The organism is Thermoanaerobacter uzonensis DSM 18761, from assembly GCF_900129115.1.
Lineage (GTDB): Bacteria > Bacillota > Thermoanaerobacteria > Thermoanaerobacterales > Thermoanaerobacteraceae > Thermoanaerobacter > Thermoanaerobacter uzonensis.
Window position 1 is genome coordinate 57,672 of the sequence record NZ_FQUR01000007.1, and the last position, 230,686, is coordinate 288,357.

Sequence of the window (230,686 nt, forward strand, 5' to 3'; positions counted from 1 at the left end):
ACACCAACAAAAAAAATTAAAACTTTTTTGCAACAAAAAAGGGATTTACTTATTCAAATGCCAGCTATATATTTATTTAGTGTAAAATTTAAGGATGCATTTGATTGCATCCTTCAGTTTGTTGACAAAGTAAAAAAATATTCAAAAGGAGATATTTTGTATCGTCGCTCCGATGTTCCAAAGCGACAAAACTAAAACTCGACCTTCAGGTTCCGGCAGGGTACCGGGCACAATCGGCATCCATGCCTTAAGGTGCCCGCCTCCGCCATCCGTGGCTACGGCCCTGCCTCCACCCTCCGTCTTGTTAAGTTTTGTTGCCGCTTTGTCACAAGTCACTCCTTATACAAAATATCTCCTTTACGAAAGTTTGTCTACAGTCTGAAGGATGCATTTGATTGCATCCTTAAATTTGTTTTATCTATGCTGAGGTTTTATTTTTGTTTGTAAAACATTATTTTTTATACTTTCTTTTCTTGTTTCATATCGTCTGTACATTAAGAAGGCGACGAGGGTGAAAAACACAGGCCCTATAATCATCCAGATAGTAGAACTTAAATCTCCTTCGATTGCTGGTTGAATTATAGTAAAGAAGTTAGCAAAGGCTACGGTTGCTGTGACTATTATTGTAGCAATAAAAGCACTTGACTCTGTTTTAAATATTTCAAAAGGCTTTTTAATGAGCTTGTTTTTCTTAAAAGAGAAGAAGGCTCCTGATAAAAATACATAAGGCAATGTCATAGCTACATTGGTCATCAAAATGAGTTTGGCAAAAAATTTAGCTGCAGCTTCTCCACCAAAAGAAACAAGAATAATCATTATGACTGCTATTGTGCATTGTACCCACATGGCATTTTTTGGTATTCCATTTTCTATTTTTCCGATTTTATTTGGCCATAACTCTGAAGGAGTTCCTTCTATTATTTGTTTTAAAGGCGCATAAGATAGTGTAAAAAAAGCACCGGTTAATGCTAAAAACATTGATAATCCCACATATCTTGCGAACCATGCACCAATTGCAAGAGAAGTAACTTCATTAAAACCTAAACTTTGACCTATTTTATAGCCTAAATTTTGCATTACTACATATGCCACGTTTGCCATATTTACATTTTGTGAACCTAATACTTCCTTCCAATTAGTGAATACTCCTACCATAAAGATTCCTAGTGAATATCCAATAGAGATAAGCAGGGCAGAGATTAATAGTCCTTTTGGAAAGTTTTTTTCTGGATTTTCTGTTTGGTCTACAAGTCCTCCTACTACTTCCAGTCCGCCATATGCAAATATAGCAAAAACTAGAAAAGCAAACATAGCAATAGTTGATTGATAAGCAGGGTTTGGTGAAACAACAAAAGAGTGAGATGAAACGATTGGTTGAGCAACTTTTCCACCGTTAGCGATTAGGACAAACATACCTCCTAAAAGTAAAACTATGTTTAATAAAGCAACAGCGGTTCCACCAACAGAGGTTATTTTTGAAATGCTTTTTAATCCTTTAGAAGCCACATAGGTTACTGTGATAACCCATACTACTCCTAAAAGTCCCAAAGTTTGAGTGGCTTTTAAACCCAAAAGACTCCAGGTAGAAGTTGTATCTTTTCCAAATAAAGCATTGGAAAGAGGTATCCATATAGAAGAACTAACGTTAACCATCCATATAATATAAGAAGCATACCACATAAAGGTTCCGATAAAAGCGTACTTTGGATTTACTGATTTTTCCATCCAAGAATAGATGCCGCCTTTTTCATCTTTAAATGCTGAACCATATTCTGCCATCATAAAAGCGTAGGGTATAAAGAAAGTTATACCCGATAAAATATACCATGGAATGGCCCCATATCCCATTAAATAGAAAGAACGAGGAATATTTGTGAAGCCAAACACTGAAGTAAAGATCATCAAAATGAGAGGAATCAAAGCCAATTTTTTTGTATCGTTTACATTTGATGCCATAAAAAACTTCCTCCTTACATAATTTTTATCTACTAAAATTTTTTAATATATACAAAAATATTTCAAAGCATATTATATAGCTTACTTTGGCATTTTGTCAATAGTTTCTCTTTTACAGTTTATCCAGATTATCTTTTAATAATACATCATTAAAACATAGAGATAACTGTCAAAAAAATTTGATAAGAAAAAAATGTATTTTTTTTTTTTTTTTTTTTTTTTTTTTTTTTTTTTTTTTTTTTTGAAACTTTTTTAAAATTGACATTACAAGAAACAAATGGTATAATTTTTTTGTCAAATTATGTCGAAAAGAAGGGAAAACTGTGGAAGTATACAATTACAGCGAGTATTATCTTATAAAGCATTTAATGACGAGTTTGAAACATTATCATTATATAACTTACTTACACAGTATAAGAGTTGCAAAACTTACTTATTTAGTTTCTAAAAAATTAGAATTACCCAAAGAAGAGCAAATTTATAATTGTAAGGGGGGATTATTACACGATATTGGTAAAGTATTAGTACCCGTTTCCATTCTTGACAAGCCAGGACCGCTTACAGAATTAGAATACGAGTTTGTGAAGATACATCCAACTTATGGCTCGGAGATGTTAAAAATTTTTCCTTCATTGAAGGATTTGGTCCCAGGTGTACTTTACCATCATGAAAGATTAGATGGTTCTGGCTATCCTTTTGGTGTCAGTATTATTCCTTTAAGTGCTCAAATAATAGGAATTTGTGATTCTTTTGATGCAATGACTACAAAAAGGCCTTATAATGAAAAGAGGTTAAAAAGTATACACGAGGCAATATTTGAATTAAAAACCCAACCCAAAAAATATAATTACAAAATCGTAGAAGCATTAGAAGAAGTTTTGTGGGAGAAAAAGGGGGATCAACAACACTTTATTTCGATATAATAGGAGGGTAACAAATGAAAAGTATCAAAACAAAACTGTTGGTGTTTATATTTTTGGTTATTCTAATTCCCCTTGTCATAACAGGATATTTTTCAACAAATATTGCAGAGAGTGTTCTTAAGAACAAGATAAACGATTCCAATCAAGCAGCTTTATCTGTTTTAAATAAGTACATAAATTCTTTTAAACAAAACACAGAATCAATGATTGAAATGTTAGCTGAATCAAATGCTATAATGAATTATGATGGAAGCAGTGCTTCAGATGAAGCAGTACTTAAAAAATTAGAAGAAGCAAAAAAATCTATGCCAGACGCTATGAATGTGTATTTTGCAACACCTGATAAAAAGATGATTTTGTACCCACCTCAAAAACTAGAAAATTATGATCCAACAGAAAGGCCATGGTATAAAGATGCTGAAAAAGCAGGAGGCAATATTGTCTGGACAGATCCTTATGAAGATTTTGCAAGTAAGATTCCCGAAATAACTATAACTAAAGCAGTTATGGACTCAAGTGGGAAATTATTAGGTGTTTTAGGAATTGATATAAGTTTAGAACAACTTTCTAAAAATATCTCTAGTGTTAAACTTGGAAAGACAGGTTACATATACATAATTACAAAAGATGGTATGACTATTACTCATCCGGATACTACTAAGTTGTTTACTTCTATAAAAAAATATGACTTTGGGGAAAAATTATTAAGTCTTAATAATGCTACTATACAATACACTTCAAACAATGTGTACAAGTTTGCCAGTGTGAGAAATCTTGACAGTTTTGGGTGGAAAGCAGTAGTTACAATGGAAAATAGCGAATTAACAAAAGATGTCACAAAAATACGAGATTTTGTAATCACTGTAAGTGTAATAGTATTACTCATTGGATTTTTAATAGCTTACTTCTTCGCAAATTCAATATCTTCAGGAATCAAAAGGGTAGTAACTGCTATGTCTGCAGCAGCTAAAGGAGATATTACGGTTAAAGCTAACGTAAAAGCAAAAGATGAAGTGGGAATATTGGCAAACAGTTTTAATACCATGGTGGAAGGAATAAGAAGACTTGTCTTTGACATAAAAAGCGTATCAGACTTTGTAAATCACTCAGCGGAAAACATGGCAGTTGCTTCTGAACAAGCAGCGCAAGCTACACAGGATGTGGCGAAAGCCATTGAAGAAATCGCACAAGGAGCTTCAAGTCAAGCAAAAGAGGCAGAAGAGAGCGCTAGTGCCACTGTGTTACTTGGGCAATTGATAGACCAATCCCTTAAAAACGCTGATGAGATAAACCAAGAAGTAGAGAATGTCAGCATGGTATCCAATGAAGGACTTGTCACTATAGATGACTTAATAGAAAAGACAAAACTGACAATAGAAGCGAATAACAATGTAAAAGAATCTACAAACTATCTCCTTGAAAAATCTGCAGAGATAAGCAAAATTGTAGAGACGATAACAGGCATAGCAGACCAGACAAATCTTTTATCACTAAACGCGGCAATAGAGGCAGCGAGAGCAGGAGAAGCAGGAAGAGGCTTTGCAGTTGTAGCAGATGAAGTGAGGAAATTGGCAGAACAGTCCTCACAGGCAGCGAGAAACATAGCAAACTTAATATCTGAGATACAAAGCACGATTAACGATACTTACAAGACAGTAGAAGACTCAACAAAATCGATAGAAAAGCAAAGCAATGTAGTCAATACCACAAAAGATGTGTTTGAAGGAATAATTCATGCAGTGAATTTTATAGTAGAAAAAATTGATAATCTTAATAAATCTTTAAAGGAGATAGAATCTCATAAGAACAAAATAGTTGATTCAATACAGAACATAGCGGCTGTATCAGAAGAGTCCGCGGCATCAGCGGAAGAAGTATCTGCAACATCACAGGAACAGTCGGCAATTGTGGAAGAGATGGCATCAACAGCAAATGAACTTAAGAATTATGCCAATACGCTTATGGAAGCAATTAAACAGTTCAAAGTAGAGTAAGCGGGAGAACTCCCGCTTCAGACTGTAGACAAACTTTCGTAAAGGAGATATTTTGCATAAGGAGTGACTTATTACAAAGCGATAACAAAACTTAGCAAGACCGAGGGCGGAGGCAGGGCCGAAGCCAAGGATGGCGGAGGCGGGCACCTTAAGGCATGGATGCCGATTGTGCCCGGTACCCTGCCGGAGCCCGAAGGTCGAGCTTTAGTTTTGTCGCTTTGGAACATCGGAACGACGATGCAAAATATCTCCTTTGAAAACTTTTTAACTTTGTCAACAAACTGAAGCGGGAGAACTCCCGCTTTTTAAATTTAAAAATGTATAAATATTAGCAGGATTTTTGAAGTGATAAATAGAAATATACTATATCACCAAATTAAAAAATTTATGGGGGGATTTAAATATGTCGAGGGTTATAAAAGCGCCAAGGGGGACCACACTACATTGCAAGAATTGGCAAATAGAGGCGCCTTATAGAACTTTGATGAACAATCTAGATCCGGAGGTAGCAGAGGACCCGTCGAATTTGATAGTGTATGGAGGAGCAGGTAAAGCCGCAAGGAATTGGGAAGCTTTTAATAAAATAGTAGAGAGTTTGGAAAATTTAGAAGAAGATGAAACACTTCTCATCCAATCTGGGAAACCTGTAGGAATCTTTAAAACTCATACAATGGCACCAAGAGTGCTCATATCCAATGCAATGTTAGTACCTGCATGGGCTAATTGGGAAAATTTCTGGGACCTTGAGGCAAAAGGGCTTACCATGTATGGGCAAATGACAGCAGGAAGTTGGATATATATAGGGACACAAGGGATAATAGAAGGAACTTTTGAGACTTTTGCAGCTCTTGCTAAAAAACATTTTGATGGAACATTGAAGGGAAAGTTTGTACTAACTGCAGGACTTGGAGGTATGAGTGGAGCTCAGCCTTTGGCTATTACCATGTTGGATGGCGCTTGTCTTATAGTAGAAGTGGACAGAAATAGAATACAGAGAAGATTAGATACTAAATACCTTGATGTAATGACAGACAATCTTGACAAAGCTTTAGAAATGGTTTTGAAAGCAAAAGAAGAAGGAAAGCCTTTGTCAGTTGGACTTGTCGGAAATGCCGCAGATGTGCATCCTGAGCTTGTAAGAAGGGGAATAATTCCAGACGTTGTAACAGACCAGACATCAGCCCATGACCCATTAAATGGGTATGTGCCAAATGGAATGACACTAGAAGAGGCATTTGCTCTTAGAAAATCAAATCCAGAGGAATATATAAAGAGAGCTAAAAAGGCTATGGCAGAGCACGTTTCAGCAATGCTTGAGATGCAAAAAAGAGGAGCAATAGCTTTTGATTATGGCAACAACATAAGGAGAATGGCTTATGATGAAGGGGTAAAAGAGGCTTTTAATATCCCAGGTTATGTTCCTGAGTATATAAGAGATTTATTCTCTGAAGGGAAAGGACCTTTCCGCTGGATTGCATTATCAGGTGACCCTGAGGATATTTTCAAGACTGACGAAAAAATTTTAGAACTTTTCCCTGAAGATACACTGCTTGAAAGATGGATTAGGTTAGCGAGAGAAAAGATTAAATTCCAAGGATTGCCTGCGAGGATTTGCTGGTTAGGATATGGTCAGAGAGCGGAATTTGGCCTTGCAATAAATGAAATGGTGAGAAAAGGCGAACTGAAAGCTCCTATTGTAATAGGCCGTGACCACCATGATACGGGTTCTGTCGCATCCCCTTACAGAGAAACGGAGGCAATGAAAGACGGCAGTGATGCTATCGCAGATTGGCCAATACTTAACGCCTTGTTAAATACTGCTTCAGGAGCTACATGGGTATCAGTACATCACGGCGGGGGAGTTGGAATAGGATATTCAATACACGCAGGAGTAGTAGTGTGTGCCGATGGAACAAAAGAGTCTGACTTGAGAATAGAGCGAGTTTTGACTTCTGACCCTGGTTCTGGTGTTATGAGACATGCAGATGCTGGATATGAAATTGCAATAAGAACTGCGAAAGAAAAAGGAATAAAAATGCCTATGCTAAAATAACGTTGGAAAGGATGAGGAAATAAATGGATCAGATAATTGAATGTGTACCTAATTTTAGTGAAGGAAGAGACCAAGAAAAAATAGCACAGCTTGTCAAAGAAGTTGTGTCGACGGAAGGAGTAAAGCTTTTGGATTACTCTTCCGATAAAGACCACAACAGGACAGTTATAACCTTTTGTGGAGATGCAAAGGGAGTAAAAGAGGCGGCTTTTAAGCTCATTAAAAAAGCTTCAGAAATAATTGATATGAGGTACCATAAAGGGGAGCATCCAAGGATTGGGGCAACAGATGTTGTACCCTTTATACCTGTAAAAAATGCTACAATGGAAGAATGTGTACAGATTGCGAGAGAAGTAGGAGAAAGGGTTGGAAGAGAGCTTAATATACCTGTGTATTTATATGAAGAAGCTGCTACAACTCTTGAAAGAAAAAATTTAGAAAATATAAGGCGGGGAGAATATGAAGGCTTTTTTGAAAAGATAAAACAGCCGGAATGGAAGCCAGACTTTGGTCCGCAGGAGATGAACCCAAAGAGCGGTGCGACAGTGATTGGCGCAAGAAATTTTCTCATTGCCTACAATGTCAATATTGCTACAGACAATATCGATATAGCTAATAAAATTGCTAAAGCTATCCGATTTTCAAGCGGCGGTTACCGGTATGTGAAGGCGATGGGTGTGGAATTAAAAGAGAGAGGAATTGTGCAGGTGTCGATGAACCTTACTGATTTTAATAAAACACCTATTTACAGAGTTTTTGAAACAATTAAAGCAGAAGCTTTAAGGTATGGGGTAAATGTTATAGGTAGTGAAATAATAGGGCTTGTGCCAGCAAAAGCTTTGTTTGATGTGGCAGATTATTATTTAAGAATAGAGAACTTTTCTGAAAATATGGTTTTAGAAAACAGAATATACGAATGAGGTGTTAAAATGGAGGCAGATTTGTTAATATACAACATTAAGAAAATTTATACACCTCTTGGCAATTGCCCACTATGTGGAAGTGACATGGAAAATATAGAAGAAATTGAAGATGCTTATATTGCAATAAAAGATGGGAAAATTTTAGCGGCAGGAAAATCACCTGCCGCAATTTCTGCAAAAGAAAAAATTGACGCAAAAGGCATGATTGCAATTCCTGGATTTGTAGACCCTCATACTCATCTTATACATTATGGCTCAAGAGAAAATGAAGTGGCACTTAAATTAAAAGGGTATTGTTATGTAGACATATTAAAGCAAGGTGGAGGAATACTTTCTACTGTTAATGCAACCAGAAATGCTTCTGATGACCAATTGATAGAAAAAGCTATGAAAAGCCTTGATATAATGCTATCTCATGGCACTACTACTGTAGAAGTAAAAAGCGGATATGGACTTAGCACAGAAGAAGAGATAAGGCTTTTAAGACTTATGAATAAGCTTAATTCAATCTCTCTTGTGGATATTGTTCCTACTTTTTTAGGGGCTCATTCAATACCTACGGAGTTTAAGGAGAATTCTTGGGGATATGTTGATAAAGTTGCAAAAGAAATGATTCCAAAAGTAAAAGAGGAAAATCTTGCAGAGTTTTGTGATGTTTTTTGCGAAGATGGAGCTTTTGACTATGAACAGTCTAAAAAGATATTAGAAGAGGCTAAAAAGCAGGGAATGAAACTTAAAATTCACGCTGATGAGTTGACACAAAGTGGTGGAGGAGAATTGGCGGGAATATTAGGTGCTGTAAGCGCAGACCATCTTGAAGAGGTATCTGAAAAAGGAATTGAACTTATGAAAAAAGCAGGTACTGTAGGGGTACTTCTTCCTGGAGTTTCTTACTTTTTAGATAGACCTTATGCCAATGCAAGAAAATTAATTGAAAAAGGTCTTGCTGTGGCTCTTGGTACGGATTACAACCCGGGGACAAGTCCTACAGAAAATTTACAGCTTATAATGTCTTTTGCGTATATAAAAATGAAAATGTCTGCCAAAGAGATTTTAACTGGTGTAACTTTAAATGCAGCTTGTGCTATTGATAAGGGGAATGAAATAGGCACAATAGAAAAGGGTAAAAAGGCAGACATACTCTTAATTGATGCGCCCAATCTTGACTATATAATGTATCATTTTGGGATTAACCATGTAAATACAGTTATAAAGTCAAAAGGGGACAAAGCAGTTGTTATTGGAGTAGGATAGAGATAAGGTATAATGTTAAATATTTTTTAAATAGGATATTTTGCATCGTCACTCCGGTGTTCCAAAGCGACAAAACTAAACTAGACCCTCGGGTTCCGGCAGGGTAACGGGCACATTCGACATCCTTGTCTTAGTGCCCGCCTCCGCCATCCTTGGCTTCGGCCCTGCCTCCACCCTCGGTCTTGTTAAGTTTTGTTATCGCTTTGTCACAAGTCGCACCGATTGCAAAATATCCTATTTCCGAAAGTTTGTCTACAGTCTGAAATCCACAGTACATACTGTGGATTTTTTAAGATTCATATGACTTTCATAACTTCTTGTATATGCAAAGATTTTTCACCGTCCTCATATAGCAGAGTAATGTTTTGTTCTATCCCTTTACTGCACCGGCGGTTAATCCGGATATTATCCTCTTTTGGAATATGAGTACCATTATGATAAGAGGTACTGTTACGACAACAGAAGCCGCTGCAATATCTCCCCAAGGAAGGTCATGTTCTCCAGGAAACATGGCTATACCGACGGGTACTGTTCTCATTGAGTCTTGTGTGTTAAATACAAGGGCAAAGAGAAATTCATTCCATGCTGCTATAAACGTGAGAATGGCAGTTGTGAACATGCCAGGAGTAGCAAGAGGCATTATTATCTTTAGAAATGCTTGCATAGGAGTAGCACCATCTACTTTTGCGGATTCTTCAAGTTCAAAAGGAATTTCTCTAAAAAATGAGGTTAAAATCCATAAAGAAAGGGGAATTGCAAAAGTAGTGTATGTCAATATAAGACCTAGATAGCTATTTAATAAGTTTACATTTTTTAGAAAAATAAACAGGGGGCTTACAATAGCTATTCCAGGAAACATTGATACAGACAAAACTAAAGATAGTATTATTGATTTCCCTTTAAATTTAAGCCTTGCTAAGGCATATGCTGCAAAAGAAGATACAAAAAGACTAAAAAGAGTGGTAGATGAAGCAACAATAAAACTATTTTTCAAATAGGTTAAAAAAGGGCGTTTAGTAAATACATTTATATAATATCCTGTATAAATCTTACTTGGAATCCATGTTGGAGGAATACTAAATAGTTCTTGTGGAGTTTTAAAGGAGGTAAGTGTTTGCCATAGGAAAGGGAAAATTATATATACAAGGAATATTGTTAAAAAAATATAGAAGATAATTTGGTTTATGGTATTTTTAAGCTTCATTTTTAAATCACCTCATTTCAAAATGCTTTTATCCAAAAGCTTTATATAGAACATTGCAAAAATGAAAACAAAGATGAATATTATAACAGCTATTGCTGAACCAATTCCAAAGTCAAGATTTCTGAAGAGGGTTTTATATGCATATATAGAAAGAGTCTCTGTTGAATTACCAGGTCCTCCTCCTGTCATTACAAAAATGAGGTCAAATACTCTAAAAGCGTCTAATGTTCTGAATATGAGAGCAACTAAGATTGTAGGTTTTAATAATGGTAAAGTGATACTAAAAAATTGCCTTATACTTCCTGCTCCATCTACTTTTGCTGCTTCATAAAGGTCTTGGGATATATTCTGTAGCCCGGCAAGCAACAACAATGCCATGAAAGGTGCAGTTTTCCATACATCTGCAAATATAGCTGCCGACATTGCTGAAGAAGGGTTTCCAAGCCATGCTTTATAACTGCTTATTAAACCTATTTTCATTAAAATATCATTTAATACGCCAAACTGATCATTATAAATGAATTTCCACATAAGAGCTGATATTACAGTCGGAATTGCCCATGGAATTAACACAGCAGCTCTTACCAATCCTGTCCCTTTAAATTTTTTATTCATCAAAAGTGCCATTACCATTCCAAGTACTAATTCCAGCGCTACAGATACAACTGTAAAGAATACTGTGTTTAAGGTTGCAGACCAAAATCTAGAATCAGAGAATAGTGTGCCGTAATTCTGAAGACCAACAAAGTGTGTGAGCCCAGGAAGCTGCAATTTCATGTAATAAAGACTTAACTTAAAAGTATTTAATACAGGATATAAAGCTATTGCAATAATACAAAGTAAGGCTGGAGCAACTAATATATATCCCAATGTGGCTTCACTTAGTTGGAACTTAGATTGTTTAGTTGGAGACGTTAAATTTTTTTGCTCTATCACGTTACCACCTCTTTATATTAAGTGGCAGCAAAAAGCTGCCACTTTGGATTTATATGAAGAAGTACTATTTACCGTTATTCTTTATTATTTCATCAAGGTCTTTTGCTACATTTTTAACAGCTTGTTCAGGTGAAATTTCTCCTGTTAAAGCTTTATGGAAATTAATTTGCATTGAATCAGACATTTGTGGATAAAATGGGGATACTGGTCTTGGTTTAGCTGTTATGAATACATCATAAAAATCTGCCCAATAGGGATTTTTTGCTAAAACTTCTTTGTCCTGATATAAAGATTTTATTGTTGGGAGATTGCCACCTTCTAAAGCTGTAATTTTTTGTCCTTCTTCACTTGTTACGAATTCAATGAATTTCCATGCTTCTTCAGGATGCTTTGAATATTTGTTTATACCGAGATTCCATCCACCTAAAACTGGAGTGCCAACTTTGCCGTCTTTTCCTCTTGGAATAGGTGCTATACCAACTTTACCTTTTACAGGCGAATCATCAGAATTAAGCAATGACCAAGCATAAGGCCAGTTTCTCATAAAGATTGCTTCTCCTTGCTGGAACACATTTCTTGCATCTTCTTCTTGATATGTTGTAACACCAGGAGGTGCTATTTTAACTAAATCAACTAAATATTGTAAACCACCGATGGCTTGTGGAGTGTCAATAACAACTTTGTTTCCATCTAATACATTACCACCATTACTTCCAATTAATTCTAGAGCATCACATACTAAACCTTCATATTGATTGCCTTGAAATACTATGCCGTATTTTGTCCCGCCTTTACCAACGTTTTCTTTTGCCATTTGAATTAATTCATCCCAAGTTTTGGGAGGAGTGTTTATAATATCTTTTCTATAATAAAGGACTCCTGCGTCTGTAAATCTTGGCACTGCCCACACATGGCCATTATATGTTACTGCTTCAACGGGTCCCGGTAAAAACTTATCTCTCATTTCTTTTGTAAATTTATCATCTAACGGGAGTAACCAATTAGCAGCAGCAAATTCAGGTGTCCAGATAATGTCCATTGCTAAAACATCAATACTTGAATCACCTGCGGATAATGCTGTAACATAAGAATTGTGCTGGTCATCTGTGGAATTAGGTAGTTCTTGAACTTTGACTTTAATGTTTGGATATTTTTTTTCAAAAGCTTCGACTAATTTTTGAGTTGCTGGTGTAGAGTCTTTACCTGTAGAATAGGTAATTGTGACTGGTTCATTCTTAGAAGTATTATTTGAAGGAGATGAGGTTGTGTTTGAACCACAACCGGCAATTAGAGTTCCTATTAATGCCAGTGAAATTATTGATGCTAGGATTTTATTTTTTTTACCCATCTAAATTCCCCCTTAAATAGTATTGGTGTTGTATAATAATTATATAAGAAATCGGTTGCGAAAATAATGTGACATTTTTAATATTTTGTGTATTTTTTTATAAACTTTTAATTATAAAGAAGGTAGTTTGTATATTCTGTTGAAATATTTATATAAAAGGTGGTTTTTATGTTATACAAAAAAATTTTACTTTCATACATTTTAATAATAGTTATACCGCTCATAATGGTGGCGGCGATAACAGGCAATATTACATCAAGATATATAAATGAAGAGGTAAAAAAGACTACTTTTCAGACCCTAAATCAGGCAAATAAAAATATATCAAAAATGCTAGAAAATATGAAAAATGCTATATTATATATTTCAATGAATAAAGAACTTCAGTATAATTTATCACGCAATGGGGGAGAAACTCCTTTTCAAATAAACAGAGAAGTTACAGCTATAAGAAACAGTATATTATATCCCGGAATATTTAATGAAAATTATTCTTCTGTAGAAATTTTTGCTTTGCATAAAAATCAATATCCAATGAGATTAGAACAAAATGATGTGATGTCTTCAAAAGTAGTAGAAAACAAAGTGTGGTACAAAAAGACTATACAGCAAAATGGCAGGTTGTACTGGTATATAAGCGACGATTTTGGAAGACAAATGATTTCTGTTTCAAGGTTGGTTTTCGATATAAAAGATTTTGCCAAACCTATAGCAGTTATTTCTGTAGATACGGACATATCCAAAATTGCTTCAGTGTTATCTGATATACACCTGGGGAAAACAGGTAAGGTATATCTAGTTGATGATAAGGGAGGGCTCATATATTCCGAGGACAAAAGCTTTTTATATCGTTATACCACTAAATTATACAATATGAGTGCTGGAACTGATTTTGTTACTATAAATGGTAATAAAATAATGGTTATATACAATACTCTACCTCAAAATGGGTGGAAACTTGTTGGCATGGTATCTATGGCTGAACTTAATGAAAAAGCTGAGATGATAAAAAACTTTATCTATCTTACTGCGCTTTTGAGTCTTGTAATTGCAGCCTTAATTTCTCTTTATTTTTCATACAGTATTTCACAGCCAATAATAAAACTTGCTGCTGAAATGAAAAAAGTTGAAAAAGGTAATTTTAACATAAGTGTTGAAGAAAACTGGGGTGGAGAAATAGGAGTATTATATTCAAGTTTTAACTACATGATAAAAAGGATAAATGAACTTATACATGAAGTGTATTTATCAAAAATAAAGGAAAAAGACGCGGAATTAAAAGCTTTGCAGGCACAGATAAATCCACATTTTTTATACAACACACTTGATACTGTAAATTGGTTGGCAGTAAAACATAATGTACCTGAAATAAGTAAGATTGTAAATTCTTTAGCATCAATTTTGAGATACAGCATCAATAAAGGGAATGATGTAACTACTGTTGAAAATGAATTGAAGCATGTTAAAAGCTATATTACAATTCAAAAAATCAGATTTAAAGATAAGTTTGAGGTGAGTTTTAATATAGATAAAAGAGTTTTACACTACAAGACGATAAAGTTAATTTTGCAGCCTCTTGTTGAAAATGCAATAATTCATGGGATAGAGACTTATGAAGGAAAAGGGAAAATTTTGATTAACGGTTATTTAGATGGTGAAAAAATTGTATTCGAGGTCATAAACAATGGTAATCCTATAGATTTAGATTTAGTAAATAAACTATTGGATTCGCCAGCAGATGATAAAGATAGCTATGGAATACAAAATGTTAATGAAAGGATTAAGTTATATTATGGGGAAGAGTATGGACTTTATTACCAAGCAATAGATAGCAATACTGTTGCCCGAATTGTAATTCCTGCTGTTTTGTGAGGTGGATTCTATGAAAATTTTAATTGTAGATGATGAACCGATTGTAAGAGAAGGGCTTAAAAATAATGTTAGTTGGCAGGAGCTAGATTTACGTGTGGTAGGTTGCGAAGCCAATGGAAAAAGTGCTCTTGATGTGTTTAACAGAGAACAACCTGATATAATTTTAACGGATATACGCATGCCCTTTATGGATGGACTCGAACTTACAAGGGAAGTCAAAAAGCTAGACCCTTTAGTTGTGGTAATTTTGTTAAGTGCATATGATGATTTTAAATATGCTCAACAAGCTATAAGGTTAGGAGCCTTTGATTATATTTTAAAACCTATAGATATTGACACTTTAAAAGAAACTGTAAGACGAGCGGTTTTAAAAAGAAAAGAATTATTGGACAAAGAAAAGGAACCATTGCCATCATTGAACAAAAAAGATTTGAAATTTTTTAAAGCGGAATATTATAAATATCCTTTAAAATTGGAAGAGGAATTGTCAAAAGCGATAAAACGGGGAGATAAAGAATTGGCTCTTAACATTTTTAACAATATTTGGAATGAGTTTCAGGAGAAAGATTATACAGAAGACTTTATAAAAAGATGGGGTTTAGAGCTTGTTGCAGTTATTACGCGGTCACTTATAGAAATTGGAGAAAATGCAGATATTTTATTTAAAGAAACGGACCCTTGGAGACAAATTTCAGATGTGTCTACTAAAGAAAAACTTCGCGAATGGATGAGAAACATAATAGAAGTAGTATGTGAATATGTTTCTCTTACTAAAAACTCTAAAAACAAAAAATTAGTTGATGAGGCTATCAAACTAATACAAGAAAATTATAGTGATTTAAATATTTCTTTAAATAGCATTGCTGAAAAGTTATATATAACTCCAAACTATTTAAGTACTTTATTTAAAAGTGAAATGGGTGTCACATTTTCAGATTATTTAACAGCTTACAGGATTGAAAAAGCGAAGGAGCTTTTAAAAGATGTAAAGGTAAAAATATACGAAGTAGCTGAAGCTGTTGGATATACTGATCAACATTATTTTAGCAAAGTTTTTAAAAACATAACGGGTTTTACTCCAAAAGAGTATAGAGAAAAAATATTGTAACAATTTTTTTGGCAGTTGTATTACGGAAATTATATATCATTGGTATAATAGGTAGTGGGGGAAAATATATACACAGAGAAGGAGATGATTTTATGTTAATTGATGATTCATTAAAGGAGTATATTGAAAAAGTGGCCTCAAAATCACCAACACCGGGAGGAGGAAGTGTATCGGCGGTATCAGCAAGCCTTGGGATTGCCCTTTCTTCTATGGTTTACAATCTTACAATAGGGCGAAAATTTTACGAGGAATATACTGACGATATTAAAGAAGAGATTCAACAAGGGCTTAGTATATGTAATCGACTTCTTGCAGAATATGTAAAGCTTATTGATGAAGACACTGTAGCTTATGACGAAGTGATGAAGGCCCTTAAAATGCCAAAAGATACTGAAGAAAATAAAAAAATAAGAAACGAAGCACTTCAAAAAGCTTATATTAACGCTATGAATGTTCCTCTAAAACTTGCGAGATTATGTGGAGAGGCATTTACCCCGACGATGTTGATTGCGGAATACGGGAATCCTAATGCCATATCTGACGCGGCAGTCGGGGCTATTCTACTATATGCGGCAATAGAAGGAGCTGTTTTAAATGTTAAGGTGAATATTCCATACATTAAAGATAGAGAAATTACTGAAAGTGCAAATAAAGAATGTGATGAGATTTTGGCAAAATACAAAAATATAAGGGATGAAATTGTAAATAAAGTTTTAAGTAAAATTTCTCAATAGAGTGCGATTAGCACTCTTCAGTTTGTTAACAAAGTTAAAAAATATTCAAAGGAGATATTTTGCATAGTCGCTCCGATGTTCCAAAGCGACAAAACTAAAGCTCGACCTTCAGGTTCCGGCAGGGTACCGGGCACAATCGGCATCCATGCCTTAAGGTGCCCGCCTTCGCCATCCATGGCTTCGGCCCTGCCTTCACCCTCGGTCTTGCTAAGTTTTGTTACCGCTTTGTAACAAGTCGCTTCTTATGCAAAATATCTCCTTTACGAAAGTTTGTCTACAGTCTGTAGAGTGCGATTAGCACTCTTAATTTTATGCTTTTTTATGAAAATATTGCCTAAAAAATAAGCTTTAAATTTTGTATAAAAAATTGTTGCTGCAGAAATATAAAGAAAAGAGAAGATTTTGAAAGATATATATAAAAGAGCTTACTAAAATAACTTATTTTAGAATTTGTAACAAGAGATTAATAAAGTTATAATAAGGTTAGATGTCAGACAAGTCTATATGTTTACTACTTGTATAAGTAGTAAACGGTAACAAAAATTTTTATAGGAGGTTATATGATGAAGAAGTGGCGTGTTGTTTTAGCATCTGTGTTGGTCTTGCTGCTGTCAGTATCAGTATTCTTATCAGGATGTTCTTCAAAGACAAAGCAAGAAAGTACACAACCTCAAACTACTACACAAGAGGCTAAAAACAAAAACTTTAAAGTAGGGTTAGTTACAGATGTTGGTGGTATTAATGATCACAGCTTTAACCAGATGGCTTATGAAGGCTTACAAAGAGCTGCTAAAGAATTGGGTGTTACAGTTAACGTAATACAATCAAAGCAAATGACGGACTACGTTCCAAATTTAACAAATTTTGCACAACAAGGTTATAACTTAATAATTGCAGTAGGTTTTATGATGCATGATGCTATTGAAGAAGTATCACAAAAATTCCCAGATACAAAATTTATGATAATTGACTCAGAAGTTACAGACAGACCTAATGTTTCATCAGCTATGTTTAAGACAGAACAATGTGGCTATCTTGTAGGTGCAATGGCTGGATTAATGGAAAAAGAAAAGGCTGGAAAAGTAAAAGGTACAAACGTAATAGGTGTTGTTGGTGGGATGCAGATACCACCAGTTGATAGCTATATTGCAGGTTATCAACAAGGAGCAAAGGCTGTTAATCCAGATGTCAAAGTTATTGTGAACTATACAAATAATTTCAATGACCCTGCTGCAGGTAAACAAATGGCTTTGACGGAGATAAGCCAGGGTGCAGAAATCATTTTCCAAGTTGCTGGTGGCACTGGTGACGGAGTAATAAAAGCGGCACAAGAGAAAAACGTATATGCTATTGGTGTTGATGCAGACCAGAGTTATCTGGCACCTGATAATGTTTTAACTTCTGCTATGAAGAGGGTTGATGTTGCCACCTTCGACATTATAAAGGATACTTTAAATGGTAACTTCAAGAGTGGTATTGTATACTTTGATTTGAAAAATGATGGTGTTGGAATAGGAAAAGTGAACAAAGATGTTCCGCAATCTATCGTAGATAAAGTTAATCAATTAGCTCAAGATATTAAAGACGGCAAAATAACAATATCCGATAAAGTTTCAAAATAAACTAAAATCAAAAAAACGGGGCTCATGCTTTGAGCCCCTTTTTGGAGGTAGGAGTATGAGTGCTATATTGGAAGTAAAAAATATTACGAAAGTATTTCCTAAAGTTGTAGCAAATGACAATGTCAATCTCACAGTTGAAAAAGGGGAAATTCACGCGATACTTGGAGAAAATGGCGCTGGTAAATCTACTTTAATGAATATTATATATGGGTTGTATAAACCAGATTCAGGTAAACTTATTTTTGATGGGGAAGAACTCAATCTAAGTGGTCCCCATGAAGCAATTGAAAAAGGCATAGGAATGGTGCACCAGCATTTTATGCTTATTCCTGTTTTAACAGTTGCAGAAAATATTGTATTAGGAGCAGAGCCTAAAGGTATAACTTATGATAGAAAAAAAGCAAATGAACTGATAAAAGAAATTTCACAAAAATATCATCTTGAAATAGACCCTGAAGCGAAAGTAAAAGATTTATCTGTTGGCCTTCAGCAGAGAGTTGAGATTTTAAAAGCTTTCTATAGAAAAGCGAAACTTTTAATTTTAGATGAGCCGACAGCTATGCTTACTCCTCAGGAAACAGAAAAATTATTTGAAATAATGAGGGGTCTTGTAAAACAAGGTATGTCTATAATATTTATAAGCCACAAGTTAGAAGAAGTCCTGGAAATTTCTGATAGAGTTACTGTTATGAGGCGAGGTAAAACTGTTGGTACTTTGAACACAAAAGAAACAAATGAGCAAGACCTTGCTAATTTGATGGTAGGTAGAGAAGTAGTACTCCGAATAGAAAAGACTGAGTACAAACCAGGGAATGTCGCTTTAAGTGTTAAGAATTTAAGCGTAGTTGACCAGCAGAATATTCCTAAGATTAAAGATGTAAGCTTTGATATACACGAAGGAGAAATTTTCGGACTGGCAGGTATTGATGGAAATGGGCAATTAGAATTGGTGGAAGCTATAATGGGATTAAGGCCTAAGAAATCAGGCAATATTTTATTTTATGGAAAAGATGTTACAAATTTCTCTACAAAACAACTTTATAGAGAGGGAATATCCTATATTCCACAAGATAGGCAAGCAGATGGACTTGTTTTGGATTTTACAATTGCAGAAAATTTGATTTTGAGAGAATATAGAGATCCTACCTATTCTCGTTATGGTGTAATTCAATATAAAAAGGTTTATGAAAACGCCGAGAGAAAAGTCAAAGAGTTTGACGTAAGGCCTCCTGAGTACATGCTTAAGGCTCGTGGTTTATCAGGAGGGAATCAGCAAAAGGTTATTTTAGCAAGAGAGGTAGGATACAATCCTAAGCTTTTAATTGCGGTTCAGCCAACACGTGGAATGGACGTTGGTGCTATAGAATATATTCACAAGAGAATACTTGAATTAAGAGACAGAGGCGCTGCTGTATTTCTCGTTTCGTTAGAATTAGAAGAGATAATGTCATTATCAGATAGAATTGGAGTTATATACAATGGCCAGCTTATGGATATTTTGGATGGCAAGACTGCAACAAGAGAGCAAATAGGAATGCTTATGGCTGGTTCACGATTTGATAAGACGACATTGGAGGCGAGATAATGAAGAATATTTTAAAAGAACTTTATATACCAGTTGTAGCGGTGCTTATAGCCATTGTAATAGGTTCTATCATAATGATTATTACTGGTTTTAATCCTATTAATGCGTATGCTTCATTATTTATTGGAGCTTTTGGTTCAGTCAATAACATTGCAAATACTCTTGCAAATGCTGTGCCACTCATTTTAACAGGACTAGGCGTAGCCATTTCCTTTAAAGCTGGACTTTTCAATATAGGTGCAGAAGGTCAATATTGGATAGGAGCAATTGTAGGTGTTTGGATTGGTTACAGTTTCAGTGGGCTTCCTTGGTATATTCATATACCTTTTGCACTTATAGCTGCGATGATAGCAGGAGGACTTTGGGCAGGACTCATTCCAGGACTTGCAAAAGCATATACCGGTGCGAATGAGGTTATAACTACCATGATGATGAGCTATATCGCGATATATTTTAGTCACTTTTTACTTGAGTTTGGTCCTATGATGGAAAAGGGAACAATTCCTCAATCTCCTGTAATTAAGGAAAGTGCAGTAATACCATTTTTGATTCAAAACACTCAGCTTTCTTACGGAATTTTTATTGCTCTTGTTGCCGCAGTTTTTGTATATTGGCTTATGTTTAAAACAACCTGGGGATTCGAAATGAGAGCAGTAGGATATAATCAAAGAGCAGCAAGGTACGCAGGAATGAATGTGCCTTTGAATATGGTGCTTTCATTAGGATTAAGCGGTGTATTTGCAGGACTTGCTGGTGCTGTCCAGATGTTAGGAGTACAGCATAGACTCTATGATAGTTTTACTTCTGGATATGGCTATACAGCAATAGTTGTAGCCTTACTTGCAAACAATAATCCAATAGGAGTTATATTTGCAGCAATTTTGTTTGCTGCTTTAGGTACAGGTTCTCAATATATGCAGCTTAATGCGCAGGTACCGGGTCAAATGGCAGACGTTATTACAGGGCTTATAGTATTTTTTGTTGCAGCTCATAGAGTAGCAGAAGTTATAAAAGACATGTTTGCTAAAAAGCAAAAGAAGGAGGCAGAAGCATGAAAGAAGTATTTTTGAATCCTCAACTTTGGGCAGCTACTTTGGCAATGGCCACACCATTGGCATTGCCTGCGCTAGGGGGTACCTTTTCTGAAAGGTCTGGTGTTGTAAATATAGCAATGGAAGGCATTATGCTTATTGCAGCATTTTTTGCAGTTGTGTTTGCTCATGCTACTGGTAGTGCTTGGTTGGGACTTTTAGGTGCTATGATAGTTGGGCTTATAGTAGCTTTGATTTTTGCGTGGGCCGCTGTAAGCTTAACAGCTAATCAAATAATTTTAGGTATGGCTATTAATATTTTTGCATCGGGTATTACAGCATACCTTTTAAACACGATGTATGGTTTTACAGGTACTCCTACTGATACTCCTATGCTTCCCACTATAGATATTCCAGGCATTAAGAATATACCATTTTTAGGCCAAGTTTTAAGTGGTCACAGTGTTGTAGTATATTTGATGATAATAATTTTATTCATATCAGATTATTTTCTGTTCCACACAAATTTGGGACTAAGACTTCGAGCGGTTGGTGAAAATCCTGAGGCGGCTGAAACAGCGGGTATAGATGTTATAAAATTAAGATATCTTGGAGTAGCATTAAGTGGTATTCTTTCTGCGATGGGTGGCGCTTATCTGTCAATAGGTGCGTTAAATAGCTTTAACCCTGATATGACGAGTGGTAGAGGTTATATTGCGTTGGCAGCAATGATTTTTGGTAAATGGACACCTTTTGGGTCTTTTGGCGCTGCACTTCTCTTTGGATTTGCAACGGCGCTCAGTATGCAGCTTCAAAATACGGCATTTTCAAAGAATATAATCATGATGTTGCCTTATATATTGACTATCCTTGCACTTGTGGGTGTCGGCGGAAAGAGCGTGCCACCTGCTGCAGATGGAGTACCTTATACACCAAAGAAATAAGGGATTTTTATGTCGATGTTGTTACCTGAAAAAAAACCGCTGTATGAGCTCGCCTTAAGGAAAATGGAAGAATTGATAAAGACAGGGCAGTGGAAAGAAGGGAGCAAGCTCCCTTCTGAATCACAGCTTGCCAAACAATTTGGCATTAGTCGAGCTACTTTAAGGGAAGCAATGAGAATTTTAGAAGATGAAGGACTTATAGTGAAACAGCAAGGGGTAGGAACTTTTGTAAGGAGAAAACCACTTATAAAGAGTGGCTTGGAAGAGTTATTTAGTGTTACAACTTTAATTGAAAGACAAGGAATGGTACCTGGTACAAAAGATTTTACTGTATATAAACTTCCTGCTACAGAAAATGAGGCAAATCACTTAAAATTGAAACCAGGAGATATTATATATAAAGTAGAAAGAGTAAGAACAGCAGATGAGGTCCCAGTGGTGTATTGCATAGATAGGTTACCTCAAAATATTGTAGGCGAATCTTTTACTGGATTTGAACAATCTGTGTTTTCTTACCTTGAAAATGAACACTCTATCATAATAACCTATGCAGTTTCTAATATAAGAGTTATAAAACATGACCCTGTTGTTGAGAAAAAACTGATGATGGACAAAAATGATTCAATACTTCTTTTAGAACAAGTGCATTACGATGAAAACAATATGCCAATTCTTTATTCTTCTAACTATTTTAATGCTTCTAAATTCGACTTCTATATTATACGCAAAAGAACGCTGTGAAAGTAGGTGCATAAAGTGGAATATAAAGATTATGATAAGCTTATCGAATTAGCGAAGGAAGCAAGGGAGAAGGCCTATGTGCCTTACTCCCACTTTAAAGTAGGTGCATGTGTGCTTACTGATGATGGCAAAACTTATCAAGGCTGCAATATTGAGAATGCTTCTTATGGCCTTACCAATTGCGCAGAAAGGACAGCGCTTTTTAGTGCTTATGCAAATGGAGATAGAAAACTAAAAGCAATTGCAGTAGTTGCAGATACTGAAGGTCCTGTCTCTCCCTGTGGTGCATGTAGACAAGTAATGCTGGAATTGGGTGGAGAAGACATGATTGTGATACTGAGTAATATGAAAGGTGATTATGCTGTTGTCACAGTTAAAGACTTATTGCCAGGTGCTTTTACCTCAAAAGATTTAGAAAAATAATACGGACATAAAATCATAGAAGAGGTGGTAAAATGCTCAAAAGAGTCATACTAATAGTTTTGGATAGCGTAGGAGTAGGAGAATTGCCAGACGCATATAAGTTTGGGGATGAAGGTTCAAACACCTTAGGTCATGTGACAGAAAAGACAGGTGTTGAACTTCCTAATATGGGACGCTTAGGGCTGGGGAATATAATTCCTTTAAAAAGTGTTCCTGAAAACCCTAACGCTATTGGTGGATATGGCAAAATGGCTGAGAAATCAGCAGGGAAAGATACTACTACAGGCCATTGGGAGATAGCAGGACTCTTTATTGAGAAACCTTTTCCTACTTATCCCCATGGTTTTCCTGAGGAAATTATTAAAGAGTTTGAAAAGAGGATTGGAAGAAAAGTTTTGGGGAATAAGCCTGCTTCAGGTACAGAAATAATAAAAGAGCTGGGAGAAGAACATGTAAAAACAGGTTTCCCGATAGTTTATACTTCTGCTGATAGCGTATTTCAAGTAGCAGCCCATGAGGATGTAATACCTCTTGAAGAGCTTTATAGAATTTGTGAAATTGCCAGGGAAATACTTAAAGATGACCATGCGGTAGGAAGAGTAATTGCAAGACCTTTTACCGGCACTCCTGGAAATTTTGTAAGAACAGGAAATAGAAGAGATTTTTCTCTCAAACCTTTTGAACCTACAGTATTAGATATGTTAAAAGAAGAGGGATATGAAGTTTTTGCTATAGGAAAAATTGAGGATATTTTCGCTGGACAGGGAATTACTGAAAAAAACCATACGACGAACAATGACGAGGGCATTACAGCTACTATAAAAGCGATGGATGATATTAAAAACGGGTTAATTTTTACAAATTTAGTTGATTTTGACATGCTGTATGGTCATAGAAATGATGTTGAAGGATATGCAAAAGCTTTAAAACATTTTGATAATAGGCTTCAAGAAATTATGGAAAAACTCACAAAAGAAGATTTGCTAATTATAACTGCTGACCATGGGTGTGACCCTACTACCCCAAGCACAGATCATTCAAGGGAATATGTGCCACTATTAGTTTATAGTCCTTTAATGGCACACGGAGTAAATCTTGGAGTGAGAAGTACTTATTCAGACGTTGCAGCTACAATAGCTGAAATATTTAAAGTTGGTCCTACAAAACATGGCACATCTTTCTTAAGGGAATTACCTTTATGACAGGAGGTATAATTTATGCGGATGTATGACCTTATCATGAAAAAGAGAGATGGTGGAGTTCTTACAAAAGAAGAGATTGATTTTATAATTTCTTCTTATACCAAAGATTACCTTCCTGATTATCAGATGAGTGCTTTAGCAATGGCTATATATTTTAGAGGAATGACGCCAGAGGAGACTGCACATCTTACTATGGCTATGGCTTATTCTGGCGATGTGATGGATTTATCAGCCATTAAAGGAATCAAAGTGGATAAACACTCAACTGGTGGTGTAGCTGACACTACTACATTAGTACTTGCTCCGATGGTAGCAGCCTGTGGAGCACCTGTTGCCAAAATGTCGGGAAGAGGTTTAGGACATACCGGTGGGACGATAGATAAACTGGAGTCAATACCAGGAATGAGAGTAGAACTCAGCGAAAAGGAGTTTATTGATAACGTAAATAAATATGGTATTGCTATTATTGGGCAGACAAAAAATCTCACACCTGCTGATAAGAAATTATATGCTTTAAGAGATGTTACTGCAACAGTAGATTCTATTCCGCTTATAGCGAGCTCTATAATGAGTAAAAAGATTGCCGCAGGAGCAGATGGCATAGTATTAGATGTAAAAGTGGGTAGAGGAGCTTTCATGAAAGACTTAGAAAGTGCCAAAACCCTTGCTAAATTAATGGTGGATATTGGTAATTCTGTAGGAAGAAAGACTGTAGCCCATGTTACAAATATGGATTATCCGTTAGGGCTTGCGATAGGAAATGCACTTGAGATAGTAGAAGCTGTTCAAGTATTGAAAGGTCATGGTTCTAAAGATTTATTGGAAGTATGTATGCTACTTGGTTCTGATATGCTTCAAATTGCAGGAGTTGCAAAAGACGACAAGGAGGCAAGGACAAAACTAAAAGAAGCACTTGATAGCGGAAAAGCCTTAGAAAAATTTAAAGAATTTATAAAGGCTCAAGGTGGAGATGAAAGAGTAGTTGACGATTTATCACTTTTACCACAGGCTAAGTATATAAGACCTTGGATTGCCGACAGAGATGTATATATAAAAGACCTTATGGCTTTAGATTTAGGTCTTGTAGCGATGAAATTAGGAGCGGGAAGAGAGAAAAAAGAAGATACGATTGATCTAGCTGTTGGCATAATGCTAGGTGGCAAAGTTGGAGATATAATTAAGAAAGGAGAACCTATTGCGACGATATATGCCAATGATGAAAGCAAATTAGGTTGGGCTTTTGATGAAATCAAAAAATATATTCTTCTTTCAGATGAGCCTGTAGAAAGACCAACATTAATATTTGAATAGCATTTTGAGCGATTCTTCCTAAAAAGAATTGCTTAGACTGTAGACAAACTTTCGTAAAGGAGATATTTTGCAATCGGTGCGACTTGTTACAAAGCGCTAACAAAACTTAGCAAGACCGAGGGTGGAGGCAGGGCCGAAGCCATGGATGGCGGAGGCGGGCACCTTAAGGCATGGATGCCGATTGTGCCCGGTACCCTGCCGGAACCCGAAGGCCGAGCTTTAGTTTTGTCGCTTTGGAACATCGGAGCGACGATGAAAAATATCTCCTTTGAATATTTTTTTAACTTTGTCAACAAACTGAGCGATTCTTCCTAAAAAGAATCGCTTTTTTATGTTAAAGTTCTATTAATTAAAGCCGATAAATATATATTGAGGTTTTATCAAATCTACTTTAGAAGGGGAGAAGTGTTAAATGGGAAAGACTATCCGTGCTCAACTCATACGTTCATTTGTAATAATAGGAGTCCTCATTGCAATTTTATCTTTAACAGTTAATTTAGGTATTATTAATACTATTAAAAATATTGAAAACCTGAGAAAATATGTAGTTAATCAGGTAATCAATGTATCAAGTGCTCAAGTTCAAATTGCAGTGTTAAGCGGCAACATACAGCAAACTTTAAATGATTATATAAGCGGGAATACAACGAATTTTTCTGTTGGAATTCCCATACATTCAATGGAAACATATATATACAATATTCAAAACAGACTGGAAGACTACAAAAGCACAAAAAGTTATGATACTCTCAAGAAAGACTTAACAGCTATACAAGAAGATATACAAAATTTAAAAAAAGCAGTAAATAATTTACCTGAAAAATATAATCCAGTAGAAGATAGTGATAAAATAGTTAACATTACTTATTATTTAAACCATCTGCAAAGCGCTTTAAACGATTTTAGTTCTACATATTCTCAAGGTTTCTTGCCATATTTTAATAATATGATACAGGAGAACCAAAAGACTTTTTATGTTTCATTAGGAGTTAGCGTTATAATTGCTATTCTAATTTTAATTTATGTAATAATAATTGTGAGAAAAATAAGGAAATTTGCAAAATTTATCAATTCAGAAATTGACGCTGCAGTAAAACAATCAGAGAAAGTTATGAATTATGCGGTAAACATAAGAGATAAATCAGAAGAAAATACTATGAACATAACTTCTTCAAAACAAGGTTTAGAGGATTTAGTGAATGGAATTAACATAATTTCAGAAAATATAAATGAAGTTGCTGAGTCTATTACTAAAGTTTCGGAGACTAATGAAAATTTGTCACAAGTTTCCGATAAACTTATGAGAGACATGAATGAAGCAATGATGAAAATCAAAGAAATAGAAGAAAATGCAAACAGGCAAGGTGAAGAAGTTAAATCATTAATTGAGTCTTTACAAGAGAGCTTGGAAAACTCCAAAAATACTTCAAAACAATTGAATGAACTAGAGAAAAGAATGGGTGGTATAAAAGATATTCTTTATTCAATATCAGATATAGCTGAGCAGACGAATCTTTTGGCACTTAATGCGGCAATTGAAGCAGCAAGAGCTGGAGAAAACGGAAGAGGATTTGCAGTTGTAGCAGAGGAAATAAGGAAACTTGCAGCGCAATCGACAGAAAGTGTAGAAAGAATAGGAGAGATAATAGAATCTCTTACCCAATTTACAAGAGATACTGTTGATAATGTTATCAAAAACATTGATACTTCTACAAAAGCTTCCAGCGAGGTGAATAAAGTATTAGATATATTTGAACAGACAAAAGAAGGATTTGACAAAGTTTCTGATATTATTAGTGAAATTTCTGTTGCGGCAGAAGAGACAGCTGTAAGTTCTAGTCAAACACTACACGCCATGAGAAACGTAATGGCAGCATCACAAAATATATCTGCACAGGTAGAAGAATTATTGGCTTCTTCGCAGCAACTTTTGGCAGAGATAAATGTAGTAGATGAAAATAATTTAAAAAATCTTGATCACATAAAAGAACAGGTTGAATATACTGAAGAGCTAAAGGCTAATATGCAAAAAATTACGAATATCGTAAAACAACTATAATCTTGACATAGATACCTTATATGTTTTATAATTTATTCAAACAGCGTGCGACGTGTTACGGCATGAGCTGGTAAGGTAACTATTACCTTACCGGCTTTTAATTTTTCGAAAGGGAGGATTTTTATGAAAAGAATATTTGAACTTACAATGAAAGACATTGAAGGAATGGACAAAAATATGCTTATTGAAACGATAAGGACTTCTGAAGGAAGGACGGTAATGGCAGAGACTATTGTAACAGTTCCACCGCTGGTTTATGGAGTATCAAATATGGAACTGGCAGCTGCGTTTGGGAGTGATATGATTACGTTGAATTTTTTTGACTTTCAAAAACCATTTATTTTTGGCATAGACGATATAGGAATAAACTTTTCGGCTGGGCCTTCTGAATTACAAAAAATAGTCGAAATAGCCTCCAAAAATGCAGAAGATTTTGACTATATTAAGAGACTCAAAAAGATTGTGGGAAGGTTTATAGGTGTAAATATAGAGCCAGTTCCTGAAGGAGTAAATTATGTAGAGGGACGAAAATTAAATAAAGAAAATCTTTTAAAAGCTAAAGAATACGGTTTTGATTATGTCATTATAACTGGTAATCCCAATACAGGGGTAAGTGTCAGCACGATAATAGAAGGAATAGAATTAGCAAAAGAAATTTTTGGTGAAAATATGATGGTCATTGCTGGAAAAATGCACGGTGCTGGCTCAGGAAACATATATGAAGACGAAATTTTAAAAGATTTTGTAAAAGCAGGTGCTGATTGTGTTTTGATACCAGCGCCTGGTACCGTTCCAGGAGTTGATTTAAATCTTGCAAAAAGACAGATAGAAGCCATCCATGAATCAGGTGCATTAGCAATGACTACAATTGGCACATCACAAGAGGGTTCACAAAAAAGCACAATAGAATATATTGGTGTTCAATCAAAAATGGCAGGTGCAGACATACAGCATATAGGAGATGCAGGATATGCAGGAGTGGCACTTCCTGAAAACATAATGGCGCTATCTGTTGCCATAAGAGGAGTAAGGCATACTTATAGGAGAATGGCATATTCTTTGAATAAGTAATAAGTATATACCTTATCTTCTTTTGGCAATGGTATTATCAGAAAACTTTGTAACAAGTCACTCCGTATGCAAAATATCTCCTTTGCGAAAGTTTGTCAACAGTGTGAAATTGTTTTTCAATAATTAGTTATTGACAGACTGCAAAATAGATTATATAATATTGGTAAACGAATACTAAATTACGGCGTGTTACTGCAAAAGCAGGCATGAGCCGGTGGAGGTGTTATTACCTTGCCGGCTCTTTTTATATTAAATGCCTGAAAAATAAAAATAAGGAGGGTTTTGCATGAAATGGTTAGCAAGTGTTCAAAAACTTGGTAAAGCCTTAATGCTTCCAGTTGCTGTGTTACCTGCAGCAGCGTTGCTTTTGAGGCTTGGTGCACCCGATGTTTTCAACATTCCTTTTATTATGCAAGCAGGTGCAGCGGTATTTGACAATTTACCTCTCATCTTTGCTATAGGTATTGCAATAGGTTTTGCTGATGGAGATGGTGTAGCAGCTCTTGCAGCAGCAGTTGGCTATTTTGTACTGACAAAAGGTGCGACAACTATTAACAAAGATCTCAACATGGGAGTTTTAGGTGGTATTTTAATGGGTATCATAGCCGGTTATCTGTATAACAAGTATCATGATATTAAACTTCCTGATTTCTTAGGCTTCTTTGGTGGAAAAAGATTTGTACCTATTGTAACGGCTTTCGCTGCAATTGTACTAGCACTTGTAATGGGTTATGTATGGCCTCCCATACAAAATGGCATATATGCGCTTGGCGAGTGGATCATTGGCGCGGGAGCACTTGGAGTATTTATATATGGCATATTAAATAGGCTTTTAATTCCTTTTGGACTTCATCACGTTATAAACAGTCTTGTATGGTTTGTTTTTGGTACATTTAAGACAGCAGCCGGCAAAGTTGTAACTGGGGACTTAAACAGGTTCTTTGCAGGAGATCCAACTGCAGGCATTTTTATGGCAGGATTTTATCCGATTATGATGTTTGGACTTCCAGCAGCAGCACTGGCTATGTTGGCGGCAGCAAAACCAAACCAAAGAAAAGCTGTGTCTGGTGTGTTAATAAGCGCAGCTCTTACAGCTTTTTTAACAGGTATTACAGAGCCTATTGAGTTTTCATTTATGTTCTTGGCACCAGTACTTTATGCAATACACGCTCTTTTAACAGGTTTATCTCTTGCTATAACTTATGTTCTTGGTATAAAGGATGGCTTTGGCTTTTCAGCTGGTCTCATTGACTATATCTTAAGTTATGGTATAGCTACAAAACCTCTTTTGCTCCTTCTAATAGGTATAATTTATGGTGCAATATACTATGTAATTTTCTACTATATAATAGTGAAATTCAACCTGCCAACTCCTGGCAGATTAGAAGAAGAAGCTGTTGACCAATATGCAGACATGTCAAAATCAGAACTTGGTGATATTGCTGCACAATACGTAGAAGTATTGGGTGGAGCAGAAAACATCCAGTCTTTGGAGGCTTGCATAACAAGGTTGCGCTTGACTGTGAAAGACGATACAATAATAGAGGATGATAAACTTAAAAAGTTAGGGGCAACAGGCGTAATGAGAATGGGCAAAAATGCATTGCAAGTAATTGTTGGTACAAAAGCTGATTTGATTGCACAAGAAATGAAAAAACACATGAAAAAAGCAGGAGGTAAAATTTAAGGTGAAAATGTTTTAGGCGGCCGTAAACTGGCCGCCATCAAAATTATTTTAAAAAGTTTGAAATATATGTGTATAGTAAGATATTATAGAAAATACAGAAAGGGCTGATTACATGTTTAACATATTTAAAAAGAAAAAATACGTAGATATATATTCTCCTATTAATGGCATATTATTAAAAATTGAAGATGTGCCAGATCCTGTATTTTCTCAAAAAATGGTAGGAGATGGAGTGGCATTAGAACCCACAGAAGGTATTGTATATTCACCGGTTAATGGCACTATTATACAATTATTTCCTACAAAACATGCTTTGGGAATAAAAACAGAAGAAGGATTAGAAATACTAATTCATATTGGGATGGACACAGTAGAAATGAAAGGAAATGGATTTGAAAGTTTTGTTTCCGAAGGTGAAAGAGTGAAAATAGGAGATAAGTTGCTAAAATTTGATATGGAATTGGTTAAAAAAGAACACCCATTGACATCACCAATTATTATTACTAATATGGATATAGTGGATAAAATTGTAAAAGAACCTGATGGTGAAGAAGTAAAAGCAGGAAAGACAAAGATTATGAGAGTATACCTCAAGTAAAAAGTGAGGTATTGATTATGTATCGAGTAATAAAAGTTCTTAACAATAACGTGTGTATGGCAAAGGATGATAAAAATGTGGAATGCATAGTTGTGGGAAAAGGTATAGGATTTGGCAAAAGACCAGGTGATATTATTGAAGAAGATAAATTAGAGAAAATATTTTATGTACAAGAGGATGTTAATAAGATTAAATTTTCTGAGTTAATGGAAAAGATAAGAGGAGATGTAATAGGGATTGCAGAAGAAATAATAGTGATGGCAGAAAAAATAAAAGGAAAGAAACTTAATGAGCATATACACATTGCACTTGCTGATCACATTGCCTTTGCGATTGAAAGAATAAATATGGGAATAGAAATAAAAAATCCTTTTAATATAGAGATAAAAGCTTTATATAAAGATGATTACAATATTGCATTAAAAGCGTTAGAATTGATAAATCAAAGGCTTAATATTTCACTACCCTAAGATGAAACAGGTTTTATAGCACTTCACTTGCATGCTGCTTTAGAAAATGCTGGTTTATCAAACACTTTAAAAAATACTAGATTGGTATCTCAATTAGTAGCAACAATTGAAAACCACATAGGGAAACATATTGATAGAGATTCGATTGATTATCTAAGACTTGTAACTCACCTGCGTTTTGCTATTGATAGATTAGAAAAAAATGCTCCTGTGTCGAATGAACTTTTAGCCTCTATAAAGAAAAAATTTAAGAGAGCTTATAATATAGCAATACAAGTGTCAAAAGTAATAGAAAATACGTTAGAAAAACAAGTTCCTGAAGAAGAAATTGGATATATTGCAATACACATTCAACGATTAATCAATACTATTTAACAAACCCGAACTAAAATTAATTTTAGTTCGGGTTTTGCAATTTTTATAATATAAAATTGCAAAATACTATTGACTTTATAAGTGGTTACATATAAAATATGTTATAAAGAGTTTTTGAAGGGGGAAGTGGAATGACTCTTAAAAAGGGCAAGAAAGTTTACATTGTTGACACAACTTTAAGAGATGGAGAGCAAACTGCAGGGGTTGTGTTTGCAAATAACGAAAAAATCAGAATTGCACAAATGTTGGATGAAATCGGAATAGACCAATTAGAAGTAGGTATTCCGACAATGGGAGGAGACGAAAAAGAAACAGTTGCAAAAATTGCAAAGCTTGGATTGAATGCCAGCATAATGGCGTGGAATAGAGCAGTTGTAAAAGACGTTCAAGAATCTTTAGAATGCGGCGTTGATGCAGTTGCAATTTCTGTGTCTACTTCTGATATTCATATTGAGCATAAACTTAAGAAGTCAAGGCAATGGGTTTTGGACAATATGACTGAAGCGGTTAAATTTGCTAAAAAAGAAGGCGTATATGTTTCTGTCAACGCAGAAGATGCTTCTCGTACGGATATGGACTTTCTCATTGAATTTGCGAAGTGTGCAAAACAAGCAGGAGCAGATCGTTTGAGATTTTGTGATACCGTAGGATTTTTAGATCCTTTTAAAACTTACGACATGGTCAAGGCAATAAAAGAAGCTGTTGACATTGATATTGAAATGCATACTCATAATGACTTTGGGATGGCTACTGCCAATGCCCTTGCAGGTATGAAAGCCGGTGCTAACTTTATAGGAGTTACAGTAAACGGCCTTGGCGAAAGAGCCGGAAATGCTGCTTTAGAAGAGGTTGTAATGGCATTAAAGCACGTCTACAAAATAGATTTAGGAATAGATACAACTAGATTTAGGGAAATTTCTGAATACGTTGCTTTAGCCTCGGGAAGACAGTTGCCAGCATGGAAAGCTATAGTTGGAACAAATGTCTTTGCTCATGAGTCAGGTATTCATGTAGATGGTGCCCTTAAAAATCCTCACACATATGAAATATTTAACCCTGATGAAGTAGGCCTTGAAAGGCAGATTGTGATAGGTAAGCATTCTGGAACTGCAGCTCTTATAAATAAATTTAAAGAATACGGCAGAGTTTTAACAGAAGAAGAAGCAAATCAACTTTTGCCTCATGTCAGAAAATTAGCTATACAGCTTAAGAGGCCGCTTTTTGATAAAGAGCTCATGTACCTTTATGAGGATGTTATCAAAAACAGAGAAAAGGCTATATAAAATTATGTTACAGGAGTGAAGGCAATGAATCTCACACAGAAAATATTATCTTCTCACCTTGTCGAAGGAGAAATGATAAAAGGTCAAGAGATAGCCATTAAAATTGACCAAACTTTGACTCAAGACTCCACTGGTACAATGGCGTACCTCCAATTAGAAGCTCTTGGTATAGATAGAGTAAAAACTGAACTTTCTGTTGCTTACATTGACCACAATACATTGCAGCAAGGTCCTGAAAACGCAGATGACCACAGATACATTCAGACTGTTGCAGCAAAATACGGCATATATTTTTCAAGACCGGGAAATGGCATCTGTCATCAAGTGCATCTTGAAAGATTTGGAAGGCCAGGGAAAACTCTTTTAGGTTCTGATAGCCATACGCCAACAGCAGGAGGCTTAGGGATGTTAGCTATAGGCGCAGGAGGCTTAGATGTTGCTTTGGCTATGGCGGGAGAGCCTTACAGGATTATTATGCCTTCCATTGTCAATGTAAGGCTTACTGGGAAACTTAGACCTTGGGTATCGGCAAAGGATGTGATATTGGAGCTTTTAAGAAGACTTACTGTAAAAGGTGGAGTTGGCAAGATTTTTGAATATTCAGGGGATGGAGTAAAAACTTTATCAGTACCCGAAAGAGCTACAATTGCCAATATGGGGGCGGAATTAGGAGCTACTACATCAATTTTTCCATCAGATGATAGGACATATGAATTTTTAAAAGCCCAAGGAAGAGAAAATACATTTGTGCCTTTGGCTGCCGATGAAGATGCAGAATACGATGAGGTCATTGAAATAAACCTTGATGAACTGGAACCTTTAGTAGCACTCCCTCATAGTCCTGATAATGTTGTAAAAGTTAAAGATGCAGGGAGGCCAAAAGTTGACCAAGTTGCTATAGGGTCATGTACAAATTCCTCTTATGCTGATTTGATGAAAGTTGCTTCTATATTAAAAGGCAAGGTTATTCCAGAACATGTAAGTCTTGTAATTTCTCCAGGTTCAAGACAAGTTCTTAACATGCTTGCAAAAAATGGTGCACTCTCAGACCTGATATTGGCAGGTGCAAGAATACTCGAAAGTGCTTGCGGACCTTGTATTGGCATGGGTCAAGCTCCTGCAACAGGTGCAATTTCGATTAGGACCTTTAATAGAAACTTTTACGGCAGAAGTGGTACCAAGTCGGCATCAGTTTATCTCGTAAGTCCTGAAGTTGCTGCTGCTGCAGCTTTGACAGGGTATTTAATAGATCCCAGAGAGTTAGGGGAAGCACCTTTAGTACCTTATGTGGAGAAATTTGAAATCAATGATAATATGATTATAAAACCGCCAGAGAATAGGGAAAAGGTGGAGATAATAAAAGGACCTAATATAAAGCCATTCCCTCTCAATACACCTCTTTCTGATATAGAAAAGAGGGTGCTAATTAAAGTAGGAGACGATATAACTACAGACCATATAATGCCTTCAAATGCTAAATTGTTGCCCTTAAGGTCTAATGTCCCTGAGCTTGCTAAGCACTGTTTTGAAATAATAGATGAAAACTTTTCTAAGAGAGCGATTGAATGGGGCGGTGGCATAATTGTCGGGGGAAGCAATTACGGACAAGGTTCCAGCCGAGAGCACGCGGCATTGGCTCCACTTCAACTGGGAGTAAAGGCTGTCATAGCAAAGTCATTTGCGAGAATACACAAGGCAAATCTTATAAATAGTGGGATTCTTCCTCTTACTTTTGTAAATGAAAGAGATTATAAAGACATTGAGGTTGGGGATGTTTTAAAAATAGAAAATGCGGTAGAACAAGTAAGAAGAGGCGGCAGGATAACAGTGAAAAACCAAACAAAAGGTACAACCTTTGAGGTAGACCTTGAGGTTTCAGATAGAAACAGAGAAGTACTCATAGCAGGTGGCATGATAAATTATGTAAAAAGTAAAAATACTAAAAAAACCGGGTGATATGAACCCGGTTTATATTATTTTATACTAAAAATAAAATCTTTCAGGATTTTTTTGTATGTGTTAATCGATTCAATTTCTACATATTCATCTTTTCCGTGCCAGTTAGCGCCAATAGGTCCAAATTCAACTGCTGGTATATTGTATTTTGAAAAAAACTTTGTATCAGCAGAACCGTGCTGTCCAAAGATTTTTACAGTGGTATTTACATGATTTGAAATAATACTTTTTAATTTTTTTACATATTCATCGTCTGGCTTTGTAACTACTGCATCGCCGTATGAATGTATTTTTACATTTTTCCCAGCAACACTTTCAATTTGGGATAAAATTTTTTCTGGATTTTGCCCTGGTAAGAATCTTATATCAATACCTATCTTACATAAATCTGGAACTTTATTATAAATATTTCCCCCCTCAATTTTAGAAAGATTGATTGACGGTCCTTCATAAAATTCGGATTTTTGAGTGGTAAAAGGGAGTTTCTTTATTGCATTAAAAATATCACAGGCTTTTAATATAGCATTTTCTCCTTCCCAAGGTCTACTGCTATGAGCGGATTTGCCTTGAACAGTAATATCTATCTGAAGTATTCCTTTTGCTTGGATTCCAATTCCTAAGTTAGTAGGTTCGCCACATATGACAAAATCTCCCCTATATCCGTTTTCTGCTAAATATTTAGAGCAATTTTCCCCACCGGTTTCTTCATCGCTTACAAGCTGGAGTTGAACGTTACAAGGCAAATTCATATCTTTAATTTCAATCATAGTATCTATCATGGCTGCGACTGCTCCCTTCATATCTGCGGAGCCTCGCCCATAGATTCTGCCATTGTATTCATACGGTTCAAATTGTTCTTTATCTGCTTCTACTACATCTAAATGCCCATTTAAGATAATTTTTTTTTCTCCCGATCCAATTTCACATATTAAGCTTTTATAGCCATTATTTTCAATTATCTTGCTTGACAAACCATTTTCCAGTAAATAATTGTAACAATATTCAATGGCATAATTAGCAGACGCTTTTTCTATACTTTTTATTTTTATTAATTCCGTTAACAATTTTTTTGTATCCATACATAGCACCTCCAATGATATTTGACTAAGCAAAAGCCATGCCACAAAAATAGTATTGATAGGATATCGTTAAAATATATAATTTTTTAAAATATCATTTGGTTTTTAGAATATAATCTGGTTAAATAGGAAGTAGAGGTGATTTTTATGAAGTCCATAGGGATAGTAACAGAAGGGCATTCTTCATTGGGAGAGTTTTTAGCTGAAAATTTAAGAGAAGTTTTTTTGGATTATATAAAAATAAATAATTATTATTTTAAGAGGCTAAAAAAAGGAGACATAATTGAGGATGATGTTGTATTAGTTATGATAAAAGAAAAGGCGCTTCAAATACAAGGGTATGTTAAGGATTCTCAGAAGATAATTGTGATTGAAAGAACAGTAAAAGATGGACAAATACATAATATATTAACAATTCCTCAAAATACAAATGTACTTGTAGTAAATGACACCATAGAAACTACATTAGAAACTATATCATTGCTTTATCAAATAGGTATAAACCATATCAAATTAGTACCTTATGATCCTGAAAAGGAATATAAAGACATAAAAATTGCCATAACTCCGGGAGAAAAAAATCGTGTTCCGAGTTATATAGAAAAAATTATAGATATAGGTAATAGATGTATTGACATTTCAACATTTATCAAAATAATTAGCATGTTAAATATCAATAATAAAGAGATAAGTGATAGATTGCTTAAATATTCTGATACTATTATACCTCTTAATAGGGGAATAAAAAATCAATACAAAGAAATGATTACTAAAAATGAACGGTTAAATACCATTATCAATTTATTAAACGAAGGTATACTTTATATAAATGACCAGGGCGTAATTGAATTGTATAACAAAGCTTTTAGCAGAATTTTTAAATTAAATGAAGATATAATAGGTAAATCAGTGGAAAAAATTTTTGATAACAAAATAATAGCTTTTTTAGAAAATGCTTCATCTAAAGACGAATTGATGGAATATCAAGGGCAGTATATTAATGTGAAAAAGATTACATCAGAATATCTCGGACAGAAAATAGGGTATTGCTTTAATTTTCAGGAAGTTACATATATAAAGCAATTGGAAGAAAACTTAAGACAAAAATTAGCAAAAAAAGGATATGTAGCAAAATATACTTTTGATAATATAAAGACTTGTTCTCAAAGTATGAAAGAATGTATTATGACAGCTAAAAAAATTGCTGATTCAGATTTGACGGTATTAATTATAGGAGAAAGTGGAACAGGGAAAGAACTCTTTGCTCAATCGATTCATAATGCTTCAAGGCGAAGAAATCAACCTTTTGTAGCTATAAATTGTGCAGCTGTGCCTGAAAGCCTTTTGGAAAGTGAACTTTTTGGATATGAAGGAGGAGCATTTACTGGAGCGCTGAAGGAAGGGAAAGCTGGCCTTTTTGAACAAGCTCATAATGGCACTATATTTCTTGATGAGATAGGTGACATGCCACTTTCATTGCAAGCAAGACTTTTAAGAGTTATTCAAGAACGGCAAGTTATGAGAATAGGTTCGCAAAAAGTTATAGATGTAAATATACGTATAATTGCTGCCACTAATAAAAACTTGTTTGAATTAGTTCAAAGGGGGCTTTTCAGGGAAGACCTGTACTACAGATTAAATGTATTACCTATTTATATTCCCCCACTGAGAAATCGCAAAGAAGATATAATACCTTTACTTAAGGAATTTTTGGAGGAAAAGAAAGAATTGAATTTTACAAAAGAAGCAGAAGATATACTTATAAATTATGATTGGCCAGGAAATGTAAGAGAATTACAAAATACTGCTTCTTACATAGCAATAATGTGCGAACATACTGTAACACCAGAAGATTTACCTGTGTATTTAGTAAATACTGATAATTTCGATTATTGTATTGAAAGATTACAATCGGCTGTAAATATTTCCAAGGCAATAGAAATACTGAAAATTATAAAGGATAGTAATTTGATTTCAAAAGGGATTGGAAGAAACGGGATAGCAAAAATATTAGCTTTGAAAGGTATCTTTATAACTGAAGGAGAAGTTAGAAGCATTTTAGGTGTATTGAATGAGCTAAAACTTATTAATTCTAATATAGGAAGAAAGGGTAGTGAATTAACTATAGCAGGGCAAAGATTTTTAAATTGGTATGAAAATAGGAGAAAACATAAACCTAATTAGCCAATTATTAAAAAAATTAGTTGGCTAATTTTTTTAATAATTAAAGAAAAAACTCAATTTAATTGTTTGGCATAATTATTGCAAAAATAAAAAATTAAGTGAGGTGTTTTTATGGGAAAACCTATTATAGGAATTGTGGGGAATATATTAATTGAGCAAGGAGGGATGTTTCCAGGTTATGAGAGGTCATATGCTAACAGCGACTATGTAGTTTCCACTGTAAAAGCAGGAGGCGTGCCATTGATATTCCCGATTGTAAATGAAGACGAAATAATCAAAAAACAAGTTGAGACAGTAGATGGTATCATAATTACTGGAGGATACGATGTAGATCCTCTACTTTATAAGGAGGAGCCTACAAACAAACAAGGTTTTACTTTAAGAGAAAGGGACGAATTTGATATTGCTGTTATAAATTATGCTATTCAATTAAGAAAACCTATACTTGGTATATGTCGTGGCATTCAGATATTAAACGTGGCTTTTGGCGGCACTTTATATCAAGATATTTCAGATATAGAAGGCGCATATATAAAGCACAATCAATCATCAAAACCTGACTTTCCTGGACACTCTGTAAAAATAGAAAAAGGTACTAAACTATTTGACATATTGGGAGAAAAGGTTATAACTAATAGTTTTCACCATCAAGCAGTAAAAGATGTAGCGAAAGGATTTATAGTAACTGCTGTAGCAGCTGATGGTGTTATTGAAGGAATTGAAAAAGAAGATGAGGAATTTGTAGTAGGGGTACAATGGCATCCTGAAATGATGGCGGCAAGGGAGAACACCGAAATGCTAAAAATATTTCAAAAATTGGTTTATTACTCTAAAAATAATAGGGGGTAAAAGTATGGGTAGTAAAGAAAAATTAGGCTTGTGGAGTATAGTTTTACTTGGAATAAATGGTGTTGTTGGATCAGGAGTGTATTTACTGCCTGGTAAAGCATACGCGCTTATGGGACCTTCAAGTTTGTGGGGATATGTTCTTGATACCCTTTTAGTTTTGGCTATAGCTTTATGTTTTGCAGAAACAGGAGGAATGTTTGACAAAACTGGAGGCCCTTATCTATATGCTAAAGAGGCCTTTGGAGATTTTGTGGGATTTGAAGTTGGTATAATGAAATGGGCTATAAGTATTATTGCGTGGGCTACAATGGCAGTAGGGTTTGCTACAGCTTTAAGTGTTTTTTGGCCTTCTGCAGCTACAGGGACTTTAAAGAATGTAATAGCGATTTCTATAATTGTAGTTTTAAGTATTGTGAATTACTTTGGAGTTAGTATTACTAAGTATTTGAATAACATAGTAACGGTAGCAAAATTATTACCACTTATTTTGTTTGTAATAATAGGAGTTTTTTTCATAAAAGGCTCGAATTTTGTAGCAACACCGGAAATAAATACGGCAGCTAATCTTGGACCAGCTTTGATTTTGATTTTCTATGCTTTTACTGGATTTGAATCATTAGCTGTTGCAGCAGGTGATATGGAAAATCCAAAGAAGAATGTTCCTATTGCTCTTATGATAACGATGATATTAGCTTCTGTAATATATATTTTAACTCAGGCTGTTGCTATAGGTACTTTGGGAACATCATTGGCGAAATCCACAGCACCTGTTGCTGATTCAGCAAAAGCCTTTTTAGGAGAATTTGGTGTAATATTAGTTACGCTTGGTACATTAATTTCAATTGGTGGAATCAATGTTGCAGCATCTTTTAACACGCCTAGAGCTGGAGTAGCCCTTGCAGAAGGTGGAATTTTGCCTATGGTTATAGCAAAGAAAAGTAAATATGGTACACCATATATTGCTATTATAATTACAGCTTTGTTAGCTATACCATTAGTACTTACTGGTGGGTTTGTAAAACTTGCAATGATAAGTGTTATATCGAGATTTGCACAATATATTCCTACTTCTTTAGCTGTTATAGTTTTAAGGAAAAGAAAAGATCTGCCGAGTACCTTTAGAATTCCTTTTGGTCCTACAATACCTATAGTAGCAGTTGTAGTGAGCCTTTGGCTTTTGACTAAAGCTACGAGCGAACAAATTATTTGGGGTCTTGGAGGATTAGTTATAGGTGTTCCACTGTATTTTATACTAAAATATACTGTTAAAGGCGGAAGTAATAATTTAACAAATTAATTGACATATATTGTTGTTGAATTACAAAATAATTTTAAGTTTTAATTTTGAAGGAAGTGAAATAGTATGAAGGATTATAAGTATCTTTTACGCGTCTTAAAACAGCAGGTAAAACCGGCTCTTGGTTGTACAGAGCCGGTAGCTGTTGCATGGGCAGTTGCTAAAGCTTGTAGAGAATTAAAAGGACGTGTTGAAAAAATAAATATAATTGTAAGTTTAAATTTATACAAAAACGGTATGGCTGTAGGCATACCCGGTACAAAAGAGAGAGGCTTAGAAATAGCTGCTGCTTTAGGTGCTATATCAGGCGATCCTAATAAAGATTTGGAGGTTTTAGAAGGCGTAAAAGAAGAGGATGTAAAGAAAGCCCGAAAATTAGTAGAAGAAGGTAGGGTTCAGGTAACAGCAAATAAAAAATTACACGGGATTTATATAGATTGTGAAGTGAAATCACTTCAAGAAAAAGTAAGAGTAATCGTTGAAGGAGGACATACCAATCTTACTGCTATTTATCACAATGATGAATTAATCTGGCAGCAGCCTAAGACTGAAGAAGAAGAGGAAGCCAGTTTAAGTGGATGGACTATAAAAGAAATAAGAGAGAAAGTTTTAGAAATACCTGTAGAAGAGCTGGAGTTTTTGATGGATGGAGTAAATATGAACTTAAAAGTTGCAGAACTCGGATTAAAAAACAGATTAGGCCTAAAAGTTGGAGCTACTTTAAAAGATTTGATGGAAGAAGGATTATTAGATGATAATGTTATAAATAGAGCAAAAATGTTATCGGCAGCAGCTGCAGATGCAAGAATGAGTGGAATAAAAGAACCTGTAATGTCCAGCGCAGGGAGCGGAAACCATGGGATAGGAGCAATAATTCCTTTAGCAGTTATGGCACAAGAGAATAATTGGACAAAGGATAAATTACTGAGGGCTGTTGCGTTAAGTCATCTTGTAACTTATTACATTAAAGAATATACAGGAAAATTGAGCCCTATATGCGGTTGCTCTATTGCAGCTGGAGTAGGAGCAGGAGCTTCGATTGTGTGGGGATTAGGTGGCGATGATAGGGCAATAGAAGCTGTTATAAAAAATATAATAGGTGATTTGGCAGGTATGGTGTGTGATGGAGCAAAAGGAGGCTGTGCCCTTAAACTAACTACTTCAACAGGAAAAGCAATAACTGCCGCTTATCTGGCTTTAAGAGGAGTTTCAATAGAAGCGAGTGATGGAATAATAGGAAAAACTGCTGAAGACACTATTGAAAATTTGGGAAGATTAAGCAGGGAAGGGATGGCGCAAGCAGACGAAGTTATTTTAGATATAATGCTTGAAAAAAATAAAAGATTATAGGCTTTTTGCCTATGTCTTTTATTTTTTCAAAGGCCTATTGTTTTCATCTACAAAAATAACTTTAGGAGTATAATTTTTTGCCTCATCTTCTTCCATCATGGCATAAGAAATAATTATTATCAAATCACCAGTGTGACATAGTCTTGCTGCTGCGCCGTTTATGCATATTGTACCTGAGCCTCTTTCGCCTTCTATTGCGTAAGTGTCAAATCGTGCACCGTTGTTGATGTTTAAAACTTGTACTTTTTCATTTGGCAATATATCAGCAAGTTCCATTAAATTTTTATCAATTGTTATAGAACCCTGGTAATTTAAGTTGGACTCTGTTACAATTGCTCTGTGTATTTTAGATTTCATCATAAACCTTTGCATTATATTTTTCCTCCCACAATATATTATCTATAAGCCTTGTTGTCCCAATAAAGCAAGCTATTGCAATAAGTGCTTTATCTTTTATATAAGTTAAGTCTTCTAATGTATCAGGATGAACGCAGGAGACATATTGCACTTTGCATAAAGGTTCTGAGTTTAAGACTTCATTTACTTTTTTTATTATAGTATTAGCATTTTTTTCGCCATTTAGAAGTAATTTTTCAGCTTCTTTTAAAGATTTCGAAAGTATTAAAGCTGCTTTTCTTTCTTCAGGATTTAGATAGACATTTCTTGAACTCATTGCTAAACCATCAACTTCTCTTACAATAGGCGCTTTAATTATTTCTACAGGGAAATTTAAGTCTTCCACCATTTTCTTTATTACTGCAACTTGTTGGGCATCTTTTTGTCCGAAAACTGCGATGTCAGGTGTAAAAATGTTAAATAATTTTGCCACAACTGTTGTGACACCTTTAAAATGCCCGGGCCTGAAAGCTCCACAAAGTTTATCAGTGATTTTATCTACATTTACTGTCGTGAGAAGTTCAGAAGGATACATTTCCTCTACAGAAGGAGCAAAAACAAGGTCACATCCTTCTTTTTCAAGAAGTTTTAAATCCCTTTCCAAGTCTCGAGGATATCTATCAAAGTCTTCATTAGGTCCGAATTGAATTGGATTTACAAATATGCTTACAGCTACAAAATCTGAATGATTTTTTGCAATTCTTACGAGGGACAAGTGGCCTTCGTGCAAATATCCCATTGTAGGTACAAGTCCAATTTTTTTACCTGACAATTTTTGTTCTTTAATTATATTTCTTACATCACTAATTTTATCTATTACTATCATTTATTCTCCCTCTTTTCTAAAGTAAAAGAATGTTCTTCATCTGGGAATAAACCTTGTTGTACTTCTTTAATGTAGGTATTTATGCCCTCTATCATTATTTTTTCAATATCTGCGTATTGTTTTACAAATTTAGGCCTATGACCTTGTGTTATACCTAACATATCATGGGTGACGAGGATTTGGCCATCGCAGTAAGGACCTGCTCCTATTCCAATAGTTGGAACTGAAATATTTTCTGCAATGTCTTTTGCAAGCTCCATTGGGATGCTCTCAAGCACCAGAGCACATATGCCGGCTTGTTCTAATACTTTTGCATCGTTAAAAATTTTTTTGGCTTTTTCTTTTTCTTTGCCTTGGACTTTATATCCTCCTAATTGATGTACTGATTGAGGAGTAAGTCCGAGATGGCCTACCACCGGTATTCCTGCATCTACTATGGTTTTGACTATGGAAGCTATTTCTTCTCCGCCCTCCAACTTTACGGCGTGAGCTCCGCCTTCTGCAATAAGCCTTGCAGCATTTGCCATAGTCTGTTCTTTTGATATGTGATATGACATAAAAGGCATGTCGGCAACTACAAAGGCACGATTTACTGCCCTTGAAACGGCTTTTGTGTGATGTATCATGTCCTCCATTGTGACAGGTATTGTACTTTGGTATCCTAAAACCACCATTCCAAGGGAATCTCCTACTAAAATCATGTCAATTCCGCAATTATCGAGGATTTTAGCTGTGGGGAAGTCATAAGCAGTTAAAGCTACAATCTTTCTTCCTTCTTTCTTAAATTTCCTTAGGGTGAAAGTTGTTACTTTTTCCTCCATTCAATATACCCTCCAATTCAAAATATTTTTCATTGTTAAAACTTCCTTTTTCATAAGCAATTCCAAGAGTTAATTTACCCAAACTTTTATAAAGCTCTTCAAGACTTGGATCTTTTATATTTTCAAGATGAAGTTTTACAGTATTTACATCCCCTCTTGCTATAGGACCTGTCAAAGCATCAGTTGTGCCTTTTTCTTTTATATTTTTTAAAGTTCCCTCCATTAAAGGGATTAAGGCATCAGGATAATTTTCAAAAGGAAAACCTGATTTTTTTAGAAGAATCAAACTAAATTTTGAAAGAGCTACAAGGTAATTTGAGGCTACAACACAAGCGGCATGATAAAGGGGTCTTACTATATTGTTTAAAACTATGTATTTACCTGATATTTTATTTACAATTTCTTTTCCAATTTCAACTGCTTTTTCATCCCCTTCTAAAGTGAAATAGGATTTTGGAAGAAGTTCTAAAGCTGATGATACAGAGGGGCACGTTTGTATAGGATGTAATACCATGATAAAATTATTTTCATATTTAAGAGGGTTTAAAACTTCTAAATTTAAAGCTCCACTTAAATGAGCAAAAGTTTTTTCTTTAAGCATTTCCTTGTACTGACTTAAATTATTTACTACTTCTGGTATGCTGTTGTCATTTGTGCTTATTATAATTACATCAGAATTTGTGATGACCTCTTCATAAGAAGAAAAGACGCTGGATTGTGTAAATTCAGCTGATTTTTTGGCTGATTCTAAACTCCTGCTTAAAAAACCTGAAATATTAATACCATTTTGTGATAACAAAAAAGCGAGGCTTGTTCCTACAATGCCAGCCCCGACAAATCCAATTTTCAATAATTTTCCCCCCTTCTTTAATTAAGACAAAAAACCTTCCACGGATGGGAAGGTAAATCTTCTATTTCCCGTCCCGGTCTTGTGATCCTGGCGGGGCATATAAGCCCTATTAAGTTTTTATGGAGTGTGTGGTTCTATGAAGATACCACCACTTTTAAAATAGCACAATGGGGTTTTGTAGTCAATAAAGACAATTACTATTCTAGCTTCCTTGCAAAAATGAGATAACCTGTGTGACCTACCATCAGGTCTTCTGGCCTTAACCGCTGAGGGATTAATTTATATTTCCTAAGCATAATTTCACTGACTTCTGAAATGTAAAACCCATTTTTTTCAAGTGCAGTCAAACTTTCAGATACTTGATTTATAGTGGGAACTAATATTCCTAAGTGTCCTGCAGGTTTTAGGGCTTTTCTTACTTCTTCTAAAACTTCCCATGGTTTTCTAACATCTAAGAAAAATGCGTCCAAATCTCTTTCTTTGATTCCATCATTTATAGATTTATTGTATATAATGACATTGTCAAATTCTAAAAATTCGCTGAGATTTTTTTGTGCAAGCTTATAAAATTCTTCCCTTTGTTCATATGTATATACTCTTCCATACGGTCCCACGGCGCGAGAGAGGTATACAGTGAAAGCTCCAGAACCTGTTCCTGCTTCACCTACTCTTTTGCCTGGAAAAATGTCAAGGCGCATTGCTATGTAAGCTCCCTCTTTTGGATAGACAATTTGTGTTTGGCGCTTTAAGGAGTGCATTATGTAGTCAAAAGTATCGCAGTTAAGTACGTGATATTTTATCCCTTGTACTTCAAAGCTATTGCCGGGTTTTATTTGGGACAAAAAATCTGTATCAATTTGACCTTTTGGTAGTCCTATTTTAGAGGGAGAGGATAGATCGATTACTTTTTTAAAATTATCTGGCCCTATTATTACGCGTTTTGTAGTTATTCGCGATTCCACAATTTGTTCCCCCTTTCTTTTAAAAGGGTTTTTATGCCTATATTATAACACATTGTTTTATAAAGTTATAGATTAAAGGATATTTTCAAGAATCGGTTTTTCATTTTGAGGTATATGCCTTATCAACATTTTAATAGCTTTAAGCTGTGCCATGCTTAAATCTTTGTTTTTCGTCTCTACATAACTTTTTAACTTTTCCATGTTTATTTCTATCTCATCAATCTCTCTATGTTCTATTATAATTGCCCATTTTTTATCTATCTTTTTCCATTCTTTTTCTGCCTTTTCAATGTTTTTTTTTGCTTCTTCCCAATGTTCTTTTTCTATGTTTTGCTGTACTGCTGTCAGCATTTTATTTAAATTTTCAGAGGTTTTATCAAGGTATTTAAAAGATATAATATCTAAAAATAGGACGAAAATAACAATAGATATCATCAAAGGAACTACATATCGCACATTTAACCTTCCTTTCTGTAAACAGTCAAAACTTTGTTGGCATCTAAAGAGGCAAAAAGTACTTCTTTGACATTTTGTATTTTCCACATTTTGAGCTGTTCATTTAACCATTCCATGTCAATACTTGCTTTCTGCATATTTTGATGCATAATTCTTCCGTCTATTATTATAGGAAGTGGCAATCCCTCATATTGAGGAGTTAAATTTAAGTCTTGAGGAGTAACAGGTTTCTTGTCACTTTTTGGTATCACACTTAAATTACCATTTGTTTCAAGTATTGCATATTCCACATCGGCTATATTAGGGTAACCTTTTACTCTCAATTCTTCCAAAAGGTCATTTATATTGTAGCGTTCTTTTTGGAGCTCTGATGTTAGAATTTTTCCTTTTTCAATTAAAATAGTAGGTGTGCCACAAATTATAGCTCTTGCCCTTAAACTCTTCATTGATAAGTAAGATAAAAAAAGTTGTGAAACTAGAAGTGTTAAGACAGGTATAATGCCTGATAAAAGAGGAATCCCTTTATTTTGCATAGGGATGGCTACTAAGTCTGCTATCATGATTGCTACAACTAACTCGTAGGGTTGAAGCTGTCCTATTTGCTGTTTCCCTGAAATTCTCATAAATATTACTACCAGAACGTATAAAATTAAGGTACGGAAAAACAGTATTAACATAATGTCACCCTTTCTAAGTCTTCATATATAGTATTGTTGGAGGGTTTTGAAAATATTCATTTACATTTATTTCAATATTTCTCATAAAACTTTGTTAAAAAACTTTTTGTAATGTAAAATTTTCAATGGTAACGTTTTATAACAATTTATGATATAGTATGTAAATTTACAAACTGTTATAATATAGAGGAGGGATAAATAAAAAATAGGGGTTGAAGAATATGTATAAACTTTTTGTCACAGATGCTGATGGGAGCTTGTTAAATAGCAATTCTGAAATCTCTGATAAAAATAAAGAAGCAATAAAAGAGGTGATTTCAAGGGGAGTCATTTTTACTATTGCTACTGGACGTATGTTTTCTTCTATCCTACCTTATGCTCATGAGCTTAATATTAATGCTCCAGTGATTTCTTATAATGGTGCTTTAATAAAAGATATTTATACTAAAAAGGTGTACTATTACAGCCCTATACAGACAGAAGATGCAATATTTGCAATAAGATTGTTAAAAGAAAGTGGATACCATATTAACCTCTATATTGATGATGAGTTATACGTGGAAGAAATAACTGATAGAGTAGAGTGGTATCTTTCTTTTAACAATGTTACTGTAAATGCGGTGGGGAATCTGGAGGAATTTCTTAAAAAGACTGGCAGTGTAACGGCTAAGATCTATGCGTTAAATGATATTAAAAATCCTATTTCTATTGATGCAGAAATTTACGACGAAATTTCAAAAAGATTGACCATTTCTAGTTCTGGAGGAGGGCATTTAGAGATTAATGCAAAAGGAGTAAGCAAGGGAAATGCTTTAAAAACTCTTGCCAATATGTACAGTATAAAAAGAGAGCAGGTAGTGGCAATTGGGGATAATCTAAATGACCTGTCAATGATAGAATATGCAGGATTGGGAATAGCTATGGGTAACGCTCCTGACATTGTAAAGATAAAAGCGGATTATACAACTTTATCAAATGATGAAGATGGAGTTGCTCATGTAATAGATAAATTTTTCTTAAATAAAAAGACAGTAGCTGTATAGTAACAAGTTTAAACAAAAGGGAATAAAATATATTACCGCGAAGGCGGTAATATATTTTTTTATTTAGGTGATGGCCATGGAAGGTATTGTTATAAAATTTATCAGCTTGGTTATTATATTTGTTGGGATTTTATATATGTTATTCTCTTTTTTGCCTCTATTTTGCGAAAAAGAACAAAAAAGAGAGTTAAAAGATGAGTCAGTCAAAAAAATTCATGAAAATGAATGAAAAAAATTGAAAAAATCTATTGACAAAATTCTTTTTAAAAAGTAAAATAACATAAAGCGAAAACGATTAATCCTGGGAGTGATGTGCTATGAGTGCAACGATAAAAGATGTGGCGAGGGAAGCAAAGGTTTCGATTGCTACGGTTTCTAGGGTTTTAAATAACAGTGCTGTTGTTACAGACGAGACGAGGCAGAGAGTATTAGAGGCTATAAAAAAGACGGGATATAAGCCTAATGCGTTAGCTCGCAGTTTAAAGATCCAAAAGACTCATACTATAGGTCTTATAGTTCCGGATATTTCTAGTGCTTTCTATCCTGAGGTAGTTAGAGGGATAGAGGATATTGCGGCGATGTATAATTATAACATATTTTTGTGTAACACTGACCAAAAAGAGGAAAAAGAAGTCAAATATATAGAAATATTAGGAGAAAAGCAAGTAGACGGGATTATCTTTATGGGGGATATTGTAAGGGATAGTGTTATACAAACATTTAACGAGTTTGGTGTACCAGTGGTGATGGCAGGTACTCAGGACAAAGATAAGAGATTTCCTAGTGTTATGATTGACAATGAAAAAGCCGCATACGACGCCGTAAAATATTTGATTTCTTTAGGGCATAAGAAAATAGGTTTAATTTCAGGCCCTATGCATGACCCTATAGGAGGGCTTCAAAGAATTGAAGGTTACAAAAAAGCTTTAGAAGAACACGGCATAAAATATGACCCTGAATTAGTAGTGGAAGGAGAGTTTAAAACTCGCAAAGCGTATTTAGCTATGCTAAAGCTTTTGGAATACAATGTAGATGCAGTGTTTGCAGCATCAGATGATATGGCTGCTGCTGCCATAAACGCCATATTTGACTCAAATCTCAAAGTACCAGAAGACATTCATGTAGTAGGTTTTGACAATACTTATATTTCTACTATATTTAGACCTACCATTACTACAATCCAACAGCCTGCATATGACATAGGGGCTGTGAGCATGAGGCTTTTAACTAAGCTTTTGGCAAAAGAACCTATTGAAGAAATGCATGTTATTTTGCCTCATCAGTTGATTGTAAGAGAATCTACTGGCTTTGGAGAAGAAAAAAATAGCCGTTAAGGCTATTTTTTTTGTAAATTATTATGGTATACTGGTGTCAGGAGGGGTTAGATGGAAAAATTGTTGATTATAGACGATGAAGAAATGTTTGTAAAAGGTTTAAAACTTTCTTTAGAAGAAGAAGGGTTTGAAGTTGATACTGCCTACGATGGAGAGGAGGGGCTTGATAAGGTCCGTTTGGGAAATTATGACCTTGTAATTTTAGATATTATGCTTCCTAAATTAGACGGTTTTTCAGTATGTAGAGAGATAAGGAGTTTTTCAAATATTCCCATAATTATGCTTACTGCAAGAGGAGATGATATTGACAAGATTGTAGGGATAGAAATAGGAGCTGATGATTATTTAGCGAAACCTTTTAATACTAGAGAGCTTATTGCGCGAATAAGAGCACTTTTAAGAAGAGCTACAAATCCTTATACTAAAAGGAAAGACGAAATAAGAAGAGGAGAACTTTATATAAATATTACAGAAAGAGCGGCTTACAAGAGAGGCAAGAGAATTGAGCTTACAAATAAAGAATTTGAAATTTTAGTGTTGCTAGCTTCTAATCCAGGGAAAGTCTATACAAAAGATAAATTGTTAGACTTGATATGGGGATTTGATTTTTACGGTGATACTAATACTGTTACAGTGCATGTGAGAAAACTTAGAGAGAAAATTGAAGATGACCCTGCAAATCCTCAATATATTTTCACCAAATGGGGTGCAGGATACTATATGAAGTAAAGGTGATAAAATGAGTTTAAGGTGGAAAATCTTTTCTTTATATTTGATAATTTTAATAATTTCATTGGCATTAACTGGGTTTTATCTTTACCGTTATATTGAAAAAAGCTATTTAGACAATGTCAGAGTCAATAATTTAATGCAAGCCAATATGGTATCTAATTTTGTATCAAGATTTGTAGGTACCTCTTCTTCTTATTTGATTGAGCCCACTATAATGGAGTATGCAAAACAAATAAGTTCAAGAATACTTTTTACTAATATAAATGGAAAAGTATTGGTGGATTCTGCTTCTTCAAAAGAATTTGAAGGAAAAGTAATAAAGGATTACAGCGATATAAAAGAGGCTTTAAATGGTAAGGGTTCTACAAGTATTCATGACATAAATGGGGTAGGTTGGGCAATGTATACTGCAGTCCCCGTTATAGCAAAAAACAATGTAGTAGGGGCAATACTTATATCTTCTTCTATAGATGACATAATTAACCTGTTAAACTCTATAAAATATCGCATGATATATACTTTTACAGGTATTGGATTTTTGGTAAGCCTTTTAAGCCTTTTAGTGGCTTCTTACATTACTAATCCTTTAAAACGATTAACAGAAGCAGCAAATATTTTATCTCAAGGGAAATTAGACTATAAAGTTGAGGCAAAAAGCAATGATGAAATTGGGAAATTGGCTAATGCTTTTAATAAGATGAGTTTCAATTTAATGAAAATAGATGAAGAGCGGAAAAGATTTGTTTCAGATGCTTCTCATGAACTAAAAACTCCTCTGGCATCTGTAAAAGTTTTGATAGAATCTCTCATAAATAGTAAAAATCAGGATATAAAATTTTATAAAGAAATATTGAGGGATGTGGATGGAGAACTGGATAGGATGACAAGATTGGTAAATGACCTGTTAGAATTAGCACGAATGGATAGGATTAAAACGGTAAAAGTTAGAAAAAGTGAGATTAGTGAAATTATATTAGATGTAATAGAAAGTCTTCTTCCTCTTGCAAAAGCGAAAGAAATAAACCTTGAATTTAAAGGAAAGAATAATGTTTTTGCAGAAGTTGATCCCGACAGGTTTTATAGGATGGTTTATAACATTGTAGAAAATGGGATAAAATATACTCATCATGGAGGAAATGTGATAGTAGGTTTAGAAGAAGATGAAAACAATATTTACCTTACGATAAAGGATAATGGGATTGGTATAAGTGAAGAAACGCTTCCCAAAATATTTGACAGGTTTACAAGGGGAGATACTGCAAGGTCTAAAAAAAGTGGTGGTTTTGGCTTAGGGCTTGCTATTGCTAAAGAGATAATAGATATCCATGAAGGCAAAGTCACAGTGGAAAGTAAAGTAGGAGAAGGAACAGTATTTAAAATTTCCCTGCCCAAAAAGAAAACTAATTAAGTTTTTTAATGATTTTTTTATGTTTATTTAATGTTTGTGTAACAAAAGTATAGTAAGATTAAACTAAAGGGAGGGAATAAAAGTGAAAAAAATTGCCCTAGTATTGATAGGCTTATTTATTTTGACGTTGTCGGGGTGCTTTGCGAGAGTTAATAGCAATAATGAAAATGCCCCTATAAATCCAAAGCCTACGGTACAAGACGTGTCCAGAGAGATTTCTCTTTATTTTTTAAATGATAAGATGAATGGACTTATTTTAGAAAAAAGACTTATTGCTAAGGATTCTGATGTTTTAAAGCAAGTTGTAACTGAAATGATTAAAGGGCCGACAGATGAATATGCAAAACCGGTATTTCCCAGTGGGACAAAGCTAATCTCTATAGAATTACAGGACGGAACTGCTTTTGTAAATTTATCCAAAGAATTTTTACAAGATAGTGAAGATGAAGAAATAGACAAATTAAGAGTTGCTGCACTCATAAATTCTTTGACCGATATACCCGGAGTTGACAGTGTTCAAATACTAGTTGAAGGAAATAAAGTTGACGCGGTAGGAAAATACAAAATAGGTTTAGAACCTTTAAAAAGAATAGTCTTAATAGGAGAGGTATATAATAACCCAGATAGGATAAAGAAATTACAGGAAAGAGCAGATTTAGGAAAAGAAACATGGCGTTTTGACCCTATTCAACTCCTTAGAAAAGAAGGCGGGATAATAGGGATTGGAAGTGAAGATGATTTGACTTTAAAAGATGAAAACAATGGTGTAGCTTATGTAGAGGCGATACACGATAATAAAATGTATAACATAACATTGGTTCAGCCCCTTGGTAAAGGAAGTAACTATATTTGGGTTATAGACAATGTTAAAGCCAAGTTTACTCAAATACCTGAAGCAAACCCTCTTAAAGGAGAATCTTTTATATACGGTATAGTGAAGGCTATCGATTATGAAAACAGGATTATAACAATTGAAAGAGAATACCAGGACTCTCAGGATGTAAGAAATCAAGTAGGGCCGGATATAAAGGTATTGCCTGATGCTATTATACATTTTCAAGCGAAAGTGGGCTATGACAGCCAAGGAGGATTTAAGTATGCAGAAAGGGACATGAACTTTGCGGAAATAAAAATAGGAGATGAGTTGGGTATAATATTGAATAAAGATAAAGAAGCAAGGGCTATAATAGTTTCTGATAGAAGTAACATATCTTATGAACCAAATATAAAAGTAGTGTCCCCAGTCAGAAACAATGTGGTGACAAGTCCTTTTAAAGTAATAGGCAAAGCGAGAGTATTTGAGGGAAATGTAAATATAAGGCTTGTTGGCAGCGGTGGGAATGTCATAAGTGAGACTTTTGTACAAGCTACTGCTGCTGCTCCTTCTTGGGGAGATTTTGAAGCTATAATCTCTTATAAACCTTTAAAAGAGCCTCAAAACGGTATTCTTCAGGTCTTCTCTTTAAGCCCTAAAGATGGTTCTGTACAAAACCTCGTTTCTATTCCATTAAAACTTAAGTGAATTCAGTATTTCAAGGACAATTGGATGCTTTTGGCAATTACTTCGGCTATGTCAAATACAAATCCTAATCTTACTGAGTTTAGAGGAATTGAGTCATATACATCGACAATACCTACTATTGAAATATCTCCAACAGGAGGCAGCATTTTCCCCACACCTTTTCCAGGGTACAGTGGGGCTTTTTTTATTGAGATTTTTCCTATACTTTCTTTGTCTCCTAAAGAAGCATCTATAGCTATAATTTTACTGTTAGGATGCTTCTTTTTTATGTATTTCATATTCTCTTCTAGGTTCATAGCGTGGATTGGAGATTTTAAGGTGCCGTAAACAAAGTAGGTTGGTGGAAGTGATTTTGATAACAGATTTCCCACGATAGGTCCTAAGGAATCACTTATAAATTTGTCTGTGCCAATACATAAAAAAATTGAATTAGGACTTAAATATGTACTTAAAAAATTTGATATAAAATAAATTGCATTTGAGTCGTCATATTTAAGCCTTAATTCATCCATCTATAAATAGCCTCCTTTACAAATAAGTTGAATTAAAATTTTTATGGCAAGCAATAATAAGAATATGCAATATTAATTGAAAGGAATGACTGATATTGAAGAGACTAGGATTATATTTGGTTTTGATTGTTGTGATTGCTCTTTTTACTACTATGTTTATGTTGAAGACAAAGTTTGAAGAACCTATTTATTTCTCTCAACAAAATTTGCGGGATAAAAATGAAATCCAGCTTACGAAAGAAAATGAGAGGGTTTGTGAAGAAGAGCAAACTGCCAGTTCAAGAGTAGATAAAGTAGATAAAGAAGAAAAAGAAATGGCAAAAAGAAATCAAAGAAGTGAAAACGCCAGGAAAGTAAGGATTTTTAAAGAGAAAATATTAGAGGACCTGCTTAAACAAAAAAACAGAGAAGTTTATGATTTGGGAAATAACAAAAAAACGCAAGAGGAAAATAGTGGCGATAACAACATAATAATTACTCCAGAAAAGATTTTACAAGTGCAAAATGAGATGGAACCTTTACAAAAAATCAAAGTAATGAATATTATCCTTAAATTAGGAGCAGAGGATATGAACGAAATTATGAAAATAGCTCAGAAGGGCTTGACACAAAAGGATAATGACAAAATAATGGAAATATTGAAAAATAAGCTTTCCTCTGAAGATGTTAGGTACCTTGTAGAAATAGCAAATGAATATTTTGCAAAAAAATAAACCCCTCCTTAAAATTAGAAGGGGTTTTAAATTTCGTTAAATTTATTTATTTATAAGATTTTTAAACTGATAGTTTATTTCTTTGCTGTTTACCATTACAGAAATAAAACCAAAGTCATTGTATATGTCATTTGTATTGCCTTCTACGTCTGTACCATAAGTTGTGATGTATCTTATTTCATCATTTAAAGTAGTGTAAAACTTGCTTTTGCTGTTATATATAATCCACACATTTTTACCTGTATTTTTGTTAAATTCTTTTAGAGTCTCTTCAAATAAAGTAGCTTCTTTTACGTCTTTAAAACCATCACTTCCCCATACTGGTTTAGGAAGTATGACAAAAAGGTTATCTCCTTTTACGTTGCTGAGCTGTTCTTTAAACCAAGTCCATTGGTTTTTATCAGGACTTAAAAGACTTCCACTGCGATTGTTAAGGGCAATAAATGTTGAATTGTTATAATTATATACCTCATACTTCTCATTGGTGGTAATGTATTTAACTTTCAAATTATTTAAAACTTTTTCATCTATATCTCCTAAAAATATAGCCAGGGGGTATTCTTTGTTTGCAATATCAGCCGCTTTTAAAGATATTTGCAACTTCAAAAGGGTATTGTATTTTGTATCACCAAATACCATAAATTTAAAAGAATTAGAAGTATTTTTCACAGGCGCTTCTTTGTTAGCTGGGTCTATTTGTGTAAACTCTGTAACTTTAGGAAGTATTGACGTGTCAAATTCTGAACCTTGTCCTACTCTAACGGGTAAAATGGCTTTTTCTCCCAGTATATTTGCGACAAGTGCACCACTCGCATCAAAATTAGAGGATATAAATGCTCCCTTGTTATCTATATTGCCAATGTTGTTATAAACATCCCAAGTAATATCTTGCGGTTCTATTAAAGCTCTGTAGCCTTTTATGTTCTTTGCAGTGACTGTTATGGGTACTGCTTTGTTTTTATCAACGACTATATTAGCTGGATTAAATCGTATGTCTACAGGTTTGTCAAGAGAATTTATTTTGATAGTCCCAATAGCATTTCCTACTCTTGCAGTTATAACACCTTCTCCTACGCTTGTTGGCATAAAAGCATTACCACTAAATACTCCAGTAATTCCACTTACTGAAAACAAAACTTCTTCAGGATTAATTATGACAGGATTGTAATTTTCATCGTATCCTTTAACTGTAATTGTCCTGTGAAGTCCTTTAAACACGTTAGTATCTGATACTTCTAATTTTAAAGCGTATAGATTTCCCTTAGGAGCTGTGTTAAATATTCCTATTCCATTTGCTACTTTTCTTTCATAGCCTTCAGGAGCATAATTTGCAAGTTTAGCGTCAGTATCCCCTATTGGTCTTATTGCCATTTGTGTTGACCCGCCACCGTCTAAGTTTAAAGCATCATATGCACCTAAGGATATCATTAAATTTGCCATTTCTGTTTGTGTCATTCCACGGCTTGAAGTACCGTCAACAGTGGCGATGATCAAATATTTTTTGTCTTGAGTATAGCCTATTGCTGTTCGTGCTGTGTAGCCTTTTATTTCATGAGTGAAAGGCGCAATTTTTCCGTCTTTTACAAGGATTGTGCCGCCACTTACAGCCATTTTGAGATTTTGAAAGGGAGGATTTGTATTTATGTCTTTTTGTATTATATCTCCTGGCTTTAAAGTGAGTAAATTTTCACCTACATAACCTGCACCAGCCAACACATATCCGCCTTGTGGTATTTCGACAGAAGGCTGTCCTTGACGCACTTCTAATACTCTGTCATTTTCATCTACAATGACTTCTACCAATTGAGGTACATTTTCATTTGCTCCCGGAGATGTTGTAAACCAATCCCTTGTGTACATTACTAAATACTCAAAAGTATTGCTTATTTTATTTATTGCGGCAAGAGGAAGTTTCGTGCCGTTTGGAAGAGTAACGGACATACTTTTTGACCAATATTCTATAGAGGGAACTCCATTTGCGTCAATGGAGAAAGTGGCCAGTTTACTCTCATTTGAAGGGTCTGTTATTAACCTTCCATCTTTTACTGTTGCTCCTATTACGAATCCTGTTTTTGTATCGAAGAAATCGCCGTTCACAGCAGCCACAGCACCATAAGAATTTGCCATTTCACGCACTGGCATTCTATCTTTTATGCCAGTAGGATTGAAAATTACTGATACATCAGTATATTTATCAGTTAAGTCCACTTTTAACACGTTAATGTTTATCCATCCTTCAGTCGTAAAATAGATTATATTTTTATGTACTACTCCTTTACTTAAATTTTGTGCAAATTCTTTTGCCTCAAGGATTGTATATGTATCGGCCTTTACATTTTGCATTGGAAAAGCTAAAAATAGTAGAAGAGAGCTGATGCATAAAGATAATATTTTTTTAATTCTCAATCGTATCCCTCCTGGTGTTTTTTGTATTTTACGTATGTTTTCTTTTCAGGTTAATTGTACCATCGTATTATTACAGGTGTATTACAAAAACATAAATATTTGGTTAATATTTATTATTTGCCGCGTAAATAAAGTTGAAACAGTAAGCTTATCAGCTTGAAGGGGAAATTAAAGAAATTATTTACTTACATTTTAAATTAATAAGTTTAAAATATGACGTATTCTTAAAAAATTTAAAGATTAAAAGCGATAAATCAATAAAACGGCCATTTTTAAGCTTCTATGCCTATTGTGAAATTTCATTTTTTCTATTATAATTTATTTCGTCACTGATGTCGGGATGTAGCGCAGTTGGTAGCGCACGTGCTTTGGGAGCATGGGGTCGGGGGTTCAAGTCCCTCCATCCCGACCATTGTGGTCGTATAGCTCAGCTGGGAGAGCACCTGCCTTACAAGCAGGGGGTCATAGGTTCGAGTCCTATTGCGACCACCATTTTCAAAAATTAAATATTGTGGAGGGATACCCAAGTGGCCAAAGGGGGCAGACTGTAAATCTGTTGGCTGTCGCCTTCGATGGTTCGAATCCATCTCCCTCCACCATTGAAAAAAAGACCGGAGGGTCTTTTTTTATTTTTCTCCTTCAAATATCTTGACATGGTAAAAAAGTGTAGTATAATATTATTTGAAAAAGAAAATAATTATTTATTAATAAAAATTTAATTAAGGAGGAATCTTTTATGAGAGAAATGACAAGACATAACCTTAGTGAAGCTTATGCAGGAGAGAGCCAAGCTCACATGAGATATCAAATTTTTGCTGATGTAGCTGAAAAAGAAGGCAAACCTAATATTGCAAGACTTTTCAGGGCTATTTCCTATGCTGAATTGGTACATGCTACAAATCACTACAAAACTCTTGGAGAAGTAGGGAATACAGTAGAGAATCTTGAAAAAGCTATAGAAGGGGAAACCTTTGAAGTAGAAGAGATGTATCCTGCTTATAATGCTGTTGCAGAACTTCAAGAGGAATCTGGAGCTAAAAAAAGCATACATTATGCTATTGAGGCTGAAAAAATACATGCAAAATTGTACACTGAAGCAAAAGAAGCAGCATTAAAAGGAGAAGATATAAAGATATCAAAAGTTTACATATGTCCTGTTTGCGGATATACCTCTGTTGATGTATTGCCAGAAAAATGTCCTGTATGTGGAGTTCCTGGAGAAAAATTTGTAGCATTTTAAATACAATTTCAAAAAAGAGCATGTTTTGGCATGCTCTTTTTTGATGCAAAAATATTTGACATAGTAGATAAAGTGTGCTATAGTAGACATCAGAAAATTTAATAACATGCTCTTATCAAGAGAGGTGGAGGGAAAGAGCCCGATGAAACCCGGCAACCTGTCCTATAGGACAAGGTGCTAATTCTCTCAGAAGCATGCTTCTGAAAGATGAGGGTGTGTGCCTCTTCTTTTAGAAGGGGTTTTATTTTGTTTTTAAGGAGGAATAGAGAGATAAAATGCGTAAACTGTTTACATCTGAATCTGTTACTGAGGGACATCCTGATAAAATCTGCGATCAGATTTCTGACGCAATATTAGATGAAATTTTGAAAAAAGATCCCTATGCCAGAGTTGCTTGTGAAACAGCTGTGACTACTGGTTTGGTCATGGTAATGGGGGAAATTACTACCCAGTGCTATGTAGATATACCAAAAGTAGTGAGAAAAGTAGTAGAAGAGATTGGCTACACAAGAGCAAAATTCGGTTTTGACGCCGACACTTGTGCAGTTATCACTTCTATTGATGAGCAATCTCCTGATATTGCCCTCGGTGTGGACAAGGCATTAGAAGCTAAAAGAGGAGAACTTTCAGATTCGGAAATTGAAGCTATTGGTGCTGGAGATCAAGGCTTAATGTTTGGCTTTGCTTGTGATGAAACAGAAGAATTAATGCCTATGCCTATAATGATGGCTCACAAGCTTGCGAGAAGACTGGCTGAAGTTAGAAAAGATGGGACATTAAGCTATTTAAGACCAGACGGTAAAACACAAGTAACAGTAGAGTATGAAGATGACAGGCCTGTGAGGGTAGATTCTGTTGTAGTATCAGCTCAACATGCACCTGAGATTGACCATGATGCTATTGAAAGAGATATTATTGAACATGTAATAAAACCCATAATTCCTGAAAATATGATAGATGATAAGACTAAAATTTTTGTAAATCCAACGGGGAGATTTGTAATTGGTGGACCTCAAGGTGATAGTGGACTTACAGGAAGAAAAATTATTGTAGACACATATGGCGGATATGCAAGGCACGGGGGCGGAGCTTTTTCTGGTAAAGACCCTACAAAAGTTGATAGATCCGCAAGTTATGCTGCAAGATATGTGGCAAAAAATATTGTGGCAGCAGGACTTGCTAATAAGTGTGAAGTGCAATTAGCTTATGCGATAGGTGTTGCTACACCTCTTGAAATAGGTATTGATACTTTTGGCACAGGCAAGATACCAGATGAAAAGATTTCGGAAATTGTAAAACAAGTTTTTGATTTAAGACCTGCAGCTATAATTAGGGATTTAGATTTGAGAAGACCTATTTATAGACAAGTTGCAGCTTATGGCCACTTTGGAAGACACGACTTAGACCTCTCATGGGAAAAAACAGACAAAGTAGATATATTAAGAAAATTGGCAGGAATATAAATTTGAAGCCCGGGTAACCCCGGGCTTATGGCATTTTTTATATATCTTTTTTTAATGCCATAGAATTTATGCTTTGTAAACGCTTCGCTACCTTTAATTATACCACAAAAATTGAAAAAAAGAAATGAATTGGCTTTAATTTGCTTTAAATATAAGGTAAAATTAAATAAAGAAAAGAATTAAAACAGGAGAATCGGTTATGATTGACATGGAAGGTGTAGTTGAAGAAATAATTTTTAGAAATGAACAAAATGGTTATACGGTTTTAGAATTAAGTACCCAAGGTTTAGTAGTCACTGCTGTAGGTTATATGCCTTATGTAAACATTGGGGAAAGAATTAAAATTGAAGGAGAATGGGTAGAACATCCTGATTACGGAGAGCAAATTAGGGTTTTAAATTATGAAACTTTGGCTCCCACCACTTTAGAGGGAATAGAAAAGTTTTTATCTTCTGGGTTAATTCCTGGAATAGGTCCTATTACAGCAAGAAAAATTGTAAAAAAGTTTGGTGTTGATTCTTTAAATATAATTGAAACTGCACCAGAAAGATTAAAAGAAATAAAAGGTCTAAGCGATGAGAAAATAAAAAGAATTTGTGAAGCTTATGAAATGCAAAAGGGCATAAAAGAAGTGATGGTATTTTTGCAGGGGTACGGTATTTCTACTGCAATGGCTATAAAGATTTATAAAGAATACGGAAACAACGCGATTGAAATTATTAAGCAAAACCCTTACAGATTGGCTGACGATATATTTGGAATAGGATTTAAAACTGCAGACAAAATAGCAGAGAGCCTAGGAGTTGACCCTCATTCTCTATATCGCATATCTTCTGGTACTCGATATGTTTTGATGCAATATGCGGCAAATGGTCACACCTATGTGCCAAAAGAATTGTTAAAAAAAGAAGCAGCAAGTTTGTTAGAAGTAAGCGAAGAAGAAGTAGAAGATTCTTTTGTGCTTTTAGTACAAAATGAAAAAATACATATTGAAACTTTTGAAGATGATACTGTAGGAATTTACTATATACCTTACTATATGGCTGAATTACACACGGCAGAGAGATTGTTTAACATGACACTAATGGAAAATGAAGATTTAGGCATAGATGTCCAAAAAGAAATTAGAAATTTTGAAAAAGAAACAGGTATTTTGTTGGCAGAAAATCAAAAATTGGCTGTAGAAGAAGCTATTAAAAATTCTGTTGTTGTCATAACGGGAGGTCCAGGCACAGGAAAGACTACGATAATAAATTGTATAATACGTATTTTTGAAAAAGCTGGTAAAAAAGTGGCTCTTGCAGCCCCAACAGGAAGAGCCGCAAAAAGGATAACGGAAGCTACTGGAAAAGAGGCAAAAACTATTCATAGGCTTTTAGAATATACTTATTCGGAGGAAGAAGGGAAGGGCTTTAACAAAAATGAAAAAGACCCATTAAAATACGACGTTATAATAGTTGACGAAGTTTCAATGGTAGATATATTGCTTATGAATGCTTTATTAAAAGCCCTACCTATAGGGGCAAAACTGATTTTAGTAGGGGATGCTGATCAGCTTCCATCTGTTGGAGCTGGAAATGTCCTAAGAGATATAATAGACAGTGGCATAGTAAAAGTGATACGGTTAAAAGAAATTTTTAGACAACAAAAGCAAAGCTTGATAGTAGTAAATGCTCACAAGATAAATAACGGAGAATATCCCACCTATAACGATAAAAACAGCGATTTCTTTTTTATAAATGCCAACACCCAAGAGGATATATTAAAAACCATATTGGAACTTGTTATAAACAGACTTCCTAAAGCTTATGGATTTCATCCTATTAATGATATTCAAGTACTCACTCCCATGAGAAAAGGGATAATTGGTGTTCACAATTTAAATTTGGAGTTACAAAAAGCATTAAATCCCCACGACAAAACTAAAGCCGAAAAAATATTGAAGGAGTTTGTTTTCAGAGTGGGGGATAAAGTGATGCAAATAAAAAATAACTACAAGATAAAATGGAAAAAAGGCGCTGAAGAAGGAGAAGGAGTGTTTAATGGAGATATAGGAATAATTCAATCAATAGACGAAGAATTACAGGAATTGACTGTATATTTTGACGACGAAAAATTTGTCACTTATGACTCTTCTGATTTGAATGAACTGAATTTGTCTTATGCTATAACAGTACACAAAAGCCAAGGCAGTGAATTTCCTGTTGTCATAATGCCAATTACTTATGGACCCCCTATGCTACTTACAAGGAACCTTTTGTACACTGCCGTTACAAGGGCAAAAAAATTGGTTATTTTGGTGGGCCAAGAGAAATATTTGCAATTTATGATTGATAACAATAAAATCTCAAAAAGATATTCAGGGCTCCTTTCAAGGCTTAAAAAAGCACTTTTGTATGTAAACTAAATTACGATTTTACACAAAATAGAGGAAAATTTGCTGTAAAATGATAATTTTTTAATTAATTTTAATTTAATAATGCCGATATAAAATATAAAAGAAAAGTGAATTGCAATAAGGGGCAATAAAAATGATTTTTTTAGACCTTTTATTTCCACCAAAAACAACCTGTATTATTTGTAAAACTGCTATAAAAACAGGATATTTATGCGACAAATGCAAAAGTACATTAAAATTTATTGAGGGTAATAGGTGTAATATTTGTGGTAAACCAATAGACTATGAAGGAACATGCCCTGATTGCTTAGAGCATGGCCATGAATTTAAACAAAATATAAGTCCTTTTGAATACGATGGTGTTGTAAAAGACTTAATAGGGCGGTTCAAATATTTCAAAGAAAGAGAATTAGCACCTTTTTTTGCAGACTATATGGCTGATGCAGTTAAAAAAATGGACTGGCCTATCGATGTCATAGTACCTGTTCCTCTTCACAAAATTAGACTTGACGAAAGAGGTTACAATCAGTCAGAACTTTTGGCAAGAGAACTTTCTTATCGGTTGAATATTTTTATGTCTAAAGCTTTAAGAAGAGTGAGAAATACAACAACACAGACTGCTTTGCACAAAGAAGAGAGGATAGATAACGTAAAGGGTGCTTTTAAAGTGACTTACAAAGATACTATTGTTGGGAAAAATGCGCTACTGGTAGACGACGTGTTGACAACAGGTGCTACTTTGGACGAGTGTGCCAAAGTCTTAAAAGAAAATTGGGCAAAAGAAGTATATGTGGCTACCGTAGCAACTGGCAAAAATATGTGATGGGGAGTTTGAAGTATCAAAAAGGGGATGAAAAGAAATGGAAATAAGAAATTGTAAAAGGTGCGGAAGGCTTTACACGTATACAGGAATTGATTTATGTCCAGAGTGTTATAGACAGGATGAAGAAGATTTTATGAAAGTGCGTGATTATTTAGATGCTCACCCTTCAGCTACCATGCTGGAAATATCTCAAAATACACAGGTTTCTATAAAGAAAATAATGGATTTTTTAAAGGAAGGCAGGCTTATTTTAACCTCTAATAACGTCAATATAGGTCTTAAGTGCGAAAAATGTGGTAAACCAATACTTACAGGTAGGTTTTGTGAAGAGTGCAAAACCAAATTAGCTAAGGAACTAATGAAAGGCTATTCGATTCAATCCGATGACAAAGAAGAAGAAAAACAAACAGGAGAAAGGCTGTACGTTTATGAAAACAACAAAAAAAAGAAAAAATGATTTTATATTAAACTTTTGAATTATTAAGTCGATATTACTAGTAGTACGGGGGTGTTAAAAATGAAAATTTATAATAATAATATTGAAAAAATGATGTCACTTTATCGAGTGGATCCGGTAGGAAAGGTTAGTAGCAAGGAAGCGGAAATGAAGGATAAAGTTGAGATATCAGAAGAAGCAATTAAACTTGCACAAAGTTCAAATGAATTTGAAAAGATTAAAAATCAAAAGATTGAAAACATAAAGTCAATGCTTAATGCAGGAACTTACAATGTAAAAGCTGAAGATGTGGCGGATGCTATTCTTAAGGGAATATTGTTGAATAAAAAAATTTAAAAAGGGTGTGCTGGCAATGGCTAATAGCCAAAAGCTTCTAGATGTATTAAGGGGAGAAACAGAAATTTACAAAGTTTTATTAGACTTAGCAATAAAAAAAACTGATATTATAATTGCAGGAAAAGTAAAAGAATTAGATGAAATAGTTCAAATAGAGAAGCAACTTATAAAAAAACTTATGGAATTAGAAGAACAAAGAGAGGATATATTGGAGAAGATTGATATAGAAGGCAAAATGACAATGACCGACTTGATAGAATCAATTTCTTCAGAAGAAGCAGAAAACCTAAAAGATATTAAATACAATCTGACGAATATTTTAAAAGAACTTGAAGAAAGAAACAAATTAAATGTTGCTTTAATTGAGCAAGCGTTAGAATATATAAATTATTCTATTCAAACAATATCAAGTGCATTAGAAAGTGATGATGGCGTTTATGAAAATAATGGCAATATAAAAAGATACACCAGCCTAATTGATAAAAAGGCATAGGGGGATGAAAATGTCTACTTTTCAAGGATTAGAAATAGCAAAGACAGGATTGTTTGTAAGCCAAAAGGCTTTGGATGTCACTGGACACAATATTGCTAATGCTAATACCCCTGGGTATACTCGTCAAGTAGTAGATATGGCCTCAATTGCACCACCCACTACTTTTGGTATGTATGACCAATGGGGAAAAGCCATAGGAGAAGGCGTAAAAATACAGGATATAAGACAAATCCGCGATCAATTTTTAGACAACCAATTCAGAAGGGAAAATAAATTTTTGGGTGAATGGGAAACAAAAGCGCAGGTTTTAGCTGCTGTTGAAGATATATTTAACGAACCTTCAAATAGCGGAATAAACACAGTGCTTAATGACTTTTTTAATTCCCTTCAAGAATTATCCAAGAATCCAGAAAGTTTGACGGTAAGAGCGGAAGTTAGAGAGCGAGCTATTGCCCTTGCTGATACTTTTAATACTGTATATCAGCATCTTTATGATAAATTAAACGAATTGAATTCTACCATACAAAGTAGAATTGCAGAAATAAATTCTTATGCCGACAGAATAAGCAAATTAAACAATGAAATATATAGATTTGAACTTACCGGACAGACAGCAAATGACTTAAGAGACCAGAGAAATATCCTTGTTGATCAGCTTTCCAAACTTGTCAACATCACCACCTATGAAGACTCCAATAAAAATTTCAGAATTGATATAGCTGGACAAGCTTTGGTAGATGGGTCAACTGCATTTACGATGAGTCTCAATAATACAGGTGATGTGGTATGGGATTTAACAGGAGCACCTGTAAACCCTTCAAGTGGTATATTAAAAGGCTTACTGGATATGAGAGATGGAGATGGCACCAACGGAATAAAAGGAGTACCCTATTATATAAGTGAATGGAATAAATTAGCGTATAGTGTAGCACATGCAATAAATGAAGTACATAAAGCAGGTTATGGGCTTGACGGTTCTAATGGTACACCGCTTTTCACTGATTTTGCAGATCCATATGACTCTGGAGTTAAATATGCTCAGTTAATTAAAGTGGATTCAGCTATTCTCGATTCAAATGGCTTGCAAAAAATAGCTGCTGCATCAAGTACGGCTACTCTTCCGGGCGATAACACAAATGCATTAAAGCTTATTGCTTTAAGGGATCAAGGTAATGCGGTACTAAATGGAGCCACATTTGATGACTTTGCAAGGTCATTAATATCAAATCTTGGAGTGGATGCACAGCAAGCAAATTTAATGCAAAAAAATCAAGAAGTCATGGTAAAACAAATTGATTTAAACAGACAATCGGTATCTGGCGTATCTTTAGATGAAGAGATGACAAACATGTTAAAGTATCAGAAATCCTATGCTGCTTCTGCAAGAGTGATAACAGCCATGGATGAACTTTTAGATACTCTTATAAATAGGATGGGCATTGTAGGGAGATAATATGTCATCTTGTGGTGAAGCCGGAGGATCTCATACCAAAGAGGGATACCATACAGTATTTGACTAAGGCAGGTGTAAAAAATGAGAGTTACTGATGGCATGCTTATAACGAATTTTTTGAATGACTACAACAACAACCTTGAACGGTTACAAAAAAATCAAAACATGTTATCTACAGGCAAAAGAATATCAAGGCCTTCTGATGACCCTGTTGCAGTAGCTACAAGCCTGCGTATTCGAACAGATATGACAAGAAACGACGCTTATACCAAAAATGCTGATGATGCAAAATCCTGGTTGGACATAACTGATACTGCTTTAAATCAATTGGGTAGCCTATTGCAGCGTACGAGAGAATTAGCAGTTGAGGGATCTAATGGGACTTTGACTCAAGAGGATATGCAAAAAATAGCTAACGAGATAGAGCAGTTAAAAGCGCAGATGATACAAGTAGGAAATACTCAATACAATGGAAGATATATATTTGCAGGTTTTAAAACTACTACACAGCCTTTTAGTGAGACCAATAATTCTTATAGTGGCGATAATGGTGTAATAGAGTTTGAAGTAGGTGCTGGGGGAAATAAGATAGCTGTAAATGTGACGGGAGATAAAGTTTTTGATGTATCTGGAGGAACCTCTCAACTTCTTACTGTGATGGATAATCTGAAAAATGCATTAGACTCGGGAGATCATCAGGCTGTAAGCAATTTAATAGTTGATGTGGATAAGCAGATGGAAAATGTATTGGCAGTAAGAGCAGAAGTGGGTGCAAAATCAAACAGAATTGACCTTATAAAGAATAGGCTCCAAGATGATAACTACAATTTCACAGCGCTTCTTTCAAAAAATGAAGATGCAGATTTGGCACAAGTTATTACAAATCTCAAAATGGATGAAAATGTGTATAGAGCCTCTTTAGCCGCAGGAGCTCGTATTATGCAGCCCAGTCTCATAGACTTTTTAAGGTGATAATATGAGTATAGTGATACATCAAACTTTTGGCAGGATAGGTATAAAAACCACTCCTGCCCAAATTTCTATAGAAAGTCCAAAAGCAGACCTTGAAATAAAGCAAATACCTGCAAAAATGAAAATAGACCAAAAACTTCCTCAAGTATATATAGATCAGTATCAGTGTTTTTATGAATCAGGGCTTAAAAGTATTTTTGACCTTGTCCATGATGAAGCCCAGATGAGCAAACAAATAGCTCTTGAAGCAATAGGAAAAATTGCTGAAGATGGAGATACACTTGCATCAATAGAAAACCATCAAGATGCAATTGTAAAATTAAGTGAAGAAGTGCTGATTCAGGATATAGACTTCAATGTTGGCTTAATGCCAGAGTCACGACCTAAAATATGGTTTGACGGATATTTAAGAATAAATTGGCAGTTAGGCGGTGCAGAAGTAAGAGCGATACCACATAAGCCTCAAATATCTGCAATACCAGGACATATAAATATTTATATGAGGGAATATCCTTCAATAAAAATAGAATATGTGGGAAACAATTTTGATAAAACAGTTTAGCTTTTATTGTTTTCCTGTTTTTCCTATAGGAATACCTATAAAACCCGAATATGAAAGTGAGGAACTGATTATGCAAATAAATACAAAAAACTTTGGCATCATAGAATACAATCCTGAAGACGTCATTTACTTTGAAGAAGGAATACCAGGTTTTGAAAATTTACACAATTTTTTAATAATTACTGACAACGAAGAAAACATGCCTTTTAAATGGCTTCAATCAATTGATAATACAGATATAGCTTTTGTAGTTATTGACCCTAGAGTTTTTAAGCCTAATTATACCTTTGAAATTGATGAAGAATTAATACAAGCTCTTCAAATAGAGGATGTGAACCACCTTCTCATATACGTAATTGTAGTAATCCCCGATGAAATAGAAAAAATGACAGCAAACCTAAAAGCACCTATAATTATAAATGCTAAAAATAACAAAGGTAAACAAGTCATTCTTGACAATGGCGAATACCTCATAAAACATCCAATATTGGAGGAACTCAAAAATGCTTATTCTAACGCGTAAAGTAGGTCAAGCCATAATTATAGGGGAAGATATAGAAATTAGAATATTAGAAATTGACGATGGTCAAATAAAATTGGGGGTTACTGCGCCAAAAAACATATCTGTTTTAAGAAAAGAGCTTATAGAAATCAAAGACGAAAACTTAAAAGCTGCATCTGTAAACAAAGAAGCTTTGAGTAAAATAGAAAATTTTATTAAAAAACGCTAAAGTAAATTAAAAATATATCGATATAAATAGTGTAAACAAAAGATGAAGCAGTTGGCCAACTGTAGACCTTAAAACTTAAAAAGGCAAGGATGCCAAATAAAAAATTCAAGGAGGAAGATAAAATGATTATCAACCACAACTTAAGTGCGTTAAACGCATGGAGAGCACTTTCAGTTAACACTGCGAACACACAAAAAGTATTAGAGAAACTTTCATCAGGTTACAGAATAAATAGAGCTGGTGACGACGCAGCAGGATTGGCAATTTCAGAGAAAATGAGAGCGCAGATAGCTGGTTTGAATCAAGCTCAAAGAAATGCTCAAGATGGTATATCTTTAATCCAAACAGCTGAAGGTGCATTAAATGAAACACATGCAATACTTCAGAGAATGAGAGAATTGACAGTTCAAGCTGCAAATAGTACAAATACTCTTACTGATAGGCAAAATATTCAAAAGGAGATTGACCAACTTAAGAAGGAAATAAATAGGATTGCCTCAACAACGCAGTTTAACACTAGGAATCTTTTAAATGGTTCTTTAGCTGCTGGTAAAGCTACACTTACATTTCAGATTGGTGCTAATAGCCAGCAAGTACTTAAATTAAACATAGCTACAATGACTGCATCGGCGTTGAAAGGTACTGCTGCTGGAGCTATTTCAATGGCGAGTGTTAATGTAGCTACTAATAATGCTTCTGCTATTAGTGCCCAAATTAATTCTATCGATGCAGCAATAAATAAAGTGTCTGGTCAAAGAGCCGACCTTGGTGCGGTACAAAATAGGCTTGAACATACTATAAACAACCTTGGTACAGCAGCAGAAAACTTAACAGCAGCAGAATCACGCATAAGAGATGTTGATATGGCAAAAGCGATGATGGAATTCACAAAAGACAACATACTCAATCAAGCAGCTACAGCAATGTTGGCGCAAGCAAATCAATTACCACAAACGGTATTACAATTGCTCAGATAACACAAAAGGGAGGCTTTACACCTCCCTTTAATTTTTTTTGCCTTTTTATTGAAGTGCCTTTTTGACAATATAATTAAATATACGCAGATTATTTTCTAAAAGTCTTAAATTATATTTATTTGTGACGATAATTTATATAAGCATTATAATTATAGGAGGTATTGAAATGGTTAATGAGCTTATGAAAGAAACAATGGAAGAGAGCTTTAAATATATACCAAAGTTGATAAAAGGAATTGATAAAGAGATCGAATATATTAATAATGGAGAATATGAAGAGGCAATTTCTTTGTTAACAAATATTATAGAGGGGCTTGATTGGTCAATACAAGCTATTACTTTAACGGAGTCGTTACATGGATTTAATATAGATATATATAAAACTAACGAAAATCTGAATATATTGCTTGAAGCTATTGAAAATTCTGATTATCAATTAATATCTGATATACTAAATTACGAACTTAAAGCTATTTTATATGAATATATAAATCACTGCCAAAAGGGAGAGCTTAACTGATGAGTTTATTTGAAATTGTTAAAGCAAAAGAAGGGTTTGATACTTTAGTTTTAGTAGCTGATAATAAAAGATATTTTTTACACAGTATCTATTACCCTGTAAAAGAGGCACGAGAGTGGGCAGAGAAGATTCAATTTAATGATGAAGAGATAATATTAATTTATGGGGTAGGACTGGGTTATCATATAAATTTTTTAGCAGAAAAATTGTGTGTGGGTAATAGGCTAATTTTAGTTGAGCCATCGAAGGAAATATTTGAATATGCATTAAATAATGGTTATTATGATGAATTTAAGGATAAAGCTAATATATTTTTTATAAATGAGGATTCAGATGAAAATATAAGAAATTTGTTATCTAGATATATTCCATGGGATAATTTTGAAAATCTTGTTTATAAGGAATTTAAACAATATCCTACAGTCTTTGAAGATCATTATAAGATGTTTAACAACTGCTTAATAGAAACTATAAATGCAATGAGGATAAATAGAAATACGGCCTTGTATTTTGCATCCCAATGGCAATCAAATTTTATGGAAAATATAGAGTTTATTTTTAAAAGTGTACCAGTGAAGTCGTTTTTCAATTTATTCAAAGATATTCCAGCTGTTATAGTATCAGCAGGTCCTTCATTAGATAAGAATATTAGACTTTTAAAAGAAGCAAAGGATAAGAGTATAATAATATGTGTTGGTACTGCTTTAAAGGCTTTATTAAGAGAAGGGATTGAACCAGATTTTGTTGTTTCAATAGATGGAAGTGAGAAAAACTTTAAACATTTTGAGGGTTGTTCAGTTAACAGTCCATTATTATATGACCTTACAGTATATCCACAAATATTGAAGGAATATAAAGGTCCTCTTATTATGGGACGAATTGCTTCAGATTTTTCTGCTTTATTTGAGGGAAAACTATCGTTAGAATTTGGAAGTTTAAATGCAGGTCCCTCAGTAGCAAATTTGTCGCTAGATTTTGCTTATAAAATGGGATGTAATCCTATTGTATTTATAGGGCAGGACTTAGCATATTTAAATAATCGAACACATGCTTCTGGAACAACCTATGAAAAAGACAGAATAAATAGCAATTCTGATGAAAAAGAGTATATATATGTTGATGGCAATCATGAAGATAAGGTTTTAACAGACCGGGTTTTGCTTTCATTTAAGACGTGGTTTGAAAATTATATATATACTCACTCAGATAGGATTTACATAAATGCAACAGAAGGTGGCGCACTTATAAAAGGAACAAAAATAATGAGTTTTAAAGATGTAATAGAGGAATATATGAATGTAAATTTAAATATACATCAAAGAATTAATGATCTATTTATAAATGAAAGAATAAAACCAGAACAAGAGAAAATAAATTCTCTTCAAAAGGAATTTGAAAATACAATTAAAAGATTAAGGATAATAAAATGGGATTGTATGCGTGGTGCAAAGCTATCAAAAAAAATGTATAATGAATATGAAAAAGATATTAATGCTGACGTAACGCGAATACTCGCAATATTGGATAAAATTGACGCAAAATTGAGAAATTCCAAAGAAAGCTTTTTATTTATATCCTCTATCTTAAATATAGTAACAACAAAAGTCCTTAAAGGATTTAAAGCTAAAAAAAATGAAACAGAAAGAGAAAAGAAACTACGAATATCCATGATGTCGTATACACTTTATCAGGGTATTTATGAAGCAATAGTACAATCGGAAAAAAGTCTTGAGAAGGCATTAAATACGATAAAAAGTTTAAATTCTAGAAATATAACTAATTCTTAATACAGGAGGATAAATATGAAAATAAAAGGTAAAAAAATTCTTGTTACAGGTGCAGGAGGGTTTATTGGTTCTCATCTTGTAGAAAAATTAGTTGAAATGGGTGCAAAAGTGCGAGCATTTGTTCGATACAATTCCAAAAATAATTGGGGATGGTTGGAGACATCACCATATAAAACGGAAATAGAAATTTACACCGGTGATATAAGAGATTATGATAGTGTAAAAGATTCCATGAAAGGAATAGAGGTTGTTTTTCACTTAGCTGCTCTTATAGGAATACCGTATTCATATATTTCGCCACTTGCATATATAAAGACAAATATAGAAGGAACGTATAATGTATTGCAATCTGCAAGAGAACTAGGTGTAGAAAGAGTAATACATACCTCCACAAGTGAAGTTTATGGGACGGCGAAATATGTGCCTATTGATGAATCACATCCATTACAGCCACAATCTCCGTATTCGGCTACCAAGATAAGTGCCGATAATATAGCACTGAGTTTTTATAATGCATTCAATTTACCGGTAACAATAGTGCGACCGTTTAACACGTATGGTCCACGTCAATCTGCAAGAGCAGTAATTCCTACAATTATTACTCAGATTATGAGTGGTAAAAAACAAATTAAACTTGGTAATTTACAACCTACAAGAGACATGAATTATGTGATAGATACAGTAAATGGATTTATAAAGATAGCAGAATGTGATAAACTTTTAGGAGAAGTAACGAATATAGGTTCAGGGAAGGAAATATCAATAGGAGATTTAGCCAGGCTTATTTTTCAGTTAATGGGAGTGGAAGTAGAAATAGAACAAGAAGAGCAAAGATTTAGGCCGGAAAAAAGTGAAGTTGAAAGGTTGCTCTGTGATAACAAGAAAATAAAAAAATTTACTGATTGGGAGCCTAAATATTCGCTGGATAAGGGGCTTAATGAGACCATAAAATGGATGAGTTCTCACTTAAATATGTATAAGCCGGAGGTATACAATGTGTGAATTATATCTTGATTCTCCTAATTTAGGTGAGTTAGAAAAAGAATATATTTTAAAAGCAATTGATAGTAATTTTGTATCGACTGTTGGCCCTTTTGTACCCGAGTTTGAAGAGAAATTTGCAAAATATTTAAAAGTAACCTCTTGTGTTGCAGTACAAAGTGGTACAGCGGCAATTCATGCTGCACTATATGAACTAGGTATAAAAGAAGGAGATGAGGTTATTGTACCTGCTATTACCTTTGTTGCAACTGTTAATCCAATAGTTTATTGTGGGGCAACTCCAGTGTTTGTTGATATTGACAAAGATACTTGGGATATAGATCCGAAAGAAATTGAAAAAGCAATAACTTCGAAGACAAAAGCTATCATACCAGTTCACTTATATGGTAATCCATGTGATATGGATGAAATAATGAAGATTGCTGAGAAATATGGACTTTACGTGATTGAAGATGCGACAGAAAGTCTTGGTGCTGAATATAAAGGGCGTATGACAGGTACAATTGGCCATATTGGATGTTTCAGCTTTAATGGCAATAAAATTATCACAACGGGCGGAGGCGGAATGATATCAACAAATAAGGAAAAGTGGGCTGCTCATATAAAATTTTTAGTTAACCAAGCGAGAGATGCATCACAGGGTTATTTTCATCCTGAAATAGGTTTTAATTATCGGATGACAAATTTGGAAGCGGCTCTTGGGCTTGCCCAACTAGAACGTTTACCAGAATTTCTCAAAAAGAAGCGTATGTATTTTGAAGCGTATAAAAAAATTTTTGAAGGTATTGACGAGATAACACTCCAGAAAGAGTACGAAGGTGCTATAAGTTCTGCATGGCTTCCATCTATAAAAATTGATTGCAAAAAAGTAAATATGACTATACCGGAGATTCAGAGCAAATTAAAAGAAAGAGGTATTCCAACAAGAAGGATATTTAATCCAATAATTGATTTTCCGCCATATGTTAAGTATAAAAAGGGTAGTTATTCTAATTCATATGAAATATTTGAAAATGGCTTAAGTTTACCAGCGTCTACTTTAAATACGATGGAGAGTATAGAATATGCAGCAAAAACACTATTGGATATCTTAGGTCTTAAGAAAGAGGTAATTTTATGAAAAAAATTGCGGTTGTTACAGGTACAAGAGCAGAGTATGGACTATTATATTGGACAATGAAAGAAATTGAAAATGATCCGGAATTAAAATTACAACTTCTTGTTACAGGGATGCATTTATCACCAGAATTTGGACTAACGATACAGGAGATTGAAAAAGATGGATTTAGAATAGAAGAGAAAATAGAAATTTTGCTTTCCTCTGATACAGGACAAGGAGTAGCTAAAGCTATAGGATTAGGAGTTATAGGATTTGCTCAAGCTTTTGCAAGATTAAATCCTGATATACTTGTGATTTTAGGTGACAGATTTGAAATATTTGCAGCTGCGACCGCAGCAATGGTAATGAATATACCCATCGCTCATATTGGTGGTGGTGAATCAACAGAAGGAGCAATTGACGAGCAAATAAGACATGCAATAACTAGAATGGCACACATTCATTTTACTAGTTGTGACTATTATGCAGAAAGAATAAAAAAAATGGGAGAAGAAGAATGGCGTATATTTAATGTTGGAGCGCCAGGATTAGAAAATATTAAGCGATTAAAGTTGTTTGAAAGAGAAGAACTGGAAAAATTGCTTAATATAGATTTAAGTAAAACCACATTATTAGTTACGTATCATTCGGTAACGTTGGAAATGCAAACTTTAAAAGAGCAAATGGATAATCTTTTAAGTGCATTGATGCAAACAGGGCATCAAATTATATTTACCTATCCTAATTCTGATAGTGGAGGTAGATATATAATTAAAAGAATAAACGAATTTATTAAAGACTATAACAAAGCCAAAGCTTTTGTAAATTTAGGACAGCAGAAATATTTAAGTTTGTTCCAATATGTCAGTGCAATAGTTGGGAACTCTTCAAGTGGCATTATTGAAGCCCCATCTTTTAAATTACCTGTTGTAAACATAGGTGACAGGCAAAAAGGTAGACTGCGAGCTAAAAATATTATAGATGTTGGTTATTCTAAAGATGAGATATTAGACGGTATTAATAAAGCACTATATAATGAAGAGTTTAGAGCAAAACTTAAGGATACAAAAAATCCTTATGGAGATGGGGATACGAGTAAAAAGATTATTAAAATATTAAAAAATATCAATACAAAACAAGAGAATTTCCTAAAAAAGAAGCTTACTTATTAGATTTAGTTTTAAATTAATTTTGTAAAGAGAGATGGTAATCAGATGATTAAAATAGGGAGTAAAACAATTTCTGAGAATTCACCCGTGTTTATTATAGCTGAGGCTGGTGTGAATCACAATGGAGATGTAGAAATAGCGAAAAAAATGGTTGATGCGGCATGTGAGGCAGGAGCAGATGCAATAAAATTTCAAATATTTAAAACAGATAGTTTAGTGATTAAAAATGCGGATAAGGCTGAATATCAAAAGTTAAATACAGGAATAGATGAAACACAGTATGATATGTTAAAAAAATTAGAACTTTCATACGAAGAACATTTCAAAATTATGGAATACTGTAAAGAGCGAAATATAATATATCTTTCAACACCGTTTGATTATGAAAGTGTTGACGCATTAGAAGAACTAAATGTTTGTGCATATAAAATAAGTTCAGGAGACATAACAAACCTTCCATTTCTAAAATACATAGCAAGCAAGGGAAAACCAATGATTGTTTCTACAGGCATGTCAAATCTAGGTGAAGTAGAAGATGCAATAGAAATAATAAAAAGTACGGGGAACGAAGAGATAATTTTATTGCACTGTACATCCAGTTACCCGACAGAATACCATGACGTAAACTTAAAGTCGATGATTACTTTAAAGAATGCTTTTCAAATCCCAATAGGCTATTCTGATCATACACTTGGTATTGAAGTCCCAATTGCTGCAGTATCATTAGGAGCAAGAATTATTGAAAAACATTTTACTCTTGATAGAACTATGCCAGGACCTGATCATAAAGCATCATTAGAGCCTGCTGAACTAAAGCAAATGATTATTAGTATACGAAATATAGAAAAAGCCTTAGGTAATGGGATAAAAAAATGTACACAAAGTGAGGAAAATGTCAAAAAAATAGCCAGAAAATCAATTGTTGCAGCAACTTATATTCCTAAAGGAAGTATTATTAATGAAAATATGTTAACGATAAAAAGACCGGGGACGGGTATACCACCGAAGTTCATAGATTATTTAATAGGTAAAAAAGCAAAAATTGACATCTTAAAGGATACAATTCTTGATCTATCGATGATTGAATAGATTTTCTGGGTTGTAAAGGAGGAACTTTTTTGAAAAAAGTAATATTGATTGGTGCAGGAGGACATGCAAAAGCAGTAATAGATATACTTAAAAAAAACAATCAAGAGATAGAAATTGTAGGGTTAATAACAAAAGATGCTGCCGATATAGGGGAGAAAGTATTAGGGGTACCGATAATTGGTACAGATAAAGAACTTAGTGAGCTATTTAACAAAGGTATAAGGTATGCTCTTATAGCTGTAGGAAGTGTTGACAATAATTTTTTAAGGGAAAAGTTATATAAAAAGGTCGCAAATATTGGGTATACTTTTATAAATGCATTTCATCCTTCTTCCATTATTTCTGATTATGCGAGGTTTGGTACGGGAAATGTTGTTATGGCAGGAGTATTGGTTGGGCCTGATACAATAATAGGGAACAATGTAATTTTAAATACAGGTTCCATAATAGAACATGATTGTGTGATAGAAGATCATGTTCACATAGCTCCAGGTGTCAAAATTGCAGGAGGGGTAAAAATTGGAGAAACAAGCCACATTGGAATTGGTAGTGTTATTATTCAGGGGATAAAGATAGGAAAAAATGTTGTGGTTGGAGCAGGAACTATTGTTTTAGAAGATATACCAGATAATGCAGTTGTGGTAGGTGTGCCGGGGAAAATCAAAAAATTTAGGGAAACCAATGATTAAGGGGAAATTTAAATGGAAAAGATCAAATCTGTTCTTATTAAAGAAGAATCCTTGATTAAAGAAGCAATAAAACAATTAAATGAAAATAGCCTTCAAATTCTTCTTGTTATAGATGACAATTATAGATTGATTGGTACCGTTACAGATGGCGATATACGAAGAGCAATTCTAAATAATATTTCTTTTGATGAACCAGTTGGCAAGATTATGAATAGAGTGCCGAAATTTGTTTATATAGGGGAAGAAGAAAGTGCGAAGGAGCTTATGATAAAACATAGAATAAAAACTATTCCGGTTTTAGATAGAGAAAGAAGAGTTGTAGACTTAATTTTGATGGAAAAATTTCTTGAAACGAAATACGAATATTCTGAAAAACCAAATTATGTTTTTATTATGGCAGGGGGAAAAGGCACAAGGTTGGATCCTTTTACAAAAATACTCCCAAAGCCTTTAATACCAATTGGAGATACCCCCATAATTGAACTTATTGTTAAAAATTTCAAAAAATATGGTTTTAATAACTTTTTAATTTCAGTGAATTATAAAGCAGAAATTATAAAATTATATTTTTCAGAAAATCCTGATGGATACAATATAAATTTTATACACGAAAAAGATTTTCTTGGAACAGCAGGTTCGCTGAGACTTGCAGAGGAAAAATTGAAAGATACATTCATAGTTTCAAACTGTGATGTAATTATAGATATAGATTTTGATGAATTGTTGAAATATCACAAAAAAAATAATAATCATGCAACGATTGTAGGAGTAGTAAAAAATATGCAGATTCCATATGGGGTTATAGACGTAAATAATGGAGAGCTTGTAAATATGATTGAAAAACCGGAATACAACTTTGTTATAAATTCAGGAGTTTATGTGTTAGAACCAGAGTTAATCAATTTAATTCCACAAGGTAAGCCAATAAATATGCCAGACTTATTGTTAAAATCAAAAGAATTTGGCTATAAAGTAGGTGTGTATCCGATAAGTTCAAAGTGGTTTGATGTAGGTCAATGGGAAGAATATAGAAATACGTTAGAATATTTTAAAAAGGTGGAAGGTATCTAAGTATGTATAAAGGGAAAACAATATTAGCGTTGATACCTGCACGAGGGGGTTCTAAAGGAGTACCAAAAAAAAATATAAGACTTCTTTTGCATAAGCCTCTTATTGCTTATACTATTGAAACTGCGTTAGAAGTTGATTTTTTGGATAAAATAATAGTATCAACAGAGGATTTGGAAATAGCAAAAATATCTAAAGAATATGGAGCAGAAGTCCCTTTTTTAAGGCCTTATGAATTAGCAACTGATGAAGCAAAATCAATAGATGTTATTTTACATGCCATGGACTGGATGGAAAAAGAACATGGTACATTTAATTTGATTTTACTTTTGCAACCTACGTCACCTTTCAGAAATAGTGAAGATATTAAAACTGCTCTTGATATATTTTTTGAAAAAAATGCAAGGGCTGTGGTTTCTGTTTGTGAAGCAGAACATTCTCCTTTATGGATGAATACTCTAAATGATGATCTAAATATGAAAGATTTTATTCGAAAAGATATTTTAAACAAAAATAGACAGGAGTTGGGTAAGTATTACCGTATTAATGGTGCAATTTATATAGCAGAATGGGATTATTTGAGACAAAATAAAACTTTTTTTGGAGATAAAACTTATGCCTATATTATGCCTAAAGAAAGATCTATTGATATTGATACTGAAATGGATTTTAAATTTGCTGAGTTTTTAATAAATAGATATGGCTAATTTAAATGGCGGGGATTTCCCGCCATTTTCAGTAGAATATTTTGGATATTTTTTACTTCCGTCTCTTTGTCATCCTGAGCCGAAGGTGAAGGATCTCAGATCCTATAGAAACACCTATTGTGTTCATAATAATGACTCACAATTTTACTACACTATAGAAATTTTATAATCTTTTAGCCACATATTTATTTGTACGAGGTAAGCGAAGAGCTGGGCGGAGCCCATAAGCTGTGAAAACCAGGCAGGATCATAGGCTTTTGCATCTGTTTCTATAAGTTCTGCGATTGCTTTTTTATCTACAAGTTGTAATAAAGGCGATGTACTGTCATCAATTATTTGTTTTAGCCATTCTTTAACGATGTTTTTAAATACTGGATTGTGTGTTTTAGGGTAAGGACTCTTCTTTCTTTCAATTACTTCCTCTGGGATGTAACCTTTTAGAGCGTATCTAAGTATTCCTTTTTCCCTTCCGTTGAGATTTTTCATTTCCCACGGTATATTCCAGACATATTCCACAAGTCTGTAGTCTAAAAAAGGTACTCTTGCTTCAAAACCTACTGCCATACTCATTCTATCCATTCTATCAAGAAGCATGGGCATAAATCTTGTTATGTTAAGGTAAAACATTTCCCTCATTCGAGCATTATAGGGGTCTTCTCCATTCAGCTTTGGCACTTCATTTAAAGCTTCATTATATCTATCATTTAAGTATTCTATAGGTCTTATGTATTTTACAACTTCTGGCAAAAGCAATTTCATGCGTTCGTTGACCATTCTTATCCATGGGAAGGTGTGACTTTCAATTGCTTCTTTGTTTCTAAACCAGGGATAACCTCCAAAAACTTCATCAGCACCTTCTCCTGATAGAGCGACTGTGGCTCCTTTTTTTACTTCTTTTAAAAATAGATATAAAGATGAATCTATATCTGCCATACCAGGAAGGTCTCGAGCGTACAAGGCTGGCTTTAGAGCATGTGCAAGTTCTTCGTTATCTATAAATACATAGTTATGGTTTGTGTCAAGTTTATTTGCAACAAATTTTACCCAGTCTGCGTCAGAGTTTGGTTGAAATTCGTTTGGCGTAAAATATTTATCATTACCCACATAATCTACCGAGTATGTTATAAGTTTTTGACCTTTTTGTTTTAATTCTTCATTTGCGAAGAAGGATACAGCAGTTGAATCAAGTCCACCTGATAGCAATGAACATAAAGGTACGTCTGAAACAAGCTGCCTCACTGAAGAATCTTTAAGGAGATACCTTATTTTTTCCCCTGTTTTCTCAAGGTCATCTTCATGGGGAAGACTTTGCAATGACCAGTATTTGCTTATGTTTGCTCCATTTTTAGTGAATATGAGGTAATGCCCGGCTTTTAATTCTTTAATGTCTTTAAAGACACCACATCCGGGGGTCCTTGAAGGTCCCATTAAAAATATTTCTGCAAGACCTTGTGAGTCTATCTCTGGTTTTACATGAGGATGTGCTAATATTGCTTTAATCTCTGAACCAAATATCAAAGATCCGTTTTTAATGGTATAAAATAGTGGTTTTATTCCGAGATGGTCCCTGGCAATAAAAAGCCTATTTTGTATTTCATCCCATATTGCAAAAGCAAATATTCCATTAAATTTTTTAACACATAAAGAACCCCATTCTATATAAGATGTCAAAATAATTTCAGTATCTGAACGGGTTTTAAAAGTATATCCCAAGGATATGAGTTCGTTTTTCAATTCATCCATATTGTAGAGTTCTCCATTGTGGATGATGACAAAATTTTTTTCACCGTATTTTTTTATCATTGGTTGACTTCCACCTTCTGGATCTATTACAATTAATCGACGATGACCTAAAGCACAATGTTTTGACAACCATATTCCAGAACCGTCTGGTCCTCTTTTTTTAAGAGTGTCTGTCATTTTTTCGATTACTTCATTTTGAAGTGATAAGTCCATATCAAAGTTAACCCATCCCGTTATTCCACACATAAAAATCCTCCTAAAATTTAAATCTATAAGTAAATATATTCTCTTTTTTTGCCATTGATACATGTTATAATTTTCTAATGAACTTTTAATTTCTACGTGATATAATAAAAACATAAGTTTTTTAGGAGGACTAAGCTTTTATGGAGAAAGTAATAAAAGAGCATTATTATGAAGAAAATGATATTGCTGAAAGGATAAGGCTTTTAAAAAAGAAATTAAATGAATGCAACATAGAACTTCCCAAAGCTTTAGAACTTAGCCGTGAATTAGACGAATTGATTGTCATGTACATGAAAAGAGAAAAACAAGTAAAACAGGTAAAATAAAGTGCTGTTTTACTTGTTTTTCTTTTTGCGTGAAAATTCCATAAAAAAATTTAAACTTTTTAAAATATATGTCGATATTTATAATAGCAAATAGGGAAGTTGTTACAAATGATAAATTTTTATTCCAGGAGGTAATAATGGTATGTTGCAGGGAATAAATACTGCGGGAACGGGGCAAGTAAATTCGCAGTTTAAAAGAGATAGTGCGTTAGTAGATGAAATAAAAACAGTAAAAGATATACTCAGTAAACCGGTAGACGAAGATAAACTTAATAACGAGCTTAATAAAGAAAATAGAAAAATAAGCATTAACGATCATACATATTTTGAATTTTCTGTGCACAAGCCTACAAATACAATAGTGGTAAAAATTGTTGATAGCGATACGAATGAAGTTATTGACGAGATTCCGCCCGAAAAAATACTTGACCTTGTTGCAGGTTTATGGAAAATAGCTGGACTTTTTGTGGATAGAAAAATATAGTTGGGGGTATGAAAAATGGATCCAATAACTATGAATAGCTACAATGTGAGCAATTTATTGAGGATAAGTGGTCTTGCAACAGGACTTGATACTGATTCTATGGTACAGCAGCTTATGAAGGCCGCAAGTATACCTCTTGATAAATTAGAACAACAAAAGCAATGGTATCAATGGCAGCAAGAGGATTTAAGAGATATAAACAGTCAGCTTTTGTCTTTGCGAGATAACAATGTGTTTGCACTTACATTACAGGGGACTTTTCTTGCAAAAATTGTTACATCAAATTCTGCTATTGCGACCGCTACAGCAACATCGAGTGCGGTAAACGGAACTTATACAATAAATGTGACTTCATTGGCTGAAGCGCCCACGTATGTTACAACTCCAACAGCTACTACCATAAATAATACTGGTGGAGATGTTATGCTAACTTTAAATGGGCAATCATTGGTAATAAAAAATAATGCAACCATAGGTGATGTTGTCACTGCAATAAACAATTTAACTTCCCAAACTAATGTAAGTGCTACTTATGACAGTACATTAAACAAATTGTTTTTAGTTTCTGGCAAAACAGGTTCTCAATCTACTATTACTCTGACGGCTAATGATACTAATGGGCAAACTGTTCTACAAAATTTAGGATTATCAACATCTGGCATAAATGTAATGGGAAGCGATGCATCCTTAAGTTTTAATGGTTTCTCAATTACAAGTGTTACAAATAACATAACGGTTGCAGGTTTAAATATTACCCTTACGGGTACAGGTACTACAACTCTAACTGTTTCAACGGATGTTGACAAAATATATAACTCTATAAAAAGCTTTGTTGATAGCTACAATGATATAATTACAAAGATTAATACAAAACTTACGGAAAAAAGATATTACGATTATCCACCTTTGACTTCTGAACAAAAGCAAGCTATGAAGGACAGTGATATAACTTTATGGGAACAAAAAGCCCGCTCTGGGGATTTGGCTAATGATGAAACTCTTATGAGAATATATTATTCTATGAGAAATGTCGTTTCTTCTACAGTTTCCGGTGTAGGCTCTTTAAGTTCAATTGGCATTACTACTGGTCAATGGTATGAGGGTGGGAAATTGTACATTGATGAGACTAAGCTTAGAAATGCCATTGCAACTAATCCACAGCAAGTTATGAGCATATTTACAGGTACTTCTACATCAGCAGGTATAGCCCAGCAATTGTATGATACCTTAAACAGTGGCATTGATGCCATAACTCAAAAAGCAGGTAGTACCACACAGCTTTATGATACAAGTTTTATAGGAAACAGAATAAGAGAAATAGATGATAGGATTGCTCAAATGCAAGATTATCTAAATAACCTTGAACAGAGATATTATGCACAATTTACACAGTTAGAGATGTATGTAAGCCAAATGAATTCACAAAGTGCGTGGTTAAGTCAACAAATAGGGGTTATGGGGAAATAGAAAGGGGTGCGGCGATGGTAAATCCATATCAGCAGTACAAAGAAAACGCGATTTTAACAGCAAGTCCTGAAGAACTGGTACTGATGCTTTACAATGGCATAATAAGGTTTATTGAAGAAGCAAAAGGTGCGATAGAGAAAAAAGATTATATGGCAGCAAATAATGGTATACAAAGGGCACAAGACATTATTGCAGAGCTTATGCTTACTTTAGATATGAGCTATGATATTTCGCAAAACTTGTACAGTTTATATGACTATATGCTAAGAAGATTAATTGATGCTAATGTAAAAAAAGACGTGACAATTTTAGAAGAGGTAAAAGGATTTGCAATAGAATTAAGAGATACTTGGAATCTAGCCCTTAATAAAGTTAGAGAGAAAGTCTATGCAAAGGGTTGATGAGATGCATAATAATGTAGAAAAGCTTACTCAAATTGTACAGGATAAAATTCAAAGATTGAAAGAACTTTATGAGGTTACTGAAAAAATAGGTATTGCCATAGCTTCTAACAATTTAGAAGAATTGAAAAATCTTCTTATTACAAAGCAAAAAATTATAGAAGAAATTGACAAATTAGATGCCGATTTTATACCTTTATATAATGTTTTTAAAAAGCAAAATAAAGTGGAAAGTATTTTTGCTTTGGAAGGGAAAGTTACGGAAGAAATAAGTAAATTGAAAGCACTCTTTATAGAAACAAAAGCCCTTTTGGAAAAAATAAAAGAGAAAGACGATAAAAATCTTCAAAATATAACTGCTATTTTCGAAAAAATAGAAAACAAATTGGAGGAATTGTCAAAGAATAAAGAAGGGTATATAGAATATCTTAAATACTATACACCTGACAGTTATTTTTTAGATAAAAAACGCTAAAAGAAGCGGCAAATCGCCGCTTCTTTAAATTTTAAATTTATTTATTGTACTCATCAAGGTATTTGCAATATTGCTCAAATCTTGTGCAGATTTTGATATTTCTTCTATTGCAGTTTTTTGTTCCTCTGTTGCAGAAGATATTTCTTGGGTAGAGGCAGCAGCTTCTTCTGTTACTGCGGCGATATTTTGTATGGAATCTAACATTTCACTTCTGCTTTGAGAAATTTTCACCATTGAGTCATTGAGCTTATTAAGTTCTTCTACGATTCGATTTACCGCTTGCTGAATGCCATAGAAAGTATGAACTGTTTTTGCTAAAGATTCATTTTGCTTTTCTATGGAAGCACTCGCTTCTTCTACTACTTTATGGGTATCATCAATGTTTTGCTGTATTTCTTTTATAATAGTTTCAATATTTTTAGCGGCTTCTGAGGACTGATTTGCTAATTTTCTCACCTCATCAGCTACTACAGCAAAACCGCGACCAGCTTCTCCTGCACGGGCTGCTTCAATTGCAGCATTTAATGATAAAAGATTGGTTTGGTCGGCTATTGCAGTTATTGTTTCTACAATTTTTCCTATTTCATGAGATTTTTTCTTTAAATAGGAAGTAGATTCTTTCACTTTGCTGTGCATTTGTTCTGTGATTTTAGTCTTTTCGCTTAATTCTTTTATATTTTCTAATCCAGTATTTGCTGCTTTTGTTACAGAATCAGTTTCTTTATTTATATTTTTAGAATTTTCCATTGTCACATCTAAATTTTGGCTTAACAAGTTGGTAATAGTTGAAGCTTTTTCAGCTTCTTTTGTTTGTTCCTGTGCACCTTTTGCTATTTCTTCCATAGCTAAAACTACTTCATTTGTGATTTGTTCAGCTTTATTTGATGCAAAGGATACTTTTTTAGAATATTCGTATACAGAATTTGCGGCAGATAATACGTCGGCTACTAAGCTTTTTATACCATCTATCATAAGGTTGAAGCTTAAAGCCAGCTTACCTATTTCGTCGTTTGATTTCACTTCTACTTCTTGTGTCATATCTCCATTTGCAGCTTTGTTCATTACTGTCATGACTCTTCCTATTTTTGAAGTAATATTTTTCGAGAAGAAATACGCTACTAATATTCCTATTAAAAGACTTATTAAGCTAAAAATTATTGTGTTGTCTTTTATTTGAGAAGTTTTTTTGGCAAGTTCTGAAGAATCCATGGTTATTGCAGCCTTCCAACCAAAATTATTTAAAGTTTTTACAGATGCAAATTTCTTTGTTCCATTGTCATTGTACTCAAAACTTCCTTCTTGCATAGAGAGAATCTTTTTGCCGTAATCGTATTTTGTTATGTAGGAAAATAAATTTTTCTTATCTTTATCAGCGATTATAATGCCTTCATTAGAAATTAAATACACATTTCCTGTTTTTCCTACTTTTATGGAAGAAATCATATTAGAAAGAGAATCTAAATTTATATCAAAAGCCAAAACTCCTACGACATCAGAAGCAGCTGAAGTTAAAGAACTTCTAACAGCTTTTGAAACAGTAACTACTCCTCCATTTGTCCCATCATTGCTGTAAGGACCAGTCCATATTATTGCATCTGGATTTTCAATAGCTTTTTTATACCATTCCTGGCTGGTAGGGTCATAGTTTGGGTCGAGGGGAAGGTCAGGAGATTGAATCATTTTTTTATCTGGAGTTGCAAGGTAAATAAGAGATATTTTGGTGCTTTTTGTTTTTAAAACGGTTGTAAATAAATCCTGTAAATTCTTTTTATTAGTTTCGAAATCACCTTGTCCAAAATTTAGAATTTGAGGATTAGCAGAGAGAATAGTAAGCTGAGTTTCAACATCATTTTTGAAAAGGTCTACATAATTATTTATTAGTCCTAATGTATCTGCATTAGAGATGTTGATAGTATCTTGTAAAGTTTTTATTGATTTGCTTGTAGACATATAACCAGTGAAAGCGAGAGGAACGATTATCATGAGGGCTATGAATGTCATTAATTTAGCAAATATGCTACTAGCCCTGGACAAAAACTTTAGTCTAACGTTTAACTTGGGGATTTTAGGAATTTTTAAACTTAGTTTAAATTCCTTCTTCTTTTGAAATCTTTTTTGTTTTTTCATTAGTTAAACACCTCCAGAATAGACAAATTAGGTTATGCAATCGGTTGTATAAATATATTATACCACTGTTAGATGGATTTTACAATAAAATGTCGGAATTTGTATTTTGAGATCGTAAAAATTTTATTAAAATTTTATTGCTATTTAAGGTTTAAGATGATATAATACACCTATAATATAATCGAAAGATTATATTGAACCAAAAATTCAAAGTGAGGGGATTATTAGTTATGTATCAAGACAAAGTGTTAGTGTGCAAAGATTGTGGGAAAGAGTTTGTGTGGACAGCAGGAGAACAACAGTTTTATGCGGAGAAAGGCTTTCAAAATGAGCCTGTAAGATGTAAAGCCTGCAGAGATGCGAAAAAAAGAAGAAGCCATCAGTACAATGCTAGAAGAGACAAGAAAGCTTTTGGCATGAGTAGATAATCCCCTTACTTTTTCGCAAGAAAAGTAAAGAGGATTATACAAAAGACACCATTTTGGTGTCTTTTTTACACTTCAGAACTTTTTCCACATTGTTAAAAGCGAATTTAAAAGTTATTCACAAACTTATCCACATTATCCACAGATTTTTATTTCACAACATATTTTTTTCTTTCTAAAAAAATTCCTATCCTCTTTAAAGAAAAAAATATTGAAATTTTATTCATATGATATTATAATTATGAAAGCAAAAGGTCAGAAAATTTATTTGTAGCAGTTATTTATAATTGACATTTTTTATGAATTTACAAAATTTTTATAAAGAGGAGAGGAGAAAAAAATGAATAAAAAAACATTATTTGTTTTCTTAACAGTGACAATTATTTTGGGTTTAATTTTATCCGGTTGTGGCAACAAACCAGCTAATACTTTGGACAAAATTAAGGAAAAAGGCGTTATCGTAATGGGTACAAGTGCAGATTTTCCACCTTATGAGTTCCATAAAGTAGAAGGAAACAAAGATACAATAGTGGGTTTTGACGTTGATATAGCAAATGCCATTGCGAAAAAATTAGGGGTTAAGCTGGAGATAAAAGATATGGACTTTAAAGGGTTGATTCCAGCTCTTCAAGCCGGGCGAATAGATATGATTGTGGCAGGTATGACTCCAACACCAGAGCGAGCTAAAAGCGTTGACTTTTCAGACCTTTATTACAACAGCCAACAAGTTGTAGTTGTAAAAAATGACAGTCCTATTTCAAAGTTTGATGATTTAAAAGGCAAAACTGTGGCGGTACAAATAGGTACCACCTCTGAAGAAGCCGCTAAAAAGATACCGGATGTAAATTTGAAGCAGCTAAATCGTGTTGGAGACGCTTTTATGGATTTAAAAAATGGCAGATGTGATGCGATAGTATTGGAAAATACTGTAGCAAATGCATATCTCAAAGAATACAATGACATGAAGATACTTAACATGAAAGAAATCAACACGGTAGAAAATGGTTCTGCTGTTGCAGTAGCTAAAGGAAATAAAGAATTAGTGAATATAATAAACGATGTGATAAAAGAGTTAAAAGCTAGTGGCGAATATGACAAACTCATAGATAAATGGTTTAAGCAATGATGAAATTTAGTGGAGAATTTTAAAGACAATTCTCCACTAAAATTTTGCTGAAAGGAAGATTTTTATGAGTGTAAATTTTTTGAGCATGCTAAAATACAGTCATTTATTTGTAAGCGGCCTTCTCATGACTTTAAAACTCACCTTTTTAGCAGTGACAATAGGAGTTATATTAGGTCTATTCATAGCTCTTATTAAAATGTCTTCTATAAAACCTTTAAGTTTTATAGGAGCCAGTTATGTTGAAATTATAAGAGGTACTCCTCTTTTGGTACAACTTTTATTGATATATAATGGCCTTATGCAATTTGGAATAGATATACCAGCTTTTACAGCGGGAGTTTCTGCTCTTGCCATAAATAGCGCTGCTTATGTTGCCGAAATTATAAGAGCAGGCATACAAGCTGTAGACCCCGGTCAAAACGAAGCAGCTCGTTCCCTTGGCATGACTCATGCTATGGCGATGAGGTATGTTATAATTCCCCAGGCAATAAAAAATATCCTTCCTGCCTTGGGAAATGAATTTATCGTGATGCTCAAAGAATCAGCTATTGTATCAGTAATAGGCTTTGCGGACCTTACAAGGCAAGCAGACATTATACAAAGCGTTACTTATAAGTATTTCGAGCCTTACATCATCATTGCAGCCATATATTTTATAATGACCTTCATCTTTTCAAGACTCCTTGGAATCTTTGAAAGGAGGCTTAGGGCTGGTGATACGCGTTAATGAGGTATATAAAACCTTTGGGGATTTAGAAGTATTAAGAGGTGTAAGTCTAAACGTAAATAAGGGAGAAGTTGTTGTGATAATAGGACCAAGTGGTTCGGGAAAAAGTACCCTTTTAAGGTGTATAAACCTTTTAGAGGTGCCTACTAAAGGAGAAATCTATATTGAAGGGATCAAAATAAACGACAAAAAAGTAAACATCAATAAGATAAGGCAAAAAGTAGGGATGGTTTTTCAGCATTTTAATTTATTTCCACACCTGACAGCTCTTGAAAATGTAACTTTAGCTCCTATTAAAGTGAAAAAAATGGACAAAAAAACCGCTGAGAAGATAGCTTTGGGCTTACTTGAAAAAGTAGGGCTTTTAGACAAAAAGGACGAGTACCCTATTAAGCTTTCAGGCGGTCAAAAGCAGAGACTTGCAATTGCAAGGGCATTAGCTATGCAGCCAGATATTATGCTTTTTGATGAGCCCACATCAGCCCTTGACCCTGAAATGGTAAAAGAAGTTTTAAACGTCATGAAAGGATTGGCTAATGAAGGAATGACGATGGTAGTTGTCACCCATGAAATGGGTTTTGCGAGGGAAGTGGGAGATAGAGTCATTTTTATGGACGATGGAATGATAATTGAAGAAGGGACGCCAGAAGATATTTTCTACAATACAAAAAATGAAAGGACAAAAGAATTTATAAGTAAGATTTTGTAAAGGCACTTCGAAAAGGATTGTGAGACTGTACACAAAGTATAATTTTGATTGGCATTTTGCAAGTTTGCTACAGCGACAAAGCAGGCTAAACTAACGCTCGCTCTCAGACTCTGGCGGGGTTCCGGCCACATTCGACATCCTTGTCTCAGGTGGCCGCTTCCGCCATCCATGGCTCCAGCCCCGCCTCCGTCTTTCGAGCTTGCTAAGTTTAGCTACTGCTTTGTCGCGAGTCGCATTACTTCACAAAATGCCAATCTTGCAAAATAGTTTGTCAACAGTCTGGTACTCCGAAAAGGAGTGTTTTTTGTTTCCACATATTGCAGGAATATTGTTTTTTATGTAGAATTATATTAAATAGAAGGATAATGAGAGGGGTTTGATACTATGAATATTACAGTAAGTGGTAAAAACGGCATGACAGTTACGGATGGACTAAGGGATGCGGTTAGAAAAAATGTGGGCAAGTTAAGCAAGTACTTTACTGAGGACACTGAAGTTAGGACTGTTTTAAGTGTTCAGAAAAACAATCACATTGCGGAAATTACGATACCTTTTAAGGGTATTATATTTAGAGCTGAAGAAGTCAGCGATGACATGTATGTGTCAATTGATAGGGTTGTAGACAAAATAGAAAAACAAATACTCAAACACAAGACAAAGCTTAAAAATAGATTTGGTGCTAATGAGTCAATAAGGTTTGAAATTCCACCTGTTTATGAAGAAGCTAAGGGAGAAGAGGAAGATGGTTCCTTTGAAATAGTTAAAACAAAGAGGTTCCCCATAAAGCCTATGTCACCTGAGGAAGCAATTCTTCAGATGAACCTTTTGGGACATAGCTTCTTTGTATTTACAAATGCCGACACTGACACTATAAATGTCGTATACAAAAGAAAAGATGGGAAATATGGCTTAATAGAGCCAATAGAATAAAACTACATAAGAAGCTAAAAATTTGGGGGATAGGCTCTATCCCCAATTTTTTTGTCTAAAAAGAAGGAATTTTAAATTTTGTATAGAATATATTCTTAGTGTGGACAAATTTTAATAGGGTGTGAAGATAATGGGTGAAATAACAAAAGATACAGTAAATTCGATGGAAGAGTATATAAATAAAATTCAAGGAGTACTATCCAGTAGGGTAGTTGTAGAGAATGGTGAAATAACAGAAATTCACGTGTTGGCTGACAGTACAAGGAATGCAAAGCAGATTGCAAGAGATGTGCAATCTGTCATAATGGCACAGTTTGGAATTGATATAAATCACAAGATTGTCAGTGTAGCGCAAATTGATACGGGAGAAAATCTCCAAGGAGAACAGAGGCTTGTTTTTTCAAGCTATTCATTTATAAATAACGGACTTACCAGTGAAGCGAGAGTTATCCTCACAAGAGGAGATGAGGTTTTTGAGGGATATGCCGAAGGACCTAATACTGCGAATAATAAATATAAAATAATTGCCAATGCTACTTTAGACTCTATTTCTAAGTTGATTCCCAAAAACCATTTATTTTTGTTGGAAGATGTCGATATATTTAATATAGCTAAAAGCAGGATAATAGTTGTAGGGGTTACTCATGTGACAAATAACCAGGAGGAACTCCTTACTGGATCTTGTCTTATAAAAAAAGATGAAGGAGAGGCTGTGGTAAAAGCCACATTGGATGCCGTCAACAGGCGTGTGATGTCAATTACGCCCCGTTAGTTATTTTAACACCCAAACCGCTTAAAAGTTGCTTAGCGTAGCGTTACCTGAAGCCTAAGGGCAGAAAGTTTAACAGCAAAGGAGGGTTTCAGGATGAATAAAGCGACAATTATAAAAATATTGTTGGTTTTAATGGCACTCGCATTAGCTGGAGGTGCAAATGTTTCTTGGGGTTAAGCGGTTTGAGGTGTTTTTTAGATTGAAAATAGGAGGTCTATTATGCTTAACAAAAGAGTAAAAATATACATTTCTATAATAATAGCTTTAGGATTATCTTTTATTATTTATTCTATATTAAACATTCCTATAAATAGAGTTATAGATATAATTTTATTTGTTTTTTTTGCAGCTTTAGCTGAATCAATGCCAATATATGTAACCAAAGAACTTGCTGTATCTGTTGCATTTGCAATTGATTTAATGGCTGTTCTTATATTTGGTCCATATGAAGGTTCTTTAATTGCTTCTTTAGGAATGACTTTTCGCTTTGCCAAGTATCCGGATGGCAAAATAGTACACTTATTTAACTTGCCTTATTATAAAGTTTTATTTAATGCTTCTCAACTAGCTTTAAGTGTCGGTGTTGGTGGCTTGATATATGAATATACGGGAGGTATTTCTGGTAATTACATATATCCTCGACACCTGTTATCTGCAATATTAGCAGCAATGACATATTATTTATTAAATACCTTCATCATAGCTATGCTATTATCTCTTTTATTAAATAAGTCTTTTAAATATATATTAACAAAAGATTTTAAATGGATGATTCCAAACTTTTTCTTTCTTGCCTTTTTGGGTATAGTTATGTCTGAAGCTTTTATAAAAATAGGTTATATAAGTTTCATTTTACTTTTTATACCTCTTTTGATGATACGATATATGTTTAAGCTTTACATGGACTCAAAGCAGTCTTATTACGACACAATAAATGTGCTTGTAAAGGCTCTTGATGCAAAGGATAAATATACAGCGGGTCATTCAAAAAACGTTGAAAAAATTGCGGCTTTACTTTGTAGAGAATTTGGTTTTAGTGAGTCTCACACTGAAATGGTGAGGATTGCATCACTTTTACATGACATAGGAAAGATTGGAGTAAAAGAAGAGGTTTTAAATAAGCCCGGGAAGTTAACTGATGAAGAATTAAGCATAATAAAAGAACATCCCCAAAAAGGCTATGAAATTTTAAGAGATGTCCCTGCTTTAAAAGAAGCTTCTCTATGGGTGAAATACCATCACGAGTGGTATAATGGAAGTGGATATCCCGACGGGATAAAAGGTGACGAAATACCATTGGAAGCGCAAATACTTTCTTTAGCAGACGTTTTTGATGCGTTGGTTTCAGACAGGCCCTACCGAAAGGCTTTTTCACAAGAGGAAGCTTATAAAATAATTTTAGAACATGAAGGGTCACAGTTTAGTCCTAAAATAATAAGTGCTTTCAAAAAAGCTTTTGAAAAGAATAGGGAGGAGTTTAAACATGATATTTGATTCACTGGGTGCTTCTCTGATTTACGGAACTTTAAGAAGAGGAAAAATCAGCGGAATCGCTGATATTGATATAAAAAAGTCCAGCCTTTTTATAACGGCTTTTGTTTTGGAGTTTGGCATGTTAAACCTCGCCAATAAATTTCATGCGATTATGGAATACCGGTCTTATATCCACTTCTTTGTTTATCTTTTGCTTTTCATAGGATTGTGGTACAATAGAGATAACAAGTATTTTAGGATAATAAGTGTGGGAGTGTTTTTAAATTTTATCGTTATATTTGCCAACGGAGGAAGAATGCCTGTCTCCATTGATGCTTTAAAAGCAGCGGGACTTAATAATCTCATCCTTGACCTTCAGGCAAATAAAATTGCTACCCATCAGGTTTTGACAAGTTCTACACGGTTAAAATTTTTAGCGGATGTCTTAGTGTTGCCGAAACCTTATCCACTGCCCAAAGCCTTTAGCATAGGAGATTTTATAATGGCAACGGGCACGTTTTTACTTGTTACAAATGCAATGCTTAAAAAGGTGAAGAATCATGACGGCACAAGAGCGAAGGAACAAAATAGTTGAAATTTTAAAGAATGCTAAAAAGCCTATATCCGGCTCTGACCTTGCTAAAAGGTTTGGAGTGACAAGGCAGATTATTGTGCAGGATATAGCTATTTTAAGAGCTAAGGGGATTAAAATATTATCCACTCCTCAAGGATATGTAATAGACACAGCAAAAGAAAACACTGTAAAAAGGGTTTTTGCTGTCAAACACGGATATGAGAGGACAGAAGAGGAGCTAAATTTAATAGTTGACAATGGTGGGAAAGTGCTAGATGTAATTGTAGAGCATCCCTTCTACGGAGAGATAAAAGGGCTTTTAATGCTTTCTTCAAGGTATGATGTAAGTAAATTTATGGAATTTGTAAAAGAAGGGAAAGTGACCCTTTTGTCTTCTCTGACGGATGGAGTACATCTTCACACTGTTGAGGCGGAGAATGAAGAGGTATTGGACAGAATACAAAGGGCTTTGGAAGAAAAAGGGTTTTTAATAGAATAAGGAATAACCACTTTAAAATTTTTAGAAAGTGGTTGTTTTATTATTGACATATGTATATACATCTGTGTATACTATAATTATGAAAGTTAAAGAATGGGGGTTTTAATGTGAAGACAAAAGAAATTACTATTGGAGGACTTTTAGCAGCACTATCCCTTATTATACCTTTGGCTTTTGGAGGAGTTTTAGGGATAGTTATTCCGCCTTTCTCAGCCACACTGGCATCTCATGTACCTGTAATGCTGGCAATGCTTATAAGCCCTGCAACAGCAGTATTTGTAGGTATTGTATCTGCTATAGGATTTTTAATAAAATTGGGACCTGTAATAGCAGCAAGGGCGGCGGTTCATGCAGTGTTTGGCTATGTTGGAGCTAAAATGATACAAAGAGGATATTCTTTTCCCGTGGCGTTAGCCGTTACACTTCCAATACATGCTGTTTTAGAAGCAATTGTGGTAATACCTTTTGGATTTGATTTTTACAAGGCTTTTGTGGTTGTAGGAATAGGAACAATGATTCACCACACAATAGATTCTGCAATTGCATTGGCACTATTTTACGCATTAAATCCTATTTTGAAGTTTAAAGCTGTGGACATAAAAAATTAACCTTTTAAAAGGAAACGTCTCATTTTGATATGTTCTCAGTCTGTAGACAAACTCTTTATGATGTATTGGCATTTTGCATAAGTGAAGCGACTTGACAGAGCAGCAACTAAACTTAGCGAGACCGACAGACGAAGGCGGGGCCGAAGCCAAGGAGGGCGGAGGCGGGCACCTGAGACAGGGATGTCGAATGTGCCCGGAACCCCGCCTGAGTCAGAGGTCGAGTTTTAGTTTAGTCTGTGATGTCACCTGGAGCGAACGATGCAAAATGCCAATAAAAATGAAACTTTGTCTAAGACAGAGAATGCATCATTTTGAGACGTTCTTTTTTGTGAAAATTGTATGAAGGGAGTGTAAAATATTCTTTAAAAAGACTGTTTTTTATTGTCATTGAGATTTCATAGTGATATAATATATAGTTGATTAACAATACCTTAGAAGGTGATAAAATGTTAGGCTTAGTTGAAAAAATATTTGGCAGCTACAGTGAAAGAGAAGTAAAAAGATTGGAACCTATTGCCGATAAAGTTTTGTCATATGAAGATCAAATGGCAAAACTTACGGATGCAGAGCTTAGGGCAAAAACAGATGAATTTAAAAATAGATTGAAAAATGGTGAAACTCTTGATGATATACTTCCTGAGGCTTTTGCGGTGGTAAGAGAGGCAGCCTGGAGAACTCTTAAAATGAAACATTTTAGAGTGCAGGTGATAGGCGGCATTGTCCTTCACCAAGGACGCATTGCTGAAATGAAAACTGGTGAAGGTAAAACCCTTGTCGCGACATTACCTGCATATCTTAATGCTTTAGAAGGTAAAGGGGTTCACATTGTAACTGTCAATGATTACTTGGCAAAAAGAGATCGCGATTGGATGGGCAAAATATACGAGTTTTTAGGTTTAAGTGTTGGAGTGATACTCCATGATATGGACCCAGAAGAAAGAAAAAAAGCCTATGCCGCAGATATAACTTATGGGACCAACAATGAATTCGGTTTTGATTACTTAAGAGACAACATGGTTATATACAAAGAAGACATGGTGCAAAGAGAACTTAATTATGCTATAGTAGACGAGGTAGATAGCATACTGATAGACGAGGCAAGGACTCCTCTTATCATATCAGGTGTAGGCGAAAAATCCACAGACATGTATAAGTTAGCCGACAGATTTGTGAGGACTTTGAGAAAAGATGAAGATTATGTAGTTGATGAAAAAGCAAAGGCAGTAAGTTTGACTGAAAAAGGTGTAGTTAAGGCAGAAAAATTTTTTGGCGTTAAAAACCTTGCTGATATTGAAAACATGGAAATTTCTCATCACATTAACCAGGCATTGAAAGCTCATGCCATAATGAAAAGAGATATAGACTATGTGGTAAAAGATGGTCAAGTCATCATAGTGGACGAATTTACGGGAAGGCTTATGTTTGGGAGAAGGTACAGTGAAGGTCTCCATCAGGCTATCGAGGCAAAGGAAGGGGTTAAGGTAGAAAGAGAAAGCAAAACTTTAGCCACCATAACATTCCAGAATTACTTTAGAATGTATAAAAAATTAGCGGGTATGACAGGTACAGCTCAAACAGAAGAGCAAGAATTTAGGGCAATTTATGGGTTAGATGTCGTAGTGATACCTACTAACAAACCGATGATAAGGATAGACCACCCTGATGTGATATACAAAACTGAAGAGGCTAAGTTTAGAGCCGTTGTTGAGGATATTGTGGAGCATCACAAGAAAGGGCAGCCTGTTTTAGTTGGTACAATTTCTATTGAAAAATCTGAAAAATTAAGCGCCATGTTAAAAAAGAGAGGGATACCTCATCAAGTATTAAATGCAAAGTACCATGAAAAAGAAGCAGAGATAATAGCACAGGCAGGAAGAAAGGGAGCAGTTACAATTGCTACAAACATGGCAGGTCGTGGTACTGATATACTGTTGGGAGGTAATCCTGAGTTTATAGCTAAGAAAAAGATGCTTGAGGAGGGCTACTCAAAAGAAATTATTAACGAAGCTGCAGGATATGGACCTATTTCAGGCGAGGAAGTTAGAAAAGCCCGCGAGAGATATTTTGAGCTTCTTGAAGAGGCGAAAAAAGAGACTGAAAAAGAACACGATGAGGTTGTAAAGCTGGGTGGGCTTTACATTATAGGTACTGAAAGGCACGAAGCTAGGAGAATAGACAATCAGTTGAGAGGACGTGCAGGACGTCAAGGAGACCCTGGAGAAACGAGATTTTATATATCTTTAGAAGACGACCTTATGAGACTTTTTGGCTCAGAAAGAGTAAAGAACATGATGGACAGTCTGGGAATTGATGATGACCAGCCTATAGAGCATAAGATTTTGACAAAACAAATTGAGCAAGCTCAGAAAAAGGTAGAGGGTATAAACTTTGACACTAGAAAGCACGTTTTGCAGTATGACGATGTAATGAACAAACAAAGAGAGATAATATATGCCCAAAGAAGAAAGGTACTTGAGGGTGAAAACTTAAAAGAATCTATTTTTGACATGGTAAAAAGCATAATAGAGAGAAATGTAGAAGTTTATACTGCAGGAAGTAAGTATCCTGAGGAATGGGATATAAAAGGGCTTTTAGACCATCTTTATGACATGTTCCTTGAAAAAGACAGCGTAGTTATTGATGTTGATATAGACAGACTTGACAAAGATGTCTTGACTGACATAATATATGAAGAGGCTGTAAGGCAATATGAGAAAAAAGAAGCGGAAATTGGTCCAGAGCAAATGAGGGAAATCGAAAGAATAGTTCTTTTAAGAGTCGTGGATACTAAGTGGATGGACCACATAGACGAAATGGACCAATTGCGGCAAGGAATAGGCTTAAGAGCTTATGGACAGGTAGACCCTCTTATTGAGTACAAAAAAATAGCTTTTGACATGTTTGAAGATTTGATACAAAGCATACAAGAAGATACTGTTAAATTTTTATATCACATTCAAATCAATAAAGACAATATGATTCAAAGAGAACAAGTAGCAAAGCCTGTTTCTACAAATGTAGATGCAGAAGAAAAGAAACAGCCTGTTGTTAAGGGCAAAAAAGTGGGCAGAAATGACCCCTGTCCTTGTGGCAGTGGTAAAAAGTATAAAAAATGTTGTGGTGCCAATATAAAATACTAAAAAGGAGAGATGCGGTTTGTTGCAAGACTACAAAGCAGAAGTTTCAAACATGATTGAAGAAATAAAAGAAATGGGGGTTTCTCTTTGACATAGAAGGTGTCAAAAGAGAAATAGAAGAAATAGACAAAAAGATGTCTGATCCTGCTTTTTGGAGCGATATAAAAAAGTCACAGGAATTAGCTAAAAAACAAAAAGCCTTAAAAGAACTTTTAGAAGAGTACAATTTTCTTGTGTCAAGATGGGAAGACTTAAATACACTTATTGAATTGGGATTAGAAGAAGAGGATGAGTCGATAACTGATGAAGTAGACAAAGAGTACAAAGAGCTAAAGAAAAAGTTAGAAGACTTAAAGATAAAAACACTATTAAATGGCCCCTATGATAAAAACAATGCCATACTTTCTATTCATGCAGGTTCAGGTGGTACAGAGGCTCAAGATTGGGCTGAAATGTTACTTCGCATGTATACAAGATGGGCTAATGACAAAGGTTTCGAGGTGGAAACTCTTGATTATCTGCAAGGGGAAGAAGCGGGTATTAAAAGTGTTACTCTAATGATAAAAGGGCCTTTTGCCTATGGGTATCTTAAATCAGAGGCAGGTGTTCACCGTCTTGTGAGGATATCTCCTTTTGATGCGGCCGGTAGAAGGCATACTTCATTTGCCCTTGTGGAAGTACTTCCTGAATTAGAAAATGATATTGAAGTGGAGATAAGGCCTGAGGATTTAAAAATTGACACTTATAGGGCTTCGGGTGCGGGAGGACAGTATGTAAATAAGACGGAGTCTGCTGTAAGGATTACTCACCTTCCAACAGGCATAGTGGTTTCATGTCAAAGTGAAAGGTCTCAGATTCAAAACAGAGAAACTGCCATGAAAATGCTTAAAGCTAAACTTTTGGACCTCATGATGAAAGAGAAGAAAGAAAAAATCGAAGACTTAAAAGGAGAGCACAGAGAGGCGGCATGGGGCAACCAAATAAGGTCTTATGTCTTCCAACCTTATACCCTTGTTAAAGACCATAGGACAAATTATGAAGTGGGAAATGTTCAGGCAGTAATGGATGGAGAAATAGACGGATTTATAAACGCTTATCTAAAGCAAAAATCACAAGGGATATCTTAAAAAGGTATCCCTTTCAGCTTGTTGACAAAGTTGAAAATTTTTAAAATAGGATATTTTGCATCGTCACTCCGATGTTCCAAAGCGACAAAACTAAACTCGACCTTCGAGTTCCGGCAGGGTACCGGGCACATCCGACCTCCTTGTCTTAGTGCCCGCCTCCGCCATCCGTGGCTACGGCCCTGCCTTCACCCTCGGTCTTGCTAAGTTTTGTTGCCGCTTTGTCACAAGTCGTTCCTTATGCAAAATATCCTATTTCCGGAAGTTTGTCTACAGTCTGCAAGGGATATCTTAAAAAGGTATCCCTTTAAATTTATGTGAGAAAGGGGTAAGTTATGGATAGAGTAAAAGAAACGTTAAAAAAAGAATTTAATCTTAAAGACTTTCAAGTGGAAAATACAATAAAGCTTATTGATGAAGGAAATACAATTCCTTTTATTGCAAGGTACAGGAAAGAAGCAACAGGAAGTTTGTCAGATGAGGTTTTAAGAAATTTTTATGACCGACTTACATATTTGAGAAACCTTGAAGAGAAGAAACAGGATACTATAAGGTTAATTGATGAACAGGGAAAACTGACAGAGGAGATAAAAGCAAATATAGAAAATGCTACAACTTTACAAGAGGTGGAAGACATATACAGGCCTTTTAGGCCAAAAAGAAGGACAAGGGCGACCATTGCGAAAGAAAAAGGCTTGGAACCTCTTGCAAAGGTTATTTCTTCAAATGAGGTAACAGATGGGGATGTAGAGGAATACGCAAAGCCTTATCTTAATGAAAATGTTCCAACAATTGAAGAAGCATACCAAGGAGCAATGGATATAATTGCAGAGGATATATCTGATGACGCTGATATAAGAAAATACATAAGAAGTTTTACGTGGAATAACGGAATTATAGTGACACAGGCATTAAAAGAGGAGAGGTCTCCTTATGAGATGTATTATGACTATAAAGAAGCTGTAAAGACAATACCGCCTCATAGAATACTGGCGATAAATAGGGCAGAAAGGGAAAAATACATATCTGTAAAAATTGAGATAGATAGTGAAAGGATAATAAATAGGCTTATAGAATCAAAAGTAAATAAAGCTTCAATATTTGCAGAGTATTATAAGAAGGCAATTGAAGATTCCTATAAAAGGCTTATTGCACCTTCAATGGAGAGGGAAATAAGGAATACTCTTACGGAAAAAGCAGAAGAAAAGGCAATAATAGTTTTTAAAGAAAATCTAAAAAGTCTTTTACTCCAGCCGCCAATAAAAGGACACGTTGTTATGGGATTTGACCCAGCCTATAGGACAGGATGTAAAATTGCTGTTGTAGACGAAACCGGAAAACTCTTGGATACTGCTACAGTATATCCTACTCCTCCTCAAAATGATATTGAAAATTCTAAAAAGGTTTTAAAAGAATTAATAGAAAAATACAATGTCACTTTAATTGCTTTGGGAAATGGAACTGCTTCAAGAGAGAGTGAAATGTTTATAGCAGAACTTATAAAGGAACTTTCAAGAGAGGTAAAGTATGTGATAGTGAATGAAGCAGGTGCATCAGTCTATTCTGCTTCTCAAATAGGTACAGAGGAATTTCCTGATATAAACGTAAGTTTAAGAGGGGCTATCTCACTGGCGCGAAGGCTTCAAGACCCATTGGCAGAGCTTGTAAAAATTGATCCAAAGTCCATCGGGGTAGGACAATATCAACACGATGTAGACCAGAAAAAATTGGGAGATGCTTTAAACGGTGTGGTAGAAGATTGTGTAAACAGCGTAGGGGTTGATTTAAACACTGCATCAGTTTCTTTATTAAAATACGTTTCAGGGATAAATGCTACTATTGCCAAGAATATTGTGGAATATAGAAATCAAATAGGAAAATTTACAAATAGGGAGCAGCTTAAAAATGTAAAAAGGTTAGGAGAAGCCACTTTTACACAATGTGCCGGTTTTCTAAGGATTTTGGATGGAGACAATATCTTTGACTCAACAGCAGTTCACCCAGAGCGTTACGAAACCTTAGAAAATCTTTTGAAAAAATTTGGATATAAAAAAGAAAAATTAGATAGAAAAAAGTTAAAAGATTTTGCTAATTCTTTAGAAGAATACGGATTAAAGAAGATTTCAGAGGAATACGATATAGGACTTCCTACTCTTTATGATATAGTTTCAGAACTTAAAAAACCTGGAAGAGATCCCAGAGAGGATTTGCCTAAGCCAATTTTGAGGTCTGATGTAATGACTATAAATGAGCTAAAACCGGGCATGGAGCTTATGGGAACAGTTAGAAATGTCACTGATTTTGGCTGCTTTGTAGATATAGGGGTTCATACTGATGGGCTTGTCCACATTTCTGAAATGTCTCAAAACTACATAAAACATCCTCTTGATGTGGTTTCAGTGGGAGACATTGTAAAAGTGAGAGTTTTAAGTGTTGACGTTGAGAGAAATAGAATTTCTCTTTCAATGAAATAAAAAAATTTTTAATTGGTACCCCCTAAAAATTTATTTCTTCCTCCGAAATTATATAGTGAAAATAAGGTAAATCAAACAAAGGAGGAAGAGAGCATGAAGAAAATATTAGCTCTTGTGCTTATGGGGTTACTCGTTTTTTCTTCTGCTTTAACAGTCTATGCGAAGCCAGAGAAGGCGAAACATGAGCTAAAAATTAAAACAGAAACTAAAAATCAGTTAGAAGTCCAAACACAGGCGAGATTTGAACCTAAAGTAAAATTCGATGAATTTAAAGCAAAAGTATCTGTTAATGGAAAAGAAATTAAATTTGATGTGCCACCAGTTATAAAGGAAGGAAGGACGTTAATTCCTGTTAGAGCTGTAATGAATGGGTTAGGTGCAAAAGTGGAGTGGGACCAGGCAACAAATACTATTACAATTACAAAAGGTGATATAACAATTCAGTTTATTTTAGGTGAATCAAAAGTTTTAGTAAATGGTAAAGAAGTTTCTTTAGACGTTCCAGCGATGGAGATAAGCGATAGGACATTTGTGCCGATTAGATTTATATCAGAGATTTTAGGCGAAAAAATAAATTATGATGAAAAAACAGGAGATATAGAAATTGAAGAAAATGATCAAGCGGAAATAGAAAATAATTCTGACGAAACAACAGTATCTCAGGATGTGTACGGAAATACAAATGAGACAGTCACAAACAGTGTATACGGCACCGATGGAGAAGTAGAGGGAAATGATTAAAAAATACATAGGCAATTGGATGTTGCAAAACCGGCAGTAAAAGGCCGGTTCAGACTGTAGACAAACTTTCGTAAAGGAGATATTTTGCAATTGGTGTGACTTGTGACAAAGCGGTAACAAAACTTAGCAAGACCAAGGGCAGAGGCAGGGCCGAAGCCAAGGATGGCGGAGGCGGGCACCTTAAGGCATGGAGGCCGATTGTGCCCGGTACCCTGCCGGAGCCCGAAGGTCGAGCGTTAGTTTTGTCGCTTTGGAACATCGGAGCGACGATGCAAAATATCTCCTTTGAATATTTTTTAACTTTGTCAACAAACTGAAACGGCAATAAAAGGCCGGTTTTTTGCATATAAAGTTAGATTCTTAATGAGATTCTAATGTTTTACAGCTTGATAGTGCATGCACCTCAATATATAATAAAATATAGTTTAATAAATTTGCTGAGGTGTGGGTGGATGAAAATTAACAAAACTAACATAGTAAATTTAATTTTAATCGTCATTTTTGTCATTGCATTAATAGTGGCTATGGTGACTTTTGGGAAGAATTTAACTATACTAATTAACAGCCCCGATAAATTTAGACAGTGGATACACAGCTTTGGGAAGCTTGGAATTATTGTATTTATAGGAGTTCAAATACTTCAAGTGGTCGTATTTGTCATACCTGGAGAAGTAGTGCAAATTGCGGGGGGATACCTTTTTGGGACTTTTTTAGGTACTTTATATTCCGTCATAGGTATTACTATAGGTTCTCTTATTTGCTTTTTGATAGCGAGAGTTTTAGGTTATAATTTTGTGAGAAGTATTGTTTCAGAGGAAAATTTGGAAAAATTCGATTATATTATAAATAATCCTAAAGGGGAAGTTATCCTCTTTTTGCTATTTTTTATTCCAGGAATGCCAAAAGATGCTCTCTCATACATTGCAGGTATAACACCAGTTAAGTTTTATAACTTTTTTATAATCACTCTTTTTGCGAGACTTCCAGGAGTATTTTTTTCAGCATACATAGGGGCGAATTTGGGAAATAAAAATTACTTTATGGCAGGAGTCGTTGCAATTATCGCAGTATTATTGTTTTTAATAGGAGTTTATAAAAAAGATTTCATAATGGAAAAGTTAAAAAAACTTTAGCTGGACAAAAAATTTTAGCTGGATTTGTTCTGTAAATATAATGATTTCATAAAATCGTTTCCTTATGTTATAATTTTAATATATGATGGACTTAGGGGGGAATTACATGTATTTATTAAAAGGTGGAAAAGTTTTTACAATGGCCGGCAAAATTTATGAAAAAGGAGACGTGCTCATCGACGATGGGAAAATTGTTGATGTTGGAGAGGATTTGATTGCTCCTTTGGATGCAGAGGTGATTCACGTAGAAGGCTTTACAGTTATGCCGGGTTTAATTGATGCTCATTGTCATCTTGGAATGTGGGAAAATGCTATGGGGTTTGAAGGAGCAGATGGAAACGAAGCGACAGACCCTATAACTCCCCAACTTAGAGCGATTGATGGAATAAATCCAATGGATAAGTATTTTGAGGAGGCTTATCAAGCAGGGGTTACGACTGTTGCGACAGGTCCTGGCAGTGCTAATGTTATAGGAGGACAGTTTGCGGTTATAAAAACTTATGGTAAAAGAATAGATGATATGATAGTAAAAGAACCAGCAGCGATAAAAGTTGCTTTTGGTGAAAATCCCAAATCCGTTTACCATGAGCAGCATAAAATGCCTTCAACTAGAATGGCGGTTGCGGCTCTTTTAAGGCAAGAGCTTATAAAAGCTAAGGAGTACATGGAAAAGATGGAGCATGCAGAGGAAGACAAAAAGCCTGAAAGGGACTTAGGCCTTGAAGCATTGGTAAAAGTATTAAAGAGAGAAATTCCACTGAAAGCTCATGCTCATAGAGCAGATGATATTTTTACAGCTTTAAGAATTGCAAAAGAATTTAATGTAGATATAACCATTGACCATTGTACTGATGGCCATTTAATTGTTGATGAATTGGTGAAAGAAAATGCTAAAGTTATTGTGGGACCTTCATTGTCTGAAAGATCAAAGATTGAGCTTGTAAATTTAAGCTTTAAGACAGCAGGTATTCTTTCAAAAGCAGGACTTACAGTTGCGATAATGACAGACCACCCTGTAATACCTCTCAATTACTTGCCTCTATGTGCTGCTTTAGCTGTAAAGGATGGTATGGATGAAATGGAGGCTTTAAAGGCTATCACGATAAATCCTGCGAAAATTTTAAGAGTTGACGACAGGGTGGGAAGCATTGAAAAAGGAAAAGACGCTGATATTGTAGTCTTTGATGGAGATCCGCTGGAAGTAAAGACAAGAACGAAATATGTATTTATTAATGGGAAATTAGTACATAAAGCATAAACTGTCATGGGGCTATTTATTTAGAGAAGTCTAAATAAATAGCCTCACAATTTTTTATAACTTTAAAAAATTTCAGACTGTAGACAAACTTTCGTAAAGGAGATATTTTGCATAAGGAGTGACTTGTGACAAAGCGGCAACAAAACTTAGCAAGACCGAGGGTGGAGGTAGGGCCGAAGCCAAGGATGGCGGAGGCGGGCACCTTAAGGCAAGGAAGCCGATTGTGCCCGGTACCCTGCCGGAGCCCGAAGGTCGAGCTTAGTTTTGTCACTTTGGAACATCGGAGCGACGATGCAAAATATCTCCTTTGAATATTTTTTAACTTTGTCAACAAACTGTAATTTTTTATAACTTTAAAAAATTTTTTATGCAGTCTGATATTCTATAATTTATTTTTATTCATACCATGTTTTATTGAGGGAATTTTTTGGGCTTTTTCTTGAGATATTTGAATAATTATTTAAAACTTTACAAACAAACTATTTTTTTTAATTATTTTTATACAAAACGTTTACATTAATTTACTGAGTTAAATTGCAAAAGTTATTTTATTGGTTTATACTATAGGTGTATAAAGTTGAGTTGATGGATAGGTAGTATAGTAAAAAGGACAGAGGAGGTTACAAAGTTGGAGAAAAACACATATTGCTTGCAGGTTTATTCTGAGATTGGAAATTTAAAGTCTGTCCTACTTCATAGACCTGGTAAAGAGTTAGAAAGGTTGACGCCTGAGTTTTTAAGTGAGCTTCTTTTTGATGATATTCCCTGGCTTAAAAGGATTCAGGAGGAGCACGACAAATTTGCGCAATCTTTAAAAGAAAACGGAGTGACAGTTTATTATTTAGAAGATTTACTGGAAGAGGTTTTACAGGATAGTGGAATAAAAGAGTTTTTTATATATGATTTGGTTTCATATATGAATACTTCTTTAGAAGTTAAGAAAACAATTACAAATTTTCTAAAGGAAAGAACCCCCAAAGAAATAGTGGACTACGCTATTGCAGGACTTCTGAAAAAAGAAGTATCTGAAGCGAAACCTCAATCTTTAGTGGATTATGTCTATAAAGACTCTCCATTTTTTATAAATCCTTTGCCAAACTGCTATTTTATGAGAGACCCTGCTGCAGTCATTGGCAATGGTGTGATGGTAAGCAGTATGAAGACAATTGCTCGAAAGAGAGAAGCCATGTTACTTAAGTATGTTTTTAAGCATTCTAAGACTTTAAAAGTACAGGAGAATCTATTGTGGTATGATTATCGTTCAGAGTATCCTATTGAGGGGGGAGACGTGTTAGTTCTTAGTAAGAAAGTAATAGCTATTGGAATAAGTGAAAGAACCTCCCCACAGGCAATTGAAGAAATTTCTCGTACTCTTTTAGAGAGAGGAGAAGAGTTACAAGAGATAATCGCTGTAGAAATTCCCAAAAAGCGAACTTTTATGCACCTTGATACAGTTTTTACTATGGTGGATGTGGACAAATTTTTAATATATCCTGGTATAAAGGAAAAATTAAAGGTTTATAGGATTACAAGGGGAGAAAAGGGATCAATTAAAGTTAAGGTAGAAGAAGACTTTACAAAAGTTTTAGAGACTTCCTTGGACCTTGATAAAGTCAGCTTAATTGAAAGTGGAGGAGGTGATGAGATAACAGGAGCAAGAGAACAGTGGAATGACAGTACAAATACCTTGGCCATTGCTCCAGGAATTGTAATGGCATATAACAGAAATGAGATAACCAACACCACCTTAGTAAATCATGGAATAAAAGTTATTGAAATTGAAGGCTCTGAATTAGTGAGGGGACGCGGTGGTCCAAGATGTATGTCGATGCCTTTAAAGAGAGAAGATATATAAACCTTTTGACTAATGGGGTAAGATAATATAAAATTAATTAAGTAAAATTGCTAAAAGGAGGATGACTATGGCATTTAATTTAAAGGGCAGGAGCTTATTAACTTTAAAAGATTATACCCCTCAGGAAATACGATATATTTTAGACATTGCTAAACAAGTAAAAGCAGAGAGAAAAGCAGGGGTTGTACATCAAAGATTTTTAGGTAAGACTATTGCTCTCATTTTTGAAAAGAGGTCCACAAGAACGAGATGCGCTTTTGAAACTGCTTTTGGTGAAGAAGGAGGGCACCCAGTATTTTTATCAACAGATGATATTCAATTGGGAGCCAAAGAATCAATAGAGGATACTGCAAGAGTTTTGGGAAGGATGTTTGATGCAATAGAGTTTAGAGGCTTCAAACAAGAAACCGTGGAAATTTTGGCAAAATATGCAGGTGTGCCTGTGTACAATGGCTTAACTGACGAATATCATCCAACTCAAGTTTTGGCTGACCTTATGACAATAGAAGAAGAATTTGGGAGTTTAAAAGGAAGAAAGCTTGTATTTGTAGGGGACGGAAGGAACAATATGGCAAATACTCTAGCGGTAGGCTGCGCTAAGATGGGGATGCATTATGTGATTAATTCTCCAAAAGAATTGTGGCCTTCACAAGAGTTCATAGATGAAATCAAGCAAATGGCAGCTGAAAATGGAGGAACTTTTGAACTTACTAGTGTGCTAGGAGAGGGCCTTGAAGGTGCAGATGCTATTTACACCGATGTGTGGGCGTCAATGGGAGAAGAAGCAAAGGCTACAGAGAGGGAAGCTCTTTTGAGACCTTTCCAGGTGAATGAGGAAATGATGAAAAAGACAGGAAGAGAAGATACTATATTTTTACATTGCTTGCCTGCAGTAAAAGGACAAGAAGTTACTTTTGATGTTATAGAAGGAAAACAATCAAGAGTGTGGGACCAAGCGGAAAATAGAAAACATACAATTAAAGCTGTAATGATTGCTACTCTTCTTTAAAATTGGTTACAGGGGAGGACGTTATGAAGGGAAAAGTTGTTATTGCTTTAGGAGGGAACGCCCTGCAGGACGTAAATACGCCTCCTACTGCAGAGGCGCAGATGGAAGTAGTAAAGAGGACAGCGGGATATCTGGCGGACATAATTGAAAAAGGTTATTCTGTAGTAATTACTCATGGCAATGGTCCGCAGGTGGGGAATATAGTCATTCAAAATGAAGTTGCATCAAAGATTGTCCCTGCAATGCCTTTTGATGTGTGTGGGGCAGAGAGTCAGGGTATGATAGGATATATGGTTCAACAAGCATTAAGAGAAGTTTTGAAGGAAAGAAATATCAGAAAAGAAGTAGCAACTATCATAACACAGGTTGTAGTGGATAAAAATGATCCTGCTTTTGGGAAACCCACAAAACCGATAGGACCTTTTTATACAAAAGAGGAGGCCGAAGTTTTAATAAAAGAAAAAGGTTATGAAATGGTGGAAGACAGTGGAAGAGGGTATAGAAGAGTTGTTCCCTCCCCTGACCCCAAAGAAATAGTAGAGCTTAATACGATAAAGTTACTTGAAAAAAATGGGGTAATAGTAATAACAGTTGGGGGAGGAGGAATTCCTGTTATTAAAGAAAATGGCAATTTAAAAGGAGTAGCTGCCGTAATAGACAAAGATTTGGCTTCTGAAAAGTTGGCGGAAGACATTGATGCAGATGTTTTATTGATTCTTACAGCAGTTGAAAAGGTGGCAATAAATTACAACAAACCAAATCAAAAGTTTCTTGACAAAATGACAGTGGAAGAGGCAATAAAATACATGGAAGAAGGCCATTTTGCACCAGGCAGTATGTTTCCAAAAGTTAAAGCAGCAGTGAGGTTTGCAAAGTCAAAAGTAGGAAGGCGAGCTATAATTACTTCTTTAGGCAAAGCATTAGAAGCTTTAGAGGGAAAAGCAGGCACAGTTATAACCTTATGAAAATAAATTAAAAATTTTTCACAAAAACTATTGACAAAGATATATAAAAATGAGAAAATAAAATTAAAATTGAATAAGACGAAGGTAAATCTTCGGGGCAGGGTGAAATTCCCGACCGGCGGTATAGCCCGCGAGCCGCGCATGCGGTCGATTTGGTGAAATTCCAAAGCCGACAGTGAAAGTCTGGAGGGGAGAAGATTTTCTTTTTGTGCCTATTTTTGTGAAACAAATCACAAAAAATCCTGAAGATTTATCTTCAGGATTTTTTTAGTAAATAAAATTGGAGGGATGGATTGTGGAAAAGACTAAAACACAAGCCATAGTAAAAGTAGGTTTTCTTTCTGCAACAGCTTTTATACTTATGTATTTAGAATTTCAGGTACCATTATTTCCTGGCTTTTTAAAACTTGACTTTAGTGACGTACCTGCATTAATTGCTTCTTTTGCTATTGGACCTTTATATGGTGTAATGGTAGAGCTTATTAAAAACTTAATCCATGCTACTATAACTCAGTCGGGTGGTATTGGGGAAATTGCCAACTTTGCTATAGGTTCTATATTTGTTTATATTGCAGGGATTATATATCAATTTAATAAGACGCGAAAAAATGCCCTTATCTCTATGGCAATTGCTACAGTAGTGATGGCTTTTACTGCTTCACTTTTGAATTATTATGTTTTTCTGCCTTTGTACCAAAAAGTTATGGGATGGCCTATGGATGCCATAATTAATATGAGTAGAGCAGCGAATAAAAATATAGTGAATGTAAAAACTCTTATATCATACGGAATATTTCCTTTTAATGTGTTAAAAGGAATTGTATTGTCAGTAATTACCTTGCTGGTATACAAAAAGCTTTCACCTTTTTTAAAGAATTAATTAGATCCCTAGCATATGCTGGGGATTATTTTTATTTTTAATTTGTTAAAAGATAGTATATAATAAAGTTATAATAAGTGGGGTGAGACTTAGTGAAAAAGACTTATATTTGCAAAAATAGAGATGAGACCATTGCTTTAGGAGAAAAATTAGGAAGGCTGTTAAGGAGTGGAGATATAATTCTTTTATATGGTGAGCTGGGAAGTGGCAAAACTGTCTTTACAAAAGGAATTGCAAAGGGGTTAGAAACAAATGAGCCAATTACCAGCCCGACTTTTACTTTAGTCAATGAACATAGAGGAAGGATTCCCCTCTATCATTTTGATTTATATAGGTTAGATGATTATACGGCTCTTTATGACATAGGTTATGAGGAATATTTTTATGACGAAGGAGTTTGTGCAATTGAATGGCCTGAAAGGTTAGGACCTTTACTTCCGAACGAAAGGTTAGAAGTAGTAATTCAAAAAGGAGAAAAAGAAGATGAAAGAGTTATTTTATTTAAAGATTTTGGGAGACGATATGAGGAGCTTTTAAAGGAGATGGGATAATGAAAATTTTGGCAATAGATTCTTCTTCTAAAACTGCTACTGTTGCATTAGTAGATGAAAAGGGGATAATAGGAGAATACTCTATAAATTATCTAAGGCATTCAGTAATTTTAATGCCTATGATAGATGAACTGCTTAAAAAATGTGAAGTACCAATAAATCAAATAACTCATGTGGCTGTTTCAGAAGGTCCGGGCTCTTTTACAGGGCTTAGAATCGGTGCTGCCACTGCAAAGGGTCTGGCTCATGCTCTTAACATCCCTATTGTAGGAGTATCTTCTCTTTTAGCTCTTGCATATAATGTCAGTGAATTTGAAGGACTTATATGCCCTGTTATAGATGCTTTAAATGAAAATGTTTATGGAATGCTAATAAAAGGTGTCAATTTTGAGGTTTTAATAGATGCTGGGGTGTATTCTCTAGAGGAAATTACGAAGTTGATAAGCAATTATTCTGACAAAGTGCTGTTCGTAGGAGAGGGGGTTTATTCCTATAAAGATAAATTACAAGAGATGATAAGAGACAAAGCTTTATTTGCAAAGGATAAGGATAACATGGCAAGAGCAGCTTCCATAGGAGAGATTGCTATTCAAAAGATAAAAAAAGGTGAAGTAGTTAGTTACTTTGATTTCAAGCCGATGTATATAAGGAAATCGGCTGCTGAAATTCGTTTAAGTGGTGAGGGGAGTTAATTAATGGATGTTATTATAAGGCCTATGAGGAAAGAAGATGTGGAAGAGGTCTTAGAAATTGAAAAGTTAAGCTTTAGCACTCCTTGGTCTAAAGAAGCTTTTATAAGTGAAGTTACAAAGAACAGCTGTGCTAAGTATATAGTGGCGGAAGTTGACAACAAAATTGTGGGTTATGGAGGATTTTGGGTGGTTGCAGATGAAGGGCATATAACCAATATAGCAGTTCATCCGGACTACAGGTCTAAAGGAATTGGAAGTAAAATTATGGAAGATTTAATTGACCTTGCTAAGAAAAATGGAATAACCGCCATGACATTAGAGGTGAGAGAATCAAATATAACAGCGCAACATTTGTATGCAAAATATGGCTTTAGACCATTAGGTAGAAGAAAAGGCTATTATCAAGATAATAATGAGGATGCAATTATAATGTGGAAATACGACTTGTGATGGTGGTGAAATAATGGAGAAAGATATAATTATTTTAGGGATAGAATCTTCCTGCGATGAAACAGCTGCCGGAGTTGTAAAAAACGGCAAAGAAGTATTGTCGAACGTAATATATTCTCAAATAGAGATTCACAAAAAATATGGTGGGGTAGTGCCAGAAATAGCTTCAAGAAAGCATATTGAAGTAATATCTTTCGTAGTGGCAGAAGCATTAGAAAAAGCCCAGCTAAGTCTTGATGAAATAGATGTAATTGCGGCTACATATGGACCAGGATTAGTAGGTGCTCTTTTAGTTGGCTTGTCATATGGTAAAGCTTTAGCCTATGCAAAAAATAAGCCTTTTGTAGGAGTAAATCATATAGAAGCTCACATAGCTGCAAATTACTTAGGGGGTGATTTTGCTCCTCCTTTTATTTGTCTTGTGGCTTCCGGGGGACATAGCCACATTGTTTTTGTAAAAAATTATGGAGAGTACGAAGTAATTGGACAGACAATGGACGATGCAGCAGGGGAAGCCTTTGACAAAGTAGCAAGAGCTTTGGGCTTGGGATACCCTGGAGGACCTGCTATTGAAAAGGCTGCAAAGCTGGGGAATATGGAAGCTATTGAGTTTCCCAAATCTTTTATGGAGGAAGGAAATTTTGATTTTAGTTTTAGTGGGCTTAAAACAGCAGTTTTAAACTATTTAAACAGGCAAAAGCAAAAAGGAGAAGAGGTGAATATTTACGATGTGGCGGCTAGTTTTCAAAGAAATGTGGTGGAGGTGTTGGTGAAAAAATTAATTGATGCGGCAAAGATGAAAAATATTGATAAAATTTCTATAGCAGGAGGAGTGGCTTCTAATAGTTTTTTGAGAGAGCAATTAGAAGAAGAAGCAAAAAAAATTGGAATAAGAATCCATTATCCTGATAAAATTTATTGTACAGACAATGGCGCAATGATAGCTGCTGCTGCCTATTATGACTTTATGAAAGGGAAAACCTCTGGCCTGGATTTAAATGCTATTCCTTATTTAAAGATTGGGGAAAAACTTTGATTGTTAAATATGTGGAAATATGTCGAAGTTTACGATGTCATGCCTTTTAGGGTCTGTGGATAACTCTGTGGATATTGTGCTTAAATATATTTCATTGTATTTACTGGGATGAAATAGAAAGAAAGTTTATTAAAAATAAATAAAACTTTTATTAAACCTTAGGGGGTTTTATTATGAAGAATATTTTGCTTTTCACAAAATTAAATGAAACCTACATAAAAGAAATTAAGGAACGAATGGAGGAATATGAGGTTCTTTACGTTCAAAATGAGGAAGAGGCTTCTAAGTATGTAAAAGACACAGAAATTATCATAAGCTTTGATTTTGCGTTTTATCCCAATATTGTGGACAAGGCTTCAAACCTTAAATGGATTCATCTTTTGAGTGCGGGAGCAGATACTCTTCCCTTTGAAAAACTCAAAGAAATGAAGGTATTAGTTACTAATTCTAGAGACGTACACAAATATCAAATTTCACAACAGGTTATAGGTTATATGCTTATGTTTGAAAGAAGCTTAAATACCTTTTTAAGAAATCAGATAAAAAAGGTGTGGGATAGGTCTGTTAGGGTTTCAGAACTTACAGGTAAGACTGCTTTGATAATAGGAGTAGGAAGTATAGGGGAGGAAATTGCAAGACTTTTAAAAGAATTTGGTATGAAGGTCTACGGTATAAGAAGCTCGGGTAAGCCTTCTTTATATGTTGAAAAAATGTTTACTTCTATTGAAGACTGTGATGTATTGTCGTTTGCCGATTATGTGATATCTATACTTCCTTTGACTAAAGACACTTACCATTTGATAGGAGAAACCGTATTTAGTAGGATGAAAAATAGCAGTTACTTTATAAATGTTGGAAGAGGGAAAGTAGTGGATGAAAAAGCTTTGCTAAATGCCATTAATAATAAAGTGATAAAAGGGGCTGCATTAGATGTTTTTGAAGAAGAGCCTTTAAGAGAAGACAGCCCTTTTTGGGATATGGAAAATGTGATAATTACTCCTCACATGGCAGGGGTTACGCCTTTATATATGCAAAGAGCGATGGAAATATTGAAAGAAAATTTGGATGCTTATAAGGAAGGAAGAACTTTGAGAAATATTGTAAATTTAGATAAAGGATACTAAAGCGGGTTTTTACCCGCTTAAATTTTCCCATTCTTCATACATTTCTTCCAATTTGCTTTTAAGGGCGTTGTATTCTTTTTGTATTTCTACAATTTCTCCTGTTTTATAAATTTTATCATCACACATTTTTTCTTCTAAATATTTTATTCTTTCTTCAGCTTGATAAATTGAATTTTCAAGGCTTTTTAGATATTCTTTTTGCTGCTTTAACTTAAGTTTAGCCAATCTTTCTTTATACCTTTCGTTTTTTATCTGGGTTTTTGTCTTTTTGATTGTTTCTTCTTGCTTTTCATTAAGCTGGTTTTTCTTTTCTATATAATAACTGTAATTACCTAAGTATACTTCTACTCCTTGAGGTGTCAAAATCATTACTTTGGTAGCAATTTTGTCTATAAAATATCTGTCATGGGAGACAAATAATAAAGTTCCAGTGTAATCTAACAAAGCTTCTTCTAATACTTCTTTTGCTTTTAAATCTAAATGGTTAGTTGGCTCATCCATAAGCAGAAAATTTGCTTTTGAAAGGATGAGCTTTAGCAATGAAAGTCTTGCCTTTTCACCACCACTTAGTGTAGAGATAGTTTTAAAGACATCTTCTTCTTTAAAAAGAAAAGAAGCTAATAGTGTCCTCACTTCTGTTTGAGTAAGATATGGATTTTCATCCCATATTTCATCAATGACTGTTTTTTTAGCATTTAAACTTTTAAATTCTTGCTCGTAATAGCCTATTATTACGTTTGTGCCAAATTTAATTTCTCCTTCAAAATTGTCAATTTCCCCCACTAATATTTTTAAAAGCGAGCTTTTACCTATCCCGTTTGGGCCTAAGAGGGCGATTTTTTCTCCTTTTTTTATTTCAAAAGATACATTAGAAAAAATTTGCTTATCAAAACTTAAGGACAAATTTTTAACTGCTAACACGTCATTTCCGCTTTCCAAATCAAAATCAAAATGCAGGTTGATAGACCTGTTATTTATCATTGGCTTTTTTGCTATTTCTATTTTTTCTAAAAGTTTTTGCTTGCTTTCTGCCATCTTTACTGACTTTTCTGTTCTACGGTTTTTTTGAATCTGTATAATAGATTTTATCCTTTTTATTTCTTTTTGCTGTTCTTCATAGGCTTTTAACTTTGCTTCCATCACTAATTTTTTTCTTTTTAAATATTCTGTGTAGTTGCCTTCATAAACTGATAGATTAGTGTTTTCTATCTCAAATATCCGAGTTACAATTTTATCTAAGAAATACCTATCATGGGATATAATCAAAATTGTACCATTATAAAATTTTAAATATTGCTCTAACCATTCTATTGAGTTTATGTCTAAGTGATTGGTGGGTTCGTCTAATAATAGGACATCTGGACTTAAAAGTAAAGTTTTTGCCAGCATAAGACGGGTTTTTTGACCACCACTTAAGATTGATACAGGTGTATCGAATTGCGACACATCAAACCCTAATCCATTTAGTACACCTCTTATTTTACTTTCTACAGAATAACCATCTAATTCCATATATTTGTCTGTTAAAAAGGAATATTCTAAAAAAAGTTTATCCAGTAGATGTGAATCTTTTGTTTTTGAGATTTTTTCCTCTAGAGATTTAATTTGTTTATCTAATTGGAATATTTCCCCAAAAGCTGTTTTGACTTCCTCATATATACTTTTTTCAGAAGCAATTACAGTGTTTTGCTGTAGATATCCCATTTTATTTGTAGAAATTGAAATTGTTCCACTGTCAGCTTCGGTAAAACCGGCTAAAAGGTTAAAAAGAGTGGACTTTCCAGCACCATTTTCGCCAATTACTCCTATTTTGTCACCTTCATTGACTATAAAAGAAATATTTTGTAGAATTATATCGATACCGTAACTTTTTGTCACATTGCTTACAGTTATGATTGCCATAAATATAACCTCCTGTTCATATTAAATATATCAAAAAAATTTATTTTGTAAAAGTGTAGTAAACTATAACTTTTTTTTAATATGTGTCGATAAAAATTAATGAGTGTATTTCTAAATGGAAGGTGATGGACTTGGATATAGCAACAATAGTGGGTATAGTTCTTGGAGTAGGCTCTTTGATTTATGCATTTACATTAGAGGGAGGTACTGTTGCTTCTTTAATAGGTGTTTCAGCTGCTTTAATAGTTTTTGGAGGTACTATAGGTGCTACTATAACTTCTTATTCCATGGATGACATTAAAAAAGTGCCGAAGCTTTTAGCAAGGGCTTTTAAAAATGAAAAGGATAATTATCTTGATATAATAAAGTATTTTACTTATTTGGCCCAAAAAGCCAGAAGTGAAGGTCTTTTAAGTCTTGAATCCGAAATAGAGTCTGAGGAGATAAAGAAATTTGATCCTATTTTAAAAGAATGCCTAGAATTAGTTGTAGATGGTTCTGATATGGAACTTATTAGAACGACTATGGAGAATAAGATATACGTGGAGGATATGGAAGCTAAAAAAGAAGCAGGTATTTTTGAGTCTGCGGGGGGCTATGCACCCACAATGGGTATTATAGGAACAGTTATGGGACTTGTTCACGTGTTGAGTAGTTTAAGTGAACCGGATAAATTAGGTCCTGCTATAGCGGTAGCATTTATAGCTACACTGTATGGTGTCAGTTCTGCAAACTTGTTGTGGCTTCCCATTGCTCAAAAATTAAAAAATAGAGCTCATATTAAAAGGACGGAAAGAGAGCTGATATTAGAAGGTAGCCTTTCATTGCAAGCTGGTGAAAATCCAAAGATTTTAGAGAGAAAGTTAATGACATTTATTACTCAATCTAAGGCTAAAAATACACTTCAGAAAGGCAGTGTAGAGTTGAATGAAGAGGTTGGAAGATGAATCAAAACCAAACCACGAGAGGTGGTTGCTTACTTATTCTGATATGATTACTTTACTTTTAATATTTTTTATAGTGATGTATACTATAAGTAGTATCAATGCTACAAAATTTGTTCAAATTGCCAGTTCTTTAAGCAAAACTTTTACAAGGACCGATTATGTAATAGGACAATATACCGGTAAGAGTGTAGTACCTGGGAATCTAGAAAATAAAAGCAACCTTGGGAAGGTCCAACAACAACTAAATGCCTTCATAAAAGAGAACAATCTTCAAGGTATGGTAACAAGTTATATTGATGAAAGAGGATTGGTAATAAGTTTACAGGATACTCTTCTATTTGATTTAGGCTCTGCTGATGTACATCCTAATGAAAAAGATGTATTGATGAAAATAGGCAGTATGTTAAAAGACCTTCCAAATCACATTAGAGTGGAAGGCTTTACAGATAACCTTCCTATCCACAACAGTAAATTCGATTCAAACTGGGAACTGTCTGTTATAAGAGCGACTAATGTGGTAAAAATACTAGTAAATGAGGTGGGAATTGAACCCCAGAGAATTTCAGCAGTAGGATATGGGGAATACAGGCCTGTTGTTCCAAATGACTCAGAAGAACATAGAAGACTTAATAGAAGAGTAGACATTGTCATTATGAATACAGAATATAATAAATGGGAGCCTAAAAGCCAGTAAAATTAAAAAATTTTAGTGCTATTACAGAAATTTTTTATAATTCCTCATATTCTACTATGTTTTTGTTACGTTGACAAAAAATTTACAATATTATATAATTCAATTACATAGTAGAATGAGGTGAGGACAGTGAGCAAAAAGACCATAGTATCAATGGCTGTAATAAGAAGGCTCCCAAGATATCATAGATATCTTGAAGAACTTCTTAAAAACGATGTAAAGCGTATTTCTTCTAGAGAATTAAGCGAAAAGATGGGAGTTACTGCTTCTCAGATTAGACAAGATTTAAACAACTTTGGCGGTTTTGGACAACAGGGATATGGCTATAATGTAGAAGAGCTTTATAATAATTTGACTAAGATTTTAGGCCTTGATAAAACTTATAATACTATCATTATAGGGGCAGGTAACTTAGGACAAGCAATTGCTAATTATACCAGGTTTGAGAAATCTGGCTTTAATTTAAAGGGAATTTTTGATATTAATCCTCGTTTATTTGGGCTTAAAATTAGAGATGTTGAAGTAATGGACGTAGAAACAGTAGAAGATTTTATAGCCCATAATAAAATCGACATAGGTATTTTGTGTATTCCTAAAGATAGTGCTCAATATACTGCTGACAGACTGGTGAGAGCGGGGGTTAAGGCGATTTGGAATTTTTCGCCAATAGATTTAAAGGTGCCTGATGACATAATTTTAGAAAATGTTCATTTAAGTGATAGTTTATTTACTGTATCATATAGATTAAATGAAGAAGAGCTCTTTAAAAAGTTAAAAGGAGAGACTGCTAAAATAGATGGGTAGTAAATTTTCTATCCATCTATTTTAATTTTGGCATGAATTTTGCTTCTAAATTTTAATGATAAAACAAGGAAGGGGGTTTTTTTATGGAATTTAGAAATATTAAGCTAGAACTAAAGGAAGGTGTTTGTCTCGTTACTATTGACAGACCTAAATCTTTGAATGCGTTGAATTTAGAAACTCTTAAAGAAATAGACCAGGCTTTAGAAGAAGTTAAGGAAAATGTTGAGGTGAAAGTAGTAATAATAACAGGAGCAGGGGAAAAAGCTTTTGTAGCGGGAGCGGACATTTCTGAAATGAAGGATATGAATCCCCTTAAAGCAAAAGAATTTGCTGAGTTTGGCCAAAAAGCGTTTAGAAAGATTGAACTTATGAAGAAGCCTGTTATTGCTGCTGTTAACGGTTACGCTCTTGGAGGAGGCTGTGAACTGGCAATGGCTTGTGACATAAGGATTGCAAGTCATAATGCAAAATTTGGGCAGCCAGAGGTGGGACTTGGCATTATACCGGGATTTGGAGGCACACAAAGACTACCTCGAATTGTAGGCATGTCAAAAGCGAAGGAGCTTATTTACACAGGGGATATGATAGATGCTGAAGAAGCTTTAAGAATTGGACTTGTTTCAAAAGTAGTAGATCAAGAAAAATTATTGGAAGAAGCCCACAACATTGCGAAAAAAATAATGTCAAAAGGGACAATTGCTGTAGGGCTTGCAAAGGAAGCCATAAATATGGGGATTAATGTGGATATTGAAGCAGGTATGAGCTATGAATCAAAGGCTTTTGCGCTTTGTTTTGCTACAGAGGACCAAAAAGAAGGTATGGCAGCTTTTTTAGAAAAAAGAGCTCCTAAATTTGTGGATAAGTGATATGTGGTGATAAAGGGTGATAACCCTTTATCTGTAATCTTTAGTGTTAAAAAAATATCAAAAAGGAGGAGTTTTAATGGATTTTTCATTGACAAAAGAACAACAAATGGTAAGGAAAATAGTAAGAGAATTTGCTGAAAAAGAGATTGCACCTAAAGCAAAGGAAATTGATTTAACGGGTGAATTTCCGTGGGATAATGTCAAAAAAATGGCGAAAGCTGATATGATGGGAATTCCATATCCAAAAGAATATGGAGGAGCAGGAGGAGATTATATAAGTTATATTATTGCAGTGGAAGAGATATCACGCGCTTGTGCGTCTACAGGCGTTATATTGTCTGCTCATACATCATTGGCGTGTTTTCCTATTTTCCAGTGGGGAACAAAAGAACAGAAAGAGAAATACTTAATACCATTGGCAAAAGGAGAAAAGTTAGGGGCTTTTGCGCTTACAGAGCCTAATGCTGGAACTGATGCAGCAGCTCAGCAAACTACAGCAGTATTAGAAGGAGATCATTACATTTTAAACGGCTCTAAGATTTTTATAACCAACGGCGGAAAGGCAGATGTATATATAGTTTTTGCTATGACCGATAAATCTAAAGGTACGAAAGGAATAAGTGCTTTTATTGTTGAAAAAGATTTTCCTGGTTTTTATATAGGAAAAGTGGAAGAAAAAATGGGTATAAGAGGCTCGAGGGCAGCAGAATTAGTATTTGAAGACTGTGTAGTACCTAAAGAAAACCTTATTGGTAAAGAAGGAGAAGGGTTTAAGATAGCAATGGCGACTTTGGACGGCGGAAGAATAGGTATTGGCGCTCAAGCCTTAGGCATAGCTCAGGCAGCGTTAGACGAGGTCACAAAATATGTAAAAGAGAGGCAGCAATTCGGAAGGCCTATAGGGAAATTTCAGGGCTTACAGTGGTATATTGCTGAAATGGCTACAAAAGTAAGTGCAGCTAGACATCTTGTTTACTACGCTGCATGGAGAAAGCAAAACAATTTAAGTTATACGATGGAAGCTGCTATGGCAAAGCTTTTTGCTTCTGAGACAGCCATGGAAGTTACTACAAAGGCAGTACAAATTTTTGGTGGGTATGGTTATACAAAAGATTATCCAGTTGAGAGATTAATGAGAGATGCAAAGATAACAGAAATATATGAAGGTACTTCAGAAGTTCAAAAGATGGTCATAGCTTCGAATTTATTAAAGATGTAAGGAGGAATTGCCATGAATATACTTGTGTTTATAAAACAAGTGCCTGATACTAACGAGGTCAAGATAGATCCAGTTACAAAAACCCTTATAAGAGAAGGAGTACCAAGTATAATAAATCCGGATGATAAAAATGCTTTAGAAGAAGCTATAAGAATTAAAGAAGAATATGGAGCAAAAGTTATTGTCATAACAATGGGACCTCCACAGGCTGAAACTGCGTTAAGAGAGGCGCTTGCGATGGGAGCTGATGAAGCATATCTTTTGACTGACAGAGTATTTGCGGGTGCTGATACTTATGCAACTGCCAAAACTTTGGCAAATATGGCTGAAAAATTTGACTATGACATAATATTCTGTGGTAGACAAGCTATAGATGGTGATACTGCGCAGGTAGGTCCCCAATTAGCTGAACAGCTTAATATTCCTCAAGTGACATATGTTAAAGAAGTAAAAATTGAAGATAATACCCTTATCGTAAAAAGGGCACTTGAAGACGGATACGAAGTTATAAAAGTCAAAATGCCTGTGCTTTTAACGGCGATTAAAGAGCTTAATACTCCAAGGTATCCTTCTATAAAGGGAATATTTGAAGCGTATAGCGAAAAAGAAGTTAAAATTGTGACTGCTGCAGACTTAGGAGTAGATCCTCAAGAAGTTGGACTTAAAGGGTCTCCTACAAAAGTTATTTCCACAACTACTCCAGAAACACAAAGGGCAGGAGAAATTTTTACAGGCAATGTAAAGGAATGTGTGCAAAACCTTGTCCAAAGATTAGTTGAAAAGCATGTTATATGAAGGAGGCAGGAAAAAATGAATGAATACAAAGATATATGGGTGTTCGCCGAGCAAAGAGAGCAAAGATTAATGAATGTATCTTTAGAGATATTGGGAGAAGCGAGAAAACTTGCTGATAAAAAAGGTGTAAAAGTTTGTGCAGTGTTAGTTGGATATGGTGTAAAAGGACTGGCCGAGGAATTAATCAAATATGGTGCTGATGTAGTGTACGTAATAGATAATCCCCTTCTTAAAAACTATACGACAGAAGGCTATGCAAAAGTCATTGCAGACCTTACAAATGAGCTAAATCCAGAAGTGATTTTGTATGGAGCCACATATATAGGAAGAGACCTTGCACCAAGAATTGCTTCACGATTGCACACTGGCCTTACAGCAGACTGTACGGGACTTGATATAGATGAAAATGGATTGCTTTTACAAATACGTCCTGCTTTTGGAGGCAATCTCATTGCCACAATAATATGTCCAGAAAGAAGGCCTCAGATGGCGACTGTGAGGCCTGGAGTTATGAAAAAAGCTCCAAAAGACGAAAAGCGCGAAGGGAAAATCATAGAAATACAGGCAAATATTAAAGAGAGTGACATAAGGACACAAATCGTTGATATTATAAAAGAAGCAAAAAGTAAAGTAAATATAGAAGAGGCAGATATTATTGTTTCTGGAGGAAGGGGGGTAGGAGGAGCAGAAGGATTTAAGCTAATTCAGCAATTAGCCGATGTTTTAGGAGGAGTGGTAGGAGCTTCTCGTGCTGCAGTTGATGCAGGATGGATTTCACAAGACCATCAAGTAGGTCAGACGGGTAAAACCGTAAGGCCAAAACTTTATATAGCTTGTGGCATAAGTGGTGCGATACAGCATATTGCAGGCATGGGGAGTGCAAAAACGATAGTTGCTATAAACAAAAATCCTGATGCACCTATTTTTAAAGTAGCTGATTATGGAATAGTTGGAGATTTATTTAAAGTAGTACCGGCATTGATAGAGGAGATAAAGAGAGTTAAAAATAGCGAAATGGCATGAATTTTGCATATATAAAAAAGAGGGCGGCTGACCTTTTGGCAGCTGACCCTCTTATAAATAAGTTTAGAAGGGGTGTTTTTAAATGCAAAAAATATTTGTAGTCGGTGCAGGTACAATGGGTTCGGGAATAGCCCAGGTATTTGCAGAAAGTGGTTTTGATGTCATAATAAGAGATGTAGATATCAAGTTTGTAGAAAGAGGTTTAGGAATAATTGAAAACAATCTCAAAAGAAGTGTTGAAAAAGGCAAGATTACAGAAGAAGAAAAAAATAAAATTCTAGGAAAAATAAAAGGCACTGTTGATATCAATGAGGCGAAAGATGCTGACTTTGTTATTGAAGCAGCTATAGAAAACATGGAGATTAAAAAGCAAATTTTTAAAGAGCTTGATAACGTATGCAAAGGAGGTACAATACTTGCAACAAACACTTCTTCTCTTTCAATAACAGAAATAGCAAGTAGTACTAAAAGGCCTGAAAAAGTTATCGGAATGCACTTTTTTAACCCTGTGCCTGTCATGAAATTAGTGGAAGTGATAAAAGGCATGAAGACTTCTGAAGAGACTTTTAATACAGTAAAAGAGCTGGCGCAGAAACTGGGTAAAACTCCTGTTGAAGTAAATGAAGCTCCTGGCTTTGTGGTAAACAGAATTTTAATTCCCATGATAAATGAAGCTATAGGGGTTTTAGCTGATGGAGTAGCTTCTGCATCTGACATAGATGAAGCGATGAAATTAGGAGCAAACCATCCCATAGGACCTCTTGCTCTTTCTGACCTTATAGGCAATGACGTAGTTCTTGCGATAATGGAGGTATTATATCAAGAGTTTGGAGACTCAAAATACAGGCCTCACCCACTTTTAAAGAAAATGGTTAGAGCAGGACTTTTGGGAAGAAAAACAGGGAAAGGATTTTTTGAATATAAGTAAAATTAAAAAAATTACTTGAGGAGGATTTATATGAGAGAAGTTGTAATTATAAGTGGTGTAAGGACAGCAATAGGCAAATTTGGGGGGACATTGGCAAGTATTCCTGTTGTGGACTTGGGAGCGATTGTCATAAAAGAAGCTTTGAAAAGAGCAAATATTGCTCCAGAACAAGTGGATGAGGTACTTATGGGAAATGTCTTGCAGGCAGGATTAGGACAAAATCCAGCAAGGCAGTCGGCAGTGAAAGCAGGAATTCCAGTTGAAATAACATCTGCAACAATTAATATGGTTTGTGGATCAGGACTTAGAACTGTAACGATGGCATCACAGGCTATTATGACAGGGGATGCAGAGATTGTTGTTGCAGGCGGAATGGAAAGCATGTCAAGAGCTCCGTACCTTCTCAATGAAGCTCGATTTGGATATAAAATGAATGATGGTAAAATAGTGGACTCTATGGTGTATGATGGCTTGACAGATGTGTTTAATCAATACCACATGGGTATAACAGCTGAAAATGTTGCTGAAAGATATGGAATTACAAGGGAAGAGCAAGACGAATTTGCACTAAGAAGCCAGAAACTTGCAGAAGCTGCAATTACATCAGGAAGGTTTAGCGATGAAATTGTACCTGTGTTAATCCCGCAGAAAAAAGGTGATCCAATAGAATTCAAAGTTGATGAGCATTATAGACCTGGTACTACATTAGAAGCTCTTTCAAAATTAAAACCTGCTTTTAAACCGGATGGAACAGTTACAGCAGGGAATGCATCTGGTATAAATGATGGAGCAGCTGCTTTGGTAGTTATGTCTAAAGAAAAGGCAAAAAAATTAGGAATTACTCCCCTTGCTACTATAAAGTCTTATGCTTATGCAGGAGTAGACCCGAGCGTTATGGGATTAGGTCCTATTTACTCTACAAGGAAGGCTCTTGATAAAGCAGGCTTAAAAATTGAAGACATTGACCTTATAGAAGCTAATGAAGCCTTTGCAGCCCAGGCATTAGCAGTTGCGAAAGAACTTAATTTTGATATGGATAAAGTAAACGTAAACGGTGGTGCAATAGCTTTAGGCCATCCTATTGGTGCAAGTGGAGCCAGAATTTTAGTGACACTCCTTTACGAGATGAGAAAGAGAGGTTCCCATCTTGGGCTTGCGACACTTTGCATAGGTGGTGGCATGGGCATATCAATGATTGTAGAAATGTAAAGTATATAGAGAAAATAATGACCCTCGGTTCATGCCGAGGGTTATTGACTTTTAATAACGATTACAGATATAATAAATACAAAGGATGTCCTAAAATGATACATCTTTTTTTAATATTAGGGGGAGTGAAGAGATGCCGAAAAACATTGATAAATCCTTTTTGTTTAGTGAAGAAATGGAATTTTTATTTGAGAGTGTTTTTGACAAACTGCCAATTGCTTTTGATATACTTGATGCAGAAGGTAATATAAGAATGATGAATAAAACGTTTTTAGATTTTTTAGGCTTGGAAAAAGAAAAAGTTATTAACAGATATGTATTGGACGTTGATCGAAACTCGCGATTTCCTCTTGTTTTAAAAACAGGACAGAACGAGATTGCCTATAGACATAAGTTTGCCAATGGAAAAGAAGCTATTGTGCATAGAATTGCGATAAAAGATGGCGACGAGGTTATTGGCGGTTTTGGAATGATTTTGTTTGAGGATTTAAATGAACTTAGAAAACTCATAGAAAAAAACAGGCTTTTAGAGACTGAACTTAATCACTATAAAAAAACATTAAGAAAAATTCCTGGTGCCAGGTATTCATGGGAGAGTATTGTTGGAAAAAGTGATGCAATAATTGAGTGTAAGAAAAAAGCTATAAAGATGGCTAGTATGGGTTCCAATATTCTTATATATGGAGAAAGTGGGGTAGGGAAAGAACTTTTTGCTCAGGCAATCCACAATTCAAGTAGCAGAAGAGATTATCCATTTGTGACTGTAAATTGTGCTGCTATACCAGAGCAGTTAATGGAATCAGAGCTATTTGGTTATGAAGAAGGCGCTTTTACAGGAGCTCAAAAAGGTGGCAAAATAGGTAAGTTTGAGCTTGCAAATCATGGTACTATCTTTTTAGACGAAATAGGTGATATGCCGTATACAATGCAAGCAAAACTTCTAAGAGTGCTTCAAGAAGGAGAAATAGAAAGAGTAGGTGGCAAAGAACCTATTAGAGTTGATGTACGTGTGATTTCGGCAACTAACAAAGACCTTCAAAAGCTTATTAAAGAGGGGAAATTTAGGAGCGATTTATTTTACAGAATAAATGTATTAATGCTTAATGTTCCACCATTGCGTGAAAGAAGAGGAGATATTCCACTTTTGATAGATCATTTTTTGTACCTTTTGGCTCAGAATTCTGGAATATACAAAAAAGTTTCTAAGGAAGTGTATGACATTTTGGAGAAATATGATTGGCCAGGCAACATAAGGGAACTTAGAAATGCAGTTGAGCGAATGGTTGTCAATTCGGAAGGTGATACAATTAGGAAAACAGACATTCCTCTTTATATTCTAAACAAAGAGATACCCATAAGGAAGAAAGGGTCGGGACTTCAGCAAATGCTTGAAGAATTTGAAGAGAAGATAATCCTTGAGACTTTAAAAGAGTGTAATTATAATAAATCACAAGCAGCAGAAATATTAAAAATACCAAGGTCAAGACTTTATCGAAAGCTAAAAAAGTTTAATATTCTCGAAGATAATGAAGTAAAATGATACTATGTAGCGAAAAGCTACAAATTTTGAAAACGCAGGAGACATATCTCTTGCGTTTTTTTGTATTATTGTGAGACATTTATCAATAAAAAATTGTATTTTGTAATATCTTTAAAAGCAACAAGAAAATTTTTAATTTAAGAGGTGGATATTTAAGAAATTCACATTTGACTGCTTATTTTTTAAAAATTTTTAAGCAAAATTAATAGTTGGCACTTTTTTTGCTTTTACTATTTAGAGAAAAACAACTGAAAGGAGTAACATTATGGGGAAAACGATTAATGAATTAAAAATTGGTGACAAAGACTATTTTGAGAAAACAATTACAGAAACAGATGTATATTTATATGCTGGGATTACAGGTGATTTTAATCCTGCCCATATTAATCAGGTAGCATCTGAAAAAACAATGTTTAAGGGAAGGATAGCTCACGGAATGTTGACAGCGGGGTTAATTTCTGCTATTTTGGGTACTAAGTTACCAGGACCGGGAACTATTTATCTTGGTCAAGAATTGAAGTTTACAAAACCTGTAAGGATTGGCGATACAATCAAAGCTGAGGTAGAAGTAGTAGAAATCATCCCTGAAAAAAATCGAGTTAAATTAAAAACAATATGTACAAATCAAAATAACGAAGTTGTACTGGAGGGCATGGCGACAGTACTTGCACCAACAAAGGAGTAAGCAAAAATTATTGGAATGGGAGGCTACCAAATGGCAAAAGTCAGAGTTAATAATATTGAATTATACTATGAAATACACGGAAATGGTCAACCTCTTGTACTAATAGAAGGCCTTGCTTGTTCGAAATGGATGTGGTTTAAACAGATAAATGAGTTAAAAAAGCATTTTAAGGTTATTGTTTTTGACTTGAGGGGTATTGGTGATTCTGATAAACCTGATATGGAATATTCTATTAAGCTGTTTGCTGATGATACAGCGGCTCTGGTAACAGAACTTGGATTTAAAAAAGTTCATGTACTTGGGGTTTCTATGGGTGGTTATATAGCACAAGAACTTGCTTTGGAATATCCTGCTCTTGTTGATAGGTTGATATTATGTTCTACTCATTATGGAGGACCAAATATCGTGCCAATACCATTATCTACTCTTAGCATTATGTTGAATGGAGCAGGTGCAGGTAATGCACTGGAAAATTTGCGAATTGCTATGTCTTTAAGTTTTAGCGATGAATATCTTTCTACTCATAAAGATGAATTTGAACAAATTGTGAAATGGAAATTTGAAAAGCCGCAACCATTTTACGCTTATAAAAGACAATTTTACGCTGGATTAGCATTTGATGAAGAATCAAGAGTTCATTTGATTAAATCTCCTACTTTAATAATGGCAGGTAAAGACGATAAAATCGTACCTTATGAAAATGCTCTTTTATTGCATTCAAAAATTGAGGACTCAGAAGTTGAATTTTTTGATAATGCAGGACACTTGTTTTTTATAGAAAAAGCAGAGGAAGTGAATCAAAAAATTGTAGAGTTTTTAACAAAACCTATAGGAGGAGATGAAAAATGGAAAGAAAGGATATTAACGTAGGGATTGTTGGAACAGGACTTTACATTCCTGAGACATATATGACGGCTGAAGATATAGCAAAAGAAACAGGTATACCTGAAGAAATTATAAAAACCAAATTTGGAATTATAAAAAAGCCTATACCAGGACCAGAAGACCATACTTGCTATATGGGGATACAAGCGGCAAAAGACTGTCTTAAAAGAACTGGTGTTGATCCAAAAGAAATAGACCTCATTATATATATAAGCGAAGAACACAAAGAATATCTACTTTGGACATCTGGTATCAAATTACAATACGAAATAGGAGCAGAAAATGCGTGGGCTTTTGATATGGCGTTAAGGTGCGGTACAGCAGTTGCAGCTTTGAAGATAGCGAAAGATATGATGGTTGCAGATGATAATATTAATACCGTTATGATTGCTGGTGGATACAGAAACGTTGACTTTATTGATTATAAGAATCCGCGCGTATCCTTCATGTATGACCTTGCTGCAGGAGGAGGAGCAATTCTCCTTAAGAAAAATTATAATAGGAACATTGTACTTGAGGCATCAATTATAACAGATGGTTCCTTTTCTGAAGATGTTGCTGTTGTCGGTGGAGGGACAAAATATCCTGTAAGCCATGAAATGATTGATAAAGGACTATATAAATTAGATGTTTTAAATATGGAACATATGAAAAAAGGCCTTGAAGAAAAATCGATGCCTAATTTTTTAGGTGTGATTAAAGAATCTCTAAGGAAAAGCGGATATACACCTTCCGATATTGGCTATCTTGCGATACTTCACATGAAAAGGTCTGCTCATGAATTTATTTTAAATGAACTAGGCTTATCTCCTGACAAATCGATTTACTTAGAAAACTATGGGCATATGGGTCAGATCGACCAGATACTTTCAACCCAACTTGCCCTAGAAGGAGGAAAAATAAAAGATGGTGATATAGTCGTGTGGGTAAGTGCAGGGATAGGCTATGTATGGGATGCAATTACAATAAAGTGGGGACCTATAGAATAAAGTATTACAACATAAATTGTAAGACAGGAGGTTTTAAAAATGGACTATAAAGAATTATACAAAAGAAAACTAGTTTCTGTAGAAGAAGTTTTATCAAAAATCGGAAGTGGAGATGAAATAGTTTCTGCTATGGCTGCTTCAGAACCTCAAGGCATTTTAAGTAAACTTCACACTATAAAAGATAGAGTAAATGATGTAACGGTTGTTGTATGTCTTCCAATGAAAGACTACGACTTTTTTATGGACCCATCAATGAAAGGGCATTTTCTTACCGAATCATGGTTTTATACTGCAGGACTCCGTGAAGCACATAAACACGGGACAGTATCTTTTATACCAAATCATCTTCATTTAGCTTCAACAAAAAGATTACACTATAGAAAACCTAGGTTTTTCCTAGGAACGGCTACTCCAATGGATAAACATGGATATCTATCATTATCTTTAGGCATTACTTATGAAAAAGATATTCTTGAAAACGCTGATTATGTTGTCTTAGAAATAAATGAAAATTTACCAAGGACTTATGGTGATACACAAATTCATATAAGTGAAGTTGACTTTGTTGTTGAGAATCACGCTCCTGTCCCTGAAATTCCTATTGTAGAGCCAAATGAAAAAGATAAAATAATAGGAAATTATATAGCTGAATTAGTAGAGGATGGTTCAACGATTCAATTAGGAATAGGTGGAATACCCAATGCTGTGGCAAAAGCACTTTTAAATAAAAAGGACCTTGGCATACACACAGAGATGTTTACAGAAGGAATGGTAGATTTATTCGAAGCCGGGGTAATCACCAATAAGAAAAAGACCTTATGGAAAGGAAAATCTATAGCTACATTTGCGCTTGGTACTAAGAAACTATATGATTTTATAGATGATAATATGGGAGTAGAATTTCAAAGAGGTGCAGTGGTCAATGACCCGTACGTAATAGGTCAAAATTATAAAATGGTATCTATAAATACTGCACTCCAGGTAGATTTAACAGGTCAAGTTTGTTCAGAATCTCTGGGTATAAGGCAATTCAGTGGGACAGGGGGACAAGCAGACACGGCAGTAGGGGCACAAATTTCAAAAGGAGGCAAATCTATAATAGCATTGTACTCATCAGTAAAAAACGATGCTATATCTACAATAGTTCCTACATTAACAGAAGGTGCTGCAGTAACTTTATCAAGAAATGATGTAGACTATATTGTTACAGAGTATGGCATTGCGGAAATGAGAGGACGGTCGATAAGAGACAGAGTCAGAAATTTAATAAACATTGCTCATCCTAAATTTAGAGATGAGCTCAGGGAAAAGGCTAAAGAGCTTATGATATGGTAATATTTGAATGTTAAAGATAAAATGGCGATGAAGAAAGGAGGAACAATTTATGAAGAAGATAAGAGTATTTCCTTTATTGGTAATAATGTCGTTGTTATTATTTCAAGGACATTATAAAGCAACATCATATTTTGACCCAACGCCAATAAAAACCTTTACAGACTCCAAATACTGGGCTAAAGTGGAACTTTTAAGGGATAGCAATCCTAATATAGGACAAGAAAAATTCATAACAGATAACCAACAAAAAGATCCAGAAATTATCAAAGAATTTAACAACAATCCTCAACCAAATTCACAATATTTTTTGCTCCATTATGCACCCGGTTGGGATACAGGCACAAAGCCATATCCTGTAATTCTTGTTCATGGTGCAGGACATAATGGAAATTTCTTTGCTGATCCTAAAGGCGATAGTTCAATTACTGGTTTGATGCAATACCTTTCGCAAAAAGGTTATAAAGTTTTTGCTGTTACATTTGCGCATCCTCATGGGGACAATTACATTCAAAGAGAGATTCTTGCTGATGCGATTCAGAAGGTTAAGGCTGTAACAGGAGCAAGTAAAGTTGATATTATAGCACATAGTAAAGGCAATATGTCTGCGAGAATGTACGTGTCAAATGTCAAAGAATCATGGGGAGTTGATTTTGGAAAAGATGTGAGAAGATATATCCAGCTGGGAGCTCCAAATGGTGGAATTGACTTTACTTTTAGGAATCCAAATATGGCATGGGGTATAATGACAACAGGCGCATATGGTCCCGTTCCTTACACATATATGTTAATTTATGGATTATGGTACAATACCACCTATCACAGTATATATACAGAAGGTGGTGCCTATCCAGGACAACTTCAGATGTTAGCAAGATGGGATAGTGTATATCCTCTAAATACAACGCAGCAAGATTGGTATACAACTTATTATGGAGGATGGGGATTTGCTAGTTATTCTTATGGGATAGATTATGCAATTAAAGAAGGTGGAAATCTTATTAATACATTACAGAATTCCCCTGTAGATCCTTCTGTAGAAATAGCTGTGTTGGCTGGAGATTATAATTATATAAATGGTGTTCAGTGGGAGACCACAGGGCCCAGTGATGGATTAGTATTTGTAAAAAGTGCTACTGATACATCGGCAATGACAAAATCAGGGGCAAAACTTTTAGCGAAAGACATATACCATTTGAATCACCTTGAGCTGACATATGATAAATCAGCTATGGATTGGATAGATGCACAATTGTCAAAATAGGAAATTTTAAAAAAGTATTTTTGTGGCAATTAATTGCATGCCACAATAATAAAAATAAAAAATTAATAAGGAGGGTTTTTATGATAAAAAAATTAGGTTTAGTAATTGTTGGTATCTTTTTGCTAACTGTTTTAGTTTCAGGGTGTACTTCAAATGCCACTTCAGCTAATAAAGAACCGATAAAGATAGGATTTATTGCAGGAATGAGCGGCCCTAATGCCGAATTGGGTAATGGTCAGAAAATGGCTATAGAATTAGCGGTTGAACAGTGGAATAAAAAGGGAGGAATTGATGGGCGGAAAATAGAGCTTATCGAAAGAGATGATCATTACAATACAACAGATACAGTCAATGCTGCTAATGAACTTATCAATAACTACAAGGTTGTAGCAATTGTAGGACCTACTGGAAGTGGTAATGCAAAAGCATTATTACCCGTTGTTAAAGCAAAAGGAATACCTCTTATGATTACAAATAGTATGGATAACGAGTTTACTAATCCTGTTATTCCTAATGTATATAGGTTTGCTATGCCAAATTGGGTACAGGAACAAATGGCAATTGATTATGCATTAAAAAATAATATGACTAGAATTGCTGTTATAAATGATACTTCCGGTTATGGTAAACCCGGGGGTGATGACATAGTCAAAATGCTAAAAGAAAAAGGTATAACACCTGTGGCTAGAGAAGAGTATAAACCTGGTGATCTTGATGTAACGGCACAAGTTCTCAGAATCAAAAATGCTAATCCGCAAATTCTTATAATATGGGGTATGGCGGCAGATGCTGCTAATATAAAGAAGACAATGGTAGCAAATGGATTAAACATACCAATGATAGGTGGAAATCCATTAGTCATGAAGAGTTATAGAGACATAGCAGGTTCAGCTATTGGAGAGACAATTACTACTTATCTTGATACGTATTTAAGAAAACCTTTTAGACCTGAAGCAATTAAATTTGCAAAGGCATGGAAAGAAAAATATCCAGATGATAAAGTTTTTTATGGTCCTGGAGATGAACCGTGGTATTATCTTAATATGCCTGCCCAAACTTACGATGCAGTAAACGTATTGTTAACTGCGATAAAAAATGCAAAATCTACAGATTCAAAAAAGATAATAGAAGAACTTGATAAAATTCGTGACTATAAGGGTGTGACTAATAAAATATCTTTTAGTCCTGATGATCATGATGCGCAAGGCCCAGAAAATAATGTATATTGTTATATAACCCAAGATGGGGTTTTTGAATTGAAAAAATAGAAATTAACTAAAAGCCCACACTATCTGTGTGGGCTATGCAAAAATTGGAGGTGTTATTTTGCTATTTCAAGTATTAATATCAGGATTAGCATTATGATGTATATATGCACTTGTTGCTATGGGTTATAATTTAACATTTTGGACATTAAAAATTATAAATTTTGCTCAAGGCGATCTTTTAATGATTGTTGTTATGCTTTCTTTAAGTTTTGGTATCCTGTGGTTTAAATTGCCTATGGTTTTGGCAGTTATAATTGCACTGATAATTGCTGCACTTTTTGGAGTGCTTTTGCAAAAAGTTGCAATATCACCATTACTTAAGAACCCCTCTAGTTCAGGTTGGATTGTTTCTACAATGGGAGCGGGGATAGTATTACAGAGTATTGCTGTTATGCTTTGGGGAACTATAGAAATGGCTTTTCCATATTTTTCAGGTAAACAAGTTATAATAAAAATTAGTTCTGCGACTTTAGATATGCAATGGCTCATAATTATGGGTGTTACCTTAGCTATAGTTCTACTTTTTGAAATTTTTGTTGATAACACAATTTTTGGGAAAGCGATTAAAGCAACAGCTGCAGATAAGTTTGCAGCAAGAGCAATGGGAATTAATACAGATAAGATAGTTATTTTTTCTGTTGCGTCAAGTTCTGTGTTAGCGGGAATAGCTGGTGTGTTAATAGCTCCTATATTGTCGGCAAATCCTTATATGGGTTCAATGATTGGTATTAAAGGATTTGCGGCAGCAGTTTTAGGTGGCATGGGAAGTACAAAAGGAGCATTAGTAGGTGGTATTATAATAGGAATAAGTGAGCTTTTGGCAAGCGGCTTTATAAATCCTGCTTTGAAAGATGCAGTAAGCCTTTTGATATTGTTTGGTGTACTTGTGTTTTTACCTAATGGAATATTTGGTCAACAATATTATGAAAAGGTGTGATGGTAATGAAAAGGATATTTAAATATACTAAGATTAATTGGACTATATTCATAAGTATGATACTCTTGCTTCCTTTTGTAATTCAAAATGATTATTGGATACAAATGGTAACGTTGATGGGTATATATGCAATTTTGGCTTATGCAATGGATTTTATAGGTGGTTACTCTGGGCAAGTATCTATGGGACATGGCGGATTTTATGCTATTGGTGCATACACTGCAGGTATACTTGCAACAAAATTACATTTTTCTTTTTTACCGTCATTTATATTAAGTATACTTGTTGGATTGATATTTGGAGCAATTGTTGCATTGCCAGCTATACATGTAAGTGGTTTTTATCTTGCAATGGAAACTGTGGCATTTGCTCTAATAGTTGTAACTGGGCTTGAAAGACTTGAAACCCTGACAGGTGGTGTACAGGGATTAATTGATATACCGTCTCCTACTTTGGGTACACTAAAATTACTTGGATTATCAGTTTCAAAAGTTGGTTTTTACTACATAACATGGATAATTGTTCTATTGATTGTTATCTTTGTTTATAAATTGATTCATTCATATTATGGAAGAGCTTTGTCTGCAATAGGAGGCAGCGAAATAGCAGCAGAAAGTATGGGAATTAATACTGGATATTACAAATATATCACATTTACATTATCTGCAGGTATAACAGCAGGAGCAGGTGCTTTATATGGTTTTTTAATAGGCTTTTTGAGCCCGGAAATTTTTGGATTTTCCATGTCTGTATTTATTCTTGCAATGGCTCTTGTTGGTGGCATGAAGTCAACTGTAGGGCCACTAATTGGTGCTGCAATATTTGCTTTTTTACCACAAACTTTGCAAGCTTTTAGAGGTGCCAATAATCTTGTATATGGATTAATTTTAATGTTCAGTTATATAATAATTCCAAAAGGATTGGCGGCTTTCTTTTCTGATAGGAAACCACTTTTGAAAGTAAAGTTAAATGAAAGTATTACAGCAAATATTCCTTTTAATTCAAGAAGATATAGTACAGAAGACAAAAGACTTATATTAAAGCTTGAAGGAATAACGAAGAGTTTTGGGGGTAATATTGCAGTAAAACAGCTTGATATGGAAGTAATGCAAGGGGAAATACATGCTCTTATAGGGCCTAATGGCTCAGGTAAAACCACAACAATCAATATAATATCTGGAATTCATGAACCTACGGAGGGCAAAGTAATATTTAATGGAACTGATATTACAAAACTCAAAATACACCAAAGAGCGCAACTCGGTATTTCTCGGACATTTCAGAATTTAAGAATATTTCCTGATATGACTGTACTAGAGAATGTATTAGTTGGAGCGCATGTGAATTATAAATCTGGTCTAAAAGTTATATTTGATACTAAAAATGTTAAAGATGAAGAAATTAGAAATATAAAAAAAGCATATGAAGTTTTGGAGTTTTTAGGTCTTCAAGATTATGCTGATAGTATTGCAACTGAGTTGCCTTATGGGATACAAAAAATTGTAGAGGTAGCGAGAGCAATTATGTCGGATCCATATGTTGTACTTCTTGATGAACCTGCAGCAGGCCTTACTTCGGAAGAAATTGAAAGATTGGGTAACACTATTTTAAAACTTAAAGAAAAGGGGATAACCGTTATAATAATTGAACATCATATAGATTTTGTTTTAAATCTTGCAGACAGAGTTACTGTACTTGATTTTGGAGAGAAAATATTTGAGGGATTACCTCAAGATGCAAGGCACGACCAAAAAGTAAAGGAGGTGTACATTGGTGGAGACGTTGCTATTGCTTGAAAATGTAAGTGTGAAATACGGTGCAATTGAAGCAATTAGGGGAATAAATATGGAAATAAAAGAAGGATCAGTTGTATGTCTTATTGGTGCAAATGGCGCAGGCAAATCTACAACTGTAAATACTATAGCGGGACTTGTAAAAAATCAAACAGGCAAAATATTTTATGATGGTAAAGATATATCAAAATGGGAAACTGATGAAAGAATCAAATCCGGCATAGCTATTAGTATGGAAGGAAGGCGTATTTTCCCCGACCAAACTGTATATGATAATCTTCTCTTAGGAGGATATACAAGAAGAAAAAAAATAAAAGAGTTAAAACGTGATATTGATCAAATAATGGATAGGTTTCCTATATTAAAAGAAAGAGCAAATCAACTAGCAGGTACTTTGAGTGGGGGCCAACTTCAAATATTAGCAATAGCACGGGCTTTTATTGCCAAACCTAAACTTATGCTTTTGGACGAACCGTCTTTGGGACTTGCTCCGATTCTTATTAAAGAAATATACAAGATGATAAAAGACTTTCATAAAGAAGGCATGACAATACTTCTAGTAGAACAATTTGCACAATATGCTTTTTCAATTAGCGACTATGCTTACGTTCTTGAGCACGGGAAAATTGTTATTGAAGGCAAATCGGAAGATGTTAGGAATAATCCGGCTCTAAGCAGTGCATATCTTGGTGAATAATATGGGGTGATGAAATGACCCTTATTGATGCGTTTAAAAAAATAGCACCTTTTATTAATATAATGACAACAGAGGATTTAGGAATATCTATATGTGATGTTAATGAATGCGTATTATATTTACCTGCTAGAACGATTAATCATAACATAAAAGTAGGCGATCCTTTGAAAGAAGGAACGGCTATATATGAAGCGATAAAAACTGGGAAACGCGTTGTTAAAAGAGTAGGAAGTGAAGTGTATGGAGTTCCGTATATCGCTATAGCGTTTCCGCTAATAGAGAATGGAGTAATAACAGGAGGAGTAAGTATATTTCAATCGACAGCAAAACAGGATGAGATAGCAAATATAACTGAAAAAGTGTTTTCTTCATTGCAGCAGATTCACTCTATAATACAAGAGATATTTCTAATTTCAAAAAATGTATCTGAAATAAGCGATGAAGCCTCAAAGCTTGCAGAATATGCAAAAAATAATGCTCAATCTACTGACGAGCTTATAGACTTTATTAAACATATCTCTTCAGAAACAAATTTATTGGGCTTAAATGCGGCAATAGAAGCTGCGAGAGTTGGTGAGAGTGGCAAAGGGTTTACAATAGTTGCAAATGAAATAAGAAAGTTGTCTATGTCAACCAAAGACTCTGTAGAATCTATAAACAATGTACTTATAAAACTTAGAGAAATAAGTTACAAAATTGATAAAAATATGAAAGAAATAAAGAATACAAATGTGAATCTATATAAACTTATAGAAAATGCGAATAGTGAACTTGAAGAAATAAACAAAATGTTTGAGGAACTTTACAATAAAACGCGACTTTATTAAATAAGACAATAATGAATGAATACTTGGAAGCAAAAATATTGTAGCTAAGTTCCTGCAGTTTTTGCTTCCAAGTATGATTTTAGATTAAGCTTTCATCATTTAAAAGGGGAGATTTAATATTATGTATAAAATTTTAGTAATAAACCCTGGTTCAACATCAACTAAACTTGCAGTTTATGAAGGTGAAAATGAGGTATTTAATGATACAATAAGACATTCAAGCAAAGAGTTAAGTAAATACAATAATATTATTGAACAACTGGATTTTAGGGTAGACTGTATACTTAATACGCTTCAAGGTAATAATTTTTTATTATCTGAATTTGATGCAGTGGTAGGTAGAGGAGGTTTGCTTAAACCTGTTGAAAGTGGTACTTATATTGTAAATGATATTATGATAAATGACTTAAAAAATGGTGTCCAAGGAGAACATGCCTCAAATCTGGGAGGAATAATTGCTCGTTTGATAGCAGATAAATATGGTATTCCGGCTTTTATAGTAGATCCGGTTGTGGTTGATGAACTTGAAGATGTGGCGAGAATTACTGGTATTCCAGAAATAAAAAGAAAAAGTAGATTCCATGCCTTAAATCAAAAAGCAGTAGCAAGGCACCTCTCAAAGGATATTAGTAAGGAGTATGAAAAAACAAATCTCATAATAGCGCATCTTGGAGGAGGCATATCGGTAGGTGCACATAAAAAGGGAAGGATTGTAGATGTTAACGATGCTATAAATGGGGATGGACCTTTTTCACCTGAGAGAGCTGGGGAACTTCCTGCCCTTGATGTTGCAGACTTATGCTTTAGTGGAAAATACGGTTATGAAGAGATAAAAAAGATGATAAATGGAAAAGGAGGAATGACAGCTCTTCTTGGTACAAATGATGTCAGAGAAGTATTAAAAAGAATAAATAACGGAGATAAATATGCTAAACTGGTATTTGAAGCAATGGCATATAGAGTTGCAAAAGAGATTGGTAGTATGGCAGCTGTTTTTAAAGGACACGTAGATGCAATAGGAATTACTGGAGGTATTGCATATAGTGAGGAATTTGTAACACTTATAAAAGACAGAGTAAATTTTATAGCACCTATTTATGTATATCCGGGAGAAGAGGAAATGCTAGCTTTAGCTCAAGGGGCTTTGAGAGTTTTAAACGGTGAAGAAAAGGCAAAAGAATATGTATAAAATGAAAACTGATAAGAGGCTTATGTTGTCCTCTTGTCAGTTTTTTAATTTTAATTGACATCATAATTAATAAAAATTACAATTATATTTGAGATTATGTAAAGTAGAAAGGCGAGAAAAATGGATAAGTTGACGATTTGGGAAGTATTTTTGTTTTCAGTGCCAGAGGCAGCAGTTATAATAAGTATTGCTTTTGGTTTAGGGGGAGTAAAGTTTAAGCCAAAAGAGATTTTGTATATAAGCTTACTTACTGGAATCATATTGTACTTTATAAGGCCATTGGTCAGTAGTTATATTGTAAATGTTATACTTTATATCGGGGTATTAATGATTTTGTTTTTGGTATTTAAAGTTATGGACTTTTTTAAAGGTATGATGAGTGTTATTTTATCCGTTTCCATTTATTTAATAATAGAATATCTAAATGTTACGGCAATTCAATTTTTATTTGATATAGATCCTGTAATTTTATTGAAGAACTATGTCTTACGATTTGAATGTTTTTTACCCCAATTATTAATAGCAATTTTGGTTTCTTTTGCTATACGCAAATATAAACTTTATCTATTTACAGAGTAATGCATTGGGAGATGAATTTATATGTTAAGAATAGTCATTGCAGAAGACGATATAAATTTTAAAAAAGAACTCATAAAAATTCTTTTAACAATGGAAGGTGTAAGTGTTGAATATTCTACGGGAGACGGAAATGACGCATTAGAAGCATTAATTAAAATTAAACCGGACGTTGCCATTTTAGATATAGGATTACCAGGAATATCGGGCATTGAGGTGGCGAAAAAGATTAGAGAATACATGCCTTTTTTAGAAATAATTTTTATTACTTCTTTTGAGGAATACATAAAAGATGCTGTGAGTCTCTATGCTTCTGATTATATTGAGAAGCCTCTTGATGAGAAGAGGCTGAGAGAAACTTTAGATAGGATAAAGAAAAAACTTTTAGAAGTAGAAAATGTCATCCCTTTTAAGACGGAAGATGGAGTAAAGCTTATCAATCCTAAGGAAATTTATTGTGTTCAAGCCAGTAAAAAAAGGAGCATAGTTTATACCCAAAAAGAAAAATTTATATGTGATTACTCTTTAAAAGAAATAGAGGAATTGTTAGATGGTAGCATGTTTTTTAGAACAAATCGGTCTTTTCTAGTGAACCTCTTTAAAGTTGAGCTGTTAAAAGATAACAATAGGACTTCCTTTGAGATACGTTTTAAAGGCTCAAATTATAAGGCTTATCTCTCTAAAGAATTGTATGAAGAATTTAGGAGGAGAGTAAAATCTATTTACAAATCATAATTAGATTGGAAGAGGTTTTATGTTTAAGGATAGTTACAAAAATGCGATGATGATTTATGTAGTGCAAATGGTATTGATAGTAATACTGGTAAACAACAATTTTATGAAAAGTCTTGATGTATTTCAGCCCAAAAATCAAGAGTTGTTTAGGATTTTCACAGGAATTTTAATTTTTATACTGAATGGGTTTTCTATTTTTGTGTTAAGAGAGCTGTATGCTAAAAATAAAGAAGAACGCCAATTTTTAATAAATAGTATTAGATTTAAATACATAGAGGAACAAAATCGTATCTATAGGCAAAATCACCATGATATTAAAAATCACTTGATAATCATTTCTGAATTAGTCAAGGAAAAAAGATATAGTGAACTGGAGAATTATTTGTCTTCATATATGGAAGAAATTGATAAAAATTTGGTGACGATAAACACAGGTGTAAATGAAATTGATATATTGCTTTATTCGAAAATAAGTAATGCTAAGAGTAAAGATATTGAAGTGGATTTTAAATGTGATACACAAATCCAGTGCAGCAAAAAACACGTGCTTAATTTAGTTTCGGTTTTAGGAAATTTAATAGACAATGCAATAGAGGCTTGTGATGAAATGGAAAAAGATAAATACATAATTATAGAGATGAAAGAAGACCCAATAGATTACATATTTCACATAAAGAATAGATATAATTTTCAAACAGTTGTAAAACCATCCATCTTTTTTGAAGAAGGGTTTTCTACAAAAGAGGGTAGAGGTAGAGGCGAAGGATTGTATATTGTCAGAAATATAGTAGAAAAGTATAGCGGTGAAATAGAAGTACAAACCGATGGAGGTTATTTTGACGTTATTGTAGAAATTCCTAAATTTTCTTTGGAGGGTGATTAAAATTAATATCGAAAAGTTAGCTGAGAGGTTAACACAAAGACTGTTTAAAACGCAAAATTTAACGGATATTGAAATGGCAAAAATACAATATGGTATAAGCTTAATTTTAGGGGTAATAATTGAATTTACTTTAGTTTATGCTATTTCTTTAATATTGGGATTTAGCTTTTACACTCTAGTAATAATGCTTTCTGCTCTTTTCTTGAGGATAAATACAGGAGGGGCTCATTGTTCAACCTATAATAGATGTGTAACTTTTACGGCAGTTTATTTTATACCTTTTGCTGCTTTAGCGAAATTTATAGATATACATTTTCCTTTAGAATTTAAAGTTTTTACAAGCCTATTGTTATATTTTATAGTATTAGCGATAGTGAAGGATAATAAATTTTACAGGGTTATAATTCTGAGTTTAGTTGGTATAAATATTTTTTTATTTTTCGTCAATTCAATACTCTATATTAAAATATTGTTTTTAGTATCTATAGGTTTTACACTACAAGCTGTTATGAGGACTACATTAGGAGAAACTATAGTAAACATTGCAGATACGTTGTTTAAAAAAGCAGGAATATAAAAAAATTTTTTATTTTTTCAACCTTTTTATGTAAATATAAGCAAATAATATATTTTTATACAAAAAATTAATGGTTTTTAAAGGAATATATTGTATTTATTACATAAAAAAATGGGATTTTATGTAAATATTTGGATATATTTAGGCGAAAAATGCATTTTCGTTCCCAAAAATGACACTTTCGTTCCGAAATCCACACAAAGCTTTTTAAATGTTGTATAATTAAATAAAGATGAGTGGGAGGTGAACTGAATGAAAAGAATTAACCCACTATCATTGTTAGGAACACTGCTTACATTTATAGGAACATTGGGACTTGCAAGTTCTGCTTGCATCGGCTGGTTTTATAAGCCGCAAGTTCCTGATGTTTTGCTGAAAAAGTAATATATCTCAAAGATCTTTTCTACCCTTCCCTCGTGGGTTTCAACATTTTCCTGAGTTTTTACATAGATTTAAATTAATTTTGTGCCGAGTTTTCGGCACTTTTTATTTTAGTATTTTAAAAAATTGTTGGTATAATTTTTGCTTAAATAATAGAATTGATGAAAGAGATTTAAGTGGATAGTCTTGACTTTAAAATAGTAAGAAAGTTATAATAACCTTTGAACGGAGTATAGGATAGGGGGGTATATATAGCTGACTTTTTCAATAACATGTTAAATTAATACTATTTTTTGTGATTGAAAAATTTATATAAAACCGTATAATTAATATTGTAAAACAATTCAAAAGATTATTGGTTGATTTTTATATTGCATTTTTAGGGGGTTATTCTGTTGAAGGTTTATTCTTTAGTTGGAGAAAGTGGGACGGGTAAAAGCCATCATGCTTCTTCTATTGCTGGCAGGTATGGCATTAGGTATATCATTGATGATGGAATTTTAATAAAAGGTAATAACATTATTACAGGAGTTTCTGCTAAAAAAGAGGCTACAAAAATTGGAGCCATAAAAAGAGCATTATTTACTGATCCTACGCATGTAGAGGAAGTAAAAAAAGCTATTGAAGAGGCGAAACCGGATAAAATCCTCATAATAGGTACTTCTGATAAAATGGTGGATGCTATAGCTGAAAAATTGGGGCTTCCACCAGTGAGTGTAAGGATATATATTAAAGATGTAGTTCCCCCTAAACAGATTGAAATAGCCCGTGAAAAACGGCTATTGGAGGGAAAACATGTTATCCCTGTTCCAACTTTTGAAGTTAAAAAGCAGTTCTCAGGCTATTTTTTAGATCCGCTCAGGATTTTTAGAAGAAATAAAGGTGGTTATTTTGAAAAGACAATAGTAAGGCCTAATTACAGCTACTTAGGGAAATACACCATTTCTGAAAGTGTTATAAATTCAATAGTGGCTCATGAACTTATTTTGTTTAGTGAAGTTTACAGAGTTAATAGGGTTTTGACGGAAAAAAAACCTGAAGGAATAATTTTGAAGGTAGACGTTACGATGAGATATGGCTACCAAATTGTCCCTGTATTAAAAGAAGCTATGAAAAATATAAAAAAACAATTGGAGTATATGACGGCCTTAAATGTCCTACAAATGGACATTTATGTAAAAAATCTGCATATAGAAAAAATAAATATTGGAGAAAAGGGTGTGTGATATGTACAAAATCGTGAGAAAAGAGATACTAAATCCTGTTGTCAAACTCATGGATATTGAAGCGCCAAGAGTTGCGAAAAGTGCAAAACCTGGTCAGTTTGTCATTATTAGAATTTATGATAAAGGGGAAAGAATTCCTCTTACTATTGCAGATTATGACCCTGAAAAGGGAACAGTTACAATTGTATTTCAAGAGGTTGGCAAATCGACGAAGTTATTGGGGACTCTCAATGAAGGAGATTATATTTTAGATTTTGTGGGTCCTTTAGGGAATTTTATGGAGGTGCCTAAGGAAGCTAGAAAAATATTAGGCGTGGGTGGTGGTGTAGGTATACCTGCTCTTTATCCAAAATTAAAAATGTTACATCAAGAAGGTTATAGAGTTGAAGCAATTCTTGGCGGTAGAAGTGAAGAATATGTAATTTTCAAGAAAGAGATGGAGGCTGTCTGTGATAAAGTATATTATGCTACAGACGATGGTACTTTAGGTAAAAAAGGGTTTGTAACAGATGTATTGAAAGAAGTATTGGAAAATGATAAAGAAATAGATTATATCATTACAGTTGGTCCTGTCATAATGATGAAAAATGTTTGCAAAATGACCAAAGAATACAATATACCAACTATAGTCAGTATGAACCCATTGATGGTAGATGGAACAGGAATGTGTGGCGCTTGTAGAATTGAGGTTGGCGGAGAGACAAAGTTTGTATGTATGGATGGGCCGATTTTTGATGGCCATCTTGTGAATTTTGACTTAGCTATGACAAGGCTTAATATGTTTAAAAAACAAGAAAAAGTGTCATTAGAATTGTATGAACAACATCATGGAGGTGATCACCATGGCCGTTAAAGATAGAGTGCCTATGAAAGAACAGGATCCAAAAGAGAGAAGGAAAAATTTTGATGAAGTAGCACTAGGTTATACAGAGGAGGAAGCAATTCTAGAGGCTTCAAGGTGTATACAATGTCCTAAACCTACTTGTGTGGCCGGGTGTCCCGTCCATGTGAGAATACCTGAATTTATCAAAGCAATCACTAAAAGAGAATTTGAAGAAGCGTATAAAATTATAAAGAGCACAAATAGTTTACCTGCCGTCTGTGGCAGAGTATGTCCGCAGGAAGAACAGTGTGAAAAGAATTGCGTATTAAATAAAATTGGCAAACCTATTGCTATTGGAAGATTAGAGAGATTTGTAGCTGATTATGCCCTTCAAAATAATATTGAAGAAGAAGTAAAGCCTGAGAAGAAAAATAAAAAAGTGGCTATAATAGGAGGAGGACCTGCAGGACTTACTTGTGCAGGAGACCTTCTGAAAATGGGCTATTATGTTACAATTTTTGAGGCTTTGCATGCTTTAGGTGGAGTTTTGACCTATGGGATTCCCGAATTTAGATTACCCAAGAGAATTGTGGAAGCAGAAATAGAAAGATTAAAGAAATTAGGTGCAAAAGTTGAAACTAATGTGGTTGTGGGAAGGACAGTTACGATTGACCAATTGATGGAGGAAGAAGGCTTTGAAGCAGTATTTGTTGGCACAGGTGCTGGACTTCCTAAGTTAATGGATATTCCGGGCAAGAACTTGAATGGTGTTTATTCTGCTAATGAATTTTTGACAAGAATAAATCTTATGAAAGCATATAAATTTCCTGAATATGATACTCCTATTGTAGTAGGTAAGAGAGTAGCTGTAATAGGTGGAGGGAATGTTGCAATGGATGCTGCTCGCTCTGCTCTAAGGCTTGATGGTGTGGAAGAAGTAACTGTAGTATACAGGCGTTCAAAAGAGGAGATGCCAGCAAGGGCGGAGGAGATAGAGCATGCTATTGAAGAAGGCATAAAATTTGAGTTTTTAGCTAATCCAATACGGATAAATGGGACAGAAGATGGATGGGTAAAAAGTATGGACGTAATAAGAATGGAATTAGGTGAGCCTGATAGCTCAGGAAGAAGGAGACCTATTGAAATACCTGGCTCTGAGTTTACAATAGAGGTAGATACAGTGATTATGGCATTAGGAACAAGCCCTAATAATTTGATTCCTTCCACCACAAAAGATGTCGAGATTCAAAAATGGGGCGGCATAATTGCTGATGAAACAGGTAAAACTTCAAAACCGGGTGTTTTTGCTGGTGGAGATGCAGTAACAGGAGCAGCAACTGTAATACTTGCAATGGGTGCTGGAAAGCAGGCGGCAAAGGCAATTGATGAATATTTGAGAAATAAAAAATAAAGACAAAAATTATTAACTTGTATTAATAAAAAGCCGGTTTCGGCTTTTTTTTGTACAGAAAAAATTATATAATAATAATTAACAGGATAGAGAAATATGATAGTTAGTAAGTAAATAAACTCAATGTGGGTGAGGAAGATGAAATATAGTGTGGAAGAAAAGGGGACAAAGGTAATTGTAAGGGGGATTGAAGATTTTAATCTTAAGGAAACTTTTGAATGTGGACAGTGTTTTAGATGGAATGAAGAAGAGGATGGGAGCTATACAGGAGTTGCCTACGATAAAGTTATAAACATGAAATTGGAAAAAGACATGTTGATAATTGACAATACAGATTTAAATGACTTTTATGACATTTGGTTTGATTATTTTGACTTAGCAAGGGATTACAGACAAATAAAAGAAAGCCTTTCAAAAGATCCTGTATTAAAAGAAGCAATTCAATATGGGAAAGGTATAAGGATTTTGCGCCAAGATACATGGGAAACTCTAGTTTCTTTTATAATCTCACAAAATAATAGAATACCCCAAATAAAAAAAGTTGTAGAAAATCTCGCCAGTTCATTTGGAGAGCCCATTGAGTACAAAGGAAAAGTCTATTATACTTTTCCTAAAGCAGAAGAATTAGTTATGTTTGATGTTGAGACGATTGCCAAGACAAAATGTGGCTTTAGGGCGAAATATATATTGGACGCGGCTTCTAAAGTTTTTTCTGGAGAAATAGATCTTTTGAAATTGTTTGAATACAGTACTAATGAGATAAGAGATATTCTTATGAGTATAAATGGGGTAGGTCCCAAAGTTGCAGATTGTGTTATTTTGTATTCTATAGGCAGGTATGATACTTTTCCTACAGATGTATGGATAAAAAGAATTGTTGAATATTTGTATTTGAAAAGAGAAGGAACTCCTTTAGAGATTCAGTTATTTGCGATAGATAAGTTTGGAGATTTGTCTGGTTTTGCTCAACAGTATTTATTCTATTATGGTAGGGAGATGGGGAAAAAAATTTTTAACGAAAGGAAGAAATAAATGTTAGGAACTGTTGTAAATTCAATTGCAATAATTGTGGGTGGTGCTATTGGCACTTTTCTTAAAGTAGGAATTCCGGAAAGGTTTAAAAATATAGTTATGCAGGGTGTCGCCTTAAGTGTGATGATAATAGGGATTTCTAGTGGCCTTCAATTTAATAATTTAATGGTAGTGATCGTGAGCCTTGTAATAGGTGGTATTATAGGAGAAGCCTTAAATATTGAAGAATATTTAAATAAGTTTGGAGATACATTGCAAAAAAAATTAAGTAAAGATAAAAGTTCTACAATTAGCAAAGGCTTTGTGACAGCAAGTTTAGTTTATTGCATTGGTGCTATGGCGATTGTGGGTGCTTTGAAGGATGGACTTTCAGGAGACCACAGTATACTATTTGCTAAATCTGTTCTAGATGGAATTTCCTCAATAATTTTTGCTTCCACTTTTGGAATAGGTGTTGTTTTTTCAGCTGTTTCTGTGTTTTTATATCAAGGGTCTATTTCGCTAGGAGCGTCTTTTCTGCAAGGTTTTTTGACAAAAGCAGTTGTGGAGGACATGACAGCTGTAGGAGGAATATTGATATTTGCCATTTCTTTGAATATGTTAGAGATCAAGAATATAAAAGTTGGGAATTTGCTGCCAGCTATTTTTATACCTATTTTTTATCATATTTTACTAAATATTATAAAATGATTTTAGGCGGTGTGGATATGAAACCACTAAAAAGCATCGATGTAGCCAGAATTGCTGTAAAAATGGCTATGTCTACAAGAGAAGAGGAAGAGAGTTTAAAACACAAATATTGGCAACAGGGAGTAAAAGTTGCAGCTGTTGACTATGGTGGCGAATACGTAAATTCTATATCTAAAATTATTGAAAGAGCGGTAGTAGCGGCTAAAAGAGAAGGAATTATAGAAGACACACACGCTGCAGAAGGAGCAGTAGCAGGGGCTGCGCACGAGGCTGCTATACAAGTCATGAACAAAGCTATGGGACTTAATGTAGGTGGAAAAATAGGCATTGCCTATGCTGACGAGCATCTTTGTGTTTGTGTGTTTTTTGCTGTGGGGATGCTAAACTTAAATGAAGTGGCAATTGGACTAGGACATAGGTCATTAAAATGAGGGGTTAACCCCCTCATACTTTTTTTAACGCCTCTTCTATATTTATCATTCCACTACCTTGGGTCCATAAACCTGCCTCGTCAATTTTTGTAGCTGTTGCTTTTAATATATTTTTTATTTGCACATTGGTCAAATGAGGATTTTTTTCTAGTAACAATGCTGCTGCTCCTGCTGCCATTGGAGTTGCCATGGAAGTTCCTGTTGCTGTTCTATATGCTTTATTTATCATAATTTCATCTGCGCCAACAGGTACATTTCCCGAGGCAGTAGAGACTATTTTTACACCTGGTGCTACTATGTCTGGTTTGTATAGATAAGGCGAACCTCTTCCAGAAAATTGAGCTATTTCGTCATCACTTATGTCGGAGGTTCTTTTGTCATCCACTGCTCCTACAGTTATGACATTTTTACTGGTGCCAGGAGAAGTTATTGTGTTGTAATTAGGACCTGAGTTTCCAGCTGCAACAGTTACTACTAATCCATTTCTCCAAAGAGTATCTACTCCTCTTACCAAAGGATCTAAGAAAGTAGGAAGAGATGGAGTTTCGCCTATTGATAGAGAAACTATCCGTATATTGTATTTATCTTTATTGTCTAAAATCCATTGCATTCCAGCAAGGATGTCAGAGGATAAACCTCTACCATAGGCATCTAATACTTTTACTGCTACTATATTAGCTTCTGGAGCTACGCCTTTGTATTTGCCATTAGAAGCATATCCATTTCCAGCAGCGTCCCCAGCTACATGAGTGCCATGGCCATTGTCATCGTAAGGTTGTTTTTTTCCATTTACTACATCGTGAAATGCCACTATGCGGTTTTTGGGCTTGGTAAAATCAGGGTGAGGATATATTCCAGTATCTAAAAAGGCAATTGTTACTCCTTTACCGGTGTAGCCTAGGTCGTTAACTTTTCGAGAAGCGATTTCTTGAGTGGCAATATTAAGCTGCAACTTAACGGCGGAGTCTTCTGCTATAAAATGAATTCCTTTTAATGTAGCAAAATTTTTTAATTTATCACAAGGTAAATTTACTGACCAGGCTTTTATAATTGGTAGTTCAAATTTTATGCTTCCTCCTATTTTTTCGATTTTTCCTTTTAAAATGTCATAAGGTAAATGGGAATACAAAATTACAGGAACACATTCACTTCTTAGATATAATGCTTTTTTTAAAAGCCTTTTATCGATTTTATTTGAGACATAAATTTCCTTTGCTATTTTAGAAAAAGCAAATAATGGAATTAGATTCATTAGCATACCTCCTTTCATGCTATTAACACAATATGTGAAATATAAAAATTTGTTAGTGGAAATTAAAAAAAGTGTCACCATACAAAGTTATGTCATATTATGTAGTAGGTCTTTAAAGACCCACATAGAAAAGGATGAAACTTGAAAGGAGGAAAATTATTTATGCCAGTAGATAAAAGCGGAGCAGGATTTGGGTGGTTTTGGATAATAATCATCATACTGTTGATTTTCTTGTTTATCCCAGGAATTATCGTTGAAGAACCAAAAGCTTGATTAGGTGTTAAAAATTGCTTAAAGGGGGATCAATATGGCAGGAACAAGTTCAGTTTTTGGCGAAAGCAATTTGTTGTTTTTCTTCTTGATACTTGTATTAGCGCTTGGTGGAGGCTGGCTTAATGTAACATGGTCTTTAGAGACATTGCTGTTCTTCTTCATACTCCTTGTAATAATAATGGATGGCGGATTAGGCTGGTTTTTCAATGAACTTAAGTAATTTTAAAGGGCTCTATCCTGCGATAGAGCCTTGTTTATTTAGAAAATTTAATGCGTGTGGAGTGATAATATATGTCTTTTTCTGGAGATACTCTGTTGTTCTTCTTTGTAATTTTAACTTTGCTGTTGGATGTAAGATTTGAGCTTGAAAGTCTACTGTTCTTCTTTTTAATACTTGTAATTTTGCAGGAAGAAAAACCGCGAAAAAAAGCAAAGCGATTTTTGTGGTCATTAACAGGCATTAATTTTGGTAACACAAATTCTTAAAATTACGTATTATATATTAGCTAAAGATAAAAAATTTATTTCCCTATTATTTACCTGTCTGAAGGGAGGTAGTATTTATGCCAGAAGAAAAAGGAATAGGATTTGTTGGAGGTTGGTTTTGGATTTTCATAATAATAATTTTAATACTTCTATTTGTTCCAGGAATAATTATTTGGGAAAAAAATTAGACAAAAAATAGGGGTGGTCTATAATAATAGACTAACCCCTTACATATATTTAGTAAGAGATTAAAAATAGGGGGAATTTGTTTTGCAAAAGGAGATTTTATTAAAAATACTTGCTGTAGAACTTTTGATAATAGCCTTTGTGAGATTTCAGGTAATGGGTATGGAAAAGGAAAGAAAAGAAGAAGAAGTTACAGAAGAAGATAAAGATGAATTATCTTCACCGCAGGAAAATAAAAAAACTTCAATAGATGTGTACGAAGTGATAACAAAGGGAAAAGATTTTGTAGGTAGCGTAAAGCCTTATCTAAACAAGAGAGACCAATATTATGTAGATATTTTCTCTAAAATAGCCGAAATAATTGAAATACAAAAAAAATTGATGAGCCTTTCAGAAGAAGAAATTGAAGTGGCAGAAAAAATAGAAGTAGATAAAATAGGAATTTTGAAAGCGATAAAACCCTACATAACGGAAGATAAAAAAATTGTGATAGATAAGTTTTTAAAATTTCATGAAGCGTTGAAGAATTTGCAAGAAAAAATGGAGAAACATTCAAAAGAAGAAGATAAAGACAATATTTTCGACAAAATAATTGATATTTATGAGGCCCTAAGGCCTATAATTCCTGAAGAAAAGTTAGAAGAAACTGATAAGCTAGCAAAGAATATAAAATTGTTGGAAGTATTAAACAAAGCAGAGGGTATTATGAACAGCATGAAAGAGGAGAAAAAACAATTACAATCTTCTACTAGGAGTATGGAGGAAAAAGAACAAAAATCAGAAGAAAATAAAGAGGAAATAGAAAGAATAGAAGATAAAGAGGAAATATCGAAAACAGAGGAAGGAGATAAAATTTTAGATACCAATAAAAAAGAAACAGAGGAACAATTAGAAAAAGAAGAAAACAATTCATTACCTCAAGGATTATCTGACCAGCAGGTAGCAATTATAGACAATCTCAAATCTATGTTGACAAAGGAACAGCAGCAGTATATGTATAATATGATTAATTATCTTAAACAACAAGGATTAGTTAAATCTGAAGGTAAAGGGGAATAAATATTTTCCCTGTATTTTTTATTTTTAAATACAAATTACAGAAACGTAGTCTAAATCAATAAATAATGGCATAAAATCAAAATATTTGGGTAAAATCATAGATAATCAGACTATACAGCCTAATATAGGCTATAATAAAGTTTGATATGTTTTACCACTTAAATTAATATAGAGATTGGGATTAGCACTCACATAAGTTGAGTGCTAATAAATGAAGGAGGAGGGATAAAGTATATGAGATTAAAACCACTCGGAGACAGAGTTGTGGTCAAAGTAATCCAGGCAGAAGAAGTTACAAAAGGCGGAGTTATTTTACCAGGTACAGCAAAAGAAAAACCACAACAAGGTGAAGTAGTTGCAGTAGGAACAGGGGAATACATAGACGGTAAAAAAGTAGAATTAGAAGTAAAAGTCGGTGATAGAGTAATCTTCTCTAAGTATGCGGGAACAGAAGTTAAGTTAGATGGTGAAGAATATCTACTTTTAAGAGAAAGCGATATTCTAGCAATTATAGAATAAGGAGGTAGTTGAAAATGGCAAAACAAATCAAATATGGAGAGGAAGCAAGAAGAGCATTAGAAAGAGGAGTTAATGCAGTTGCGGATACTGTAAAAGTTACATTAGGACCAAGGGGTCGTAATGTAGTATTGGACAAAAAATATGGTTCCCCCACGGTTACAAATGACGGTGTTACTATTGCAAGAGAAATTGAATTAGAGGATCCCTTTGAAAATCAAGGTGCGCAACTTTTGAAGGAAGTAGCTACAAAAACTAATGATGTTGCCGGTGATGGTACAACGACTGCAACGCTTTTAGCTCAAGCAATGGTTCGGGAGGGACTCAAGAACCTTGCTGCGGGAGCTAACCCAATGCTTTTAAGAAGAGGTATTGCGAAGGCTGTAGATGCTGCAGTTGAGGGGTTAAAGAGGATATCTAAACCTATTGATAATAAAGAATCAATTGCCCATGTTGCTTCTATCTCTGCTGCTGATGAAGAAATAGGTAATCTCATTGCAGAAGCAATGGACAAAGTAGGTAAAGATGGAGTTATAACGGTTGAAGAATCAAAGACTTTAGGTACAACCCTTGAGGTTGTTGAAGGAATGCAATTTGACAGAGGATATATTTCTCCATACATGGTAACTGATGCTGAAAAAATGGAAGCAGTATTAGAAGAGCCTGTTATACTCATAACAGATAAGAAACTTTCAAATATCCAAGACTTGTTGCCACTCTTGGAGCAAGTAGTGCAACACGGTAAGAAACTTCTTATTATAGCTGATGATGTAGAAGGGGAAGCATTGGCAACATTAGTTGTCAACAAATTAAGAGGTACATTTACGTGTGTAGCAGTAAAAGCTCCTGGCTTTGGTGACAGAAGAAAAGAAATGCTACAAGATATAGCAATACTGACAGGTGGTCAAGTAATTTCAGAAGAATTAGGTTATGACTTAAAAGATGTAAGATTAGATATGCTTGGCCGCGCAAGACAAGTAAAAGTTACAAAAGAGAATACCACAATTGTAGGAGGAGCAGGCGATGCTGCAGAAATTAAGAAGAGAGTAAATCAAATTAAGGCTCAAATTGAGGAAACTACCTCTGATTATGATAGAGAAAAATTACAAGAAAGACTAGCAAAATTGGCGGGTGGTGTAGCTGTCATTCAAGCTGGTGCTGCAACTGAGACAGAGCTTAAAGAAAAGAAACACAGAATTGAAGACGCATTGGCGGCTACAAAAGCAGCAGTGGAGGAAGGTATAGTGCCTGGTGGCGGTATTGCACTTCTCAATGTAATAGAAGATGTGCAAAAAGTAGTTGATTCCTTAGAGGGCGACTTCAAGACAGGTGCGAAGATAGTTTTAAGGGCATTAGAAGAACCCGTAAGACAAATTGCAGCAAATGCTGGTGTTGACGGTTCTGTAATAGTAGAAAAAATAAAAGCTGCTAAAGATCCAAACTTCGGATATGATGCTTACAAGGAAGAATTTACAGACATGTTCAAAGCAGGTATTGTAGACCCAACAAAGGTTACAAGGACAGCTTTGCAAAATGCTGCATCAATTGCTTCAATGATACTCACGACAGAAGCAGTAGTGGTAGATATCCCAGAGAAGAATACAGCAATGCCAAATCCCGGAGCAGGAATGGATATGATGTGATAAAAAGGGCTGAGCGAAAGCTTAGCCCTTTTAAGTTTTAGCCTTGACAGCTTTGAAATTGTCTGATAAAATACTTTTGTAGCAAGTTTTTGAGCGCCCGTAGCTCAGCAGGATAGAGCAGCAGTTTCCTAAACTGCGTGCCGGAGGTTCGAGTCCTCTCGGGCGCACCATTTTCACGATAAAACTTCCTAAAATGAAAATTAAATGATAACATGAAAAATTTGACCTCCCTTTTGGGAGGTCATTCAATTATTTTCTTTTGGAATATTTTATATGGTTCAGGGACAACCCCAAAACTAGCTGGAGGGATAAAGGATAACTCGTTGTAGTTCATTACAATTGAGAAGTTGAATTGTATTTTTTGTACTGTTGACATAGACATGTAAATTTGTTATATTGAATAATAAATTATTCATTTAACAAGTTAATAGTTTTAATAGAGGAACTCATATAATCCCGTGAATATGGCACGGGAGTTTCTACAAAGCAGCCGTAAACTGCTTTACTATGGGTGGAATTTGGTGTTGCCTTTTTGGCCTGAGGAAATTCTACCCTCGGGCTTTTATTTTATAAAGGCCCACAAGTTAATTGTGTAAATTGTATGATGTTCAAAAAAATTTTGCGAATAATATGTTATAATAAAACTAAAAGGGAGATGTAACTATGGAGGGAAAATTTGTTAAAGAAGGTTTAACTTTTGATGATGTTCTTTTAATTCCTGCTAAATCCGATGTGCTTCCTAAGGATGTAGATTTAAAGACAAAACTTACTAAAAAAATTACTTTAAACATTCCTTTAATGAGCGCTGGAATGGACACTGTTACAGAATCCAAACTTGCAATTGCTATAGCAAGAGAGGGCGGCATAGGTGTAATTCACAAAAACATGTCTATTGAAAGACAAGCTTTAGAAGTTGACAAAGTCAAAAGGTCAGAACATGGTGTCATAACGGATCCTTTCTTCCTTACTCCTGACCATACTATTAAAGATGCAGCTGAACTTATGGCAAGGTATAAAATATCTGGAGTACCTATCACTGTTGATTCGAAACTTGTAGGAATAATTACTAATCGCGATATAAGATTTGAAGATGATTTGGATAAACCGATAAGAGAAGTTATGACAAAAGACAATTTGGTAACTGCTCCTCCTGGAACTACTTTAGAGGAAGCAAGACAGATACTAAAAAAACATAAAATAGAAAAATTGCCGTTAGTAGATGGAAACAACGTTTTAAAAGGGCTCATAACCATAAAAGATATAGAAAAAGCCGTGGAGTTTCCTAATGCGGCTAAAGATAGCAAAGGAAGACTTTTAGTGGCTGCTGCTGTCGGTGTTGGAAAAGACATGATGGATAGAGTCAAAGCATTAGTAGAAGCAGGTGTAGACGCTATTGTGATAGATACAGCTCACGGTCATTCTAAAGGAGTTTTGGAGGCCGTCTCTAAGATAAAAGAAAAATATCCAGACCTGCAGCTGATAGCAGGAAATGTAGCTACGGCTGAAGCCACAAGAGAGTTAATAGAGAGAGGGACAGATTGTGTAAAAGTTGGTATTGGCCCAGGGTCAATCTGTACTACGAGAGTGATCGCTGGAATAGGAGTTCCTCAAATTACTGCTATTTACGATTGTGCTCAAGAAGCGGACAAGTATGGAATACCTATAATTGCAGATGGAGGGATTAAGTATTCGGGGGACATCGTAAAAGCCATTGCGGCGGGAGCTTCTGTAGTTATGCTGGGAAGCCTTTTTGCAGGAACAGAAGAAAGTCCCGGAGAAATAGAGATATATCAAGGGAGAAGCTATAAGGTCTATAGAGGCATGGGTTCTTTGGGAGCAATGAAAGAAGGAAGCTCAGATAGGTATTTCCAAGAAGATGTCACGAAGTTTGTACCAGAAGGGGTAGAAGGGAGAGTACCTTATAAAGGACCTTTAAAAGAGACGGTGTATCAATTAGTTGGTGGTTTAAGAGCAGGAATGGGATATTGTGGTGTTCGCAATATTGAAGAACTTAGGGCAAAAACAAAATTTATAAAAATAACGCAGGCAGGATTAACTGAAAGTCATCCTCATGATATAATTATTACAAAGGAAGCTCCTAATTATAATTTGAGATAAGAGGAGGATTTTAATGGGGATTAAACGGGAAGTAGTGTTAGTTTTAGATTTTGGAGGCCAATACACACAATTAATTGCGAGAAGAATAAGAGAAGCAAATGTTTTTTGCGAGATTGTTCCTTACAATATTTCTCCAGAGGAGGTACGAAAAAAAGAGCCAAAAGGGATTGTGCTTTCTGGAGGACCTGCCAGTGTATATGCAAAAAATGCTCCTAAATGCGATAAGGAAATTTTTGAGTTAGGTTATCCTGTGCTAGGTATATGTTATGGTGCGCAACTTATGACAGAGCTTTTAGGTGGGAAAGTTGTGCCAGCACCTGTGAAAGAATATGGCAAGACAGAAATTGTCTTAAATAATACTATTCCTTTGTTTAAAGGGATAGAAAGAGATACTGTTGTTTGGATGAGTCATACTGACCACATAGAACTTCCTCCTCCAGATTTTAAGGTAGTAGCTTCTACTGACAACTGCCCTATCGCAGCAATTGCGAATGTAGAAAAGAAATTGTATGCAGTTCAATTCCATCCTGAAGTTTCACATACTCATAGAGGAACAGAGATTATAAGAAATTTCCTTTTTGAAGTATGTGATTGCGCGGCAGATTGGACAATGGAATCTTTAATTGAGCAGACAGTAAAGGAAATAAAAGCGAAAGTAGGCACACACAAAGCTGTATGTGCGCTGTCTGGTGGTGTAGATTCTTCAGTGGCTGCTGTTTTAGTAGATAGAGCTATTCACGACCAATTGGTGTGCATTTTTGTTGATACAGGGCTTTTAAGGAAAAACGAAGGAGATATAGTTATTGAAACTTTTAGAAAAAATTATGATATGAATATAATCCGGGTAGATGCAAAGGATAGATTTTTGTCACGGCTTAAAGGAGTTACGGATCCAGAAGAAAAGAGAAAAATTATTGGTAATGTTTTTATAGAAGTTTTTAAAGAAGAAGCCTTAAAAATAGGAGATGTGAAGTTTTTAGTGCAAGGTACTTTGTATCCTGATGTAATAGAGAGTGGAAATGGTATATCTTCTACTATTAAAAGCCACCACAATGTGGGAGGTTTGCCTGAAGATATAGGTTTTGAACTTATTGAACCTTTGAAAATGCTTTTTAAAGATGAAGTAAGGCAAGTAGGAAAAGAATTGGGAATCCCCGAGGAAATATTGTATAGACAACCTTTCCCTGGACCAGGATTAGCAGTTCGAATCCTTGGTGAGGTTACAGAAGAGAAGTTGGAAATTTTGAGACAAGCTGACAGTATAGTTTTAAGAGAAATGAAAAAGTTTGGCTGGTACAATAAAGTATGGCAATCTTTTGCAATTTTGCCTGGTATAAAAAGTGTTGGAGTTATGGGAGATGAGAGAACTTACGCCTATGCCATAATTTTGAGGGTAGTAGATAGCTACGACGGAATGACAGCAGATTGGACAAAGCTTCCTTATGAAATTTTAGAAAGTATATCTACTAGTATTACTAATGAAGTTCCAGGAATAAATCGAGTACTTTACGACATTACTTCTAAACCGCCTGCTACTATAGAGTGGGAGTAAAATCCGAACATTAATTTGACTTTTTATAAAAAAATTCGTAAACAAGGTTGACTAATATTAAAAAAGTTGTTAAGATATAAGTGTAACAATTGAATAAAAAGCACTCATATAATCCCGAGAATATGGCTCGGGAGTTTCTACCGAACAACCGTAAATTGTTCGACTATGAGTGAAAGTGTACCTAGGGTTCCAGCCTAGTTTATAGGTGTTTGGACCGAGCGGTACAGGTATATGGGTTTTCATATACTACACCTAAGGGATAAAAGCCCGGGAGGATAGGTTTCACTCTATTCCTGCCGGGCATATTTTTTTCTTAAAATTGTAAAATTGAAAAAGGAGGAGAATTAATGAAAAACAAGTCAAATATGAAAAACGGACTAATTGAAAGATTATTTAAATTAAGAGAGAGAAACACAGATTTTAAGACAGAAGTTTTGGCAGGTACTACTACATTTATCACTTTAGCTTATATAATATTTGTAAACCCACAGATTTTAAGCGAAGCCGGAATTCCAAAAGAGGCTGCAATTGCTGCTACTATATGGTCTTCGGCAATTGCTACGACTCTTATGGCTCTTCTAGCAAATTATCCTATTGCTGTTGCGCCGGGGATGGGGTTAAATGCTTTTTTTACCTATACAGTAGTTAAGCAGTTTGGACTGCATTGGACTGTAGCGCTAGGAGCCGTGTTTTTTTCAGGAGTAGTCTTTTTAGTTCTTACTGTCACTAAGATAAGAAGCTGGATAATAGAAGCTGTTCCTCCTTCACTAAGGTCGGCTATTCCTGTAGGAATAGGACTTTTCATAGCATTTATAGGACTTATAAATGCAGGGATAGTTGTGAAATCTGATGCTACTTTGGTAGCTTTTGGGCATATTTTAAAGCCCGAGACTTTCCTTTCCATTTTTGGACTTATACTGGCAGCTGTTCTGATATCTAGAGGAGTCAGAGGAGCTCTCATAATATCAATTCTAGCTACTACTGTGGTAGCAATGATATTTGGTGTTTCACCTCTTCCTAAAGGGATAAGCGATGTGATAAGCTTTCACATACCGAGTCTTGCTCCCACATTTGGTAAACTTGATATTATAGGAGCTTTTCATTATGGACTTTTAAACATAATTTTTACTTTCACAATAGTTGAACTTTTTGACAATATGGGAACTTTGATGGGGCTTCTTAAGAAAGCAGGGTTGATAGGAGAGAAAGGTGAATCTCCAGCTTTAGGAAGGGCTTTTATTTCTGACTCTGTTGGGACGATGATTTCGCCAGTTTTAGGGACATGTACTGTGACTTCTTACATTGAAAGTGCTGCGGGCATTGCAGAAGGAGGAAAAACTGGATTGACAGGCATTACAGTAGCAGTGTTTTTCTTGTTGGCACTTTTCATAGCTCCTTTGGTAGGGCTAGTCCCAGCATTTGCTACAGCGCCAGCCTTAATAATAGTTGGAGCTTTGATGATGACTGAGATAGTACACATAAACTTTGAAGATTTTACAGAAGTTTTTCCTGCTTTTATTACTATAATAGGAATGCCTTTGACTTACAGTATTGCCACAGGATTGGGTCTGGGATTTATTTCTTATACATTGGTTAAATTATTATCGGGCCGAGCTAAAGAGATACATTGGATGATGTATGTAATTGCTATTGCTTTTACAATAAATTTTGTTTTGAGATAAGAGGGGTTTTCCCCTCTTATTTATAAAAATTTAAAACAGATGGGAGGTTTTTATGAAAATGCCTAAAGTTGCAATAGTAGTTGGAAGTAAATCTGATTTGCCTGTGGTTGAAAGATGCACAAAAATTCTTGAAGAATTTGGAATTTCCTATGATGTTAAAGTGTTGTCTGCCCATAGAACTCCCTTTGAGACACAAGAATTTGCTGTAAATGCAGATAACTATTATGATATAATCATCGCAGGTGCAGGAAAAGCTGCTCATCTGCCTGGTGTTATTGCTTCTTATACACTCTTGCCTGTTATTGGTCTTCCCATAAAGTCTTCTACTTTAGACGGTCTTGACTCTCTTTTATCAATTGTCCAAATGCCTAAAGGTATTCCTGTTGCAACAGTGGCTATAGATGGAGCAGAGAATGCAGCTCTTTTAGCATGCCATATCCTCTCTTTGAAATATACTTATTTAAAGGAAGCCTTGGCTGATTATAGAGAAAAAATGGCTGAAGAAGTGTTAAACAATTAAGAGATTGGAGGAGATAAATATGGAAAAAAGAGAATTGCTTTATGAAGGAAAAGCTAAAAAAGTTTATAAGACAGATGAAGAGAATTTTTATATCATCGAATACAAAGATGATGCAACTGCTTTTAATGGTTTAAAGAAAGGAACAATTGCCGAAAAAGGTATAGTAAATAACAAAGTTTCTGCAATTTTATTTGCATTATTAGAAAAAAATAATGTACCCACCCATTATGTGAAAAAACTTAGTGACAGGGAAATGTTAGTTAAAAAGGTTGAGATTTTCCCTTTAGAAGTTATCGTGAGAAATTACGCAGCAGGAAGTATTTGCAAAAGACTGGGTCTTGAAGAAGGACTAAAGTTTAAAACGCCTGTATTAGAATTCTCATATAAAAATGACGAATTGAAAGACCCAATGATTAACGAATATCACATACAAGCTCTCGAATTAGCCACCAAAGAAGAGATTGAAATTATGACAGAAATGACGTTTAAAGTAAACAAAATTTTGTCAGAATATTTTTTATCTAAAGACATTATCTTAGTGGATTTTAAATTAGAATTTGGGAAAAGCAGTGAAGGAATATTATTAGCAGATGAAATCTCACCAGATACTTGCAGATTTTGGGACAAAAACACTATGGAAAAACTTGATAAAGATAGATTTAGAAAGGATTTGGGCAAAGTAGAAGAAGCATATTTAGAAATTTTAAAAAGACTTGGAGGTATGTAAAGTGCTAATTGCAAAAATCTATATAACTTTAAAAAAAGGAATACTTGACCCTCAAGGAAAAGCAGTAAAGGGAGCTTTGCATTCATTAGGATACGAAGAAGTAAAAGAGGTGCGGGTTGGGAAATATATAGAATTAACTTTTGAGGATGGCGATTTATCCCTCCTAAAGGACAAAGTAGATGAGATGTGCAAAAGGATACTGACAAATCCAATTATTGAAGATTACACCTTTGAAATTGTGGAGGGATAAAGATGAAATTTGCTGTTATAGTTTTTCCAGGGTCCAATTGCGATGTGGACTGCTATTATGCTGTTAAAGATGGGCTTGGGGAAGAAGTAGAATATGTGTGGCATCAAGAAAAAAATTTGAGTAAGTACGATGTCATAATGTTGCCCGGAGGATTTTCTTATGGTGATTATTTGAGGGCAGGAGCTATTGCTAGGTTTTCGCCTGTCATGGAGGCTGTCAGGGAAGAAACAGAAAAAGGAAAACTTATTATAGGCATATGCAACGGATTTCAGATACTTACAGAAGCAGGGCTTTTGCCGGGAGTTTTGAGAAAAAATGAAGGGCTGAAATTTATCTGCAAGACTGTCAGTATAATAGTTGAAAATGACAAAACTCCTTTTACTACAAGGCTTAAAAAAGGGCAGGAGATTTTACTTCCAGTTGCTCATGGAGAAGGCAATTATTATGTAGATGACGAAACTTTAAAAGAACTAAAAGAAAACAATCAAATTGTTTTTAGGTATAAAGAAAATATCAACGGCTCTGTTGAGAGAATAGCCGGAGTTATAAATAAAAAGGGAAATGTTTTAGGAATGATGCCCCATCCAGAGAGAGCTTATACCCCCTTGCTGGGTAATACTGATGGGCTTTATATCTTAGGGTCAATAGTGGATAATTTTGTAAAAGGCGGGGTTTAATGATGGATAAAATATGGAGAGAATTAGGACTTACTGATGAGGAGTATGAGAAGATTATTACGATATTAGGAAGAGAGCCTAATATAACTGAATTAGGTATGTATAGTGTTATGTGGTCTGAACATTGTGCCTATAAAAACTCTAAACCTCTTTTAAAATATCTACCTACAAAAGGCGAAAGAGTAATCCAAGGGCCAGGAGAAAATGCAGGAGTATTGGATATTGGGGATAATTTGGCAGTTGTGATGAAGATAGAAAGTCATAATCATCCTTCTGCGATTGAACCCTATCAAGGAGCAGCCACAGGTGTTGGGGGAATAATAAGAGATATATTTACAATGGGGGCAAGGCCAATTGCTCTTTTGGATTCTTTGAGATTTGGAATTCCTGAGGATAAAAGGACTAAATATCTCATCGAAAACGTGGTAGCCGGTATAGGGGATTATGGAAATTGCATAGGAATTCCTACGGTGGGTGGTGATACCTATTTTGAAGAAAGTTACAAAGGGAATCCTTTAGTAAATGCGATGTGCGTAGGAATAGTGGAAAAAGACAAAATAAAAAAAGGGATAGCAAAAGGTATAGGTAATCCTGTTATGGTAGTAGGTGCTACCACGGGGAGAGACGGTATCGGAGGTGCAAGCTTTGCTTCTCAGGAGTTAAGCGAGGAATCAGAAGAAAAAAGGCCTTCTGTTCAAGTTGGTGACCCATTTATGGAAAAACTGCTTTTAGAGGCTTGTTTAGAACTTTTTGAAACAGATGCCGTAGTTGCTATACAGGATATGGGAGCGGCAGGTCTTACCTCTTCTTCTTGCGAGATGGCTTCCCGCGGTGGAGTTGGAATGGAGATTGACCTTGATAAAGTGCCTTTGAGAGAAGAGGGAATGACACCTTATGAAATAATGCTTTCTGAATCTCAGGAGAGGATGTTGGTTGTAGTAGAGAAAGGCAAAGAAGAAGAGGTACAAAAGGTGTTTAAAAAATGGGGGCTGAATGCTGCCACAATAGGAAAAATCACTGATGATGGAATGATAAGAGTGATTAAAGATGGAAAAATAGTTGCAGAAGTTCCAGCCAAGTCTTTGACAGAAGATGCCCCACAATATATTAGAGAAGAAGAAGTGCCTAAATGGCAAGAAGAGGCCAAGAAATTGGATATAAATGAAATAAAACCTCCAGAGGATATGAATAAAGCTCTAAAAGATGTAATTTCTTCTTTAAATATTGCAAATAAAGAATGGATATACAGTCAATATGATTACATGGTGAGGACAGACACAGTAATAACTCCGGGAATGGATGCGGCTGTTGTGAGGATAAAAGGTACAAGAAAAGCTGTTGCATTGACAACGGATTGCAATGGTAGGTATTGTTATTTAGATCCCTATATAGGTTCTCAAATTGCTGTAGCGGAGGCAGCTCGAAATCTTTGTATGGTTGGTGCTAAGCCTATAGGGGTTACGGATTGTTTGAATTTTGGCAATCCAGAAAAGAAAGAAATATATTGGCAGTTAAAAAATTCTATATTTGGAATAGCTAAAGCCTGCAAAACTTTTCAAATACCTGTGGTAAGCGGAAATGTCAGTCTTTACAATGAAAATGAGGGAGAGGCCATTTATCCTACTCCTGTGATAGGAATGGCAGGCCTTATAGAGGATGTATCAAAAATTTGTACAATGGACTTTAAAAAAGAAAGAGATGTAATTATAATTTTAGGTGAGAATAAAGGAGAGATTGGAGGAAGCGAGTATCTAAAAGTTTGCTTTGGAATAGTAAAAGGGGAACCACCTCAAATAGACTTGGAAGAAGAAAAAAGATTGCAAGAATTGGTGCTAAAACTTATTGATGAAGGCTTAATTAAGTCGTCTCATGACATATCAGAGGGCGGTTTTGCAGCTGCCTTGGTTGAAAGTGCAATTGCAGGCAAAAAAGGTGCAAAAATTTCGCTACAAACTTCTCTCAGCGAGGATACAGAATTGTTTTCTGAATCTCAATCGAGAGCATTAATTACTGTAAGTCCTGAAAAAGTAGATGAAGTGTTAAAAATAGCTTATGAATACCAAGTTCCAGCGCAAAAAGTAGGAGTTGTAGAGGGTAAAGATATTGTAGTTGATGTAAATGGTAAAAGAATAATAGACCTTCCTTTAGAAGTCTTGGAGGAAAGCTGGAGAGGGAGAATAAAATGGGAAATGGAGAGAAATTAAAAGAGGAATGTGGTGTCTTTGGTGCCTTTAGTTTGTCCACTTCAGTTACTTCTTATATCTATTATGGCTTACAAGCCTTGCAGCACAGAGGGCAGGAAAGTTCAGGTATAGCTATTTATGATGGCGAAAAAATAAATTGTATTAAGGGGTTGGGACTTGTCAGCGAGGTCTTTAATAAGGAGAATTTAAAGACATTAGAGGGGAAAATGGGGATAGGTCATGTAAGGTATTCTACTACAGGCAGCAATAGCGTTATAAATGCTCAACCCCTCGTTGCTAATTTTAAAAACAAATATATGGCTCTTGCCCATAATGGCAATTTGATAAACGCCGAAGAGTTAAGATGCCTATTGGAGGAGGACGGTAGAATATTTCAAACTACAACTGATAGCGAAATAATCCTTCATTTAATTGCAAAGAATTTCCAAAATGGCTTAGTAGAAGCCCTCAAGGAAACAATAAAGCAAATAAAAGGTTCATACGCTTTGGTGATATTAATAGACAATAAATTAATAGGTATAAGAGATGTAAACAGTATAAGGCCTCTTTGCATAGGTAAAAAAGATGATACTTATTTCTTGTCTTCTGAATCTTGCGCCTTTGACGTAATAGGAGCAGAGTTAATACGAGATGTAGAAGCAGGTGAAATAGTTATAATTGATGAAAAAGGTATAGATTCTGTTAAGTTAGAAGTAGAAGAAAAAAAGAAGCCTTGTGTTTTTGAATACATCTATTTTGCTAGACCTGACAGCGTCATCGATGGAAAAAGTGTTTATTTTACACGATTGGAGATGGGGAAAAGATTAGCTGAAGAAGCACCTGTAGATGCAGACTTGGTAGTACCAGTTCCAGATTCAGGTATTGCTGCTGCAAGAGGCTATTCTCTCAAAACAGGAATACCAATGGGGGAAGGACTTATAAAAAATAAATACATTGGAAGGACTTTTATTGCTCCCGACCAAAGGGATAGAGAGACAGGTGTGAGGATAAAGCTAAATGTCTTAAAAGAATTGGTTCAAGGCAAAAGGATAGTTTTAATAGATGATTCAATTGTTAGAGGCACAACTATGAAAAGATTAGTGAGTCTGCTAAAAAATGGCGGAGCAAAAAAGGTTCATGTGAGGATAAGTTCACCTCCTGTTAAATATTCCTGCTACTTTGGAATTGATACTCCGACAAAAAAAGAATTGATAGGAGCAAGGATGTCAGTTGAAGAGATGTGCAAATTAATAGGAGCTGACAGTCTACAGTTTTTAAGTATTGAAGGGCTTATAAAAAGTGTAGGACTTAAATCTATTTGCACAGGTTGCTTTGATGGCAATTATCCTATGTATGTTCCAAAAGAAGGAAGCAAGTATCTTTTTGAGAAAAAATAAAGAGTAGGTGTATGATTATGAATTATAAGGATGCTGGGGTAAATATAGATGAAGGCAATAAACTGGTGGAAATGATAAAGCCAATAGCTAAGCAAACCTTAAATGAATATGTTTTAGAAGGGATAGGAGGTTTTGCTGGTCTTGTTGAGATAAAAAATTATAAAAATCCTGTGCTTGTGTCAAGCACTGATGGAGTTGGGACAAAACTTAAAATAGCTTTTATGATGGACAAACACGATACTGTAGGAATAGACCTTGTAGCTATGTGTGTAAATGACATTATTGTAACTGGTGCTAAGCCTTTGTTTTTTCTTGACTATTTTGCTACTGGAAAGTTGAAAAGTGAGACTGCAGCAGAGGTAATCAAAGGAATAGCAGAGGGTTGTAAAATAGCCGGTTGTGCTTTGATAGGAGGAGAAACAGCAGAACTTCCAGGTTTTTATAAAGAAGGAGAGTACGATTTAGCAGGTTTTTGCGTAGGAATTGCAGAAAAAGAAAAGCTGATTGATATAAAATCAATAAAAGAAGGAGATGCCATAATTGGGCTTGCCTCTTCTGGAATTCACAGCAATGGCTATTCTTTAGTGAGGAAAGTGTTTTTTGAGAAAAACAATTTTTCAGTAAAAGACTTTATACCAGAACTTGGGACGAATTTAGGGGATGCACTCCTTACCCCTACAAAAATATATGTCAAGTCAATAGAGGCTTTAAAAGGGTTAAAAATTAAAGGGATGGCGCATATTACCGGAGGAGGTTTTATTGACAATATTCCAAGAATACTAAGAAAAAGTATAGCTGCAAAAATAAATAAAGGAAGTTGGGAAATTCCAATCATTTTTTAACTTGATTCAAAGATTGGGAGATATTGAAGAAAGAGAAATGTATCGCACTTTTAATATGGGGATTGGCATTGTAGTTATAGTAGATCCATCTGATGTAGATAAGGCTTTAGAAAAATTAAGTGGCATGGGTGAAAAAGCTTATGTAATAGGGGAGATAGTAGAAAAAGAAGGCGGTGTAATTTTATGAACCTTGTGGTGATGGCATCAGGTAATGGGACTGATTTGCAGTCAATAATTGATGCCATTGAAGAAGGATATATAAATGCCAGGATAGTTGCCGTCATTAGCGACAAAAAAGGAGCTTATGCTCTTGAAAGGGCAAAAAAACACGGAATTGCTACTTACTGCCTTCCCAAAAAAGAATTGAAAGAAAATTTTCAAAGAGAGTTATTAAAACTTCTTGAAAAATTGAATCCTGATGGAATAATTCTTGCAGGTTTTTTGACAATTCTCAGTGAAGAAATTGTAGAAACATTTGAAAACAAGATAATAAATATACATCCCTCTCTTATTCCTGCTTTTTGTGGCAAAGGATTTTATGGAATGAAGGTACATCAGGCGGTTTATGAATACGGAGTAAAATACACCGGCTGTACTGTTCACTTTGTAGACAGTGGTGCTGATACAGGACCTATTATTCTTCAAGAAGTTGTGAAAATTGATGAAGAGGATACGCCAGAGGCCATTGCTAAAAAAGTGCTGGAAGTAGAACACAAAGTTTTACCTTATGCAGTTAAGCTTTTTACAGAAGGAAAGTTAAAAGTCGAAGGTAGAAAAGTGAAGATATTAAAGTTTTAAAAGGGATTACAAAACTGTAAAAAGGAGGCAATTTTATGGCCAAAAAAGCGTTAATAAGTGTTTCAAAAAAGGAAGGCATAGTTGAATTTGCTAAGAAGCTAAATGAATTAGGATATGAAGTGATATCGACAGGTGGGACTTATAATCTTCTTAAAGAAAATGGAGTAAATGTAATAAAAGTGTCAGACATAACAGGTTTCCCTGAAATTATGGACGGGAGAGTAAAGACGCTTCACCCTAAAATTCATGGAGGGCTTCTTGCAATAAGAGACAATGAAGAGCACATTAAAGCTTTAAAAGAACATGGCATTGAACCAATAGATATAGTTGTCATAAATTTATATCCCTTTAAAGAGACAATCCTCAAAGAAAATGTGACTTTAGAAGAAGCGATAGAAAATATAGACATTGGCGGTCCTTCAATGATAAGGGCTGCAGCTAAAAACTACAAATATGTGACTATTCTTGTAGATCCAAAGGATTATGATATAGTCATTGAAGAAATAAAACAATATGGCAATACAAAAGAAGAGACGAGATTTTATCTGGCAGCAAAAGCTTTTGGACATACAGCCCTTTACGATTCTTTGATATACAACTATTTGATACAAAAAAATAACATAGAGTTTCCCGAAGTTGTGGCCTTTGCCTATGAAAAAGCTCAAGACATGAGATATGGTGAAAATCCTCATCAAAAAGCAGCTTTTTACAAAAATCCTATAAAAGCCCATGGAATTGCAGAATGTGAGCAGTTGCACGGTAAAGAGCTCTCTTTTAACAATATAAACGATGCAAATGCCGCAATAGAACTTTTAAGAGAGTTTAAAGAACCTGCAGCAGTTGCCGTAAAGCACACAAATCCTTGTGGAGTAGCTATTGCAGATAATATATACAATGCTTACTTAAAAGCTTATGAGAGTGACCCTGTTTCTATTTTTGGGGGAATTGTAGCATTAAATAGAACTGTAGATGTTAAAACAGCTGAAGAACTTATAAAAATATTCTTAGAAATAGTAATTGCTCCAGACTTTGAAGAAGAGGCCTTAGAGATTTTAAAGAAAAAGAAAAACTTAAGGATATTGAGGTTAAAAGAAGGATATGAAAAAGAATATGATTTAAAGAAAGTAGAAGGCGGACTTTTAGTACAAGAAAAAGATGAAATAGATTTAGATGAAAATAATTTGAAAGTAGTTACTAAAAAAGCACCTACTCAAAAAGAGATAGAAGATTTAAGGTTTGCCTGGAAGGTAGTAAAGCACGTAAAATCCAATGCGATTGTTTTAGCAAAAGATAGAGCTACAGTAGGTATTGGCGTGGGACAAGTCAACAGGATATGGCCGACAGAACAAGCAATCAAACAAGCAGGCGAAAAAGCAAAGGGAAGTGTCCTTGCATCAGATGCCTTTTTCCCATTTTCAGATGTTGTGGAGGTAGCTTCAAAGGCTGGTATAACTGCCATAATCCAACCAGGCGGCTCACAAAACGATGCTTTATCAATTGAAGCTGCAGACAAGGGCGGTATATCAATGATATTCACTGGCATAAGGCACTTTAAGCATTGAGGAGGAATTTGTATGAAGGTTTTAGTCATAGGGGGAGGAGGAAGAGAACATGCAATTGTTCACAAACTTTCACAAAGTTCTAAAGTGGATAAAATCTACTGTGCTCCCGGAAATGCTGGCATAGGTCTTTTAGCAGAATGTGTTGACATAAAAGTTGGAGATATTGAAAAGCTTAAAGAATTTGCCATAAAAAATTACATTGATTTAACAGTTGTAGGACCAGAGATGCCATTAGTACAAGGTATTGTAGATGAATTTGAGAAAGCAGGGCTTAGAATCTTTGGGCCTAATAAAAGTGCTGCAGCTGTTGAGGGAAGCAAATATTTTACTAAACAGCTTCTTTCTAAATACAATATTCCTACTGGAAGGTTTAAAGCCTTTGACAAATATCAGGAGGCTTTGAAGTTTTTAAAAGAGACATGGTATCCTGTTGTGATGAAAGCAGATGGACTGGCGCAGGGTAAAGGAGTGCTTATTGTAAAAGATTTTATAGAGGCAAAAGAAGCTCTTGATTTAATGATGAAAAAAAGGATTTTTGGTACATCAGGAGATATCGTAATAATAGAAGAGATGCTTTTTGGAAAAGAAGCGTCAGTATTCGCATTTACAGATGGAGAAAATATTTTACCTATGGTTTCTGCTATGGATTACAAAAAGGTCTATGAAGGAGACAAAGGTCCTAACACTGGAGGTATGGGAAGCATTGCACCAAATCCTTATCTTGAGGAAGAAACTTTAAAAGAAGTAATGGAAAGTGTTTTAAAACCAATGGTAAAGGCACTTCAAAAAGAAGGTATTGTATATAAAGGAGTGTTATACGCAGGTTTAATGCTTACAAACGAGGGACCTAAGGTTTTAGAATTTAATGCAAGATTTGGAGACCCTGAAACACAAGTTGTACTGCCCCTTTTAAAAACAGACCTTATTGATATAATGGAAGCTACCATAGAAGGAAAACTTGATAAAATACAACTTGAATGGGAGGACAAAAAGGCTGTATGTGCTGTTGCGGTATCAAACGGTTACCCAGGGGAATATCAGACTGGTTTTGAGATAACAGGGTTAGAAAAAGTAAAAGAAGCATTTGTATATCATGCAGGGACGGCATTAAAAGATGGTAAAATTACCACGTCAGGTGGAAGAGTGCTTGCTGTTACCTCAATAGGGGATTCATATGAAGAAGCGAGAGAAAAAGTTTATAGAGAAATTGAAAAAATAAGCTTTGAAGGGATGTACTATAGAAAAGATATTGCTTTGGTAAGCCAGGTGTAAACCTGGCGTTTTTAATCAGTTTAAAGTTATGGTATAATATCTACTAACATATGCCTTGATTTTTTAAAAATGGGGGAGAAATTATGCCCAAAGACCATGTAAAACTTTTTGATATTATATCTCCAATTTATGGATGGTTTTTTAATTCTCAGGTGGAATACTATAAAAAAGTATTAGTTATTTTAAAAGAGCATATTGATTTAGGAAATCATATAAAATTTTTAGATGTAGGGTGTGGTACAGGTGCATTGTGTTATGTATTAAGAGAGGCTGGCTTTGAGGTTTCTGGGGTGGAAGTTTCTGCAGGTATGTTAGCACAAGCGATGAAAAGGTTGAAAAACACGGATATTAAGGCATATAAGATAAATCCAGGTGAAGGGTTTCCTTTCGAAGATAATTTTTTTGATGTGGTTACAGCTTCTTATGTGGCTCATGGTATTAAAAAGAAGGAGCGGGAAATATTATATAAAGAGATGTCAAGGGTCGCAAAGCATTATGTAATTCTTCATGACTACAATCAGAACAGAGACTTTTTTACTTCATTTGTGGAATGGTTGGAAGGTGGAGATTATTTTAATTTTGTAAAAGAAGTTAAAAAAGAACTAAAAGAAAACTTTAAAGAAGTAAAAATGGTAGATGTCAGTTCAAAAGCTTCTTTATACATCTTACAACCTAATAAATAAATTATGATATAATAATTACCATGGTGTGAATAATTAATTGGCTTAAATTTTTATTAGGGTGTGATGAAATGGACTCAAGACCAATAGGTATTTTTGACTCTGGAGTAGGAGGACTTACAGTACTAAAAAGACTTGTTGAGGCTTTACCAGGGGAAAACTATATTTACTTTGGTGATACAAAAAGAGTTCCCTATGGCGATAGAAGTGAAGAAGAGATAAAAAAATTTGCAAAACAGATTTTAAATTTTATGAGAGAGCAAAAAGTAAAAGCTGTAGTAATAGCTTGTAATACTACTTGTGCAGTTATAGATAAAAGCGAATATGATATGGTTCTTTTTGATGTTTTAAAAGCAGGGGCAGAGAGCGCTGTCCTGTATACTATAAACAAAAAAATAGGTGTTATTGCAACTACAAGAACTGTTGAAAGCAAAAGCTATGAAAAAAATATAAAAATTATTGATAAAAATATTGAAGTTTACCAAAAGGCATGTCCTGAGTTTGTCCCACTTATTGAAAAAGGGCTATACAATTCGCCAATAGCCTATGAAACTGCTAGCAAGTGTTTAAAAGAATTGAAAGAAAAAGAGATAGATACTCTTGTTTTAGGTTGTACCCATTATCCTTTAATGGTAGAAGTTATAGAAAAAATAATGGGAGAAAATGTAAAAATAGTAGACCCTGCAATTAAACTAGCTTATGATGTGAAAGATTATTTATTAAAGAAAGATTTATTTAATCCTCAAATTATTGGCAAGACAAAATTTTTTGTAAGTGGAGATAAAGATAATTTTATCAAAACGGCAGAAATGCTATTAGGCGAGAAAATTGAGAATGTTTTGCATGTAGACATAGAAAAATATTAAAAACAGGTGGGATTTAGTATGGATATTCTCAAAGAAGCTGAAAAAGTAGAAAAAGAAGTAATAGAATTAAGGCGAAAAATACACATGTACCCTGAATTAGGTTTTGAAGAAACAAAAACTTCCGAAGTTGTTTATGATTATTTAAAAAATTTAGGGATTGAAGTAAAGAGAATTGCTAAAACTGGCGTTGTGGGTACCCTTAAAGGCAATGGAAGCAAGACGATAGCTATAAGAGCAGATATGGACGCTCTCCCAATTCAAGAAGAAAATGATGTAGAATATGCATCGCAGATTCCAGGAAGAATGCATGCTTGTGGGCATGATGTTCATACAGCTATACTTCTTGGTACTGCTAAACTTTTGGCAAATATGAGAGATAAGTTAAAGGGAAATGTTAAGTTTATATTTCAACCAGCGGAAGAAACAACGGGGGGAGCTCTTCCGATGATTGAAGAAGGAGTTTTAGAAAATCCTAAAGTTGATGCTATAATAGGACTACATGTAGACCCAGAACTTCAAGTGGGGCAAATAGGGATAACCTATGGAAAAGCTTATGCTTCTTCTGACATGATTGATATAATTGTAAAAGGAAAAAGTAGTCACGGGGCTGAGCCTCACAAATCGGTGGATGCCATAGTGATTGCTGCTAATATTGTAAATATACTCCAAACAGTCGTTAGTAGAAAAGCTAATCCATTGAGTCCTATAGTGCTAACTATTGGCACTATTGAAGGAGGATACGCACGAAATATAATAGCGGACAAAGTGAGGATGTCTGGAATTATAAGAATGATGGAAGAAGAAAAAAGAGATGAGATTGTTGAGATGGTGGAGAAGATTTGCGATAACACAGCAAAAGTTATAGGAGGAGAAGTAGAATTTAGAAGAACAAAAGGTTATCCTTGCCTTGTAAATCACAAAGGTATGACAGACCTCATAAAAGAAACTGCTTTTCCTTTGCTAGGGGAAGGCAATGTGATAGAAGTGGCACCAACAATGGGAGTAGAAGATTTCGCTTATTTCTTGCAAAAAGTTCCTGGCAGTTTTTATAAATTAGGGTGTGGCAATAAAGAAAAAGGAATAGATAAACCTATACATAACAACCAATTTAATATTGATGAGGAGTGTATTAAAATTGGCCTTGCTGTACACGTCTCTACAGTTTTAAAATATTTAAACTCAAATGGTTAAAAAATTATTTGAAAGGTTAAAAAATATTTGAAAAAAATTAGTTTTGTCACTTTGGAACATCGGAGCGACGATGCAAAATATCTCCTTTGAATATTTTTTTACTTTGTCAACAAACTGGATTTATTTATAAATATTCTTTTAAAACTTACGAAAAAAGTTTACTGCAGTTTTATTTATTTGAAGGGATTAATAATTTTACAAAACTGCAGGAAAAATTTCATATAAAAAAATATTTAAATCAAATCTTGACATTTTTCATCAAATGATGCATAATATTTGTCGGAAGAGAGGTAATGTAAGTTTATCACCTCTGCCAATAGGTGAGAGGAAGCCTTAGGAATGTGTAAATCTTAACCCCCCTCAATTTTATGTACTTAAAAATTTCTCCCCCTAATCCCCCTTTACTGCCGGCATACTGCCGGTTTTTTTCATATATAAAAAGCACTGCGAATAAACTATTGTGAGGTGTTGTTTATGCACAATAGGTCTTTTATTCGCGGTGCTTTTATATTAACTATTGCCAATATTATAGACAGAGGCATTGGATTTATCTTTAGAATAATTTTATCAAATATGTTAGGCCCGGAAGGTACGGGTATTTATCAATTAGTTCTTCCTATATATTTTGCTTCAATAACTTTTTTAACCTCTGGTACGATGGCTGTCACTTCTCGCTTTATTTCAGAAGAAAGAGCAAAAGGAAACAAAAAAAATATGTTTAAAATTTTAAAAATTACTTTTTTGATAGTATTAATGTTTGCTTTTACTATTGCTTTGTTGCTATTTTTTAATGCTAGGTACGTAGCTTTAAAGTTACTTCACGAACCAAGAGCACTTTTATCAATTCTCATTTTTGCACCGGTACTTATCATTGTTGCTTCTTCATCAGTGTTTAAGGGATTTTTTCAAGGAGTTATAAATATGATACCTGCTTCAGTTTCAGAAATTGTTGAACAAATAGTACGTGTATCAATAACTTTATATTTAATACAACTTTTCACAGGAGCGAAACTTGAATATTTAGTAGCGATAGCTATATTTGGCATATCTGTAGGTGAAATTGTCAGTTTTCTTATGTACATACTTTTTTACAAAAGAGAAGTAAAAATTATAAACAAAGAAATGACTTATGATGGAAAGGAATGGGATACTTTTTCTATAACAAAAACGTTAGTTATTACTTCCATACCTATAACTTTTTCAAAATTAATTGTAAATGTGTTGGATTTAGCGGAATCTTTAATAATTCCTTCAAGACTTGTTGTCTCAGGTCTCACTCACAGTGAAGCGATGTCTGAATTTGGCAAAATGTTGGGTATGGCAGTACCTCTTGCTTACATGCCAGCAGTTATAACTTCGAGTCTTTCCACTACTGTACTTCCTGCAGTTTCTGAAGCAGCTGCTCTAAAAAAGTGGGATACAGTAAGACTTAGGATTAACCAAGCAATTGGCTATACTACTTTAATTGCTTTTCCTGCTATAATTTTATTTTTAGCTCTTCCTGAGCAAATTTCTCAGCTTTTGTATCCTTCTTCCCCAGGAGTAGGGGCTTTTGTGAGAGTGATTTCCATGGGAAGTATATTCGCATTTTTAGAAGCGGTGGTGGCTAGCATTCTCCATGGATTAGGAAAGCAAAATGTGGTTTTAAAAAATTCTATTATATGGTTGGGAGTCTGTATTATAGGTATGTATTACTTAACCGCCATGCCACAACTTAGACTTTTTGGATATATATACAGCTTTATATTTGCCGATGCTCTTATTTTAATGCTAAATATGTTTGAGCTCATAAAAATGACAGGATTAAGAATAGACTATTTAAATTGGCTTATAAAACCGATAACAGCATCAACAATTATGGGAATAATTGTTATAATTATCCACAGTAAATTGTTGACAATTAATGTTAATATGTGGATAAATATTTTTTTATCAATTTTTACGGGCATTCTTGCCTATTTACTGCTTTGCTTTGCGCTGAAACTACCTTATATTGAGGATTTAAGAAAAATAATTTTGTTGAAAAATTAACAATAATAGTATATAATAAAAATAAAACTAAGCCCAAGGGGATTTTCCTGAGGGTAAGGGAGGAGATAAAGTATGTTAAAAGAAAAAGCGGATTTTATTAATGATGAAAAGGTATTACAGGATTTGGAAAATGCTAAAAAAGCGACAAGTAAAGATGCATTGGAAATTATAGAGAAGGCTAAAAAGCTAAAAGGCATTACTCCTGAAGAAGCAGCGGTACTTTTAAATGTAGAAGATGAGGATTTGCTCAATGAGATGTTTAAAGTAGCAAGGTATATAAAAGAAGAAATATATGGGAATAGGATTGTAATATTTGCTCCCCTTTATGTAAGTAACTACTGTGTAAACAACTGTAGATATTGTGGTTACAGACATTCTAATGAACAGGAAAGAAAAAAGCTTACAATGGAAGAAGTGAGGAGAGAAGTTGAGATTTTGGAAGAGATGGGACATAAAAGATTAGCAGTTGAAGCTGGGGAGGACCCTGTAAATTGCCCTATAGATTATATTCTCGATGTAATAAAGACAATCTACGATACAAAACTTAAAAACGGAAGTATTAGAAGAGTAAATGTCAATATAGCGGCGACTACTGTGGAAAATTACAAAAAACTTAAAGAAATAGGAATAGGGACATATATTTTATTCCAAGAAACTTACCATAGGCCCACTTATCAATACATGCATCCACAGGGACCAAAACATGATTACGACTATCATTTGACTGCTATGGACAGGGCTATGGAGGCAGGTATTGACGATGTAGGATTAGGAGTTTTGTATGGGCTTTATGATTACAAGTACGAAACTGTTGCTATGCTTTATCATGCGAACCATTTAGAGGAAAAATTTGGAGTTGGGCCACATACTATTTCAGTACCGCGACTTAGACCAGCTCTTAACACTTCCATAGATAAATTTCCATATATTGTATCAGATAAAGACTTTAAAAAATTAGTAGCAGTCATAAGAATGGCAGTGCCCTATACAGGGATGATTTTGTCTACAAGAGAGAAGCCTAAATTTAGAGAAGAAGTAATAAGCATTGGCATTTCTCAGATTAGTGCAGGTTCTTGTACAGGAGTAGGTGGATATCATGAAGAGATATCCAAAAAAGGTGGTTCAAAACCACAATTTGAGGTAGAAGACAAAAGAAGTCCTAATGAAATTTTGAGGACTTTGTGTGAACAAGGGTATCTCCCAAGTTATTGTACTGCCTGCTACAGAATGGGACGTACAGGAGACAGGTTTATGAGTTTTGCAAAATCAGGCCAAATACACAACTTCTGCCTACCAAATGCGATACTAACCTTCAAAGAGTTTTTGATTGATTACGGAGATGAAAAAACTAAGGAAATTGGAGAAAAAGCAATAGCGGTAAATTTAGAGAAAATTCCATCAATAACTGTAAGGGAAGAGACAAAGAGAAGGCTTACAAGAATAGAAAATGGAGAAAGAGATCTTTTCTTTTAATATGAAAAATGCTAATAAAATAAAACTTATCAACAAAATAAGACCTCGCTTTCACGAGGTCTCAGTTTGTTGACAAAGTTAAAAAATATTCAAAGGAGATATTTTGCATAAGGAGCGACTTGTTACAAAGCGTAACAAAACTTAGCAAGACCAAGGGTGGAGGCAGGGTCGAAGCCAAGGATGGCGGAGGCGGGCACCTTAAGGCATGGATGCCGATTGTGCCCGGTACCCTGCCGGAACCTGAAGGTCGAGCTTTAGTTTTGTCGCTTTGGAACATCGGAGCGACGATGTAAAATATCTCCTTTGTATATTTTTACAATTAAAAATATGACACAATGCTATTGCCAGATGATTTACATCTTTCTCTTGTTAATTTAGCAATTAAGTGTATAATATAGTTGTAAAAAGAGATACTATTATTAAATTAATGTCACAGAAAAGTGATGATGTAAAATGAATAAGCTAAGTGGGCGCCAACTGCAAATTTTAAGAAAAATACTGTCCTCTTCAAATACAAGAATGGACGACATTATGAAAGAATTTGATATAAGCAAAAGGACAGTATACAGAGAAATTGCTTCTATAAATGAATTTGTTAAAAATTACAACTCAAAAATTGTAAATAAAACTGATGGGTTGGTTATAGAAGGCAATGTTGCTGATATTGAGAAGCTAAAGCTAGATATAGTAGGATATCGTTCAGAGTTTGAAACAGAAGAGAGAAGAAAAATGATATTGTCGGAGCTTTTGCAGCTACATGAACCCGTTAAATTAGAGTATTTCAGCAAGAAATTTGGTGTCACCACTTCTACAATAAGTTATGACCTTAAAGAATTAGAAAGGTGGATTATAAAACAAGGATTAACTTTAATAACAAAGCCAGGTTATGGCGTTTATATATCGGGAAGCGAAAACTCTTTTAGAAAAGCTATAGCTAACTTTTTGTATGAGAATTTTGATACTGCAGATTTGATTGATTTCTTAAAAACAGGATATCTCGCAAAAAACAATATTGAAAAAAACATAGATTTGAGGCTTTTAAACTTAATTGACTACGATACTGTCTTGAAAATAGAAAAGGCAATTTTAAAATTAAAATCGCAAATTGACTATGAAATTGTAGAAAGTTCCTATTTAGGCCTTGTTGTTCACCTTGCCTTGGCTATAAAAAGGCTTCAAAATGGTGAAACTATTGAAATGGGGGAAGACAATTTACAGGAACTTAAAAAGACTAACGAATATAAATTTGCTAAAAAGTTAGCTAAATATTTACAAGAAGAATTGAATATACCTATACCTGAAGATGAGATTGGCTATGTGACAATACACCTTATAGGTGCAAAGTACAGGTCAACTACTCAAAATTACAATGACAAAGACATAGAGATTATTGCCCGGGACATGATAAAAGAAGCAGAAAAAATTTTTGATGTCAGTTTTTCAGAAGATGAGTTTTTGGAAGATGGCTTAAAGAGTCATTTAGTTCCCGCGGTGTACAGATTGGAGATGGGACTTGACATAAGAAACCCTTTGTTGGAGGATATAAAAACAAAATATCCTTTGCTTTTTGAAAAAAGCAATAGAGTTTGCGATGTTTTGCGAAAAAAATTAAACATGGATATTCCAGAAGATGAAGTTGGATATATTGCTATGCATTTTGGTGCAGCTTTAGAGAGGAAAAAAGAGGCTTCCCAAAGGTACAACATAATGGTGGTATGTGCTAGTGGTATTGGAACCTCCAGAATGCTGATGTCAAAACTTCAGATGTTTCCACAAATAAACATAGTAGACGTTACTTCCAGTATAAAACTAAAAGATCTAAAAGGAAGAGATGATATAGACTTAATTGTCTCTACAATACCTCTTGACATAAAAGATAAAAAAGTCGTTGTAGTAAATCCCTTGCTTTTAAAGGAAGATGTAGAAAAGCTAAAAAAAGCATTAAATACGGACTTTATTATGGAATATGGAATAAAAAAAGAAGAAGGCAATTTTAAAAAAGAGGCTTTACACATAGCCAATTATGGAAAGAGAATTTTGGAGTTATGCGATACCATAACCTATATGACTGTAAAAGGTGAAAAGTCTACTCAAATAATAGAATATATTCTTAAGAATTTGATAGATAAAAGTTTAATAAGTGAAAATCAAAAGGAGCAAATAAAAGAAAGACTTTTAAAAAGAGAAAGCTTAGGTAAAATAGTATTACCAAACAAAGGATTTGTCATATATCATTGTACAATTGAAAATATAGATTTTCCATTAGTAGTTGTAGGGAAAGTTATAGAGGAAGTAAAAATGAAAAATCTTGTAGGAGATTATGAAAAGATAAGGACAGCTTTTTTAATGGTAGCACCAGAAGGTGATAGAGAAGGAATTGAAGTTTTGGGAGATTTAAGCGTGTCTTTAATTGAAAGAGAAGGTTTGGTGAATACTCTTAACGAAGCACAGTCCCAAAAGGAGGTCAAAGAAAAAATAAAAGAAGTGTTATTGAAAAAATTTTATGAAGAAATAAAAAGGATAATTACTTAGGAGAGGATCAAAAATGTTTAGCATATCGAGAGTTCAAAGAAAAATATTTTATTTGCTTTTGGGGGTAGTATGGTTTTCTACAGGATTTTATGCCATGTTTCATAATAGCTTCCTTAATGGCTTAAAAATAATGGCTTTTGGAAGTACCTTTATGTTAATAGTGTTTGCAATTCAGACTTATGTCATAAAAATGATACAACTTTATGATAGCAACCTACAAAAACAACATAAAAAGCTTAAAAAGAAAAAATGAAATAATCTTTGAAAGGAGGTGTTAAAAATGGCAATAAGAGGAGTAATACTCTGCAGCTGGGGAGCGACTTCCAGTGCACTTGCTAAGAAAGTAACAGATGAAGCTAAAAAGCAAGGATTGGATGTTATAGTAGATGCTGGCGGAACAGGAGAGTTTAAAAAGAAGGCAGAGGAATATGATGTAGCGTTATTAGAACCGCAAGTAAGACATCTCAAAAAAGAAATTGAATCAATCGCTTCTAAATACAATATACCTGTTGATATAGTCGATATGCAGGCTTTCGCTATTATGGATGGCAAAAAAATATTAAATCAAATAATTGAGCTTGCTAAAAAAAGTGGAAAAGAAGTTTAAGGAGGGAATAGTATGAATGATAGGCTTTCAAACAATTGGTTTATGAAGTGGATGGAAGAATCTTTAATGCCAGTTCTTGCCCGTATAGCGCAAAATGTGTATTTGCAGTCAATTAGAGATGCATTTTCAAGCTTTGCTTTGCCTGTGATTTTGACTGGTGCGCTTTTCTTGATTATAGCAAATCCACCAGAGGGAATTAATTGGGCGCCTATACATGCATGGGCAAGAGCAGTAAAACCTATTGCAGCTCAAATCATGATACCTTTCCAACTTACTTTTGGAATAATGGCTATGATGGTAGCCTTTGGTACAGCTTATAGCCTTGCTACACGATGGGACCTCGACGAGACGATGACAGGCATTATTTCAATGTTGGCGTTTTTTATAACAAGCTTTCCTGCGACAGATGTGACAAAAGTTGCTTTTGGAGATGTACTAAATTATCTCGGCGGTCAAGGCTTGTTTGTAGCAATAATAATAGGCATAATTACGGCAATAGTTGTGAGATTCTTTAACAAAAGTGGTTTGGTAATAAAAATGCCTGAAGGTGTACCACCTTATGTGGTAAGAAGCTTCTTAGCATTAGTCCCTATGTTTGTAATGATAGTATCAGCGTGGATTGTAGAATGGATTGTATGGACAAACTTCCACATAACATTGCCACAATTGGTACTTGACTTATTTAAGCCCCTTGTTGCTGCATCAAATAGTTATCCTGCAGCTTTAGCTGAAATAATACTCATGATGCTTTTGTGGTCATTAGGAATTCACGGTATGAATGTTGTTTCTTCAATTGCTTATCCTTTCTGGATGACTCAATTAGCTGCAAATGCAGCGGCTGCAGCAAAAGGACTGCCTTTACCAGGTATTGTAACTGAACCTTTCTTCCATGTGTTTACCCACTTAGGCGGTTCAGGTACTACATGGCCTTTGACAATAATGTTTTTACTTTCTGCTTCTGCACAACTTAGGACCATTGGAAGAGCTGAGCTTATACCTGCAATATTTAATATAAACGAACCATTGATTTTTGGTGCTCCTATTGTGTTAAATCCAATACTCATTATTCCGTTTATATTAGCTCCAGCAGCTGTTGTAACAATAAATTACTTTGCTTTTGCTGTAAACTTAGTACCAAGACCTTTGATACAATTGCCTTTTACAGTTCCAGTTTTTATAAGCGGATTTTTATCTTCCGGTGGCCATTGGCAAGGAGCTTTGTTGCAGCTGGTAAATTTAATTGTAACAGCGATTATATACTATCCCTTCTTTAAAATGTATGAAGCTCAACTTTTAAAGAACGAAAAAGGAGTAAAAGACCAAGAATGATTTGTGATGGGAGTGAAACTAATGGACTTAGAACAAATAATATACAATTTAGTATTGCATGGAGGAAATGCAAGAGCGGAAGCTTATGAAGCATTGGATGCAGCCGAAAGAGGAGACTTTGAAGAAGCTGAGAAGCATCTTGAAAAAGCAGATGAAGAGTTTTATGAAGGGCACAAATACCAAAATATGCTGACACAAGGAGAGCAAAGTGAAGCTCCTAATTTCTTAGTAATTCACGCTCAAGACCAGCTTATGACAGCTCTTGCTGAAAAAAACTTAATAAAAAGAATGATTGAACTCTATAAAAGAGTCAATCAATTAGAAAAAAGGCAAAAATAGGCGATTCCATACTACCCGGAGAAAAACCGGGTAGTATTTTTATAATAATTATATCGCCTTTTTTCTTTTTTGTCATTATGATCTGAAACTTTAAAAGGCATTTGTCTATAGGAACAACTACAAATCTATTTTGAATACGTTATAAAAAATCGCTTTAAAGTATTGAATTGTTTTTTAATATTTATTACAATATATTTGTAAACAATTTAATTATTTTGTTGAGTGAGGGATAATTATGTATGAATCTAAAATTAAAGATGAACTTGTTGACCAGTTATTTGAGGCTATTTTAAAACTTAAAAACATAGAGGAATGTTACAGGTTTTTTGAAGATATTGCTACAATAAATGAAATAAAGGCATTAGCGCAGAGATTGGAAGTTGCAAAAATGCTTCGCCAAAAGAAGACTTACATAGAAATTGCAGAAAAGACAGGAGCAAGTACTGCTACCATAAGCAGAGTAAATAGGGCATTGAATTATGGAGCAAATGGATATAAAATTATATTAGATAGATTAGAAACAGAATCCCGGGATTAAAACCGGGCTTTTTTAAGACTAAATTGGAGTGAAAAAAATGAACAACATATTAGGTAACCTCAACGACAAACAAAGAGAAGCAGTTATGACTACAGAAGGACCTCTTTTGATATTAGCGGGAGCTGGAAGCGGCAAGACTCGCGTCCTAACTCATAGAATTGCTTATCTTATAAAAGAAAAAAAAGTATCCCCTTCTAACATACTGGCTATCACTTTTACAAATAAAGCGGCAGAAGAAATGAAAACAAGAGTAGAAGATTTATTAGGTTATATAGGTGATCTATGGGTATCTACTTTCCATTCTGCCTGTGTGAGAATTTTAAGGCGAGATATTGACAAAATAGGCTATGACAGAAATTTCGTCATATTTGATACTACTGACCAAAAGGCTTTAATACAGGAATGCCTTAAAGAGCTAAATTTAAGTGAAAAACAGTATCCTGTGAAAACTGTCTTAAATGCTATTTCTTCTGCAAAGGATAAAATGGTAACTCCTGAAGAGTATATTTATGTTTTTGGAAATGAGTATAGAAGTAAGAAAATAAGTGAAATATACAAATTATATCAAAAAAAGTTAAAGAAAAACAATGCCCTTGATTTTGATGACATAATTATAAAAACTATTGAACTTTTTAAGGAAAGTTCCGAAGTTTTAGACTTTTACCAGAGAAAATTTAAATACATAATGGTAGACGAATATCAAGATACAAATACTCCTCAATACCATTTTGTGAATATGTTAGCCCAGAAATACAGAAACTTATGTGTGGTTGGCGATGATGACCAAAGCATATATGGTTGGAGAGGGGCAGATGTAAAAAACATATTAAACTTTGAGAAGGATTATCCTGAGGCTAAAGTTATAAAATTAGAGCAAAACTATCGTTCTACCAAAACAATATTGGAAGCAGCCAATTATGTCATAGATAATAATATAAGAAGGAAGAAAAAGACTTTATGGACAAATAATGAAGAAGGAGAAAGGATAATTCTCTGTGAATTAGAGAATGAGAGGGAAGAGGCGGAATTTGTTATACAGGAAATAATCAACTTAAAAGAAAGAGAAAATAGAAGCTTTAGGGATTTTGCTATTTTATATAGGACAAATGCCCAGTCCCGTGCTTTTGAGGAAGCTTTGATGAGGGTGCGAATTCCTTACAAAGTGGTCGGAGCTTTAAGGTTTTACGACAGAAAAGAAATAAAAGACATTATTGCCTATTTGCGTATACTTGTAAATCCTTATGATGACATATCTTTTAAAAGGATAATAAATGTTCCAAGAAGAGGTATTGGGGCTGCAACCATTGAAGCATTAGAGGCTACAGCTTTGGAGAAAGACACCAGTCTTTTTTTCGCAATAGATGATGTAAAAGTAAGCCAAAGGACTAAAAATAGCCTTTTAGAATTTAAGGAGTTTATTTTAGAATTAATTGATAAAAAAGATACAATGACTGTCAGTGAAATAATTAAATACATTTTAGAAGAGACTGGATATATAGATGAGTTAGAAAAAGAAGAATCAGAGCAAGCAGAGGGAAGAATAGAAAACCTAAATGAGTTTTTAAATGCGGCTTATGAATTTGAAGAGTCTTCAGAGGACAAATCTTTAGAAGCATTTTTGTCCGGCATAACATTGGTTTCTGATATTGACTTGGCTGGAGAAATTGGAGAAAGCGTTGTTCTCATGACTTTACATTCTGCAAAAGGATTAGAGTTTCCAGTAGTCTTTATGGTAGGTATGGAAGAAGGGGTATTTCCTTCTTTTAAGTCATTTACAGATGAATATGAATTAGAAGAGGAAAGACGGCTTTGTTATGTTGGCATTACGAGGTCTAAAGAAAAACTTTATTTGACCTATGCGAGGAGGAGGAATTTATACGGCAAATCTCAGTACAGCTCCTATTCCCGTTTTATAAGCGAAATACCTGAGAGGTTTTTAGTAAGATACCATGAGTTATCAAAGCCAAGAGAAGAGTATAGGCCTGTATCTAGCTATGTAGAAAGGGAAACTTATGAAAAGGCTCAATATAATTTAGGAGATAAAGTGGAGCATAAAATATGGGGGATAGGTACTGTAGTAAAAGTAGAAGGAGAAGAGATTACAGTTGCCTTTCCAAATCTGGGTATAAAAAAGTTAGACTTAAAATTTGCTCCTATTAAAGCTATTTCTTAAGTTGTGGAGGTTGGATTATGGAGCCAAAAGAAAGGATAAAGGAATTGAGAGAAAAAATAAATTATCACAATTATAGATATTACGTTTTGGACCAACCAGAGATTTCAGACTATGAGTACGACATGCTGATGAGAGAACTTATAGAATTAGAAGAAAAATATCCAGAGCTTAAAACTCCAGACTCTCCATCCCAAAGGATAGGAGGGGAACCTTTAAAAGAATTTCAGCCTTTTACCCATGTAGTTCCAATGTTAAGTTTGGCTAATGCTTTTTCTGAAGGGGAACTTAGAGACTTTGACAGAAGAGTAAAAGAGGTAGTGGGGGATGTGGAGTACGTAGTAGAATTAAAAATTGATGGCTTATCTGTGGAACTAATTTATGAAAATGGCATATTTACTGTAGGTTCTACAAGAGGAGACGGGATCGTAGGAGAAAATGTCACACAAAATTTAAAGACTATAAAGTCAATTCCTTTAAGGCTTAAGGATGATGTGAGCCTTGTTGTAAGAGGAGAAGTCTTCATGCCCCGCACTTCTTTTGAAAAATTAAATGAGGAGAGAGAAAAATTAGGGGAAAGCCTTTTTGCTAATCCAAGAAATGCTGCAGCAGGTTCTTTAAGGCAATTAGATCCTAAAGTGACGGCGAAAAGAGATTTAGACATTTTTATTTTTAACCTTCAGAAGATTGAGGGTAAAAAATTTAAAACTCACATAGAGACATTAGAATTTTTGAAAGAACAAGGATTTAAAGTAATACCAATTCATAAAAAATGTAGCAATATAGATGAAGTAATAAAAGAAATAGAAGAGATAAGAAACTTACGAGATAAGCTGCCTTATGACATTGATGGAGCGGTTGTAAAAGTAAATGACCTTGAAAAGAGAGAAATTTTAGGACAGACTGCCAAAGACCCCAGGTGGGCTATTGCTTTTAAATATCCTGCAGAGAGGAAAAAGACAAAAGTCTTGGATATAATAGTTCAAGTAGGAAGAACTGGAGCTCTTACACCTACAGCTATATTAGAGCCTGTAACTATTTCAGGTTCAGTTGTGAGCCGAGCTACACTTCATAATGAAGATTACATAAAAGAGAAAGACATAAGGATAGGAGATACGGTAATAGTTCAAAAAGCGGGAGAAATCATTCCCGAAGTAGTGGAAGTGGTAAAAGAAGAGAGGACTGGACAAGAAAGAGAGTTTGTAATGCCAGATAGATGCCCTGAATGTGGTGCTTTAGCTGTGAGGCTTCCGGGGGAGGCTATAAGGCGTTGCACAGGTCTAAATTGTCCTGCACAGCTTCTAAGAGGCATTATCCACTTTGCTTCAAAAGATGCAATGGATATAGAAGGATTGGGGCCAGCTATAATAAATCAGCTTTTGTCAAAAGGTCTAATTCACAACATAGCAGATTTGTACTATCTTAAATACGAAGATTTAATACAATTAGAAAGAATGGGGAACAAATCTGTTAAAAATTTATTAAATGCTATTGAAGAAAGCAAAACAAGAGATTTAGATAGATTGCTCTTTGGCTTGGGTATAGATTTAATAGGCAGTAAAGCTGCCCAAGTGATTGCTGAGCATTTTAAGACAATGGACAATATCGTGAAGGCAAAATTTGAAGACTTTACACAGTTGCCTGACATAGGACCTAAGATGGCAAGAAGCATAGTTACCTTTTTTGCCGAAAAACAAAATTTAGAGATAATTGAAAAACTTAAAAATGCTGGAGTAAACATGAAAAAGCTTTCAAAAGGAAAAGTAAGCAACATATTTGAAGGTAAAACTTTCGTTTTGACAGGAGCGTTGGAAAATTACACGAGAGAAGAAGCTACCAGAATGATTGAAGAAAGAGGTGGAAAAGTTACAAATTCAGTAAGTAAAAAAACAGACTATGTATTAGTAGGTAAAGATCCTGGTTCTAAACTTAAAAAAGCCCAAGAATTAGGAATAAAGATAATTGATGAAAAGCAATTTGAAGAAATGCTAAAAGGTGAAAATATTTAAAAACTCTATCCTTCAAAAAATATGTTTTTGTGGTAAACTATAAGATGTGAATAATAAAGGAAAGGTGTGGTAACATGGCTATTAGTAGGAGCGAAGTTGAGCATGTGGCTAAACTGGCCCGCCTCAAATTTTCGCAAGAGGAAATAGAAGAGTTTACAGTGCAACTGAGTAAAATTATCGACTATGTAAACAAATTAAACGAATTGGACACTGAAAATGTAGAGCCTACAGCTCATATAGTGCCAATCCATAATGTATTTAGAGAAGACGAAGCAAAGCCTTCAATGGACAGAGACAAAATATTGATGAATGCACCTTATAAAGAGAACGGCTGTTTTAAAGTGCCAAAGATTATAGAATGAGGAGGTACATAAATGGAATTATATAGTTTGACAATTCACGAACTTAGAGAACTTCTCAAAAAGAGAGAAATCAGCGCTTTGGAAGTGACAAAATCCTATCTTGAAAGAATAAAAGAAGTAGAACCTAAAATAGATGCTCTTGTTACAATTACAGAGGATTTTGCCTTGCAAAAAGCAAAAGAGGCAGATGAGAAAATCAAAAAGGGAGAGGGCACGGCCCTTACAGGCATTCCTGTCATAATAAAGGACAACATTTCTACTGAGGGAATAAAAACCACTTGTTCTTCTAAGATGCTAGAAAACTATATTCCTCCCTATAATGCTACAGTAGTGGAAAAATTACTAGAAGAAGGAGTGATAATTTTAGGAAAATCTAATTTAGACGAATTTGCAATGGGGTCTTCTACAGAAAATTCCGCTTTTAAAACTACAAAAAATCCTTGGGACTTATCCCGTGTTCCAGGAGGGTCTTCTGGTGGTTCTGCAGCAGCTATAGCGGCAGACGAGGCGGCTTTTGCTTTGGGTTCAGATACAGGTGGTTCTATAAGACAACCAGCTTCTTTATGCGGTGTAGTAGGGATGAAACCTACTTATGGATTGGTGTCAAGATATGGCCTTGTAGCTTTTGCCTCTTCCCTTGACCAGATTGGGCCCTTTACAAAAGATGTTACAGACTGTGCGATTGTATTAAATACAATTATAGGGCATGACCCAAAAGACTCTACTTCTTTAAAAATAGACAAGCCTGATTACACTTCTTATCTCAAAGAAGACATTAAGGGTTTGAGGATAGGAGTGGCTAAAGAATTTTTTGGCGAGGGAATAGAAGAAGGGGTAAAAGAAACTGTACAAGAATCCATAAAAGTTTTACAGGATTTAGGAGCAGAAATCATAGATATATCTATTCCTTATGTAGAATATGCTCTTCCAGCTTATTATATAATCGCTTCAGCAGAGGCTAGTTCCAACCTTGCACGGTATGATGGCATAAGATACGGCCATATTGCAGAAAAATATGAAGATTTGATTGACATGTACATGGTTACGAGAAGCGAAGGATTTGGCAAAGAAGTAAAGAGAAGGATAATGCTAGGGACTTATGCTTTAAGCTCTGGTTATTATGATGCTTATTACAAAAAAGCATTAAAGGTCAGAACTCTCATTAAAAATGACTTTGAAAAAGCTTTTGAAAAATGCGATGTAATAATAGGTCCAACAAGTCCTACTGTAGCTTTTAAAATTGGAGAAAGGGCAAACGACCCGTTAGCCATGTACTTAGCAGATATATACACTGTATCGGTTAACATAGCGGGGCTCCCTGGCATATCCATACCTTGTGGTCTTTCAGATGGCTTACCTGTTGGACTTCAGATAATTGGCAGACATTTTGACGAAGGGAAAATATTAAATGTCGCTTATGCCTTTGAACAAGCTAACAAATTTAATGCTAAACCACAGGCCATAGGAGGTGCAAGATAATGAAGTACGAAGCAGTGATTGGCTTAGAGGTCCATGCCGAACTTTTGACAGAGAGCAAAATCTTTTGTAGTTGTACTACCAAATTTGGCGGTGAACCTAATACCCACGTATGTCCGGTATGTCTTGGACTTCCCGGCACTTTACCAGTTTTAAATAAAAAAGTTGTAGAATATGCTGTAAGAGCGGGACTTGCTTTAAACTGCACAATTGCAAACTTCAGCAAGATGGACAGAAAAAACTACTTTTATCCTGACTTACCCAAAGCTTATCAGATTTCTCAATATGACCTTCCCTTGTGCAGCAACGGGTATGTAGAAATTGAAGTAGATGGTAAGGTGAAGAAAATAGGAATAAAGAGGATACACATTGAAGAAGATGCTGGAAAGTTGCTACATGAAAATACAGATGGTTCTTTAGTAGATTACAACCGTGCAGGAGTGCCTCTCATTGAAATAGTTTCTGAACCAGATATGTCTACACCTGAAGAAGCTTATCAATACTTAACAAAATTAAAGAGCATTTTAGAGTATACCGAAGTTTCTGACTGCAAAATGCAGGAAGGTTCTTTAAGAGTTGATACAAATGTGTCTGTGAGGCCTGTGGGAAGTACTGAATTAGGGACAAAAATAGAGCTTAAAAATTTAAACTCTTTTAAAGCCGTTCAAAAGGCGTTGGAATATGAAATAAAAAGACAGATAAAAGTCTTAGAAGAAGGCGGAACAATAGTACAAGAGACAAGAAGATGGAATGAATCGAAAGGAATTACTGAGCCTATGAGGACAAAAGAGGAAGCTCATGACTACAGATATTTCCCTGAACCAGATTTAGTTCCAATAATTGTAACAGATGAGTGGAAAGAAGAGATTAGAAAGTCTTTGCCTGAAATGCCACACCACAAAAGAGAAAGATTTATTGCTGAGTACGGTTTGCCTGAATATGATGCTAAAATTATAACTTCTTCAAAGAAAATGGCCGACTTTTTTGAAAAGTGCGTTCTCGAATATGATTCTCCAAAGACTGTAAGCAATTGGCTTATGGGAGAATTTTCTCGCCTCATGAATGAGACAGGAAAAGAAATAGACGAAGTACCAGTAACACCGCAAATGTTAGTAAAGTTGCTTAAATTGATTGATAATGGCGTGATAAGCGGATCCATTGCTAAAACTGTTTTTGAAGAGATGTTTGGTACAGGAAAAGAGCCGGAGGTAATAGTAGAAGAAAAAGGATTGAAACAGATAGCTAATGAGAATGAATTAAGAGAAATTATCAAAAAAGTTATAGCAGAAAATCCTAAATCAGTAGAGGATTACAAAAACGGCAAAGAGAAAGCAATGGGATTTTTAGTAGGGCAAGTTATGAAGGCGACAAAAGGAAAAGCAAATCCTCAGCTTACTAATCAAATCTTAAAAGAAGAATTGTCAAAGTAATAACTAGTAATTATTAATCAAAAAGCAGCATACATTATATATTGTACGCTGCTTTTTTGTTTTATTCGCAAAATAGTGACAATTACAATTGTATTTTATTACTTAAACATTTTTCACTGAATTCATAAAATAATCTTGTATATGTAAACGCTTGATGATATAATTATAAACAAATTAAACAAACGCTATATTTTAGGATTCATGCTATTTATTAGTTCTTCAGAGTGAAAAACAAATTTAATATACTTTGAATAGCTTATAAATTTCCAGTCAAAATAGTAAATAATCAGATAATAGTTTATTCTTTTGCATTTGCAATTACAATAATAAAAAATTTATAAAATTTAAGCAGGAATTTTGTATATTTTATCTAATATATAATTTATAGATAAGATTTTTAATTTAAATTTTGCTGAAAATTTCTCAAATACTAGCTGGGGGTGAGAGATGGTTTATAAATAATGAAAGTTCAAAAAAAGATAAATTTGTTAACAAGAGGGAGGCTTTTTTAATGAAAAGTAAAAAACTTTTAGTGTTGGGGATTGCTATTTTATTTGTTTTGTCAGTACTTTTTTCTGGTTGTTCAAAACAACAAACTGCTCCGAGTGAAAATACATTGCAAACCAAATCTCGGGATGAACAGGTTTTGAACGTCAACCTTGGGGAAGAGCCACCTATGCTTGACCCACAAAAATCGACGGATACGGTTTCGTTTGACGTATTGAATGCTACACTTGAAGGATTGGTGAGATTAAATAAAGAAGGCAAAGTTGAAAAAGGCTCAGGTTTAGCAAAGGACTGGGAAATATCACCTGATGGATTAAAGTATACTTTCCATTTGAGAGATGCTAAATGGAGTGATGGTACTCCTATTACTGCTTATGACTTTGAATACGCGTGGAAGAGAGCACTTGCTCCAGAAACTGCTTCCCAATATGCTTATATGCTTTACTATCTCAAAAATGCCGAGGCTTATAACAGTGGTAAAGCAAAGGCTGAAGATGTTGGAGTAAAAGCGCTTGATGATAAAACTCTTGAAGTTACGCTTGAAAAGCCAGCACCGCAATTTTTGGGATTGACATCTTTTATCACATATTTGCCAGCGCAAAAAGCTGCTGTGGAAAAGTATGGAGACAAATATGGCTCTTCACCTGATACAATGGTTTATTCTGGGCCTTTTATGATTAAAGAATGGAATCATGAGCAAAACATGGTACTTGTCAAAAACCCAAACTATTGGGACAAAGACAATGTAAAACTTGAGAAAATAAACATGGACATGGTAAAAGACGATAACACAGTAATTCAAAACTATGAAGCAGGTCAATATGATGCTATAGGTGTACCAGGGCAATATATCGACAAGTACAAAAACGATCCGAATTTTCATCAAATGGCAATGGCTATAACATGGTATTTACAGTTCAATAATAAGAGCAAAATATTCTCAAATGTTAACATGAGAAAAGCCTTCACATATGCAGTAGATAGAAAAGCTTTTGTTGATAACATTTTAAAGAATGGTTCAATACCTGCTCTTTCATTTGTTCCACCAGGAATACCAGGTGAAAAAGATGAGTTTAGAAAAGAAGGCGGAGACTTTTTTAAAGACAATGACGTAGCTACAGCAAAAGAACTTCTTGCAAAGGGAATGAAAGAATTGGGGATAACTCAACTTCCAAAGATAAAATTTGTAGGTGGCGATAGTGATGCTGCTAAGAAGCATACACAGGCATTGCAAGAATTCTGGAACAAAAACTTGGGTGTAAGTGTTGATATTGTAAATGTTGCTTTTAAGGTGAGACTTGATATGATGGACAAAGGAGATTATGACATAGTATATGCTGGGTGGGGAGCTGACTATAACGATCCGATGACATTTATGGACCTTTGGGTAACAGGTGGTGGAAATAACACAGCTTTCTACAGCAATCCAAAATACGATGAACTTATAAAGAAGGCTAACTCTACAAATGATAATTCAGAGAGAATGCAAGCAATGCACGAAGCAGAAAAGATATTAATGGAAGACATGCCAATTGGTCCTCTCTACTTCGCAGGAAGAGCATACCTGCAAAGACCATACGTAAAAGACTGGGTAAGGTTCCCAGTTGGTGTGGACAATGAATGGAAGTGGACATATATAGAGGGGAAAAACAAATAAAGAAAATATAATTTGCGAAAAAATTTAAAACGACCAGGTCTTAAAAGACCTGGTCGTTTTAAATAAAAATAAAATTCAAATATTTTATATAATTTGACTTTTAACATAATTACACAAAAAGTTTAATATATACAAATAATTTGCTTGATTTAAAAAAAATTAAGATGGATAATAATTAAGGCGGGAAGAAAGTAAATTTAACTATATAAAACTCTAATCTGATAAAGTAATATATAAATGTTAATTATTTATAAAAATTTAAGTTTTGATATAATGCTTAATAAAAAATTTTAAATGTTAAATAAAAAATTGAAGGATTTTTTGAACTTTTGTCTAATTATATAATATATAAAGAAAAGCTTTTCCTGAGTGTTTAAATTTGTATATTGATTATCATTGCTAAATGATATAAAATGTATATATCATTTATAAACAGCATACAATCTTCAATTATCCACTTCACTAAGGAGGTGAAGTTAAAGAGAAATAAAAGCGTTTTTTATATTTTTGGGGGGTCAAGTTGATTTAAATTTTATTTTATAGAAAATAGGAGGAGATGTAAATGTTAAAACACAAACGACTTCTAGTAACATTGCTTTCTCTAGTATTAATCTTAAGTGCATTACTAGCAGGTTGCAGTGGTCAAGGTAAAACTGCTACAAACACGACTTCTGCAAATAATCAGAGTGAGCAGGTTTTGAATTTAAATTTAGGCGATGAACCGCCAACACTGGATCCTCAAAAGGCTACAGATGAAGTTTCTATTACAATTTTAAATGACGTGCTAGAAGGGCTTGTAAGATATAATAAAGATGGGAAGATTGAGAAGGGCTCAGGTCTTGCAAAAGATTGGAAAATATCAGATGACGGGCTTACCTATACTTTCTACTTGAGAGATGCTAAATGGAGTGACGGCAATCCTATAACAGCTTATGACTTTGAATATGCGTGGAAAAGGGCTCTTGACCCTAATACTGCTTCTCAATATGCTTATCAGTTGTATTATATTAAGGGGGCAGAAGAATATAACTCTGGCAAAGGCAGTGCTGACCAAGTAGGGGTTAAGGCTTTGGACGATAAGACTTTACAAGTTACTTTGAAAGCACCAGCGCCTCAATTTTTAGGATTAACTTCTTTTGTCACTTATATGCCTCTTGAAAAATCAATATATGAAAAATATGGAGATAAAGTTGGTTCTGATCCTAACACGATGGTATACAGTGGGCCATTCATAGTAAAAGAATGGAACCATGAACAAAACATTGTCCTTGAGAAAAACCCATATTATTGGGATAAAGATAATGTAAAACTTCAAACAATTAATTTTACGATGATAAAAGATAATAACTCTCTGGTGCAAAACTATGATACAGGAGCGCTTGATTCTATCTTTATTCCTGGAGATTATATAGACAAATATAAAGATTCACCTGAATATCACAACTATGCACTTGCGACTGTTTGGTATTTGCAATTTAATAATAAAGATAAAATATTTAAAAATGCTAATATAAGAAAAGCATTTACTCTGGCAATAAATAGAGACCTTTTTGTAAAAGAAGTTGCCAAAAATGGTTCTATACCAGCAGAAGCCATAGTTCCTCCTGGAATTCCTGGCTACAACGGAGATTTTAGGAGTGAAGCTGGGCAAGGTTATTTCAAAGACAATGATGTGGCACAAGCAAAAGAATACTTGCAAAAAGGCTTACAAGAGCTTAGCCTTAGTAAACTACCTAGTATAAAATTCTTAACGGGGGATACAGATACTGCTAAAAAATACGCTGTAGCTTTACAACAAATGTGGAATCAAGCTCTTGGAGTACAGGTTGAAATTCAAAGCGTAGCTTTTAAAGTAAGGCTTGACATGATGGACAAAGGAGATTATCAAATAGTTCTTGCTGGTTGGGGTGCTGACTACAATGACCCAATGACCTTCCTTGATATGTGGGAAACAAACAACGGAAATAACACAGCTTTCTACAGCAACCCAAATTATGATAAACTTATAGAAAAAGCAAAAGTAAATGGCGACTTAAAAGCAAGAAATGAAGAAATGATTCAAGCAGAAAAAATCTTAATGGAAGATATGCCAATTGGTCCATTGTGGTTCCAAGCAAGAGCGTATGTTGTAAAACCATATGTAAAAGACTTATACTTCCCAACATTTGGACCTGATTGGGAAATGAAATGGACTTACATTGAAGGTAAAAAATAAAAAGGAATAAAATAAATAATAACGCGAATATATATGGCATAGGCCATATATATTCGCTGCATTTACATCAAACGCCATTGGAGGTGTAGGAATTTGTTAAGATATACTTTAGAGCGAACGCTATATATGCTTATAACTTTATGGGTCATTGTCACTTTGACGTTTTTCTTAATGCACATGATTCCTGGCGATCCTTTTACAAGTGAAAAAAGGGTTCCGGAACAAATAAGGCAAAACATGTTGGCTAAATATCATCTTGATAAGCCTTTAATTGTGCAATACGGATATTATCTAAGAAATTTACTACATGGTGATTTGGGCATTTCATTAAAATATTTAAACAGAACTGTAAATGAAATCATAGCAAACGGTTTTCCGGCTTCTTTTCAGATAGGAATGCAATCAATAATAATAGGAGTATTTTTAGGATTGATTCTTGGAATTGTGGCGGCATTAAACAGAAATGGTTTTTGGGATTATGTTTCAATGATTTTGGCGATTATAGGAAGGTCTGTTCCTAATTTTATAATTGCTACATTATTGCAGTATTGGATAGCATCAAAACTAAGATGGCTTCCTGTGTCAGGATGGGGAACTTTTGCTCATACTATACTTCCATCGGTAGCTTTGTCTTTTGCTTCATTATCAATAATTTCTCGTTTAATGAGAGCAAGCATGCTTGATGTAATTGGACAGGACTATATAAAGACTGCTAAATCAAAAGGACTTTCTTCTTTTGAGATTGTTTGGAGACATATGATAAGAAATGCTATTTTACCAATAATAACTGTATTAGGACCATTGATTGCGGGAATTGTGACTGGTACTTTTGTCATTGAAAGAATATTTGGAATTCCTGGGCTTGGCAAATATTTTGTTCAGAGTATATATAACAATGATTATACCATGATACTTGGAACAACTATTTTCTATAGCGTTATACTTGTATTTATGATGTTCCTTGTTGATATAACATATGGCTTCATAGATCCAAGAATAAGGCTCTCTAAAGGGGGTAAATAATTGTGGTTGAAATTACAAGAGGGAAATTTGAAAGAGTAGGACCAAATATTGAGGAAAGTCAAGCAATAGTTCGTCCCAGTATGACTTACTGGCAAGACGCATGGAGAAGACTTAAAATGAATAAAGTTGCGATGGCCTCTTTAGTATTTCTCATCCTGTTGGGCATAATGGCGATCATAGGGCCTTATTTATTACCTTACAAATATTCTGACCAAAACCTTATGATGACAAATAAACCGCCATCTGCTGAGCATTGGTTTGGTACGGATTATCTGGGCAGAGATTTATTTGTAAGGACGTGGATGGGAGCAAGAATATCTCTCACTATAGGTATTGCAGCGGCTTTACTGGATGGTATCATTGGTGTAATTTACGGGGGAATTTCAGGATACTTTGGAGGACAAGTTGACAATATTATGATGCGTATTGTAGATATTTTGTATGGAATACCTTATCTTATATTAGTTATTTTGCTTATGCTTGTTATGGGACCTGGGATTGTTACTATAATTACCGCAATGGTTATAACAGGTTGGGTAGGAATGGCAAGACTTGTAAGAGGGCAAGTTTTGCAGTTAAAAGAACAAGAATTTGTGATGGCGGCGAAAACTTTAGGAGCTTCTCCCGGAAGAATAATTATGAAGCACTTAATTCCAAATACTTTAGGTCCAATAATAGTTTCTATAACTTTCGACGTTCCTGCTGCAATTTTTACAGAAGCTTTCTTAAGCTATATAGGTTTAGGTGTACAGCCTCCTTTAGCAAGTTGGGGAACTTTAGCTAATGATGCTACAAATGTATTGCTCATGTATCCTTACCAATTGTTCTTCCCGGCGTTTTTCATAAGTATAACAATGCTCTCTTTCAACTTATTAGGTGATGGTTTAAGAGACGCTCTTGACCCAAGGTTGCGCAAATAAGGAGGAATTGACATGGAAAAAAAAGAAGTATTGTTAGAAGTAAGAGATTTGGAGTATTCTTTTGATACCTATGCCGGGGAGGTTAAAGCCGTAAGAGGCGTAAGCTTTGAAGTGTATAAAGGAGAAGCCTTGGCAATCGTTGGCGAATCCGGTTGTGGTAAGTCTGTGACAATGCATGCAGTAATGAAACTAAACCCTGAACCTCCAGGGAGATTAAAAGGTGGGAAAATCATATTTGATGGAAAAGATATAACTAATTATACAGATAGAGAGATGCAATCAATAAGAGGTTCAGAAATTGGTATGATATTCCAAGATCCTATGACTTCTTTGAATCCTACAATGACAGTAGGTAATCAAATTGCTGAAGTAATTTTGAAACATGAAGATGTAACTAGAGCAGAAGCTATAAAAAGGGCTAAAGAAATGTTGGACATTGTTGGAATTCCAAATGCTGAAAAAAGAATTCATCAATATCCTCATGAATTTTCAGGTGGAATGAGACAGAGGGCGATGATTGCTATTGCTTTAGCTTGTAAACCTAAATTATTAATTGCAGATGAGCCAACTACAGCTTTAGACGTTACAATACAAGCTCAGATTTTAGATTTGATGAAAGATTTGCAAAAACAATTTAATACCTCAATAATTATTATTACTCATGACCTTGGAGTTGTTGCTGATATAGCGGATAGAGTTGTGGTAATGTATGCAGGTAAAATTATTGAAAGAGGTACAGTAGACGAAATATTTTATAACCCACAACATCCTTATACGTGGGGGCTATTAAAGTCGGTTCCTCGCTTAGATGCAAAGAATAAAGAAAAACTTGTACCGATTATTGGGACACCGCCTGACCTTTTTGCACCACCTGTTGGCTGTCCTTTTGCAGCAAGGTGTGATTATGCTATGAAAATATGTTATGAAGCTCCGCCAGAGGTCACTAAAGAATCAGAGACTCAGCAAGTTGCTTGTTGGCTTAAACACCCCTATGCTCCAAAAGTTGCTAATCCATTTGGAATGGGGGTAACAGTAGATGAGTGATAACAAAGTTTTGCTCGAGGTAAAAAATCTTAAAAAATATTTTCATGTTAGTGGTGGTATTTTAAAAGCTGTAGATGATGTAAGCTTTACCATTAAAAAAGGAGAAACATTAGGTTTGGTGGGAGAGTCGGGGTGTGGCAAATCTACGACTGGCCGGACCATAATAGGACTTTATGAGCCAACGGCAGGAGAAATTATATTTGATGGAGAAAGAGTTACCCATTTAAATTACGAAGGAAGAAAAAAATTTGCTAGAAGAGCACAAATAATTTTCCAAGACCCTTATGCTTCCTTAAATCCCCGTATGACTGTAGGGGATATCATCGGTGAAGGAATTGACATACACGAACTTTATACTGGAAAAGAAAGGATGGAAAGAATATATCAACTTTTAGAGATGGTAGGATTAAATAGAGAACATGCTAATAGATTTCCTCACGAATTTTCAGGTGGTCAGAGACAAAGAATTGGTATAGCGAGGGCAATGGCTATAGAACCAGATTTTATTATAGCTGATGAACCTATATCTGCTTTAGACGTGTCTATACAAGCTCAGATTGTAAATCTTTTGATGAATTTGCAACAAGAAAAAGGTCTTACCTACTTGTTCATTGCTCATGACCTGAGCATGGTAAGGCATATAAGTGATAATGTTGCTGTAATGTATTTAGGAATGATTGTGGAAATGACTAGTAGCGCTGAGCTTTACTCTAATCCGCTACATCCTTATACTCAGGCACTTTTGTCAGCGGTACCTATACCTGACCCTAATGTAGAGAGAAAAAGAGAAAGAATAATACTTGAAGGTGACGTGCCAAGCCCAATAAATCCACCCCCTGGTTGTAGATTTAGAACGAGATGCAAATATGCGATGGATATTTGCAAAGAACAAACTCCTCCACTTAAAGAAGTGGGTAGCGGTCATTTTGTTGCTTGTCATCTTTTTAATAAATAAAAAAGGCACTTGTAGCGAGTGCCTTTTTTAAAATTCTAAAAAGAAGGGATAAAATGTCTAAAAAGGCTGTGTCAATTCTATTAGTCGTGATAATTTCTCTCCTCTTAATTTCTTATCATTTTTATGAATTTTTAAAAGTTTTTTCAAGTAATCCTTCTGATATGTGGAGCAGAGACTTGACTGTTGGTGAGAAAAATTTAAATATGCCTTCACCCCTTTTTTGGGATGGGGGAAGTGTATATGGAATTTGGACTAATGATACCGGTTTTGCAATATCACAGATTTACCCTTTTTCAAAGGATACAAAGAAAATTTTTATCAAGAACTTTAATGAGACCTCAGTGAAGAACGTTGAATATTACAAGGGGAAAATTTATTGGTCTGAAAATGATAATATAAATGAAATGGAAACAAACGGAGACAATTATGAAAATTTAAATATAATAGCAGTAAATTTTAAAATTGTTGATGACTATATTATAACTGTCAATTCACAGGGAATCGAAATTTTTAATATTGCAAATAATTTTAAAAAATTATCTGAGGTAAATCTAAAAAATGTTTCACAAATCGATGCAGTACATAAAAATGGTACTTTGTATGTTTCGGTGCTTGTAGATGATAAGCAGGAATACAAAATTTATTATTTATCTTATGACATAAAAGGACAACGATGGTCTACACCTGTAGAAGTATATAAATTACCTCAGACAGCTACTTCAAAATTAGATAATATAAAGATTGGATATGATAAAAAAGTATACATTTTTTACAACTTGACTTCAAAGACAAGTTCAAATGTCTACTATTTTTACTTTGACCCTCAGAATTCTAAAGGGTTTGAACCTAGAAAACTAGAATTAAATGTTTATGGAAAAATTCCTTCTCCTGACGTAGGAGCTTTTGACATAAAACAATTCCAAGATGGAATAGCAGGAGTATTTTCTGCTTTAAGTAGTTACAATATTATTGGCCAAAGCCGAGTAGAAGGAACAGAGATCATTTATGCTTTTTTTAAAGATGGTGATATTGTTAAAGTAAAATCTGTTACTAAAGAAGGCGGTTGGGCATCTGAGCCCTATTTGTTGAATGCGCCTAAAGGATTGTTTTTATCTTGGATAGAAGCAGGAGGTTTTTATAAATACATAGTAAAAGTCGCCAGTACAAATCCTGAATTTATAAAGCAAGTAGGTGGTATCCGTAAGCTAGATATACAAAATGCTTTAAGTCTTTGTACCTTTTCTATTTCTGCTGCTTTGCTTTTAGGATTTATTATGACATTTTCTGTCTCACTGCCTGGCTATGGATGGCTTTTGTTTGTCATGCTTTTTGAACCGCGAAGGTTTAAAAATGAATCGATTAATTCTTTTTACATAGGTATGTCTTTATATGGAGCAGCAAAATATTTTTTTTATCCTCCTCAGGTTATAAAAAATAGCATGGAACAAATACTATTTCCCTATAATTTAAATATTATACCTATATTGACATTGATTCTATCATTTGCTCTTGTCAAAATGTACTTTGGAGGGAAAAAATTTAATTCTAATTTTGCAGCTTTTACTTTCATGGTGATTATAGATTCTCTATTTATCAATTTGTTTTATGCACCTTTTTTGATAAAATGAAAGCTTTCAGAGTTTGACTGCTGTTATTTTTTTGCTTTTACATAATATGCACAATTGATACTTGAATTTTCATAGTTGACGTTGTTTTTATTGATATTATCATCAATTAATCTATTTATTTTGGTCATCTGTGAGAGATTAGATAAAGTGCATTTTCCTTCTTTTTGGTAAATACAATCGGCTGTGCAATTAATATTAGTCACAAGTGCCACCTCCCTTTTTTATTTTTCCTAAAACTCAAAAAACTAATCCATTTAACCGATACAATATATGTAATTACTAATAAAGTTAAGAAATTGTAATAAGTTTGTAATCATTTTGTAATATTAAAGTATTATGATATATTTAAAGTCGAATTTTTTTCACAAAAAAAAGGGGGGGTTTTAGTGAAAAAAATAGTATTATTTGTTGTAATAGTTGTAGCAATTTTAGCCTCCTACAGTATGGCCTTCGCTTATAAAAACACTATCTTAGTAGATGGGAAACCTTTTTATTACAATATTCCAGATGTCACAATTAAAATAGATGGTCAAAATTTCGACACAGGCAAAACCCCACCTTTAATTTTAAAAGACAGCACATTAATTCCTGTGAGGGTGATCTCAGAAAAGGGATTTGGAGCTAAAGTAGAGTGGGATGACAAAACCAAGATGGTTACTATAACAAAAGGTAAAACAGTTAAATTAACTATTGGAAGTGATATTGCCTTAGCGGACGGAAAAAAAGTTAAGTTGATAGCTCCTGCAAGAATAATAGAAATTAGTAAAGAAGGATATACATATATTCCTTTTAGATTTTTATTTGAGACTTTTGATTATAAAGTAGAATGGGACGAAAAGAATTATCAAATAAATACTACCTCTCCTCCTAAAATTATAAATATAAAAAATTTTGATACAAACTATAATAATGGTATATTTTCTATAAATATTACAGGAGATAATCCTATAAAATATAGCCAAGGAGTTATAGAAGATCCAGGGAATATTAGAATTTATGTGGACATAGAAAATTCCATATGGGACAAAGGAAGAATAGATATACCAATTAACAAGAAAAGTCTTTTAAATGCGGTAATTGCACAGAACCAAACACAACCTATACCTAAAGTGCGAGTAGTGATATATTTAAAAGATATGCTCCCTTACGGAATTGTCCAATCGCAGGATAAAACACGTTTAACTATTTCTTTTGATGTTGGGACAAGCTATGTAACAGGTATAAGTTTTACAAAAGAAGGGGAGTATGATAAAGTCATAATTAATGCTGATGCGGAACATTTTAATACTCAAAGAATAGGGGATAATAAAATAGTTGTGGACATATCAGATGCTGTTCTTAAAATGCCAGATGGGAATAAAGCTGGTCAAATACCAGTAGAAGGCAATGTTATAACGGCTATAAGGTATTCACAGTATAACAACGACACAGTGAGAGTGGTAGCAGATACTACTAGCAAAACGGATTATTCTGTAAAAATAGTCGAAAAAAACATTATAATGCTGGTTATAAAGTCTCAGCCAAATGAAATGCCTCTTATTTATATAGATCCTGGGCATGGGGGAAGTGACCCTGGTGCGATAGGAGTAGGGGGGTTAAGAGAATCTGACGTAGTTTTGGGGATTGCTCTTAAGCTAAATAGCCTTCTCACAAAAGATGGATTTAGAACTATGATGTCTAGAGATTCTGATGTATTTGTAGACCTTGTTACTAGGTCACAAGAAGCGAACAATGCGGGAGCTGACGTATTTATAAGTATACATACTAATGCTTTTGGGACTCCAACTCCTAAAGGCACAGAAATATGGTATTATCCAAATGGATACAAAGGAGACATGAGAGACAACAAGACCTTTGCTCAAATTGTCTATAACAACTTAATGAAAGAGATAAATACGGTTGATAGGGGACTTAAAGAAGGTCCTAATTTGTCAGTGCTTAACAAGACAAAAATGCCAGCAATACTTATTGAGACAGCTTTTATAACAAATCCTGATGATGCAGCCTTGCTTCAAGATGATGACTTCCAATGGAAAGTAGCTCAAGGAATATACAATGGCATTGTAGAATATTTTAAAAGGTTAAAAGAGGGATCTATTTCTACGACTGTTTCTAATTCTGTATATGATGCAAATAATGCAAATAGCAATCCATAATTTATCTGGTTTTTTAACCGAGATCAAACTGTAGACAAACTTTCGTAAAGGAGATATTTTGCATCGGAGCGACGATGCAAAATATCTCCTTTGAATATTTTTTAACTTTGTCTACAGTCTGTATCTGGTTTTTTAAACCAGATTTTTTTGTTCTTATGTTCTTGTAAAATATTAATAAAGGTTTTAAAATAATATTGAAGGATAAAAACAATAAAGCAGAATAAATTAGCTTTAAACTATTTTTATTAAATGAAAGGGTTGAAGAAATGAATAGAATTGATGGAAGGAAATTTAATGAGCTGAGACCTATAAAAATTACAAGAAATTTTAATAAATTTGCAGAAGGTTCTGTTCTAATTGAAATGGGGGAGACAAAAGTCATTTGTACAGCTTCTATTGAGGATAAAGTACCTCCATTCCAAAAAGGTACAGGTAAGGGTTGGATAACCAGTGAGTATGGCATGTTGCCAAGAGCAACTGAAACAAGAAATCCACGAGAAGTAACTAAAGGAAGACCTAGTGGAAGGACTATGGAAATACAACGGCTTATAGGCCGTTCTTTAAGGTCTGTAGTAGATTTGGATGTGTTAGGAGAAAAAACTATATGGATAGATTGCGATGTTATCCAAGCAGATGGAGGTACACGAACAGCTTCTATTACAGGTTCATTTATAGCATTGGCAGATGCACTTAACAAATTGGTAGAAAAAGGCGATATTCCTAAGATTCCTTTAAAAGGTTTTGTTGCGGCTGTAAGTGTAGGAATTGTAGAGGGAAAGGAGCTTTTAGATTTATCCTTTCAAGAAGATTCTAATGCATTAGTAGATATGAATGTAGTTATGACAGACAAAGGAGAAATTGTAGAGATACAGGGAACAGGTGAGGGTGGACCATTTACGAAGCAAAATTTTTCAGATCTTCTAAATCTTGCAGAATATGGGATTGAGCAAATTATCAAAATTCAAAAAGAAGTTCTTTCTGATATTGTAGATAAAATAGGAGTTGATTCGGTTGAAAATAATAATAGCAACCAACAATCCTCACAAAACTGAAGAAATAAAAAATTTTTTTAAAGGCTATCCTGTTGAAATTTATTCTATAGCAGACTTGGGAATAAAAGAAGATATAGAAGAGACAGGAAATACGATTGAAGAAAATGCTCTTATCAAGGCTCGCTTTTTAAAAGAAAAAGTTGATGGAATTGTTATTGCTGACGATACAGGGTTGTTTGTGGAGTATTTAAATGGGCAACCTGGAGTATATTCAGCAAGATTTGCTGGTGAAAATGCTACCTATGAAGATAACAATAAAAAATTGTTAAAGCTATTAGAGGGCGTTCCTTGCGAAAAAAGAAAAGCTTATTTTAAGACAGTGATAGCAGTGTTAGAAAGTGAAAAAGAAACTTTATTAGAAGGTAAATTAGAAGGGTATATTTTGGATCATCCTCGAGGGAAAAATGGTTTTGGATATGACCCGGTTTTTTATGTCGATAATTTAGGGAAGACTTTAGCAGAACTTACCATGGAAGAAAAAAATAAGATAAGTCATAGAGCTGATGCTCTTATGAAGTTAAAGAATTATATTTTAAAACGTTTGGAGGAAAAATAAATGGTTTTAGCAGTTATTAGTGATACACATGGTATATTTACATTGGTTAGGAAAAAATTTCGGGAGCTTAATGGAATAGATTATCTTATTCATTTAGGAGATAACGCCTCAGATGCTATTCAATTATCTCAAGAATTTGGGATTCCATTAGAGTATGTTAAAGGAAATTGTGATTTCCCTACAAAAGATGAATTGGAGAAAGTAATTGAAATAGAAGGCAAAAAAATTTTGTTAACTCATGGACACAGATATTATGTTAAATACGAGTATCAAACGATTTTAGATAGAGGAAGAGAATTGGGAGTAAATGCTGTATTTTTTGGGCATACTCATATTCCCATGATTTCAAAACATGAAGATATTTTACTTTTAAATCCAGGCAGTCCTTCTTTGCCAAGAGAAGGTGCAAAAAAAACGATAGCATTAGTGACAATTGATAAGAGCGGTATATTCCCAAGATTAGTGAATTTAGAAGAAGTTTCAGTGTTAAAAGAAGCATAGAAGACATAAGAGGAGGAATTACACCTCTTATGTCTTCTATACAATTTAATCCCCAAAAATTTTTTAAACGAGGTGTTGACAAAGATAAAGGCATCTGATATAATCTAAAACTGTCAGACGAATTAAGAAACAAGCGAGAAAAATTCTTCTGAAATCTCAAGTAAGTTAATTACATGCGGGTGTAGCTCAATGGTAGAGCCCCAGCCTTCCAAGCTGGTTACGTGGGTTCGATTCCCATCACCCGCTCCAATATGCGCCTGTAGCTCAGTTGGATAGAGCAACGGCCTTCTAAGCCGTGTGTCGGGAGTTCGAATCTCTCCAGGCGCACCATTTATTGTGTGGTGGATATAGTTCAGTTGGTTAGAGCGCCAGATTGTGGCTCTGGAGGTCGTGGGTTCAAGTCCCACTATCCACCCCATGCTGGGATGTAGCCAAGTGGTAAGGCACCAGACTTTGACTCTGGCATTCGTAGGTTCGAATCCTGCCATCCCAGCCATTATGTGACCCATTAGCTCAGGAGGTAGAGCACCTGCCTTTTAAGCAGGGTGTCCCGCGTTCGAGTCGCGGATGGGTCACCAGTTTTAAAGAAAAAAGTGAGGGCCTGAATTTGTGCGGGAGTGGCGGAATTGGCAGACGCGCTAGATTCAGGTTCTAGTGCCTAAAGCGGCATATGGGTTCAAGTCCCTTCTCCCGCACCATATAGATGCGGACATAGCTCAGTTGGTAGAGCATCACCTTGCCAAGGTGAGGGTCGCGAGTTCGAGTCTCGTTGTCCGCTCCAACAAATTTTTTATGCGCCCTTAGCTCAGTTGGATAGAGTGACAGGCTTCGAACCTGGAGGTCGTGGGTTCAAATCCTACAGGGCGCACCAGATGAGAGAAAGTTAAATAATAACATTATTTTTCGTGCGCCATTAGCTCAGTTGGTAGAGCAGCTGACTCTTAATCAGCGGGCCTGGGGTTCGAGTCCCTAATGGCGCACCAGACAAATAAAAAAGTGCTTGAAATTAAAATAAAAATATGTTATTATAAGATGTGAAGGGAAATTATTAATTTACTATATATACTACCTGTATATGAGCTAGAAATTTAATAATTTGTGAATGAAACAAAGGCGTTTCATCAAATAAGTGATGGCGCCTTTGTTTTTTTTTAATATTTGCACTTTAATTAATTATTAAGTTAGTATGTTAATTCATAAAAATTTAAGAGGAGGAATTGTTATGGCACAAAACACTTTAAGCGACATTTTTGGTTCAAATGTTTTTAACGATTCAGTCATGAGAGAACGCCTTCCAAAGGCAACTTACAAAGCTTTAAGAAGAACAATCGATGAGGGAATTCCATTAGAACCAGCAGTTGCTGAAGTTGTAGCAAATGCAATGAAAGATTGGGCAATTGAAAAAGGAGCAACTCATTTTACACATTGGTTCCAACCATTGACTGGAATGACGGCCGAAAAACGCGACTCCTTCATTTCTCCTACTCAAGATGGCAGAGTAATAGCTGAATTTTCCGGAAAAGAATTAATTAAAGGTGAGCCTGATGCGTCTTCTTTTCCATCAGGTGGTTTAAGGGCTACCTTTGAGGCAAGAGGGTATACAGCATGGGATTGTACCTCACCTGCTTTTATAAAGGATGATACACTATATATCCCCACGGCTTTCTTTTCATATACAGGGGAGGCGCTAGATTTAAAAATACCTTTACTGCGTTCTATGGAAGCTTTGTCAAAGCAAGCTCTTCGAGTGCTAAGATTATTTGGTAATACTACAGCCAAAAAGGTTATTACAACCGTAGGACCTGAACAGGAATATTTCTTAATTGATAAAAAGATGTACGATAAACGTAAAGATCTTATACTTACAGGAAGGACTCTATTTGGTGCTAGATCGCCAAAAGGTCAAGAAATGGAAGATCATTATTTTGCTTCTATCAAAGAAAGAATATCAGCATTTATGAAAGATCTAGATGCAGAACTATGGAAATTAGGAGTTCCGGCCAAAACTAAACATAATGAAGTTGCTCCTGCTCAACATGAACTTGCTACAGTATACAATACAGCTAATATTGCATCGGATCATAATCAATTAACAATGGAGTTAATGAGAAAAATTGCTTTAAGGCATGGACTTGTATGCCTTTTGCACGAAAAACCTTTTGCAGGAGTCAATGGTTCCGGTAAACACATTAACTGGTCTATGAGCACCGATGATGGTCAAAATCTCTTAGATCCGGGACATACACCCCACGACAATGCACAATTTTTAGTATTCCTGTGTGCTGTAATTAAAGCTATTGATGAATATGCTGACTTGGTCAGAGTAGCCGCTGCAACACCAGGAAATGATCATCGTCTTGGCGCTAATGAAGCACCGCCCGCAATTGTATCAGTCTTCCTTGGTGAACAGCTTACGGATATTCTTGAACAAATCGAAAATGGTGGTGCAACAACTTCTAAACAAGGAGGAGTACTAAAAGTAGGTGTATCAACTCTTCCTGCACTACCAAAGGATTCTACAGATAGAAACAGAACATCTCCTTTCGCATTTACAGGAAATAAATTTGAATTTAGAATGGTTGGTTCTTCTGCATCAATTGCAACTGCTAATTTCATTTTAAACACCATTGTTGCTGAAGCTCTGTCGCAGATTGCAGATAGGCTAGAAAAAGCTAACAATTTTGATGAAGAATTGCAATTGTTGCTTAAAGAAATTGTAAAGAAGCACAAAAGAATTATATTTAACGGGAATAATTATTCAGAGGAATGGGTAAAAGAGGCAGAAAAAAGAGGACTTCCTAATATTCGATCAAGTGTGGAAGCCATTCCTGCTTTGATCAAAGAAAAGAATGTCAAGCTCATGGAAAAACATGGTGTTTTAAATAAAGCTGAACTTGAATCTCGTTATGAAATTTCTCTCGAAAATTATGTAAAAACAATTAATATTGAAGCGTTGACAATGTTGGACATAGCAAAGCGGCAAATACTGCCGGCAGCTGTGGATTTTGCTACAAAAATTGCAGAATCGATAAATTCTGTAAAAGCAACAGGTCTAAATGTTGATATAAGTGCACAAACTGGATTATTAGAAGAAGTTTCTTCACTAATAAGTGAATTTAAGAAAAACATTTCTGAACTTGAAAATGCAGTTAATGAAGCTTCAAATATGAATAGTGATTCTTATAGCAAGGCTTGTTATTACAGAGATGTAGTATTTACAAAAATGGGCATTTTGAGAGAAATCGGTGATAAACTGGAAAGCATTGTAGATGCAGAATTATGGCCACTACCGACCTATGCTGACATGCTATTTAATATTTAACTTTTTACAGGATTGTCTAATGAGATATAAAAATTAATATTTTAAAGTACAAAAGCAAAGGCGCTTTTGCAACAGGCTAAAACCTAAGGCAAAAGCGCCATTTTCTATGTTGGCTAAAATAGAAAAATTTGGAGGAGGTTTATACAAAATGTGGAAGAAGATTTGCTTGTTATTCTCTCTCATGTTTATGTTTTTAATTATACCAAATTTAGTTTTTGCTTCTACAGGTAAAATCAATACGGGTGATACTGCTTTTGTGTTATTTTCTGCTGCGCTTGTTATGATTATGACTCCAGGACTTGCTTTCTTTTATGGTGGTATGGTCAGTAGTAAAAATGTAATAAGTACCATGATGCAAAGTTTTATAATTATCGCAATAATATCAATCCAATGGGTATTATTTGGTTTTTCATTATCATTTGGAGGCGATGTGGGACATATAATAGGAAATTTACAATGGTTAGGATTGAAAAATGTAGGATTTGAACCTTATGACGCGTATTCTGCAACAATTCCTTTGATGGCTTTTATGATTTACCAGTTAATGTTTGCAATAATTACACCTGCCCTTATAACTGGTGCTTTTGCTGAAAGAATGAGATTTGGTGTGTTCTTATTATTTACTCTATTATGGACCACACTTGTATATGATCCTATTGCACACTGGGTATGGGGCAACGGGGGATGGCTTAGAAATCTTGGTGCACTTGATTTTGCAGGAGGTACGGTTGTTCATATCAGTTCTGGTATTTCAGGTCTTATAGCAGCAATTTTAATTGGAAAGCGTAAAAATGTTAATATACTTCCCCATAATATGCCTATGGTTATTATGGGTACAGCAATTTTATGGTTTGGATGGTTTGGTTTTAATGGAGGGAGTGCGTTAGCAGTAAATGGAATAGCTGTTAATGCCTTTGTAGTTACAAACACAGCAGCAGCAGCCGCTGCACTTGGATGGGTTATAGTTGAATGGAGAATAAATGGCAAACCGACACTTTTTGGTGCAGCAAGTGGAGCTGTAGCAGGACTTGTTGCAATAACACCTGCTGCAGGTTATGTAACTGCGGTATCAGCAATTATAATTGGTATTATTGCAGGGATATTGTGTTATTTCTCAGTAAATTACTTGAAACATAAATTTAAATATGATGATTCACTTGATGCTTTTGGCATACATGGTATTGGTGGTACATGGGGTGCTATAGCAACAGGTATATTTGCTACAAAAGTAGTAAATCCCGAAGGCGCGAATGGATTAATATATGGGAATGTACACCAATTTATAGTACAAATTATAGGTGTGATTGCGGTATATGTCTTTGCAGCTATAATGACATATTCCATACTTAAATTCATAAATCTATTTATGGACTTAAGAGTAAGTGATGAAGAAGAGGAAGTAGGTCTAGATATATCTCAACACGGTGAAGGAGCATATAATAATACAGAACTTAAGTATAATTATTTTAGTTATTATGATAATAATTAGGGAAAATAGTCTATATAGCATTACTTAAAAAAAATAAGTGGCGAAAATTAATTATCAACTTATATTTTAGGAAGTTTAAAAGGAGTGATTTGGTTTGAAAAAAATAGAAGCCATTATACGAACGGAAAAATTGGAGATTATTAAAGATCAGTTAAGTAAATTTGGTATTCGCGGTATGACTGTATATCCCGTAATGGGTTGTGGAAATCAAAAAGGTTGGACCGAAGTTTACCGGGGAAATGAATATTTTATCAATTTATTGCCAAAAGTTAAGATTGAAATTGCAGTAACTGATAATCAGGCGGAAAAGTTAGTAAAACTCATATCAGAAGTCGCACGGACTGGGGAAATTGGAGATGGTAAAATTTTTGTGGTGAATTTGGAAGATGTGATACGAGTTCGTACTGGCGAACGGGGTGAAAAAGCACTTTAAGCAAAAAAATTAATTAAAGTTAAATCTGAATAATCATAATTGTTTAAAGGAGACGAGATAATGCAAGTTTTAATTATCCAACATGTAAGTCAAGAAGGACCAGGCCTTATAGCTGAAATTTTTTCAAAGAAAGGATGGAAGTTAGATATTCGCGTAATGAATCAACCTGGAGCTATTTTACCTAAAACGGTGGCTGACTATAATGCTGTGATAATTTTGGGAGGGCCAATGGGAGCATATGAAGAAGAAAAGTACCCATATCTTTATCAAGAACAAGAACTTATACGCGATGCGATAGCAAGACGAATACCAGTGTTAGGAATATGTTTGGGAGGACAGCTTATTGCCAGGGCGTTGGGAGCAACAGTCAAACCTAACTCGATAAAAGAAATTGGGTGGTATAAAATACATTTGACAGAAGCAGGGAAAAGGGCTCTTCTTTTCGATGATTTACCAGAAGAATTTTGGACTTTTCAATGGCATGGAGATACTTTTGAACTGCCTGAAGGGGCTGTTCTCCTTGCAGAAGGTGAAACTTGTACTAACCAGGCTTTTGCTTATAAAGATTGTGCTTGGGCTTTACAATTTCATCCAGAAGTTACACCTATCATTGTCGGTTATTGGACTGAGATTTATAAAGAAGAACTTATAGATTTTGCTGGACCAGAAGCAGCGGATCAACTTAAAGAGGAGACAAAAAGGCTGTGGGAAAAAAATCGGGAAGTTTTTTCACGTTTTTGGGCGAATTTTTCCAGAATTTTAGATGTTTAGGGAAGGAACGGGAAGAAACACCACCACTTTTTACTTATAAAAAGTGGTGGTGTTTTTATTATTTAGGTGTTATTTTTTGCTCACTACATTATTTAATTGCAAAATTAACCTAAAAATAATTTATGAATTTTTCATATTAACATATTGCGAAATTAATAAAATGTATTATAATTAATATAACACTCACAATTTAGGATTGATAAGCATTTTACCACAATTTGAGGACAATTTTAAGCAGTAAACATTTTCGCTTTATGCAACTTTCAAAAAAAATATTGCATATAAAAATTTTTTAAGGGGGTTATAAAATGTTGAAGGAAGGTTATGTAAGAATACCTTCGGGATGTGCTATAAGTGGTATAATTGATCGCACTGGTCGTCTATTTTCAGGGCAATCTATAACAGATTCCATCGCGACAATGCATGATAGATCAAATGGTCTTGGAGGTGGTTTTGCTGCATATGGCATTTATCCTGATTTTAAAGATTATTTTGCATTTCATATGTTTTATGATGATTTGATAGCTAAACAGGAAACAGAAAATATTTTAAAGGCAGATTATGTAGTGGCTTTAGAAGAAAAAATACCAACGCGAAAAACGGCACATATTAAAAATGCACCATTAATTTACAGATATTTTGCTATACCAAAGCCAGAGAAATTGAAATTGTCAGAACTGGATGAGAATGAATTTACAATTAAATTTGTATTTAATATAAACAGCAATATACGGGGCGCTTATGTTTTTTCTAGCGGGAAAAATATGGGAGTATTTAAAGCGGTAGGTTATCCAGAAGATGTTGCAAATTTTTATAAATTGGAATCTTATAAAGGATATATGTGGCTGGCCCATGGTAGATTTCCAACAAATACACCAGGATGGTGGGGTGGTGCACATCCTTTTAATTTATTAAATATCTCTGTTGTTCACAATGGCGAGCTTTCTTCCTACGATACTAATCGTAAATATTTAGAAGAGTTTGGATATATTTGTACATTGCAAACTGATACAGAAGTTGCGGCATATATATTCGATCTTTTATTAAGAAAACATGGTTTACCAATAGAGCTTGCATGTAAAGTAGTTGCATCGCCTTTGTGGAAGCAGGTTGAGAGAATGTCGCCAAAAGAAAAATTTTTATACACTAACCTAAAAGTAATTTATGGGAGAGCATTACTAAATGGTCCATTTTCAATGATAATAGCATATGGAGATGGCTTTATAGCAATAAACGATAGAATTAAACTAAGGCCACTTACTGCTGCAAAAAAAGGCGATATGATATATGTAGCCAGCGAAGAGTCAGCAATAAGGCAAATATGCAAAAATCCGGAAAGCGTATGGATTCCTAGAGGTGGAGAACCTGTTATAGCTGAGCTCATACGTGATAACGAAAAAGAAATGTATTCTACAAAGGAGGTTACTGCATGAGTTTAAGCTATCTTACTCCAGAATTTAAAGTACTCAGAGATTACGATAAATGCATTAATTGTAAGGTTTGCATGAGGCAGTGTTCATTTGAAGTTCACAGTTATGATGAAGATCTAGATAAGATGGTTTCAAATGATATAAATTGTGTAAATTGTCAAAGGTGTGTTCTCTTGTGTCCAACACAAGCTCTTACAATTATTAAACATCCTCAAACATTTAAAGAACATGCTAATTGGACTTATGATGCTATAAGAGATATATACAGACAGGCAGAAACAGGTGGAGTTCTTCTGTCATCTATGGGAAATGATAGGCCTTATCCTGTATATTGGGATAAAATGGTTATAAATGCAAGTCAGGTTACAAACCCGTCTATAGACCCGTTGAGAGAACCTATGGAATTAAGGGTGTATTTAGGTAGAAAGCCTGATAGGATAGAAATAGAAGAAAACCTCAATGTTAAAACAAAAATGCCTCCTCAACTCAAACTTGAGACACCAATAATGTTTTCAGCAATGTCTTATGGATCAATAAGTTACAATGCTCATGCAGCTTTGGCAAGAGCTGCTGAAGAGCTTGGGATACTTTATAATACTGGTGAAGGAGGGCTTCATAAGGACTTCCGCAAATATGGGAAAAATACAATTGTACAGGTCGCATCAGGTCGTTTTGGTGTTGATAGAGAATACCTTAATACTGCGGCGGCTATTGAAATAAAAATTGGTCAAGGTGCAAAGCCTGGGATAGGTGGTCATTTACCCGGTGAAAAGGTGAGTGAAGATATCTCAGCAACAAGGATGATACCACCTGGAAGTGATGCTATATCTCCTGCACCGCATCACGATATTTATTCAATTGAAGACCTTGCGCAATTAATATATTCATTGAAGGAAGCTACCGATTATCAAAAACCTGTTGGTGTAAAAATTGCAGCAGTCAATAATGTTGCGGCAATAGCTTCGGGAATAGCGAGAGCTGGAGCAGATTATATAGCAATAGACGGATTTAGAGGTGGTACAGGGGCTGCTCCAAAGAGAATAAGGGATAATGTAGGAATTCCAATTGAATTTGCAATAGCTGCTGTAGATGCAAGACTCCGCTCTGAAGGTATAAGACATACAGTATCTTTAGTTGCAGCAGGTAGTATTAGAAACAGTGCGGATATAGTCAAAGCAATAGCTCTTGGTGCAGATGCTGTATACATTGCAACAGCTGCTTTGATTGCTTTGGGATGTCATATGTGCCAAAAATGCCATACTGGTAAGTGTAATTGGGGAATTGCTACACAAGATCCTAACCTTGTAAAAAGATTAAACCCTGAAATTGGATATAAACGTCTTGTTAACCTTGTTCAAGCATGGAGTCATGAGATAAAAGAAATGCTTGGTGGAATGGGTATAAATGATATTGAAAGTCTTAAAGGCAATAGGTTAATGCTTCGTGGGATAGGAATGACGCAGAAGGAACTTGATATACTTGGCATTCTTGCTGCCGGCGAATAGGAGGTATTTTTGTGAAAAAGGTTTATGTAAAAGAAGAAGTGTGCGTGGGATGTAGATTATGTGAAGTATACTGTATTACATCTCATTCAAAATATAAAGATGTTTTAAAAGCATATAAGTTGGAACCCCAAAGGCCGACGCCACGAATTGTTATAGAGGAAAATAGACCTGTATCTTTTTCGCTTCAGTGTAGGCATTGCGATGATGCGCCATGCGTTAAATCATGCATTACAGGAGCGATGCGAAAAGATCCATTAACAGGTGTTGTAACTTGTGACACAGATAAATGTGTTGGATGCTGGACTTGCGTGCTTGTATGTGAGTTTGGTGCAATCATAAGAGATGTAAATAATAAGGTTGCATCAAAATGTGACTTATGTGCTGAAGCAGGAGAACCGGCTTGTGTCAAGAATTGTCCTAATGAGGCACTTGTCTATAGTGAAGGAGGCATTTTTGTATGAGAATAGTAATAATTGGTAATTCTGTTGCAATGGTAGGTGCAGTAGAGGCAATAAGAAAATATGATACGAGTTCTGAAATAATTGTTATTTCAGATGAAACATATAACGTGTATTCAAGGCCCCTTATATCTTATTATCTTGGGAATTTAGTTTCTGAAGACAAAATGATATATAGAGAGAAAGATTTTTACCGCAAAAATAAAGTAGAAACTGTATTTGGTATTAAGGCTATTTCTATTGATGAAAGAAAAAAAGAAGTGCATCTTGAAAACGGAGACAGCATAAGTTTTGACAAACTTCTCATTGCAACGGGCGGGAAACCTATAATACCTCCAGTAGAAGGATTGAATAAAAAAAATGTTCATACTTTTATTAAAATGGACGATGCTAAAAAATTAAAGGAAGCTGCCAAGCCGGGTTCAAAAGCTGTAATTGTAGGGGGTGGTCTCATCGGATTCAAAGCAGCAGAAGGTCTTCACCATTTAGGGGTAGATGTAACAATAGTTGAACTTGCCGATAGAATTTTAAGTACAATTCTTGATGCAGAAGGAGCATCTTTGGTATCTCAAAGTCTTCAGAATGACGGCATAAAAATAATTACGGGAACAACGGTGGATAAAATCATAGGAGATGAATATGTTAAAGGGGTTTTGCTCAAAAATGGGCAGGAATTAGAAGCCGATAATCTTATTATCGCGATAGGTGTTGTGCCAAACGTTGATGTTGTAAAAAACACATCAATTTCTATAAACCGTGGTATTTTAGTAGATAACACTATGAAAACAAGCGTTGAAGATGTATATGCAGCAGGAGATGTAGCCGAAGGTTATGATATGCTTGTTGAGTCAAATAGGGTTGTGCCAATATGGCCAAATGGATACATGCAAGGGGAAATTGCAGGGCTTAACATGATTGGTATAAATAAAAGTTTTAAAGGAATTTTCCCTATGAACTCAATAGGTTATAAAAATACAAATATGATAACAGCTGGTATAACAAATCCACAGCAGCAGGAATTTGAGATTATCTCTAAAATTGATCATAACAGAAAGTATTATAAAAAATTTGTGGTAAAAGAAAATAGGTTAGTAGGATTTATATTAATTAATGATATTGATAGGGCTGGATTATTTACTGGGTTTATAAAAAACGAAACGGATATAACTCCATTTAAGAAGTATCTTTTAAATGATGATTTTGGATTCATATATTTGCCAAAAGAATTAAGAAAGGCAAAAATGCTTGACCTGGAGGTGGTATGATGAAAACCATAAATGCGTCAGGAATCTATTATAGAGACCTTAATGAAATAATTAAAGAGTTAGTTCGTGCTGGTGAAGATATAATTAATTTGAAAAATGTTAATGGTCAACGATATATAGGAGATAATCTATCTGGGACTACCAAAATAAATATCGAAGGTACACCTGGGAATGACATGGCAGCTTTTATGGATGGACTTACAATAGAAGTTTTTGGTAATGGACAGGATGCAATAGGAAATACAATGAACGATGGGAATATTATTATACATGGACATGCAGGTGATGTCGTTGGTTACGGGATGAGGGGTGGATCTATCTATATAAAAGATAATGTTGGTTATAGAGTTGGCATACACATGAAAGAATACAAAGATAAAGTTCCTGTAATAGTTATTGGAGGAAGTGCGGGAGACTTCTTTGGTGAATATATGGCAGGTGGATGCATGATTGTACTGAACTTAAAAAATGATGAAAATATAGTTGGAGAATATTGTGGTACAGGGATGCACGGAGGAGTTATATATTTGAGAGGAGATGTAGAAGACTATAAACTTGGGAAAGAGGTTATTAAGGAAAAGATAGATGACAAAGATTACGCGTTTATCCAAAAGTATGTTGAAAATTTTTGTCAATATTTTGATTATGATTTTCAAAAGATTATGAATCATTCTTTTGTCAAGTTGCATCCGATAGGCAAAAGGCCCTATGGAAATATGTATGCATAAAATTATTTTAATTCTTTTGGATTTGTGGTATAATTAGTTTAGACAATTTAGACAAAACTTAATATGACAAGTGCTAGGGGAGCCATAAATGGCTGAGAGGGGATTTGTTCCCGACCCTTTGAACCTGAACAGGGTAATGCCTGCGCAGGGAAGCACGTTTTACGAAGTTTGTAAAAAGTGCTCACCTGAACAGGTGAGCATAATTTATTATTTTGGAGGTGGTCATATGAAGTTAGTCCTTACTATTGCCGGTTCTGACTCTGGGGGAGGAGCAGGTATACAGGCAGATTTAAAGACTTTTTCAGCACATGGAGTATACGGCATGAGTGTCATTACTTCAATAACAGCGCAAAATACCATGGGGGTTTTAGGGATTGAGGATGTAAGTCCTGATATGGTGTATTTGCAGATGAAGGCAATTTTTGAGGATTTGTATCCCGATGCAGTGAAGATAGGCATGGTATCTAATGAAGACATTATTAAGATGATTGCAAAAGGATTAAAAGATTACAATGTAAAAAATGTTGTGCTGGACCCTGTCATGATTTCAAAGAGTGGAAGCTATTTATTGAAGCCGGAAGCAGTGGAGGCTTTGAAAAAGGAATTGATTTCTTTAAGCCTTGTAGTTACGCCAAATCTTATGGAGGCAGGAGAATTAATTGGAAAAGAAATTAAAAATATATCGGATATGAAGGAAGCGGCTAAGAAAATTCTAGATTTTGGGGCAAAAGCAGTAATTGTAAAAGGTGGACATCTTACAGGAGATGCTTTAGATGTGTTTTACGATGGAAAAGAGTTTTATGAAATTACATCAGAGAGGATTGATACTAAAAACACTCATGGTACAGGCTGTACATTTTCTTCAGCTATAGCTGCCAATATCGCTTTAGGCTATGATTTAGTTGAATCAATAAAAAGAGCGAAAGCATACATTACAGGGGCTATAAAACATTCATTGGCCATAGGGCATGGAGTAGGTCCCACCAACCATTTTTGGAATATAAAAATAAGGGAGGTGTGAGATATGGACTTAACCCTTTATGCTATAACGGATAGGTCTTACATAAAGGATATGGATATTGCTGACGCAGTAGAATTAGCAATAAAAGGCGGTGCAACAGTAATTCAACTGAGGGAAAAAGACATATCAAGTAGGGAATTTTATGAAATTGCTCTTAAAGTTAAAGAAGTGACAAAAAGAAATAAAATTCCTCTCATTATTAACGACAGAGTGGATATAGCTTTGGCGGTGGATGCAGATGGAGTTCACGTTGGACAGGAGGATTTGCCAGCAGATGTTGTAAGGAGAATGATAGGTCCTCATAAAATAGTAGGGGTATCAGCGAGGACAGTGGAAGAAGCTTTAAAAGCACAAAGGGATGGAGCGGATTATTTAGGGGTAGGTGCGGTGTTTAAGACTCCAACAAAGCCGGAAGCGGAAGCCATTGGAATAGAAGGGCTGAAAAAGATAAAAGAGACAGTCATTATTCCCGTAGTTGCAATAGGAGGTATAACGAAGGATAATGCTTATGAAGTCATGTTAAAGTCGGGAGTAGACGGGATATCTTCAGTTTCAGCTGTATTTTATGGGGATATAGAAAACAATACAAGAAAACTTTTGGAGGTTATAGCAAAAGCGATAAACGATAGGAGGAATTTGAAATGAAAAAAGAATTGTTGAAAATTTTAAGAGAGAAAAAGCCTTTAGTTCACCATATTACAAATATAGTTACTGTCAATGATTGTGCGAATATAACACTGGCTATAGGAGCACTGCCAGTCATGGCACATGCCTTGGAAGAAGTAGAAGAAATGGTAAGTGCAGCAGATGTTTTAGTTTTAAATATAGGTACTCTTACAAATGAACAAGTAGAAGCGATGATAAAGGCAGGGAAGGCTGCAAATAGACTTAAAGTACCAGTTATATTAGACCCTGTTGGAGCGGGAGCTACGAAGCTTAGGACACAAAGCTCAAAAAAGATATTAGAAGAGGTAAAAATTTCTGTGATAAAAGGGAATAGTGCTGAGATTTCAATACTTGCAGGTAAAGGTGGGAAGATACGCGGTGTAGAGTCTCAAGGCGGAGCAGATGATATTTCTGAAGCTGCAAAAGATTTAGCAAACGCGTACAATGTTGTAGTAGCAGTGTCAGGTGTTACTGACATAATTACTGATGGAAAAAGAATTGCGTATGTAAAAAATGGACATCCTATGATGGGTACTATCACCGGCACAGGCTGTATGCTTACCTCTGTAGTAGCAAGCTTCTGCGGAGTATGTGAAGATTATTTTGAAGCTACAGTAGAAGCTTTTGTAGCTTTTGGAATAGCAGGGGAAAGAGCTGCTCAAAGCAGTAATGTCAAAGGGCCCGGCAGTTTTAAAGTGACATTTTTTGATGAGATATATAATCTTACGCCGGAGATAATAGAAAAAGATAAAAAAATAACTATCTCATAAATTTACTTTAAGAAAGCAGGTGTGAATTATGAAAATTAAAAATTTTACCCTTTTTCTAATATGGGCAGGTGCAGCAATTTCAATTGCTGAAATTTATACAGGTTCCCTATTTGCACCTCTGGGTTTAACTAAAGGTTTGTTGGCTATTTTAATAGGTCATATTATTGGTACCTTATTTTTTTCACTGGGGGGTCTTATGTCATATATCCTTAACTTGCCAGCAATAAAATCAACAAAAGTTGTTTTAGGCAATAAGGGTACAGTTTTTTTAGGGGCATTAAACATTTTGCAATTGATTGGATGGACAGCAGTCATGATTATACAATCAGCAAAAGCTTTTAATGGTGCCATTGGTATGTCTGTTGGTGTAGGAATACTTTTTGTAGGCATATCTGTTTTATTATGGTCACTATTTTTTGAAAGTGAAGCATACTGGGTAAATAACATTGCAGTAATATTGTTGTTTATATTGACTATTGGTGTTGTAGTATTTTTAAAGGGCGGGGAAATTTTAACACCAGAAGGTAGCATGAGTTTTGTAGATGCAATCGAACTTGCCGTTGCTATGCCTGTATCATGGCTGCCTTTAGTAGGAGATTATACGATCAACAGTGAAAATAGAAAATCTAGCTTTATGTATACATTTTTAGGTTATTTTATTGCAAGCTGTTTTATGTATTTTATAGGTCTTTTTGTTTCCTTAAAGACGGGAGGAAAAGATATAATTTCATATTTTGCATCAATAAAATCTGGGTTTGTACCATTGCTAATAATACTCTTATCAACAGTAACAACCACTTTTATGGATGTATACTCTGCTGCGATATCTACAATGGCAGTTATTAAAACAAGGCTCAGTAAAAAAGAGCTATTAGTAGTTTATTCGCTGATAGGTATCATAGCAGCATATTTGTTTCCAATTGATAAATATCAAAACTTTTTATATGCTATCGGTAGTGTATTTATTCCAGTATACACAGTAGTTTTTGTAGGCTTCTTTATATTAAAATATGAAGAAAGTGGGCACCTTAATATTCCTGCAGCTGTATCATCTATCATTGGAATTATTACGTATAATTACATGGTATATAATGGTACTTCATTATTGAAATGGTATCTAACTCCTACTATAACAACAATATTTTTGACTGCTTTGATTTATACTGTAACACAAACTTTTTTTAAGAGAAAAGAGAAAATTTTGTGATTGATGAAATTTTAAAACTTTTAAGCGAGTTTGACCTAGCTCACTTCACAAACGTGAATGACTGTTTTAGACATGCTTGAGGGGATAAAATCCTTGTTTATCAAGTTTTAGAGGCGTCCTTGACATATTAAAAAAACTTTGATAAAATGGTCTTGCGTAAACTCTTAATCGTGGGGCTGGGATTCGAGTCCCTAATGGCGCACCGTTTTAATATGCGGGCATGGCGGAACTGGCAGACGCGCCAGACTTAGGATCTGGTGGGGTTACCCGTGGGGGTTCAAGTCCCTTTGCCCGCACCAATGAAAATTTCAAATAGGGGAATATATGCTTGACAGAAAAATAATGCAGCAAGCATTATTTTTTTTGCATAAAATTATGACAGCGTAAGTTTGATTCACCGTTTTTTTATGTTATAATATTATAAGTTTAGAAGAGTTATACGAAAGAAAGAGAATAGGAGGATATACTTAATGGGTGCGAGTCTTAAAAAATTAGAGAAAAGTGTTGCGACGATTGAACTTACAATACCAAGTGAAAAGTTTGAAGAGGGTTTAAATTTTGCTTTTAAAAAGAATGCATCTAAATTTAATGTGCCCGGCTTTAGAAGAGGAAAGGCTCCGAGAGTAATTGTAGAAAGATATTATGGTGAAGGTGTCCTTTACGAAGATGCTGTAGAGTATGTTTTTGACGAAGCGTACAAGGAAGCTCTTAAAACGTTTGATTTAGAGCCAGTAGATTATCCGGATATTAACATTTTACAAATTGGCAAAGGAAAAGACTTGATTTTAGAAGCAACTGTACCTGTCATGCCTGAGGTAGAGCTAGGTGAATATAAAGGCATAGAAATTGAAAAAATAGAGTATGATGTGTACGATGGGGATGTAGAATACGAATTAGAAAAATTAAGAGAGCAAAATGCAAGAATTATACCTATTGAAGGAAGAGCAGCTGAAAGTGGAGATATTGCTGTAATAGACTTTGAAGGGTTTATTGACGGTGAACCTTTTGAAGGCGGTAAAGCTGAAAATTACGAATTAGAATTAGGTAGCAATACTTTTATTCCCGGGTTTGAGGACCAAATAATAGGCCACAATGTAAATGAGACTTTTGATGTAAATGTTACTTTCCCTGAAGATTATAGAGTGGAAGAATTAAGAGGCAAATCAGCTGTTTTTAAAGTCACTCTTAAGGCTTTAAATAAAAAAGAGCTGCCAGAGTTAGACGATGAATTTGCAAAAGATGTAAGTGAATTTGAGACATTAGAAGAGTTAAAAGCCGACATAAGAAAAAAATTAGAAGAGAAAAATAAGTTAGAAGCAGAAAATGAGATGAAAGAAAAAGCAGTAATGAAAGTTGTGGAAAACGCAAAAGTTGATATACCAGATGTTATGGTGGAAAGGCAAATAGATATTTCTTTGAGGGATTTAGATTATAATTTGAGATATCAAGGGTTAGATTTAAATAGCTATTTATCAATTACAGGGAAGAGCTTAGAAGATTTAAGAAAAGAGATGTGGGATGGAGCTTTAAACAGAGTAAAAACTCAACTTGTCATAGACAAAATTGCCAAAGCGGAAAATATTCAAGTTACAGAGGAAGAATTAGAAAGTAAATTAAAAGAGATGGCAGCGAATTACAGAATAAATTTGGAAGAATTCAAGAAAAGTCTTACTGAAAGCCAGATAAACAGCATAAAAGAGGATATAGCTTATTATAAGACGATTGACTTTATTTTCAGTGAGTGTAAAATAATAAGTAAAGAGGAGTGATTATTATGAGTCTTGTACCTATTGTTGTAGAGCAGACAAATAGAGGTGAACGTTCTTACGATATATTTTCTCGCCTTTTGAAAGACAGAATTGTATTTTTAGGAGAAGAAATAAATGATACTACAGCAAGTTTAGTTATTGCACAGCTTTTGTTCTTGGAAGCTGAAGACCCTGATAAAGACATCTGGCTTTATATAAATAGTCCAGGAGGCTCGATAACAGCAGGTTTTGCCATTTATGACACAATGCAGTATATAAAACCGGATGTAGTGACTCTATGTGTTGGAATGGCGGCATCGATGGCTGCATTTTTACTGGCAGCAGGTGCGAAAGGGAAAAGATTTGCACTTCCTAATAGCGAAATAATGATACATCAGCCTTTAGGAGGCATGCAGGGGCAAGCTACTGACATTAAAATTCATGCTGAAAGGATATTAAAATTAAGAGATAAGTTGGATAAAATACTTGCAGAAAATACGGGGCAGCCTATTGAAAAGATAAAGGCAGATACTGAGAGGGACTTTTTCATGGACGCGGAGGATGCGAAAGCGTATGGCATTATAGACGAGGTTCTCATCAGGAATAAAAGATGATGCCCCAAAAGAGGTGAAATTATGGCCAAATATGATAATCAAAAACAACTAAAGTGTTCTTTTTGCGGGAAGACACAGGACCAGGTAAAGAGGCTAGTTGCAGGGCCTGGTGTATATATTTGTGATGAATGCATTGAACTTTGTCAAGAAATTATAAATGAAGAATTTGAAGAAGACATTGATATGGGAATTGGAGAACTTCCTAAGCCAAAGGAAATAAAAGAATTTCTTGACCAATATGTAATTGGGCAGGAAAAAGCTAAAAAAGCTTTAGCTGTTGCTGTTTACAATCATTACAAGAGAATTAACAGCAGGATAAAGCCAGACGATGTAGAACTTCAAAAGAGCAATATTTTACTTTTAGGTCCCACAGGTTCTGGGAAAACCTTATTGGCTCAGACACTGGCAAAACTTCTAAATGTTCCTTTTGCAATAGCTGATGCAACTTCTCTAACTGAGGCTGGATATGTAGGTGAAGACGTAGAGAATATACTTTTAAAGCTCATACAAGCAGCAGATTATGACATAGAAAAAGCTGAAAAAGGTATAATTTATATTGACGAAATAGATAAAATAGCGAGAAAGTCAGAAAATCCTTCTATTACTCGTGACGTCTCAGGAGAAGGCGTACAACAGGCTTTGTTAAAAATTTTAGAAGGGACCATTGCAAATGTGCCGCCACAAGGTGGAAGAAAACATCCTCATCAAGAGTTTATACAAATTGACACAACTAATATATTGTTTATATGTGGTGGCGCTTTTGAAGGCATAGAAAAAATAATAGAATCCCGAATAGGGAAAAAGAGCTTAGGATTTGGAGCAGAAGTACAGAGCAGAAAAGAAAAAGACTTAAGCGAAATTTTAAGTCATATAATGCCACAGGACCTTCTTAAATTCGGTATGATACCAGAGTTTATAGGAAGGGTGCCAATAGTAGTTACATTAGACCCATTGAGTAAGGATGACTTAGTAAGAATTTTGACAGAGCCCAAAAATGCGCTGACAAAACAATACGAAAAATTGTTTGAATTAGATGGTGTAAAGCTTGAATTTGATAAGAAAGCTTTAGGGCTCATTGCAGATATGGCTTTAGAGAGAAAGACCGGCGCAAGAGGATTAAGGGCAATCTTAGAGGAAATTATGTTGGATGTGATGTACGAAATACCATCCAGTGACAACATAGAAAAGTGTATAATTACAGAGGAGACGGTACTAAAGAAAGCTCCGCCAACATTGGTTTACTCAGATGCTCAAAAAGCCAAAAAGAAAATAAAAAAGACGGAGTCTGTTTCGTAAAAAATAGAGAATTTTTACATCAATCCCCCTTCTCCTTCACATACTAAAATAGTGAATGGGAAGGGGGCTTGGTTATATTGCATAAAAGAGGGTGAAGATATGACAGAAAAAAAGTATATATTGCCAATGATTCCTTTAAGAGGATTAACTATTTTTCCATATATGGTGCTTCATTTTGATATAGGAAGAGAAAAGTCAATTAGGGCTTTGGAAGAAGCTTTTATGAAAAATCAGTTAATATTTGTTACAACGCAAAAAGAAGCTGAGATAGAAGACCCTTCTATTGACGACGTCTACAAAGTTGGCACTATTACAAAAGTCAAACAAATGTTAAAACTGCCAGGAGAACTTATAAGAGTTTTGGTAGAAGGGATAAGCCGTGCTGAAATTCAGCAAGTGACAAAAGATGATGAATTTTTTGAAGTAGAAGTTATAGAAAAAGAAGAGCAAAAAGAAATTGAAAAGACATCAGAGCTTGAAGCTTTAATGAGAAGTGTTATTTCTGCTTTTGAAGAATATGTAAATATGACTTCGAGACTGCCCATAGATAGCTTATACAGTGTAATAAGCATAGAAGAGCCTGGAAGACTTGCAGACATGATTGCGGCTCATATATCTTTAAATACGAGTCAAAGTCAACAGCTTTTGGAGTGTTTTGATGTAAATAAAAGGTTAGAAACTCTTTTAGGGTTTTTAATGAAAGAATTAGAAATACTAAACATTGAAAAAGAGATAAATGCCAAAGTTAGAAGTCAAATTGACAAATTACAGAAGGAATATTATTTAAGAGAACAGTTAAAAGCTATAAAAGCTGAATTAGGAGAGACAGATGAGGTTGATCAAGAGATTGAGGAGTATGAAAAGAAATTAAATGAAAAAGATTTACCCGAAGAGGTTAGAAAGAAGGCGAAAGAGGAATTAAAACGCCTTTCTAAAATGGCGCCTGGTTCTGCAGAAGCTTCTGTAGTGAGGACATATTTGGATTGGATTTTGGATTTACCTTGGAATTACGAAACAGAAGATATTTTAGATTTAAAAAGAGCACAAAAAATATTGGATGAGGACCATTACGGCTTAAAGAAAGTAAAAGAAAGGATAATAGAGTTTTTAGCAGTTAGAAGCTTTTACAACAAAATTAAAAGTCCTATTTTATGTCTTGTAGGTCCTCCAGGTGTTGGTAAGACTTCATTGGGCAGGTCTATAGCACGGGCTATGAACAGAAAATTTGTCAGATTATCTCTTGGTGGAGTGAGAGATGAAGCAGAAATAAGGGGACATAGGCGTACCTACGTTGGAGCTATACCAGGAGGTATTATAAATTCCATAAAAATAGCTGGTTCAAAAAATCCTGTGTTTTTACTAGATGAAATAGACAAAATGAGCTCAGACTTTAGAGGAGACCCTGCTTCTGCAATGCTTGAAGTTCTTGACCCAGAACAAAACTCCACTTTTAGAGACCATTACCTTGATTTGCCTTTTGACCTTTCAAAGGTATTGTTTATAACAACGGCTAATACGGTAGATACTATACCGGCGCCTCTTTTAGATAGAATGGAAGTTATATATGTTTCTGGATATACTGAAGAAGAAAAACTTCACATTGCAAAAGATTATTTAATACCTAAGATTTTAAAAGAACATGGGGTGCCAGATAACAAGATAATAATCCAAGAATCTGCCATTTACGGAATAATTTCAGAATATACTCGTGAAGCAGGAGTAAGAGGCTTAGAAAAGAATTTATCGCAAATTATAAGGAAAGCTATAAAGAAGATAGTTGAAGAAAATGCACAAGTAATAAAAGTTGGAAAGAGAAATTTACAGTCTTACCTGGGCAAACCTGTTTACCGCCCTGACAAAGCAAATCAAAAAGACGAAATAGGGATAGTTTTTGGACTTGCATGGACAAGGGTAGGAGGAGAAATTTTAACTGTAGAAGCTTCCATAATGCCAGGAAGTGGCAAACTCAATCTTACAGGGCAATTAGGTGACGTAATGAAAGAATCTGCCCAAGCTGGCTTTAGCTATATAAGGGCAAATGCCGAGAAACTGAATATAGATAAAGATTTTTACAAAAATGTCGATATACATATACACGTGCCTGAAGGTGCAATTCCAAAAGATGGTCCTTCAGCGGGAATAACTATGGTTACTGCTATGGTGTCTGCTCTCAAAAAAGTTCCTGTAAAAAAAGATGTAGCTATGACAGGAGAAATAACTTTAACGGGCAAAGTTCTTCCCATTGGAGGAGTAAAGGAAAAAGTTTTAGCAGCCCATAGAGCAGGAATAGGGAAAGTAATACTTCCTCAAGAAAATAAAAGGGATTTAGATGAAATCCCTCAAAGTGTAAAGCGAAAATTAGAATTCAAGTTTGTGGAAAAGATTGATGAGGTCCTTGACCTTGCCTTGGTTAAGGAGGGCTTTTATGAAAATTAAAATTGTGGAATTTGTCCGTTCTGCTTTTAATGAGGAACAGTATCCTAAAGATAATCTTCCTCAAATAGTGATTGTCGGGAGGTCAAACGTAGGTAAGTCTACATTGATAAATACTGTATTAAATAGAAAAAACCTTGCAAAGACAAGTTCTAGGCCAGGGAAAACTCGAGGTATAAACTTTTATTTAATAAATAACAAATTTTATTTAGTAGATTTGCCTGGATATGGTTATGCAAAAGTCTCAAAAGAGATGAAAAAACAATGGGCACATAATATAGAAATTTTCCTCAATACCTCCAAAAATTTACGTCATGGATTGTTTTTAATAGACATACGAAGAAATCCAACTGAAGACGACTTTTTAATGATAAATTGGTTTAAGCATAAAAATTTACCTTTTACTGTAGTGCTGACTAAAGCGGATAAAGTAAATAAATCAGAAGCCCAAAAAGCAGTGGAGGATATTTGTAAAATTTTTAACATTAAACAAGAAAAGGTTATAACATTTTCTGCGTTAGAAAAAATAGGAGTATCACAAGTGTTATCAATTTTTGAGATGTATGCTTGAAAAATGAGCTTTTGTGTGAAATTTACTAATAAGGGGAGCGATCTGTTAAATTTTTGATAATTTGCTTGTTAATAAAGAATTTTAGGTGTACTAAACAGTTTGTATTAAACATTTATAAAAGATATAATTTAATTAACTATTGATAAAAATTTCGCTTTTGTTTTTTTTATTGGAGGGATAGTATTAATGAAGGGTGTATTGGAGAGCAAGATTAATGAAGAAATGATAAAACTCACAAAAGAGGCAATTGGAAGAGGGGCAGAGGCTGCAAAAACTCGCATCTGTGATGATATGATTATTGTTAGGCTTAGTAAATCTTTGACTCATGAAGAAATGCAAATTATTTCGACAGAAGAAGGCAAAAAACTTTTGAAACAGTTAAGAGAATTGCTAGATGAGATATTAAAGCCTAAGTTTCAAGAGATGATACTAAGACTTACAGGTTGCAATGTCATAAGTATTTATAAGGATGTTAATCCCCAAAAAGGAGAATATGTATATATGTTTATACTGGACAAAAACTTAGAAGATGAACTAAGAGGTAGATAAAGGAAACATATAGGAAGTAAATTAGAGTATAAAATTATCGTAAGATTCATTAATTAACGGGTCAATATTTCCGATGTACAAATATTTTGTATCAAAAGTTTTTGAGTTGAAAATTTTACATTAAAGGTTTATAATTATACGTGTTGAGGGTATGTAAAAGGGAGGTGAATTGAGTGGAAATAGAACCTTCGGTAGTGTTTACAATACCTTTATTTGGCGGCATACCCATTACAATGACAGTCGTAGTTGAGTGGATTATAATGGCAGTATTGATTGTTGCTGCCGCAGTAGTTACAAAAGGATGGAAGCTTGTTCCTGAGGGTGCACAAAATGTTATAGAGCTTATGGTGGAGGGATTTAATAAATTTGTGGAAGGTGCTTTAGGAGAGCATTGGAGAGATTACGCTCCTTATTTAGGAACTGTAGCAGCTTTTTTGATTTTAGCCAACACTATAAGCATTTTTGGCTTAACACCTCCTACTAAAGATATTAGTACAACTTCAGCCCTTGCCATTATGTCGATTACTACTGTTATTATAGCTTCCATAAGGGCAAGAGGGTTTAAAGGGTACGTAAAACACTTTTTTAAGTCTCCTATAAACCTTTTTATTAATGTTTTGGATTTATTTACAAGGCCTTTGTCGCTGGCAGCCCGACTTTTTGGCAACATATTTGCAGCAGTTACAATAATGGAACTTATTGAAAGGGCTGTGCCAATAGTAGTCCCTGCAGTATTTAGTTTGTATTTTGACCTTTTTGATGGCCTTTTACAAATGTTAGTATTTGTGTTTTTGACGATGCTATATATTGAAGAAGCTATAGAATAATGTATAATAAAAGTAAGGAAATGATTAAAAAATTTTAATAAAATACAAACGAAAAGGAGAGGATTTAAATGGATTTATTAGCTATAGGAGCAGGTATTGCTGCATTAACAGGTATAGGCGCAGGTATTGGTATAGGCCTTGCGACAGGAAAGGCGGTTGAAGCTGTATCAAGACAGCCTGAAGCGAGAGGAAGCATAATGCAGCTTCTTTTATTAGGAGGTGCTCTTGCAGAGGCAACAGCCATTTACGGCTTGTTGGTAGCATTCCTTATAATAATATTAAAGCCGTAAGTGTAAGACAAATTTCCTAATGAAAGAAGGGAAAAAAGTTGGGCCTTTTTAACATCTGGACTTTTATTATTACAATAATCAACTTGTTGGTTCTTTATTATATATTAAAAAAGCTTTTGTTTAAACCTGTGACACAATTCCTTGAAAATAGAGAAAATAAGATCAAATCTTCTTTAGAAGAAGCAGAAAAGGAGAGGCAAGAGGCTTACAACTTAAAAGCAAAGTACGAAGGAATATTGCAAAATGCTGACAATGAAGGGAAAGCTATAATTGAGAGGGCACAGAAGTTTGCGGAAGATAAAGCAAACAAGATTATTGATGATGCTAATAAAGAAGCCAAAGCTATATTAGATAGAGCTAAAGAAGAAGCAACTTTGGAAAAGATTAAGGCAATGCACGATTTAAGAATAGAATTATCCCAATTAGTCATTGATGCCGCTTCTCGCGTTTTAGAGAAAAAACTTCCAATTGATGATGAAGACATCATCAATGAAGTCATTGAGGAGGCAGGGGCATCATGGCGCAAGTAGTTGCGAAACGGTATGCTTATGCCCTCTTTGATGTAGCAAAGCAGCGAGATAAAGTGAAAGAATATTATGATGGATTAGAAAAAGTAATTGAAATTCTTCAAATTGGCAAAGTAAAACAAATTTTTAACAATAAAAGTATTAATAAAACCCAAAAAATAGAGTTTATAGAGCAAATTTTGAAAGATGTTGATAAAGAGATAGTAAATTTTATAAAAGTGATAATATCAAAGCACAGAGAAGACATGATTGAAGAAATTGGTGAGCAATTTAGAAATTTATATAAAGAGTATTTTAATATTGTAGATGTAAAAGTCGTTTCTGCATATCCTCTAAAAGAAGACGTATTGCAAAAACTCCAAGAAAAACTAGAGAAAAAGTTAGAAAAACACATAACTATCGAGCCAATAGTTGATAAAAGCATATTAGGGGGTTTAAAACTTATTATTGGAAATACCGTAATTGATGGTTCAATAAAAGCAAGGTTTACTGCACTTCTAAAAAATATGCAACAAGCCGTGTAAAATGAGTTAAGAAGGTGAAAAAGTATGGGCATAAGACCTGAAGAAATAAGTTCAGTAATAGAAGAAAAAATAAAAAATTTTGATTTCAACCTTGAAACACAAGAAATTGGCCATGTTATCCAATCAGGTGATGGAATAGCTAAAATTTATGGTCTTGACAATGCTATGTACGGAGAAATGGTGGAGTTTGAAAGCGGAGTCGTTGGGATGGTCTTAAATCTTGAAGAAGATACAGTTGGTGTTGTTGTCCTTGGAGACCCTGAAAAAGTTAAAGAAGGGGATATAGTAAAAAGAACAGGAAAAATCATGGAAGTGCCTGTAGGAAAAGAAATGTTAGGAAGAGTAGTAAATCCTTTAGGAGAGCCTATTGATGGTAAAGGACCAATAAACTATGAAGCCAAACGCCCCATTGAATATCCCGCTCCACCAATAGTCAGAAGGAAATCTGTTGATACGCCTTTACAGACAGGTATTTTAGCTATAGATTCTATGATTCCAATAGGAAGAGGGCAGAGAGAATTAATAATAGGAGATAGGCAGACAGGTAAAACTGCTATTGCTATAGATACTATAATAAATCAAAAGGACAAAGGTGTATATTGTATATACGTGGCCATAGGACAAAAAGCTTCCACTGTTGCAGGAATTGTTAATATGCTTGAAAAACATGGAGCTATGGAATATACAACAGTTGTTGCATCAACTGCCAGTGATTCAGCAGCTCTTCAATATATTGCACCTTATGCAGGATGTGCCATGGGAGAGCATTTTATGTACCAGGGTAAAGACGTACTGGTAGTTTATGATGACCTTTCAAAGCATGCTATTGCTTATAGAACTATATCCTTGCTTTTGAGGAGGCCACCGGGAAGAGAAGCATACCCTGGCGATGTATTTTACCTTCATTCAAGACTTCTTGAACGTTCTGCAAGACTTGCAGATGAATACGGGGGAGGTTCTTTGACGGCTCTTCCTATTGTGGAAACATTGGCAGGGGATATATCTGCATATATTCCAACAAACGTAATTTCTATTACAGATGGACAGATATATCTTGAGTCAGAGCTTTTCTATTCAGGAATAAGACCTGCTATAAATGTAGGACTGTCTGTATCCCGTGTCGGTGGGGCTGCACAAATAAAGGCGATGAAAAAAGTAGCTGGTCGATTAAGGTTGGAACTTTCTCAATATAGAGAATTGCAAGTTTTTGCGCGATTTGGGTCTGACTTAGACAAAGCAACCCTTGAAGTTTTAAGACAAGGGGAAAGAATTGTTGAAATCACAAAGCAACCTCAATATCAGCCAATGCCAGTAGAAGATCAAGTAATAGCTATATATACTGTAATGAATAGATATGTTGCTGATATCGAGGTGGAACAAGTTAGACCTTTTGTAAAAGGACTTTTAGAATTTTTGGATATAAATTATCCCGAAATAAAGCAGTCAATAAGAGACACAAAAGATTTAACTTCCGAGACAGAGGAAAAATTAAAAGCTGCAATTTTGGAGTACAAAGAAAAGTACGCCGCAAAGGGTGATAGTTAATGGGAAAAAGAGATATAGCCTTGCGCATTAAAAGTGTCAAAGAAACACGAAAAATTACGAGAGCTATGTATTTAATTTCAGCGTCAAAGTTTCAAAAGGCAAAAGTCATGTTGGACAATGTAAGGCCATATTACCATAAGGTTCAGCTTACAATGAAAGATATATTGCTTCATACAGGGGAAGTTACCTCTCATTATCTTGAAAGAAAAGAAGATGATAAAAAGAATAAGAAAAAATCTGTAATAGTTGTAACAGGAGACAAAGGCCTTTGCGGTGCTTACAATCACAATATCATAAAAACAACTCAAGAACTAATTGGAAAAGAAGAAGTAAACTTGATGGTAATAGGAGAAGTTGGAAGACGTTACTTCATCAAAAAAGGATATAATGTAGATATAGAATTTCTTTATACCGCTCAAAATCCTACAACAGCTTCAGCAGGAGAAATAACAGATATTATACTAAATGCTTACAATAAAGGGCTTACAGATGAAATATCTATTGTTTATACTGAAATGCAAGGACTTGTACAAAAGGTAAAGGTTCTAAGACTTTTACCTTTAGATATTGACAACTTTATGGCGTTAGCTAATGAAGGAGAAGAGACTGAAGAAGAAGTAGTAATTGACAGTGACATGATATACGAGCCTTCTGCTACAGAGGTTTTTAACGTACTTGTTCCTGAGTATATCAAAGGTCTCATATACAGTATACTTGTTCAAGCATTTGCTTCAGAGCATTTTGCAAGGATGATAGCAATGGATGGTGCAACGTCAAATGCTGATAAGATGATAAACAGGCTTACTTTAGAGTATAATAAACTGAGGCAAGCTTCTATTACTCAGGAAATTTCAGAAATAATCGCAGGGGCATCTGTATAAAAGGAGATGATAAATTGAAGAAGGGGTATATTACACAGGTTATTGGTCCTGTTGTTGATATAAAATTTGAAGGAGAACTTCCTCCTATAAATAGTGCCATCAAAATTCCTATAGAAGACAGAGAGTTAGTTGTAGAAGTATCTCAGCACATAGGGGACAATATAGTAAGGTGTGTTGCAATGGCCTCAACTGATGGCTTAAAAAGAGGCATGGAATGTATAGATACAGGTGGGCCTATAATGGTCCCTGTTGGGAAAGGGACTTTAGGCAGAATGTTTAACGTATTAGGCCAGCCAATTGACGAGTTAGGAGAAGTCAAAGATGTAAAATACATGTCAATTCACAGAAAGGCGCCTCCTTTTGAAGAACAAAGCCCTGCTACTGAAATTTTGGAGACAGGTATTAAAGTAATAGACTTACTTACTCCTTATCCAAAGGGTGGCAAAATAGGGCTTTTTGGTGGGGCTGGCGTTGGTAAAACTGTTTTGATAATGGAACTAATACGAAATGTCGCTATAGAACATGGTGGTTACTCAATTTTCACCGGTGTTGGTGAAAGGTCCCGTGAAGGAAATGAATTGTGGCATGAAATGCATGAATCAGGAGTTATAGACAAAACCGCTTTTGTATTTGGACAGATGAATGAGCCGCCAGGAGCTAGAATGAGAGTAGGTCTTGCAGGGCTTACAATGGCAGAGTATTTTAGAGATGAAGAACACCAAGATGTGCTTTTATTTATAGATAACATCTTCAGATTTGTTCAGGCAGGTTCAGAAGTTTCGGCACTTTTAGGAAGAATGCCTTCTGCTGTTGGTTATCAACCTACTTTGGCAACAGACTTGGGACTTTTGCAAGAGAGAATTACTTCTACAAAGAAAGGGTCTATTACATCAGTTCAGGCTGTTTATGTACCTGCAGATGACCTTACTGACCCTGCTCCGGCTACCACCTTTACTCACTTGGATGCGACAACTGTTTTGTCAAGAAGCATTGCTGAAATGGGAATATATCCTGCCGTGGACCCGCTGGATTCTACTTCTCGTATATTAGAGCCTCATATAGTAGGAGAGGAACATTACTCTGTAGCAAGGAAAGTTCAGGAAATTTTACAGAGATATAAAGAACTTCAGGATATAATTGCTATATTGGGTATGGAAGAGCTTACAGAGGAAGATAAACTCATAGTTTACAGAGCAAGAAAGATACAGAGGTTTTTATCACAGCCTTTCTTTGTAGCAGAAACTTTTACTGGAACACCTGGCAAATATGTGCCGCTGAAAGAGACGATAAGAGGATTTAAGAAAATTGTAGAGGGAGAAATGGACGATATCCCAGAGGCTGCTTTCTACATGGTAGGAAACATAGACGAAGTCTACGAGAAAGTTGAAAAAATGAGATGAGGTGAAAAGAATGGATAAAAATTTTCACCTCGAGGTTTTAACTCCTCATAGAAAGTTTTACGAAGGGGATGTGGAAGAAATAATAGTAACTATAACCACAGGTCAAATAGGTATTTTAAAAGGCCATATTCCCATGACAGCAGCCATAGGTACAGGTACTTTACAGATCAAAGAAGACGGCCAATGGCGAGAAGCCTTTATCTCTGGCGGCTTTATGGAAGTCAAAAGAGACAGTGTGACAATCTTGTCCAGTGCAGTAGAATGGCCCGAGGAAATTGATATAGCTCGTGCTCAAGCGGCTAAAGAAAGAGCAGAAGAAAAACTTAGACAAAAAAGAAGCAAACAGGAACATCTTTTGGCAGAAGCCGCTTTAAAAAGAGCATTAATGAGACTCAATATTGCAAGTAAATACCAAAATATGTAAGAATAAAACTTCCTACTGGGGATTTTTTAAGAGCAGTAGGAAGTTTTTGTTATTTACTAACTTCTGATTCAGGTAGTTCTGAAAGCACTATACCTGCAAACATAAAAATTCCGCCTATTATTGCTCTAAAAGACATCACCTCACCCGCAATTAAAAAAGCAGCTATTGCAGCGAAAACTGGTTCTAATGCAAATATCAAAGCTGTATGAGTAGCAGTAGTGTAGGCTTGCATTGTGTTTTGAGCAACATATGCAAAAGCCGTAGCAAAAACACCGGTTATTATAATGGCTAACCAGACATCGACAGATGTAGGTATAAAAGGCTTTTCAAATAGAAAAGTCACAATGCCGCTTAAAAGTGCAACTATTCCTATTTGAATAGTAGCGAGTAAATATGTATCTAAGGTGGAGGCGTATTTTGCTATTAAAACAATTTGCATTCCAAAAGCAAAAGCACACAAAAGTGTCAAAAAATCACCTATGTTAATAGATAAGTCAATATTTGTAGTGAGCAGTATGAGTCCTATAAAAGCAAGTAAAATTCCTAAAATTGCAGGTTTTGAAGGCTTTCTTTTAAGAAACACTGCTTCTAAAATTGGCACTAATACTACACTAAACCCTGTTATAAACCCTGATTTAGATGCTGTAGTGTATTTAAGTCCCATTGTCTGAAAGGCATAACCTAAAAAAAGCATTGTGCCAATTAAAGATGCTGCAGTTAGTGTTTTCTTATCAATATTTTTTAGCCTTTTATAAAATATTATTACAAGAAGCAAAAAAGCCAATAAAAAGCGTATAAAAAGAAAATTGTATACCGGGAGTGTCTGTATAGCGTTTTTGACTATTATAAATGTAGACCCCCACACCATGGTTACTACAGTGAGCACAATATCGCTTTTTAATTGTTTGGACAATTAAATTCCCCCTCAAAAATTACTTAAAAATTATAGTTTAAAATTGTGAACAATTGGCATACGCCTTCCTGTTCCAAATGCTTTGGTGGTGACTTTGAGTCCGGGTGCTGCTTGTTTTCTTTTGTACTCTACTCTGTTGACTTTATTTATAACATCTTTTACTAATTTTTCATCATATCCTTTTTCTATTATTTCTTTTGCTGACTTGTTTTCCTCTATATACATTTTTAATATTTCATCCAAAATCTTGTAAGGAGGCAATGAGTCTTCATCTTTTTGATTGGGTCTTAATTCTGCAGAAGGAACTTTTTCAATTATAGAAGCTGGAATTATTTCTTTTTCTCTGTTTATATATCTTGCTAGTTCATATACCATTGTCTTAGGTACATCTGCTATCACAGCAAGGCTCCCGCTCATATCTCCGTAAAGAGTGCAATATCCCATTGCTAATTCTGATTTGTTTCCGGTAGTTAAAACAATGTGCCCTTCTCTATTTGATATAAACATTAAATAATTACCTCTTATTCTTGCTTGTATGTTTTCTTCTGCCAGGTCACCTATAACGTTGCTATCCCCATTAAAAACGGATAAATAACTTTTGAACACAGGCTCTATTGGGATTACTCTAAATTCAATTTCCAGATTATCAGCCAGTATTCTTGCATCACTTTTACTTCCTTCAGAGGAATATCTTGAAGGCATTGAAACCGCAAGAACATTTTCTTTTCCTAAAGCTTCCACTGCTATGGCGCAAACCACTGCAGAATCTATTCCGCCGCTTAAGCCTACTACTGCTTTTTTAAAACCTGATTTTTTGCAATAATCTCTTACACCAAGGACAAGAGCGTTGTATAACCAAGATATATCCTCTTTTATTTCAGGCAGTTTCCTAAGATTTTTCAGTTTATCAATATCAAAAACTTTAATATCTTCTTCAAAAGCTTTAAGTTGTACTACTCTTTTGCCTTCTTCATTTACTACAAAGCTAGCACCGTCAAATATCAATTCATCATTTGCACCAACTTGATTTACATAAACAAAAGGTATTGCGTACTTTTTTATCTTTTTTTCTATCATTTCTACTCTCATATTTTGTTTGCCCAAGTAATAAGGAGATGCCGAAATATTTATAAAAATATCAGGTTTGAGCTTAAATTGTTCCTCTAAAACATCAACAGAGTAATCTACACTTGGCTCAAAAACATAATCTTTCCATATGTCTTCACATATATTAACCCCCAATTTTATACCTTTAAAGGAAGCTATCTTTCTTAATTTTGCTGGTTTGAAATACCTCTTTTCATCAAATACGTCATAGTTTGGAAGTAAAGTCTTGTCAAAAACCTCAACTATTTTACCGTCATAAATAAAAAAAGCAGAATTATAAAGATTGCCTTCTGTATCTCGCCTTACAGTACCCAGTATTACTCCAATTTGATAAGAAGAAGGTAAGACTATTTCATTTATATATTTTTCATTGGCTTCTAAAAAATCTTGCATAAACAAAAAATCTTTAGGAGGATAACCTACGGTAACTAATTCAGAGAATACTACGAGGTCAGCCTTTTGATATTTTGCTCTATTTATAAACTCTACTATCTTTTTGAAGTTTCCTTTTATATCTCCCACAACTGGATTTATTTGAGCCAATGCGATTTTCATTAGTTTTCACCCCGCATTTATAATACTACAATACATATTTTAGCACATAAAAAGACAAAAAACACTGTTATCTATCTCCACCTTATCAGCTTTTTTTCGAGATACACTATAAAAATGTACATCAAAGCAGAAAGTATTGAAAGTATCAGTACACTTGTCATTACCAAATCCAACTTAAAAATTTGACCGCCGTAGACAATCAAATATCCCAAACCTGCTTTAGAAACTAAAAATTCTCCTGTAATTACTCCTACCCAGGAAAGGCCGATGTTTATTTTTATGGCGGAAATAATCGTTGGGACACTGGCGGGAAGAATACATTTTGTAAGTATTTGCATTTTTGTGGCACCAAAGGTCTTTAAAAGTTTTATTTTTTCTTCGTCAACTTCTTTAAAACCCGTTTGTAAGCTGATTATAGTTACTATCAATGAAATAGCAAGAGCCATTGTAATTATTGGAGCTTCTCCATTTCCCATCCAAACGATAAATATAGGACCTAATGCAATTTTAGGAAGACTATTAAGTACTACTAAATAAGGTTCTGATACTTTTGACAAAAAGTCTGACCACCACAGAAGTATAGCAATTATCATGCCAATTATTGTGCCAAGAGTAAAACCTATTATAGTTTCACTCAAAGTGACCCATATGTGCATAAGAAGAGAACCATTCTGACTTAAGGCTATTATAGTTTTTAACATTCTTGAAGGCTGGCTGACCAAAAAAGGGTCTACAATTTTGTACCTTGCGACAATTTCCCATGCAGCGAAAAAAAGGATTAATAATGCAAATTGAGTGACTCGTATCAATACATTTTTTCTCTTTACTTTTTTTAAAAATTCCCTGTGCTCTTTTGAAATATAGGGGGTTGCTGCTTCATACATGGACATCCAACTCCTTCCAAATTGAATTAAAATATTCTCTAAACTCAGGAGCTTTTCTGCAGCCTATGGGAGTTCGATCTTCACAAGTTAGGACAATGTCATAAATCTTTTTTACATGGGCAGGCCTATTTGATAGAACTACAATTCTATCACACATAGAAATTGCCTCTGAGATATCGTGAGTTACTATGACCGCAGTTTTTTGCTCATATTTAAGAATTTTATATACTTCATCGGATATAGCAAGTCTTGTTTGGTAGTCTAAAGCAGAAAAAGCTTCATCTAGTAAAAGTATGTCTGGTTTTAAAGCTAATGTCCTTATGAGAGCGGCTCTTTGTCGCATTCCACCTGACAATTGATTAGGATAATGTTTTTTAAACTCGCCGAGGCCGTATTTTACAAGCAAACCTTCTACGTATTTTTTAGACTCTTCTGTTAGACTTTTTTGTATTTCAAGTCCAAGTAATACATTTTGCCATATATTTCGCCATTCAAAAAGGTGGTCTTTTTGAAGCATATAGCCTATTTTTCCATTTACCTCTACATTTCCGTAAGAAGGCTTTAAAAGACCGGAAATAATCGAAAGAAGAGTAGATTTGCCACACCCAGAAGGGCCTATAATCCCTACAAATTCTCCTTCGTACACATCAAAAGAAATATTTTTTAAAGCTTCAGTTTCACCCTCTAAGGTGTGATAATTAAAGGATACATCTTTGAGGCTGACCATTATTTTATTCATAAAAGACACTCCCTTCTATGTGAAGTTAATAAAAGGGGAGTTGTGCTCAATATGGGAGGGGCATATTGAGCACAATTTAAAACCCTACTTTTTGATCATTTTTTCAGCTTTTTCAGCGAAAGTGTTGTTGATTAGAAGATGTGAGTCCACCTTTTCTTTTATTACACCTGCATCTAAAAGTATATTTTGCAGAAAATCAAAGTCTTCAACTTTCATTTTTAGAGTAGTGCCCCAGGTGTTTTGATTTTTGTATCTTTCAATAGCTGTCGCCATAAGGTCTACATCAGCATCTGGGAAAAAAGGCTTAATTGCTTCCGCTACTTCTTTAGAAGAGTGAG

The 230,686-nt window shown here is 34.7% G+C and carries 213 protein-coding genes, 14 tRNA genes, 2 pseudogenes and 5 riboswitches (1 of these 234 running past the window's edge); of the genes and pseudogenes, 204 read left to right on the plus strand and 25 right to left on the minus strand.

Annotated elements, in window-relative coordinates; genetic code table 11:
- Positions 1 to 414: 414 nt before the first annotated feature.
- Positions 415 to 1,956 (minus strand): glutamate/gamma-aminobutyrate family transporter YjeM, encoded by a 1,542-nt coding sequence (gene yjeM / locus BUB32_RS02015; RefSeq protein WP_072967014.1) that lies wholly within the window; start codon positions 1,954 to 1,956, stop codon positions 415 to 417.
- Positions 1,957 to 2,279: 323 nt separating this feature from the next.
- Between yjeM and BUB32_RS02020 the strand changes: the two genes are divergently transcribed.
- The 5 genes from BUB32_RS02020 (at position 2,280) to hutI (ending at position 9,103) form a co-directional block, all read left to right on the plus strand.
- A complete protein-coding gene (locus BUB32_RS02020; protein WP_072967016.1) occupies positions 2,280 to 2,879 on the plus strand; it encodes an HD-GYP domain-containing protein in 600 nt (199 codons plus the stop codon).
- A gap of 14 nt (positions 2,880 to 2,893) precedes the next feature.
- Positions 2,894 to 4,873: a methyl-accepting chemotaxis protein gene (locus BUB32_RS02025; protein WP_072967018.1), complete on the plus strand. Its 1,980-nt coding sequence runs from the start codon at positions 2,894 to 2,896 to the stop codon at positions 4,871 to 4,873.
- Between the two features lie 403 nt (positions 4,874 to 5,276).
- Positions 5,277 to 6,926, plus strand: coding sequence for a urocanate hydratase (gene hutU, locus BUB32_RS02030; protein WP_072967020.1), 1,650 nt, complete (start codon positions 5,277 to 5,279; stop codon positions 6,924 to 6,926).
- A gap of 23 nt (positions 6,927 to 6,949) precedes the next feature.
- Positions 6,950 to 7,846, plus strand: coding sequence for a glutamate formimidoyltransferase (gene ftcD / locus BUB32_RS02035; RefSeq protein WP_072967022.1), 897 nt, complete (start codon positions 6,950 to 6,952; stop codon positions 7,844 to 7,846).
- A gap of 9 nt (positions 7,847 to 7,855) precedes the next feature.
- On the plus strand, positions 7,856 to 9,103 hold the full coding sequence (hutI, locus tag BUB32_RS02040) for an imidazolonepropionase (RefSeq protein WP_072967024.1): 1,248 nt from the start codon (positions 7,856 to 7,858) through the stop codon (positions 9,101 to 9,103).
- Positions 9,104 to 9,473: 370 nt separating this feature from the next.
- On the opposite strand, the gene BUB32_RS02045 is transcribed toward hutI, so the two are convergent.
- The 3 genes from BUB32_RS02045 to BUB32_RS02055 all read right to left on the minus strand — a co-directional run bounded on the left by BUB32_RS02045 (position 9,474) and on the right by BUB32_RS02055 (position 12,591).
- The gene (locus BUB32_RS02045; protein ID WP_072967026.1) at positions 9,474 to 10,307 is read right to left on the minus strand and encodes a carbohydrate ABC transporter permease; all 834 of its coding nucleotides are present in this window, start codon (positions 10,305 to 10,307) and stop codon (positions 9,474 to 9,476) included.
- A gap of 12 nt (positions 10,308 to 10,319) precedes the next feature.
- Positions 10,320 to 11,243 (minus strand): carbohydrate ABC transporter permease, encoded by a 924-nt coding sequence (locus tag BUB32_RS02050; protein WP_072967028.1) that lies wholly within the window; start codon positions 11,241 to 11,243, stop codon positions 10,320 to 10,322.
- A gap of 64 nt (positions 11,244 to 11,307) precedes the next feature.
- Positions 11,308 to 12,591: an ABC transporter substrate-binding protein gene (locus tag BUB32_RS02055; RefSeq protein WP_072967030.1), complete on the minus strand. Its 1,284-nt coding sequence runs from the start codon at positions 12,589 to 12,591 to the stop codon at positions 11,308 to 11,310.
- A gap of 168 nt (positions 12,592 to 12,759) precedes the next feature.
- Here BUB32_RS02055 and BUB32_RS02060 point away from each other — a divergent pair, with 168 nt between their 5' ends.
- From BUB32_RS02060 to BUB32_RS02070, 3 genes are all read left to right on the plus strand, one after another.
- Positions 12,760 to 14,463 carry a sensor histidine kinase gene (locus tag BUB32_RS02060; RefSeq protein ID WP_072967033.1) on the plus strand — a complete coding sequence of 568 codons (1,704 nt, stop codon included), beginning with the start codon at positions 12,760 to 12,762 and terminating at the stop codon, positions 14,461 to 14,463.
- A 10-nt stretch (positions 14,464 to 14,473) separates the two neighbouring features.
- Positions 14,474 to 15,571, plus strand: coding sequence for a response regulator (locus tag BUB32_RS02065; RefSeq protein ID WP_072967035.1), 1,098 nt, complete (start codon positions 14,474 to 14,476; stop codon positions 15,569 to 15,571).
- A 92-nt stretch (positions 15,572 to 15,663) separates the two neighbouring features.
- Complete coding sequence (locus BUB32_RS02070) at positions 15,664 to 16,305, plus strand: cyclodeaminase/cyclohydrolase family protein (RefSeq protein WP_072967037.1); 642 nt, start codon at positions 15,664 to 15,666, stop codon at positions 16,303 to 16,305.
- 17 nt (positions 16,306 to 16,322) lie between these two features.
- Here the strand turns inward: BUB32_RS02070 and BUB32_RS12920 are convergent, their stop codons facing one another.
- Positions 16,323 to 16,481 carry a hypothetical protein gene (locus BUB32_RS12920; RefSeq protein WP_200773840.1) on the minus strand — a complete coding sequence of 53 codons (159 nt, stop codon included), beginning with the start codon at positions 16,479 to 16,481 and terminating at the stop codon, positions 16,323 to 16,325.
- Positions 16,482 to 16,868: 387 nt separating this feature from the next.
- Between BUB32_RS12920 and BUB32_RS02075 the strand changes: the two genes are divergently transcribed.
- From BUB32_RS02075 to BUB32_RS02145, 16 genes and pseudogenes are all read left to right on the plus strand, one after another.
- Positions 16,869 to 17,927 carry a BMP family lipoprotein gene (locus BUB32_RS02075; protein WP_072967039.1) on the plus strand — a complete coding sequence of 353 codons (1,059 nt, stop codon included), beginning with the start codon at positions 16,869 to 16,871 and terminating at the stop codon, positions 17,925 to 17,927.
- 55 nt (positions 17,928 to 17,982) lie between these two features.
- Positions 17,983 to 19,512, plus strand: coding sequence for an ABC transporter ATP-binding protein (locus tag BUB32_RS02080; protein ID WP_072967040.1), 1,530 nt, complete (start codon positions 17,983 to 17,985; stop codon positions 19,510 to 19,512).
- Positions 19,512 to 20,567: an ABC transporter permease gene (locus BUB32_RS02085; protein WP_072967043.1), complete on the plus strand. Its 1,056-nt coding sequence runs from the start codon at positions 19,512 to 19,514 to the stop codon at positions 20,565 to 20,567. Before BUB32_RS02080 ends, BUB32_RS02085 begins: the two co-directional genes overlap by 1 nt.
- Positions 20,564 to 21,487: an ABC transporter permease gene (locus BUB32_RS02090; RefSeq protein ID WP_042834881.1), complete on the plus strand. Its 924-nt coding sequence runs from the start codon at positions 20,564 to 20,566 to the stop codon at positions 21,485 to 21,487. Before BUB32_RS02085 ends, BUB32_RS02090 begins: the two co-directional genes overlap by 4 nt.
- Before the next feature lie 15 nt (positions 21,488 to 21,502).
- On the plus strand, positions 21,503 to 22,228 hold the full coding sequence (locus tag BUB32_RS02095) for a GntR family transcriptional regulator (RefSeq protein WP_072967045.1): 726 nt from the start codon (positions 21,503 to 21,505) through the stop codon (positions 22,226 to 22,228).
- A 15-nt stretch (positions 22,229 to 22,243) separates the two neighbouring features.
- Positions 22,244 to 22,651, plus strand: coding sequence for a cytidine deaminase (locus tag BUB32_RS02100; protein ID WP_072967047.1), 408 nt, complete (start codon positions 22,244 to 22,246; stop codon positions 22,649 to 22,651).
- A gap of 32 nt (positions 22,652 to 22,683) precedes the next feature.
- Positions 22,684 to 23,853, plus strand: a complete 1,170-nt coding sequence (locus BUB32_RS02105) for a phosphopentomutase (protein WP_072967049.1) — start codon at positions 22,684 to 22,686, stop codon at positions 23,851 to 23,853.
- Between the two features lie 15 nt (positions 23,854 to 23,868).
- On the plus strand, positions 23,869 to 25,164 hold the full coding sequence (locus BUB32_RS02110) for a pyrimidine-nucleoside phosphorylase (RefSeq protein ID WP_072967052.1): 1,296 nt from the start codon (positions 23,869 to 23,871) through the stop codon (positions 25,162 to 25,164).
- A 141-nt stretch (positions 25,165 to 25,305) separates the two neighbouring features.
- Entirely contained in the window at positions 25,306 to 25,479 is a 174-nt protein-coding gene (locus tag BUB32_RS12925) for a hypothetical protein (protein ID WP_200773841.1), read from the plus strand.
- Positions 25,480 to 25,576: 97 nt separating this feature from the next.
- A complete protein-coding gene (locus BUB32_RS02115) occupies positions 25,577 to 27,223 on the plus strand; it encodes a methyl-accepting chemotaxis protein (protein WP_072967054.1) in 1,647 nt (548 codons plus the stop codon).
- Positions 27,224 to 27,346: 123 nt separating this feature from the next.
- Positions 27,347 to 28,294 carry a DUF7916 family protein gene (locus BUB32_RS02120; RefSeq protein WP_072967056.1) on the plus strand — a complete coding sequence of 316 codons (948 nt, stop codon included), beginning with the start codon at positions 27,347 to 27,349 and terminating at the stop codon, positions 28,292 to 28,294.
- Positions 28,295 to 28,580: 286 nt separating this feature from the next.
- The gene (nagE, locus tag BUB32_RS02125) at positions 28,581 to 29,981 is read left to right on the plus strand and encodes an N-acetylglucosamine-specific PTS transporter subunit IIBC (RefSeq protein ID WP_072967058.1); all 1,401 of its coding nucleotides are present in this window, start codon (positions 28,581 to 28,583) and stop codon (positions 29,979 to 29,981) included.
- Between the two features lie 112 nt (positions 29,982 to 30,093).
- Positions 30,094 to 30,579 (plus strand): PTS sugar transporter subunit IIA, encoded by a 486-nt coding sequence (locus BUB32_RS02130; RefSeq protein ID WP_072967060.1) that lies wholly within the window; start codon positions 30,094 to 30,096, stop codon positions 30,577 to 30,579.
- A gap of 17 nt (positions 30,580 to 30,596) precedes the next feature.
- Positions 30,597 to 31,424: pseudogene (gene glcT / locus BUB32_RS13260) on the plus strand (glucose PTS transporter transcription antiterminator GlcT).
- Positions 31,425 to 31,555: 131 nt separating this feature from the next.
- Complete coding sequence (nifV, locus tag BUB32_RS02140; protein ID WP_072967062.1) at positions 31,556 to 32,707, plus strand: homocitrate synthase; 1,152 nt, start codon at positions 31,556 to 31,558, stop codon at positions 32,705 to 32,707.
- Positions 32,708 to 32,731: 24 nt separating this feature from the next.
- A complete protein-coding gene (locus tag BUB32_RS02145) occupies positions 32,732 to 34,663 on the plus strand; it encodes an aconitate hydratase (RefSeq protein WP_072967064.1) in 1,932 nt (643 codons plus the stop codon).
- 17 nt (positions 34,664 to 34,680) lie between these two features.
- Here BUB32_RS02145 and BUB32_RS02150 read toward each other — a convergent pair whose 3' ends face one another.
- Positions 34,681 to 35,742 carry a M20 family metallopeptidase gene (locus BUB32_RS02150; protein ID WP_072967066.1) on the minus strand — a complete coding sequence of 354 codons (1,062 nt, stop codon included), beginning with the start codon at positions 35,740 to 35,742 and terminating at the stop codon, positions 34,681 to 34,683.
- Positions 35,743 to 35,889: 147 nt separating this feature from the next.
- Here BUB32_RS02150 and BUB32_RS02155 point away from each other — a divergent pair, with 147 nt between their 5' ends.
- The 4 genes from BUB32_RS02155 (at position 35,890) to BUB32_RS02170 (ending at position 41,422) form a co-directional block, all read left to right on the plus strand.
- The gene (locus tag BUB32_RS02155; protein WP_072967068.1) at positions 35,890 to 37,926 is read left to right on the plus strand and encodes a sigma-54 interaction domain-containing protein; all 2,037 of its coding nucleotides are present in this window, start codon (positions 35,890 to 35,892) and stop codon (positions 37,924 to 37,926) included.
- Between the two features lie 111 nt (positions 37,927 to 38,037).
- The gene (locus BUB32_RS02160; protein WP_072967070.1) at positions 38,038 to 38,775 is read left to right on the plus strand and encodes a gamma-glutamyl-gamma-aminobutyrate hydrolase family protein; all 738 of its coding nucleotides are present in this window, start codon (positions 38,038 to 38,040) and stop codon (positions 38,773 to 38,775) included.
- A 4-nt stretch (positions 38,776 to 38,779) separates the two neighbouring features.
- Positions 38,780 to 40,072 (plus strand): APC family permease, encoded by a 1,293-nt coding sequence (locus BUB32_RS02165; protein WP_072967072.1) that lies wholly within the window; start codon positions 38,780 to 38,782, stop codon positions 40,070 to 40,072.
- A 66-nt stretch (positions 40,073 to 40,138) separates the two neighbouring features.
- Positions 40,139 to 41,422, plus strand: coding sequence for an L-cysteine desulfidase family protein (locus tag BUB32_RS02170; RefSeq protein ID WP_072967074.1), 1,284 nt, complete (start codon positions 40,139 to 40,141; stop codon positions 41,420 to 41,422).
- 18 nt (positions 41,423 to 41,440) lie between these two features.
- Here the strand turns inward: BUB32_RS02170 and panD are convergent, their stop codons facing one another.
- From panD to BUB32_RS02205, 7 genes are all read right to left on the minus strand, one after another.
- The gene (gene panD / locus BUB32_RS02175) at positions 41,441 to 41,794 is read right to left on the minus strand and encodes an aspartate 1-decarboxylase (RefSeq protein WP_072967076.1); all 354 of its coding nucleotides are present in this window, start codon (positions 41,792 to 41,794) and stop codon (positions 41,441 to 41,443) included.
- Positions 41,769 to 42,644 carry a pantoate--beta-alanine ligase gene (gene panC / locus BUB32_RS02180; protein ID WP_072967077.1) on the minus strand — a complete coding sequence of 292 codons (876 nt, stop codon included), beginning with the start codon at positions 42,642 to 42,644 and terminating at the stop codon, positions 41,769 to 41,771. The genes panD and panC overlap by 26 nt, the downstream gene beginning before the upstream one ends.
- Positions 42,641 to 43,465 (minus strand): 3-methyl-2-oxobutanoate hydroxymethyltransferase, encoded by an 825-nt coding sequence (gene panB, locus BUB32_RS02185; protein WP_072967079.1) that lies wholly within the window; start codon positions 43,463 to 43,465, stop codon positions 42,641 to 42,643. Before panB ends, panC begins: the two co-directional genes overlap by 4 nt.
- On the minus strand, positions 43,425 to 44,315 hold the full coding sequence (locus tag BUB32_RS02190) for a Rossmann-like and DUF2520 domain-containing protein (protein ID WP_072967081.1): 891 nt from the start codon (positions 44,313 to 44,315) through the stop codon (positions 43,425 to 43,427). The genes panB and BUB32_RS02190 overlap by 41 nt, the downstream gene beginning before the upstream one ends.
- A gap of 197 nt (positions 44,316 to 44,512) precedes the next feature.
- Complete coding sequence (locus BUB32_RS02195; protein WP_072967083.1) at positions 44,513 to 45,277, minus strand: tRNA (adenine-N1)-methyltransferase; 765 nt, start codon at positions 45,275 to 45,277, stop codon at positions 44,513 to 44,515.
- A gap of 72 nt (positions 45,278 to 45,349) precedes the next feature.
- Positions 45,350 to 45,733, minus strand: coding sequence for a DUF4363 family protein (locus tag BUB32_RS02200; protein ID WP_072967085.1), 384 nt, complete (start codon positions 45,731 to 45,733; stop codon positions 45,350 to 45,352).
- A gap of 2 nt (positions 45,734 to 45,735) precedes the next feature.
- On the minus strand, positions 45,736 to 46,410 hold the full coding sequence (locus tag BUB32_RS02205) for a YetF domain-containing protein (protein ID WP_072967087.1): 675 nt from the start codon (positions 46,408 to 46,410) through the stop codon (positions 45,736 to 45,738).
- A 221-nt stretch (positions 46,411 to 46,631) separates the two neighbouring features.
- On the opposite strand from BUB32_RS02205, the gene BUB32_RS02210 reads away from it, so the two are divergent.
- From BUB32_RS02210 to BUB32_RS02230, 5 genes are all read left to right on the plus strand, one after another.
- Positions 46,632 to 47,453 (plus strand): Cof-type HAD-IIB family hydrolase, encoded by an 822-nt coding sequence (locus tag BUB32_RS02210; protein ID WP_072967089.1) that lies wholly within the window; start codon positions 46,632 to 46,634, stop codon positions 47,451 to 47,453.
- A 317-nt stretch (positions 47,454 to 47,770) separates the two neighbouring features.
- Positions 47,771 to 48,787 carry a LacI family DNA-binding transcriptional regulator gene (locus BUB32_RS02215; protein ID WP_072967091.1) on the plus strand — a complete coding sequence of 339 codons (1,017 nt, stop codon included), beginning with the start codon at positions 47,771 to 47,773 and terminating at the stop codon, positions 48,785 to 48,787.
- A gap of 51 nt (positions 48,788 to 48,838) precedes the next feature.
- On the plus strand, positions 48,839 to 49,516 hold the full coding sequence (locus BUB32_RS02220) for a response regulator transcription factor (protein ID WP_072967093.1): 678 nt from the start codon (positions 48,839 to 48,841) through the stop codon (positions 49,514 to 49,516).
- Positions 49,517 to 49,526: 10 nt separating this feature from the next.
- On the plus strand, positions 49,527 to 50,927 hold the full coding sequence (locus tag BUB32_RS02225; RefSeq protein WP_072967095.1) for a HAMP domain-containing sensor histidine kinase: 1,401 nt from the start codon (positions 49,527 to 49,529) through the stop codon (positions 50,925 to 50,927).
- Between the two features lie 82 nt (positions 50,928 to 51,009).
- The gene (locus BUB32_RS02230) at positions 51,010 to 52,449 is read left to right on the plus strand and encodes a Gmad2 immunoglobulin-like domain-containing protein (protein ID WP_072967097.1); all 1,440 of its coding nucleotides are present in this window, start codon (positions 51,010 to 51,012) and stop codon (positions 52,447 to 52,449) included.
- A 2-nt stretch (positions 52,450 to 52,451) separates the two neighbouring features.
- Here the strand turns inward: BUB32_RS02230 and yyaC are convergent, their stop codons facing one another.
- Positions 52,452 to 52,961 carry a spore protease YyaC gene (gene yyaC, locus BUB32_RS02235; protein ID WP_072967099.1) on the minus strand — a complete coding sequence of 170 codons (510 nt, stop codon included), beginning with the start codon at positions 52,959 to 52,961 and terminating at the stop codon, positions 52,452 to 52,454.
- 95 nt (positions 52,962 to 53,056) lie between these two features.
- Here yyaC and BUB32_RS02240 point away from each other — a divergent pair, with 95 nt between their 5' ends.
- Positions 53,057 to 53,674, plus strand: a complete 618-nt coding sequence (locus BUB32_RS02240; protein WP_084726975.1) for a hypothetical protein — start codon at positions 53,057 to 53,059, stop codon at positions 53,672 to 53,674.
- A gap of 42 nt (positions 53,675 to 53,716) precedes the next feature.
- On the opposite strand, the gene BUB32_RS02245 is transcribed toward BUB32_RS02240, so the two are convergent.
- The gene (locus tag BUB32_RS02245; RefSeq protein ID WP_072967104.1) at positions 53,717 to 56,080 is read right to left on the minus strand and encodes a phosphodiester glycosidase family protein; all 2,364 of its coding nucleotides are present in this window, start codon (positions 56,078 to 56,080) and stop codon (positions 53,717 to 53,719) included.
- Between the two features lie 336 nt (positions 56,081 to 56,416).
- Between BUB32_RS02245 and BUB32_RS02250 the strand changes: the two genes are divergently transcribed.
- The 25 genes from BUB32_RS02250 to BUB32_RS02370 all read left to right on the plus strand — a co-directional run bounded on the left by BUB32_RS02250 (position 56,417) and on the right by BUB32_RS02370 (position 77,115).
- Positions 56,417 to 56,492, plus strand: a tRNA-Pro gene (locus BUB32_RS02250).
- Between the two features lie 4 nt (positions 56,493 to 56,496).
- Positions 56,497 to 56,572 (plus strand) — tRNA-Val (locus tag BUB32_RS02255).
- A 21-nt stretch (positions 56,573 to 56,593) separates the two neighbouring features.
- Positions 56,594 to 56,679, plus strand: a tRNA-Tyr gene (locus BUB32_RS02260).
- Positions 56,680 to 56,816: 137 nt separating this feature from the next.
- Positions 56,817 to 57,320 carry a rubrerythrin family protein gene (locus tag BUB32_RS02265; protein ID WP_003866895.1) on the plus strand — a complete coding sequence of 168 codons (504 nt, stop codon included), beginning with the start codon at positions 56,817 to 56,819 and terminating at the stop codon, positions 57,318 to 57,320.
- Positions 57,321 to 57,429: 109 nt separating this feature from the next.
- A riboswitch (SAM riboswitch) is annotated at positions 57,430 to 57,534 on the plus strand.
- Positions 57,535 to 57,595: 61 nt separating this feature from the next.
- Positions 57,596 to 58,783, plus strand: coding sequence for a methionine adenosyltransferase (metK, locus tag BUB32_RS02270; RefSeq protein ID WP_072967106.1), 1,188 nt, complete (start codon positions 57,596 to 57,598; stop codon positions 58,781 to 58,783).
- 199 nt (positions 58,784 to 58,982) lie between these two features.
- On the plus strand, positions 58,983 to 61,190 hold the full coding sequence (gene recD2, locus BUB32_RS02275; protein ID WP_072967108.1) for an SF1B family DNA helicase RecD2: 2,208 nt from the start codon (positions 58,983 to 58,985) through the stop codon (positions 61,188 to 61,190).
- 124 nt (positions 61,191 to 61,314) lie between these two features.
- Positions 61,315 to 62,004, plus strand: coding sequence for a ComF family protein (locus BUB32_RS02280; protein ID WP_072967110.1), 690 nt, complete (start codon positions 61,315 to 61,317; stop codon positions 62,002 to 62,004).
- Positions 62,005 to 62,041: 37 nt separating this feature from the next.
- Positions 62,042 to 62,461, plus strand: coding sequence for a TIGR03826 family flagellar region protein (locus BUB32_RS02285; RefSeq protein ID WP_072967112.1), 420 nt, complete (start codon positions 62,042 to 62,044; stop codon positions 62,459 to 62,461).
- 60 nt (positions 62,462 to 62,521) lie between these two features.
- Positions 62,522 to 62,797 carry a flagellar biosynthesis anti-sigma factor FlgM gene (locus BUB32_RS02290; RefSeq protein WP_072967113.1) on the plus strand — a complete coding sequence of 92 codons (276 nt, stop codon included), beginning with the start codon at positions 62,522 to 62,524 and terminating at the stop codon, positions 62,795 to 62,797.
- Between the two features lie 16 nt (positions 62,798 to 62,813).
- Positions 62,814 to 63,290 (plus strand): flagellar protein FlgN, encoded by a 477-nt coding sequence (locus BUB32_RS02295; protein ID WP_072967115.1) that lies wholly within the window; start codon positions 62,814 to 62,816, stop codon positions 63,288 to 63,290.
- A gap of 10 nt (positions 63,291 to 63,300) precedes the next feature.
- Positions 63,301 to 64,743 (plus strand): flagellar hook-associated protein FlgK, encoded by a 1,443-nt coding sequence (gene flgK, locus BUB32_RS02300; protein ID WP_072967117.1) that lies wholly within the window; start codon positions 63,301 to 63,303, stop codon positions 64,741 to 64,743.
- An 81-nt stretch (positions 64,744 to 64,824) separates the two neighbouring features.
- Positions 64,825 to 65,715, plus strand: a complete 891-nt coding sequence (gene flgL / locus BUB32_RS02305; RefSeq protein ID WP_072967119.1) for a flagellar hook-associated protein FlgL — start codon at positions 64,825 to 64,827, stop codon at positions 65,713 to 65,715.
- Positions 65,716 to 65,719: 4 nt separating this feature from the next.
- Entirely contained in the window at positions 65,720 to 66,277 is a 558-nt protein-coding gene (locus BUB32_RS02310) for a DUF6470 family protein (RefSeq protein WP_072967121.1), read from the plus strand.
- A gap of 70 nt (positions 66,278 to 66,347) precedes the next feature.
- The gene (gene fliW, locus BUB32_RS02315) at positions 66,348 to 66,800 is read left to right on the plus strand and encodes a flagellar assembly protein FliW (protein ID WP_072967420.1); all 453 of its coding nucleotides are present in this window, start codon (positions 66,348 to 66,350) and stop codon (positions 66,798 to 66,800) included.
- Positions 66,781 to 67,008: a carbon storage regulator CsrA gene (csrA, locus tag BUB32_RS02320; protein WP_072967122.1), complete on the plus strand. Its 228-nt coding sequence runs from the start codon at positions 66,781 to 66,783 to the stop codon at positions 67,006 to 67,008. The genes fliW and csrA overlap by 20 nt, the downstream gene beginning before the upstream one ends.
- A gap of 122 nt (positions 67,009 to 67,130) precedes the next feature.
- Complete coding sequence (gene hag, locus BUB32_RS02325) at positions 67,131 to 67,985, plus strand: flagellin Hag (RefSeq protein ID WP_072967124.1); 855 nt, start codon at positions 67,131 to 67,133, stop codon at positions 67,983 to 67,985.
- 166 nt (positions 67,986 to 68,151) lie between these two features.
- Positions 68,152 to 68,505, plus strand: a complete 354-nt coding sequence (locus BUB32_RS02330) for a DUF8042 domain-containing protein (protein ID WP_072967126.1) — start codon at positions 68,152 to 68,154, stop codon at positions 68,503 to 68,505.
- Positions 68,505 to 70,292 (plus strand): motility associated factor glycosyltransferase family protein, encoded by a 1,788-nt coding sequence (locus BUB32_RS02335; protein ID WP_072967128.1) that lies wholly within the window; start codon positions 68,505 to 68,507, stop codon positions 70,290 to 70,292. The genes BUB32_RS02330 and BUB32_RS02335 overlap by 1 nt, the downstream gene beginning before the upstream one ends.
- A 15-nt stretch (positions 70,293 to 70,307) precedes the next feature.
- Positions 70,308 to 71,294 carry an NAD-dependent 4,6-dehydratase LegB gene (locus BUB32_RS02340; protein WP_072967130.1) on the plus strand — a complete coding sequence of 329 codons (987 nt, stop codon included), beginning with the start codon at positions 70,308 to 70,310 and terminating at the stop codon, positions 71,292 to 71,294.
- Complete coding sequence (locus BUB32_RS02345) at positions 71,287 to 72,414, plus strand: LegC family aminotransferase (RefSeq protein WP_072967132.1); 1,128 nt, start codon at positions 71,287 to 71,289, stop codon at positions 72,412 to 72,414. Before BUB32_RS02340 ends, BUB32_RS02345 begins: the two co-directional genes overlap by 8 nt.
- Positions 72,411 to 73,565 (plus strand): UDP-N-acetylglucosamine 2-epimerase, encoded by a 1,155-nt coding sequence (neuC, locus tag BUB32_RS02350; protein WP_072967134.1) that lies wholly within the window; start codon positions 72,411 to 72,413, stop codon positions 73,563 to 73,565. Before BUB32_RS02345 ends, neuC begins: the two co-directional genes overlap by 4 nt.
- A gap of 42 nt (positions 73,566 to 73,607) precedes the next feature.
- Positions 73,608 to 74,651 carry an N-acetylneuraminate synthase gene (gene neuB, locus BUB32_RS02355; RefSeq protein WP_072967136.1) on the plus strand — a complete coding sequence of 348 codons (1,044 nt, stop codon included), beginning with the start codon at positions 73,608 to 73,610 and terminating at the stop codon, positions 74,649 to 74,651.
- A gap of 29 nt (positions 74,652 to 74,680) precedes the next feature.
- The gene (locus tag BUB32_RS02360) at positions 74,681 to 75,340 is read left to right on the plus strand and encodes an acetyltransferase (protein WP_072967139.1); all 660 of its coding nucleotides are present in this window, start codon (positions 74,681 to 74,683) and stop codon (positions 75,338 to 75,340) included.
- A 12-nt stretch (positions 75,341 to 75,352) separates the two neighbouring features.
- Entirely contained in the window at positions 75,353 to 76,411 is a 1,059-nt protein-coding gene (locus tag BUB32_RS02365; RefSeq protein ID WP_029688940.1) for a nucleotidyltransferase family protein, read from the plus strand.
- A 2-nt stretch (positions 76,412 to 76,413) separates the two neighbouring features.
- A complete protein-coding gene (locus BUB32_RS02370; protein ID WP_072967141.1) occupies positions 76,414 to 77,115 on the plus strand; it encodes an acylneuraminate cytidylyltransferase family protein in 702 nt (233 codons plus the stop codon).
- Positions 77,116 to 77,262: 147 nt separating this feature from the next.
- Here BUB32_RS02370 and asnB read toward each other — a convergent pair whose 3' ends face one another.
- A complete protein-coding gene (gene asnB / locus BUB32_RS02375; protein WP_072967143.1) occupies positions 77,263 to 79,104 on the minus strand; it encodes an asparagine synthase (glutamine-hydrolyzing) in 1,842 nt (613 codons plus the stop codon).
- A 140-nt stretch (positions 79,105 to 79,244) separates the two neighbouring features.
- Between asnB and BUB32_RS02380 the strand changes: the two genes are divergently transcribed.
- The 5 genes from BUB32_RS02380 to flgN all read left to right on the plus strand — a co-directional run bounded on the left by BUB32_RS02380 (position 79,245) and on the right by flgN (position 82,257).
- Positions 79,245 to 79,430, plus strand: a complete 186-nt coding sequence (locus tag BUB32_RS02380) for a Spo0E family sporulation regulatory protein-aspartic acid phosphatase (protein ID WP_072967145.1) — start codon at positions 79,245 to 79,247, stop codon at positions 79,428 to 79,430.
- Between the two features lie 142 nt (positions 79,431 to 79,572).
- A complete protein-coding gene (locus tag BUB32_RS02385) occupies positions 79,573 to 79,914 on the plus strand; it encodes a flagellar protein FlaG (RefSeq protein WP_072967148.1) in 342 nt (113 codons plus the stop codon).
- A 15-nt stretch (positions 79,915 to 79,929) separates the two neighbouring features.
- Positions 79,930 to 81,381, plus strand: coding sequence for a flagellar filament capping protein FliD (gene fliD / locus BUB32_RS02390; RefSeq protein WP_072967150.1), 1,452 nt, complete (start codon positions 79,930 to 79,932; stop codon positions 81,379 to 81,381).
- Between the two features lie 14 nt (positions 81,382 to 81,395).
- Positions 81,396 to 81,782: a flagellar export chaperone FliS gene (fliS, locus tag BUB32_RS02395; protein ID WP_072967152.1), complete on the plus strand. Its 387-nt coding sequence runs from the start codon at positions 81,396 to 81,398 to the stop codon at positions 81,780 to 81,782.
- Positions 81,769 to 82,257 (plus strand): flagellar export chaperone FlgN, encoded by a 489-nt coding sequence (gene flgN, locus BUB32_RS02400; protein WP_234949219.1) that lies wholly within the window; start codon positions 81,769 to 81,771, stop codon positions 82,255 to 82,257. The genes fliS and flgN overlap by 14 nt, the downstream gene beginning before the upstream one ends.
- A 24-nt stretch (positions 82,258 to 82,281) precedes the next feature.
- Here the strand turns inward: flgN and BUB32_RS02405 are convergent, their stop codons facing one another.
- Positions 82,282 to 84,384: a methyl-accepting chemotaxis protein gene (locus BUB32_RS02405; RefSeq protein WP_072967154.1), complete on the minus strand. Its 2,103-nt coding sequence runs from the start codon at positions 84,382 to 84,384 to the stop codon at positions 82,282 to 82,284.
- Positions 84,385 to 84,614: 230 nt separating this feature from the next.
- Between BUB32_RS02405 and BUB32_RS02410 the strand changes: the two genes are divergently transcribed.
- The 25 genes from BUB32_RS02410 (at position 84,615) to BUB32_RS02535 (ending at position 110,656) form a co-directional block, all read left to right on the plus strand.
- Positions 84,615 to 84,812: a zinc-ribbon domain-containing protein gene (locus BUB32_RS02410; RefSeq protein WP_072967156.1), complete on the plus strand. Its 198-nt coding sequence runs from the start codon at positions 84,615 to 84,617 to the stop codon at positions 84,810 to 84,812.
- 337 nt (positions 84,813 to 85,149) lie between these two features.
- Entirely contained in the window at positions 85,150 to 85,935 is a 786-nt protein-coding gene (locus BUB32_RS02415) for a basic amino acid ABC transporter substrate-binding protein (protein WP_072967158.1), read from the plus strand.
- 64 nt (positions 85,936 to 85,999) lie between these two features.
- Entirely contained in the window at positions 86,000 to 86,662 is a 663-nt protein-coding gene (locus BUB32_RS02420; RefSeq protein WP_072967160.1) for an amino acid ABC transporter permease, read from the plus strand.
- Positions 86,649 to 87,371 carry an amino acid ABC transporter ATP-binding protein gene (locus BUB32_RS02425; protein ID WP_072967161.1) on the plus strand — a complete coding sequence of 241 codons (723 nt, stop codon included), beginning with the start codon at positions 86,649 to 86,651 and terminating at the stop codon, positions 87,369 to 87,371. The genes BUB32_RS02420 and BUB32_RS02425 overlap by 14 nt, the downstream gene beginning before the upstream one ends.
- A gap of 384 nt (positions 87,372 to 87,755) precedes the next feature.
- The gene (gene hpf, locus BUB32_RS02430; protein WP_072967162.1) at positions 87,756 to 88,301 is read left to right on the plus strand and encodes a ribosome hibernation-promoting factor, HPF/YfiA family; all 546 of its coding nucleotides are present in this window, start codon (positions 87,756 to 87,758) and stop codon (positions 88,299 to 88,301) included.
- A 130-nt stretch (positions 88,302 to 88,431) separates the two neighbouring features.
- Positions 88,432 to 89,073 carry a hypothetical protein gene (locus tag BUB32_RS02435; protein WP_072967163.1) on the plus strand — a complete coding sequence of 214 codons (642 nt, stop codon included), beginning with the start codon at positions 88,432 to 88,434 and terminating at the stop codon, positions 89,071 to 89,073.
- A gap of 219 nt (positions 89,074 to 89,292) precedes the next feature.
- Complete coding sequence (locus tag BUB32_RS02440) at positions 89,293 to 90,567, plus strand: HD-GYP domain-containing protein (RefSeq protein ID WP_072967164.1); 1,275 nt, start codon at positions 89,293 to 89,295, stop codon at positions 90,565 to 90,567.
- The gene (locus tag BUB32_RS02445; RefSeq protein WP_072967165.1) at positions 90,557 to 91,141 is read left to right on the plus strand and encodes a DUF5317 domain-containing protein; all 585 of its coding nucleotides are present in this window, start codon (positions 90,557 to 90,559) and stop codon (positions 91,139 to 91,141) included. Before BUB32_RS02440 ends, BUB32_RS02445 begins: the two co-directional genes overlap by 11 nt.
- Positions 91,107 to 91,619 carry a transcription repressor NadR gene (locus tag BUB32_RS02450; protein ID WP_072967166.1) on the plus strand — a complete coding sequence of 171 codons (513 nt, stop codon included), beginning with the start codon at positions 91,107 to 91,109 and terminating at the stop codon, positions 91,617 to 91,619. Before BUB32_RS02445 ends, BUB32_RS02450 begins: the two co-directional genes overlap by 35 nt.
- Positions 91,620 to 91,726: 107 nt before the next feature.
- Positions 91,727 to 92,227 carry an ECF transporter S component gene (locus tag BUB32_RS02455; RefSeq protein WP_072967167.1) on the plus strand — a complete coding sequence of 167 codons (501 nt, stop codon included), beginning with the start codon at positions 91,727 to 91,729 and terminating at the stop codon, positions 92,225 to 92,227.
- A 446-nt stretch (positions 92,228 to 92,673) separates the two neighbouring features.
- Positions 92,674 to 95,367: a preprotein translocase subunit SecA gene (gene secA, locus BUB32_RS02460; protein WP_072967168.1), complete on the plus strand. Its 2,694-nt coding sequence runs from the start codon at positions 92,674 to 92,676 to the stop codon at positions 95,365 to 95,367.
- A gap of 16 nt (positions 95,368 to 95,383) precedes the next feature.
- A protein-coding gene (gene prfB / locus BUB32_RS02465; protein WP_234949220.1) for a peptide chain release factor 2 occupies positions 95,384 to 96,491 on the plus strand; the annotation gives its coding sequence in 2 pieces (ribosomal slippage) (positions 95,384 to 95,452 and positions 95,454 to 96,491; 1,107 coding nt in all).
- Between the two features lie 332 nt (positions 96,492 to 96,823).
- On the plus strand, positions 96,824 to 98,962 hold the full coding sequence (locus tag BUB32_RS02470; protein ID WP_072967170.1) for a Tex family protein: 2,139 nt from the start codon (positions 96,824 to 96,826) through the stop codon (positions 98,960 to 98,962).
- A gap of 93 nt (positions 98,963 to 99,055) precedes the next feature.
- Positions 99,056 to 99,703 (plus strand): copper amine oxidase N-terminal domain-containing protein, encoded by a 648-nt coding sequence (locus tag BUB32_RS02475; protein ID WP_072967172.1) that lies wholly within the window; start codon positions 99,056 to 99,058, stop codon positions 99,701 to 99,703.
- A gap of 452 nt (positions 99,704 to 100,155) precedes the next feature.
- Positions 100,156 to 100,836 (plus strand): TVP38/TMEM64 family protein, encoded by a 681-nt coding sequence (locus BUB32_RS02485; RefSeq protein WP_072967176.1) that lies wholly within the window; start codon positions 100,156 to 100,158, stop codon positions 100,834 to 100,836.
- Positions 100,837 to 100,942: 106 nt separating this feature from the next.
- Positions 100,943 to 102,094: an amidohydrolase gene (locus BUB32_RS02490; protein ID WP_072967178.1), complete on the plus strand. Its 1,152-nt coding sequence runs from the start codon at positions 100,943 to 100,945 to the stop codon at positions 102,092 to 102,094.
- Between the two features lie 628 nt (positions 102,095 to 102,722).
- A complete protein-coding gene (arcA, locus tag BUB32_RS02495) occupies positions 102,723 to 103,949 on the plus strand; it encodes an arginine deiminase (protein ID WP_072967179.1) in 1,227 nt (408 codons plus the stop codon).
- 67 nt (positions 103,950 to 104,016) lie between these two features.
- On the plus strand, positions 104,017 to 104,958 hold the full coding sequence (argF, locus tag BUB32_RS02500; protein WP_072967181.1) for an ornithine carbamoyltransferase: 942 nt from the start codon (positions 104,017 to 104,019) through the stop codon (positions 104,956 to 104,958).
- Positions 104,959 to 104,981: 23 nt separating this feature from the next.
- Positions 104,982 to 105,923, plus strand: a complete 942-nt coding sequence (arcC, locus tag BUB32_RS02505; protein ID WP_072967183.1) for a carbamate kinase — start codon at positions 104,982 to 104,984, stop codon at positions 105,921 to 105,923.
- Between the two features lie 84 nt (positions 105,924 to 106,007).
- Positions 106,008 to 106,126, plus strand: a riboswitch (FMN riboswitch).
- A gap of 92 nt (positions 106,127 to 106,218) precedes the next feature.
- A complete protein-coding gene (locus BUB32_RS02510; protein WP_072967185.1) occupies positions 106,219 to 106,803 on the plus strand; it encodes an ECF transporter S component in 585 nt (194 codons plus the stop codon).
- A gap of 92 nt (positions 106,804 to 106,895) precedes the next feature.
- Positions 106,896 to 107,354 (plus strand): tRNA (adenosine(37)-N6)-threonylcarbamoyltransferase complex ATPase subunit type 1 TsaE, encoded by a 459-nt coding sequence (gene tsaE / locus BUB32_RS02515; protein ID WP_072967187.1) that lies wholly within the window; start codon positions 106,896 to 106,898, stop codon positions 107,352 to 107,354.
- Entirely contained in the window at positions 107,354 to 108,046 is a 693-nt protein-coding gene (tsaB, locus tag BUB32_RS02520; protein ID WP_072967189.1) for a tRNA (adenosine(37)-N6)-threonylcarbamoyltransferase complex dimerization subunit type 1 TsaB, read from the plus strand. The genes tsaE and tsaB overlap by 1 nt, the downstream gene beginning before the upstream one ends.
- A 3-nt stretch (positions 108,047 to 108,049) precedes the next feature.
- Complete coding sequence (gene rimI, locus BUB32_RS02525) at positions 108,050 to 108,496, plus strand: ribosomal protein S18-alanine N-acetyltransferase (protein WP_042834961.1); 447 nt, start codon at positions 108,050 to 108,052, stop codon at positions 108,494 to 108,496.
- A 13-nt stretch (positions 108,497 to 108,509) separates the two neighbouring features.
- The gene (gene tsaD / locus BUB32_RS02530) at positions 108,510 to 109,532 is read left to right on the plus strand and encodes a tRNA (adenosine(37)-N6)-threonylcarbamoyltransferase complex transferase subunit TsaD (protein WP_072967191.1); all 1,023 of its coding nucleotides are present in this window, start codon (positions 108,510 to 108,512) and stop codon (positions 109,530 to 109,532) included.
- A 173-nt stretch (positions 109,533 to 109,705) separates the two neighbouring features.
- Entirely contained in the window at positions 109,706 to 110,656 is a 951-nt protein-coding gene (locus BUB32_RS02535; RefSeq protein ID WP_072967193.1) for a D-2-hydroxyacid dehydrogenase, read from the plus strand.
- A gap of 9 nt (positions 110,657 to 110,665) precedes the next feature.
- Here BUB32_RS02535 and BUB32_RS02540 read toward each other — a convergent pair whose 3' ends face one another.
- Positions 110,666 to 112,558, minus strand: coding sequence for an ABC-F family ATP-binding cassette domain-containing protein (locus BUB32_RS02540; RefSeq protein WP_072967195.1), 1,893 nt, complete (start codon positions 112,556 to 112,558; stop codon positions 110,666 to 110,668).
- A 125-nt stretch (positions 112,559 to 112,683) separates the two neighbouring features.
- On the opposite strand from BUB32_RS02540, the gene BUB32_RS02545 reads away from it, so the two are divergent.
- The 32 genes from BUB32_RS02545 to BUB32_RS02700 all read left to right on the plus strand — a co-directional run bounded on the left by BUB32_RS02545 (position 112,684) and on the right by BUB32_RS02700 (position 143,214).
- The gene (locus BUB32_RS02545) at positions 112,684 to 113,505 is read left to right on the plus strand and encodes a flagellar motor protein (protein ID WP_072967197.1); all 822 of its coding nucleotides are present in this window, start codon (positions 112,684 to 112,686) and stop codon (positions 113,503 to 113,505) included.
- Positions 113,486 to 114,199 carry an OmpA/MotB family protein gene (locus tag BUB32_RS02550; protein WP_072967199.1) on the plus strand — a complete coding sequence of 238 codons (714 nt, stop codon included), beginning with the start codon at positions 113,486 to 113,488 and terminating at the stop codon, positions 114,197 to 114,199. Before BUB32_RS02545 ends, BUB32_RS02550 begins: the two co-directional genes overlap by 20 nt.
- Before the next feature lie 129 nt (positions 114,200 to 114,328).
- Positions 114,329 to 115,003, plus strand: a complete 675-nt coding sequence (locus BUB32_RS02555) for a redox-sensing transcriptional repressor Rex (protein ID WP_072967201.1) — start codon at positions 114,329 to 114,331, stop codon at positions 115,001 to 115,003.
- Between the two features lie 83 nt (positions 115,004 to 115,086).
- Positions 115,087 to 115,869 carry a short-chain-enoyl-CoA hydratase gene (locus BUB32_RS02560; RefSeq protein ID WP_072967203.1) on the plus strand — a complete coding sequence of 261 codons (783 nt, stop codon included), beginning with the start codon at positions 115,087 to 115,089 and terminating at the stop codon, positions 115,867 to 115,869.
- Positions 115,870 to 115,945: 76 nt separating this feature from the next.
- Positions 115,946 to 117,088, plus strand: coding sequence for an acyl-CoA dehydrogenase (locus BUB32_RS02565; protein ID WP_072967205.1), 1,143 nt, complete (start codon positions 115,946 to 115,948; stop codon positions 117,086 to 117,088).
- A gap of 12 nt (positions 117,089 to 117,100) precedes the next feature.
- Positions 117,101 to 117,883, plus strand: coding sequence for an electron transfer flavoprotein subunit beta/FixA family protein (locus BUB32_RS02570; RefSeq protein WP_072967207.1), 783 nt, complete (start codon positions 117,101 to 117,103; stop codon positions 117,881 to 117,883).
- 15 nt (positions 117,884 to 117,898) lie between these two features.
- Entirely contained in the window at positions 117,899 to 118,906 is a 1,008-nt protein-coding gene (locus BUB32_RS02575; RefSeq protein WP_072967209.1) for an electron transfer flavoprotein subunit alpha/FixB family protein, read from the plus strand.
- An 82-nt stretch (positions 118,907 to 118,988) separates the two neighbouring features.
- On the plus strand, positions 118,989 to 119,834 hold the full coding sequence (locus tag BUB32_RS02580; protein WP_072967211.1) for a 3-hydroxybutyryl-CoA dehydrogenase: 846 nt from the start codon (positions 118,989 to 118,991) through the stop codon (positions 119,832 to 119,834).
- Between the two features lie 30 nt (positions 119,835 to 119,864).
- Positions 119,865 to 121,043: an acetyl-CoA C-acetyltransferase gene (locus BUB32_RS02585; RefSeq protein ID WP_072967213.1), complete on the plus strand. Its 1,179-nt coding sequence runs from the start codon at positions 119,865 to 119,867 to the stop codon at positions 121,041 to 121,043.
- 133 nt (positions 121,044 to 121,176) lie between these two features.
- Entirely contained in the window at positions 121,177 to 122,583 is a 1,407-nt protein-coding gene (locus BUB32_RS02590; RefSeq protein ID WP_072967215.1) for a sigma-54 interaction domain-containing protein, read from the plus strand.
- Positions 122,584 to 122,848: 265 nt separating this feature from the next.
- Positions 122,849 to 123,268, plus strand: coding sequence for a MaoC family dehydratase (locus BUB32_RS02595; RefSeq protein ID WP_200773843.1), 420 nt, complete (start codon positions 122,849 to 122,851; stop codon positions 123,266 to 123,268).
- Between the two features lie 30 nt (positions 123,269 to 123,298).
- Complete coding sequence (locus BUB32_RS02600; protein ID WP_072967219.1) at positions 123,299 to 124,138, plus strand: alpha/beta fold hydrolase; 840 nt, start codon at positions 123,299 to 123,301, stop codon at positions 124,136 to 124,138.
- Positions 124,114 to 125,142 (plus strand): 3-oxoacyl-ACP synthase, encoded by a 1,029-nt coding sequence (locus BUB32_RS02605; RefSeq protein ID WP_072967221.1) that lies wholly within the window; start codon positions 124,114 to 124,116, stop codon positions 125,140 to 125,142. Before BUB32_RS02600 ends, BUB32_RS02605 begins: the two co-directional genes overlap by 25 nt.
- A gap of 39 nt (positions 125,143 to 125,181) precedes the next feature.
- Positions 125,182 to 126,477: an acetyl-CoA hydrolase/transferase family protein gene (locus BUB32_RS02610; RefSeq protein WP_072967223.1), complete on the plus strand. Its 1,296-nt coding sequence runs from the start codon at positions 125,182 to 125,184 to the stop codon at positions 126,475 to 126,477.
- 49 nt (positions 126,478 to 126,526) lie between these two features.
- Positions 126,527 to 127,738, plus strand: coding sequence for an esterase/lipase family protein (locus BUB32_RS02615; protein WP_072967224.1), 1,212 nt, complete (start codon positions 126,527 to 126,529; stop codon positions 127,736 to 127,738).
- A gap of 80 nt (positions 127,739 to 127,818) precedes the next feature.
- A complete protein-coding gene (locus tag BUB32_RS02620; protein ID WP_072967226.1) occupies positions 127,819 to 129,006 on the plus strand; it encodes an ABC transporter substrate-binding protein in 1,188 nt (395 codons plus the stop codon).
- 100 nt (positions 129,007 to 129,106) lie between these two features.
- Complete coding sequence (locus BUB32_RS02625) at positions 129,107 to 129,943, plus strand: branched-chain amino acid ABC transporter permease (RefSeq protein WP_268807535.1); 837 nt, start codon at positions 129,107 to 129,109, stop codon at positions 129,941 to 129,943.
- Between the two features lie 5 nt (positions 129,944 to 129,948).
- On the plus strand, positions 129,949 to 131,739 hold the full coding sequence (locus BUB32_RS02630; protein WP_072967230.1) for a branched-chain amino acid ABC transporter ATP-binding protein/permease: 1,791 nt from the start codon (positions 129,949 to 129,951) through the stop codon (positions 131,737 to 131,739).
- Positions 131,717 to 132,433, plus strand: coding sequence for an ABC transporter ATP-binding protein (locus BUB32_RS02635; protein WP_327192054.1), 717 nt, complete (start codon positions 131,717 to 131,719; stop codon positions 132,431 to 132,433). Before BUB32_RS02630 ends, BUB32_RS02635 begins: the two co-directional genes overlap by 23 nt.
- 14 nt (positions 132,434 to 132,447) lie before the next feature.
- The gene (locus BUB32_RS02640; RefSeq protein WP_072967232.1) at positions 132,448 to 133,260 is read left to right on the plus strand and encodes a methyl-accepting chemotaxis protein; all 813 of its coding nucleotides are present in this window, start codon (positions 132,448 to 132,450) and stop codon (positions 133,258 to 133,260) included.
- Between the two features lie 121 nt (positions 133,261 to 133,381).
- Positions 133,382 to 134,449, plus strand: a complete 1,068-nt coding sequence (buk, locus tag BUB32_RS02645) for a butyrate kinase (RefSeq protein WP_072967234.1) — start codon at positions 133,382 to 133,384, stop codon at positions 134,447 to 134,449.
- 120 nt (positions 134,450 to 134,569) lie between these two features.
- Positions 134,570 to 135,028: a hypothetical protein gene (locus BUB32_RS02650; protein WP_003869348.1), complete on the plus strand. Its 459-nt coding sequence runs from the start codon at positions 134,570 to 134,572 to the stop codon at positions 135,026 to 135,028.
- A 21-nt stretch (positions 135,029 to 135,049) separates the two neighbouring features.
- Entirely contained in the window at positions 135,050 to 135,760 is a 711-nt protein-coding gene (locus BUB32_RS02655) for a LytR/AlgR family response regulator transcription factor (protein WP_072967236.1), read from the plus strand.
- 19 nt (positions 135,761 to 135,779) lie between these two features.
- Positions 135,780 to 136,643 (plus strand): sensor histidine kinase, encoded by an 864-nt coding sequence (locus tag BUB32_RS02660; protein WP_072967238.1) that lies wholly within the window; start codon positions 135,780 to 135,782, stop codon positions 136,641 to 136,643.
- A complete protein-coding gene (locus BUB32_RS02665; protein WP_072967240.1) occupies positions 136,636 to 137,220 on the plus strand; it encodes an accessory gene regulator B family protein in 585 nt (194 codons plus the stop codon). Before BUB32_RS02660 ends, BUB32_RS02665 begins: the two co-directional genes overlap by 8 nt.
- 252 nt (positions 137,221 to 137,472) lie before the next feature.
- On the plus strand, positions 137,473 to 137,604 hold the full coding sequence (locus tag BUB32_RS02670) for a cyclic lactone autoinducer peptide (protein ID WP_072967242.1): 132 nt from the start codon (positions 137,473 to 137,475) through the stop codon (positions 137,602 to 137,604).
- Positions 137,605 to 137,996: 392 nt separating this feature from the next.
- Positions 137,997 to 138,827: an Asp23/Gls24 family envelope stress response protein gene (locus BUB32_RS02675; RefSeq protein WP_072967244.1), complete on the plus strand. Its 831-nt coding sequence runs from the start codon at positions 137,997 to 137,999 to the stop codon at positions 138,825 to 138,827.
- Position 138,828: 1 nt separating this feature from the next.
- Positions 138,829 to 139,680, plus strand: coding sequence for a sulfide/dihydroorotate dehydrogenase-like FAD/NAD-binding protein (locus BUB32_RS02680; protein ID WP_072967246.1), 852 nt, complete (start codon positions 138,829 to 138,831; stop codon positions 139,678 to 139,680).
- Positions 139,670 to 141,061 carry an NADPH-dependent glutamate synthase gene (gene gltA / locus BUB32_RS02685; RefSeq protein ID WP_072967248.1) on the plus strand — a complete coding sequence of 464 codons (1,392 nt, stop codon included), beginning with the start codon at positions 139,670 to 139,672 and terminating at the stop codon, positions 141,059 to 141,061. The genes BUB32_RS02680 and gltA overlap by 11 nt, the downstream gene beginning before the upstream one ends.
- Positions 141,062 to 141,199: 138 nt before the next feature.
- On the plus strand, positions 141,200 to 142,093 hold the full coding sequence (locus BUB32_RS02690; RefSeq protein ID WP_072967250.1) for a DNA-3-methyladenine glycosylase family protein: 894 nt from the start codon (positions 141,200 to 141,202) through the stop codon (positions 142,091 to 142,093).
- Positions 142,094 to 142,783 carry a DUF554 domain-containing protein gene (locus tag BUB32_RS02695; RefSeq protein ID WP_072967252.1) on the plus strand — a complete coding sequence of 230 codons (690 nt, stop codon included), beginning with the start codon at positions 142,094 to 142,096 and terminating at the stop codon, positions 142,781 to 142,783.
- Between the two features lie 17 nt (positions 142,784 to 142,800).
- A complete protein-coding gene (locus BUB32_RS02700; RefSeq protein ID WP_072967254.1) occupies positions 142,801 to 143,214 on the plus strand; it encodes a HutP family protein in 414 nt (137 codons plus the stop codon).
- Between the two features lie 13 nt (positions 143,215 to 143,227).
- Here BUB32_RS02700 and BUB32_RS02705 read toward each other — a convergent pair whose 3' ends face one another.
- On the minus strand, positions 143,228 to 144,466 hold the full coding sequence (locus BUB32_RS02705) for a S8 family peptidase (RefSeq protein ID WP_072967256.1): 1,239 nt from the start codon (positions 144,464 to 144,466) through the stop codon (positions 143,228 to 143,230).
- Positions 144,467 to 144,773: 307 nt separating this feature from the next.
- On the opposite strand from BUB32_RS02705, the gene BUB32_RS02710 reads away from it, so the two are divergent.
- The 42 genes and pseudogenes from BUB32_RS02710 to BUB32_RS02915 all read left to right on the plus strand — a co-directional run bounded on the left by BUB32_RS02710 (position 144,774) and on the right by BUB32_RS02915 (position 193,191).
- Positions 144,774 to 144,959 (plus strand): hypothetical protein, encoded by a 186-nt coding sequence (locus BUB32_RS02710; protein ID WP_003869358.1) that lies wholly within the window; start codon positions 144,774 to 144,776, stop codon positions 144,957 to 144,959.
- Positions 144,960 to 145,030: 71 nt separating this feature from the next.
- Positions 145,031 to 145,225, plus strand: a complete 195-nt coding sequence (locus BUB32_RS02715; protein ID WP_003871626.1) for a hypothetical protein — start codon at positions 145,031 to 145,033, stop codon at positions 145,223 to 145,225.
- Between the two features lie 270 nt (positions 145,226 to 145,495).
- A complete protein-coding gene (locus BUB32_RS02720; protein WP_072967258.1) occupies positions 145,496 to 146,470 on the plus strand; it encodes a hypothetical protein in 975 nt (324 codons plus the stop codon).
- 234 nt (positions 146,471 to 146,704) lie between these two features.
- Positions 146,705 to 146,989, plus strand: a complete 285-nt coding sequence (gene groES / locus BUB32_RS02725) for a co-chaperone GroES (protein ID WP_003870514.1) — start codon at positions 146,705 to 146,707, stop codon at positions 146,987 to 146,989.
- 14 nt (positions 146,990 to 147,003) lie between these two features.
- Positions 147,004 to 148,629 (plus strand): chaperonin GroEL, encoded by a 1,626-nt coding sequence (gene groL / locus BUB32_RS02730; protein WP_072967261.1) that lies wholly within the window; start codon positions 147,004 to 147,006, stop codon positions 148,627 to 148,629.
- 93 nt (positions 148,630 to 148,722) lie between these two features.
- A tRNA-Arg gene (locus BUB32_RS02735) sits at positions 148,723 to 148,799 on the plus strand.
- 256 nt (positions 148,800 to 149,055) lie between these two features.
- Positions 149,056 to 149,157, plus strand: a riboswitch (purine riboswitch).
- Between the two features lie 135 nt (positions 149,158 to 149,292).
- Positions 149,293 to 150,747 carry an IMP dehydrogenase gene (gene guaB / locus BUB32_RS02740; RefSeq protein WP_072967263.1) on the plus strand — a complete coding sequence of 485 codons (1,455 nt, stop codon included), beginning with the start codon at positions 149,293 to 149,295 and terminating at the stop codon, positions 150,745 to 150,747.
- Positions 150,748 to 150,760: 13 nt separating this feature from the next.
- Positions 150,761 to 152,299 carry a glutamine-hydrolyzing GMP synthase gene (gene guaA / locus BUB32_RS02745; protein ID WP_042835003.1) on the plus strand — a complete coding sequence of 513 codons (1,539 nt, stop codon included), beginning with the start codon at positions 150,761 to 150,763 and terminating at the stop codon, positions 152,297 to 152,299.
- An 84-nt stretch (positions 152,300 to 152,383) separates the two neighbouring features.
- Positions 152,384 to 152,485, plus strand: a riboswitch (purine riboswitch).
- 161 nt (positions 152,486 to 152,646) lie between these two features.
- Entirely contained in the window at positions 152,647 to 153,981 is a 1,335-nt protein-coding gene (locus BUB32_RS02750) for an NCS2 family permease (RefSeq protein ID WP_143152789.1), read from the plus strand.
- A gap of 58 nt (positions 153,982 to 154,039) precedes the next feature.
- A complete protein-coding gene (purE, locus tag BUB32_RS02755) occupies positions 154,040 to 154,501 on the plus strand; it encodes a 5-(carboxyamino)imidazole ribonucleotide mutase (protein WP_072967428.1) in 462 nt (153 codons plus the stop codon).
- A 19-nt stretch (positions 154,502 to 154,520) separates the two neighbouring features.
- On the plus strand, positions 154,521 to 155,228 hold the full coding sequence (purC, locus tag BUB32_RS02760) for a phosphoribosylaminoimidazolesuccinocarboxamide synthase (RefSeq protein ID WP_072967265.1): 708 nt from the start codon (positions 154,521 to 154,523) through the stop codon (positions 155,226 to 155,228).
- A 1-nt stretch (position 155,229) separates the two neighbouring features.
- Positions 155,230 to 155,478, plus strand: a complete 249-nt coding sequence (gene purS / locus BUB32_RS02765) for a phosphoribosylformylglycinamidine synthase subunit PurS (protein WP_072967267.1) — start codon at positions 155,230 to 155,232, stop codon at positions 155,476 to 155,478.
- 2 nt (positions 155,479 to 155,480) lie between these two features.
- Positions 155,481 to 156,155 carry a phosphoribosylformylglycinamidine synthase subunit PurQ gene (gene purQ / locus BUB32_RS02770; RefSeq protein WP_072967268.1) on the plus strand — a complete coding sequence of 225 codons (675 nt, stop codon included), beginning with the start codon at positions 155,481 to 155,483 and terminating at the stop codon, positions 156,153 to 156,155.
- A gap of 2 nt (positions 156,156 to 156,157) precedes the next feature.
- Positions 156,158 to 158,359 carry a phosphoribosylformylglycinamidine synthase subunit PurL gene (purL, locus tag BUB32_RS02775; RefSeq protein WP_072967430.1) on the plus strand — a complete coding sequence of 734 codons (2,202 nt, stop codon included), beginning with the start codon at positions 156,158 to 156,160 and terminating at the stop codon, positions 158,357 to 158,359.
- Entirely contained in the window at positions 158,338 to 159,735 is a 1,398-nt protein-coding gene (gene purF, locus BUB32_RS02780) for an amidophosphoribosyltransferase (RefSeq protein ID WP_072967271.1), read from the plus strand. Before purL ends, purF begins: the two co-directional genes overlap by 22 nt.
- Before the next feature lie 17 nt (positions 159,736 to 159,752).
- Positions 159,753 to 160,764, plus strand: a pseudogene (gene purM, locus BUB32_RS02785) (phosphoribosylformylglycinamidine cyclo-ligase).
- The gene (gene purN, locus BUB32_RS02790; RefSeq protein WP_072967273.1) at positions 160,761 to 161,375 is read left to right on the plus strand and encodes a phosphoribosylglycinamide formyltransferase; all 615 of its coding nucleotides are present in this window, start codon (positions 160,761 to 160,763) and stop codon (positions 161,373 to 161,375) included. Before purM ends, purN begins: the two are co-directional and overlap by 4 nt.
- A 35-nt stretch (positions 161,376 to 161,410) precedes the next feature.
- Positions 161,411 to 162,937, plus strand: a complete 1,527-nt coding sequence (gene purH / locus BUB32_RS02795; protein WP_072967275.1) for a bifunctional phosphoribosylaminoimidazolecarboxamide formyltransferase/IMP cyclohydrolase — start codon at positions 161,411 to 161,413, stop codon at positions 162,935 to 162,937.
- Positions 162,938 to 162,949: 12 nt separating this feature from the next.
- The gene (gene purD / locus BUB32_RS02800; protein WP_072967277.1) at positions 162,950 to 164,209 is read left to right on the plus strand and encodes a phosphoribosylamine--glycine ligase; all 1,260 of its coding nucleotides are present in this window, start codon (positions 162,950 to 162,952) and stop codon (positions 164,207 to 164,209) included.
- An 83-nt stretch (positions 164,210 to 164,292) separates the two neighbouring features.
- Positions 164,293 to 164,892 carry a class I SAM-dependent methyltransferase gene (locus tag BUB32_RS02805; protein WP_072967280.1) on the plus strand — a complete coding sequence of 200 codons (600 nt, stop codon included), beginning with the start codon at positions 164,293 to 164,295 and terminating at the stop codon, positions 164,890 to 164,892.
- 68 nt (positions 164,893 to 164,960) lie between these two features.
- A complete protein-coding gene (gene murI, locus BUB32_RS02810) occupies positions 164,961 to 165,755 on the plus strand; it encodes a glutamate racemase (RefSeq protein WP_072967283.1) in 795 nt (264 codons plus the stop codon).
- A gap of 18 nt (positions 165,756 to 165,773) precedes the next feature.
- Positions 165,774 to 166,946, plus strand: a complete 1,173-nt coding sequence (locus BUB32_RS02815; RefSeq protein WP_072967286.1) for a M20 metallopeptidase family protein — start codon at positions 165,774 to 165,776, stop codon at positions 166,944 to 166,946.
- Between the two features lie 474 nt (positions 166,947 to 167,420).
- Positions 167,421 to 168,977 (plus strand): stage V sporulation protein B, encoded by a 1,557-nt coding sequence (gene spoVB / locus BUB32_RS02820; RefSeq protein ID WP_072967289.1) that lies wholly within the window; start codon positions 167,421 to 167,423, stop codon positions 168,975 to 168,977.
- A gap of 72 nt (positions 168,978 to 169,049) precedes the next feature.
- Positions 169,050 to 170,450 carry a [FeFe] hydrogenase H-cluster radical SAM maturase HydG gene (hydG, locus tag BUB32_RS02825; protein WP_072967291.1) on the plus strand — a complete coding sequence of 467 codons (1,401 nt, stop codon included), beginning with the start codon at positions 169,050 to 169,052 and terminating at the stop codon, positions 170,448 to 170,450.
- Between the two features lie 453 nt (positions 170,451 to 170,903).
- Positions 170,904 to 172,982, plus strand: a complete 2,079-nt coding sequence (locus BUB32_RS02830) for a BglG family transcription antiterminator (protein ID WP_072967292.1) — start codon at positions 170,904 to 170,906, stop codon at positions 172,980 to 172,982.
- A 13-nt stretch (positions 172,983 to 172,995) separates the two neighbouring features.
- Positions 172,996 to 173,235, plus strand: a complete 240-nt coding sequence (locus BUB32_RS02835) for a hypothetical protein (RefSeq protein ID WP_072967294.1) — start codon at positions 172,996 to 172,998, stop codon at positions 173,233 to 173,235.
- Between the two features lie 27 nt (positions 173,236 to 173,262).
- Positions 173,263 to 173,589: a PTS sugar transporter subunit IIB gene (locus BUB32_RS02840; protein WP_072967296.1), complete on the plus strand. Its 327-nt coding sequence runs from the start codon at positions 173,263 to 173,265 to the stop codon at positions 173,587 to 173,589.
- Positions 173,590 to 173,601: 12 nt separating this feature from the next.
- The gene (locus tag BUB32_RS02845) at positions 173,602 to 174,918 is read left to right on the plus strand and encodes a PTS sugar transporter subunit IIC (RefSeq protein WP_072967298.1); all 1,317 of its coding nucleotides are present in this window, start codon (positions 173,602 to 173,604) and stop codon (positions 174,916 to 174,918) included.
- 21 nt (positions 174,919 to 174,939) lie between these two features.
- Positions 174,940 to 175,257, plus strand: a complete 318-nt coding sequence (locus BUB32_RS02850; protein ID WP_003870489.1) for a PTS sugar transporter subunit IIA — start codon at positions 174,940 to 174,942, stop codon at positions 175,255 to 175,257.
- A gap of 235 nt (positions 175,258 to 175,492) precedes the next feature.
- Entirely contained in the window at positions 175,493 to 175,795 is a 303-nt protein-coding gene (locus BUB32_RS02855) for a YerC/YecD family TrpR-related protein (RefSeq protein ID WP_003868774.1), read from the plus strand.
- A gap of 37 nt (positions 175,796 to 175,832) precedes the next feature.
- Positions 175,833 to 177,968, plus strand: coding sequence for a DNA helicase PcrA (gene pcrA, locus BUB32_RS02860; protein ID WP_072967300.1), 2,136 nt, complete (start codon positions 175,833 to 175,835; stop codon positions 177,966 to 177,968).
- A gap of 17 nt (positions 177,969 to 177,985) precedes the next feature.
- The gene (ligA, locus tag BUB32_RS02865; protein WP_072967302.1) at positions 177,986 to 179,974 is read left to right on the plus strand and encodes an NAD-dependent DNA ligase LigA; all 1,989 of its coding nucleotides are present in this window, start codon (positions 177,986 to 177,988) and stop codon (positions 179,972 to 179,974) included.
- Positions 179,975 to 180,048: 74 nt separating this feature from the next.
- Positions 180,049 to 180,336 (plus strand): Asp-tRNA(Asn)/Glu-tRNA(Gln) amidotransferase subunit GatC, encoded by a 288-nt coding sequence (gatC, locus tag BUB32_RS02870; protein ID WP_072967305.1) that lies wholly within the window; start codon positions 180,049 to 180,051, stop codon positions 180,334 to 180,336.
- Positions 180,337 to 180,348: 12 nt separating this feature from the next.
- Positions 180,349 to 181,815 (plus strand): Asp-tRNA(Asn)/Glu-tRNA(Gln) amidotransferase subunit GatA, encoded by a 1,467-nt coding sequence (gene gatA / locus BUB32_RS02875; RefSeq protein ID WP_072967307.1) that lies wholly within the window; start codon positions 180,349 to 180,351, stop codon positions 181,813 to 181,815.
- Positions 181,815 to 183,242, plus strand: a complete 1,428-nt coding sequence (gene gatB, locus BUB32_RS02880) for an Asp-tRNA(Asn)/Glu-tRNA(Gln) amidotransferase subunit GatB (RefSeq protein WP_072967308.1) — start codon at positions 181,815 to 181,817, stop codon at positions 183,240 to 183,242. Before gatA ends, gatB begins: the two co-directional genes overlap by 1 nt.
- A gap of 511 nt (positions 183,243 to 183,753) precedes the next feature.
- Positions 183,754 to 185,406 carry a peptide ABC transporter substrate-binding protein gene (locus BUB32_RS02885; RefSeq protein WP_072967310.1) on the plus strand — a complete coding sequence of 551 codons (1,653 nt, stop codon included), beginning with the start codon at positions 183,754 to 183,756 and terminating at the stop codon, positions 185,404 to 185,406.
- A 562-nt stretch (positions 185,407 to 185,968) separates the two neighbouring features.
- Complete coding sequence (locus tag BUB32_RS02890; RefSeq protein WP_072967312.1) at positions 185,969 to 187,621, plus strand: peptide ABC transporter substrate-binding protein; 1,653 nt, start codon at positions 185,969 to 185,971, stop codon at positions 187,619 to 187,621.
- Between the two features lie 93 nt (positions 187,622 to 187,714).
- Positions 187,715 to 188,644 (plus strand): ABC transporter permease, encoded by a 930-nt coding sequence (locus BUB32_RS02895; protein ID WP_049684685.1) that lies wholly within the window; start codon positions 187,715 to 187,717, stop codon positions 188,642 to 188,644.
- 2 nt (positions 188,645 to 188,646) lie between these two features.
- Positions 188,647 to 189,564: an ABC transporter permease gene (locus BUB32_RS02900; RefSeq protein WP_072967315.1), complete on the plus strand. Its 918-nt coding sequence runs from the start codon at positions 188,647 to 188,649 to the stop codon at positions 189,562 to 189,564.
- Positions 189,565 to 189,576: 12 nt separating this feature from the next.
- Complete coding sequence (locus BUB32_RS02905) at positions 189,577 to 190,608, plus strand: ABC transporter ATP-binding protein (RefSeq protein WP_072967320.1); 1,032 nt, start codon at positions 189,577 to 189,579, stop codon at positions 190,606 to 190,608.
- Complete coding sequence (locus BUB32_RS02910; protein WP_072967322.1) at positions 190,601 to 191,563, plus strand: ABC transporter ATP-binding protein; 963 nt, start codon at positions 190,601 to 190,603, stop codon at positions 191,561 to 191,563. Before BUB32_RS02905 ends, BUB32_RS02910 begins: the two co-directional genes overlap by 8 nt.
- A gap of 53 nt (positions 191,564 to 191,616) precedes the next feature.
- Entirely contained in the window at positions 191,617 to 193,191 is a 1,575-nt protein-coding gene (locus tag BUB32_RS02915; RefSeq protein WP_072967324.1) for a hypothetical protein, read from the plus strand.
- Between the two features lie 23 nt (positions 193,192 to 193,214).
- Here BUB32_RS02915 and BUB32_RS13080 read toward each other — a convergent pair whose 3' ends face one another.
- Positions 193,215 to 193,394, minus strand: coding sequence for a hypothetical protein (locus tag BUB32_RS13080; protein WP_072967326.1), 180 nt, complete (start codon positions 193,392 to 193,394; stop codon positions 193,215 to 193,217).
- 183 nt (positions 193,395 to 193,577) lie between these two features.
- Between BUB32_RS13080 and BUB32_RS02925 the strand changes: the two genes are divergently transcribed.
- From BUB32_RS02925 to BUB32_RS03125, 41 genes are all read left to right on the plus strand, one after another.
- Positions 193,578 to 195,347: an N-acetylmuramoyl-L-alanine amidase gene (locus tag BUB32_RS02925; RefSeq protein ID WP_072967328.1), complete on the plus strand. Its 1,770-nt coding sequence runs from the start codon at positions 193,578 to 193,580 to the stop codon at positions 195,345 to 195,347.
- A gap of 266 nt (positions 195,348 to 195,613) precedes the next feature.
- Positions 195,614 to 196,399, plus strand: a complete 786-nt coding sequence (gene rph, locus BUB32_RS02930; protein ID WP_072967330.1) for a ribonuclease PH — start codon at positions 195,614 to 195,616, stop codon at positions 196,397 to 196,399.
- Positions 196,359 to 196,955 carry an XTP/dITP diphosphatase gene (locus tag BUB32_RS02935; protein WP_072967332.1) on the plus strand — a complete coding sequence of 199 codons (597 nt, stop codon included), beginning with the start codon at positions 196,359 to 196,361 and terminating at the stop codon, positions 196,953 to 196,955. Before rph ends, BUB32_RS02935 begins: the two co-directional genes overlap by 41 nt.
- Positions 196,956 to 197,456 carry a metallophosphoesterase gene (locus BUB32_RS02940; protein WP_072967335.1) on the plus strand — a complete coding sequence of 167 codons (501 nt, stop codon included), beginning with the start codon at positions 196,956 to 196,958 and terminating at the stop codon, positions 197,454 to 197,456.
- A gap of 175 nt (positions 197,457 to 197,631) precedes the next feature.
- Positions 197,632 to 197,705, plus strand: a tRNA-Gly gene (locus tag BUB32_RS02945).
- Positions 197,706 to 197,709: 4 nt separating this feature from the next.
- A tRNA-Arg gene (locus BUB32_RS02950) sits at positions 197,710 to 197,786 on the plus strand.
- A gap of 11 nt (positions 197,787 to 197,797) precedes the next feature.
- Positions 197,798 to 197,874 (plus strand) — tRNA-His (locus BUB32_RS02955).
- A gap of 3 nt (positions 197,875 to 197,877) precedes the next feature.
- Positions 197,878 to 197,952 (plus strand) — tRNA-Gln (locus BUB32_RS02960).
- A 6-nt stretch (positions 197,953 to 197,958) separates the two neighbouring features.
- Positions 197,959 to 198,034 (plus strand) — tRNA-Lys (locus tag BUB32_RS02965).
- 33 nt (positions 198,035 to 198,067) lie between these two features.
- A tRNA-Leu gene (locus BUB32_RS02970) sits at positions 198,068 to 198,154 on the plus strand.
- Positions 198,155 to 198,161: 7 nt separating this feature from the next.
- Positions 198,162 to 198,237: transfer RNA gene (locus BUB32_RS02975), tRNA-Gly, on the plus strand.
- Between the two features lie 13 nt (positions 198,238 to 198,250).
- Positions 198,251 to 198,327, plus strand: a tRNA-Arg gene (locus BUB32_RS02980).
- Between the two features lie 36 nt (positions 198,328 to 198,363).
- Positions 198,364 to 198,439, plus strand: a tRNA-Lys gene (locus BUB32_RS02985).
- Positions 198,440 to 198,678: 239 nt separating this feature from the next.
- Positions 198,679 to 200,778, plus strand: a complete 2,100-nt coding sequence (locus tag BUB32_RS02990) for a glutamine synthetase III family protein (RefSeq protein ID WP_072967336.1) — start codon at positions 198,679 to 198,681, stop codon at positions 200,776 to 200,778.
- A gap of 148 nt (positions 200,779 to 200,926) precedes the next feature.
- Positions 200,927 to 202,267, plus strand: coding sequence for an ammonium transporter (locus tag BUB32_RS02995; protein ID WP_072967338.1), 1,341 nt, complete (start codon positions 200,927 to 200,929; stop codon positions 202,265 to 202,267).
- Positions 202,268 to 202,361: 94 nt separating this feature from the next.
- Positions 202,362 to 202,700 carry a P-II family nitrogen regulator gene (locus BUB32_RS03000; RefSeq protein WP_042835042.1) on the plus strand — a complete coding sequence of 113 codons (339 nt, stop codon included), beginning with the start codon at positions 202,362 to 202,364 and terminating at the stop codon, positions 202,698 to 202,700.
- Between the two features lie 60 nt (positions 202,701 to 202,760).
- Entirely contained in the window at positions 202,761 to 203,471 is a 711-nt protein-coding gene (locus BUB32_RS03005) for a type 1 glutamine amidotransferase (RefSeq protein ID WP_072967340.1), read from the plus strand.
- A gap of 308 nt (positions 203,472 to 203,779) precedes the next feature.
- Positions 203,780 to 204,904: a class II glutamine amidotransferase gene (locus BUB32_RS03010; protein WP_072967342.1), complete on the plus strand. Its 1,125-nt coding sequence runs from the start codon at positions 203,780 to 203,782 to the stop codon at positions 204,902 to 204,904.
- Entirely contained in the window at positions 204,901 to 206,406 is a 1,506-nt protein-coding gene (locus BUB32_RS03015) for a glutamate synthase-related protein (RefSeq protein ID WP_072967344.1), read from the plus strand. Before BUB32_RS03010 ends, BUB32_RS03015 begins: the two co-directional genes overlap by 4 nt.
- Positions 206,407 to 206,417: 11 nt before the next feature.
- Positions 206,418 to 206,867, plus strand: coding sequence for a 4Fe-4S dicluster domain-containing protein (locus tag BUB32_RS03020; protein ID WP_072967347.1), 450 nt, complete (start codon positions 206,418 to 206,420; stop codon positions 206,865 to 206,867).
- Positions 206,864 to 208,129 (plus strand): NAD(P)/FAD-dependent oxidoreductase, encoded by a 1,266-nt coding sequence (locus BUB32_RS03025; RefSeq protein ID WP_072967350.1) that lies wholly within the window; start codon positions 206,864 to 206,866, stop codon positions 208,127 to 208,129. The genes BUB32_RS03020 and BUB32_RS03025 overlap by 4 nt, the downstream gene beginning before the upstream one ends.
- Positions 208,129 to 208,857, plus strand: a complete 729-nt coding sequence (locus BUB32_RS03030) for a GltB/FmdC/FwdC-like GXGXG domain-containing protein (protein WP_072967352.1) — start codon at positions 208,129 to 208,131, stop codon at positions 208,855 to 208,857. The genes BUB32_RS03025 and BUB32_RS03030 overlap by 1 nt, the downstream gene beginning before the upstream one ends.
- Before the next feature lie 65 nt (positions 208,858 to 208,922).
- Positions 208,923 to 209,025, plus strand: a riboswitch (TPP riboswitch).
- Between the two features lie 58 nt (positions 209,026 to 209,083).
- A complete protein-coding gene (gene thiD / locus BUB32_RS03035) occupies positions 209,084 to 209,878 on the plus strand; it encodes a bifunctional hydroxymethylpyrimidine kinase/phosphomethylpyrimidine kinase (protein WP_072967353.1) in 795 nt (264 codons plus the stop codon).
- A gap of 3 nt (positions 209,879 to 209,881) precedes the next feature.
- Entirely contained in the window at positions 209,882 to 210,523 is a 642-nt protein-coding gene (thiE, locus tag BUB32_RS03040; RefSeq protein WP_072967355.1) for a thiamine phosphate synthase, read from the plus strand.
- Positions 210,520 to 211,314: a hydroxyethylthiazole kinase gene (gene thiM / locus BUB32_RS03045; protein ID WP_072967357.1), complete on the plus strand. Its 795-nt coding sequence runs from the start codon at positions 210,520 to 210,522 to the stop codon at positions 211,312 to 211,314. The genes thiE and thiM overlap by 4 nt, the downstream gene beginning before the upstream one ends.
- A 28-nt stretch (positions 211,315 to 211,342) precedes the next feature.
- Entirely contained in the window at positions 211,343 to 212,521 is a 1,179-nt protein-coding gene (gene cytX / locus BUB32_RS03050; protein ID WP_072967360.1) for a putative hydroxymethylpyrimidine transporter CytX, read from the plus strand.
- A 214-nt stretch (positions 212,522 to 212,735) separates the two neighbouring features.
- A tRNA-Leu gene (locus BUB32_RS03055) sits at positions 212,736 to 212,820 on the plus strand.
- 171 nt (positions 212,821 to 212,991) lie between these two features.
- Complete coding sequence (tig, locus tag BUB32_RS03060) at positions 212,992 to 214,290, plus strand: trigger factor (protein ID WP_072967362.1); 1,299 nt, start codon at positions 212,992 to 212,994, stop codon at positions 214,288 to 214,290.
- A 5-nt stretch (positions 214,291 to 214,295) separates the two neighbouring features.
- Entirely contained in the window at positions 214,296 to 214,883 is a 588-nt protein-coding gene (clpP, locus tag BUB32_RS03065; protein WP_003868372.1) for an ATP-dependent Clp endopeptidase proteolytic subunit ClpP, read from the plus strand.
- Positions 214,884 to 214,904: 21 nt separating this feature from the next.
- Complete coding sequence (gene clpX / locus BUB32_RS03070; RefSeq protein WP_003868371.1) at positions 214,905 to 216,179, plus strand: ATP-dependent Clp protease ATP-binding subunit ClpX; 1,275 nt, start codon at positions 214,905 to 214,907, stop codon at positions 216,177 to 216,179.
- Between the two features lie 99 nt (positions 216,180 to 216,278).
- On the plus strand, positions 216,279 to 218,615 hold the full coding sequence (lon, locus tag BUB32_RS03075) for an endopeptidase La (protein WP_072967365.1): 2,337 nt from the start codon (positions 216,279 to 216,281) through the stop codon (positions 218,613 to 218,615).
- Positions 218,605 to 219,183, plus strand: a complete 579-nt coding sequence (gene yihA / locus BUB32_RS03080) for a ribosome biogenesis GTP-binding protein YihA/YsxC (protein ID WP_072967367.1) — start codon at positions 218,605 to 218,607, stop codon at positions 219,181 to 219,183. Before lon ends, yihA begins: the two co-directional genes overlap by 11 nt.
- Positions 219,184 to 219,369: 186 nt before the next feature.
- Positions 219,370 to 219,732, plus strand: coding sequence for a Na-translocating system protein MpsC family protein (locus tag BUB32_RS03085; RefSeq protein WP_072967369.1), 363 nt, complete (start codon positions 219,370 to 219,372; stop codon positions 219,730 to 219,732).
- Positions 219,733 to 219,905: 173 nt separating this feature from the next.
- Complete coding sequence (locus BUB32_RS03090) at positions 219,906 to 220,559, plus strand: F0F1 ATP synthase subunit A (RefSeq protein WP_072967371.1); 654 nt, start codon at positions 219,906 to 219,908, stop codon at positions 220,557 to 220,559.
- Between the two features lie 68 nt (positions 220,560 to 220,627).
- Positions 220,628 to 220,849: an ATP synthase F0 subunit C gene (gene atpE, locus BUB32_RS03095; RefSeq protein ID WP_072967373.1), complete on the plus strand. Its 222-nt coding sequence runs from the start codon at positions 220,628 to 220,630 to the stop codon at positions 220,847 to 220,849.
- A gap of 38 nt (positions 220,850 to 220,887) precedes the next feature.
- Positions 220,888 to 221,379: a F0F1 ATP synthase subunit B gene (gene atpF, locus BUB32_RS03100; protein ID WP_072967375.1), complete on the plus strand. Its 492-nt coding sequence runs from the start codon at positions 220,888 to 220,890 to the stop codon at positions 221,377 to 221,379.
- The gene (atpH, locus tag BUB32_RS03105; protein WP_072967377.1) at positions 221,367 to 221,900 is read left to right on the plus strand and encodes an ATP synthase F1 subunit delta; all 534 of its coding nucleotides are present in this window, start codon (positions 221,367 to 221,369) and stop codon (positions 221,898 to 221,900) included. Before atpF ends, atpH begins: the two co-directional genes overlap by 13 nt.
- Positions 221,901 to 221,924: 24 nt before the next feature.
- Positions 221,925 to 223,445: a F0F1 ATP synthase subunit alpha gene (gene atpA, locus BUB32_RS03110; RefSeq protein WP_072967379.1), complete on the plus strand. Its 1,521-nt coding sequence runs from the start codon at positions 221,925 to 221,927 to the stop codon at positions 223,443 to 223,445.
- On the plus strand, positions 223,445 to 224,326 hold the full coding sequence (atpG, locus tag BUB32_RS03115; RefSeq protein WP_072967381.1) for an ATP synthase F1 subunit gamma: 882 nt from the start codon (positions 223,445 to 223,447) through the stop codon (positions 224,324 to 224,326). The genes atpA and atpG overlap by 1 nt, the downstream gene beginning before the upstream one ends.
- Positions 224,327 to 224,340: 14 nt before the next feature.
- Entirely contained in the window at positions 224,341 to 225,726 is a 1,386-nt protein-coding gene (gene atpD / locus BUB32_RS03120) for a F0F1 ATP synthase subunit beta (RefSeq protein WP_072967383.1), read from the plus strand.
- A gap of 10 nt (positions 225,727 to 225,736) precedes the next feature.
- Positions 225,737 to 226,150, plus strand: coding sequence for a F0F1 ATP synthase subunit epsilon (locus BUB32_RS03125; RefSeq protein ID WP_072967385.1), 414 nt, complete (start codon positions 225,737 to 225,739; stop codon positions 226,148 to 226,150).
- Positions 226,151 to 226,199: 49 nt separating this feature from the next.
- Here BUB32_RS03125 and BUB32_RS03130 read toward each other — a convergent pair whose 3' ends face one another.
- From BUB32_RS03130 to BUB32_RS03150, 5 genes are all read right to left on the minus strand, one after another.
- Complete coding sequence (locus BUB32_RS03130; RefSeq protein WP_072967387.1) at positions 226,200 to 227,063, minus strand: DMT family transporter; 864 nt, start codon at positions 227,061 to 227,063, stop codon at positions 226,200 to 226,202.
- A gap of 30 nt (positions 227,064 to 227,093) precedes the next feature.
- Positions 227,094 to 228,725 (minus strand): NAD+ synthase, encoded by a 1,632-nt coding sequence (locus BUB32_RS03135; RefSeq protein ID WP_072967390.1) that lies wholly within the window; start codon positions 228,723 to 228,725, stop codon positions 227,094 to 227,096.
- 71 nt (positions 228,726 to 228,796) lie between these two features.
- Complete coding sequence (locus BUB32_RS03140; RefSeq protein WP_072967392.1) at positions 228,797 to 229,609, minus strand: ABC transporter permease; 813 nt, start codon at positions 229,607 to 229,609, stop codon at positions 228,797 to 228,799.
- Positions 229,602 to 230,348, minus strand: coding sequence for an ABC transporter ATP-binding protein (locus tag BUB32_RS03145; RefSeq protein ID WP_072967394.1), 747 nt, complete (start codon positions 230,346 to 230,348; stop codon positions 229,602 to 229,604). The genes BUB32_RS03140 and BUB32_RS03145 overlap by 8 nt, the downstream gene beginning before the upstream one ends.
- Positions 230,349 to 230,432: 84 nt before the next feature.
- Positions 230,433 to 230,686: the 3' portion of an ABC transporter substrate-binding protein gene (locus BUB32_RS03150; RefSeq protein WP_072967396.1), read on the minus strand. The gene runs 757 nt beyond the window's last position; the window shows 254 of its 1,011 coding nt (coding positions 758–1,011); its start codon lies beyond the right edge, outside the window — the gene reads right to left on this strand; its stop codon occupies positions 230,433 to 230,435.

Coding starts and splice junctions, on each gene's coding strand:
- yjeM (WP_072967014.1), bottom strand. CDS start 1,956: ATGGCATCAAATGTAAACGATACAAAAAAATTGGCTTTGATTCCTCTC.
- BUB32_RS02025 (WP_072967018.1), top strand. CDS start 2,894: ATGAAAAGTATCAAAACAAAACTGTTGGTGTTTATATTTTTGGTTATT.
- hutU (WP_072967020.1), top strand. CDS start 5,277: ATGTCGAGGGTTATAAAAGCGCCAAGGGGGACCACACTACATTGCAAG.
- ftcD (WP_072967022.1), top strand. CDS start 6,950: ATGGATCAGATAATTGAATGTGTACCTAATTTTAGTGAAGGAAGAGAC.
- hutI (WP_072967024.1), top strand. CDS start 7,856: ATGGAGGCAGATTTGTTAATATACAACATTAAGAAAATTTATACACCT.
- BUB32_RS02045 (WP_072967026.1), bottom strand. CDS start 10,307: ATGAAGCTTAAAAATACCATAAACCAAATTATCTTCTATATTTTTTTA.
- BUB32_RS02055 (WP_072967030.1), bottom strand. CDS start 12,591: ATGGGTAAAAAAAATAAAATCCTAGCATCAATAATTTCACTGGCATTA.
- BUB32_RS02060 (WP_072967033.1), top strand. CDS start 12,760: ATGTTATACAAAAAAATTTTACTTTCATACATTTTAATAATAGTTATA.
- BUB32_RS02065 (WP_072967035.1), top strand. CDS start 14,474: ATGAAAATTTTAATTGTAGATGATGAACCGATTGTAAGAGAAGGGCTT.
- BUB32_RS02070 (WP_072967037.1), top strand. CDS start 15,664: ATGTTAATTGATGATTCATTAAAGGAGTATATTGAAAAAGTGGCCTCA.
- BUB32_RS12920 (WP_200773840.1), bottom strand. CDS start 16,481: ATGGATGGCGAAGGCGGGCACCTTAAGGCATGGATGCCGATTGTGCCC.
- BUB32_RS02075 (WP_072967039.1), top strand. CDS start 16,869: ATGAAGAAGTGGCGTGTTGTTTTAGCATCTGTGTTGGTCTTGCTGCTG.
- BUB32_RS02080 (WP_072967040.1), top strand. CDS start 17,983: ATGAGTGCTATATTGGAAGTAAAAAATATTACGAAAGTATTTCCTAAA.
- BUB32_RS02085 (WP_072967043.1), top strand. CDS start 19,512: ATGAAGAATATTTTAAAAGAACTTTATATACCAGTTGTAGCGGTGCTT.
- BUB32_RS02090 (WP_042834881.1), top strand. CDS start 20,564: ATGAAAGAAGTATTTTTGAATCCTCAACTTTGGGCAGCTACTTTGGCA.
- BUB32_RS02095 (WP_072967045.1), top strand. CDS start 21,503: ATGTTGTTACCTGAAAAAAAACCGCTGTATGAGCTCGCCTTAAGGAAA.
- BUB32_RS02105 (WP_072967049.1), top strand. CDS start 22,684: ATGCTCAAAAGAGTCATACTAATAGTTTTGGATAGCGTAGGAGTAGGA.
- BUB32_RS02110 (WP_072967052.1), top strand. CDS start 23,869: ATGCGGATGTATGACCTTATCATGAAAAAGAGAGATGGTGGAGTTCTT.
- BUB32_RS12925 (WP_200773841.1), top strand. CDS start 25,306: ATGGATGGCGGAGGCGGGCACCTTAAGGCATGGATGCCGATTGTGCCC.
- BUB32_RS02115 (WP_072967054.1), top strand. CDS start 25,577: ATGGGAAAGACTATCCGTGCTCAACTCATACGTTCATTTGTAATAATA.
- BUB32_RS02120 (WP_072967056.1), top strand. CDS start 27,347: ATGAAAAGAATATTTGAACTTACAATGAAAGACATTGAAGGAATGGAC.
- nagE (WP_072967058.1), top strand. CDS start 28,581: ATGAAATGGTTAGCAAGTGTTCAAAAACTTGGTAAAGCCTTAATGCTT.
- BUB32_RS02130 (WP_072967060.1), top strand. CDS start 30,094: ATGTTTAACATATTTAAAAAGAAAAAATACGTAGATATATATTCTCCT.
- nifV (WP_072967062.1), top strand. CDS start 31,556: ATGACTCTTAAAAAGGGCAAGAAAGTTTACATTGTTGACACAACTTTA.
- BUB32_RS02145 (WP_072967064.1), top strand. CDS start 32,732: ATGAATCTCACACAGAAAATATTATCTTCTCACCTTGTCGAAGGAGAA.
- BUB32_RS02150 (WP_072967066.1), bottom strand. CDS start 35,742: ATGGATACAAAAAAATTGTTAACGGAATTAATAAAAATAAAAAGTATA.
- BUB32_RS02155 (WP_072967068.1), top strand. CDS start 35,890: ATGAAGTCCATAGGGATAGTAACAGAAGGGCATTCTTCATTGGGAGAG.
- BUB32_RS02160 (WP_072967070.1), top strand. CDS start 38,038: ATGGGAAAACCTATTATAGGAATTGTGGGGAATATATTAATTGAGCAA.
- BUB32_RS02165 (WP_072967072.1), top strand. CDS start 38,780: ATGGGTAGTAAAGAAAAATTAGGCTTGTGGAGTATAGTTTTACTTGGA.
- BUB32_RS02170 (WP_072967074.1), top strand. CDS start 40,139: ATGAAGGATTATAAGTATCTTTTACGCGTCTTAAAACAGCAGGTAAAA.
- panD (WP_072967076.1), bottom strand. CDS start 41,794: ATGCAAAGGTTTATGATGAAATCTAAAATACACAGAGCAATTGTAACA.
- panC (WP_072967077.1), bottom strand. CDS start 42,644: ATGATAGTAATAGATAAAATTAGTGATGTAAGAAATATAATTAAAGAA.
- panB (WP_072967079.1), bottom strand. CDS start 43,465: ATGGAGGAAAAAGTAACAACTTTCACCCTAAGGAAATTTAAGAAAGAA.
- BUB32_RS02205 (WP_072967087.1), bottom strand. CDS start 46,410: ATGTTAATACTGTTTTTCCGTACCTTAATTTTATACGTTCTGGTAGTA.
- BUB32_RS02210 (WP_072967089.1), top strand. CDS start 46,632: ATGTATAAACTTTTTGTCACAGATGCTGATGGGAGCTTGTTAAATAGC.
- BUB32_RS02215 (WP_072967091.1), top strand. CDS start 47,771: ATGAGTGCAACGATAAAAGATGTGGCGAGGGAAGCAAAGGTTTCGATT.
- BUB32_RS02220 (WP_072967093.1), top strand. CDS start 48,839: ATGGAAAAATTGTTGATTATAGACGATGAAGAAATGTTTGTAAAAGGT.
- BUB32_RS02225 (WP_072967095.1), top strand. CDS start 49,527: ATGAGTTTAAGGTGGAAAATCTTTTCTTTATATTTGATAATTTTAATA.
- yyaC (WP_072967099.1), bottom strand. CDS start 52,961: ATGGATGAATTAAGGCTTAAATATGACGACTCAAATGCAATTTATTTT.
- BUB32_RS02265 (WP_003866895.1), top strand. CDS start 56,817: ATGAGAGAAATGACAAGACATAACCTTAGTGAAGCTTATGCAGGAGAG.
- metK (WP_072967106.1), top strand. CDS start 57,596: ATGCGTAAACTGTTTACATCTGAATCTGTTACTGAGGGACATCCTGAT.
- recD2 (WP_072967108.1), top strand. CDS start 58,983: ATGATTGACATGGAAGGTGTAGTTGAAGAAATAATTTTTAGAAATGAA.
- BUB32_RS02280 (WP_072967110.1), top strand. CDS start 61,315: ATGATTTTTTTAGACCTTTTATTTCCACCAAAAACAACCTGTATTATT.
- BUB32_RS02285 (WP_072967112.1), top strand. CDS start 62,042: ATGGAAATAAGAAATTGTAAAAGGTGCGGAAGGCTTTACACGTATACA.
- BUB32_RS02290 (WP_072967113.1), top strand. CDS start 62,522: ATGAAAATTTATAATAATAATATTGAAAAAATGATGTCACTTTATCGA.
- BUB32_RS02295 (WP_072967115.1), top strand. CDS start 62,814: ATGGCTAATAGCCAAAAGCTTCTAGATGTATTAAGGGGAGAAACAGAA.
- flgK (WP_072967117.1), top strand. CDS start 63,301: ATGTCTACTTTTCAAGGATTAGAAATAGCAAAGACAGGATTGTTTGTA.
- flgL (WP_072967119.1), top strand. CDS start 64,825: ATGAGAGTTACTGATGGCATGCTTATAACGAATTTTTTGAATGACTAC.
- BUB32_RS02310 (WP_072967121.1), top strand. CDS start 65,720: ATGAGTATAGTGATACATCAAACTTTTGGCAGGATAGGTATAAAAACC.
- fliW (WP_072967420.1), top strand. CDS start 66,348: ATGCAAATAAATACAAAAAACTTTGGCATCATAGAATACAATCCTGAA.
- csrA (WP_072967122.1), top strand. CDS start 66,781: ATGCTTATTCTAACGCGTAAAGTAGGTCAAGCCATAATTATAGGGGAA.
- hag (WP_072967124.1), top strand. CDS start 67,131: ATGATTATCAACCACAACTTAAGTGCGTTAAACGCATGGAGAGCACTT.
- BUB32_RS02330 (WP_072967126.1), top strand. CDS start 68,152: ATGGTTAATGAGCTTATGAAAGAAACAATGGAAGAGAGCTTTAAATAT.
- BUB32_RS02335 (WP_072967128.1), top strand. CDS start 68,505: ATGAGTTTATTTGAAATTGTTAAAGCAAAAGAAGGGTTTGATACTTTA.
- BUB32_RS02340 (WP_072967130.1), top strand. CDS start 70,308: ATGAAAATAAAAGGTAAAAAAATTCTTGTTACAGGTGCAGGAGGGTTT.
- BUB32_RS02345 (WP_072967132.1), top strand. CDS start 71,287: ATGTGTGAATTATATCTTGATTCTCCTAATTTAGGTGAGTTAGAAAAA.
- neuC (WP_072967134.1), top strand. CDS start 72,411: ATGAAAAAAATTGCGGTTGTTACAGGTACAAGAGCAGAGTATGGACTA.
- neuB (WP_072967136.1), top strand. CDS start 73,608: ATGATTAAAATAGGGAGTAAAACAATTTCTGAGAATTCACCCGTGTTT.
- BUB32_RS02365 (WP_029688940.1), top strand. CDS start 75,353: ATGGAAAAGATCAAATCTGTTCTTATTAAAGAAGAATCCTTGATTAAA.
- BUB32_RS02370 (WP_072967141.1), top strand. CDS start 76,414: ATGTATAAAGGGAAAACAATATTAGCGTTGATACCTGCACGAGGGGGT.
- asnB (WP_072967143.1), bottom strand. CDS start 79,104: ATGTGTGGAATAACGGGATGGGTTAACTTTGATATGGACTTATCACTT.
- BUB32_RS02380 (WP_072967145.1), top strand. CDS start 79,245: ATGGAGAAAGTAATAAAAGAGCATTATTATGAAGAAAATGATATTGCT.
- BUB32_RS02385 (WP_072967148.1), top strand. CDS start 79,573: ATGTTGCAGGGAATAAATACTGCGGGAACGGGGCAAGTAAATTCGCAG.
- fliD (WP_072967150.1), top strand. CDS start 79,930: ATGGATCCAATAACTATGAATAGCTACAATGTGAGCAATTTATTGAGG.
- fliS (WP_072967152.1), top strand. CDS start 81,396: ATGGTAAATCCATATCAGCAGTACAAAGAAAACGCGATTTTAACAGCA.
- flgN (WP_234949219.1), top strand. CDS start 81,769: ATGCAAAGGGTTGATGAGATGCATAATAATGTAGAAAAGCTTACTCAA.
- BUB32_RS02405 (WP_072967154.1), bottom strand. CDS start 84,384: ATGAAAAAACAAAAAAGATTTCAAAAGAAGAAGGAATTTAAACTAAGT.
- BUB32_RS02410 (WP_072967156.1), top strand. CDS start 84,615: ATGTATCAAGACAAAGTGTTAGTGTGCAAAGATTGTGGGAAAGAGTTT.
- BUB32_RS02415 (WP_072967158.1), top strand. CDS start 85,150: ATGAATAAAAAAACATTATTTGTTTTCTTAACAGTGACAATTATTTTG.
- BUB32_RS02420 (WP_072967160.1), top strand. CDS start 86,000: ATGAGTGTAAATTTTTTGAGCATGCTAAAATACAGTCATTTATTTGTA.
- hpf (WP_072967162.1), top strand. CDS start 87,756: ATGAATATTACAGTAAGTGGTAAAAACGGCATGACAGTTACGGATGGA.
- BUB32_RS02435 (WP_072967163.1), top strand. CDS start 88,432: ATGGGTGAAATAACAAAAGATACAGTAAATTCGATGGAAGAGTATATA.
- BUB32_RS02440 (WP_072967164.1), top strand. CDS start 89,293: ATGCTTAACAAAAGAGTAAAAATATACATTTCTATAATAATAGCTTTA.
- BUB32_RS02445 (WP_072967165.1), top strand. CDS start 90,557: ATGATATTTGATTCACTGGGTGCTTCTCTGATTTACGGAACTTTAAGA.
- BUB32_RS02450 (WP_072967166.1), top strand. CDS start 91,107: ATGACGGCACAAGAGCGAAGGAACAAAATAGTTGAAATTTTAAAGAAT.
- secA (WP_072967168.1), top strand. CDS start 92,674: ATGTTAGGCTTAGTTGAAAAAATATTTGGCAGCTACAGTGAAAGAGAA.
- BUB32_RS02470 (WP_072967170.1), top strand. CDS start 96,824: ATGGATAGAGTAAAAGAAACGTTAAAAAAAGAATTTAATCTTAAAGAC.
- BUB32_RS02475 (WP_072967172.1), top strand. CDS start 99,056: ATGAAGAAAATATTAGCTCTTGTGCTTATGGGGTTACTCGTTTTTTCT.
- BUB32_RS02485 (WP_072967176.1), top strand. CDS start 100,156: ATGAAAATTAACAAAACTAACATAGTAAATTTAATTTTAATCGTCATT.
- BUB32_RS02490 (WP_072967178.1), top strand. CDS start 100,943: ATGTATTTATTAAAAGGTGGAAAAGTTTTTACAATGGCCGGCAAAATT.
- argF (WP_072967181.1), top strand. CDS start 104,017: ATGGCATTTAATTTAAAGGGCAGGAGCTTATTAACTTTAAAAGATTAT.
- arcC (WP_072967183.1), top strand. CDS start 104,982: ATGAAGGGAAAAGTTGTTATTGCTTTAGGAGGGAACGCCCTGCAGGAC.
- tsaB (WP_072967189.1), top strand. CDS start 107,354: ATGAAAATTTTGGCAATAGATTCTTCTTCTAAAACTGCTACTGTTGCA.
- rimI (WP_042834961.1), top strand. CDS start 108,050: ATGGATGTTATTATAAGGCCTATGAGGAAAGAAGATGTGGAAGAGGTC.
- tsaD (WP_072967191.1), top strand. CDS start 108,510: ATGGAGAAAGATATAATTATTTTAGGGATAGAATCTTCCTGCGATGAA.
- BUB32_RS02535 (WP_072967193.1), top strand. CDS start 109,706: ATGAAGAATATTTTGCTTTTCACAAAATTAAATGAAACCTACATAAAA.
- BUB32_RS02540 (WP_072967195.1), bottom strand. CDS start 112,558: ATGGCAATCATAACTGTAAGCAATGTGACAAAAAGTTACGGTATCGAT.
- BUB32_RS02545 (WP_072967197.1), top strand. CDS start 112,684: ATGGACTTGGATATAGCAACAATAGTGGGTATAGTTCTTGGAGTAGGC.
- BUB32_RS02550 (WP_072967199.1), top strand. CDS start 113,486: ATGAAGAGGTTGGAAGATGAATCAAAACCAAACCACGAGAGGTGGTTG.
- BUB32_RS02560 (WP_072967203.1), top strand. CDS start 115,087: ATGGAATTTAGAAATATTAAGCTAGAACTAAAGGAAGGTGTTTGTCTC.
- BUB32_RS02565 (WP_072967205.1), top strand. CDS start 115,946: ATGGATTTTTCATTGACAAAAGAACAACAAATGGTAAGGAAAATAGTA.
- BUB32_RS02570 (WP_072967207.1), top strand. CDS start 117,101: ATGAATATACTTGTGTTTATAAAACAAGTGCCTGATACTAACGAGGTC.
- BUB32_RS02575 (WP_072967209.1), top strand. CDS start 117,899: ATGAATGAATACAAAGATATATGGGTGTTCGCCGAGCAAAGAGAGCAA.
- BUB32_RS02580 (WP_072967211.1), top strand. CDS start 118,989: ATGCAAAAAATATTTGTAGTCGGTGCAGGTACAATGGGTTCGGGAATA.
- BUB32_RS02585 (WP_072967213.1), top strand. CDS start 119,865: ATGAGAGAAGTTGTAATTATAAGTGGTGTAAGGACAGCAATAGGCAAA.
- BUB32_RS02590 (WP_072967215.1), top strand. CDS start 121,177: ATGCCGAAAAACATTGATAAATCCTTTTTGTTTAGTGAAGAAATGGAA.
- BUB32_RS02595 (WP_200773843.1), top strand. CDS start 122,849: ATGGGGAAAACGATTAATGAATTAAAAATTGGTGACAAAGACTATTTT.
- BUB32_RS02600 (WP_072967219.1), top strand. CDS start 123,299: ATGGCAAAAGTCAGAGTTAATAATATTGAATTATACTATGAAATACAC.
- BUB32_RS02605 (WP_072967221.1), top strand. CDS start 124,114: ATGGAAAGAAAGGATATTAACGTAGGGATTGTTGGAACAGGACTTTAC.
- BUB32_RS02610 (WP_072967223.1), top strand. CDS start 125,182: ATGGACTATAAAGAATTATACAAAAGAAAACTAGTTTCTGTAGAAGAA.
- BUB32_RS02615 (WP_072967224.1), top strand. CDS start 126,527: ATGAAGAAGATAAGAGTATTTCCTTTATTGGTAATAATGTCGTTGTTA.
- BUB32_RS02620 (WP_072967226.1), top strand. CDS start 127,819: ATGATAAAAAAATTAGGTTTAGTAATTGTTGGTATCTTTTTGCTAACT.
- BUB32_RS02630 (WP_072967230.1), top strand. CDS start 129,949: ATGAAAAGGATATTTAAATATACTAAGATTAATTGGACTATATTCATA.
- BUB32_RS02640 (WP_072967232.1), top strand. CDS start 132,448: ATGACCCTTATTGATGCGTTTAAAAAAATAGCACCTTTTATTAATATA.
- buk (WP_072967234.1), top strand. CDS start 133,382: ATGTATAAAATTTTAGTAATAAACCCTGGTTCAACATCAACTAAACTT.
- BUB32_RS02650 (WP_003869348.1), top strand. CDS start 134,570: ATGGATAAGTTGACGATTTGGGAAGTATTTTTGTTTTCAGTGCCAGAG.
- BUB32_RS02655 (WP_072967236.1), top strand. CDS start 135,050: ATGTTAAGAATAGTCATTGCAGAAGACGATATAAATTTTAAAAAAGAA.
- BUB32_RS02660 (WP_072967238.1), top strand. CDS start 135,780: ATGTTTAAGGATAGTTACAAAAATGCGATGATGATTTATGTAGTGCAA.
- BUB32_RS02670 (WP_072967242.1), top strand. CDS start 137,473: ATGAAAAGAATTAACCCACTATCATTGTTAGGAACACTGCTTACATTT.
- BUB32_RS02680 (WP_072967246.1), top strand. CDS start 138,829: ATGTACAAAATCGTGAGAAAAGAGATACTAAATCCTGTTGTCAAACTC.
- gltA (WP_072967248.1), top strand. CDS start 139,670: ATGGCCGTTAAAGATAGAGTGCCTATGAAAGAACAGGATCCAAAAGAG.
- BUB32_RS02690 (WP_072967250.1), top strand. CDS start 141,200: ATGAAATATAGTGTGGAAGAAAAGGGGACAAAGGTAATTGTAAGGGGG.
- BUB32_RS02695 (WP_072967252.1), top strand. CDS start 142,094: ATGTTAGGAACTGTTGTAAATTCAATTGCAATAATTGTGGGTGGTGCT.
- BUB32_RS02700 (WP_072967254.1), top strand. CDS start 142,801: ATGAAACCACTAAAAAGCATCGATGTAGCCAGAATTGCTGTAAAAATG.
- BUB32_RS02705 (WP_072967256.1), bottom strand. CDS start 144,466: ATGAATCTAATTCCATTATTTGCTTTTTCTAAAATAGCAAAGGAAATT.
- BUB32_RS02710 (WP_003869358.1), top strand. CDS start 144,774: ATGGCAGGAACAAGTTCAGTTTTTGGCGAAAGCAATTTGTTGTTTTTC.
- BUB32_RS02715 (WP_003871626.1), top strand. CDS start 145,031: ATGTCTTTTTCTGGAGATACTCTGTTGTTCTTCTTTGTAATTTTAACT.
- groES (WP_003870514.1), top strand. CDS start 146,705: ATGAGATTAAAACCACTCGGAGACAGAGTTGTGGTCAAAGTAATCCAG.
- groL (WP_072967261.1), top strand. CDS start 147,004: ATGGCAAAACAAATCAAATATGGAGAGGAAGCAAGAAGAGCATTAGAA.
- guaB (WP_072967263.1), top strand. CDS start 149,293: ATGGAGGGAAAATTTGTTAAAGAAGGTTTAACTTTTGATGATGTTCTT.
- guaA (WP_042835003.1), top strand. CDS start 150,761: ATGGGGATTAAACGGGAAGTAGTGTTAGTTTTAGATTTTGGAGGCCAA.
- BUB32_RS02750 (WP_143152789.1), top strand. CDS start 152,647: ATGAAAAACAAGTCAAATATGAAAAACGGACTAATTGAAAGATTATTT.
- purE (WP_072967428.1), top strand. CDS start 154,040: ATGCCTAAAGTTGCAATAGTAGTTGGAAGTAAATCTGATTTGCCTGTG.
- purC (WP_072967265.1), top strand. CDS start 154,521: ATGGAAAAAAGAGAATTGCTTTATGAAGGAAAAGCTAAAAAAGTTTAT.
- purQ (WP_072967268.1), top strand. CDS start 155,481: ATGAAATTTGCTGTTATAGTTTTTCCAGGGTCCAATTGCGATGTGGAC.
- purL (WP_072967430.1), top strand. CDS start 156,158: ATGGATAAAATATGGAGAGAATTAGGACTTACTGATGAGGAGTATGAG.
- purF (WP_072967271.1), top strand. CDS start 158,338: ATGGGAAATGGAGAGAAATTAAAAGAGGAATGTGGTGTCTTTGGTGCC.
- purN (WP_072967273.1), top strand. CDS start 160,761: ATGAACCTTGTGGTGATGGCATCAGGTAATGGGACTGATTTGCAGTCA.
- purH (WP_072967275.1), top strand. CDS start 161,411: ATGGCCAAAAAAGCGTTAATAAGTGTTTCAAAAAAGGAAGGCATAGTT.
- purD (WP_072967277.1), top strand. CDS start 162,950: ATGAAGGTTTTAGTCATAGGGGGAGGAGGAAGAGAACATGCAATTGTT.
- BUB32_RS02805 (WP_072967280.1), top strand. CDS start 164,293: ATGCCCAAAGACCATGTAAAACTTTTTGATATTATATCTCCAATTTAT.
- murI (WP_072967283.1), top strand. CDS start 164,961: ATGGACTCAAGACCAATAGGTATTTTTGACTCTGGAGTAGGAGGACTT.
- BUB32_RS02815 (WP_072967286.1), top strand. CDS start 165,774: ATGGATATTCTCAAAGAAGCTGAAAAAGTAGAAAAAGAAGTAATAGAA.
- spoVB (WP_072967289.1), top strand. CDS start 167,421: ATGCACAATAGGTCTTTTATTCGCGGTGCTTTTATATTAACTATTGCC.
- hydG (WP_072967291.1), top strand. CDS start 169,050: ATGTTAAAAGAAAAAGCGGATTTTATTAATGATGAAAAGGTATTACAG.
- BUB32_RS02830 (WP_072967292.1), top strand. CDS start 170,904: ATGAATAAGCTAAGTGGGCGCCAACTGCAAATTTTAAGAAAAATACTG.
- BUB32_RS02835 (WP_072967294.1), top strand. CDS start 172,996: ATGTTTAGCATATCGAGAGTTCAAAGAAAAATATTTTATTTGCTTTTG.
- BUB32_RS02840 (WP_072967296.1), top strand. CDS start 173,263: ATGGCAATAAGAGGAGTAATACTCTGCAGCTGGGGAGCGACTTCCAGT.
- BUB32_RS02845 (WP_072967298.1), top strand. CDS start 173,602: ATGAATGATAGGCTTTCAAACAATTGGTTTATGAAGTGGATGGAAGAA.
- BUB32_RS02850 (WP_003870489.1), top strand. CDS start 174,940: ATGGACTTAGAACAAATAATATACAATTTAGTATTGCATGGAGGAAAT.
- BUB32_RS02855 (WP_003868774.1), top strand. CDS start 175,493: ATGTATGAATCTAAAATTAAAGATGAACTTGTTGACCAGTTATTTGAG.
- pcrA (WP_072967300.1), top strand. CDS start 175,833: ATGAACAACATATTAGGTAACCTCAACGACAAACAAAGAGAAGCAGTT.
- ligA (WP_072967302.1), top strand. CDS start 177,986: ATGGAGCCAAAAGAAAGGATAAAGGAATTGAGAGAAAAAATAAATTAT.
- gatC (WP_072967305.1), top strand. CDS start 180,049: ATGGCTATTAGTAGGAGCGAAGTTGAGCATGTGGCTAAACTGGCCCGC.
- gatA (WP_072967307.1), top strand. CDS start 180,349: ATGGAATTATATAGTTTGACAATTCACGAACTTAGAGAACTTCTCAAA.
- gatB (WP_072967308.1), top strand. CDS start 181,815: ATGAAGTACGAAGCAGTGATTGGCTTAGAGGTCCATGCCGAACTTTTG.
- BUB32_RS02885 (WP_072967310.1), top strand. CDS start 183,754: ATGAAAAGTAAAAAACTTTTAGTGTTGGGGATTGCTATTTTATTTGTT.
- BUB32_RS02890 (WP_072967312.1), top strand. CDS start 185,969: ATGTTAAAACACAAACGACTTCTAGTAACATTGCTTTCTCTAGTATTA.
- BUB32_RS02905 (WP_072967320.1), top strand. CDS start 189,577: ATGGAAAAAAAAGAAGTATTGTTAGAAGTAAGAGATTTGGAGTATTCT.
- BUB32_RS02910 (WP_072967322.1), top strand. CDS start 190,601: ATGAGTGATAACAAAGTTTTGCTCGAGGTAAAAAATCTTAAAAAATAT.
- BUB32_RS02915 (WP_072967324.1), top strand. CDS start 191,617: ATGTCTAAAAAGGCTGTGTCAATTCTATTAGTCGTGATAATTTCTCTC.
- rph (WP_072967330.1), top strand. CDS start 195,614: ATGAATAGAATTGATGGAAGGAAATTTAATGAGCTGAGACCTATAAAA.
- BUB32_RS02940 (WP_072967335.1), top strand. CDS start 196,956: ATGGTTTTAGCAGTTATTAGTGATACACATGGTATATTTACATTGGTT.
- BUB32_RS02990 (WP_072967336.1), top strand. CDS start 198,679: ATGGCACAAAACACTTTAAGCGACATTTTTGGTTCAAATGTTTTTAAC.
- BUB32_RS02995 (WP_072967338.1), top strand. CDS start 200,927: ATGTGGAAGAAGATTTGCTTGTTATTCTCTCTCATGTTTATGTTTTTA.
- BUB32_RS03005 (WP_072967340.1), top strand. CDS start 202,761: ATGCAAGTTTTAATTATCCAACATGTAAGTCAAGAAGGACCAGGCCTT.
- BUB32_RS03010 (WP_072967342.1), top strand. CDS start 203,780: ATGTTGAAGGAAGGTTATGTAAGAATACCTTCGGGATGTGCTATAAGT.
- BUB32_RS03015 (WP_072967344.1), top strand. CDS start 204,901: ATGAGTTTAAGCTATCTTACTCCAGAATTTAAAGTACTCAGAGATTAC.
- BUB32_RS03025 (WP_072967350.1), top strand. CDS start 206,864: ATGAGAATAGTAATAATTGGTAATTCTGTTGCAATGGTAGGTGCAGTA.
- BUB32_RS03030 (WP_072967352.1), top strand. CDS start 208,129: ATGAAAACCATAAATGCGTCAGGAATCTATTATAGAGACCTTAATGAA.
- thiD (WP_072967353.1), top strand. CDS start 209,084: ATGAAGTTAGTCCTTACTATTGCCGGTTCTGACTCTGGGGGAGGAGCA.
- thiE (WP_072967355.1), top strand. CDS start 209,882: ATGGACTTAACCCTTTATGCTATAACGGATAGGTCTTACATAAAGGAT.
- thiM (WP_072967357.1), top strand. CDS start 210,520: ATGAAAAAAGAATTGTTGAAAATTTTAAGAGAGAAAAAGCCTTTAGTT.
- cytX (WP_072967360.1), top strand. CDS start 211,343: ATGAAAATTAAAAATTTTACCCTTTTTCTAATATGGGCAGGTGCAGCA.
- tig (WP_072967362.1), top strand. CDS start 212,992: ATGGGTGCGAGTCTTAAAAAATTAGAGAAAAGTGTTGCGACGATTGAA.
- clpP (WP_003868372.1), top strand. CDS start 214,296: ATGAGTCTTGTACCTATTGTTGTAGAGCAGACAAATAGAGGTGAACGT.
- clpX (WP_003868371.1), top strand. CDS start 214,905: ATGGCCAAATATGATAATCAAAAACAACTAAAGTGTTCTTTTTGCGGG.
- lon (WP_072967365.1), top strand. CDS start 216,279: ATGACAGAAAAAAAGTATATATTGCCAATGATTCCTTTAAGAGGATTA.
- yihA (WP_072967367.1), top strand. CDS start 218,605: ATGAAAATTAAAATTGTGGAATTTGTCCGTTCTGCTTTTAATGAGGAA.
- BUB32_RS03085 (WP_072967369.1), top strand. CDS start 219,370: ATGAAGGGTGTATTGGAGAGCAAGATTAATGAAGAAATGATAAAACTC.
- atpE (WP_072967373.1), top strand. CDS start 220,628: ATGGATTTATTAGCTATAGGAGCAGGTATTGCTGCATTAACAGGTATA.
- atpH (WP_072967377.1), top strand. CDS start 221,367: ATGGCGCAAGTAGTTGCGAAACGGTATGCTTATGCCCTCTTTGATGTA.
- atpA (WP_072967379.1), top strand. CDS start 221,925: ATGGGCATAAGACCTGAAGAAATAAGTTCAGTAATAGAAGAAAAAATA.
- atpG (WP_072967381.1), top strand. CDS start 223,445: ATGGGAAAAAGAGATATAGCCTTGCGCATTAAAAGTGTCAAAGAAACA.
- BUB32_RS03125 (WP_072967385.1), top strand. CDS start 225,737: ATGGATAAAAATTTTCACCTCGAGGTTTTAACTCCTCATAGAAAGTTT.
- BUB32_RS03135 (WP_072967390.1), bottom strand. CDS start 228,725: ATGAAAATCGCATTGGCTCAAATAAATCCAGTTGTGGGAGATATAAAA.
- BUB32_RS03140 (WP_072967392.1), bottom strand. CDS start 229,609: ATGTATGAAGCAGCAACCCCCTATATTTCAAAAGAGCACAGGGAATTT.
- BUB32_RS03145 (WP_072967394.1), bottom strand. CDS start 230,348: ATGAATAAAATAATGGTCAGCCTCAAAGATGTATCCTTTAATTATCAC.